Source organism: Pseudomonas monachiensis, assembly GCF_047345015.1.
GTDB lineage: Bacteria > Pseudomonadota > Gammaproteobacteria > Pseudomonadales > Pseudomonadaceae > Aquipseudomonas > Aquipseudomonas monachiensis.
Genome location: NZ_CP178857.1, coordinates 5961077 through 6183335, shown reverse-complemented (window position 1 = coordinate 6183335; position 222259 = coordinate 5961077). Strand labels below are relative to the sequence as shown.

Below are 222259 nucleotides of genomic sequence, written 5' to 3'. Positions count from 1 at the left end.
TCACTCCTGATTTTGTGCTGTGCGCGAGGCGGCCATTCTAACCGCCGTTCGCCAACTGCGCGTAGCGGTCGCAGTCCCGGGTGTGATCCATCACCATGCCCGAAGCCTGCATTAGCGCATAGCAAATGGTCGGCCCGACGAACGTGAAACCGGCTTTTTTCAGGCCTTTGCTCATTTCCACGGCGATCGGCGTCACGGCCGGGACTTCACTGCGATCCTTGAAATGATTGATCACAGGCACGCCACCGACGAACGACCAGAGAAACGCCACCGGGTCCTCCAGCGCCAGCCAGGCCTGGGCATTGCGCCGGGCCGCGTTGAGCTTGAGGCGGTTGCGGATGATGCCGGGATCGAGCATCAACTCGTCGATTTCGGCATCGCTCATCTGCGCCACGCGCTGGACATCAAAGCCGAACATCACCTGGCGATAGTGCTCGCGTTTGCGCAGCACAGTGATCCAGGAAAGCCCGGCCTGGAACCCTTCGAGCAAAAGCAACTCGAACAAACCCTGCGCATCGCGTAGCGGCGTGCCCCACTCCTGATCGTGATAAGCCATGTACAGCGGATCTTCGGAACACCAAAAGCAGCGTGGCATAAGGCTCCAGGGGGCGTGCGCAGCAATGAATCGGGTATACTCCCGCTCTTTAAATCGCAGCCCAAGAAACAGGTGAATTTCGTGAGCCAGCCTACGCCAGCCGTGCGTACCTTCCAAGACTTGATCCTCGCCCTCCAGCAATACTGGGCCGAGCAAGGTTGTGTGGTACTTCAGCCCTACGATATGGAAGTAGGCGCCGGCACTTTCCACACCGCAACGTTCCTGCGCGCCATCGGCCCGGAAACCTGGAACGCTGCCTACGTGCAGCCAAGCCGTCGTCCGACTGACGGCCGCTACGGCGAAAACCCGAACCGTCTGCAGCACTACTACCAGTTCCAGGTGGTCCTCAAGCCGAACCCGGACAACTTCCAGGAACTGTACCTGGGCTCCCTCAAGCACGTCGGCCTGGACCCGCTGGTCCACGACATCCGCTTCGTCGAAGACAACTGGGAATCGCCGACCCTCGGCGCCTGGGGTCTGGGCTGGGAAGTCTGGCTCAACGGCATGGAAGTGACCCAATTCACCTACTTCCAGCAAGCGGGTGGCATCGAGTGCTACCCGGTGACCGGTGAGATCACCTACGGTCTCGAGCGTCTGGCCATGTACCTGCAAGGCGTGGACTCGGTCTACGACCTGGTCTGGGCTGACGGTCCGTTCGGCAAAGTGACCTACGGCGACGTGTTCCACCAGAACGAAGTGGAGCAGTCCACTTACAACTTCGAACACGCCAACGTCGACAAGCTGTTCGAACTGTTCGATTTCTACGAAAGCGAAGCCAAGCGCCTGATCGAACTCGACCAGCCGCTGCCGTTGCCGAGCTACGAAATGGTGTTGAAGGCTTCCCATACCTTCAACCTGCTGGATGCGCGCCGGGCGATTTCCGTGACTGCGCGTCAGCAATACATCCTGCGTGTACGCACCCTGGCGCGTTCCGTTGCGCAAGCCTACCTGCTGGCTCGTGCCAAGCTGGGCTTCCCGATGGCGACCCCGGACCTGCGTGATGAAGTACTGGCCAAGCTGGAGGCTGCACAATGAGTGCTCTGGATTTTCTGGTTGAACTGGGCACTGAAGAACTGCCACCCAAAGCCCTGAACACCCTGGCCGAGGCATTCCTCGCCGGTATCGACAAGGGCCTGCAAGCTGCCGGCCTGAACTACGAGAGCAAAACCGTTTATGCCGCCCCGCGCCGCCTGGCCGTGCTGATCACCGCACTGGCTACCCAGCAGCCGGATCGCAGCATCAACCTCGACGGCCCCCCACGTCAGGCCGCGTTCGATGCCGAAGGCAACCCGACCCAAGCGGCACTGGGCTTTGCCAAGAAGTGCGGCGTCGACCTGAGCGAAATCGATCAGAGCGGCCCGAAACTGCGCTACAGCCAGAGCATCGCCGGCAAGGCGACCGCAAGCCTGCTGCCGACCATCGTCGAAGATTCCCTGAACGACCTGCCGATCCCGAAACGCATGCGTTGGGGTGCGCGCAAGGAAGAGTTCGTTCGTCCGACCCAGTGGTTGGTGATGCTGCTCGGTGACCAGGTCATCGATTGCACCATCCTCGCCCAGAAGGCCGGCCGCGACTCCCGTGGCCACCGCTTCCATCACCCGGAAAACGTGCGCATCGGTTCGCCGTCCAGCTACCTGGCCGACCTGCGTGCCGCCTACGTTCTGGCCGACGCCAACGAGCGTCGCGAGATCATCAGCAAGCGCACCGAAGAGCTGGCCACCCGTCAGGAAGGCACGGCAATCGTTCCGCCAGCCCTGCTCGATGAAGTGACCGCGCTGGTCGAATGGCCAGTGCCGCTGGTGTGCTCGTTCGAGGAGCGCTTCCTCGACGTGCCGCAGGAAGCCCTGATCACCACCATGCAGGACAACCAGAAGTACTTCTGCCTGCTGGACGCCGACGGCAAGTTGCTGCCACGTTTCATTACCGTGGCCAACATCGAGAGCAAAGACCCACAGCAGATCATCGCCGGTAACGAGAAAGTGGTTCGTCCACGCCTGACCGACGCCGAGTTCTTCTTCAAGCAAGACAAGAAGCAGAAGCTCGAAGACTTCAACCTGCGCCTGCAGAACGTGGTGTTCCAGGAAAAACTCGGCAGCGTCTACGACAAGGCCGAACGTGTTTCCAAACTCGCCGCTTACATCGCAGCGCGCATTGGCGGCAACGCTTCGTGGGCTGCTCGTGCGGGCCTGCTGTCCAAGTGCGACCTGTCGACCGAGATGGTCGGCGAGTTCCCGGAGATGCAAGGTGTCGCCGGTTACTACTACGCCCTCAACGATGGCGAGCCGGAAGATGTCGCACTGGCCCTGAACGAGCAGTACATGCCGCGCGGTGCCGGCGCTGAACTGCCTAGCACCCTGACCGGTGCGGCCGTGGCCATCGCCGACAAGCTCGACACCCTCGTGGGTATCTTCGGTATCGGCATGCTGCCGACCGGCAGCAAAGACCCGTACGCCCTGCGCCGTGCCGCACTGGGCGTGTTGCGTATCCTGATCGAGAAGCAACTGGATCTGGACCTGAACGACGCCGTGGCCTTCGCTGTGAATGCATTCGGTACCAAGGTCAAGGCAGCCGGCCTGAACGAATCGGTACTTGAGTTCATCTTCGACCGCCTGCGTGCCCGCTACGAAGACGAAGGTGTCGATGTCGCGACCTACCTGTCTGTACGTGCCCTGAAGCCAGGCTCGGCCCTGGACTTCGACCAGCGCGTGCAAGCGGTACAGGCCTTCCGCAAACTGCCGGAAGCCGCCGCCCTGGCCGCCGTGAACAAGCGCGTGTCGAACTTGCTGAGCAAGGTCGAAGGCTCCGTTCCGACAGTCGTGGAGGCCAAGTACTTCGACAACGCCAACGAGTTCTCCCTGTACTCGGCGATCCAGCAGGCTGACCAGGCTGTACAGCCAATGGCCGCCTCGCGTCAGTACAGCGAATCCCTGGCACGCCTGGCTGCACTGCGCGAGCCGGTGGATGCGTTCTTCGAAGCTGTGATGGTCAACGCGGAGGACGCAAAAGTCCGCGCCAACCGTTATGCGTTGCTGGCGCGTCTGCGTGGGTTGTTCCTCGGCGTCGCCGACATTTCGCTGCTGGGCTGAGGGATTGCTGTTGAAACTGCTGATTCTCGATCGGGACGGAGTGATCAATTACGACTCCGACGCTTACATCAAGTCGGTGGAGGAGTGGATTCCACTCCCCGGTTCGATCGAAGCCATCGCGCAGTTGAGCAAGGCCGGCTGGACGGTAGCGGTCGCTACCAACCAGTCGGGTATCGCTCGCGGCTATTACGACCTCGCCACCCTGGATGCCATGCACGAGCGCTTGCGCGCGCTGGTGGCGGAGCAGGGCGGTGAAGTCGGCCTGATCGTCTATTGCCCGCACGGGCCGGACGAAGGCTGCGATTGCCGCAAGCCGAAACCCGGGATGCTGAAAACCATCGCCGCTCATTACAACGTGTCGCTGACCAATCTCTGGTTCGTCGGCGACAGCCTTGGTGACCTGGAAGCCGCCAAAGCCGTCGATTCACAGCCAGTTTTGGTAAAGACCGGGAAAGGCGAAAAGACTCAGGGCTTGACCCTTCCGGTTGGCACATTGATTTTTGACGATCTGGCGGCGATTGCCGCAGAACTTATCCACAATTAGAGTGCTTCTGAATTTCCTGGCAAAGGATTGATCAGGAGTGCGCTTTATACAGGCGGGTATTGCCCGCAACGGTAAACGTCACCATGTCGATATTGCAGGCCATCAGAACCTTCCTCTTTTACCTGCTGCTGGGCACCAGCTCCTTGCTGTGGTGCAGCCTGAGTTTTTTTATCGCGCCGTTTCTGCCATTCAAGGCACGTTATCGCTTCATCAACGTGTACTGGTGCCGCTGCGCCTTGTGGCTGAGCAAAGTGTTTTTGGGCATTCGCTACGAAGTGAAGGGGGCCGAGAACGTACCTGAACGGCCTTGCGTCATTCAGTCGAATCACCAGAGCACGTGGGAGACGTTCTTTCTCTCTGCCTACTTCTCGCCGCTGAGCCAGGTGCTCAAGCGTGAATTGCTCTATGTGCCGTTCTTCGGTTGGGCCATGGCCATGCTGCGACCGATCGCCATCGATCGCGACAACCCGAAAGCCGCACTCAAGCATGTGGCGCAAAAGGGTGATGAGTTGCTCAAGGACAATGTCTGGGTGCTGATCTTCCCCGAAGGCACGCGCGTTCCTTTCGGCACCGTTGGAAAGTTCTCGCGCGGTGGCAGCGCCTTGGCGGTCAACGCCGAATTGCCGGTGCTGCCAATTGCGCACAACGCAGGCAAGTTCTGGCCGAAAACCGGTTGGGTGAAGAAGCAGGGCGTCATCACTGTGATCATTGGCGAGCCGATGTATGCCGCAGGCACCGGACCGCGAGCCATCGCTGAATTGAACGACCGGGTCCAGGCGTGGAACGAGCAGATGCAACGGGAAATGGGCTCGCTACCACCGGCTCCGCAAGCGCCGGTTTCAAACGATCAGGTGGCTGTCTGAGATTCTGTGGATAACCTGTGTACCGTTTCATTGAAAACCGTCGTTTTTTGTATGTAACCTTATGATTTTTTTACATATTTTTTTGAATGATAAAAACCATAAAAACGTGCATAAGTTTTTTTTGGACGTAAAAAAACCGGCTGATATAGCCGGTTTTTTTATGCCTGGAACAAACACTGGCTGTCGACCTGACGGGGCGGCCTGGATCACCCGGTTTCATTCTGCAAACAGCGGAATTTGCAGCCTGAATGTCTATCCCACCGAACTTAATCCGACACTCGATTCGCCCACAGATCGTGAGACAGGAGCCGCAACGGGACCGCGCGTTGCTCCGGCGAGACAATAAAAAAGGCCAACGCAATGCGTTGGCCTTTTCGTTGGTATCGACCGGGATCAGAAATCCAGGTTGGACACCGCCAAAGCGTTGCTCTCGATGAAGTCACGACGTGGTTCGACCGCATCACCCATCAGGGTGTTGAAGATCTGGTCCGCGCCAATGGCGTCTTCGATGGTCACTTTGAGCATCCGGCGCTGGCTTGGGTCCATGGTGGTTTCCCACAGCTGATCCGGGTTCATTTCGCCCAGACCTTTGTATCGCTGGATGGTGTGACGCTTGGTGCTTTCAGCCATCAGCCATTCAAGGGCTTCCTTGAACTCGGTCACCGGCTTCTTGCGCTCGCCACGCTGGATGTACGCGCCGTCGTCCAGCAGGGTGCTCAGTTGAGCGCCTAGCGAAACGACAGTCTTGTAATCGTTACTGCCGAAGAAGTCGCGGTTGAAGGTGACGTAGTTCGACAGGCCGTGGGAGATCAGTTCGACCTCTGGCAGCCACACACCACGCTCACGGTCTTCACGCAGGCTGGCCTTGTAGACCAGACCCGACTTCTCGACGGTGCGCAGACGCACTTCGTACTGGGCCAGCCAATCTTGCATCGCTGCGTGATCGGACAGTTGCTCCATGCTCACCGCTGGCAGGTAGATGAAGTGCTCGGTCAGCTCCTGTGGGTACAGGCGCGACAGACGCTTGAGGGTCTTCATCACCAGACGGAAGTCATTCACCAGGCGCTCGAGGGCTTCGCCGGAGATACCCGGTGCATCCTCGTTCAGGTGCAGGCTCGCATCTTCCAGAGCCGACTGCGTCATGTACTCTTCCATGGCGTCGTCGTCTTTGATGTATTGCTCTTGCTTGCCTTTCTTGACCTTGTACAGCGGTGGCTGAGCGATGTAGATGTAGCCGCGTTCGATCAGCTCCGGCAACTGACGGAAGAAGAAGGTCAGCAGCAGGGTACGGATGTGCGAACCGTCGACGTCAGCATCGGTCATGATGATGATGTTGTGGTAACGCAGCTTGTCGATGTTGTACTCGTCGCGGCCGATGCCGCAGCCCAGCGCGGTGATCAAGGTGCCTACTTCTTGCGAAGAGATCATCTTGTCAAAACGCGCCTTCTCGACGTTCAGGATCTTGCCCTTCAGCGGCAGGATGGCCTGGGTCCGACGGTTACGTCCCTGCTTGGCGGAGCCGCCAGCAGAGTCACCTTCCACGAGGTACAGTTCGGAAAGGGCAGGGTCTTTTTCCTGACAGTCAGCCAGTTTACCCGGCAGGCCGGCGATATCCAGCGCGCCTTTACGACGGGTCATTTCACGGGCTTTACGCGCCGCTTCACGAGCACGTGCCGCATCGATCATCTTGCCGACGACCAGCTTGGCTTCGTTCGGGTTTTCCAGCAGGAAGTCGGAGAAGTACTTGCCCATTTCCTGTTCGACCGCGGTCTTCACTTCGGAAGAAACCAGCTTGTCTTTGGTCTGGGAACTGAACTTCGGATCCGGTACTTTCACCGAAATGATCGCGGTCAGGCCTTCACGGGCATCGTCACCGGTGGTCGCGACTTTGTGCTTCTTCGCCAGACCTTCGGCTTCGATATAGGTATTCAGGTTACGCGTCAGTGCGGAACGGAAACCCACCAGGTGAGTACCGCCATCGCGCTGTGGAATGTTGTTGGTGAAACACAACAGGTTCTCGTTGAAGCTGTCGTTCCACTGCAAGGCGATTTCCACGCCGATGCCGTCTTCGCGCTGAATATTGAAGTGAAACACCTGGTTGACCGCAGTCTTGTTGGTGTTCAGGTATTCAACGAACGCTCGCAGGCCGCCTTCGTACTTGAACAACTCTTCCTTGCCGCTGCGCTCATCCTTGAGGACGATGCCGACACCGGAGTTGAGGAAGGACAGTTCACGAATCCGCTTGGCCAGGATGTCCCAGCTGAAGTGGATGTTCTTGAACGTCTCGGCCGATGGCTTGAAGTGAATCTGGGTGCCGGTGGTTTCACTCTCACCAACGATTTTCATCGGTTCTTGTGGAACACCGTGGACGTAAGTCTGTTCCCAGATTTTGCCGCTGCGGCGCACCGTAAGAACAAGCTCTTTGGACAGTGCGTTCACTACCGACACACCTACACCGTGCAGGCCACCGGATACTTTGTAGGAGTTGTCGTCGAACTTACCGCCGGCATGCAGTACGGTCATGATGACCTCGGCTGCCGAAACACCTTCTTCTTTGTGCACGTCTACCGGGATGCCACGACCGTTGTCACGAACGGTTATGGACTCATCCGGGTGAATGATGATGCTGATGTCGTCGCAGTGGCCGGCGAGAGCTTCGTCGATCGAGTTATCGACCACTTCGAACACCATGTGGTGCAGACCGCTGCCATCGTCGGTGTCACCAATGTACATACCGGGACGTTTGCGTACGGCATCCAGGCCTTTCAGCACTTTAATGCTCGTTGAGTCGTACGTATTTTCTTCGCTCAATGCCTTCACTCCCGATGGTCGTGGGTCTGGGTGATACGGCCCTGTTCCACGTGGAACAGAGCGACTGGCGTTTCCGTCTGCCAGCCTTCCCTCAATAATTCGTGATCTACACAGGTGATAAAGACCTGGCAGCGTAAGTCTTCCAACAAGCGGCAAAGCGCGCGACGGTGGTGCTCGTCCAGTTCGGACGGCAAGTCATCCACCAGATAAATACACTGACCGCGTCGAGCCTGGCTGACCAAGTGACCTTGGGCAATCCGCAATGCGCAAACCACCAACTTCTGCTGGCCACGGGACAAGATGTCCGCAGCGTTATGCGCGCCCAGTCTGAGCCGCAAATCAGCACGTTGTGGTCCGGCCTGGGTATGCCCCATTTGCTGGTCCCGCTGAAGAGACCCGGCGAGCACAGTACTCAGTTCACGGTCCTTGTCCCAGCCGCGGTAATAGCTGAGCGTCAAGCCTTCAAGCTCAACCAGATCGCTCAAGGTTTGTTCAAAGACTGGTTTCAAGGCTTTGATATAAGCGCGGCGGTATTCATCAATTTCAGCGCTGGCCTGGCACAGTTCCCTGTCCCAAACCGCTTGCGAAACGGCGTCAAGTGTACCATGCCGAAGCCAAGAGTTTCTCTGGCGCAGGGCCTTCTGCAAGCGCTGCCAGGTTGACATGAAGCGCGGTTCCACGTGGAACACCCCCCAGTCAAGAAACTGCCGGCGAATCTTCGGTGCACCTTCCAGCAATCGAAAACTGTCCGGATTGATCAGCTGCAGTGGCAGGATCTCGGCCAGTTGCGCGGCGCTGCGAGCATTCTGCCCATCGATACGGATCTGGAATTCGCCCTGTCGATCCCGTGATATGCCCAAGGCGCTATGCCCACCCTCCGCTAGCTCAACCTGGCCAAAGACCGTGCATGCCAGTTGTTCATATTGAATGACCGGCAACAGACGGGTGCTGCGAAACGAACGGGCAAGCCCCAGCAGATGGATGGCTTCCAGAACACTGGTTTTGCCGCTGCCGTTGGCGCCGTAAAGAATATTGATGCGGGGGGAGGGGGAGAAGGTCACCGGGTGCAGATTGCGCACCGCGGTGACCGAGACGCGACTTAAGGACATCTAGCTTCTGCTGGGCATGATTACAGACGCATCGGCATGACAACGTAGGCCGAGTCGTCGTTATCCGATTCCTGTACCAGCGCACTGCTGTTGGAGTCGGACAGGATCAGGCGAACCTGCTCGGTGGTCATCACGCCCAGTACGTCAAGCAGGTAGCTCACGTTAAAGCCGATTTCCAGGGAGCCGCCGTTGTATTCAACGCCCACTTCTTCTTCCGCTTCTTCCTGTTCCGGGTTGTTCGCCTGGATCTTCAGCTGACCGCTGGCCAGTTGCAGACGGATACCACGGTACTTCTCGTTGGACAGAATCGCGGTACGGCTGAACGCTTCGCGCAGAGCCTGACGATCGCCAAGTACCAGCTTGTCGCCGCCTTTAGGCAGAACACGCTCGTAGTCCGGGAATTTGCCGTCGACCAGTTTCGAGGTGAAGGTGAACTCACCAGTGGTGGCGCGGATGTGGTGCTGACCCAGTACGATGCTGACATTGCCGTCCGGCTCGGTGAGCAGGCGTGCCAGTTCGAGGATACCTTTGCGTGGCACGATGACTTGATGACGATCCGGCTGACCGATATCGGCCTGCATCGAGCACATGGCCAGCCGGTGACCGTCGGTGGCCACGGCGCGGATCACACCAGCGGAGACTTCCAGCAGCATGCCGTTGAGGTAGTAGCGCACGTCCTGCTGGGCCATGGCGAAGCTGGTGCGTTCGATCAAACGACGCAGCTTGCTTTGCTCCAGGCTGCAGGTCAGCGAACCCGGGCCTTCTTCCACGGTAGGGAAGTCGTTGGCCGGCAGTGTCGACAGGGTGAAGCGGCTACGGCCAGCCTTGACCACAAGCTTTTGCTCGTCGACCTTGATGTCGATCAGCGCATCGTTCGGCAGGCTTTTGCAGATGTCCATCAGCTTGCGCGCCGGTACGGTGATGGAGCCCGGATCCGCCGGCTCTTCGAGTTGAACACGACCAACCAGCTCGACTTCCAGGTCGGTACCGGTCAGCGACAATTGCTGGCCTTCGACAACCAGCAGCACGTTGGAAAGTACCGGCAAGGTCTGTCGGCGTTCGACGACGCCTGCGACCAGTTGCAGGGGTTTCAACAGGGCTTCGCGTTGAATGGTGAAATGCATGGTCTAGTCCCTTGCCTTAATAAGCTGCGCTGGTGTTCATCAAGTGGTCAGCGTACGCAGCAGGTTCTTGTAGTCCTCGCGGATGTCCGCGTCGGATTCCTTAAGTTCGTTGATCTTGCGGCACGCGTGCAAGACCGTTGTATGGTCGCGACCGCCAAACACATCGCCGATTTCCGGCAAGCTGTGGTTGGTCAGTTCCTTGGACAACGCCATGGCGACCTGACGCGGACGAGCGACCGAACGCGAACGGCGTTTGGACAGCAAGTCGGAGATCTTGATCTTGTAGTACTCGGCGACAGTGCGCTGAATGTTATCCACAGAAACCAGTTTATCCTGCAACGCCAACAAGTCTTTAAGGGATTCGCGAATCAGCTCGATGGTGATGTCGCGCCCCATGAAGTGCGAGTGGGCGATCACACGCTTGAGCGCGCCTTCCAGCTCACGGACGTTGGAGCGAATGCGCTGGGCAATGAAGAACGCGGCATCGTGAGGCAGCTCGACTTTGGCCTGATCGGCCTTCTTCATCAGGATCGCCACGCGGGTTTCCAGCTCCGGCGGCTCGACCGCTACGGTCAGGCCCCAGCCAAAACGGGATTTGAGGCGTTCTTCAAGGCCTTCGATTTCCTTCGGGTAGCGGTCACTGGTGAGAATGACCTGCTGGCCACCTTCGAGCAGGGCGTTGAAGGTGTGGAAAAACTCTTCCTGGGAACGTTCCTTGCGGGCGAAGAACTGAATGTCATCGATCAGCAACGCATCCACCGAACGGTAGAAGCGCTTGAATTCGTTGATCGCGTTCAGTTGCAGGGCCTTGACCATGTCCGCCACGAAACGCTCGGAATGCAGGTACACCACCTTGGCATTCGGGTTCTTCTTTAACAGATGGTTACCCACTGCATGCATCAAGTGGGTTTTACCCAGGCCGACGCCACCATAAAGGAAGAGTGGGTTGTAACCGTGCTTGGGGTTGTCTGCCACCTGCCAGGCGGCGGCGCGCGCCAACTGGTTGGATTTACCTTCAACGAAATTCTCAAAGGTAAAGGTGCGGTTCAGGTAACTGGTGTGCTTGAGCGCACCTTCGACCTGCACCGTACGTTGCTCGGCGCGCACAGGTGCCTGTTGCGAACTGGCACCGGCCATCGGGTCGAAGCTGTCACGTGAAGGTTCTTCTTCGGTGACCTCGGCCACTTTTTGCGTCGCACGCTTGGTCGACGCGGCGGCAGGTGCCGGCGACGGACTGGCGGGCGCTTGAGCAGCCTGGGCCTGGGAAGCCGCGGCAGCCAGGGGAGCATTGGGCGCGGCACGGGGTGCCGAACTGCGTTTGCTGCCTATTAATAAGGAAAGCGCTGGCGCCATGCCATTGCCGTGCTCATCGAGCAATTCGAGAACACGCCCCAGGTATTTTTCGTTGACCCAGTCCAAAACAAAACGATTGGGCGCATAGACACGCAACTCGTCGCCTTCGGCTTCGACCTGTAGTGGACGGATCCAAGTGTTGAATTGTTGGGCAGGCAGCTCATCGCGCAAAAGCTCCACGCACTGCTGCCAAAGTTCCACTGACACGGATATCCCCTAAGTTGAAAGCCGGTGAGGCAAAAACAAGCGGCCATTGTAGCGACCAGACGCCGACTTATCCACACGAAGGTGGTTCATCGACCAAGAAGAATCACCCTTTCATACGCAAAAAAGGCGACCAGTGGTCTGTGCATAAGCTCTGTGGATAACCGGGGTTAAGGTCGTTGCACAAGTGGGGGCGAAACTCGGTGGATAACCACCCTGTGGATAAAGCCTGCTTTCACACACAGGTTATCCGACAGCGCAGCACAGGCTGAACACTGTTTTCCACTGTAGTTGTCATTCTCTGTACAGCAGGTAAAACAAGGGTTGAATTGAGTTATCCACAGAAGGGTGCGGGCCTAGCTTTTATAAGCTTTACAGAAAAGCTTTAAATACTTTCCTTTCTTATTTTTATATCTACGTAAGGGGCAAGCGCCGAAAAACCTCTGGAGATCTATTTATAAGGAAACGCTGGTTGGAAATTGACCTGAAGGCTTGCTTTCTCTAGAATCCCCGGTCTCTTAAAACGGGGGCCATTCCGGCCCGTTGTGGACGAACCAGGTAACACGACAATGAAACGTACTTTCCAACCAAGCACTATCAAACGCGCTCGTACCCACGGTTTCCGTGCTCGCATGGCTACCAAGAACGGTCGTGCCGTCCTGTCGCGTCGTCGCGCCAAAGGTCGTGCGCGTCTGGCAGTTTGATAATCCGGCACTGGAGGTGAGTCAGGACTTCAGTCGGGAAAAGCGTCTGCTTACCCCCCGGCAATTCAAGGCAGTCTTTGACTCCCCTACCGGCAAGGTTCCGGGGAAAAATCTCCTGCTCCTTGCGCGCAACAACGATCTTGATCACCCCCGTCTCGGGTTGGTTATCGGGAAAAAGAGCGTAAAGCTCTCCGTCGAGCGCAATCGCCTCAAACGTCTGATGCGCGAATCGTTTCGCCTGAACCAGGATTCACTGGTCGGCTGGGACATTGTTATCGTCGCGCGCAAAGGTTTGGGCGACGTAGAAAACCCCGAATTGATTCAGCATTTCGGCAAACTCTGGAAGCGTCTGGCTCGCAGTTCGCCGGTACCAGCAGTCAAAACCGAAACTGTAGGGGTAGACAGTCCAGATGCGTAAACTGGCACTCGTTCCGATCCAGTTTTACCGCTATGCCATTAGTCCTCTGATGGCCAGTCACTGTCGTTTCTACCCCAGTTGTTCCTGCTACGCGTTAGAAGCCATCGAAAATCATGGCCTTCTTCGCGGTGGCTGGCTGACCTTTCGTCGTTTAGGTCGCTGTCATCCGTGGAATCCCGGTGGTTATGACCCGGTTCCACCTATCCCTACCTCCCGTTCTTCTTCGATGGCCGAGTAATCATGGATATCAAACGCACGATCCTGATCGTCGCCCTGGCAATCGTGTCCTACGTTATGGTTCTTAAATGGAACCAGGACTATGGTCAGGCTGCCTTGCCGACTCAGAATGTTGCCTCCAGTACGACTGCACCGGGCCTGCCGGAAACGGCAACTGGCTCCAACGCTTCCGCCAGTGACGACATTCCACGTGCTGCAAGCGACACCAGCGCACCTGCCGAAACTCCGGTGGCTGTGAGCAAGGACCTCATCCAGATCAAAACGGATGTACTGGACCTGGCTATCGACCCACAAGGCGGCGATGTTGCCCAGTTGACCCTGCCGCTGTATCCGCGTCGTCAGGATCACCCGGAAATTCCGTTCCAGCTGTTCGATAACGGCGGCGAACGTACTTATCTGGCGCAAAGCGGTCTGATCGGCACCAACGGTCCGGATGCAAATCCGGCCGGTCGTCCGGTTTATTCCTCGGAGAAGAAGGTTTATCAACTGGCTGACGGTCAGGACCAAATGGTCGTAGACCTGAAGTTCAGTAAGGACGGCGTCAACTACATCAAGCGTTTCACCGTGAAACGTGGCTTGTATGACGTAACCGTTTCCTACCTGATCGACAACCAGAGCGCCCAGCCCTGGACCGGTGCGATGTTTGCCCAGTTGAAGCGCGACGCCAGCGCCGATCCTTCGTCGACCACGGCTACCGGCACCGCGACCTACCTGGGCGCCGCCCTGTGGACAAGTTCCGAGCCGTACAAGAAAGTGTCCATGAAGGACATGGACAAGGCGCCGCTCAAAGAAACCGTCACTGGCGGTTGGGTTGCCTGGTTGCAGCACTACTTCGTGACCGCATGGATTCCGGCCAAGGGCGAAAACAATGTCGTCCAGACCCGTAAAGACAGCAAAGGCAACTACATCATCGGCTATACCGGCCCATCGATGAGTGTTGCACCGGGTGCCAAGGCCGAGACCAGCGCTGTTCTGTACGCCGGTCCGAAAAGCCAGGCCGTGCTCAAAGAGTTGTCCCCAGGTCTGGAACTGACGGTCGACTACGGCATTCTGTGGTTCATCGCCCAACCGATCTTCTGGTTGTTGCAACACATCCACGCCATTGTGGGTAACTGGGGCTGGTCGATCATCTTCCTGACCATGCTGATCAAAGGGATCTTCTTCCCGCTGTCGGCTGCCAGCTACAAATCCATGGCGCGCATGCGTGCAGTGGCACCGAAACTGGCTGCACTGAAAGAGCAACATGGCGATGACCGGCAGAAAATGTCGCAAGCCATGATGGAGCTGTACAAGAAAGAGAAGATCAATCCGCTGGGTGGTTGCTTGCCAATCCTCGTGCAGATGCCGGTTTTCCTCTCGCTGTACTGGGTTCTGCTGGAAAGCGTCGAGATGCGTCAGGCTCCGTTCATGCTGTGGATTACTGACCTGTCGATCAAGGATCCGTTCTTCATTCTGCCGATCATCATGGGTGCAACCATGTTCATCCAGCAGCAGCTGAACCCGACTCCTCCGGATCCGATGCAGGCCAAGGTGATGAAGCTGATGCCGATCATCTTCACCTTCTTCTTCCTGTGGTTCCCGGCCGGTCTGGTGCTGTACTGGGTAGTGAACAACTGCCTGTCGATCGCCCAACAGTGGTACATCACACGTAAGATCGAAGCAGCCGCTAAAGCAGCTGCCTGATTTACACTGTGGATAACCACTCAAAACGCCCCCTAGTGGGGCGTTTTGCTATCTGTCACTTTTGTCTGGATACCGGTTTATGAGCGTTCCTCGCGAAACCATCGCAGCCGTCGCCACCGCTCAAGGTCGAGGCGGTGTAGGCATCGTGCGTATTTCCGGGCCGTTGGCCAGCGTTGCGGCCAAGGCCTTCAGCGGTCGCGAGCTCAAGCCGCGATTTGCTCACTACGGTCCGTTTTTCAGTGAAAACGACGAGGTGCTGGACCAGGGCATTGCCTTGTATTTCCCCGGCCCGAACTCGTTCACAGGCGAAGATGTGCTGGAGCTGCAAGGCCATGGTGGTCCGATCGTTCTGGATATGCTGCTCAAGCGTTGCCTGGAACTGGGTTGCCGTCTCGCCCGGCCGGGAGAATTCAGTGAGCGCGCCTTCCTCAACGACAAACTGGACCTCGCCCAGGCCGAGGCCATTGCCGACCTGATTGAAGCCAGTTCTGCCCAGGCTGCGCGAAACGCGTTGCGCTCACTGCAGGGTGCTTTCTCGTCGCGTGTGCATAACCTCACCGAGCAATTGATCGGCCTGCGCATCTATGTCGAAGCGGCCATCGATTTTCCGGAAGAGGAAATCGACTTCCTTGCCGATGGCCACGTCCTGAGCATGCTCGACAAGGTTCGCGACGAGTTATCCACCGTCATCCGCGAAGCCGGGCAGGGCGCCTTGCTGCGTGACGGCATGACAGTGGTCATTGCCGGCCGTCCGAATGCCGGTAAATCCAGTCTGCTCAATACCCTGGCTGGGCGTGAAGCGGCGATCGTGACCGAAATTGCCGGCACCACCCGTGACGTGCTCCGTGAACATATCCACATCGATGGCATGCCGCTGCACGTGGTGGATACCGCCGGCCTGCGCGATACCGATGATCATGTGGAAAAAATCGGCGTCGAGCGTGCCTTGAAAGCCATCGGCGAAGCGGATCGGGTACTGCTGGTGGTCGATGCCACGGCCCCGGAAGCCCTCGATCCTTTCGCACTCTGGCCGGAGTTTCTCGAAACCCGTCCCGATCCCGCGAAAGTCACCCTGATCCGCAACAAGGCCGACCTTACGGGCGAAGCCATTGCCCTGGAGGTCAGCGCGGACGGCCATGTCACCATCAGCCTGAGCGCCAAGTCTGGTGGTGTCGGGCTGGACCTGCTGCGCGAACACCTCAAGGCCTGCATGGGCTATGAACAAACGTCCGAAAGCAGCTTCAGCGCTCGCCGGCGACACCTTGAGGCGCTACGTCATGCCAGTGCAGCCCTCGAGCATGGCCGCGCTCAATTGACCCTGGCCGGCGCTGGCGAGTTACTGGCCGAGGATTTGCGCCAGGCTCAGCAGTCGCTGGGTGAAATCACTGGTGCTTTCAGCTCCGATGATCTGCTGGGGCGAATTTTCTCCAGCTTCTGTATCGGTAAGTAGCCCACCTGTTACTCACAGACAGGCCATTCGTGCCTGTCTGTTCTCTCCATTTCTGAAAAAAACCTCCAGTGCCGAGCGGACTTTGTCTGCTTTAGCGCAATTCCTGTACCCGAATTTCGAGCAAACGGCACTTTTCTGTGGATTAAGCCCTGTGAATAACCGTGGCTAAGGTCAGTTGATAACAGGGCCTGAAAACTGAACATAACCACCTCTGTGGATAACCACCTCTTTCATCCACAGGCTTACACCGGTTATCCAAGGGCCTCATTGGCACATGAACACAGGGTTTTGAATCTCTGTACACATTGAAAATAAAGGCCTGTATCAATCTATCCACAGAAATGAGGGTGCATAGAAATAAACATAAAAGCAAAGATTTAATAAATTTCTTTCTTTTTAATTTCTATAACTCCGACTTTTCCACAGCTGGTTAAATTTTGTGCAAAGGGTTCTTTAGGAAGGGCGAAGTCCCTATACTTGTCGACCAGGTCCAAAAACCTGAGCTCAAACTATTCCTGAATTACCTACTTAAGCAGGCACGAGGTGCGTGGTGGATTTCCCTTCCCGTTTTGAAGTGATCGTCATCGGCGGCGGTCATGCCGGTACCGAGGCAGCACTGGCCTCAGCACGTATGGGGGTTAAAACCCTGTTGCTGACGCATAACGTGGAAACCCTCGGTGCCATGAGTTGCAACCCTGCCATTGGCGGGATCGGCAAAAGCCACCTGGTCAAGGAAATCGACGCCCTCGGCGGTGCGATGGCCATGGCTACCGATAAAGGCGGTATCCAGTTTCGCGTGTTGAACAGCCGCAAAGGCCCGGCCGTGCGAGCAACCCGCGCGCAGGCAGACCGGGTTCTGTACAAGGCAGCTGTCCGCGAAATCCTGGAGAACCAGCCGAACCTGTGGATATTTCAACAAGCCGCTGACGACCTGATCGTCGAGCAGGAACAAGTCCGTGGTGTTGTCACGCAAATGGGTCTGCGTTTCCTCGCCGATTCCGTGGTGTTGACCACCGGCACGTTCCTCGGTGGACTTATCCACATCGGTTTGCAGAATTTTTCCGGCGGTCGCGCCGGTGATCCGCCATCGATCGCGCTGGCTCACCGTCTGCGTGAACTGCCATTGCGTGTGGGTCGTTTGAAAACCGGTACTCCGCCGCGTATCGACGGCCGGTCTGTGGATTTCTCGGTGATGTCCGAGCAACCGGGTGATACGCCGATCCCGGTGATGTCGTTCATGGGGTCCAAAGAACAGCATCCGAAGCAAGTCAGCTGCTGGATTACCCACACCAATGCCCGCACCCACGAAATCATTGCCGCGAACCTCGACCGTTCGCCGATGTATTCCGCTGCCGGCGAGATCGAAGGGATCGGCCCGCGTTATTGCCCGTCGATCGAAGACAAGATCCATCGCTTTGCCGACAAGGAAAGCCATCAGGTGTTTATCGAACCGGAAGGTTTGACCACTCATGAGCTGTATCCGAACGGGATATCCACAAGCTTGCCGTTCGACGTGCAATTGCAGATCGTGCAATCGATCCGCGGCATGGAAAACGCGCACATCGTGCGTCCGGGCTACGCGATCGAGTACGACTACTTCGATCCACGTGACTTGAAGTACAGCCTGGAAACCAAAGTCATCGGCGGTCTGTTCTTTGCCGGGCAAATCAACGGCACCACCGGTTACGAAGAAGCCGGTGCCCAGGGTTTGCTGGCCGGGACCAACGCTGCGCTGCGTGCGCAAGGCAAAGAGGCCTGGTGCCCGCGTCGCGACGAGGCCTATATCGGCGTGTTAGTCGACGACCTGATTACCCTTGGTACCCAAGAGCCGTACCGGATGTTCACGTCCCGCGCCGAATATCGCTTGATCCTGCGCGAAGACAACGCCGACCTGCGCCTGACCGAAAAAGGCCGCGAACTGGGTCTGGTGGATGACTTGCGCTGGGCAGCTTTCTGCAAAAAACGCGAAAGCATCGAACTGGAAGAGCAGCGCCTGAAAAGCACCTGGGTACGCCCCGGCACCGAACAGGGCGATGCCATTGCCGAAAAATTCGGCACGCCACTGACTCACGAATACAACCTGCTCAATCTCTTGAGTCGTCCGGAAATCGACTACGCTGGTCTGATCGCCGTGACCGGTGGCGGCGCAGAAGATCCACAGGTTGCCGAGCAGGTCGAAATCAAGACCAAGTACGCCGGCTACATCGATCGTCAACAGGACGAAATCGCCCGCTTGCGCGCCAGCGAAGACACCAAACTGCCTGTGGATATCGATTACACGAATATTTCCGGTCTCTCCAAGGAGATCCAGAGCAAGCTCGGCGCGACCCGTCCAGAAACCTTGGGCCAGGCCTCGCGTATCCCGGGCGTTACGCCGGCAGCCATTTCGCTGTTGATGATTCATTTGAAAAAACGCGGCGCGGGCCGTCAGTTGGAGCAAAGCGCTTGAGTTCGTTGGTCACTTCGCAACACGCAGAAGAGTTATCCACAGGTGCTCGCCAACTCGGTGTCACGCTGACAGAAACCCAGCACGCACAGTTGCTGGGTTACCTGGCCCTGTTGATCAAGTGGAACAAGGCTTACAACCTCACCGCCGTGCGTGATCCGGACGAAATGGTTTCCCGTCATTTGCTCGATAGCCTGAGCGTGATGTCGTTCATCGAAAACGGTCGCTGGCTCGACGTCGGCAGTGGCGGCGGCATGCCTGGCATTCCGCTGGCGATCCTGTTTCCCGAGTCCCAGGTGACCTGCCTGGACAGCAACGGCAAGAAAACCCGCTTCCTGACCCAGGTCAAACTCGAACTCAAACTGGATAACCTGCAAGTTATCCACAGTCGCGTCGAAGCATTCCAGCCTGCCCAACCGTTCAACGGGATCATTTCCCGGGCGTTCAGCAGCATGGAGAACTTCAGCAACTGGACTCGCCACCTCGGCGATAGCGAAACACGCTGGCTGGCAATGAAGGGCGTTCATCCGGCCGATGAGCTGGTAGCATTGCCGGCAGACTTCCACCTCGATAGCGAACACGCCCTGGCCGTACCTGGTTGCCAAGGCCAACGCCATCTGCTGATACTGCGCCGCACGGCATGATTGGGAACACAAGCAAGAATGGCTAAGGTATTCGCGATTGCGAACCAAAAGGGTGGCGTGGGCAAAACCACCACCTGCATCAACCTCGCAGCATCCCTGGTCGCGACCAAGCGCCGGGTGCTGTTGATCGATCTTGATCCACAGGGCAACGCCACCATGGGTAGCGGTGTGGATAAACATGGCCTGGAAAACTCGGTCTACGACCTGCTGATCGGAGAATGTGACCTGGCCCAGGCCATGCACTTCTCCGAGCATGGTGGTTACCAGCTGTTGCCGGCCAACCGCGACCTCACCGCGGCCGAAGTGGTTCTGCTGGAAATGCAGATGAAGGAAAGCCGTCTGCGCAGCGCGCTGGCGCCGATCCGGGAAAACTACGATTACATTCTGATCGACTGCCCGCCATCGCTGTCGATGCTGACCTTGAACGCACTGGTTGCCGCCGACGGGGTCATTATCCCCATGCAGTGCGAGTACTTCGCACTTGAAGGCTTGAGCGATCTTGTGGATAACATCAAGCGTATCTCTGAACTGCTGAACCCGAACCTCAAGGTCGAAGGCCTGCTGCGTACGATGTACGACCCGCGCCTGAGCCTGATGAACGATGTCTCGGCGCAGCTCAAGGAACACTTCGGCGAGCAGCTCTACGACACCGTCATTCCGCGCAACATCCGTCTGGCTGAAGCGCCAAGCTACGGCATGCCGGCGCTGGCGTACGACAAAACATCGCGAGGCGCCGTTGCCTACCTGGCATTGGCGGGCGAAATGGTTCGTCGTCAACGCAAAAACTCACGCATCGCCGCTGCTCAGGCAACTTAAGGAATCCCCATGGCCGTCAAGAAACGAGGTCTCGGACGTGGACTGGATGCTCTGTTGAGTGGTCCGACTGTCAGCTCGCTGGAAGAACAAGCGGCGCAAGCCGATCTGCGTGAGCTGCAGCACCTTCCCCTTGATCTGCTCCAGCGCGGCAAGTACCAGCCGCGTCGTGACATGGATCCGCAGGCGCTCGAAGAGCTGGCGCAGTCGATCAAGGCCCAGGGCGTCATGCAGCCTATCGTGGTTCGCCCGATCGGCGGCGGCCGCTTCGAGATCATCGCCGGCGAACGTCGCTGGCGCGCCAGCCAGCAGGCCGGGCAGGAAACGATCCCGGCGATGGTTCGCGATGTACCCGATGAAACCGCGATCGCCATCGCGCTGATCGAGAACATCCAGCGCGAAGACCTGAATCCGATTGAAGAAGCGGTGGCCCTGCAGCGTTTGCAGCAGGAGTTCCAGCTGACCCAGCAACAGGTGGCCGAGGCCGTGGGCAAGTCGCGGGTGACCGTGGCCAACCTGTTGCGCCTGATTTCCCTGCCGGAAGTCATCAAGACCATGTTGTCCCACGGCGACCTGGAAATGGGTCATGCCCGTGCTTTGCTCGGTTTACCGGAAATTCAACAGGTTGAAGGGGCGCGACATGTTGTCGCACGCGGGCTGACCGTGCGCCAGACAGAGGCACTGGTTCGCCAGTGGTTGAGTGGTAAACCGGAGCCTGTGGAAGCGGCAAAACCGGACCCGGATATTGCTCGTCTCGAACAGCGCCTGGCCGAGCGCCTAGGCTCTGCGGTGCAGATCCGCCACGGTAAGAAGGGTAAAGGGCAGTTGGTGATTGGCTACAACTCACTGGATGAGCTTCAAGGCGTACTTGCACATATCCGCTGAAACATTTCCTCATGTAGCGCGCAGTCGGAAATCACTACCTGACAGTTGAATAGGGGCAGAACCGCCCCTATACTCTGCGCGCATTTTGTCGGCACAAATTATGCCAAGTTATTGAATTTCGGCAGCCGACCATTGGAGAGTAAAAGTGATGGAAACCCGCACGCCAAACCGCCTGCCCTTCCATCGCCTGGCAGTTTTTCCGGTGTTAATGGCTCAATTTGTCGTATTGCTGATTGCCGCTTTGGCGCTTTGGTACCGATATGGAGTCGTTGCCGGGTACTCGGGACTCTGCGGAGGCCTGATAGCCTTGCTACCCAATGTTTATTTCGCTCACAGGGCATTTCGGTTTTCCGGCGCTCGAGCGGCCCAGTCCATCGTCCGGTCTTTTTATGCCGGCGAGGCAGGCAAACTGATTTTGACGGCAGTGCTGTTTGCACTGGTGTTTGCAGGTGTGAAGCCACTGGCGCCGATTGCAGTATTCGGTGCCTTCGTGCTGACTCAGTCAGTCAGCTGGTTCGCTCCCCTGCTGATGAGAACAAGACTTTCGAGACCTTAGGGCGTTTGAGGCAACCATGGCAGAAACAACCGCTTCGGGCTATATCCAGCACCACTTGCAGAACCTGACCTTCGGTCAGCTCCCAAACGGCGGCTGGGGCTTTGCCCACACCGCAGCAGAAGCCAAGGAAATGGGCTTCTGGGCTTTCCACGTCGATACTCTCGGCTGGTCGGTCGCATTGGGTCTGATCTTCGTTCTTCTTTTCCGCATGGCGGCAAAGAAAGCGACTTCCGGTCAGCCAGGTGCTTTGCAGAACTTCGTTGAAGTATTGGTCGAATTCGTCGATGGCAGCGTGAAAGACAGCTTCCATGGCCGTAGCCCGGTGATTGCACCGCTGGCACTGACCATCTTCGTCTGGGTGTTCCTGATGAACGCCGTCGACCTGGTACCGGTCGACTGGATTCCTCAGCTGGCCATCCTGATCTCCGGTGATGCGCACATCCCGTTCCGCGCCGTGTCGACCACCGACCCGAACGCGACCCTGGGCATGGCTATCTCGGTCTTCGCACTGATCATTTTCTACAGCATCAAGGTCAAGGGCATCGGCGGCTTCATCGGCGAACTGACCCTGCACCCGTTCGGCAGCAAGAACATTTTCGTTCAGGCCCTGCTGATCCCGGTGAACTTCCTGCTGGAATTCGTGACCCTGATCGCCAAGCCGATCTCCCTGGCTCTGCGTCTGTTCGGCAACATGTACGCCGGTGAGCTGGTCTTCATTCTGATTGCTGTGATGTTCGGCAGCGGTCTGCTCTGGCTTAGTGGCCTGGGCGTTGTTCTGCAGTGGGCGTGGGCTGTGTTCCACATCCTGATCATCACCCTGCAGGCGTTCATCTTCATGATGTTGACCATCGTTTACCTGTCGATGGCACACGAAGAAAACCATTAAGACCAGTCTCGACTAGTCTGATGTCCTTCCCGGTAAAACGGGAAGGTGCTCCTTACGGGGCATCTGAAACGATTTGTTTTACCGCTTTAATCTAAAAAACCTAAACCATACGACGTAAAAGTCGGGAGGAAAGATGGAAACTGTAGTTGGTCTAACCGCTATCGCTGTTGCACTGTTGATCGGCCTGGGCGCACTGGGTACCGCAATTGGTTTCGGCCTGCTGGGCGGCAAGTTCCTGGAAGGCGCAGCGCGTCAGCCAGAAATGGTTCCAATGCTGCAAGTTAAAATGTTCATCGTTGCCGGTCTGCTCGACGCCGTAACCATGATCGGTGTTGGTATCGCTCTGTTCTTCACCTTTGCGAACCCGTTCGTTGGTCAAATCGCTGGCTAATTACTCGGATCTTCCGGGTAATTTGGTGTGATGGACAACGTAACTGCGAGGTGTTGGCGTGAACATTAATGCGACCCTGATTGGCCAGTCCGTTGCGTTCCTGATTTTTGTACTGTTCTGCATGAAGTTCGTATGGCCTCCGGTCATTGCGGCTCTGCACGAACGTCAAAAGAAGATCGCTGATGGTCTGGACGCTGCCAGCCGTGCAGCTCGCGACCTGGAGTTGGCCCAAGAGAAAGCGGGTCACCAACTGCGCGAAGCGAAAGCTCAGGCAGCTGAAATCATCGAGCAAGCCAAGAAACGCGGTAACCAGATTGTCGAAGAGGCTGTTGAAAAAGCCCGTGTCGACGCTGACCGTGTGAAGGTTCAGGCTCAAGCCGAGATCGAACAGGAACTGAACAGTGTCAAAGACGCGCTGCGTGCCCAAGTGGGCTTGCTGGCAGTCGGCGGCGCCGAGAAGATCCTGGGTGCCACAATCGATCAAAACGCGCACGCAGAGCTGGTTAACCAACTGGCTGCTGAAATCTAAGCGAGGGCGATCATGGCAGAACTGACCACGTTGGCCCGACCTTACGCTAAGGCGGCCTTCGAGCACGCTCAGGCCCACCAGCAACTGGCCAATTGGTCAGCCATGCTCGGCCTGGCTGCAGCGGTGTCGGAAGACGACACCATGCAGCGCGTGCTCAAGGCCCCGCGACTGACGAGCGCAGAAAAGGCCGCCACGTTCATTGACGTGTGCGGCGACAAGTTTGATGCCAAGGCACAGAACTTCATCCACGTCGTTGCCGAAAACGACCGTCTCCCGCTGTTGCCGGAGATTGCCGCTCTATTCGACCTGTACAAGGCCGAGCAAGAGAAGTCGGTAGACGTTGAAGTGACCAGTGCTTTCGCATTGAACCAAGAACAGCAAGACAAACTCGCCAAGGTTCTCAGTGCACGACTCAACCGGGAAGTGCGCCTGCAAGTTGCGGAGGACGCTGCCCTTATTGGTGGTGTCGTCATCCGCGCCGGCGACCTGGTTATCGATGGCTCGATTCGCGGCAAAATCGCGAAACTTGCCGAAGCATTGAAATCTTGAGTTTGAAGGGGCAGCAGAGCAATGCAGCAACTCAATCCTTCCGAAATAAGTGAAATTATCAAGGGCCGCATCGACAAGCTCGATGTGACCTCCCAAGCCCGTAACGAAGGCACTGTCGTCAGCGTATCTGACGGTATCGTGCGGATTCACGGTCTGGCCGACGTAATGTACGGCGAGATGATCGAGTTTCCGGGCGGCGTCTTCGGTATGGCCCTCAACCTGGAGCAAGACTCCGTAGGTGCCGTTGTATTGGGCGCATACCAGTCTCTGGCTGAAGGCATGAGCGCCAAGTGCACTGGCCGCATCCTGGAAGTTCCGGTTGGTAAGGAACTGCTGGGTCGCGTAGTCGACGCACTGGGTAACCCTGTTGACGGCAAAGGTCCACTGGGCAACACCGAGACCGACGCGGTCGAGAAAGTTGCTCCAGGCGTGATCTGGCGTAAGTCGGTAGACCAGCCTGTACAGACTGGCTACAAGGCTGTCGATGCCATGATCCCTGTCGGCCGTGGCCAGCGTGAGCTGATCATCGGTGACCGTCAGATCGGTAAAACCGCTCTGGCGATCGACGCGATCATCAACCAGAAGAACAGCGGCATTTTCTGCGTCTACGTAGCAATCGGTCAGAAACAATCGACCATCGCCAACGTGGTTCGCAAGCTGGAAGAAAACGGCGCCCTGGCCAACACGATCATCGTGGCTGCCAGTGCTTCGGAATCTCCTGCGCTGCAATTCCTGGCACCGTACTCCGGTTGCACCATGGGTGAATTCTTCCGCGACCGCGGTGAAGACGCGCTGATCGTTTATGACGATCTGTCCAAGCAAGCAGTGGCTTACCGCCAGATTTCCCTGCTGCTGCGCCGTCCACCAGGCCGTGAAGCTTACCCAGGCGACGTGTTCTATCTCCACTCCCGTCTGCTGGAGCGCGCATCCCGCGTTTCGGAAGAATACGTAGAGAAGTTCACCAACGGCGCAGTGACCGGCAAAACCGGTTCCCTGACCGCACTGCCGATCATCGAAACCCAGGCTGGCGACGTTTCCGCGTTCGTTCCGACCAACGTGATTTCCATCACCGACGGTCAGATCTTCCTGGAATCGGCCATGTTCAACTCGGGCATCCGCCCTGCAGTGAACGCCGGTGTTTCGGTATCCCGTGTGGGTGGTGCCGCTCAGACCAAGATCATCAAGAAGCTGTCCGGTGGTATCCGTACCGCTCTGGCTCAGTACCGTGAACTGGCCGCATTCGCCCAGTTCGCTTCTGACCTGGACGAAGCGACCCGTAAGCAACTTGAGCATGGTCAGCGCGTTACCGAGCTGATGAAGCAGAAGCAATACGCACCAATGTCGATCGCTGACATGGCGCTGTCGCTGTATGCCGCTGAGCGTGGGTTCCTGACTGACGTTGAAATCGCCAAGATCGGCAGCTTCGAGCAAGCGCTGATTGCTTTCTTCAACCGCGATCACGCCGATTTGATGGCGAAGATCAACGTGAAAGGTGACTTCAATGACGAAATCGACGCTGGCATGAAAGCCGGTATCGAGAAGTTCAAGGCCACCCAAACCTGGTAAGCCGCAGCGGGAGCCGCAAGGCTCCCGCTTGCTAACCTGATAGGTGTTACATGGCAGGCGCAAAAGAGATTCGCAGTAAGATTGCGAGCATCAAAAGCACGCAAAAGATTACCAGCGCCATGGAAAAAGTGGCGGTCAGCAAAATGCGCAAGGCACAAATGCGCATGGCTGCTAGCCGTCCTTATGCGGAGCGTATCCGCCAGGTAATTGGGCATCTGGCCAACGCCAACCCGGAATACCGCCACCCGTTCATGATCGACCGCGAAATCAAGCGTGTGGGTTATGTCGTAGTGAGCAGTGACCGTGGTCTGTGCGGCGGCTTGAACACCAACCTGTTCAAGGCCCTGGTCAAGGACATGGCGGTAAACCGCGAAAACGGCGTCGAGATCGATCTGTGTGTCGTTGGTAGCAAGGGTGCGGCCTTTTTCCGCAACTTCGGCGGTAACGTCGTTGCAGCTATCAGCCACCTGGGTGAAGAGCCGTCGATCAATGATCTGATCGGCAGCGTCAAGGTGATGCTGGATGCCTACCTGGACGGCCGTATTGACCGCCTGTCCGTGGTGTCCAACAAGTTCATCAACACCATGACGCAACAGCCTACCGTGGAGCAGTTGATTCCACTGGTGGCAACCCCGGATCAAGACCTCAAGCACCACTGGGACTATCTCTACGAACCGGATGCCAAGGAGCTGCTGGACGGCTTGATGGTCCGTTACGTGGAGTCGCAGGTCTACCAGGCGGTGGTCGAGAACAACGCGGCTGAACAAGCTGCGCGGATGATCGCGATGAAGAACGCTACCGACAACGCCGGTGATTTGATCAGCGATTTGCAGCTGGTCTACAACAAGGCGCGTCAGGCTGCGATCACCCAAGAGATCTCGGAAATCGTCGGCGGCGCTGCCGCGGTTTAACGGTTCAAATATTCAGAGGATCCAGCTATGAGTAGCGGACGTATCGTTCAAATCATCGGCGCCGTTATCGACGTGGAATTTCCACGCGACAGCGTACCGAGCATCTACAACGCGCTGACTGTACAAAGCGCGGCCGGGACCACCCTGGAAGTTCAGCAGCAGCTGGGCGACGGCGTGGTTCGTACCATTGCGATGGGTTCCACCGAAGGCTTGAAGCGCGGTCTGGACGTTGTCGACTCTGGCGCAGCCATCTCCGTACCGGTCGGTAAAGCGACTCTGGGCCGGATCATGGACGTTCTGGGCAACCCGATCGACGAAGCTGGTCCAATCGCTACCGAAGAGCGTTGGGGCATTCACCGTCCAGCGCCTTCGTTCGCTGAACAGGCAGGCGGCAACGACCTGCTGGAAACCGGCATCAAGGTTATCGACCTGGTTTGCCCGTTCGCCAAAGGCGGTAAAGTCGGTCTGTTCGGTGGTGCCGGTGTAGGCAAGACCGTAAACATGATGGAACTGATCCGTAACATCGCCATCGAGCACAGCGGTTATTCCGTGTTCGCCGGTGTGGGTGAGCGTACTCGTGAGGGTAACGACTTCTACCACGAGATGAAGGACTCCAACGTTCTGGACAAAGTGGCACTGGTTTACGGTCAGATGAACGAGCCGCCGGGAAACCGTCTGCGCGTAGCACTGACCGGCCTGACCATGGCCGAGAAGTTCCGTGACGAAGGTAACGACGTTCTGCTGTTCGTCGACAACATCTATCGTTACACCCTGGCCGGTACTGAAGTATCCGCACTGCTGGGCCGTATGCCTTCGGCAGTAGGTTACCAGCCGACCCTGGCTGAAGAGATGGGCGTTCTGCAAGAACGTATCACTTCGACCAAGGAAGGTTCGATCACCTCGATCCAAGCGGTATACGTACCTGCGGATGACTTGACCGACCCGTCGCCAGCGACCACCTTCGCCCACTTGGACGCTACCGTCGTTCTGTCCCGTGACATCGCTTCCCTGGGTATCTACCCAGCGGTCGATCCACTCGACTCGACTTCGCGCCAACTGGACCCGAACGTAATCGGCCAGGACCACTACGACACCGCTCGCGGCGTTCAGTATGTTCTGCAGCGTTACAAAGAACTGAAGGACATCATTGCGATCCTGGGTATGGACGAGCTGTCGGAAGCCGACAAGCAGTTGGTAAACCGTGCTCGTAAGATCCAGCGCTTCTTGTCGCAGCCGTTCTTCGTGGCTGAAGTCTTCACCGGTGCATCGGGTAAATACGTTTCCCTGAAAGACACCATTGCTGGCTTCAAAGGCATCCTCAACGGTGACTACGACCACCTGCCAGAACAAGCGTTCTACATGGTTGGCGGCATCGAAGAAGCGATCGAGAAAGCCAAGAAACTGTAATCCCGGCGCCCGGCAACGGGCGCTAATTTAGGTTGAGGCAATCAGATGGCTATGACAGTCCATTGCGATATCGTCAGCGCGGAAGGAGAAATCTTTTCCGGTCTGGTCGAGATGGTGATTGCGCACGGTGCACTGGGTGATCTTGGTATCGCCCTGGGTCACGCGCCGCTGATCACTAATCTGAAGCCAGGTCCGATCCGCCTGGTCAAGCAGGGCGGGGAAGAGGAGGTGTATTACATCTCCGGTGGTTTCCTCGAGGTTCAGCCGAACATGGTCAAGGTTCTTGCCGACACCGTGCAACGTGCTGCCGACCTGGACGAAGCCTCCGCTCAGGAAGCCGTCAAGGCTGCCGAGAAGGCACTGCATGAGCGGGGCGCGGAATTCGATTACGGTTCTGCTGCCGCACGTCTGGCCGAGGCTGCAGCTCAGCTGCGCACCGTCCAGCAGATCCGCAAGAAGTTCGGCCACTAAGGCAGCACTTGTTGTGTGATTGATTAAAAAGGGTAGCCTCGGCTACCCTTTTTTCTTTTCCAACTTTTACAACCTGGTCGCAGCCGCTGACCACCCAGGATTGGTAGCCAGTCATGTCTCTTGAAATCGTTATTCTTGCTGCTGGCCAAGGCACGCGCATGCGTTCCGCTTTGCCGAAAGTCTTGCACCCGATTGCCGGCAACTCCATGCTTGGCCATGTTATCCACAGCGCCCGGCAACTTGATCCACAGCGCATCCACGTCGTGATCGGTCACGGTGCCGATGCCGTGCGCGAACGCCTGGCGGCGGATGACCTGAACTTCGTCCTGCAGGATAAACAACTGGGTACCGGTCACGCCGTTGCCCAAGCCGTGCCGTTCATTCAGGCCGACACCGTGCTGGTGCTCTACGGTGATGTGCCGTTGATCGAAGTCGATACCCTGCAGCGCTTGCTCAAGAAGGTGGGGCCGCAGCAGTTGGGCTTGCTGACCGTCGAACTGGATGACCCGACCGGTTACGGTCGGATTGTTCGTGATGCTGCCGGCAAGGTTGCGGCCATCGTCGAACAGAAAGATGCCAACGAAGCTGAACGCAAGATCACCGAAGGCAATACCGGCATTCTGGCGCTACCTTTTGCCCGTCTTGGCGACTGGATGAGCCGACTTTCCAATAACAACGCCCAGGGCGAGTACTACCTGACCGACATCATTGCGATGGCCGTGAGCGATGGTCTGGTGGTGGACACCGAGCAGCCGCACGATGCCATGGAAGTGCAGGGCGCCAATGACCGCAAGCAGCTTTCCGAACTGGAACGGCATTATCAATTGCGCGCCGGTCGTCGTTTGATGGCTCAAGGTGTAACGCTGCGCGACCCGGCACGATTCGACGTGCGTGGAGACGTGACAGTAGGCCGCGACGTGCTGATCGACATCAACGTGATCCTCGAAGGCAAGGTGGTCATCGAAGACGATGTGGTGATCGGCCCGAACTGTGTGATCAAGGATAGCACCCTGCGCAAAGGCGTGGTCATCAAGGCCAACAGCCATATCGAAGGTGCCATTCTGGGTGAAGGCAGCGATGCCGGCCCATTCGCGCGTCTGCGTCCAGGCACCGTGCTGGAAGCGCGAGCCCATGTGGGTAACTTCGTCGAGTTGAAAAATGCTCACCTGGGCGAAGGCGCCAAGGCCGGTCACCTGACCTATCTGGGCGATGCCGAAGTGGGCGCGCGCACCAACATCGGTGCTGGCACAATTACCTGCAACTACGACGGCGCGAACAAGTGGAAAACCGTGCTGGGTGAAGATGTGTTCATTGGCTCCAACAACTCGTTGGTGGCGCCTGTGGATATCCTGGATGGTGCTACCACGGCGGCCGGCTCGACCATTACCTCAACTGTGGATAAATCCCAGTTGGCCATCGGGCGTGGTCGTCAGAGGAACATCGATGGCTGGAAGCGGCCGGAGAAGATCAAGAAGAGCTGAGTTATCCACAGTTCGTTAGATCAAAAGATCGCAGCCTTTGGCAGCTCCTACAGGGTGACCAAAAATCCTGTGTAGGAGCTGCCGGAGGGCTGCGATCTTTTTTAGCTTATCCACAGCTCTTTTTATCGCATGGCGCTTGACGAAGTTTCGCTGATAGGTTTTGATTGCTTCCGTTATCTTTCGAAACGAAACTTACAAGCTCATGTCGAAGCGCAATACCCCTCAGCGTCGTCACAATATCCTCGCCTTGCTCAATGAGCAGGGCGAAGTCAGTGTGGATGAGTTGGCCAAGCGCTTCGAAACGTCGGAAGTTACGATTCGCAAGGATCTGGCGGCACTTGAAAGCAATGGCCTGTTGCTGCGTCGTTACGGCGGGGCGATCACCATGCCTCAGGAGTTGGTCGCGGACCTTGGTCAGCCGGTTTCCAAATACAAGCAAGCCATCGCCCGTGCCGCCGTCGCGCGGATACGCGAGCATGCGCGCATCATTATCGACAGTGGCAGTACCACCGCCTCCATGATCCCGGAACTCGGCCAGCAACCCGGCCTGGTGGTGATGACCAACTCGTTGCATGTCGCCAATGCCCTGAGCGAGCTTGAGCACGAACCGGTGCTATTGATGACCGGGGGTACCTGGGACCCGCATTCCGAGTCCTTTCAGGGGCAGGTTGCCGAGCAGGTACTACGATCCTACGATTTCGACCAGTTGTTTATCGGTGCCGATGGCATCGATCTGGTTCGCGGTACAACCACCTTCAACGAACTGCTCGGGCTGAGCCGAGTCATGGCCGAAGTCGCCCGCGAAGTGGTCGTGATGGTGGAGGCCGACAAGATCGGCCGCAAGATTCCAAACCTGGAACTGCCCTGGAGCAGTGTCCATACCCTTATTACCGATGAACGCCTGCCACTTGAGGCTCGCGATCAGATTCAGGCCCGCGGCATCACTTTGATATGCGCGGCTGTCAGTCAGGAGAAATAGCATGTGTGGAATTGTCGGCGCAGTCGCAGAACGTAACATCACCGCCATCCTCGTCGAAGGCCTGAAGCGCCTCGAATACCGTGGGTATGACAGCGCTGGCGTGGCGGTCTACACCAACGATGAAAAACTCGAGCGCCTGCGTCGTCCGGGCAAGGTCAGTGAACTGGAGCAGGCATTGACCAACGAGCCGCTGGTCGGTCGTCTGGGCATCGCCCACACCCGCTGGGCCACCCACGGTGCACCGTGCGAGCGCAATGCCCACCCGCATTTCTCCGGCGACCTGGCAGTAGTGCACAACGGCATCATCGAAAACCACGAAGCCCTGCGTGAACAACTCAAGGCCCTGGGTTATGTGTTCACCTCGGACACCGACACCGAAGTCATCGCTCACCTGCTGAATCACAAACTCAAGGATCTGAGCGACCTGACCGTGGCCCTCAAGGCAACGGTCAAGGAACTGCACGGCGCTTATGGCCTGGCAGTGATCAGCTCCAAGCAACCTGATCGTCTGGTCGCAGCCCGTAGCGGCAGCCCGCTGGTGATCGGCCTGGGCCTGGGGGAAAACTTCCTGGCGTCCGACCAGTTGGCCCTGCGTCAGGTCACCGACCGCTTCATGTACCTGGAAGAAGGCGATATCGCCGAAATCCGCCGCGACAGCGTGAAGATCTGGGACGTCAACGGCCAGGCTGTCGAGCGCGAAGCCGTGCAGTATCGCGACGGTGCCGAAGCCGCTGAAAAGGGCGAGTTCCGCCACTTCATGCTCAAGGAAATCCACGAGCAACCATCCGTGGTGCAGCGCACCCTGGAAGGTCGTCTGAGCCAGAATCAGGTACTGGTACAGGCATTCGGCCCACAGGCGGCCGAACTGTTCGCCAAAGTACGCAACGTACAGATCGTCGCGTGCGGCACCAGTTACCACGCCGGCATGGTCGCGCGTTACTGGCTCGAAGAACTGGCCGGCATTCCTTGCCAGGTCGAAGTCGCCAGCGAATTCCGCTACCGCAAGGTAGTGGTGCAGCCGGACACCTTGTTCGTGACCATTTCCCAGTCCGGTGAAACTGCCGACACCCTGGCCGCGCTACGCAACGCCAAGGAACTGGGCTACCTCGCCAGCCTGGCGATCTGCAACGTCGGTATCAGTTCGCTGGTGCGTGAATCCGATCTGACCCTGTTGACCCAGGCCGGTCGCGAAATCGGTGTGGCATCGACCAAAGCCTTCACCACGCAACTGGTTGGCCTGTTGTTGCTGACGCTTTCCCTGGGTCAGGTTCGTGGCACCTTGGCCAAAGGCGTCGAAGCGACGCTGGTCGAAGAACTGCGTCGTTTGCCGACCCGTCTGGGCGAAGCGCTGGCCATGGACAGCACCGTGGAAAAAATCTCCGAGCTGTTCGCCGAGAAACACCACACGCTGTTCCTCGGCCGTGGCGCGCAGTTCCCGGTAGCGATGGAAGGGGCACTCAAGCTCAAGGAAATCTCCTACATCCACGCCGAAGCCTATCCGGCCGGCGAGCTGAAACACGGCCCGTTGGCGCTTGTGGATAACGACATGCCAGTGGTGACCGTGGCGCCGAACAACGAACTGCTGGAGAAGCTGAAGTCCAACCTCCAGGAAGTCCGCGCCCGCGGTGGCCAGTTGATCGTCTTCGCAGACGAGAAGGCCGGCATGACCAACGGTGAAGGCACCCACGTGGTGCACATGCCGCACATCCACGACATCCTGTCGCCGATTCTCTACACCATCCCGCTGCAACTGCTGTCGTACTACGTCGCTGTGCTCAAAGGTACTGACGTTGACCAGCCGCGCAATTTGGCGAAGTCAGTCACTGTGGAATAAGTTATCCACAGGTGATTTAAGCTGTTTTTGATTAAAAGTTTTTTGAGATCATCAGCTTAATGTGGTTGACGGGGCGACAAGCTCGCCCCGTCACAGCTCAGTCTTTTCACATTCGACAGTTGAACTATCTTGACGTGGATTTTGTTGTCGTGGGTGTGAGAAATACACTGAGTGATAATCGTGCTAGGGCCCGTCGAAAACCTTCCAATTTAGATAAGTCCCCTCTTGTCCTATGGATAATGACGCCATAGGCGTAGGGGAGTAATCCTTCCAGCCAATCTCTCGGGTGGATGACTATGTTGTTCTCTAATGTTGATACGACCCAATCTGGTAGCCACGACACATCACAGTCCGAGAAGTTAACTTCGCCGGCGATCAGCAATGCGAGCGTAATACGCAGCGAAGACTTTTCTTTCACTAATCGCTCTTGCAGCGCTTGGCAAGCTTCGGGGTTATCCAGTATCGAGCGAAGATCGTCGGGTTTGCTTAGTTTCAACGAGGCTGGAAGCAGCGCAGACAACGCTGGTAACGTGTCCGCCCAGCGTTTTCGTACCTCTTGATCAATCCCTGCGAAATCCAGTGCCGGGGGGATTGGCGGTGTGTGCTGGATAACAGTAGGCACCAAATAGCGCAGACGAAGATTCATGATGTCCATAAAAAGTCGGTCACTGGCGCATAACGACTCCACGGCAGGTACGGTGTCCAGTTTAGTTGATGGCGGCGGTCCAATAATGAACGTTGCATTGCGTCGGTGGGGCAGGTAATGAACGTCGCCCCAGCTATTGTTTAGGCAGTGGGCGAGCCAAGCTTGGGGCGTAGAACCGTTAAGTGGGGCCAGGTTCATTGGGACGCCAAAACCATTGAACACCACGTGACCAAGGGGATTGAGGCGGCTCTTCAATAGTTGATGGAAGTCGTGTTCAAACACGATCGGGGCATAACCGTACTGAGTGTAAAGGTCGACAATAATGACGTCGTAACGGTCGGGGTTGACGACTAGGAATTGCTCGGCATCGGCGATCTCGCTGTCAAAGTCGATATGCGCTGCCATTCGGTTCCGATTTTCGAGGCTGCGCACCAGTGCTGTCTCGTCCAGATCAATAGCCATTAGACTGGTCACCCTGGTGCTGGCTGCGATCGGTGCCAGTCCTACACCGTCTGAAAGTCCTAGCATCAGAACCGAGATGCGATTCTTAGCTGGATCCCCCAGAAAACCGATACAGCCCATGTCATCATAATATTGACCGCAGAAGATCTGTTCGTGTCGAGCAGATCCAAGACGATCCTTGAGCTCCGGCATCATGTAAGGCCACTCCGTTTGAAAGGGCAGGAGTACGGCGACGCACGTTAGTGCGCAAACGCGTTTGGGTATTTGTCCAGATATGCATTATTGAGTTGCGTATCTTGGGAGCGCATGAAAAGTTTAAAGTCCGGTACTAGAAGGACAAGCAGTGATAACACCAACACCATGACGCCTAGCAGCGTAATTGTCAGGGAGACTCCAAAGTAGGTGATCAGGGCGTTCATCGCAAAACTGCCCAAGGGGCTAGCCGCTGCAGACAGAAATGAAACCGTGGCAAAAATCCGGTTGCGATGGAGCTTGGGGGTCGCCAGCAATCTCACCGCAGAGGTAGGAATATTAATTAACATCAGGCCGATGCCGCCGCAGAAAAAGGCCGCTGGTACGATGAACGACGATGAAATAGTGCCAACCACCACAAGGTTACCTCCCAGTAGTGCAAAACCTGCGGAGACGCACATGTCACGGGGGACCCGTTCGGATAACCACCCGATGATTTTGTAACTTCCTGCCAAAATGCCCAGTCCGAAGCACGAATCCAGAAGGCCAATGTAAGTGACCGGATATTGGATGACGTCCTTTACATACAGTGGGATCAAGATAGTGAAAAATGGAAACAGCGCGAAATTGATCAGCATCGCAATAATGGCTAGGTAAAATTCGACTTTCACGCCATAAACCACTTTGAAGCCTGAATAGATCATGCTGAAGCCACTTGCACGTGGTGTTTTTTCGCATGGGTCAACTGCACCGATGTGGCTCGGGATGGTTGCAATCAATGCCCCGGCGATGAGAATTGCAAAAAAATCGGTGACAAAAGCGATAGTGATACCGAACTCGTAAATCAACCCACTGGCCAGTACCGGCCCCAGAAGAATAGAAAAAGATGACATCACACTTTTGGTACGAAAGGCCAAGGAGACTTTATCGTCATCTGTAAACAAAGGAATAATCGACGCCTGGAGAGGGTCGCGTACGCCGACGATCGCACTGCTGAGCATCATCAGGGCGCCTACCGTCCAAGGGTTGAATGTCCCCGTGGCAGACAACAGAACCATCAATAACGCTGTGAGAAAGCTGATCCATGAGGTCAGTTTGATGATGAGTATTTTGTTGTACTTATCGCCTAGCCATCCCAGCAAAGGTTTGGCTAACACCTCCGCCGCGATGGAACAGGCAATCATGTTGGCAAAATAGAGCGCAGAGCCTGTTTCTTGCAGAGCCCACCAAGCCACCGCCAATTGATTGCAACGTCCACCCAAAACCATCAGAAAAAAACTGAATTGCACTTTCAGTAGACGTCGGTCGATGTCGGGCAAACGCCATTTAACACCTGCAAACTTTGCACTCATTGACGTACCTTTGATCCGGATAAGGCGACTACGCCAGTAGGTTGTTCAAGAAACGACGGGGAGAGTTTCATCCGGGTAGATAGCCAGATAGCGCTCGACGCCACCCTCAAGACAATAGAGTTCTGCATCCTGATTGATGCTGCGAACTGCCAGTAAGGCTGCCTTGCTCCTGACACCGGATTTGCAATAAAAAACGATACGGCGGGCAGGGTCGAGTTCTCCCTGGCGCTTGATGATGTCTTTAAGCGGTATTAGCTTACCGCCCAGCGAGCGTTGCTGATGCTCACTGACGTCGCGCACATCGACCAATTGAAATGGCGTATATGTCGCTATCCAGTCATGCAATGTGTCGGGTGATAGCCAGTCGCTCTCGCGCCATGCGGGGATAGATGTGGCGCCAAGCGTATTCCCAAGGGTCCCCGCACGTATTTTTTTGTCGATGTTCAATAGATGGAAAGTGTTGTCTAGACAGTCGATAGACAACAATTGCCCGCTTAAGGGCTCACCGGCATCGAGAATGAGCTTTAGTACTTCATTGGCCTGAAGGCAACCAAGCAAGCCAGGTACGACACCAAGAACGCCCGCTTCCGAGCAGCTATGTGTCAAGTGCGGTGGTGGCGGTGTTTCGAACAGATCTCGGAAGCAAGGCCCCCTTTGGTGAGTGTGCTGGTTGTAATAGTTAAATACCGACACCTGTCCTTCGAATTGACTGATCGCTGCATAGACCATAGGTTTTTCGCACTCGATACAGGCGTCACTGATGAGGTATTTAGCCTCGAAGTTATCAGTGGCATCGACGATAATGTCGTAATCCGCCAGCAGTGACAGGACATTGTCCGTATTCAGCGTCGTGACAACGGTGTGGACGACGATTTCCGGGTTCAACTGATTGATACGACGCTTGGCCGCAAGTACTTTCAGGTCGCCCACATCGGCAATCGTATAGAGAATTTGTCGGTGTAAATTACTCACGTCGACGATGTCGTCATCAACGATACCGATCGTCCCGACGCCGGCACCTGCCAGGTACAAAAGTACCGGGCAGCCTAGTCCCCCTGCGCCGACTACCAACACTTTACTGTCTATGAGGCTTTGTTGCCCCTGAACGCCGATCTCACTAAGGATGACTTGGCGAGCATAACGGGTGGTATCTGTCTTCAGATCGCATTGCATTTCAGCCACCTGCCACTGCGTTAACCAGAATTAAGTGCGCATTACTGTTCAATGGACAATGGCGGTGATGCTCACTGGCCACGGGTATGCCGTCGACAAACAACCCAACGAATGGCAGCGGGTACAAATCCTCAGAGAAGACCGGGCCAATAAGACCGGGAAAACGAGCGGTTAATTTTCTCAGTACATCGTTAATACACAAACCTTCAGTGACGTATGTTTTATGTTGATCGGTATAGGGCATGAACTGTCGGGGAAAGTGTATGACTACCATGGGTCATCCTTGAATGGTGTCAGTTGTCAGATCATTGGAGAACGAATCCAGTCTGGAGGTGATCAGCTTTCCAATTTCGGACAGTTCGGTCGAGGTTTTGAGAGTAGCCAGACTTTTGAGGAAATACTGGTGCAAATAGTCGAGTCGTTCAGGACGAGCTCGCTCGGAACCGCTGGCCAGCAACCGCCGATGGTAATTCACAGCGCTAACCGCAAACAGGCAAGCCAGTAAGACACCTCTAGGATTCTTGTCGCCGGTTCCGGATGGCAGTATGTAGTTGTTAGAACTACCCTTAAGTTGGAAGTCATAAATCTCGGCGATCAGGCTGGACCAGATATGAGAGAGTTCATGCACCAGCAACTCTTCAAGGTCCGTAATAGTTGTAAACGCAGCTTCGCCCAGAAACATTTGTTGCGGTAGTACAGGATTGGTTAGACTAACTTGTTCGTTAGTCAACTTATATATTTTTATCGGTAAGTCCAACAAATTTGTCCATTCCGGAAGCAAGGCTTTCAGGTTACTCTTTGCCTCGGTCAGCATATACAGTTCTGCTTTACCCAACGGTTGATGGGGCGGAAACGTTGGTGCGCCTTCGATGTGTCGGTTATACAAGTTCGTGGCGAAGTCTGGTTGCAAATAGTCGGTTAAAGGTAATTCGCTTCCTTCGATATTTTTACGTACAACCGCGACAAGCGTTAGAAGTTTCATGCTATTGAATACAGGGTTTACAAATGGTAAACCGCCTATTTCAAATAGTATCTCTGATGGCGACATTTTTTATACCTTCCTTGTCCATGGTTGCAGTTTTAGAAAGCTTGCCAAGTCTAGGCTCTTTATTCTGTAGGCGGAAAAGTTAGCTATGGCGCTGTCTATTTGGTTCTCTGAGATAGCGAGTGCTAACAAAGCCTCCCTCAGACGATTTAGTGTTCGATTCCCGTACCACATATTTTTCAGATATGTTAGTAAATCGTGCTCCTGTTCTTGCGTAATTATCTGTTCAGTCGTCCAATGTCTTAAAAACTGTCTGATATGTATAAGTGGTTCGCTGAGTGGAAGAAAAGGCTCTTGTGCTTGATGTATCAGGGTTACCTCATCGTCGGACATGTCTTGGTCGCTGGCGAATAGTCGATACACTTCACCAAAGCCTTTCATTCCAAGCGTATCCATTTCACAGGCGCGAATAGCTCCCATGGACGATAATCCCCAGATGCGCCAACCAGCGTTCATTGCGTCCAGTATCTCGGCATGACCGACTGCCGGGTGCGCATGGAACACGCCATCGACAATTGCAAGGTTTGAAGGGGGGGAATACACCATTAGCCGTTCGATATCACCGCGCTTGATTGGAGGACGCAATACCAGTCCGCCACTGCACAGTAATTGACTATTTATCCCATGTAAGGAGGGACCAGCAAACAGCGTGCATGTCTCAAGCGCTTTGTTTGACATATGTAAGTAACCTCGGACCAACTCTTTTCAAACCAGGTTCAAAGACTTCAAGCCCCGGAATAATTATTCTGACCACAGAAATGTCTTCTGCCGCTTCACTGAGCAGGACTCTTAGTACGGTGCTGAGTCCGACACGCTGCAATCGCTCAATTAGTAACTCCCAAGCCGATTCGATCGTAGGTATTGCGGCTTCTTGGCAATCGATGGAGGAATAATCGATCATCTGATCTCGGGAGGTGGCCACGGTACGCAAGCGTGAAATGGCCTGAAGTTCAACCGAACGCCCCTTCTTCTCGAAGTATTTGACGCGATCGATAATGTCGTCTCGGCCTCCGTGGATGTGGCTTAAACGACTTTGGGCCGCCTCGCAGATGGCCCTGATCAATGCGATTTCCTTAATGGGATGCAACCCTGAGCCCGTAGCCACAGAGATAGGAGAATGGGAGGACTCTTCCATGATAAAAGCCTGAAAGTAGGCCAGGCCAAAACAGTTCTCTGTATAACGAATCGACAGATTTAATCCCGCATCATTGATCTTAATAATAAGAGCATCAATTTCTGTGCTGTAGCTGTCCAGATTGACGAGACGTGAACGGTCATGTACGTGGTTAAAGGCTTGAATATCGCGTTCCATGAGCTCACAAACAGCGTGTACCGAGGCTTCCTCTAAGTCATTACCAGACGCCAAGCCACTTGAGCTTTCCCCGAAGAGTCGTTGCCCTGGGTTTTCGGGGTAGGGGATGAATACCAGTTCTGCTGGTGCAAGTACTTTTTGTTTCCGTAATATATCTTCTACTTCGATAGCCATGATTAGCGAGTCGGGGGCTACGGAGAAGCCATACAGCATGCAGAATTGATTGAATTCTATTCGTCCTTCGTGGCTTTTAATGAGTTGTCTTGGTGTGCTCCTTAACAGTTTCAGTTGCGCGGTGTTGTATTGTGCAAGGCTGAACTCGATGGCTTCCATGTACGCGCCTATCTTAGCCTCTACTGGCCTTAGACCCTTGCCAGCGCTTACGCAAAGAGATCCCTTAAGTGCATCAGGTCGTATGCTGGCGAACACCGGAATGCCGATTCGGTCAAGCCAGGTTGTGTCTGTTACTCGGGTAATTCCCAAGCGAGGGGCTAAATCGTTGATGATAATTTTTAAAGTTTCTTCGGCATTGCGACGACGAAGGCTAGAACTTAACCTGTGCATAAATTATTACACCACCATTAATGAGAGGTATAAGCAAGTTCCATGTTCGGTTTGAAAATAAAAGGGAGGGAATAGCTTCCCTCCCGTTTTTTCAGGCTGCGATTTTAATATCTTCAGGCAGACTCAACACATTGTTGTTCGACTGATGCGCCACAAAACCGGCGTGCATCAGGCTTTCATCGTTGAGAAGCTTGGAGAATTTTTCTGCAGTTTCTACATCAAGTTCTAGGTCGAACGTTTCATTGTTTGATGTGGTATTCATTTTCTTTGTCCTATCACTAATATTACGTTTCGGAAATATCGTTTTGCAGCGGCTATGATTTTTCGCCGGCATTGCAGCTGGCGTCAAACTATTTGCATGATTATTGGGTTGAAGTTTTGTTTTTACGGATACAACTTACACAGCCTAGTAAATTTTCTTACAGTAACTGGCTACGTTAGAGTCCATTCCGCTGAAGACCTCGCAGGCGTGAGCAACGGACCACTGAGGGCCAGATTACCTACTCCAGGCCGGCTTAAGTCCCAAAGGCTTGACGCCAGAAAATATGATTTGAGTCAATAATTAACCTCACCCCGTTTCGAGGGAGGCTTTTTCAGGCGTCGCATTAGATGCTTGTCTTGTTCTTTTGGTGTTACAGCAATCTCTTGAGCACGAATGTGGGTCGCGCTCACCAGCTAACTGCTGTTTAACGATCTCCATCACAGAAGCCGTCATCGCTGCGGTTGAGACACCGCACATAAGGATTCCGTTGGCCGGCTCCAGTGGACTGGACAGCCGCTACAGCGCGAAAGCCCAAGGTCGATAGGTCACGCCGGAAAAATACAGTGATTTCGCGAAGCTTTCGAATTCACGCAGCAGCACGAACAACGCGGCCCAAATGGTCATTTGCATAAGGTTGCTAACCAGCATTACCACCATCCCACTGCAACTGCTGTCGTACTACGTCGCCGTGCTCAAAGGCACCGACGTTGACCAGCCGCGCAACTTGGCGAAGTCGGTCACTGTGGAATAGTTATCCACAGATGAAAAACCCCCTCTTCAGAGTAATGCTGTTCAGTTAAGGAAATTGTAGGAGCGACTTGCTCGCGATGGACTCAAGAGCGCCGCGTTTAGCCAGTAAATACGGGTTATCGTTGGCGACCATCGCGAGCAAGCTCGCTCCTACAGAGGACCACATTCGCTTAACTGAACAGCATTACCCTCTTCAGGGGGGGCTGTTTCTAGGCGATCGTAATTCGACGTTGCCGCCGCGTGTCCAGCAGATAGACCATCACACAGGCATACAAGGTCACCAGGATGAACAGGCCCATACGAATGGCGAAGGCTGTGTAGACATCTTTGCCCGCGGCACTGTCCTGCACCGATTGGCCGAGCAGAATGATCAGGGTCGCCAGGCTGTTGAGCCAGAAGCTCGGTGGTTGTCGGGTCAGGGACAGGCCATAGAGCTTTCTGGCCGCCAGCAATCCGAACAGCAGCATCCACAGAAAGAACATCCACAGGTTGACGAACAGGCTCAGCGCGCACCAGAAAAGGATCGCCATCAGGCCACCGAGCAGGGTCGAGCCGAGCAATTCCTGGCCGGCGGTGCGAGCGCTGGTCGCGCAGCTTTGTTGGCCGAGGCTGACGGCTTTCATGATGATCGGGAGGTAGCTGGCCGGGTCGATCATGGCCAGCAGGAAAGTCGGCAGCACCACCAGCGTGGCCCGTAGCGCCAGCCAACCGCTTTCGGTTGGCGTAAGGCTCGGGCCGGGTTTGGCCGCGGGGGCACTGGCGGGGTCGGGAAACAGCCAATGGCTGATGGTCAGCGTGGTGACGGCCAGGAACAGGCCCTTGACCAAGGCCACGATCACTTCAAGCGCCAAGGCGAATTCAGCGGTTCCGGCCGAACTGATCAAGGTCAGGCCCACCACCAGGAAGGTTGCCACCAGCGGGTTGCCGCCGCGCAGGCCATAACCGAAGGCCATGAACAGGCACAGTCCGACCAGCAGCACGCCACTGAACGGGTAGTAACGCAGCAGGGGAATGAGCAGCAGGCCGGTCCCGGTGGTCAGCATAAGGATCAGGATCAGGCCCAGGCTGGCCTTGAATGGCAACGGTCGGTTCATCGCTGCCAGCATCATCAGCGCCAGCATCGGCGAGAGGAACGGGATGGGCAGGGCCAGACCAAAGCTCGTCGCCAGGCACAGCGCCGTACCGAAGCTCAGGCGCAGGGCGCGCTGAACCCGGGCCGGACGCTCAATACGCATAGGACATCCAGCTCATCACGCGCAGGAACAGGCGACCCAGGATATTCAGCGGGTTACTTTCACTCGGGAATGCCATGACTTCGGCCTGTCCGCCGGACCGGATACCTTGCGGGCCGGTCAACTCACCGGGCTCGAACTCGATGATGACCGGAAAGCGCTGGGCAGGGCGTAGCCAATCGCGACTGTTCTCTACTGTCGGCAGGCTGCCCGGCTGGGTGGTCTGGCCGATATCGACGCCATAGCCGACGCTGCGCACATGGCCTTTGAAAATTCTGCCCGGGTGGGCGTCGAGGATGATGGACACCGGCGTCCCGGGCTGCACGCTTCCCAGATTGTTTTCGGTCATGTCGGCGCTGATCCACACATCGTGGATAGCGATCAGGGTCATCACCGGAGCACCGGCGGCGGCGAACTGGCCGACATCGGTGCGCAGGTCGGTGATCAGGCCGGCGGAGCGCGCATGGACCTTGGTATTGCCCAAGTCCAGCTCGGCTTTTTCAAGGTTGCTGGCGGCGCTGAGCAACTGGGCGTTTTCGTCTTCGTTACCGCCCTGTTGTTCCCGTGCACGTTGCACTTCGGCCTTGGCAGCGGCGACCTGGCTGATGGACTCTGACAGGGTGGCGCGGGATATCTCCAGGCGGCGCAGGGAGATGGTGCCCGGGTCTTCGCTGTACAGGCGTTCAAGCCGCTGGATGTCCTGGCGTGCCTTGAGCTCGTTGGCCTGGGATGCACGCAGGGACGCTTGCTTGGAGTCGACGCCGGCGGTGTTGGCGCCTACCTGGCGACGGGTCGATTCAAGGTCGGCGCGGGCGCGATCGACGGCGATCTGGTACTGCTCCGGATTGACTTCAAACAGCAATTCGCCGGCCTTGACGTCCTGGTTGTTGCGTACATGCACCTTGGTCACCCGACCGGATACCTCGGCGGCCACCGGTACAATGAAGGCCTGCACCCGTGCCTGTTGCGTGTAGGGGGTGTAGCGGTCGGCCATCAGGTACCAGACCAGGCTCAGGATGATCAGCAGCACCACCCAGTTGATCGCTTTTTTCGCAGGGTCGGCGGCGGGTGCCGGGGCTTTCTCGGCGGCCGGTTGTTGGCTGTCAGTCATGGGCACTTTCCTTCGGTTCGTCGAGCAGATCGCCCCAATCGGTCCGTTCTTGCATTTGTTTGCGGGTGGCCGGGTCGACTATCGGCTGGTCGCTGTACCAGCCTCCGCCCAAGGCCTTGTACAGGGCGATCAGGCTGTTGACCGCGGTGCCACGGTTGACCAGATAGGTATCCTGTTGGGCAAACAGGGCTCGCTGGGCATCCAGCACGCGCTGGAAATCCGAATAGCCTTCGCGGTATTGGGCGTTGGCCAGGGTCACCGAACGTTGGGCGGCCACCGATGCGTCACTGAGAATTTGGTCGCGCTCCAGTGCCTTGATCAAGCCGGTCGCGGCATCGTCGGCCTCACGTGCCGCCTGGCGCACGCTGTCCTGGTAGATAACGATCAATTGCTGCAAGCGCGCGTCCTGCACGCGAACGTTGTTGGTGATCCGGCCGTGGTCGAAGATGTCCCAGCGCAGGCTGGGGCCGGCCACCATGTCGAGGGTGTTGGACGCACCATTGAGCGAGCTGGCGGACCAGACGATGCTGCCCAGCAGGCTGATGGAGGGGTACAGGTCGGTCTCGGCCACACCGATCAATGCCGACTGCGCTGCTACTTGCAGCTCGGCAGCGCGTACATCGGGGCGTCGCACCAGGAGGTTGGCCGGCACATCTTGCAAGACCGCGGTATCGAGCAGCGGCACTAAGCCGGTGTTGCGATTGAGGTCAGGGATCGAGCCGGGCGGCTGGCCGATCAGGGTGGACAACGCATTGCGCAGGCTCGCCACCTGGCTCTCGAAGTCCGGGATGGTGCTCAGGGTGCCCAGGTACTGGGTCTTGGCTTGTTGCAGATCGAGTTCGGCTTCGGCCCCGCTGTTGAACAGGCGCTCGGTGATCTCGTAGCTGCGTTTTTGCAGTTTGGCGTTGCTGCGGGCGATGGCCAGGCGCGCCTCGGCGGTGCGCAAGGCGTAGTAGTTTTGTGCCAGCTGCGCGTGCAACAGCACCAGGGCATTTTCGTAGTTGGCCTGGGCGGCAAACCAGGACGCATCGGCCGACTCGATGGCACGGCTGAAACGCCCCCAGAAATCCAGCTCCCAGCCGATATCGAAGCCGACGCTGTGTTGCCAGAAATTCGTGTCCTGGGGGTTGGCGCCGCCCGACTGTCGACGGTTCAGGTACAGGCTGTCGGCGCTGGCCTGCTGCAATTGCGGGTAGCGTCCACTCAGGGCGATACCCAATTGCGCCCGGGACTCCATGACCCGCAGGCCAGCGACGTGCAGGTCGGGGTTGTGGGCATCGGCTTCGGCCATCAAATGGTCCAGCACCGGGTCGTTGAACACGCGCCACCATTGACGGCTGTCAGGTTGCGCGTGTTGTTGGCCGGCGATCTCCAGGGCCGGGCTGTTCCAGTGGTCGACCCAGGGCTGGGCCGGCGACTGGAAATCCGGGCCCAGTTGTACGCAGCCCCCCAGGACGACGGTGCCACAGAGCAGAAGCCGGCTGATGCGAGCAGGGCGTGGCATCAAGCGCAAACTCCTCAGACAGGACGCTGATCGTTCGTTGCCTCTATCGTCGGTGTCTCGTTCAACGCCTCGATCTCGGGTGTCTCGTTCAGGACCTCGACAGTCGGTTGGTCCTGGACCCATTGCCAGAACAGTTGGTAGCCCACCGCCAGCGCAACCGGCCCGATGAACAAACCGATGAAGCCGCCGCTCACCATGCCGCCCAAGGCGCCAATCAGAATCACCGGCATCGGGACATCGACGCCACGACCCAGCATCAATGGCTTGAGGACGTTGTCGGCCATCCCGGCGATCAGGCTGTAGATGCCAAACACGACGGTGGCCAGGCTGGTCCCTTCGGTGGCGAAGACATAAGCGATCACCGGGATGGTCACCAGCAGCACCGGCAATTGCATGATTCCCATCAACAGCGCCACCATGGCCAGCAGCCCGGCACCGGGGACACCCATGAGCACGAAGCCCACGCCAACCAGCAACATCTGGATAAACGCGATGCCCACTACGCCCTGGGCGACCGCGCGGATGGTCGCAGTGCAAAGTACGGTAATGCGTGGCCCACGTTCTGGTCCGGAAAGGCGCGAGGTGATCGCCAGGGCGCTTCTTTCGCCATTTTCGCCGTAGGCCATGAACACGCCGGCAATGATCAGGGCACCGATGAACAATAGAAAGCCCACGCCAACGTCGGCCATTTTGCCCAACAAGGTCAGGCCGACGGACTTGATATAGGGCAGTACCTTCATCACCACGCTACTCATGTCAGTGGCGGCCTGCATCCAGTAGCCATAGAGCGGCTCGCCAATGAGTGGCAAGGAGGCGATTTTTTCGCTGGGAAGCGGAATCTGCAACGTATCGGACTTGAGGATCGCCAGGGTGGCCTGGACCGACTCACTGATCGAGGTGCCCAGCAAGTAGATCGGCACCATCAGCAAAGCCAGGGCTACCACCACGATCAGGGTGGCGGCACGACCGTCCTTGTTGACCAGCTTGCGCTTGATGAGCCCATGCAGTGGATACAGGGTGATGGCCAGAATCATTGCCCAGAGCATCAGGTTGAGAAAGGGGTGGAAGATCTGGAAGCAAAACAGTACCAGCACCGTAATCAGCCCGGCGCGAATCAGTACGTCGAGCAAACCACCGGACAGTGCTCTAGCGGAAATGTTAGTGCGCAACATTGTCGAACTCCTTGCGGTGTCACACAGGTTAGCCAGGCCGTTGAAGTTCAACTCTTCCCTACTAAGGGAATCCAAAAAAGCAGGATCGACGGACAGCCGTCCAAGCGTTAAAAAACCCATAACGCCTTACTTTAAGTAGAGAAAACATCAACGAGGTACCTACCAAAAACCCAATAGGTAACGGGGTGGTTTGTAGTATAGGAGCAGTCGTATATTCCGCCCGTTTATACAGGCTGGAATTCTGCTGTAGTTGATGGAGTCCGCTGCGAGCCCCTGCCTGAAGCGGTCTGGAAGCTGAACCAATGGCTCTTTTTCTCTACCGGGCATTAACCGTTGCAGCGGGCTGCTCAGGATAATTGCCAACAGTCGCACCCCTCGCAAGAAAATAATCCTCATTAATTATCAATAATCAAGGTTTGTGACACGCTTGGTTTTTACGGTGCCGGCGCTAGAGTGCAGTAGCCCATTGCTCTACCTGATGGTCGCGGGCCCAACTATGTAGTTGAACGATTAAAATTCCGGTCTTCGGTTGCGATTTATCTATCTGAAATGAGGACAGTCCCATGGACCGCTTCCAGGAAATGCAGGTCTTCGCTGCTGTCGCCAAGGAGCAGGGTTTTTCGGCGGCGGCGCGGGGTTTGGGCCTGTCGGCGGCCAGTGTCACCCGAGCGGTAGCGGCGCTGGAGAAGCGGATTGGCACACAACTGCTCACGCGTACCACGCGCAGTGTGTATTTGAGCGAGGCCGGCCAGCGATACCTGGAGGACTGTCGGAGAATTCTCGCCGAGGTACAGGAAGCCGAGGACTCGGCAGCAGGCAGCCATATCCATCCCCGTGGGCAACTGACCATCACCGCACCGGTCTTGTTTGGCGAGCTGTTTGTCACGCCGTTGATGGTGAATTATCTGACGCAATTCCCCGAGGTCTGCATCAACGCGCTGCTGGTGGACCGGGTGGTGAGCGTGGTCGAGGAGGGCGTCGACGTGGCCATTCGTATCGGCGAGCTACCCGACAGCAACCAGCATGCGATTCGGGTCGGCGAGGTGCGTCGGGTGATCTGCGCCTCACCACAATTTCTGGCCAGCCATGGTCGGCCCAGGCATCCCCGGGAGCTGGCCCAGGCGCCGATTATCGCGACCTCGGCAATTGGCCAACTCAGGAGTTGGCCATTCATTGAAGACGGCGAAACCTTGAGTGTCCGGGCTGAACCACGGCTGGTGGTGACGGCGAATCAGGCGGCCATCACGGCAGCCTGCCTGGGGTTGGGATTCACCCGGGTACTGTCTTATCAAGTGGCGAGCAAGGTGGCTGCCGGCGAGCTGGAAATCATCCTGGCCGAATTCGAACTGCCACCATTGCCCATCCATGTGGTCTATCAGGGCGGGCGTAAAGCGCCGGCCCGGGTGCGCAGTTTTGTCGATTTCGCGGTGAAGACCCTGCGCGAGCATCCGGCGCTCAAGCGTTGAATTATTTCACCCGCTGAAATAATGGATTGCGTTGGCTGGTGATTCTGTTGGTTTAGATGTGAGTAGAAGATATGACCCATCTCACTCCTGAACAGCAGCACTCACCCCGAGGTGTCGACCATGCAAGCGATCAAACTCTACAACTTCCCACGTTCCGGCCACGCTCATCGTGTCGAGTTGATGCTGTCCCTGCTGAAATTGCCGACGGAATTGATCTTCGTTGACCTCGCCAAGGGCGAACACAAGCAACCGGCGTTTCTGGCGCTCAATGCATTCGGTCAGGTGCCGGTGATTGATGACCAAGGCGTGGTGTTGGCCGATTCCAACGCAATTCTGGTTTACCTGGCGCAAAAGTACGGCAACGGTCGCTGGCTGCCGGCTGATCCCGTAGGGGCCGCCAAGGTACAGCGCTGGTTATCGGCGGCTGCCGGTCCGATTGCCTTCGGCCCTGCCCGGGCAAGATTGATCACTGTGTTTGGCGCGCCTTACAACGCAGCAGAAGTGATTGCCTACGCCCATACCGTGCTCAAAGTGATCGATCACGAGCTGGCCAGTACGCCGTACCTGGCCGGCACTGAACCGACGATTGCCGACGTCGCCGTCTACAGCTACGTCGCCCACGCGCCTGAGGGCAATGTGTCGCTGGACGAGTACGCCAACATTCGCGCCTGGCTGGCCCGCATCGAAGCCTTGCCGGGGTTTGTCGGCATGCCACGCACCGTCGCCGGCCTGCAAAAAACCGCCTGATGCTGGTGGCCCGGTGTTGCCGGGCCGCCCCGTTCTGCGCCACAGGCGCAAGGGAGCAGCCGTATGGACCGTTCACCCTGGCATGCCGGCGAGAAACAATTGCAGGCGCATGTGGGCGTTGCCGATCGAATGGAGGCGTTCGGTCGTAAGGTAATTCGTAGCGAGATGCCGGACCAGCACCGAACCTTCTATCAGCAATTGCCGTTCATGCTGTACGCAGCGGTGGATGCTGAGGGTCATCCCTGGGCCAGCATCCTGGAAGGTCAGCCCGGTTTTGCGCACTCGCCGGAACCTGGCTTGCTGCAGTTTCGCAGCCTGCCGGCCTTTGATGATCCCGCGCAGTTGAGCGACGGCTCGGCCATCGGCCTGTTGGGCATCGAGTTGCACACTCGCCGCCGTAATCGCATCAATGGGCATGTCCGCGCCATGTCCAAGGACGGTTTCGCGGTGACGGTGGATCAGTCCTTCGGCAATTGCCCGCAGTACATTCAGCTGCGCCAGTTTCGCTCGGTGCCGCTGGCCGATCCCTCGACGCGTGTCGCCCAGCACTTCAGCGAACTGGATGATGCGGCCAAAGCCATGATCGCCGAGGCGGACACCTTCTTCGTTGCCAGTTATGTGGACGTCGACGGTGAACGCTCGGTGGATGTTTCTCACCGCGGCGGTCAGGCCGGTTTCGTACAGGTGGAAGGCAATCGCCTGACCATCCCGGACTTCGCCGGCAACCTGCATTTCAACACCTTGGGCAACCTGCTGCTCAATCCCCGGGCCGGGTTGTTGTTCATCGATTTCAATACCGGTGATTTGCTGCAGCTCAGCGGGCGCACAGAAATCATCCTGGACGGCCCTCAGGTCGAGGCGTTCCAGGGCGCCGAGCGCCTGTGGACAATCGATGTCGAGCAGGTGGTACGTCGCCCCGCCACCCTGGCGTTGCGCTGGCGTTTCGACGGTGTTTCACCCACCAGTTTGCTCACTGGCACCTGGGAGCAGGCCAAGGCGCGTTTGCAGGCCAAGGCCCTGGGCGATCAATGGCGGCCGTTGCGGGTGGCGCGGATTGAAGCGCAAAGCCACAGCATTCGCTCGATTTACCTGGAGTCCGCCGATGGGGCCGGGTTGCCACTGTTCCAGGCCGGGCAGCATTTGCCCCTGCGCTTCAACATTGACGGCGATGTGCAAATCCGCACGTACAGTTTATCGAGCGCGCCGTCCGATGATTTTTTCCGCATCAGCGTGAAGCGTGACGGGCGGGTGTCTACGCATTTGCATGAGCAGATTCGTGTTGGTGACCTGTTGGAAGCACGGGCGCCACAAGGTCATTTCACCGTGGCGCCCCATGAGCGTCGGCCTTTGGTGTTGCTGGCGGCCGGGGTCGGCATCACGCCGCTGTTGTCGATGTTGCGGGAGGTGGTTTACCAAGGATTGCGTACCCGTCGTATACGGCCGACCTGGTTAATCCAGAGTTCGCGCACGCTGGCCGACCAGCCGTTTCGCCGGGAGCTGGATCGCTTGCTCGAGGATGCCGGAGACGCGGTGCGGGTGGTGCGCTTGCTTAGCCAACCGGAAGCCGAAGCGATGCAAGGAGAGGATTTCGACCTCGGTGGACGGATCGACGTCGCGCTGCTCAAGGATCTGCTGACAGTCGAGGACTACGATCAGCCGGATTTTGTCGTCTGTGGTCCCGGGAGTTTTACCCAGGCGCTGTACGACGGCTTGCGCGAGTTGGACATTCGCGATTCGCGGATTCACGCCGAAACCTTCGGCCCGTCCACCTTGCGGCGGCGACCGGACCCCGATGCGGTGGTCATCGAGCAACCGCCCGCCGCCACCACATCCGTGCCCGTGATGTTCCAGCGTTCGGCCAAGGAGGCGCGTTGGCAGCCAGACGGCGGCAGCTTGCTGGAGCTGGCGGAAAGCCGTGGCCTGCGTCCGGAGTTCAGCTGTCGCGGCGGCTCCTGCGGCACCTGCAAGACGCGCCTGATCAGCGGCCAGGTGCATTACCCACTGCCGCCAGCGGAGGTGCCGGATGACGGACAGGTGCTGATTTGCTGTGCGATTCCGGCGCAGGGGGCGCAGCCGTTGGTACTCGATATCTGAAGATCATTGCAGGCGAACATTGCCCGCCGGTCGATGGCTGGGTAGGGTAGTGAGCAGAACTAAAAAGGGCCGCAGAGGCCCTTTCTGCATTTCAGGAACAGGCGTTTCAATGGTTTTTTTCACTCGCTCGATGGTCTTGCTGATGGCGCTGGTGCTCACCACCGGTTGCGAAAGACAGGATGCACCGCCGCTGGATCAACAGCTTTACGTCTGGCAGCGGCAGTGGACACCTGCCCACGACGCCGCCCTTCGGGACAGCCGCGCCGATTTTTCGACCCTGCGGGTGCTGGCCTTGCAGGCTTTCCCCAACGCCGGCTGGAGTCAGGCCCGGATTGATCCGGCACTGCTCAAGCGTGATGGTCGGCCGGTGATTGCGGTGATTCGCCTGGATGGGCAGCTCAAGGCGCTGGATCAGGATGAGATCACCGCGCAAATCCGGCAGGTGATCAGCGATTGGCAGGGGCAGGAGGTGAACCTCGCCGGCGTGGAAATCGACCACGATGCCGGTAACGCTCGGCTGCCGGCCTACCGCCAGTTTCTCGCGCAGTTGCGCGCAGCGCTGCCGACGTCGCTGCCCCTGAGCATCACCGCGTTGCCGTCCTGGCTCGACAGTCGCGAACTGCCGGCGTTGTTATCCACAGTCGACAGCAGCGTGTTGCAGGTGCACGCGGTGAGCGATCCGCGTCGTGGTTTGTTTGATGTCGATCAGGCCCGGCAATGGGCGAAGGCCTGGAGCCGAATCACGACAAAACCTTTCTATCTGGCGCTGCCAGCCTATGGCGTGGCGTTGCTGCCGTCGGCGGGTGGCGCGCCCGTTGTGGAAAGCGAAGTCACGGTGGAGCGCGGAGGCCTGCGCCGGGAGTTGCTCGCCGACCCGCAGTCGTTGCGCACCCTCGGTACCGCACTGCGGGCCGATCCACCGAAACATCTGGCGGGCCTGATCTGGTTTCGCCTGCCATTGGCCAACGACCGTCGGGCCTGGAGCCTGACCACCTTGCGCGCCGTGGCGCGTGGAGATGTGCTCGACAGTCAGTTGGCGCTGAAACTCTCGGCCGACAATGGCCTCTATGACATCGGCATCAGCAACCAGGGCAACCTCGACCGCGCCTGGCCCGAACGCCTGACACTGGCGGTCAGCGGTTGTGAGGGAGCCGATGCCTTGGCCGGTTACGCGTTGCAACAGCGTCCGGATCTGCTTACCTTCACCCGCCTGCGCGATGGCCGAATACCGGCCGGCGGACAGCGTGCCATTGGTTGGGCTCGCTGCGCACACATTGATCAAGGAGGTTCGAATGTTCACCCGTAACTGGCCGCGTCATTTGCTTTGCCTGAGCCTAAGCCTGCCGCTGGGTTCGGCGCTGGCCTGCGGCCCGGACTTCCCCATGCGCCTGCTGGATAACCGTGGCCAGTCGTTGGCGGAACTGCCGGAAGGCAACTTCAGCTTCGAAATCAGCCGCCTCGGCCACGCCATCAACGGATTGAAGAGCGTCACCGCCAACGTCGACTACTCGGATGAACCTGATGCTGTAGCGCTGCGGGATCAAGCCGAGCAGGCGGGACTTTCCGCTGAGCAACAGGTGTTGGTGAAACACCTGCGCAGCCTGACGGATGCCCATCAGGTTGAAACCGAAGGGGCGCAACTGCCGCCTGAGCTCAGATTGTATCTGGCCGGCGCTGTGGCTTTTGGCGCGGGTGATCCCGCCTTGGCCGCCGGGTATTTCAAGAAAGTGCTGGCCTTGCCCGCCGAGCAACGGGCTTCGCGCAGCACCTGGGCGGCTTACTCGTTGGGTCGCGCGTTGTTCGCCATGAGCGCCGAAGCCAATGCGGCTCCGGGTCTGCTCGAACAATCCGCCAAGGCCTTCGAGCAAACCCGGCAACTGAGCATCGACGGTTTCAGCGACCCACTGGAACTGGGTGTCGCCAGCCTCGGTGAAGAAGCCCGGGTGGTACGCACCGCCGGCGACTGGAACCGCGCCATCGAGCTCTACGCCACGCAGAATCTGCACGGATCCGCAGTAGGTTACACCTCACTGAAACTGTTGATGGCGGACCTGATGACGCTGCCGGAGGATCAAGTAGCCGAGTTGCTCAAGGGCCAACCCGTGCAGCAATTGGTGACCGCGTCGCTGATCAGCCGGTTGGGTTGGTCGTTCGGCGATCAACCGCCCAACGAACAGAAAATGATCAAGCTGCTGCAAAACAGCACTCGTGGCAGTCTCGAAAACGCCGACCGCCTGGCAGCGATGAATTATCAACAGGGTGATTACGCCAGCGCCAAGGCTTTCCTCGAACATGCCGGCGATGGCGGATTGGCCTGGTGGTTGCGGGCCAAGCTGGCGGTGCGCGAGGGTGATAAGAGTGCGGCCGCCGCAGCCTATGCCAAAGCAGCCCAGGCCTTCCCGCAGAATGAATCCTGGGGCGAGCGCCGCACACCGGACTACGATTACGAAACGCTTCAGCCCAAATGCCGGGTCGAGGGTGAAAGTGCGATCCTGGCGCTGCAACGCGGGGATTACCTGCAGGCCTTCGATCAGCTGTATCGCAGCCAAAGCATTTACTGGTTCGACGCTGCCACCGTTGCCGAGCGCGTGTTGACCCTCGAAGAACTCAAGCACTACGTCGACACGCAGGTGCCAGCACCGCCGCCGCTCAGCCAGCAGGACCGCGACAATTATGTGCCCTTGCCGGTGGCGGCGAGCCTGCGCAATCTGCTGGGGCGACGTTTGTTGCGCGAGGGGCATTACGAGGAGGCGCCGGCGTACTTCGATAACGTCGACTTGCAGAACAAGGCCAAGTCATACGCAATATTACGCAAAGAGGCGGATTCTGCCTGGTGGCCCACGACTCGCGCTGCTGCGCTGTTTAACTCGGCCGGGGTCGCGCGCACGTGGGGAATGGAAATCCTCGGTTATGAAATGGCCCCGGATTACGCCACATTCGGCGGCAACTACAGTCTGGAAAGTACCGAACTCAAGGTCGGGCCGTTAGTAACCGTGGGCGAAGTGAAGCGCCAGCAGGCCAGCGTTGCTCAGCCCGATGAGCGTTATCACTATCGTTTTGTGGCCACGGCATTGGCCAGCCGTGCGGCCGACAATTTGCCTCACACCAGCCAGGCCTTTGCGGCAGTGCTGTGCGCGGCTGCAGGCTGGAACAGCAGTCTTGAAGAAGAAAACGCTTTCTACCAGCGCTATGTCAAAGAGGGGCCGTACGTGGATTGGGCGTTCAATTTCGGTCATCAATGCCCGTATCCCGACTTCCAGAACGCCGACAAGCGCTACGTGACCCAGGTTACCGATGCCGTGCGTTCAGCGCTGCGGCCGTACAAGAAGCCGTTGCAGTATGGCGGCGTGATTGTGGTCACGGCGGCGGCATTACTCCTGATCAATCGCCGCCGCAAGGCGCAGTGAGGTTCAAGCCTGTTGCACAAAGGTCAACCGTACGGCGAAACCGATCAACAGGCTACCGAACAACCATTGTTGCAGGCGCTGGGCTGAGGGGCTGCGTTGCAGCCAACGGCCGAGTGCCGCGCCGACCAGGGCGTATGCGCTGTCGAACAGCAAACCGACGCCGACCAGCACCACGCCCAAGGTCGCAAATTGCCCGAGCACCGGCCCGGCCTGTGGGTTGATGAATTGCGGCAGCAGCACCGAGCAGAACAAAAGTGCCTTGGGGTTGAGCAGGTTGGTCAGCAGTCCGCGTCGGATGGCCGTGCCCCAACGTGGTTTTTCGCCGGTGGTGTCGGCGCTGGTGAGGCTCGGCAGCATCGTGGTTCGCAGGCACTGAATGCCGATCCACAGCAGATACGCGGCGCCGGCCAGGCGCACCAGGTCGAAGGTCCATGGCGCGGCCTTGAACAGTGCCGCCAGCCCCAGCGCCGCCAATGCCACATGGCAACCCCGGGCGATGCCCAGTCCCACGGCCGTAGATAGCGCGGCGCCTTTGCCCTGACGGGCACCGGTCTGCAACAGCAGGATCATGTCGGGCCCCGGCAACAGATAGACCACTGCCAGCGCCATGAAAAACAGCCAGAGACCTTGCATGTTGCACCCCGTTCGTTGTCGATTTGGTCGTGCCAGTCTAGGGCTGGAGGGCGGGGCAGGTGCTTGCGTTGTCAGCTTCTATCCGCTCGTGTATTGGCATAATCTGCCACTTAATCAAGCTTGAATCATCAGGATCTGCCAAACCATGAAACTGGACGCTTACGACCGCAAGATTCTCGCCGCGCTGCAACGGGACGGCCGCCTGAGCAATGTGCAACTGGCAGACGAGATCGGCCTGTCGGCATCGCCTTGCTTGCGCCGGGTGCGAATGCTTGAAGAGGCGGGGGTGATTCGCGGCTACCAGGCCAATCTGGATCGCGATGAAGTGGGGTTGGGGCTGACGGTGTTTGTCGGGGTCAAGGTCGAGCGTCACAACGATGAACAAGCCGAAGCCTTTCGCCTGGCGGTGACGGCATTGCCCGAGGTGATTTCGGCGTTTCTGGTGTCGGGGGAGTCGGATTTTCTGCTGCAGGTGGTGGTGCCGGACTTGCGTGCCTATGACCGCTTTCTCACCGGGCGTTTGCTGAAGCTGCCGGGGGTGAGCGACATTCGCAGCAACTTTGCGATTCATACGGTGAAGGCCCCGGGGTCGTTGCCGCTGGAGCATTTGCCGCTTTAGACCGAGTCGCCTGCCTTCGCGAGCAAGCCCGCTCCCACAGGTACAGCGCAAACCTTGTGGGAGCGAGCCTGCTCGCGAAGGCGGTGGCCCCGTCACCGCCAGTCCTTTGGATTACATCTGCGTCGCCATCCCTTCCACATCCATCGCCGCCTGACGCAAGGCCTCGGAGCGGGTCGGGTGTGGGTGGCAGGTCAGCGCGATGTCTTCGGCCGAGGCGTTGAACTCCATGGCCACGCAATATTCGCCAATCATTTCACTGACGCTCGGGCCAACCAGATGCACGCCCAGGACTTCGTCCGTGTGCTCATCGGCCAGCACTTTGGCGAAGCCTTCGGTTTCATGGTTGATCTTCGCCCGGCTGTTGGCGGTGAAGGGAAACTTGCCGACCTTGTACGCCCGGCCTTCAGCCTTGAGCTGCTCTTCGGTCTTGCCGACACTGGCCAGTTCCGGTTTGGTGTAGACCACACTGGGGATCAGGTTGTAATTGACCTCGCCCGCCTTGCCGACAATCTGCTCGACGCAGGCCATGGCTTCGTCCTCGGCCTTGTGGGCGAGCATGGGACCCGAGGTCACGTCGCCAATCACCCAGACCCCGGCGGCATCTGTGCGATGCCCTTTGTTGGCGAGCATGCCGCGCTTGTCCGTGGCGAGGCCGACGTTCTCCAGGCCCAGGCCCTGTGTATAAGGTCGGCGCCCGATGGCTACCAATACGTAATCCGCTTCCAGCAACTCGGCGGCACCGCCAGCGGCAGGCTCGATGCTGAGCTGAACGCCATTGGCGGAACTGGTGGCGCTGGTCACTTTTGAACTCAATTTGAAACTCAAGCCTTGCTTGCTCAGGGAGCGCTGCAGGGTTTTGCCGGCTTCGATGTCCACGCCGGGGCAGATCCGGTCGAGAAACTCGACCACCGTCACCTGCGCCCCAAGGCGGCGCCAGACCGAACCCAGTTCCAGGCCGATCACACCGGCGCCGATCACCACCAGGTGCTTGGGCACCTCGGTCAGTGCCAGGGCGCCTGTGGAATCGAGGATGCGTTTGTTATCGATGTCTACACCGGGCAGGGGCGTGGGCTCCGAACCGGTAGCGATGATGATGTCCTTGGCGCTCAGTACTGTCTTGCCGCCGGCGCTATCGGTCACCGTGACTTTGCCCGGCCCATCGATGTGGCCCCAGCCTCTGATCCAGTCGACCTGGTTCTTGCGAAAAAGAAATTCGATGCCCTTGGTCAGCCCGGTAACGCTTTCATTTTTTTGTTTCATCATCTGGGCGAGGTTGAGGCTGGGTTTGACGTCGATCCCCAGGTTGGCGAATTCCGCACCCATGGCCGCGTCGTACAGTTCGGAGGCATGCAGCAACGCCTTGGATGGCATGCAACCAACGTTCAGGCAGGTGCCGCCGAGTGTGGCGCGTCCTTCCACGCAGGCGGCCTTCAGACCCAGTTGTCCGGCGCGGATCGCCGCGTTGTAACCGCCGGGGCCACCGCCAAGTATCACGACGTCATAAGTGCTCATGGATGTACTCCTGGATCGAAAGGGGATGGGTAAAAGTAGTTCCTTGATAAAATTACTATCGTAATATGTGCGTTCGGCTGCATTTCGGTCAAGGCTTCAGCCAAGCGACAGGTTGGGCATCTTTAGATAGCGCGCTTGAATACGGAAATTTCACCATTTCCGTTATATCGTAACGAATGGCCCTGTAAGCGAAGACACTCTGGAGTGGTATGCAAGTCGATCTCGATGTTGATCAAGCGCCGTTAGCCGGGTTGCCGCGCTTTCAGCAGGCGTTCATTCAAGGGCGGCGTTTGCGCCAGTTCGCCATCGGTGCGGGCGTACTCGCGTCGGTGGGTGTGTTGCTGGCGCTGTTTGCCGGGCTGTTTTCGTCGCAAACACTGTGGCCGGCGTTGCTGCTGAACCTGAGCGCGGCGTCTGTGGTGCTGATGGCCGGTTTGCAATCGGCCTGGTGGGTAACCCAGTGGCGTGCGCTGGCGATGAATCCCGAAGTGCCGGTGGTCGTTGTCGACGAGTCTGTCGCGCCTTCGGGGTGGTATGAGCGTTTGCTGGACCGGATCAGCCAGCAATCGCAGCACCTGCTGGGGCAAATCGGCGCGCCGACGCTGTGGCTTGGCGGCTGGGCATTGTTGGCGCTATTGGGCGTGGAACAGGCCTGGAACCTCGCGTTGCCTCCGGCAGCGCTGGGCCTGTCGGCCACTGTCGGGGCAGCGTGCTCCTTACTGTTGGCATTCGGCCTGTTGGTGATGGAGCGCCATCTGGCTCAGGAAAACACCGCGCAATGGCCTGAAGCCGCTGCGTTGGCGCAATTGACTCGTGTGGCGATTATCAGCCTGGTGCTCGGTGCTTTTTGTCTGTTGTTTGCCGATGAAACCTCGGTATGGCCTATACGCCTGGCGGTGTTGATCGGACTGCTGCCGGGGCTGGTGGCGGCAGAACTGTTGCTGCGCGCGGTGTTGTCACTGTTCAGCCCGCGCCGGGACCTCCTTGAGCCGGAGCTGTTGGCGCGCAGTTTTGTCGCCGACATGCTGCGCTGGCCACCACAGCCATTGCTGGCGTTGCAGCACGAATTGCATAACCGCTTCGGCATCGACCTGCGACAGATCTGGGCCTTCACTTACATGCGTCGGGCTTTCCTGCCGGTGTTGGCGGTGGTGTCGCTGGTTGGCTGGTCGCTGACCGGCATTCACGAGATTGCCCTGCAAGGGCGTGGCATCTACGAGCGATTCGGCAAGCCAGTGGAGGTGTTTGGCCCAGGTTTGCACATGGGTCTACCTTGGCCATTGGGCCGGGTGTTGAACGTCGAGAATGGCGTGGTTCACGAGTTGGCTACCAGTGTTGGAGAAACCACGGCCCCTGCTCAGGCAGACCCTGCGGAAGGCCCGGCCCCGACAATCGCCAATCGCCTCTGGGACGCCAGCCATGTGAACGATAAATCCCAGGTGATCGCCAGCAGCCGAGCCGACAAGCAGAGCTTTCAGATCGTCAACATGGACGTGAGATTCGTCTATCGCATCGGGCTGAGCGATCAGGCGGCATTGGCCGCAACCTATAACAGTGCCGATGTGCCGATGTTGATTCGCAGCACCGCCAGCCGAATCCTGGTTCACGACTTCGCCTCGCGCACACTCGACGGTTTGCTTGGCGAGGACAGGGTAGGGCTGGCCGAAGAAATTGGCCGCGCCGTCCAGGCTGACTTGCAAAAACTCGACAGCGGCGTGGAAATTCTCGCCACGGTGGTCGAGGCGATTCATCCTCCGGCCGGTGCAGCCAATGCCTATCACGGCGTGCAAGCGGCGCAGATTGGCGCGCAAGCCTTGATCGCCCGAGAACACGGCGCCGCTGCCGAGGCCATCAATCAGGCTCAGTTGCAGGCCAGTATTGCCCACGATCAGGCGACGGCCAGCGCCCGAGAAAACAATGCTGGTGCCGAGGCCGCGAACCTGAAATTCAACGCTGAGCAAAAGGCCTATGCCAGCGCTGGCCAGGCCTTCTTGCTGGAGCAGTATTTCAGTCAGTTGTCCCAGGGTTTGGCCAACGCCAAGTTGCTGGTGCTCGATCATCGTCTAGGCGGCAGCAGCAACGCGCCGACCATCGACCTCCGTACTTTCACGCTACCGGTTGACCCTGCGCCGTCGCGTAAAACCGCTCAGCCAGGAGCTGCCAATTGAGCCAGTCCCATACGCACGATCACGATGACCACGCCGGACACGATCACGGTCATGGCGGGCATCACCACCACGGCCATCACCATCACCACGGCGATCCTCAGGAGGCTGGTCCATTCCCATGGCGTCGGATGGGGTGGGCGGCATTGCTGGTGGCGTTTGCGGTCGCCGCTGCAAGCGTGGTTCAGGTGCGTTCGGGGGAAGCCACAGTGATCACGCGCTTCGGCAATCCATCGCGAGTCTTGCTGGAGCCCGGCCTGGGTTGGCGCTGGCCGGCACCGTTCGAGGCGGCAATCCCGGTGGATCTACGGCTGCGCACCACGTCCAGCGGTTTGCAGGATGTCGGCACCCGGGACGGTTTGCGCATCATTGTTCAGGCCTACGTGGCTTGGCAGGTGCAGGGCGATCCGGACAATGTGCAACGTTTCATGCGCGCGGTGCAGAACCAGCCTGATGAAGCCGCGCGGCAGATTCGTACCTTTGTCGGCTCCGCACTGGAAACCACTGCCAGCAGTTTTGATTTGGCGAGCCTGGTCAATACCGATGCCAGCCAAGTGCGTATCGCCGATTTCGAAACACAACTGCGCAAGCAAATCGATCAGCAGCTGCTCACCACGTATGGCGTGCGCGTGTTGCAGGTCGGCATCGAACGATTGACGCTGCCTTCGGTGACGCTCACTGCGACGGTCGACCGGATGCGCGCCGAGCGTGAAACCATCGCCACTGAGCGCACGGCCATCGGCAAGCGCGAGGCCGCGCAAATTCGTTCCGCCGCCGAGCGCGATGCGCGAATTGTGCAGGCTGATGCCACCGTGAAAGCGGCAGATATCGAAGCGCAATCGCGGGTGGAAGCGGCGCAGATTTACGGTCGCGCCTACGCGGGGTCGCCGCAGCTCTACAACCTGCTGCGCTCGCTCGACACTTTGGGCACGGTGGTGACGCCTGGGACCAAGCTGATTTTGCGCACCGATGCCGCACCGTTCCGGGTGTTGGTTGACGGTCCGCCAAGCCTCGACAACAAATCCGGATCGCAGCCATGAGTTTGGTTCCACGTGGAACAAATGAGTTGAGCAGCCCTTGGATTCAGGCTGGGCGCTTGGCGTTTCTGGCCTTGTATGCGGTAACGGTGTTGGCGGCATTGGCGTGGGCGTTTTCCAATGTGCGGCAGATCGACCCGCAGAATCGCGCAGTGGTTTTGCATTTCGGCGCGCTGGATCGCATTCAGAATGCCGGGCTGTTGTTGGCCTGGCCGCAACCGTTCGAGCAGGTGATTTTGTTGCCAGCGGCGGATCGGGTGATCGAGCGTCGGGTGGAAGGTTTGTTGCGCAGTGGTGCCGCGATGCAGGCAGATCGCGTGGCCAGTTTTGCCACACCCATCAGCGATGCCCTTGCAGGCTCCGGCTATCTGCTAACGGGTGATGCCGGTGTCGTGCAACTCGATGTGCGGGTTTTCTACAAAGTCACCGAACCCTACGCCTTTGTGCTTCAAGGCGAACATGTGTTGCCCGCATTGGATCGCTTGGTCACCCGTAGCGCTGTGGCACTCAGCGCCGCACGGGATCTGGACACTATCCTGGTCGCTCGCCCGGAATTGATCGGCGCTGACAGTCAGGCGGCGGAGCGACGCGAGCGCTTACGAGGCGATCTGGTACAGGGCATCAATCAACGGCTGGCCGAACTCACCGCGACGGGGCAGGGACTGGGGATCGAAGTGGCGCGGGTCGATGTGCAATCGAGTCTGCCAAGCCCGGCGGTCAATGCCTTCAATGCGGTACTCACAGCGAGTCAGCAGGCCGACAAAGCCGTGGCTAATGCGCGTACCGAAGCCGAAAAGCTGACGCAAACTGCCAACGAGCAAGCCGACAGAACACTGCAAGTCGCCCATGCCCAGGCCAGTGAACGACTGGCCAAAGCATCCACCGACACGGCCACGGTGTTGAGCCTGGCCAAGGCGCAACAACAGGGCACTGACCCGCAAATACTGCTGCGCATCTATCGCGAGCGGATGCCGAAAATTCTTGGCCAGGCCGGTTCGGTCACGACGGTCGATCCCAAAGACGATTCCCGCCTGATCATTCAGGGAGCTGCACAATGACTGCTCAAATCGCCGCTGCACCGAGCCTGTTGTCTTCGGCCGAACAGCGCCGCGCCGCGCGCCAGTTGACCCTGGCCATGCTTGCATTGGGCCTGCTCGCGCTGGGCTTGATCTGGCGCTGGCTGGCGCCGGAACAGACCGGCGTCAGCCAACTGCTGCTGGGGTTTGCCTCGTTGTTGGTCGCCGTGCCGGTCATGCGCTCGGCCTGGTACAGCCTGCGCTATCCAAGCTTGCATGGCATCACCGATCAATTGATCGCCCTGGCCATGCTGGGTGCCTGGGCCACCGGGGATCTGCTGACGGCGGCTCTGTTGCCGATCATCATGATCTTCGGTCACGTGCTGGAGGAGCGCAGCGTGATCGGTTCCCAGGAGGCGATTCACGCCCTCGGCAAACTGACCCGCAGTCACGCGCGCAAAGTTCAGGCGGACGGCTCCGTCATCGAAGTCGACAACGGCACGCTCAAGGCCGGCGACCTGATTGAGGTCCGCACGGGGGACCGGGTGCCGGCGGATGGTCGGGTATTGTCCGGTCAGGCCAGTCTGGACACCGCCTCCATTACTGGCGAATCGGTACCGATGGAGGCGGGCGTCGGCATGTCGGTGTTCGGTGGCGCGATCAACCTCGACGGTTTGCTGCGGATTGAGGTGACCCGCACCGGCCAGGAGTCGACCCTCGGCAAAGTCATCGCCCTGATGCAAAACGCCGAGCGCTCGAAACCGCCGATCACTCGTCTGCTGGAGCGTTACGCCGGCAGCTATATGGTGCTGGTGTTGCTGCTGGCGGCGGTGACCTGGTTTATCACCAACAACGCTCAAGCGATGCTCGCCGTGTTGGTGGCGGCCTGTCCTTGTGCGCTGGTGTTATCGGCACCGGCGACGGCGATTGCCGGGGTGGCGGTAGCGGCACGCCACGGGATTCTGATCCGCAGTTCTGCGTTCCTCGAAGAGTTGGCGGACCTGACTTCGCTGGTGGTCGACAAGACCGGGACGCTGACCTTCGGCACCTTGCGCCTGCAATCCATCGACAGCCCGCTGGAGGATCGCAGCCATGTCCTCACGCTCGCTGCCAGCCTCGGTTCGGCCAGCAGTCACCCGGTCAGTCGTGCGCTCGCGGGGTTGGTGACCCAGGAGCATTTCCTGCTGCTTTCCGACATTCATGAGCGCCAGGGCCTGGGCGTGGTGGCGATGACCGGGCAGGGCAAAGCGGCGCTCGGTCGGCCGGAGTTGTTTGCGCAACTGGGCATCAGCACAACGGCGGTTCCCGATCATGACGGTCCGATTGCCGGGTTGGCGCTCAATGGTGAATTCCTCGCCTGGCTGTTGTTGGCCGACAGCGTCAAACCCGAGGCGCAGTTTGCCTTGGGTGAGTTGCGTGAATTGGGCTTGGGTCGCCAGTTGTTGCTCACCGGTGACCGCCACAGCGTCGCGCAAACGCTCGCTCGGGATGTCGGGATCAGTGACGTCGAAGCGCAAGCCCTGCCCGAAGACAAACTCAACCGCGTGCTGAAAGAAATCGACAGCGGTTTCCGGCCGATGGTGGTCGGAGATGGCATCAACGACTCCCTGGCCCTCAAGGCTGGCGTGGTGGGTGTGGCCATGGGCGCGGGCGGTGCGGACATCGCCCTGGCATCGGCGGACATCGTGCTGATCGGCAGTGACCTGCGCCGCCTCGGCACCTGCGTGCGCCTGAGTCGTCAGTGCCGCCAGACATTACAGGTGAATGTGGTCATCGGTCTGGGCTGGACCCTGGCTATCGTGGCCTTCGCCGCGTTTGGCTGGCTCGGCGCTGCCGGGGCGATGATTGCGGCGCTGCTGCATAACCTCAGCACCTTGCTGGTGTTGGGTAACGCCGGTCGTTTGCTGCGGTTTCAGGAGCCGTTGCTCAAGCTCAAGGACGAAGCCTGAATGCGAATGCTCTAAACCGGGTGATCACGGTGCTTAATCTTTTTTAGAACTGTGCGCCCGGTTCGTAGTCATTGGAAATGAGGGCACATCTTTTTGTGCGTTCGCGGCGGCAGGTGTGGGCTTCGCGAATCATTGAAAACGGCTGTTAATTCGATAGCCAGCTATTTTTCAAAGATGGTCTACCCTCTGATCAGACGTCTGAAACAAGGGGAATTTCCATGCTCGCGCAACTTCCACCGGCCTTACAGAATCTGCAATTACCGCTTCGCCTGAGACTCTGGGATGGCCATGAACTCAATCTGGGACCGGCGCCCAGCGTCACGATTGTGGTCAAGGATCCACAAATGGTCACTCAGTTTACCCATCCAAGCCTGGACGCCCTCGGTGCTGCGTTTGTCGAAGGCAAACTGGAACTCGAAGGCTCCATCAGCGAAGTGATCCGCGTCTGCGATGAATGGAGCCAGGCGTTGCTGGACGAAGACGACGACAACCAGCCTGTCCGTAGTGCCCATGACAAAGAGACTGACGCCAAGGCGATTTCCTACCACTACGACCTTTCCAACGCGTTCTATCAACTGTGGCTCGACAGCGATATGGCGTATTCCTGCGCTTACTTCGAGACCGGCAGCGAAAGCCTCGAGCAGGCCCAGCAAGCCAAGTTCCGTCATTTGTGCCGCAAGCTGCGCCTGCAGCCCGGCGAATATCTGCTGGATGTGGGTTGCGGGTGGGGCGGATTGGCGCGTTATGCGGCGCGGGAGTTTGGCGCGAAAGTGTTCGGTATCACCCTCAGCAAGGAGCAGTTGGCCCTGGCCCGGGAACGCGTAAAAGCGGAGGGCCTGGAGGATCTGGTCGAACTGCAACTGCTCGACTATCGCGATCTGCCGCAGGATGGCCGTTTCGACAAGGTTGTCAGCGTCGGCATGTTCGAACACGTCGGCCACGCCAATTTGGCGGAGTACTGCAAGACCCTGTTCGGTGCGGTGAAAGAGGGCGGCCTGGTGATGAATCACGGGATCACCGCCAAATACACCGATGGCCGTCCGGTGGGACGCGGTGCCGGCGAATTCATCGAGAAATACGTGTTCCCCAACGGCGAACTGCCGCACCTTTCAATGATCTCTGCCGAGATCAGTGAGGCCGGGCTGGAGATCGTCGACGTCGAAAGCTTGCGCCTGCACTACGCACGCACGCTCGATCACTGGAGCGAGCGCCTGGAGGACAACCTCGAAGCGGCGTCCAAACTCGTACCGGAACAAGCCCTGCGTATCTGGCGGCTGTACCTGGCCGGTTGCGCTTACGCGTTTGCCCGGGGCTGGATCAACCTGCACCAGATTCTCGCGGTGAAGGCCCACGCCGATGGCAGTCATGAACTGCCATGGACCCGTGACGATATCTACCTCTAGAGAACCGGCGAAATAAGTCGGGCGACCCGCATGCCGACCTGCTGCAGGCGGTGGGTCTCCCGGCCTTCTCCTTTGGCGATTTCGTGGGCGTTGGCGAAATCATCGTTGAGCATCTGTTCCACCTCGGCGGCAAAGGCGCGGTCGACGGTCAGCAGCATCACTTCAAAATTCAGCCGGAACGACCGGTTGTCCAGGTTGGCGCTGCCGATGGCGCTGATTTCGCTGTCGATCAACACCACTTTCTGGTGCAGGAATCCGGGCTCGTAACGGAACACCCGCACACCGGCGCGCACGGCTTCGAAGGCGTAGAGGCTGGAGGCGGCGTAGACGATTCGGTGGTCGGGTCGAGACGGCAACAGCAGCCGTACATCCACACCCCGCAGCACCGCCAGGCGCAACGCTGCGAACACGGCTTCATCGGGGATGAAGTACGGGCTGGTGATCCAGACCCGTTCCGTCGCCGCATGGATCGCTTCGACAAAGAACAGAGAGCAGGTTTCGTAGGCGTCTGCCGGGCCGCTGGCGAGCAACTGGCACAGCACGCCGTCTTCCGGGTAAACCTCGGGCAGGATCAGTGGCGGCAGGGCATGAGCCACCCAGAACCAGTCTTCAGCGAAAGACTCCTGCATGCACGCCACCACTGGCCCGCGCACTTGCACGTGGGTATCGCGCCAGGGGGCCAGGGGCGGTTTTTCGCCCATGTATTCATCACCGACGTTGTGCCCGCCGACGAAGCCGAGAATGCCGTCTACGACCACTATCTTGCGATGGTTGCGGAAGTTCACCTGAAAGCGATTGAACCAGCCACTACGGGGGCCAAAAGCCTTGACCTCGACTCCGCCATCACGCAAAGCCTGCACGTACCCGTTGGGCAGGGAGTGACTGCCGATTCGGTCATACAACAGGTAGATCGCCACGCCTTCGGCGGCTTTCTTCAACAGCAAAGTCTGCAGGAGTTGGCCTAGGCGGTCGTCGTGGACGATGAAAAACTGGATCAGCACGGCTTCTTTGGCCTGGCTGATGGCATCAAAAATGGCGTCGAATGTCGCCTGGCCGTTGATCAACAGCCGCGTCTGGTTATTGGCCAGGCAGGGCATGTGTCCGAGCTTGGGCATCGCTCTGAGTGAGGCGTAGGCAGAAGACGCGCGGGCGGTGAGCGCTTCCTCTACCCAAGGTCGCCAGTTGAGTTCGGAAACGGCCTTGCGCATCTCCTCGTTGGCCTGCCGCCGCGCCTTGATATAGCCATCAAAGGTGCTGCGGCCGAACATCAGGTACGGGATCAGCGTGAGGTAAGGGATGAAAAACAGCGACAGGGCCCAGGCGATCGAGCCTTGGGCGGTACGGACGGTCAACACGGCATGTATGGCCGCGATCATGCCCAGCGAGTGCAACAGGGCGATGGTATAACCGAAAATATGCGGTCCGAAATAATCCATGGGGGCTGCCTTGCTCCTGAAGATTCAGTGCTTAACAGACCATGTTCCGTGCAGAATGTCGCTAATTAATTCGCCCATGAACCGAAGCTTGCGGCTGACGTCTAACGGCCACTACTGATCAGGAGTTACTCGATGAACGTTCGTCTGCTGGGTTTGGCCATGGCACTGGGTTTGGCACTTCCTGTGGCGGCTCACGCGCAAATGCTGCAACCAGGATTGTGGGAGATGACCACGAGCAACATGAAGGTCGACGAGCAGAATATGCCGGACCTGCAATTGATCCTCGGCCAGATCCAGAGCCAGATGACCCCTGAGCAGCGCGCCCAACTGGAAAAGCAGGGCATCACCATGGGCGGAAAAGGGATCCGGGCGTGCCTGACCCCTGAGCAGGTCAAGACCGACAACATCCCGCTGACCGATCCGCAGTCTGGCTGCAAACAGGAAATCACCGACCGCTCCGGCAATCAGTGGAAATTCCGTTTCAGTTGCCCGAGAGCCCAGGGTGCCGGCGTGGCGACGTTCCTCAGTGATCGCGAATTCACCACCAAGGTCAACGGGACGTTCAACGCCACCGGCATTCAGCAGAAGGGCAGCCTCGAATCCCGCGCCGTCTGGTTGGGGCAGGATTGCGGCACGGTGAAGCCAAGAGCTTAAAAGCTTCGTCGGATCGCCTTCGCGAGCAAGCCCGCTCCCACACTGGATCTGTGGTGTTCACAAAACCAATGTGGGAGCAGGCTTGGTCCGGGCGGCGTTCCGACGAAGGCGTCCACCCAGCCTCCCTAGATCCCCGGCCGACTCAACCACTCACACGCCGCCTCGACAGCCATCCGGCCAAAATCCTCCCCCGTGCGGCTGCGCACACTGACAAACCCCCCAGCCTGTTCCTTTTCACCAACCACGACCAGGTACGGCACGGTCTGGCTGTGCTGGCGAATCTTGTAGCGGACTTTTTCGTTTCGCAGATCGGCCTTGGCGCGCACGCCTTTTTGGCGCAAGGATTCGGTCACCGCTTGGGCATAAGTTGCCTGGCGGTCATCCATGCTCACGACGACCACATGGGGTGGAACGCGCCAGTGTTGCAGTTCCTGATGGCTGGACCAGCAGGTGCCGTAGATCCGTTGCTGTAACGTGCCGCTGATGTGATCGAGGGCAAAGGCCTGCAAGACTTTGGTGGTGGGGACGTGCGGTCCGTGACTTTGGTACTCGGTGTCCCCCAGACGGTACAGCGGCACTGCTTCGCGCGCCGGCCGTCGACGGATCGAGTGATTGGTCGCTGCCAGTGACTGCATGCGCGCTTCGATGAGGGGCAGGTCTGCCGGGGTCAGCGGTTGCTCGACTGTGAACTCGTAAAAGAAACCGTCACCCAATTCCTTTCCCGCACGCATTTGCGCATGAGGGTGCAGTTGCTTGACCGCCATGGCCAGCATCAACGCGCAGGAGCGGCGCAGGATCTCCAAGCCATCCGGCTCCCGGGGGGTGACAATGCTGACGCGGGCATCCGCCTCGATCAGGTATTCGCAGTCCACCAATACACCATTGACTCGACCTGCTACGGCTGCGCTGGCCAGTTCGAGACCGATGCTGGCGGCCATCTCGTGCACGGACAGTGGCTGGTCGTATTCACGCAATGAACCATCGGGCAGGGTGATCTGGATCATGGTCGGCGTACTCACGTGCTTCTAACGAGCGTTATCGCATAAACCGTAGGGGTAAACATTAAGACGTTTGTCGTGCCAGGCAATTTGTCCTGACACGATGGCTGTTTTTGGCCACCCGCGTCAGAACTCGTTTTGCAGGGCTTTGTAGCCGCGCACCAGATCGACGTTGGTGCGCGCCACGTCTTCGGAAAACTCCGAGGCACTGACACTTACCGGCGGGTATTGCGAGAGGTCGGTGTTGGGGCCAATCCGCGTGGTGGAGGGCACGTAGAAGGCTTCAGGCAGGTCACGACCGTCCACCACCGAGTTGTGCCGCACCACGCAACCGTCACCGACCACACAGTTGAACAGTACGCTGTTGAAGCCGATGAACACTCGATTGCCCACGATGCAGGGACCATGCACGATCGAGCGGTGGGCGATGGAACTGAACTCGCCAATGGTCACCGCCGCACCGGATTTGGAATGGATCACCACGCCGTCCTGGATGTTCGAGTTGGCACCGATGGTGATCGGCTGCATGTCGCCTGAGTCATCGACTTCGTCTGCGCGGATCACCGCGTAGGGCCCGACGAACACGTTCTCGCCGATCACCACTTTGCCGCAGATGATCGCCGTCTTGTCGACGTAGGCCGACTCGGCAATCAGCGGTAAATCTCCGGAAGGGTTCTTGCGGATCATGGCTTGCTCAACGCGTTGTACAGGGTGTTGAGGTTGTACTCGAACAACCCGGTGAAGGTGCTGGCCGGACCGCTCGCCGCCAGGGCATCGGAGTACAGCGTGCCGCCGATCTGCGCGCCGCTTTCATCCGCGATCTGCTTGAGCAGGCGTGCGTCCTTGATGTTTTCCATGAACACCGCCTTGACCTTGGCTTGACGAATCTGGGTGATCAGTGCGGCCACTTCGGCGGCTGAAGGTTCGCGCTCGGTGGACAGGCCTTGAGGCGCCATGAACTCGATGCCGTAGGCTTGGCCGAGATAACCGAAGGCATCATGGGACGTGACGATCTTGCGGTTGCCCGGTGGCAGTGAACCGAGCTTGGCCTTGGCTTCGGCGAGCAGGGCATAGACCTGTTTCAGGTACTCCTGGCTGTTGCGCTCATAGTCGGCGGCGTTCGCCGGGTCGGCGGCAATCAGCGCCTTGGTAATGTTGGCGATGTACAGTTCGGTATTCGCCAGATTATGCCAGGCGTGCGGATCAGGAACGGTTTCGCCGTCTTCATCCAGGCTACGCGGGATGACGCCGTGGCTTGCGCTGATGACTGGCGCCCGGGTCTCTGTGCTCGTTACCAGGCGATCCAGCCAGGGCTCGAAACCCAGGCCGTTCTTGATGATGAGCCTGGCCTTGAGCAGCGCTTTGGCGTCGTCCGGTGTCGGCTCGTAGGTATGGGCATCCGCGTCCGGGCCGACCATGTTGGTGATCTGGATATGATCTTTGCCGACCTGGCGGGTCATGTCGGCAAGGATGCTGAAGCTGGTGACCACCTGAAGTTTTTCGGCGGCAGACAGCGACATCGACACCATCAAGCTGAACAGCACGAGTAAAGCGCGCATCGGGTAACACCTCATTGGGATGTGAGCAAAGGCGGGTGGCGCAGCAAGCCGTGCACCGGCCCGAACACCACGGACAACAGATACCCACCGCCGGCCACCAGCACGATTGCCGGGCCACTGGGCAGCGAGTAATAGAACGAGATCAATAAACCGAGCCACACCGAGAGGCTGCCGAGCAAGGCGGCGACGACGATCAGCACCGGCAGACGACGACTCCAGAAGCGCGCCGCGGCGGCAGGCAGCATCATCAGGCCGACCACCATCAACGCGCCGATCGCCTGGAAACCGATGACCAGATTCAACACCACCAGCGTCAGGAATACGCCGTGGGCCAAGGGGCCGAGTCGGCTGACCGTTTGCAGAAAAAGCGGGTCGAGGGTGTCGAGCAGTAGTGGTTTGTAGATCAATGCCATGGCCATCAGGCTCAGGCCCGAGACCCAAAGCATGCCGGTCAAGGTCGGGCCGTCGACCGCCAGCGCCGAGCCAAATAACAGGTGCAACAGGTCCAGGCGTTTGCCGGCGATGCCGAGAATCAGTACGCCACCGGCCAGGGAAATCGGGTAGATCGCCGCGAGGCTGGCGTCCTCTCGCAGGCCGGTTCGCCGCGTAATCCAGGCTGCAAGGCCGGCCATGCTCAGGCCAGCGCCGAGACCGCCGATGGTCAACGCCGGGAGGCTCAAGCCGGCAAACCAGAATCCCAGGGCCGCACCGGGAAGGATGCCGTGGGCGACCGCATCGCCGATCAGGCTCATGCGCCTGAGGATCAGAAACACTCCAAGAGGCGCCGTACTGCACGCCAGGAGCAAACCGCCCAGCAGCGCCCGACGCATGAACACGAACTCGTGGAACGGTTGCCAAAGATGCGCGGCAGCGATCATCAGGCCACCTGCGTTTGTGGTGGTTGGCTGATCAGTTCGGTGCTCGGACCGTATACGCAACCGCTGCCTTTGATCTGCAACGTGTGTGGGATGTGCTCGCGGACAGCGGCGAGGTCATGGCACACGACCACCTGTGTCCGGCCTTCAAGGTGCCATTGGTGTATGTGCTTCCAAAGCAATGCCTGGCCGACTTCATCGAGGGCCGCGTGGGGTTCATCCAGCAACAGCAAGGGTGCATCGGTCAGGCTCAATCGGGCGAGCAGGGCGCGTTGCAATTCGCCGCCGGAGAGGGCCATCAACGGTCGATCTTCCAGGCCGTTCAAGCACCAGTTTTCAAGGACGGTTTTCAGTCGTTGGCTACGGATCTCCGGTGACTGTTTGCTGCCCCAGAAACCGGCGGCAATCAATGCCTGAAGGCTGATCGGAAATTGCCTGTCCAGGTGTTGTTGCTGGGGCAGGAACGACAGACTGCGCTTGAGTGGAACACTCAGTCGAACCTTTCCGGCCAACGGTTTTTGCAGGCCAGCGATGACCTTCAACAGGCTGCTTTTCCCGGAGCCGTTCGCACCGATGATGGCGGTCAGGCTGCCCTGCGACAGTTCGAGGTCCAGCGCTGGCGTGAGTGGCTGCCCAGGTGCGCCCCAACGTAAAGCGTGGCAAGCAATCATGCGAGCTCCCAGCTGAAACGGCTTTCGGCTACAGCGTCATGGGCGTGCAGGCTTTCGGCGTGGGTCACACGAATATGGAAGGCATTGATACCTGTGGAGCGCTTCAGGGCCAGATTCAAACGGCGTGCGGCGTCCTCGCAGAACATCAGGTTCTGACCATTGGCGAGGGCGAAGGCCTGTTCGTCGGCGCGCTTTACCGCTGTTTGAACGGCGGTGCCGAGTGCGGCTTCGGCGTCGTTGATGATGGCGATCAGAGGCAACTCGTCCAAAAAATCGGCCAACCGTACGCGCAACTTTGCGCTGCTGCGTTGGCTGTGGGGGGTAGCGATGATGCCGTTCGGGGAGCCGAGCCAGGCTAAAACGTCGGCGTGTTGCGGTGGCTTGTTGGCGAAATCATCGATGAACTGCTGCTGAATCAACTGTCGAGAAAGGGCTGCGGAACACGGGCAGGTTGAGGAATAAGGCACGTCGATTTTTAGTTCCACGTGGAACATTGCGTTTTTCAAGCGCGCTTCGATGGTCACTGGATAGCTTTTCCAGCCGGCCAATGGACTGATCAGCGCCGGCCTTTTCAGCAACAAATCGGCGTGAATGCTTAGGTGTGCGCTACTCGACAGCCCTTCATGACTATCAAGAAAGCGCTGCAAAACCCGCCGCAATAAAACCGGTGAAAGGTTTTCCTGCTCCAGCAATTCAAGCGCCAGATAGAGCCGTGACATATGAATGCCGCGCGCGTTGCCATCGTCGAGGCTAACGCCGGCATCGGCTTTTGCGTTCAATCGTTGGCCATCAAAAAAAACGGGAAGAGCAATGCCGCACATGCCCACCCACTCCAGTGGAAGGGCTTGGCGTGAGGCCTGCGCGGCGATATCCGGCAGAGTCAGCGCATTCATGAGCAGGTCCATCGTGGGAGTTGATTTGTCATGTTATAGTATAACAATAAAATCGGCGATGCCTTTTTCATGAACGGACTTTCATCACGCGCAACCACCACATGCTCAGCCTGATTTCACGCCATCAACAGAAAAACAAAGAGGCCTAACAGCCAGCGATCCGGCTGCAAGTGAACCTGGCGCTGCTGCCGCCGGAGCTGGAAAACCGGTTGATCGTGGTCCAGCCGACGCGCCGGTTGTAGCCAACCCAGGCCTCGCCATCGGAAGCGATACCGGTGAAAAACGTCAGCTGGCCGTAGCGGCTGTTGGTCTGCGCCCAATAGCGTTTTCCGGCCGTTTCGAAGCCCCGCAGATAAAGGGTGTTGCCGACGGTGTTGACGCTGTAGGCGTTGCCCTGCGCATCCTCGCAGGCCAGCAGATTGGCGCTGCGGGTGCATTTGGCCAGGGTCGGGACCTGTGCCATCGCGTCGGCAGCCACCAACAGGGAAAGCATGATCAATGCAGATTTAAGGGCGTTGCGCATGGGCTTTCTCGCGAGGGGAGCGGCGTTCAGCATCCTGTCCTTTGCACTGTCGGGCAAGATGGGATGGTTTATTTGCATTGTTACAGTATAACATTGTGTAGGCCCGACACAGCGACCGGGCATCCCTGTGAGGAATATGCAGATGTCCAATCGACTTCCCGTGACCGTTCTCTCCGGCTTTTTAGGCGCCGGAAAAAGTACACTTCTTAATTACATACTACGTAATCGCGATGGGTTGCGAGTTGCAGTCATCGTCAACGATATGAGCGAAATCAACGTCGATGGCACCGAAGTCCAGCGCGATGTCAGCCTGAATCGCGCTGAAGAACGGTTGGTCGAGATGAGCAACGGGTGTATTTGCTGTACGTTACGTGAAGACTTGCTTGAGGAGGTGAGTCAACTCGCCAGGGAGGGTCGCTTCGACTATCTGCTGATCGAGTCCACCGGTATTTCCGAACCGCTGCCAGTAGCGGAAACCTTCACCTTTCGCAATGAAAGCGGCCAAAGCCTCAACGACATCGCTCGTCTCGACACTATGGTCACGGTGGTCGATGGCATGAACTTCCTGATCGATTACCAGGCTGCCGAAAGCCTGGCTTCCCGAGGAGAAACCCTTGGGGAAGAAGACGAACGTTCGATTACCGATCTGTTGATCGAGCAGGTCGAATTCGCCGATGTGATTTTGCTCAGCAAGATCGACTTGATCAGCAGCCACCAACGCGAGGAGCTGATCGCCATACTTGAGCGGCTCAACGCCCGGGCGGAAATCATTCCGATGGCGATGGGTGAAATCCCCTTGAACAAGATTCTCAACACCGGTCGTTTTGACTTCGAAAAGGCTGCCCAGGCACCGGGATGGCTGCAGGAACTGCGCGGCGAACACGTGCCGGAAACCGAGGAGTACGGTATTGCTTCCAGTGCTTACCGGGCGCGCCGGCCGTTCCATCCGCAGCGTTTCTTCAACTTCATCGACGGTCCTTGGGATAACGGCAAGCTGCTGCGCTCCAAGGGCTTTTTCTGGCTGGCGAGCAAGCACATGGACGCCGGCAGCTGGTCTCAGGCCGGTGGTTTGATGCGCTATGGTTTTGCCGGGCGCTGGTGGCGCTTTGTACCGAAAAACCAATGGCCGCAGGACGAAGAAAGTACCGCCGGGATCATGAAAAACTGGACCGCCGACAGCGGAGACTGCCGCCAGGAACTGGTGTTCATCGGCCAGGACATCGACTTCACGCAACTCACGGCTGAGCTGGACGCATGCCTGCTGACCGATGAGGAAATGGCGCTGGGCGTAGAGGGTTGGCGTTTGCTGCCTGATCCATTCGGCCCTTGGTACGACGAAGCCGCCTGATCCACTACTGGCGCTTCAAGGCTTGAGCCAGATGCCCTGGCTCCGGGCCTCGCAGTATGGCTGCAGATACGCCGCGTCGGTGGCAACGCCGTAATAGTGAATATCCTGTCGGTAGGGCATATTGGCGACTTGGGCGTTGCTGCAGATACCAAATGCGCCGCCGGGGCATTGATCGACGTACTGCACATCGACTTTCTGTCCCGCCAGGTTTGGTTGGCAGAAACCATCGGCGAAGAGTTTTGGCGGGATGTTGCGGTTCTGCTGGCAAACCTGGACGTCAAGCCGCTCGCCCTGGCTGTGAACCACACAAGCCTGGGCCAGCGCCTCGCCTGAAACGAGTGCCAGGAGCAACGACAAGCCGATCAACCGCATCCACCACCTCCTCAGAAATCATCAACCATGCTGCAGAATATCCCCACTCATGTCATTGCCGGCCCGTTGGGCGCCGGCAAGACCAGCCTGATCAAGCAACTGCTGGCCCAGCGCCCGGCTGGCGAGCGGTGGGCAGTATTGATCAACGAGTTTGGCCAGATCGGTCTCGACGCTGCGCTACTGACCCAGGACGCCGATGGTATCGCACTGGGGGAAGTGGCCGGGGGTTGCTTGTGTTGCGTCAACGGTGCACCGTTTCAGATTGGTCTTGGGCGCTTGTTGCGCAAGGCACAACCGGATCGGCTGTTCATAGAGCCCTCGGGACTGGGGCATCCGGCGCAGTTGCTCAGGCAATTGAACGAAGCGCCGTGGCAAGGCGTGTTGGCCGTCCAGCCTTGTGTGCTGGTGGTGGATGCCCAGGCGCTCGCCGCAGGCAAACCGCTGCCGGATGTTCAGCAGCAAGCGCTGGGCCATGCGGGACTGCTGCTGTTGAACAAGTCTGAAGGTCTCGAAGAAGACATCCGCCAGCGAATCGCCGGGCAATTGCCGCCGCTCCCCCTGTGCTGGACGCAACAGGCGGCTTTACCCTTGAGCGAGTTGCCGGGGTTGAATGCCAAAGCGCGGGCAGGTGTGGATAACTTCGTCGTGCCCAAGGGATTGGCGCAGCTGCCGGCAGTCTGGAGCGATCCCGCGTTGCCCATTTGCCTGCGTCAGGAACAGGACGGAGGCTGGAGCATCGGATGGCGTTGGCACCCAAGCCAGGTGTTTGATGCCGCTCTGGTTGGCCGGTGGCTTGAAAGCCTTGGCTGGAGGCGGGCGAAGCTGGTTATCCACAGTGCCAGCGGCTGGATCTCGGCGAACGCGGTGGATAACTCGGCGCTGGACTGGCAACCCAGTGAATGGCGGCAGGATTCGCGTATCGAGCTGATTTTCAGTGAAGCGCAGAATGCAGAACAGTTGCAGCGTGAGCTGGCTGCGTGCCGATCCGGATCGGGTTAACGGCTCAAGGCCGCCACTTGGTATGGTCCTGACGCCACTGACTCAGCTCGATCACTTCCGCGCGAGGTTTCGCCACGTCGACCACTGGTTCGGTTTCGTCGAACGGGACCGGGTAGGGCGCCAGTTCAATCTGTGCGCTGTGAGCGCCGAACTGGGTGATGGTGCCGTTGTGGCGGCTTTCGCCGGTTACGGTGAATTCGAAGTTATACACACGGGCCAGGCGTCGCCGACCACTGGCATCCTTGATGAAGGCGATTCTTTTCAAGGCCACGTTGCCGTCTAGCAATTCAATCCCGAGCTTGCCGCAATGCTGCTTGACCCGTTCCAGCGCGCGCTCGCGCAAGCCGTGGTTGTGCCATAGCCATGCGCCGGCAGTGGCGAACAGCATCAGCACGAATATATTTCCAAGGGTCAGCATCAACAGGGTGCTCCAACAAGATAGTGTCAGCTTAACTGTGTCGCTGGTCTGTCGTACAGGCTGCGTTTAGTCGCATACTGCGCGGCTAGAATTTCAATCGTTTTACGGAAATCCACCGCATGAAACGTACACCGCATTTGCTCGCTATCCAGTCCCACGTGGTATTCGGTCACGCCGGCAACAGTGCCGCGGTTTTCCCGATGCAACGGGTCGGGGTGAATGTCTGGCCGCTCAACACCGTGCAGTTCTCCAATCACACCCAGTACGGTCAGTGGGCCGGTGAAGTGCTGGCGCCACACCAGATTCCTGACCTGGTCGAAGGCATCGCGGCGATTGGCGAGCTGGGCAACTGCGATGCGGTGCTCTCCGGTTACCTCGGCAGTGCGGCCCAGGGCCGGGCGATCCTGACGGGGGTGGAGCGGATCAAGTCGATGAACCCCAAGGCGCTGTACCTGTGTGACCCGGTCATGGGGCATCCGGAGAAGGGCTGCAGTGTTCCGGCGGAAGTCAGTGATTTCCTGCTGGAAGAGGCCGCCGCCGTGGCGGACTTCATGTGCCCGAACCAATTGGAGCTAGACAGCTTCTCCGGGCGCAAGCCGCAATCGCTGTTCGATTGCCTGGCAATGGCGCGTGCATTGCTGGTGCGCGGTCCGAAAGCGGTGCTGGTCAAGCATCTGGACTACCCCGGTAAACCGGCGGAGGTCTTCGAGATGCTGCTGGTGACGGCCGAAGGCGGCTGGCATTTGCAGCGCCCGTTGCTGGCGTTCCCGCGTCAGCCGGTGGGCGTGGGCGATTTGACGTCCGGCCTGTTCCTGGCCCGTGTGCTGTTGGGCGACAGCCTGGTGGCCGCGTTCGAGTTCGCGGCGTCGGCGGTGCATGAAGTGCTGCTGGAAACCCAGGCCTGTGCCAGCTACGAGTTGGAACTGGTTCGGGCTCAGGATCGGATTGCGCATCCGCGGGTGCGGTTCGAGGCGACCTCGATCAGTTTTTAATCAGATTTGGGCAGAAAGATCGCAGCCTGCGGCAGCTCCTACAAGGGAATGTGACCTACTTGTAGGAGCTGCCGCAGGCTGCGATCTTTAGCTTTAAGCGTCGCCCTTGATCTCCTGATAACGCTTTTCCAGCTCTTGACGAATCTGGCGACGCTGCTGAGCCTGGATGAAGCGGCGCTTGCTCTCGCTGTTGTCCGGTTGCAGCGGCGGTACCGATGCAGGTTTACGCTGGTCATCCACCGCGACCATGGTGAAGAAGCAACTGTTGGTGTGGCGCACCGAGCGTTCGCGGATGTTCTCGGTCACCACTTTGATGCCCACCTCCATGGAGGTGTTGCCGGTGTAGTTGACCGAGGCGAGAAAGGTCACCAGTTCGCCGACATGGATCGGCTCGCGGAAAATGACCTGATCCACCGACAGGGTCACCACATAGCGGCCGGCATAACGGCTGGCGCAGGCGTAGGCCACTTCGTCGAGGTATTTGAGCAGGGTGCCGCCGTGGACATTGCCAGAGAAGTTGGCCATGTCGGGGGTCATCAATACCGTCATCGACAGCTGGGCGTTTCCGGGTTCCATAGCATTCTCACGGGTCAAGGCCAGGTTTGAGGGATGCACCTCTGCGGGTGCCTCAGTGGTTTTTTCAAACCAACAGTTATCGGGACGCCGGGTGCAGGGTCGCCGTCACGCCGGATCGATCTGTTTCCATATATTGCACCGCCTTTCTGCCAGAAGTCGCGGTGTTACCCTGCAAAAAGCCCTGTCTCAAGGGCATTTCCTACGTGCAATTCCGATTTTTGTTCTGCTCGATCAGATATTTCCTGCGTCCGGGGATCGAGCAATGCCACCCAGGGAGTCTCACGCCATGCATGCCATCAGTTTCATTCAGGATCTGGCAGTGATCATGTTGATCGCAGGTGTGGTCACCGTGGTCTTCCATCGCCTGAAACAACCGGTGGTGCTGGGATACATCGTTGCCGGGTTCATCATTGGCCCGCATACCCCGCCGTTCGGCCTGATCCATGACGAAGAAACCATCAAGACCCTTGCCGAACTCGGGGTGATATTCCTGATGTTCTGTCTGGGCCTGGAGTTCAGCCTGCGCAAGTTGTTCAAGGTCGGTGCCACGGCATTCATCGCGGCATTCCTGGAAATCGTGCTGATGATCTGGATCGGCTACGAGATCGGTCGCTGGTTCGACTGGAACACCATGGACTCACTGTTCCTCGGCGCGATCCTGGCGATTTCCTCGACCACCATCATCGTCAAGGCGCTCAATGATCTGAAGCTGAAGAACGAGCGGTTTGCCCAGTTGATATTCGGAGTGCTGATCGTCGAAGACATCCTGGGCATCGGCATCATCGCGCTGCTGTCCAGCATCGCGGTCAGCGGCACGGTCAGCTCCGGTGAAGTGTTTTCCACGGTCGGCAAGCTGTCGCTGTTCATGATCGTCGCGTTGGTCATCGGCATCCTGATGGTGCCGCGGTTGCTGGCCTACGTCGCCAGATTCGACAGCAACGAAATGCTGCTGATCACGGTACTGGGCCTGTGTTTTGGCTTCTGCCTGCTGGTAGTCAAGCTTGAATACAGCATGGTCCTCGGGGCATTCCTGATCGGCGCGATCATGGCGGAATCCCGGCAACTGCTGAAAATTGAACGACTGATTGAACCGGTCCGCGATCTTTTCAGTGCGATTTTCTTCGTGGCCATCGGGCTGATGCTCGATCCGGCGATCCTGCTTCAGTACGCCTGGCCAATCGCCGTAATCACCATAGCCGTGGTGCTTGGCAAGATGCTGTCCTGCGGCCTCGGTGCATTTATCGCCGGTAATGACGGACGCACTTCGCTGCGGGTCGGGATGGGTCTTTCTCAGATTGGCGAATTCTCTTTCATCATCGCGGCACTGGGCATGACGTTGCAGGTCACCAGTAACTTTCTGTACCCCGTGGCTGTGGCAGTTTCGGTGATCACGACCCTGCTGACGCCCTATCTGATCCGCGCGGCGGATCCATTGTCGATCAAGCTTGCCAGCGTCATGCCAGAGCGCCTGGGACGGGTGTTGGGGATGTATGGCGAATGGCTGCGCAGCATCCAGCCTCAGGGTGAGGGCGCGTTACTGGCATCCATGATTCGCAGGATTTTGCTGCAGGTGGGAGTCAATCTGGCGCTCGTGATCGCAATCTTCTTTTCGGGCGCGTACTTCGCCGAACGCATGTCGGCTTACCTGCAAGGCTGGATCAGTGATCCGAGCTGGCAAAAGGCGTTGATCTGGGGTGGGGCGCTGCTGTTATCGCTGCCTTTTTTGATTGCGGCGTACCGCAAGCTAAAGGCACTGTCGATGTTGCTGGCGGAAATGGGCGTGAAGCCGGAGATGGCCGGGCGCCATACGCAGCGAGTGCGCCGGGTAATCGCCGAAGTGATCCCGATCCTGTCGCTGCTGGTGATCTTTTTGCTGTTGGCAGCCTTGTCGGCCAGTATTCTGCCGACCAACAAGTTGCTGGTACTGATCGCCGTAGTCGCGGCCGCCGTGGCGGCGCTACTGTGGCGCTGGTTCATTCGTGTGCATACGCGGATGCAGGTGGCGTTGCTGGAAACCCTCGACAATCACAAGGAGTCGTCCGGGCATTGACCACCCAGCGGCGTTGACTGGATCAGCTTTCCAGCCAGACGTCCCGCGCCCAGTGCCATACCGATTCCCAGGTTTCTTCGGCGAGCAGCTCTTCTTCGGCCAACCACAGCACCACGGTGCCGTCTTCTTCGACCAGGTAGTAATTGTCACCGTCCTGGCAGATCGGAATCATGCTGCGATCGACCCCGGCGTCCCAGGCGTTGGCGGCAACGTCGGGCAGGTAAGTGTGGGATTGCGGGTCAGTCACGGTGACCGGTTCCAGGCTGCCGTATACCACGTCGCTGACGGTCAGCAGAAACTCTCTGAAGACGAACGGAATGTCGATGAACAGTTGTTCTTCGATTTCGACCAGCAGGTCTTCGTCGGGCAATTCCAAGGGGACCGGTACCGGTTCGTTGGCTTCACGCAGTTGTTCGATGATTTCTTCCACGTCCGGGATCCTCTTGCTTGTATGGCGCGGTTTATATGGGGCGGTTTATACAGTAGCTTGCTATAGATGCAACCGCGAAATAGAAAACCCCGGCCGAGGCCGGGGTTTTGTTTACTGCAAGTGAAGCGCTGGAGGGAGTCAGCCGTTCTGGCGGATACCAGCTACCAGCCAAGGCTGGTTTTCGCCTTGTGCACGTTCCATGTTCCAGCTTTCGCTGAAGACTTCGCCCTGGTCGAAACGCGAGGTTTTCGACACGCCAGTGAAAGTCAGGGTGGCAATGGTCTTGTCGGCGCGATCGTCCACGCCGTCCAGTTGTACATTGAGGTTATCGATGTAGGTGGACTGGAAACCGTCGCCCAGGTCAGCACGCTCACGCTTGAGGAACTCCAGCATTTGCGGGGTCACGAACTCGGCGATCTTGTCCATTTCGTTGGCGTCCCAGTGCTGTTGCAGGGACTGGAAGTGATTGCGCGCCGCTTCGACGAAGTTTGTTTCGTTGAACCAGGCTGGCGCGTTGATCACCGGGCGAGCGGCAACAGGTGCTGCCGAGCCACCGAAGATCGAACCACCGGCAGGCTTTTGTTCGAACGCCTCACGTTGCATCGGCGCGTGGCCGGCCGGGGCGTACTGCTCCTGCTGCTTGCGACGACGGGCGGCGATAAAGCGGAAGACCAGGAACGCAATGACGGCCATGATCAGGATGTCGAAGATCTGCATGCCTTGGAAGCCGTCACCCATGAACATGGATGCCAGCAGGCCACCGGCCGCGATACCGGCGAGCGGGCCGAGCCAGCGCGAAGCGCCACCAGCCTTGGCGGCAGCGCCAGCGGCACCGGCAGCACCAGCGGTCGCCGCAGCGCCGCCCATGCCTGGAGAAGAAGGAGCCATCTGGCTGGTCTGGTGAGTCGGCGCAGCGCCTGCGCTTTTGCCACCACCGAAGCGCTTGGCGGCATTGACGTCGAGACTCATCGTCAGGCCGATGCACAACGCCATGGCGATGCTAAGAAAACGTTTCATAAAGGGAATTCCCATTTGTGGAAGGCACGCGCGCCATGTTGCACAGGTGAAGTGTTACTGGCTAGCGGCAGAGTGTTTCGGGCTTTTGCCTGACAGGTCGTGTTCAGCTCCAGTCAGTGCAATAAGGCCTTTTGACTTTGATCTGTCAGATGAGTGGACAGGGCTTGTAGGACGCTTGCCTGGCGTCGCAGGGAAACCAGTGACACCGATGCGGGGAAATAGCAGATCCACGATGCACCGGTGGCAAGGCCCGACAACAGCAGGAACAGATAGCTCTGCGTAGAGATCGATCCCAATGATTGATATTGGCCCGTGGCGTACAAAATCAAGGCCAGGCTCGCTTCCACAGATAAACTGTCAGTGTGACCTTAAATAGCTTCCAGCTTGGCGTAACCCAGCATCAGCCACTTGCTGCCTTCGCTGAAGTTCACCTGCACCCGGGCCTGGGCCCCGGCGCCTTCGAAGTTGAGGATCACGCCATCGCCAAACACCGAGTGGCGTACGGTCTGGCCCAGGCTGAAGCCGGTCTGCGGAATCTCGCTGCCGCTGAACAGGTTGCTGCCACTCATCGACTGGTTGCCACCGAACGGGCGGCTGACGCTGTTGGACAGCCGCACCTCCTGAATCAGGCCTTTCGGAACTTCGCGTACGAAACGCGACACCTTGTTGTAGGTCTCGCTGCCATAGAGGCGTCGGGTCTCGGCATAGGTCATCACCAGGTTCTGCATGGCCCGGGTGATGCCTACGTAGGCCAGACGACGTTCTTCCTCAAGGCGGCCGGGTTCTTCCAGGCTCATCTTGTGCGGGAACAGGCCTTCTTCCATGCCCACCAGGAACACGTAAGGGAATTCCAGGCCTTTGGCGCTGTGCAGAGTCATCAACTGGATGCTGTCTTCGTGCTCGTCGGCCTGGGTGTCGCCGGCCTCCAGCGATGCGTGACCGAGGAACGCTGCCAATGGCGTCAGCTCTTCGTCTTCCTCGCTGTTTTCGAAATTGCGTGCGGCGCTGACCAGTTCCTCAAGGTTTTCTACCCGGGCTTGGCCTTTCTCGCCTTTTTCCGCTTCGTGATAGGCGATCAGCCCCGACTGCTCGATGACGGTCTGGGTCATCAGGTGCAGTGGCATTTCCATGCACTTGGCGGCGAGGTTCTCGATCAGCTCGATAAACGCGCCAAGGGCGCCGGCCGCACGACCGGTCAGGCCTTTGTTGGCCACCAGTTGGCGCATCGCTTCCCACATCGACACATCGCTGTGGCGCGCATGGTCGCGGATCGCTTCGACGGTTTTTTCTCCGATGCCACGGGCCGGCACGTTGATCACCCGTTCCAGCGCGGCGTCGTTGCCACGACCTTCAAGCAAGCGCAGGTAGGCCATGGCGTTCTTGATTTCGGCGCGTTCGAAGAAGCGCTGGCCGCCATAGATACGGTAGGGAATGCGCTCGCGCAGCAAGGCTTCTTCCAGAACCCGCGATTGGGCGTTGGAGCGGTACAAAATCGCGATATCGCTACGAGACAAGCCGGTTTTCAGCGCGCTTTCTATAGTTTCGACAACGTAGCGTGCTTCGTCGTGTTCGTTGAAGGCTGCGTACAGGTTGATCGCTTCGCCTTCGCCGCCGTCTGTCCACAGCTCTTTGCCCAGGCGTCCGGTGTTATTGGCGATCAAGGCGTTGGCAGCTTTCAGGATGCCGGCGGTGGAGCGATAGTTTTGCTCCAGGCGAATGGTTTCGGCGTCCGGGAAGTCTTCGGAATACTGGTAGATGTTCTCGATTTTCGCGCCGCGCCAGCCGTAGATCGACTGGTCATCGTCGCCTACGACCATCAGGCTGTCGCCACCCTTGGCCAGCAGGCGCAACCAGGCGTATTGCACGGCGTTGGTGTCCTGGAACTCGTCCACCAGGATGTGCCGGAAGCGCTTTTGATAGTGAGCGAGCAGGCCTGGGTGATCACGCCACAGATCGAGGGCGCGCAGCAGCAATTCGGAGAAGTCGATGACACCCGCACGCAGGCAGGCGGCCTCGTAGGCTTCATAGATGCCGCGCATGGTCGCCAGGAACAGGTCACCGCTGGCCTGGATGTGTTGAGGGCGCAGGCCTTCGTCTTTCTGACCGTTGATGAACCATTGGGCCTGACGGGCCGGCCAGCGCTGTTCGTCCAGGCCGAGTTCGCGGATCACCCGCTTGACCAGTCGTTGCTGATCATCGCTGTCGAGAATCTGGAAGGTCTGGCTCAAGCCCGCTTCCTGCCAGTGCGCCCGCAGAAGGCGGTGCGCCAGGCCGTGGAAGGTGCCGACCCACATACCGGCCGGGTTAATACCCATCAGTTGCTCGATGCGCTGGCGCATCTCGGCAGCGGCCTTGTTGGTGAAGGTCACCGACAGGATGGAGTGGGGCGAGGCGTTTTCGACCTGGATCAACCAGGCGATACGGTGCACCAGCACTCGGGTTTTACCGGAACCAGCACCGGCCAGGACCAACTGACGACCCACGGGGGCCGCTACGGCCTGACGTTGGGCATCGTTGAGGGAGTTCAGCAGAAGGGAGAGATCATCGCGCATCGGGGCATTCTAGGGGGCCGCGACACACCGGGCAAACCCCGCTTTGCTTTAACCGATGAAAGTTATGCGAAGGACGACTGGTCAGTCATCGGCTGCAGGCGTTGGCGGGGCGTGCCTTGAGCATTTTCAGCGGCATCGGCAGCCGAAAAATTTGGCGATTTATTGATCAGCAGCAGTTTGGTCCGGGCAATTGCTTGTGTATGCTCCGAGCAGTTTCGGGCACATGCTCATCATTATAAGAACAAGAACATCGCCTATGACCCTCAGCTTCGACCTGTCGGGCCCCACTGTGGAGCCTCGGGTGATCCGTAAACAGTACGCCATGGAAATGGCGGTCGAACGCACGCGCCTGTTGTATCAAGGTTCGCTGCTGCCCACGTTGTTCATGCTGATCAATGGCCTGGTCTGCGCCGGTTTGCTCTGGAGCCCGCAGCGCTATTTTCTGGTCAGTGTCTGGCTGGTGTGGTTGTTGTCGTTGGTGGCATTGCGGGTGATTCAGGTCGCAGCCTTCGACTCGGCCATTCCCAACCGTCAGGCCCATCCCATTTGGCGACGGATGTTTTTGCTGGGCTCCGGTCTCACCGGTCTGACGCTGGCAGGTGCCGGCATTGCCCTGGTTCCTGCCGATAACTTCATTCAGCAAGCCTGGGTCTTCGGCCTCATCGGTGCCGCGGCGCTCTCGGCCAGCGTGGCTTATGCGGTCAGCTTGCCGGCCTTTCTGTCATTCACCTTGCCCTGCCTGTTGCCGGCCATTGCCTATATGTTTTGGGGCGCTGACGAACAGCAGCAAGGTTGGGGCTGGTTCGGGCTGATCCTGCTCGGTGCGTTGAGCGTGGTTGCCTGGCAGGTGAATCGATTGATCGATCGGGGCTTGATGCGACGCTTTCAGAATCAGGCACTGATCGAGCATCTGCAGCAGGCGCAAAGCTGCAGTGATCAGCTCAATCAGAAGCTGGCCACTCAGATAGAGCAGCGCCGACGTGCCGAGGACGAGTTGCGAGAGATCCAGGTCGACCTGGAAAACCGAGTCGCTCAACGCAGCCTGGAACTGGACGCCGCCAACCAGGCGCTGAGCAAGAGTGAGGCGCGTCTGGCGCTGGCGTTGAAAGCCAGCGAATTGGGGTTGTGGGACTGGAATCTGCAAACCGACGAAGTCCATCACACACAGATTCAGGAATTGTTCGGCCTGGAGCCGGAACAGGTCACGGCGATACTGCGTCACCTCAAGCCGCGCCTTCACCCTGAGGATCTTCCTGGGCTGAAAAGGGCGCTGGTCGAGCATTTGAAGGGCCGCACCGAGGACTATCAAATCGAGTATCGCGTGCGGCATGGCGATGGCCACTGGGTCTGGATCGAGGACCGCGGGCGGGCAGTCGAGCGTGCCGACAACGGCCGGGTGATTCGCATGGTCGGCACTCGTCGCGATATCAGCGCCAGCAAAGGCCTGGAAGAGCAGCGGCAACTGGCGGCAACCGTATTCGAGGCGGCCAGCGAAGGGATCGTGATTTTCGATCCGAACTACGTCCTGATCGCGATCAATCAAGCCTTCAGTCAGGTGACCGGCTATGACATCGACGACATGATCGGACGCAACGTCGTTGAGTTGCCATGCAGTCGCGATGCTCGTCGGCATTACGCTGCAATACATCAGGCACTGGAGCAGCAAGGGAGCTGGCAAGGCGAATTGGTGGAAACCCGCAAGAACGGCGAGATGTATCCGCAATGGCTGCAACTGAATGCTGTACGCGATACCCGGGGAAATGTAAGCCATATTGTGGGTTTCTTCGCCGATCTCTCGGCTCGCCGAGAATCCGAAGAGCGCATGCGCTATCTGACCCATTACGACGAACTTACCGGTCTGGCCAACCGCGCGATGTTTCGCGAGCGACTCAGCGAGGCTCATCAACGGGTGCGACAGGGCGGTTACCGCAGCCTGGCGTTGCTGCACATCAATCTCGACCGGTTCAAGCAACTCAACGACAGCCTGGGGCATGAAGTCGCCGACCAGTTGTTGCAGAAAATGGCCCGGCGACTGGTGAATGCATTGCCTGAAGCAGACACCATCGCACGCCTTTCCGGTGATGAGTTTGCCGTGCTGTTCAATTCCTACGGTAACCTTTCGAGCCTGGCCCGGGTGGCGACTCGTCTGGCGAACAAATTGCGTTTGCCGGTGACCATTGACGGGCATGAGCTGGTGGTCAGCGCATCGATGGGCATCAGCCTGCTGCCGGACAGCGCGCGGGAAATATCGGCATTGGTCAGTCAGTCGAACATGGCGATGCAGCACGCCAAACATCTGGGTGGCGATAATTTTCAGTTTTACACCGACAGCTTGCAAGCCAGCACGCTGGAGCGTTTACAGTTGGAAAACCATCTGCGCAAAGCCATCGAAGACAAACAACTGAAGGTGTTTTACCAGCCGAAACTGTGCCTGGCCACTGGCCGATTGAATGCCGCCGAAGCCTTGGTGCGTTGGGATCATCCGACCATGGGACGCGTGCCGCCGGGGGATTTCATCGGCCTGGCTGAAGAAACCGGATTGATCGGCCCGATCGGTGAGTTCGTGCTGCGTCAGGCCTGCTGGCAAGCCTGTGAGTGGCAACGGCAGGGGCTGGACGCGATACGGGTGTCGGTCAATCTGTCGGTGCATCAATTGCGCCAGGGCAAGCTGGTCAGCCTGGTGCGGCAGGTGCTGGAAGAGACCGGGCTGGCGCCGCAACTGCTGGAGCTGGAACTCACCGAAAGCCAGTTGCTGGACAGCGTCGAGCACATCATCGCAACCTTCCAGCAATTGCGTGATCTCGGAGTGAAACTGGCCATTGACGATTTTGGCACCGGTTACTCCTCCCTGAGCTATCTCAAGCGAATCCCGGTGGACTACGTGAAGATTGATCAGGCGTTTATCCGTGGCTTGGGGGAGGGCAGTGAAGACGCGGCGATTACCCGGGCAATCATTGCCATGGCTCACGGCCTGAAGCTGAAGGTCGTGGCGGAGGGGGTGGAGCGGGAAGAACAGCTTGAGTTCCTGAAAGCCGAGCGCTGCGATGAAGTACAGGGCTATTTGATCAGCCGTCCAGTTGAGGCCGAGACGTTGGCGGGTTTACTGCACACGCAAGCCGCAAGCTGAGACGGTGGCGTCCCGTCTATCAGGCAGACGAGGCTGCGGGACGCCTGAATTGCCGGAAGCAGTTTATGCTTTTAGCTAGTAAACGTTATTTTATCAATATGGTGCAGCAACTTGCCTTCGTAGAAGATACTAACGCTGGTGAACTTGAAATCGGAGTTGTAATTCCCCCATGCGAAATATCTAACACGCTTATCGGTTTCAACCTGCAGTGACGTTTCATTGGAACTTTCCAATTTAAGCTCCAGGCGCGGTTCGCAGGCGTTGGCCATTTCCAGCTTCGGAGTGATGCCAGAGTGGGCAACGGTTACGGTGCCCTCGACGTTGATCCAGGTGCCGGGAGGCATGCCGTCAATATGTGCGGACCAGTCTTTGGTTTTAATGGTCATGATAGGTAGCTCCTTTAAATGATTTTTTTGCTTCCTGCGGAATTAATATATCCAGCCGTGGTTTGTCACGCTTGAGTTAAGTTGGTTGGATTTGTAAGGCGGTGTGTGCAGCTATTGAATTGGTTCGGCTGCAGTGATCCGCCGACGAAACCACGATCTTCAACTTCTGTCGCCTGCTGGAAAAGCACTAGTTGGTGGCTTATACCGGCGTGGAGAAACGCCCCGAGCATGAAGGTCGCCAGGTCATCTGGAAAATTGCCGCCCGGCGTAGCACCTACCAAAAACTGCGCAAGCGCAGCGTCCTGTACAAAGCCAGGCGCAAGATCGAAAAAGCCGAGGCGCAGGTAAGGGTGAAGGTCGAGCACCTGTTCCGGGTGATCAAGCGCCAGTTCGGTTATGTGAAGACAGGCTTTCGTGGCTGGCCAAGAACACCGCACAGCGGGTGACGCTATTTGCACTGTCGAATCTGTGGATGGCCCGCCGATATTTACTGAGCCATGCAGTAGAGGTGCGCCTTAGTGTGGGGAATAGCCGCCGCGAGGTGCTCGCGACGGCTAAAAAACAGGGGGGGCGTGAGTGATCTCAGCGTTTTTTGGATCGATGCGTCACTTTCAAAATCGGCGGTGACCGAAGTCAGCCAGAAACACATCGCTACGTCAGACCATCCCCAAGAGAGTAGCGCACCGAATGAATTGTTATCGCAATCCCCACTCCCGTTATTAGTTGCTAGGCGGGAGGCCCGGTATTGCGTAAGAATGACAAGTTATTAGTCAGTTATTATTACTTTGTCAATGTGGTGCAATAATTCTCCGTTATAAAAAATTCCAACGCTGGTTACGGCGTGGATTCCAGGTATTTTGTATTCTACAACTCTGTCTGTTAAGACTGGCAAAATGCCTTTTTGATCCTCAAGGATCAGTTCCAGAGGCAGGAAGGGAGTGTCTTGTACCTGGCTTGGCACAAGCTTTGGCATAATGCCTGAGTCAGTAACAGTTACGGTACCAGACACTCGAAAATAAGTGGCGCCAGGCATGCGGTTAATTTGTGCTGTCCAGTTTTTTGTTTGAATGCTCATTGTATTCAGTTCCTTTTGATTAGGTTGTTTTGCTCCTGCGAAATTAATGTAGCAAGGTTGAATATGTTAATGGTGGTGTTTGTTGGTGGACTATGTAAATTTGTATGTTTGATTTTATTGTTATATGAACTTCCAGTGGCTGGAGCAGACGCTGTCTTTTTCTCGTGGGCCTGATCGATCACTGGCTTGCATCTGTCGACGAGGGCTACATGAGGTGCCCGCGCGTGAAATCGAGGGATTCGGTAACGCATTGAGCAGGCAAAAAGCCGATTCATGTAGTATAACTACAAGCGTGCTACATCCCCGGCACCTGCCAATAACAAAGAGTCCAGCCCTTTGAATCTGCTGCAACACATCGCCCAGTCTCGCCACCTGTTACGCAAGTCGGAGCTCAAGGTCGCCGACCACGTGCTGCTCGATCCTGCGGCCGTGATGCACAGCTCCATGGCCGACCTGGCCCACAGCGTGGGCATCAGCGAACCGACCATCGTGCGTTTTTGCCGTGCCATCGGTTGTTCCGGCTTTCAGGACCTGAAGCTGAAGCTGGCCCAGAGCCTGGCGGCAGGTGCGAGTTTCGGCCAGTTTGCGATCCATGAGGATGACTCGGTCGCCGACTACAGCCTGAAAATCTTCGACACCACCCTGCATACGCTGATGGAGGTTCGCGAGAAGCTCGATCCGCTGGAGTTGCAGCGGGCGGTGACGCTGATGTCCCAGGCCCAGCGTGTGGAGTTCTACGGCTTTGGCGCCTCGGGTGCGGTCGCCGCGGACGCCCAGCACAAGTTCTTCCGCCTGCTGCTCACTGCTGCGGCGTATTCCGATCCGCACATGCAGGCGATGTCGGCCGTGACGCTCAAGCCAACCGACGTGGCGATCTGCATTTCCCAGTCCGGGCGCTCCAAGGACCTGCTGATCACCGCCAACCTGGTGCGCGAAAGCGGTGCCTCGTTGATCACCTTGTGCCCGAGCCAGACGCCGTTGGCTGAACTGTCTACGGTCAATCTGGCGATCGATGTGCATGAAGACACTGAAATCTATACGCCGCTGACTTCGCGTATCGCCCACCTGGTGGTGATCGACGTGCTGGCGATGGGCGTGGCCATGGCGCGTGGCCCGAGCCTGGTCAACCACCTCAAGAGCGTCAAGCGCAGCCTGCGCAGCTTGCGGCTGTCGCCCAAGTCGGTGAAAGCGCTTGACGACTAAGATCAAGGGATCGCAGCCTTCGGCAGCTCCTACAGGTATTCGCGTTCCTGCGTAGGAGCTGCCGAAGGCTGCGATCTTTGCTTCTGAATGTTCATCTCCCTGTAACGCCCAAGCCGCCAAACCGTCATCCCCCGCGCCTATCTTGAAACTCCCGTACTCGCCTTGGGAGACTCGAAATGGCCATGCCCTACGAAGAACGCAACAGCGCTGTCAAAACCCGTCGTCAGCAAGAAGATCAGCGCCGCATGGAATTCCGCCGCGCCATCGAAGATCGCTGCGAACGTCGTCAGCTTCTGGCCGAAATTGGCGATTTTCCGGAGTTGGAACTCAACTTCTGGCAGGCATCTCCCTCGGCGTCCCGTCGAAACGCTCAACCAGCGCGCTGATCTGAAGCCGTTCGCTACGGATAAACGCCAGGAAGGCGTGAGCCACCGGTGACAGGCGTTTCGCCTTGGCCTGCACCAGGCACCAACTGCGAAACAGTGGCAGCTCTTCGACCGGTAGCTCGATCAGCCCACCGGTTGCCAGCTCGAGGCTCAGGGCGTGGCGCGTCAACAGCGCAACGCCCAGGCCTGCCAGCACACATTCACGCTGAGCTTCGGCAGACGAGACTTCCTGAGTCTGGTTGAAGTGCACGCGCTTCTCTTTGAAGTATTCTTCGCACGCAAGCCGTGTCCCGGAGCCGGGTTCGCGTAGCAGCAGTGTGTAGGGCTCCAGATCCTGCAAGCGCAGCGGCCCCATATGACACAGCGGGTGATCCGGTGGCGCCACGGCGACGATCGGGTTGTTCAGGAACGGCAGGAATTCCAGGCCCATGTCCTGAGGCACCATGGACATGATCACCAGGTCGTCGCGGTTGTCCGACAGGCGCCGAATGACCTGGCCACGGTTGACCACCGTCAGTTGCAGGTTCACTTCCGGGTGCTGGCGTTTGAACGCGGCAAACAGATGCGGCACGAAGTATTTGGCGCTGGATTCGATCGCCAGTTTCAGCTGCCCCTGCAACGAGCCCTGCATGTCCGACAGCTGCATGTCGAGGTTTTCCAGGCGCCCGAAAATATCCCGGCTGGCCCGCTGTAACGCTTCAGCCGCTTCGGTCATGTAGAGTTTTTTGCCGACGTAATCGAACAAAGGCTGACCAATCAGCTCTTCAAGTTGACGAATCTGCAGGCTGACGGCAGGTTGTGTGAGCGACATTTCCTCGGCCGCGCGGCTGTAGGAGCGCAAATCACAGACCTCGTTGAAGATCTGTAATTGCCGCAAAGTCATACGCATCAATGACTTACGCATTATCTGGTCGCTCTCGTCGCTGGTTGGTGAATCAACTATAAGTCTTTACTTATGCGTGACCCAATAATTATTCATTTTTGTTAATCCCTTGTGGGCGCTAGTGTGGACCTGCGACCAAATTGAAACATTTGGTCACTCGTCGACCTGGTCTAGCAGGTCGTGGGTACCACCGGCTCAAGGGAAACTCCAAGTGATAACAAAGATCCTGATCGCCAACCGTGGTGAGATTGCCGTACGAATCGTACGTGCCTGCGCCGAAATGGGCATTCGCTCGGTCGCGATCTACTCCGATGCCGACCGTCATGCCTTGCATGTGAAGCGTGCGGACGAGGCCCACAGTATTGGTGCCGAACCGCTGGCCGGTTACCTGAACCCGCGCAAGCTGGTGAATCTGGCGGTGGAAACCGGTTGCGATGCACTGCACCCAGGCTATGGCTTCCTTTCGGAAAACGCCGAGCTGGCGGAGATCTGCGCCGAACGCGGGATCAAATTCATTGGCCCGTCGGCTGAAGTGATTCGCCGTATGGGCGACAAGACCGAAGCTCGCCGCAGCATGATCAAGGCCGGCGTACCGGTGACCCCGGGCACCGAAGGCAACGTGTCGGGAATTGAAGAAGCCCTGACCGAAGGCGATCGCATCGGTTACCCGGTGATGCTCAAGGCCACTTCCGGTGGTGGCGGCCGCGGCATTCGTCGCTGCAACAGCCGCGAAGAACTCGAACAGGCTTTCCCGCGTGTCATTTCCGAAGCCACCAAGGCGTTCGGTTCGGCGGAAGTGTTCCTGGAAAAATGCATCGTTAATCCGAAGCATATCGAAGCACAGATTCTTGGCGACAGCTTTGGCAACGTGGTGCACCTGTTCGAGCGTGACTGCTCGATCCAGCGCCGCAACCAGAAGCTGATCGAAATCGCCCCGAGCCCGCAACTGACCCCGGAACAGCGCGCCTACATCGGTGACCTGTCGGTGCGCGCAGCCAAGGCCGTGGGATACGAGAACGCCGGTACCGTGGAGTTCCTGCTCGCCGAGGGCGAGGTGTACTTCATGGAGATGAACACCCGGGTGCAGGTGGAACACACCATCACCGAAGAAATCACTGGTATCGACATTGTCCGTGAGCAGATTCGCATTGCCTCCGGCCTGCCGCTTTCGGTGAAGCAGGAAGACATCCACCACCGTGGTTTCGCCCTGCAATTCCGGATCAACGCCGAAGACCCGAAGAACAACTTCCTGCCGAGCTTCGGCAAGATCACCCGTTACTACGCCCCCGGTGGCCCTGGCGTGCGCACCGACACGGCAATCTACACCGGCTACACCATCCCGCCGTACTACGACTCGATGTGCCTGAAACTGGTGGTGTGGGCGCTGACCTGGGAAGAGGCGATGGACCGTGGCTTGCGCGCCCTGGACGACATGCGTCTGCAAGGGGTCAAGACCACCGCCGCGTACTACCAGGAAATCCTGCGTAACCCGGAATTCCGTAGCGGCCAGTTCAACACCAGCTTCGTTGAAAGCCACCCTGAACTGACCAACTACTCGATCAAGCGCAAACCCGAAGAGCTGGCCCTGGCCATCGCCGCCGCCATCGCCGCCCACGCAGGCCTGTGAGGAATAGAACAATGAGCAAACAAATCCACGTTACCGACACAATCCTGCGCGACGCCCACCAATCGCTGCTCGCCACTCGCATGCGCACCGAAGACATGCTGCCGATCTGCGACAAGCTCGACAAAGTCGGCTATTGGTCACTGGAATGCTGGGGCGGCGCGACCTTCGACGCCTGCGTTCGCTTCCTGAAAGAAGACCCGTGGGAGCGTCTGCGCCAACTGCGCGCGGCGCTGCCTAACACCCGTCTGCAAATGCTGCTGCGTGGCCAGAACCTGCTGGGCTACCGCCACTACAGCGACGACGTGGTCAAGGCCTTCGTCGCCAAGGCGGCGGTCAACGGTATCGACGTGTTCCGCATCTTCGACGCCATGAACGACGTGCGTAACCTGCGCGTGGCCATCGAAGCGGTGAAAGCCGCCGGCAAACACGCCCAGGGCACCATCGCCTACACCACCAGCCCGGTGCACACCATCGAGGCCTTCGTGAGCCAGGCCAAGCAAATGGAAGCCATGGGTTGCGACTCGGTGGCGATCAAGGACATGGCCGGCCTGCTGACCCCGTACGCCACCGGCGAACTGGTCAAGGCGCTGAAAGCCGAGCAATCGCTGCCAGTGTTCATTCACTCCCACGACACGGCTGGTCTGGCCGCGATGTGCCAAATGAAGGCCATCGAAAACGGTGCCGACCACATCGACACCGCGATCTCCAGTTTCGCCTGGGGCACCAGCCACCCGGGTACCGAATCGATGGTCGCCGCTCTTAAAGGCAGCGAGTTTGACACCGGCCTGAACCTGGAACTGCTGCAAGAAATCGGCCTGTACTTCTACGCCGTACGCAAGAAGTACCACCAGTTCGAAAGCGAATTCACCGCCGTCGACACCCGTGTTCAAGTCAACCAGGTACCGGGCGGGATGATTTCCAACCTGGCCAACCAGTTGAAAGAGCAGGGCGCACTCAATCGCATGAGCGAAGTGCTGGCCGAAATCCCGCGGGTTCGTGAAGACCTCGGCTTCCCGCCGCTGGTGACCCCGACTTCGCAGATCGTCGGCACCCAGGCGTTCTTCAACGTGCTGGCCGGCGAGCGCTACAAGACCATCACCAACGAAGTGAAACTGTACCTGCAAGGCGGTTACGGTAAGGCGCCGGGCACCGTGAACGAACAACTGCGTCGCCAGGCCATCGGCAGCGAAGAAGTAATCGACGTTCGTCCGGCCGATCTGCTCAAACCGGAAATGGCCAAGCTGCGTGCCGACATCGGTGCACTGGCCAAGTCTGAAGAAGACGTACTGACCTTCGCCATGTTCCCGGACATCGGTCGCAAGTTCCTCGAAGAGCGTGCTGCGGGCACCCTGACGCCAGAAGTGCTGTTGCCGATTCCTGAAGCCGGCGGCGTCGCCTCTGTCGGTGGGGAAGGCGTGCCAACCGAGTTCGTCATTGACGTTCACGGCGAAACCTACCGCGTCGACATCACCGGTGTTGGCGTCAAGGCCGAAGGCAAGCGTCACTTCTACCTGTCCATCGACGGTATGCCGGAAGAAGTGGTGTTTGAGCCGCTCAACGAATTCGTCGGCGGCGGCAGCAGCAAGCGCAAGCAAGCCACTGCACCGGGTCACGTCAGCACCACCATGCCGGGCAACATCGTCGACGTGCTGGTCAAGGAAGGCGACACCGTCAAGGCAGGCCAGGCCGTGCTGATCACCGAAGCGATGAAGATGGAAACCGAAGTCCAGGCAGCCATCGCCGGTAAAGTCACCGCCATTCACGTGGCCAAGGGCGACCGGGTGAACCCGGGCGAGATCCTGATCGAGATCGAAGGCTGAGTTAACAGCCGCGATACAACGCTTTATACCTCGGGGGAGCATGTGCTCCCCTTTTTTTCGCCCGAAATTCAACCCGCGGCCTTCGCCGAAGACTGCGGTTTTATGGATTCAGGACTGTTGCGTTCTGCACTCCACCAACCCTTTAACCTGACCCGAGGCGGTTTGGTTCTCATCGCTCAGCCACTTCTCGAACCCGGCGCCAATCGCCGGCCATTCCGAATCCAGAATCGAGTACCACGCGGTGTCCCGATTTTGTCCTTTGACCACCATGTGCTGACGGAACACTCCCTCAAAACTGAAGCCCAGGCGCTCGGCCGCGTATTTGGAGCGGGCGTTGGCGTTGTTGCATTTCCATTCCAGGCGACGGTAACCCAGGGCAAAGGATTCCTTGGCCAACAGGTAAACCGCCTCGGTGCTTTTCGGCGAGCGCTGCATCGGGGCGCCGAAGGTAACGTGGCCGATTTCGATGCGGCCCTGGGCCGGGACGATGGACATCAGGCTGAGTATGCCCTGGACCTCGCCGCTGGCGCGGTCGATTACGCTGAAGAAATACGGGTCGCTACTGGCCGCGTGGTTGTTCAGCCAGTCGTTGAAGACGCTGCGCTCAGGGAAGGGGCCGTAAGGCAGGTAGTCCCACAGCTTCGGGTCGGCGCCGGGGCCTTGCAGGGCGTTGAACAGGTCGTCGCCGTGGCGCGCCGGGTCGAGTTTTTCCAGGCGGATGTAACGCCCTTCGATCAGTTGAGTCGTGGGGGCCGGGACGCCTTTCCAGTCGGCGAGTGAAATCGACATGCTGTTCTCCTTGAACTTAGATGGCTTTGCGAAACTGGATGAAACCCGGGCGTTCGGCGATGCGCTCGTAGAGCTGGATCGCGGTGGCGTTGGTTTCGTGGGTCAGCCAGTGGACTTTGTTGCAACCGTCGGCCTTGGCCGTGGTGTAGACGAATTCGATCAACTGGCGGCCGACACCGGTGCCACGGGTTTCCGGGACCACCAGCAAGTCCTGCAGGTAGCAGGAGTTCTCGATGGCCCAGTTCGAACGATGGTAGATGAAATGCACCATGCCCACCGCTTTGCCGTCGGCCCAGGCGAGGGCGGCGTGGGTTGGCTCGTTCGGATCGAGCATGCGCTGCCAGGTGCTTTGGGTAACGGCCTCCGGCAGTTCGGTTTTATAGAAGCGCAGGTAGGCTTGCCACAGCGGCAACCAGGCCGCGTGATCACCGGCGGTGACTTGGCGAATGTCGATTTGACTCATGGTGACCTCCTTAGCGCATTAATTGGGCGAGGCTTTGGTCGTTGACGTCGGGGCTGGCGGCCAGGCCTTCGCGCACACCGGCGATGTCGGCGGGGCTGCGGTTCTGGCTGAGTTTGCGCTTGCCTTCCAGACGGTCGATGGGAATGGCGAAACCGACAATGGCCTTGAGCATGCCGTCGATGTAATCGGCGGGGGCATCGGCCACTGACCACGGTTGGGCGCGGCCAGCTTCATGACGATCGGTGAGGGTGCTGACGATGTCGAGCAGCCGTCCGCCATCGCTGAAGGTTTCGGCTCGGCCGTAGGCGTGTACGGCGACGTAGTTCCAGGTAGGCACGACTTTGCCGTGTTCGGCCTTGCTTGGGTAGAAGCCAGGGCTGACGTAGGCGTCGGCACCGGCAAATATCAGCAGGGCTTCGGCGCCGTCGCGCAGGTCTTTCCATTGTGGATTGGCTTTGGCCAGATGCCCGTACAACGTGCCGTTCGAGCCTTGTTCGCAGTGCAGCAGCACCGGTACATGGCTGGCTTGCAGGCCGCTTTCACCATGGGTCACCAATATGGCGAGACGGGTGGCGAGGATCAGTTCATGCAGTTGGGGCAACTCGTCGATGGCAAAAGCACGTGGCGTATACATGGAGATATTTTCCTTGGCGAATGCCTGCATCCTAGGCAGGCTATTGGTCTGTTGTAAGAGCCATTAACGACCAATTTCATGGGTCCATTACGATGACCAGCGAACCACTGTCCCTGACCTTCAACCCGGCGGGTATCGAACTTGATCGTCGCCAGGGGCTGAGTCGTCAGCTCTACCAGGCATTGCGCACGCGTGTGCTCGACGGACGACTGGCCAGCGGTACGCGTCTGCCGGCCAGTCGTGATCTGGCTGCCGCGCTGGCGATTTCCCGTAACAGCGTGGTGCGCGCCTACGATCAGTTGTACGCCGAAGGGTTTATCGAAGGGCGGGTAGGCGACGGGACTTATGTCGCGCAATTGCCCCAGGCAACCGTGCCGGCAAAAAAACTATCCACAAAAGTATCCACAGGGTTTTCAACAGGGTTACCCACAGCCTTATCCACAAATTGGCTCGATTTACCTGTGGATTCATCCAGCAAAGTTATCCACAACGACCCGTTGACCCGGGTCAAAAACAACCATTTAGCCAATCCTCCGAGCGGTCCGCCCCGGGCATTTCGGGTGGGTGTCCCGGCGTTCGATCTGTTTCCATTCGAGGTCTGGGCCAAGCTGAATGCGGCTTTCTGGCGCAAGCCGGATTTTCAACAGCTGTGCTACGGCGACCCGGCAGGCGATGCACGCCTGCGCGGGATGATCGCCGCGTATTTGCGCAGTTCGCGGGGCATGCAATGCACAGCTGAGCAAATTTTGATCACCAGTGGCGCGCAGCAGGGAATCAGCCTTTGTGCACAGTTGCTGGTGGAGCCCGGCGACGGGGTAGCGATTGAAAATCCGGGGTATCGGGCGGCCGGTCATGCCTTTGCCGTGGCGGGGGCGCGGTTACACGGGGTGGCGGTGGACAGCGAGGGTATCAATTGCAGCGAACTGTCAGCACTCGATGATTGTCGGCTGACCTACGTCACGCCGTCCCACCAGTATCCCACCGGCGTGGTCATGAGCCTGGCGCGACGTCTGGAGCTGCTGGCCTGGGCCGAGCGCACCCAAGGCTGGATCGTCGAGGACGATTACGATGGCGAGTACCGCTACAGCGGCGCGCCACTGGCGCCTTTGGCGGCACTCGATCGTAACGGGCGGGTGTTGTATGTCGGCACGTTCGGCAAGGTCGCGTTTCCGGCATTGCGTCTCGGTTATCTGGTGCTGCCGCCGGGGCTGGTGCAGGCGTTTGCGCAACGACGTGCAGTGGACGTACGGCATTCCGAAGTCAGCACCCAGGCGGTGATGGCCGAGTTCATGGCGGCCGGGCATTTCCAGCGGCACATAAGGCGCATGCGGCGTGCGGCGCTGAGTCGGCGCAATACCTTGCTCAACGGTTGGCCGCTGGATATTCCAGGCATTGGCAAGCTACCCACCGTCGCCGCAGGGCTGCACATGACGGTGCCGGTCGACAGCGTGGCCCGTGAACGCGAGCTGATCGAGTTGGCGAGCAGTGTCGATGTCGAGGTCAACGGCTTGAGCAGTTATTGGCTGCCGGATTGCGCAACCCCGATGGATCAACGCGCCGGTCTGGTACTGGGATTTGCCGCGGTGCCCGAAAAGGCCATCGAGGCGGCGCTGCAACGGTTGCGGACGGTGTGGCGTGCTGGCTGAAACGTGCGAGGTCTTGATAACGACGGGGGCTGCGGATCGCCGGGTCGACACAGTTCTGTGGTGTCCTTTTTCTGGTCAGGTAACCCACCACGTCGTAGCCAGGCTACATGGTTAAATGTCGAAGTTGTAGTTGTAACAAAGTTATATGAAACACTTTCAGGATTGACCGAGCACATCAATGCGCATAAATAATTTGTGCGTAACGGAGGAAGTGTGCACGCAAGCGAAATCGATAATTTCTGTTGTGTATTCTTATTGCCGTTTTATAAGTTTATTTATCATTCGATTCTATGAAGTCATGACCTGAATTCGGGTGTTTTTTTGCTTGGACTCATCAAGGAATATTACTATGAAACATTTACACGCAAAGTGCCTGAAAGCAGCGCTGGAAGCAACGAGGTGCCAGGGCCTGCGGCAGGTAACGGGCGACCACTTTACTGCAACGATTGATGGTGCGGCCTTTAACGCCGATGACGTTCAAGGATTTATCAGTTTTGGTGTAAAGATTGTGGTGGGAGTCATTAATGAGGGAAATAATCGGCGATATATATCGGTGGCGGCGGATGAAGATCTTGGTGACGGAGAGCATGATGTCAGTCTCGATGGAAAAGTCACCATCGGCTATATGATAGAAAATGCAGGGGAGCCGAATCTGGAATATCCTGCGGAGTCTGGTCGAGCTCATATTTGTGGTGAAGGTAATCAACAGGAGTTCTCTGGCTCATTCAATGTCAAGTTGATTGAAGAGTCGCCTTACAAAGAAATTGAAGCAACTTTCAAGGTGGCCAATTTGCATCGCCTGGCCTGAGTTCTAACAATAAAACCTCCTGCCAGCAACGGCAGGAGGTTTTTCTTATCTCAAGTCCCGGACTTGATCTTGGTCCAGGCCCGGGTGCGCGCACGTTCGGCATCGCGCGGCAGCGGTTGCAGGGTGTAGAGCGTGCCCATCGCCGCGTCGGTCGGATACAGGTTGGGGTTGTTGCGAATCGCCGGATCGACCAGTTCCGTGGCGTCCTTGTTCGGGTTCGGATACCCCACGAAGTCACTGACCGGTGCAATCACTTGCGGCTGCAGCAGGTAGTTGATGAAGGTGTAGGCGTCTTCGGGGTTTTTCGCCCCTTTCGGAATCGCCAGCATGTCGAACCAGATCGGCGCGCCTTCTTTCGGCAGGCGCATGTCGACAACAACACCGTTCTTGGCTTCCTTGGCGCGGTTGGCGGCTTGCGAGAAGCTGCCGGAATAACCGACTGCGACACAGATGTCACCGTTGGCAATGTCGGCCATGTACTTGGACGAGTGGAAGTAAGTGATGTACGGACGGATCTTCATTAGCAGTGCTTCAGCCTTGGCGTAGTCCGCGGGCTTCTTGCTGTTGGGGTCCAGGCCGAGGTGTTGCAGGGCCAGCGGCAAAATCTCGGAAGGCGAGTCGAGCAGGGCGACGCCGCACTGCTTGAGCTTGCTGATGTTCTCTTCCTTGAAGATCAGGTCCCAGCTGTCTACCGGCGCGTCGGCGCCCAGGGCTGCCCTGACCTTGTCCGGGTTGAATCCGATCAGGATGGTCCCGTACATGTACGGCACGGCGAACTTGTTGCCTGGGTCGTTGGCTTCGATCAGCTTCATCAGCTTGGGATCGAGGTGGTTCCAGTTCGGCAGCTTGCTGCGGTCCAGGGGCTGGAATACCCCGGCTTCAATTTGCTTGGCGAGGAACACATTGGACGGCACCACCACGTCGTATCCGGAGTTGCCGGTCAGCAGCTTGGCTTCCAGTGCTTCATTGGTGTCGAAGATGTCGTAGACCAGTTTGGTCTGGGCGTTCTGGGTCTTGAAGTCTTCCAGGGCCTTGGGGGTGATGTAGTCGAACCAGTTGTAGACGCGCAACGTCCGCTCTTCCGCGTGTGCGGTGCCGCTGAGCAGCGTGGCGCACAGGGCTGGAAAAATAAAACGCTTAAGACTTTTCATTCTTCTACTTCCTCATTAAGCGCTTTCAAAACCTTCGAGAACGTTTACGGCATTGATGCCGATTTCTTCCACGGCATAGCCGCCTTCCATGACGAACAGCGTGGGTTTGCCGAGCGCTGCGATGCGCTTGCCCATGGCCAGGTAATCCGGGCTGTCGAGTTTGAATTGCGAGATCGGATCGTCCTTGAAGGTATCGACACCCAGGGACACGACGATGATGTTGGCACCGTAGCTTTCGATCTCTTTGCAGGCTTGTTCCAGCGCTGCGCTCCAAGTATCCCAGCCTGAACCGGCGGCCAACGGATAGTTGAAGTTGAACCCTTCGCCAGCACCTTCGCCGCGTTCATCTTCATAGCCGAGGAAGAACGGGAACTCGGCTTCCGGGTGGCCGTGAATCGAGGTGAACAGCACGTCGCTGCGCTCGTAGAAAATCGATTGGGTGCCGTTGCCGTGGTGGTAATCGACGTCGAGGATCGCAACTTTTTTGTGGCCCTGATCGAGGAACGCCTGGGCGGCGATGGCGGCGTTGTTGAGGTAGCAATAACCGCCCATCAAATCGCTGGCGGCGTGGTGTCCCGGTGGGCGGCACAGGGCGAACGCAGATCGGGCGCCGCGCTGGATTTCCGCTTGGGCGGTGAGGGCGACCTGTGCTGCGCTGTACGCCGCTTGCCAGGTGCCGGCGGTAATCGGGGCGCCGCCGTCGAAGCTGTAATAACCGAGTTGGCCGTGCAAGCTGGTGGGTTTGATCGGGCGCAAGGTGCGTGCAGGCCAGGTGTAGGGCAGCAGGTCACCGTCGGTGTTGAATTCGGTCCAGCGCGTCCAGGCACCCTTGAAGAAGTCGAGGTAGTCGCGACTGTGGATGCGCGCGATGGGCTCAAGACCGAAGTCCTTTGGCGCTTCGACTGGGCCAAGGTTCTGGTTCTGCACGCGTTGCAGCACGTGGTCGGCGCGCGAAGGCATCTCGAAGCACGGCTTGAGCTGGCCGTCGATGAGTTCACAGCGGCCATGGTGCAGGTGGTGATCGTCAGAGTAGATCGTCAGCATTTGTTGTTCTCCGCAGGGCTGATTCGGTTGCCCCCAGTGTTGCGGCGCACGACGAATCGGAGAACGGCAGGAAAGGCCAAAAGGGGATCGATACGGCCAAAACATTTGACCGAAATTCGCCCCTTGCTCCCACAGGTTTATCCGTGTGGCCGGAACTGGCTGGGCGCCACACCACTCCAGCGCACAAACGCATGGCGAAAGCTCGCGGTCTCGCTGAAGCCCAGCGCCTCGGCAATTTGATAGATCGGCAACTGATCCTCGCACAGCATTTGCTTGGCCTGCTCGAAGCGCAGTTCGTCGAGCAGTTCCTGATAGCTGCAACCCATGTCCTTGAGATGCCGGCGCAAGGTACGCGCCGAACAGTTCATTTGCTCGGCCAGCCCTTCCAGCCCGGGCGCGGCATTCAGTTGCGCGCTGAGCAATTGGCGGATCCGTCCCAGCCAGGCCTGACGCCCGGTGAACTCGATGTTCTGTTTGCGGCAGCGTTCGGCCATGGCTTGATGGGTGATGACATCGGCCAGCGGCAGTGGCTGGTCGAGCCAGCGCTTGTCGAAGGCGAAGGCATTGTTCCGCGCGTCGAAGTGCACCGGGCAGTTGAAGTGTTCGGCGTAGGTCGCTTCGTAGTCGGGCGCGGCATGTTCGAAGCGTGCGCCGAGCAAGGGCAGGGAATGGCCGAGCAGGTCGTCACAGGTGACTTTCAGCGACACCAGGCAGAACTCGGCGTTGAACACCGCCATGGCCGGGCTCTCGCGGTAATCGGCGGCGGCGAACCAGATGCGCTCGCCATCGTCCTCCAGGCTCAGTTCGAAAAGTGTTCCCAGCAGCGCCGGGTAGCGCATCGCCAGACGCAAAGCGTCACCGAAGGTGGCACTGGTGAGCAGGGCGTAACCGAGCATGCCGTAGCAGGAAACGTGCATCCGCCGGCCCAGTTCCAGGCCGATGTCGCGCTTGAGGGCGACGGCGTTGGCACAGACCTGCATTTCCTGATTGGTGGTGATGCGCGTGTCGGCACGGTTCAGATCCGCCGCACTGATGCCGCTTCCGGCCAGCAGCGCTTCGCTGGACAAGCCTTGTGCCTTGAAGGCATCGAGTACCAGGGAGACGGCGTTGAGCGTGGTGAGGTGGGAGTGGAGCATGAGGACTTCCAGCCTTGGGGTGGCTGGAGCGCAGCAAGTTGTATGCCGGGTGAGAGTCCCAATGTGGGAGCGAGCAAGCCCGCTCCCACAGGGTTATGTGTTGATTCAGCTCAGTTCGCCGCACAGGTCGAGTTCGACAAGCCGACGGACTTCGTCCGTTTCAAGCCCCGCACCCAACAACCCATGCAACTTGCCGAACGCCGCCTCACGGGTCATGCCGCCACCGGACAACACGCCCACACCGCGCAAGCGACTGCCGGCTTCATAGACGTCCAGTTCAACCCCGCCTTCGTGGCATTGCGTGACGGCTACCACGACCACGCCGTTGTCCCGCGCACGTGCGAGGCTGGCGAGAAACCCGGGGTTGTCGCTCGGGCCGGTGCCGCTGCCGTAGCACTCCAGCACCAGGCCCTGAATGCCGCTGTCGAGCAAGCCATCCAGCACTTCGGCGCCGATGCCGGGAAACAGCGGCAGCACCGCGACGCACGCCAATTGTTTGGGCTGGTGGTAATTCAGCTGCGACGGAACCGAAGTCGCTTTCACGCCACCACCCTGACGCTCCAGTCGCTTGAACGGATGACGGCCAAAACTGCGTACCTTGGCGCAACGGGTCGGGTCCAGCAGTTCGCCATGGAAGTACAGATGCACGCCCGGCGCCAGGCCCTGGCCCAGCGCAACCAGCGCGCCGCCGAGGTTTTCCCAGGCGTCGCTGTCAGTCACGCCAGCTGGCAGCATCGAGCCGGTGAGGCACACGCGGGCATGCAGGCCGAGCAACTGGAAACTCATCGCGGCTGCGCTGTAGGCCAGGGTGTCGGTGCCATGCAGGATCAGCACGCTGTCGCAGCCCTGAACATCCACCGCATCGACCACGGCTTCACGCAGCTGCTGCCAATACGTCGGGGTCATGTTGGCGCTGTCGATCAGCGGCGACATTTCACGAAAGCGCCATTGCGGCACCACCAGCTCGGGCTGGCTGTGCAGGTAGTCGCGCATCCGCGCTTCGAAGCCGGATGCCGGGGCCAGGCCGTTGGCGCTGGCCTGCATGCCGATGGTGCCGCCGGTGTAGAGCACCATGACGTGCTGAGCGGCGGGATAGATCGGGGCATTCATGGGAGGTTCTCCAAAAATGATGACAGCTTGTTTCCGAGCATGACGCCGGTTGCAAGCTGTGTCACGTCGGGCGCAGGGGATGCGCCCGGTTTTCTACCGATCAGCGTTGCGCTGCGGTCACGCCTGCCGGAGCAGCTTCAGCTTTGGCGGTGGGTGCTGGCGGGTTCGCCGGCCAGGCTTTCAGGTCCAGATCCAGATCCGGGAATTTGCTCGAATCGAATACCGGCGTGGTGATGCCAGCGGCGCGCTGGTCATCGTAGTCACGCAGGATGCGCATGCCGACCTTGAACAGCAGGAACAGCGCGATCAGGTTGACGAACGCGAGCATGGTCATGGTGATGTCGGCGAAGGCAAATACGGTGCCGAGGTTTTCGATGGCGCCCCAGAAAATCAGCACCAGTACCAGCGCGCGATAGCCCATCAGCGCCTTGCGGTTTTCACCGATCAAAAAGCGCAGGTTGTTCTCGCCCAGGTAGTAGTTGTAGAGGATCGAGGTGAACACGAACAAAGCCAGGGCCACGGAGATGAACATCCGGCCCCAGTCACCGACCACGGCGGCCAGAGAGTTCTGGGTCAGGGCAATGCCGTCGCCTTCGAAGCCCGGGGTGTAGAAGCCGGAGAGCAGGATTAGCAGCGCGGTGCAGGTGCAGATCACGAAGGTATCGAGGAACACGCTGAACGCCTGGACCACACCTTGTGCCACCGGGTGCTCGACCGCCGCGACAGCCGCTACGTTCGGCGCACTGCCCAGGCCGGCTTCGTTGGCGAACACGCCCCGCTTCACGCCCATGACGATGGCGCTGCCGATCAGTCCGCCGAAGGCCTGGTCCAGACCAAAGGCGCTCTTGACGATAGTCATCAGCATGCCCGGCACATGGTCGAACTGCAGCACGATCACGTAGAGGGTCACGCCGATGTACACCAGGGTTTTCACCGGCACCAACAGGTCGGCGACCTTGGCGATGCGCTTGATCCCCCCGATGAACACCAGGCCCAACAGCACGGCCAGGCCGATGCCGGTGTAAGTGGTGTCGAGGCCGAAGGCGTTGTTCAGCGAGTGCGTCACGGCGTGGGCTTGCAGGCCGTTGAAGGCGAAGCCGAACGTTACCAGCAGCAGGAACGCCATCAGCATGCCCAGCCAGCGTTTTTGCAGACCGTGCTGGATGTAATAAGACGGGCCACCACGGAACTGGCCTTCGGAATCGCAGCGCTTGTAGAGCTGGCCGAGTGAGCATTCGAAGAAGCTGCTGGACATACCGACCAGCGCGGTCACCCACATCCAGAACACGGCACCGGGGCCGCCGAGGGTCACGGCAATGCCGACACCGGCGATGTTGCCCGCACCGACGCGGCCGGCGAGGCTGAGCATCAGGGCCTGGAACGAACTGAGTTGCCCGGCGCTGCTTTTGAGGCTGTCGCGGAACACCGCGAACATGTGGAAGAAGTGACGCAATTGAACGAAACGCGAGCGGATCGTGAAGTAGCTACCGAGCCCGACAATGAGCACGATCAGTACTTTCCCTGAGAGGAAGTCGTTAATGACTTCGAGCATGGATTATTCCTCGCTGTTTTTTGTGTAGGCAACAATGCTGGCCGGACAGACACATCGAGTTACACCCCTTGGCGCACGGCACAATGGGCGGTTCGACGTTCGTCCCGGTTTCATATCGCGGGTTTGTTATTAGTTCGGGTTTCGCATGGGTTGTGGCCTCGCTACCGACGACCGCTCATGCGAAGAGGGGCGGCACTATACCGATCAGTGGCGCGCCCGTCTGCACAGTAGTGGTGCAAGCGACGAAACGAGGTGCTGCAGAATCAAAAGATCGCAGCCTTCGGCAGCTCCTACAGGTGTACGTCAAACATGTAGGAGCTGCCGAAGGCTGCGATCTTGGCGGTATCAAATACACAAAACATTTAACGTCCTGCCCGCGAAGAAGTTAAAAAAAAGGGCCTGGGGACTAAATCCCCAAGCCCTCAAAAGGTGAGAGGTGTCTAGTCCCTCGACCTGGTGAGCGGTGCTACAAGTAACGCGTCGGGTTATGCCTTCAGAGGCACCAGACGCGGAGCAATCATGTTTTCCGGGCGCAAGATGTCGGCGAGCATGGCTTCGTCGAGCAGACCTTCTTCGCGCACCAGTTCCAGCACGCCGCGGCCGCTTTCAAGGGCGAGGCCGGCGATGCGGGTGGCATTCTTGTAGCCGATGTACGGGTTCAGCGCGGTGACCAGGCCGATCGAGTGCTCGACCAGTTCACGGCAGCGTGCTTCGTTGGCGGTGATGCCGACGATGCAGTGTTCGCGCAGCATGTCCATGGCGCGTTGCAGCAGGCGGATCGAGTCGAAGATCTTGAAGGCGATCAGCGGCTCCATCACGTTCAGTTGCAGCTGGCCGCCTTCGGCCGCGATGGTCAGGGCCAGGTCGTTACCGATGATCTGGAACGCCACCTGGTTGACCGCTTCCGGAATAACCGGGTTGACCTTGCCTGGCATGATCGAACTGCCTGGTTGACGCGCCGGCAGGTTGATCTCGTTGATGCCGGTGCGTGGGCCGCTGGACAGCAGGCGCAGGTCGTTGCAGATCTTCGACAGCTTGACCGCGGTACGCTTGAGCATGCCGGAGAACAGCACGAAGGCGCCCATGTCGGAGGTGGCTTCGATCAGGTCGGCGGCCGGTACCAGCGGTTGACCGCTGATCACTGCCAGACGCTGAACGGCCAGGTGCTGGTAACGCGGGTCGGCGTTGATGCCGGTGCCGATCGCGGTGCCACCCAGGTTCACTTCGGTCAGCACTTCCGGAGCCAGGGTCTTCAGGCGTGCCAGGTCTTCACCCAGGGTGGTGGCAAACGCACGGAATTCCTGACCCAGGGTCATCGGAACGGCGTCTTGCAGCTGGGTACGACCCATCTTCAGGACGTGGTTGAATTCTTCACCCTTGGCCGCGAACGCTTGAATCAGGCTGTCGAGGCTGGCGAGCAGGGCGTCGTGACCGAGCAACAGGCCCAGACGGATCGCCGTCGGGTAGGCGTCGTTGGTCGACTGCGCCATGTTCACGTCATCGTTCGGGTGCAGGTACTGGTACTCGCCTTTCTGGTGACCCATGGCCTCCAGCGCGATGTTGGCGATGACTTCGTTGGCATTCATGTTGGTCGAAGTGCCAGCGCCGCCTTGGATCATGTCCACCACGAATTCTTCGTGGAAGTCGCCGCGGATCAAACGTGCACAGGCTTCGCTGATGGCAGCGTGCTTGGCTTCGCTCAGGTGACCCAATTCACGGTTGGCGTCAGCGGCGGCCTGTTTAACCATCGCCAGGCCGACAACCAGTTTCGGGTAGTGCGAAATCGGAACGCCCGAAAGGCGGAAATTATTCACCGCTCGCAGGGTCTGGATACCGTAATACGCTTGAGCCGGTACTTCGAGGGCGCCAAGCAGGTCATTTTCTGTGCGGAATGATGCAGCGGAGGACATGATAGAAATCATCTCAATATGGACCCGGTCTGTGCCGGAACGTTGTGAATGCTAGGCCTGTGGAGAATTTTGGGCCAATGCTGTTAAACACTAGGCTATGCATATTCGGCATAATACCCGTGTGACGCCGTCCTGACGGCGAGCGTGTGACCTAAATTGGTGCATGTCCGGGAGGGCGTGATGAATCTGGAAAGCAAATGGCTGGAGGACTTCAGTGCCCTGGCCGCCACCCGCAGTTTCTCCCAGGCCGCCGAGCGGCGTTTTGTGACGCAGCCGGCGTTCAGTCGGCGAATCCGCAGCCTTGAAGCCGCGTTGGGGCTGACCCTGGTCAACCGTTCGCGCACGCCGGTGGAGCTGACGGCGGCAGGGCAATTGTTTCTGGTCACCGCGCGCACCGTAGTCGAACAGCTGGGCGAAGTGCTGCGCCATCTGCATCACCTGGAAGGCGGACAGGGCGAAGTGATGCAGGTCGCTGCCGCGCACTCCCTGGCGCTCGGTTTCTTTCCGCGCTGGATCGCGCAGTTGCGCAACGAAGGCCTGAATATCGCCACGCGGCTGGTGGCGACCAACGTCGGTGACGCGGTGCATGCATTGCGTGAAGGCGGCTGCGACCTGATGCTGGCGTTCTACGACCCGGACGCCGCCATGCAGATGGACCCGGAAATCTTCCCCTCGCTGCACCTTGGGCACACCGAGATGCTGCCGGTCTGCGCCGCCGACGCCGACGGTAAGCCACTGTTCGACCTGGAAGGCGAAGGCAGCGTGCCGTTGCTGGCGTACAGCGCCGGTGCGTTTCTCGGCCGTTCGGTGAACATGCTGTTGCGTCAACGGGCGCTGCGCTTCACCACCATCTACGAAACCGCCATGGCCGACAGCCTGAAAAGCATGGCTCTGGAGGGACTGGGCATCGCCTGGGTGCCGCAACTGAGTGTGCGTGCCGAGCTGACGCGTGGCGAACTGGTAGTGTGTGGCGGTCCGCAATGGCATGTGCCGCTGGAGATTCGTCTGTACCGCTGTGCGCTGGTGCGCAAAGCGAATGTCCGGTTGTTGTGGCGCAAGCTCGAGAGCGGCGTAGCGGGTGCTACTGTTTGAGAGCCAGGAACTCATGGCCAGCTCTGTGGCCATGAGTTGCAGCAACTGTTCATTCAGCGTAAGCGTGTTAATGGCACAAACACGCCATGCGCGGATTTCAGGTCGCGCGATACCGAAACGAACTTACGCAAAAGTGCTAAGGTGTTTGCGAATGTTTTCCCTGTTTTTTTCACTGTATCGATAAGCGTTTCCACGTACGCCTGAGAATTCGTCCGAGAGCATGATCGTGTCGTGCCACCAGCCGTCATAGATGACTTCACTGTCTTCATGTGTCGCGCCCAACATGTGGCCTATTTCATGTGCTGGGACTTGTTTGGAGGTGATCGCCGCAATTGCGCAATGACCTTTGACTTGGCCGTATCCGCTTGTCGATTCGAGGAGACCCCCTGCCTTTGTGTTGATATTGTTTCGGGTCAACAAGAGGGCTTTCGTCAGGTCCGGTTCATGTTCTTCATATTTTAATATCTTTGTATACCAGTCCCGTATCAGGTTGCACCACCCTCGCAGCGCAGCTGAACCATCTTCGTTTCTGTAGTTGTATCCTGACAACTCCGGAACTTCATGATGAGCGTACATCAAAAATCTGACCTTGCGTTCCGAGATGGATTCAAGCTCTGTTTTCAGCCAGGAAAAGTAATCGGTGTATAAATCATTTTTTTGATATTCCTGAAGATCCTTGTGAAGGACAACTATTATGGTAATAGGCTTTTTCATATTTGTACTCCCTGTTCAATTATGATTTTTTACCGTTTTATATTTGCGTTGTCTGGCGGTGTTCGCAATTTTTAAGTGGGTTTAATTGTTTCTGTTGAGAGCTTCAATGAACTTATGATCACCAGATCCGCACATTGAATTGCGAATTGTATTGAGCTACTAAGTTAAGAAATTCACGACATTCAGGCAGTCAAATGACTGACTTGATGGTCAAGAAATACCTATTTTTCGAGCGCGTGACAGATGGTCGCCACAGGGGCTGTTTATCCGCTTCTTTGAGGTATACTGCGCGGCCTTCGGCCGGTTACGACCGGCCATAATTCGTACAATCAAGCCACGCATCCTGCGTGGCTTGTTGTTTTTTGACGCGCCTGCGGGCGCCCAGAGAGAAGAGGCACGACGATGAGTGCACTGGTTGGCGTGATCATGGGCTCCAAGTCCGATTGGTCCACCCTTAGCCACACCGCCGATATGCTGGAAAAGCTCGGCATCCCTTACGAGGTGAAAGTGGTTTCTGCCCACCGTACCCCGGACCTGCTGTTCCAGTACGCTGAAGAAGCCGAGGCGCGTGGCATCGAGGTGATCATCGCCGGTGCCGGTGGCGCGGCCCACTTGCCTGGCATGTGTGCAGCCAAGACTCACCTGCCGGTGCTTGGCGTACCGGTTCAGTCCGCTATGCTGTCGGGCGTTGATTCGCTGCTCTCTATTGTGCAGATGCCAGCGGGCATTCCGGTCGCCACCCTGGCCATCGGCAAGGCGGGCGCGATCAACGCAGCACTGCTGTCGGCGAGTATCCTTGGCGCCAAGCACCCGCAGTTCCACGCGGTGCTGAAAACCTTCCGTGCTGAGCAGACAGACAGCGTCCTGGACAATCCAGACCCACGCATCGCCTGAGGTTGTTGACGATGAAGATCGGTGTAATCGGTGGCGGCCAGTTGGGTCGCATGTTGGCGCTGGCGGGCACTCCGCTGGGCATGAACTTCGCTTTCCTGGACCCGGCGCCGGATGCTTGCGCAGCCGCGTTGGGCGAACACCTGCGAGCCGATTACGGCGATCAGGATCACCTGCGTCAACTGGCCGATGAAGTCGATCTGGTGACCTTCGAGTTCGAAAGTGTTCCGGCCGAGACCGTGGCTTTCCTGTCACAATTCGTCCCGGTCTACCCGAGTGCCGAAGCACTGCGCATCGCCCGCGATCGCTGGTTCGAGAAGAGCATGTTCAAGGACCTGAGGATTCCTACCCCGGCGTTCGCCGACATTCAGTCCCAGGCTGATCTGGACGCCGCCGTGGCTTCCATCGGTCTGCCAGCGGTGCTGAAGACCCGTACCCTGGGTTACGACGGCAAGGGTCAGAAAGTCCTGCGCACGCCAGAAGATGTGGTTGGCACCTTTGCCGAACTGGGCAGCGTGGCCTGCCTGCTGGAAGGCTTCGTGCCGTTCACCGGTGAAGTCTCGCTGATCGCCGTGCGTGCCCGCGACGGTGAAACCCGCTTCTATCCGCTGGTACACAACACCCACGAAAGCGGCATTCTCAAGTTGTCCGTGGCCAGCACCGATCACCCGCTGCAAGCCCTGGCCGAAGACTACTCCAGCCGTGTGCTCAAGCAGCTGGATTACGTCGGCGTGATGGCGTTCGAGTTCTTTGAAGTCGACGGTGGCCTCAAGGCCAACGAAATCGCCCCGCGGGTACACAACTCAGGGCACTGGACTACCGAAGGCGCCGAGTGCAGCCAGTTCGAAAACCACCTGCGGGCCGTTGCCGGCCTGCCGTTGGGTTCGACTGCCAAGGTTGGCGAGAGCGCGATGCTCAACTTCATTGGCAAAGTGCCAGAGTCCGAGAAGGTCCTGACCATCGCCGATTGCCATCTGCATCACTATGGCAAGGCGTTCAAGGTCGGCCGCAAGGTCGGTCATGCCAACCTTCGTTGTGCAGACCGCGAGACGCTGGCGGCCCAGATTCTCAAGGTGCAAGCACTGATCGCCGAATAGTTTTTTATGTGCAACGGTGGAACCTTCGGGGTGCGCCGTTCTCTCATGGCAGGTTGCGAAAGTCTGACTAGGCTTTCCAATAGCTACTTCATTGAGAGGAGAATGCCATGGGAATTATCGGAACCATCTTTATCGGCTTGATTGTCGGCCTGCTGGCTCGGTTCCTGAAACCTGGCGATGACAGCATGGGCTGGATCATGACGATCCTGCTCGGTATCGGAGGTTCGCTGGCGGCCACTTACGGCGGCCAAGCCCTGGGCATCTATCAGGCTGGTCAAGGTGCAGGTTTCATCGGTGCGCTGGTGGGCGCCGTTGTGTTGCTGGTGATCTACGGGTTGATCAAAAAGAACTGATCCAGGCGACAAAGCCCTCTCCGCCAAACCGGCCGGGAGGGCTAGAATGCTCGGCGTTTCCTGTTCTTCCCTTTGCCGAGCACCTTCATGCGCCGTCTTTTGTTGACTCTTGTTTTACTGGGTTCGGGCCTTGCCCATGCCGGCGAACTGCCGGAAACCGACTGGCTCGAATTGATGCCCAAGTCGGACCAGAAGGCCCTCGAGGCCATGCCTGAAATCGACCACAACTCCCCTGAAGCCAATGGCACTTTCACCGACAAGGGTGGAATGAAGCAGGCCAAAGGCTTGCCTGCGGTGATGTACTCGACCAAGACCGTTGCGTCGATGAACGACAAGAACATCCGCATTGGCGGTTACCCCGTGCCGCTTGAGTCCGACGCCAAGGGCAACAGCACGTTGTTTTTCCTCGTGCCATACCCGGGCGCCTGCATCCACGTACCGCCTCCGCCTCCCAATCAATTGGTGCTGGTGCGCTATCCAAAGGGCCTGAAGCTGAATGATATCTACACGCCGCTGTGGGTCACCGGCACGCTGAAAGTCGAGAAGGTCAGCAATGACCTGGCCGATGCGGCATATGCGCTGGATGCGCAGAAGGTACGGGTGGTGAAAGAGTCGGATTTGTAACGCCCCGCCAGATGGCTTGGCACAAAAAACTGTGGGAGCGAGCTTGCTCGCGATGGCGGTGTAACAGGCAACTTAAATGTTGAATGTTATGGCCTTATCGCGAGCAAGCTCGCTCCCACATTGGTTTTGTGGTGTTGCTTAGAGAGAGTTGCTGCCGATACTCACGCCCAGCGTATGGCTAGCACCTGGTTTCAGGTTCACCACATCACCCATCACATTCGCCGTCTCGATGCACAGCATGCGCTGCCAGCCATCGTCGGCCATGTCGCTGAACGCGGCGGCGCGGTCGATCCACGGGTTCCAGATCACCGCGGTGCGCGAGCCCATGCTGGTCAGTTCGATGCGTCGCTCCCAGGCCGGGTCGACGATGCTCAGCAGTGGCGGGACATTAAGATAGATGCGGTCAGTTTCGCCGCTAAATCGCAGATCGCCGGACTGTTGCTTGGTTTTCCAGTCTTCCAGGGTTTCGATGTAGCTCAAGCCATCCACGCCTTCGACATGCACTTCGCGCACATCGCTGACGGCAAAGTAACTGTGCAGCGCCTGGCTGATGCTGACGGTTTCAGCGCCCCGGTTGTGGCTGGTCAGGTGGATGTGCAATTGCTCGTCGAGGCGAATGCTCAGCGTCAAATCCACCTGGTGCGGCCAGCCGGGAAAGCCGCCTTCAGGGTAGGGCAGGAGGAATTCGACCTTCAGGCTTTCGCCCTCGGCTTCGATGCCGCCCAGTTCCCAATCCATCGCTCGCACGAAGCCGTGAGCCGACGGCGCTTCATTGCTGGTGCGCATCGCCTGAACGCTTTGCGGGTTGCGCGCAAAGTTGCCGAACCATGGCCAGCACACCGGCACGCCGGCGCGGATGCTCTTGCCGGTCTTGAACACGGCCTCGTCGTTGAGCCAGATCAGCGGCGGCTGGCCGGCCAATTGATAGCTGAGGATGTGCGCGCCTTGCTGGGCCACCAGTAATTCGGCCTGACCGTGGCGGATGCGCCAGCAGTTCAGTTCATCCAGTTTTACGGCTTCAACATTGGGCGTGCTCATGGGACAGCTCTCGATCAGTAACGTGGACGACTATCGACCGCAAAACGGCTACCAGGTTTAAAAGCTCTTTCAGCGAGCCCGGGGCGGAACCGAGCGGGTGCGACCGCTGCCATCGATGGCCACGAACACAAACACCGCTTCGGTTACTTTACGCCACTCGCTGGACAGTGGATCGTCGCTCCAGACCTCGACCATCATCTTGATCGAGCTGCGGCCGATTTCCAGGGCCTGGGTATAAAAGGAGAGCTGAGCGCCCACCGCCACCGGTACCAGAAACGCCATGCGGTCGATTGCAACGGTGGCAACGCGCCCGCCAGCGACCTTGCTGGCCATCGCGGTGCCTGCCAAATCCATCTGCGCCACCAGCCAGCCGCCGAAAATATCGCCAAAGCCGTTGGTTTCGCGAGGAAGCGCGGTGATTTGCAGGGCCAGGTCGCCTTGCGGGATCGGATCTTCTTGTTCGAGTTCTATCATGCCGGGGGGCCTCTGACCCGTGACTCTTCGTTGGTATTGCTGGTGGTAGCCGTCTTCGGGAAAAACGATTCAGCACCGAACATACTACGTTCGTCACGTTTTCCATCAGGCGCCTAAAGGGAAACTCTGCGAAATCGCCTATGAACCTGACAGGCGCTTTCGCACAGCAACCCCTCAAAAACCGGAGCAGGCTTTGAGTATATCGGTCGGTAGACTCCGCGACGACCGTCCGGTTCTCATTTTGACTGTCAAAAACGCACCTCTATGTGCTTTTTCGAACAATTTGCTATCGTGCCGGACCTGCCCAAACCTCAGCCAGCGTTGTTGAGGTTGCAGATCCGACTATAAGAGAAGCCCTTGCCATGACCACAGCGCCCTCGAGCATCGCGCAGCCAGACCAACCCGCACGTCCGCTGACCCGCAACGACTACAAGACTCTATCGCTGTCGGCCCTGGGCGGCGCGCTGGAGTTCTACGATTTCATCATCTTCGTGTTCTTCGCCACGGTGGTGGGCAAGCTGTTCTTCCCGGCGGACATGCCTGAATGGCTACGCCTGATGCAGACCTTCGGCATCTTCGCCGCCGGTTATCTGGCGCGGCCGCTGGGCGGCATCGTGATGGCGCACTTCGGCGACCTGCTGGGCCGCAAGAAAATGTTCACCCTGAGCATTTTCATGATGGCGGTGCCCACCTTGATCATGGGTTTGCTGCCGACTTATGCGCAGATCGGCATGTGGGCGCCGATCCTGTTGCTGTTGATGCGGGTGATCCAGGGCGCGGCCATTGGCGGTGAAGTGCCGGGGGCGTGGGTCTTCGTTTCCGAGCACGTTCCGCAGCGGCATGTCGGCTACGCCTGCGGCACCCTGACCAGCGGCCTGACGGCGGGCATCCTGCTCGGCTCGCTGGTCGCCACGGCGATCAACAGCCTTTACACCCCGGTGGAAGTAGCGGATTACGCCTGGCGGATTCCGTTCTTGCTGGGTGGCGTGTTCGGCCTGTTCTCGGTGTACCTGCGTCGCTGGTTGCACGAAACCCCGGTGTTCGCCGAGTTGCAACAGCGCAAGGCCCTGGCCGAAGAAGTGCCGCTGCGGGCGGTGCTGCGTGACCATCGAGGCGCCATTGCCATTTCGATGTTGCTGACCTGGCTGCTGTCGGCCGCCATCGTGGTGTTGATCCTGATGACCCCGACTGTGTTGCAGACGGTCTATCACTTCTCGCCAACCACGTCCCTGCAGGCGAACAGCGTGGCGATCGTGTTCCTGAGCTTTGGTTGCATCATTGCCGGCGCACTGGCCGATCGCTTCGGTGCGGGACGAGTTTTCGTGATCGGCTGTACCGCGCTGCTGGCCAGTTCCTGGACCTTCTACCACAGCCTGGCCGATCATCCCGACTGGCTGTTCCCGATGTATGCCCTGACCGGTCTGCTGGTCGGCACCATCGGCGCGGTGCCCTATGTGATGGTCAAGGCGTTCCCGCCGGTGGTGCGTTTCAGCGGCCTGTCGTTCTCGTACAACGTCGCCTACGCGATTTTCGGTGGTCTGACACCGATGATCGTCAGCCTGTTGCTCAAGGAGAGTGCGATGGGGCCTGCCTATTATGTGGCGGTGCTATGCGGGGTGGGGATTCTGGTAGGTGCATATCTCTGGAAGAAGGGCCGCTGATAGCGAACGATCACAGCACTCCTCACATCTACAGTTACAACTGAAAGGCCAGCCTTCCAAGCGGAGTGCTGGCCTTTCATCCAATTGTCATATTTCAGCCATAGAGTGTTCACACGGCCTGCTGATACTTGGCCCCGAATAACACACCCTATCTGCTAGGAGTAAGGCATGAAACTGAAGCGTTTGATGGCGGCAATGACTTTTGTCGCTGCTGGCGTTGCGACTGCCAACGCGGTTGCCGCTGTTGACCCTGCTATCCCGAGCTACACCAAGACCACTGGTGTGTCGGGCAACCTGTCCAGCGTTGGTTCCGATACCCTGGCCAACCTCATGACCCTCTGGGCTGAGAACTACAAGAAAGAATACCCGAACGTAAACATCCAGATTCAGGCCGCTGGCTCCGCCACTGCGCCACCTGCGCTGACTGAAGGCACCTCCAACCTGGGCCCGATGAGCCGCAAGATGAAGGACACCGAACTGGCTGCCTTCGAGCAGAAGTACGGCTACAAGCCAACCGCTATCCCGGTTGCCGTGGACGCGCTGGCTGTATTCGTGCACAAGGACAACCCGATCCAGCACCTGACCATGGAACAGGTCGACGCGATCTTCTCGTCCACTCGTCTGTGCGGCGCTAAAGCCGACGTGAAAACCTGGGGCGACCTGGGCGTGACCGGCGACCTGGCCAACAAGCCGGTTCAACTGTTCGGTCGTAACTCGGTATCCGGCACCTACGGCTACTTCAAGGAAGAAGCCCTGTGCAAAGGCGACTACAAGCCTAACGTGAACGAGCAGCCAGGTTCGGCTTCGGTCGTGCAGTCGATCAGCTCCTCGCTGAACGGCATCGGTTACTCGGGCATCGGCTACAAGACCGCTAGCGTGAAGACTGTGGCCCTGGCCAAGAAAGGCAGCCAGGACTTCATCGAAGACACTGAAGAAAACGCCCTGAACGGCAAGTACCCGCTGTCCCGCTTCCTGTACGTGTACGTCAACAAAGCCCCGAACAAGCCACTGGCCCCGCTGGAAGCCGAGTTCGTGAAACTGGTTCTGTCTAAACAGGGTCAGGAAGTCGTAGTGAAAGACGGTTACATCCCACTGCCGGCCAAAGTAGCTGCCAAAGCTCTGGCTGACCTGGGTCTGGCGGAAGGCGGCGCTGAAGTCGCAAAAAAGTAACAAATTGAGTCCAGGGTGAATCCCTCGGACTCACATGGGGGCGGCAGGAGCCGCCCCCATGCACCTCTAATTCTCTATTCGCTGCTGGTTACCGCTAGCGGCGGATTTGTTGCGTCACTGCACTGTCATCTTTCTGTCATACAGGATCGCTAGGGTGTGCGAATGAATGATCTGGCCAATTCCAACATGACTACTAATCCCCCCAAGCGAATTGATTTCAATACGCCTGAGTTGCAACGCAAGCGCCGCATTCGCGCGCTCAAAGATCGCCTGACCCGCTGGTACGTCCTCGTTGGCGGCCTCGCTGTACTGGGCGCGATCACCTTGATCTTCTTCTTCCTTGCCTACGTCGTCGCGCCCCTGTTCCAGGGTGCCAGCCTGACCGCCAAGGACGCCATCACACCCGCCTGGATGCAAGACGCCGGCAAGCCGCTGATGATCTCCCTGGAAGAGCAGAACCAAGTTGCGATGCGGGTTTCCGACAAGGGCCAGGCATTGTTCTTCGACATCGACAGCGGCGCTGAATTGAAGCGCGTCGATCTGTCGATCCCGGCCGGCACCACCGTGACCTCCATCGGTGAAGACCAGCCAGGTCACCCGCTGGTGGCTGTGGGTCTGTCCAACGGTCAGGCCCTGGTGTTCCGTCACACCTATAAAGTCAGCTACCCGGACGGCAAGAAGACCATCACCCCGGCCATCGAGTACCCGTATGGCGAAGCGCCAATCGCGGTGAACGAAGCCGGCGGTGCGCTGGAGCACGTCAGCCTCAACGCCAACGATTCGACCCTGATGCTGGTGGGTTCCACCGGTTCGCAACTCAATGTTCTGTCGCTGACCAGCGAAGAGAACATGATGACCGGCGAAGTCACCAACGAGCAGAAGCGCATCGAACTGCCGCAAATGACCGAGCCGGTGAAGAATATTTTCGTCGACCCGCGTCAGCAGTGGCTGTACGTGATCAACGGGCGTGCCCAGGCCGACGTGTTCAGCCTTCGCGACAAAAGTCTCAACGGTCGCTACAAACTGGCGGAAAACGGCGAAACCGAAGTCACCGCCAGCACCCAGTTGGTGGGCGGTATCTCGCTGATCATCGGTGACTCCAAAGGTGGTCTGGCCCAGTGGTTCATGGCGCGCGACCCCGATGGCGAGCAACGCCTGAAGCAGATCCGCACCTTCCAGATGGGCACCACGCCTATCGTTGAAATCACTGCCGAAGAGCGCCGCAAGGGCTTCGTTGCCCTCGACGCTTCCGGCAAGCTCGGCGTGTTCCACAGTACCGCCCACCGTACCTTGCTGGTGGAGTCGGTCGCTGAAGGCCAGGGCATCTTCGGTCTGTCGCCGCGTGCCAACCGCTTGATCGTGGAAGCCGGCGGCAAGTTGCATCCGCTGCTGCTCGACAACCCGCATCCGGAAGTCTCGTGGAGCGCACTGTGGAGCAAGGTCTGGTACGAGAACTACGACGAGCCTAAATACGTCTGGCAATCGACCGCCGCCAACACCGACTTCGAACCCAAGCTGAGCCTGTCGCCGCTGACCTTCGGTACCCTGAAAGCCGCGTTCTACGCCATGCTGTTGGCCGCTCCACTGGCCGTTGCCGCGGCGATCTACACCGCGTACTTCATGGCTCCGGGCATGCGCCGCAAGGTCAAGCCGGTGATCGAGTTGATGGAAGCGATGCCGACGGTGATTCTCGGTTTCTTCGCCGGTCTGTTCCTCGCGCCATATGTGGAAGGGCATTTGCCGGGCATCTTCAGCCTGCTGATGTTGCTGCCGATCGGCATCCTGGTCGCCGGATTCACCTTCAGCCGCCTGCCTGAGTCGATTCGCCTGAAAGTCCCGGATGGCTGGGAAAGTGCGCTGCTGATTCCGGTGATCCTGTTTGTGGGTTGGCTGTCGTTGTACATGAGCCCGTTCATGGAAAACTGGTTCTTCGGCGGCGACATGCGCATGTGGATCTCCCACGACCTGGGCATCACCTACGACCAGCGCAACGCCCTGGTGGTCGGCCTGGCCATGGGCTTCGCGGTCATCCCGAACATCTACTCCATCGCCGAAGACGCCGTGTTCAGCGTGCCTCGCGGCCTGACCTTGGGCTCCCTGGCCCTCGGTGCCACGCCGTGGCAGACCATGACCCGCGTGGTGATCCTCACCGCGAGCCCGGGTATCTTCTCGGCGCTGATGATCGGCATGGGCCGTGCGGTCGGCGAAACCATGATCGTGTTGATGGCCACCGGTAACACCCCGGTCATGGAAATGAACCTGTTCGAAGGCCTGCGCACCCTGGCGGCCAACGTCGCGGTGGAAATGCCCGAATCGGAAGTCGGCGGCAGCCACTACCGCGTGCTGTTCCTCTCGGCGCTGGTGCTGCTGTTGTTCACCTTCGTCATGAACACCCTCGCGGAACTGATTCGTCAGCGTCTGCGCAAGAAATACTCGTCGCTTTAAGCAAAGGTAGAAGTCTGTGAAACAGAACTCCCTGAAAGGATGGTTCAAGAGCGGCGCCCCCGGCGTCTGGATCAGCGGTGGCGCGGTGTCCATCGCGGTCATCATGACCATTGGCCTGCTGGCAGTGATTGCCGTGCGTGGCCTTGGTCACTTCTGGCCGGCTGACCTGGTGCATGCCAGTTACGACGTACCGGGCCAGGCCAATCACTTGGTGATCGGCGAAATCGTACAGAAGGAAGAAGTGCCACGTGCCCGCCTGAAGAGCGCCGGCCTGCCGGTGCCTGACGAAGGCCCGGAGTTCATGACCCGCGAGCTGATCAAGGTCGGCAACCGTGACCTGAACGGCAACGACTTCACCTGGATCGTCGGCGAGTGGCTGACCAGGCAGACGACGCCGCCGGAGCTGATGGCCATCGAGCGTCGCGAGTGGGGCAACTTCTACGGTTACCTGGTCAACGTCAAACAGGATGGCAAGGTTGTCGCTGAAGGCGAAGCCGCATGGCCTGAGTTGCAGGCCCGTGTTGACCGGGTCAACAAGCTGGCTGCACAACTCAAGAGCCTGGAAAAAACCGACATCGGCGCGATCAACGCCGGTCTCGAACGCATCCGCCTGCACGGTCGCAAGCTTGAGCTGGATGGCAAACTCGACGCCACCGCACAAGCGGACATGGAATCCGAGCGCGCCGAACTCAATGCCCGCTATCAGGATGTTGAAGCGCGCCTGAGCGATCTGCATGCGCAGTTCAACCGCGACAGCCTGACCGCCCGCGATGCGAACGGTAAGGAAATCGAAATCGGCATCGGCAAAGTGGTTCACGCCTACCAGCCGAACGCCATGAGCACGACCACCAAGATCGGTTTCTACTTCAGCAAGGTCTGGGAGTTCCTGAGCGACGACCCGCGTGAAGCGAACACCGAAGGCGGGATCTTCCCGGCCATCTTCGGCACCGTGATGATGACCCTGATCATGGCAATGATCGTGACCCCGTTCGGCGTACTTGCGGCGGTGTACCTGCGTGAATACGCCAAGCAGAACGCACTGACCCGGATTATCCGCATCGCAGTGAACAACCTGGCGGGCGTTCCGGCCATCGTTTACGGCGTGTTCGGCCTGGGCTTCTTCGTCTACGTGCTGGGCGGCTCGCTCGACCGTCTGTTCTTCCCGGAAGCACTGCCGGCACCGACCTTCGGTACACCGGGTCTGCTCTGGGCTTCGCTGACCTTGGCACTGCTGGCGGTGCCGGTGGTGATCGTGGCCACCGAAGAAGGTCTGGCGCGGATTCCTCGCACCGTGCGTGAAGGCTCGTTGGCCCTCGGCGCAACCAAGGCTGAAACCCTGTGGAAGATCGTGCTGCCGATGGCCAGCCCGGCGATGATGACCGGCATGATCCTCGCGGTGGCCCGCGCCGCGGGTGAAGTGGCGCCGCTGATGCTGGTGGGTGTGGTCAAACTGGCGCCGTCGCTGCCGGTGGACGGTAACTACCCGTACCTGCACCTGGACCAGAAGATCATGCACTTGGGCTTCCACATCTATGACGTCGGCTTCCAGAGCCCGAACGTCGAAGCCGCGCGACCGCTGGTGTACGCCACGGCGCTGCTGCTGGTGCTGGTGATCGCGACATTGAACCTGTCGGCGGTGTACATCCGTAACCACCTGCGCGAGAAGTACAAGGCGCTGGATAGCTGATTTCCAATGTGGGAGCGGGCTTGCTCGCGAAAGCGGTGGGTCAGGCAACATTGATGTTGAATGTGCCGGCCTCTTCGCGAGCAAGCCCGCTCCCACACTGGACCGCGTCCACCGGAATATTGATGGGAACTGCAATAAGCAGCGTTCCGAACCGAATTTGTTAGCACAGGGAGCCTCCCATGCAGCACGAAGCACATACCCACGGCATCAACATGTCGGCCCTGGGTCGCGACAAACAGAGCCTGAACCTCGAGCAGGAAACCGTAGCTATCGAAGTACCGGGCCTGAGCCTGTTCTACGGCGAAAAACAAGCGCTGTACGACGTCAGCATGAACATCCCGAAACAGCGCGTGACCGCTTTCATCGGTCCGTCCGGCTGTGGCAAGTCCACGCTGCTGCGTACCTTCAACCGGATGAACGACCTGGTTGACGGCTGCCGCGTTGAAGGCGAGATCAACCTGTACGGCAACAACATCTACCGCAAGGGCGAGGACGTGGCCGAGCTGCGTCGTCGCGTCGGCATGGTGTTCCAGAAGCCCAACCCGTTCCCGAAAACCATCTACGAAAACGTGGTCTACGGCCTGCGCATCCAGGGCATCAACAAGAAGCGCGTGCTCGACGAAGCCGTTGAGTGGGCGTTGAAAGGCGCGGCGCTGTGGGACGAGGTCAAGGACCGTCTGCACGAGTCGGCACTGGGCCTGTCCGGTGGTCAGCAGCAGCGTCTGGTGATCGCTCGCACCATCGCCGTTGAGCCGGAAGTGCTGCTGCTCGACGAACCGTGCTCGGCACTCGACCCGATCTCCACGCTGAAAGTCGAAGAGCTGATCTACGAACTGAAATCCAAGTTCACCATCGTCATCGTGACCCACAACATGCAACAGGCGGCGCGGGTGTCCGACTACACCGCGTTCATGTACATGGGCAAGCTGGTCGAGTTTGGCGACACCGATACCCTGTTCACCAATCCGGCGAAGAAGCAGACCGAAGACTACATCACCGGTCGCTACGGCTAGCGGCAGCCACGAGCCGCGAACTTCAAGCGGCAAGTCAGGGCGGTTCGGGTACAACACATCAGCTTGCAGCTTGTAGCTTGCAGCTCACAGCTTTTGCGGAGCAGACAACATGATTTCTAAGGAAGGCCTTACACACCACATCTCCCAGCAGTTCAACGCCGAACTGGAGGAAGTGCGCAGCCACCTCCTGGCCATGGGCGGGCTGGTCGAGAAGCAGGTCAACGACGCGGTGACCGCGCTGATCGAGGCCGACTCCGGCCTGGCCCAGCAAGTGCGCGAGATCGATGACCAGATCAACCAGATGGAACGCAACATCGACGAGGAATGCCTGCGCATTCTGGCCCGTCGCCAGCCGGCGGCTTCCGACCTGCGCCTGATCATCAGCATTTCCAAGTCGGTGATCGACCTGGAGCGCATCGGTGACGAAGCGACCAAGATCGCCCGTCGCGCGATCCAGCTGTGCGAAGAAGGCGAAGCGCCGCGCGGATACGTGGAAGTGCGCCACATCGGTGACCAGGTGCGCAACATGGTGCGCGACGCACTGGACGCCTTTGCCCGTTTCGACGCCGAGCTGGCGTTGTCGGTGGCGCAGTACGACAAGATCATCGACCGCGAATACAAGACCGCCTTGCGTGAGCTGGCCACTTACATGATGGAAGATCCGCGTTCCATTTCGCGGGTTCTGAGCATTATCTGGGTGCTGCGTTCGCTGGAACGTATCGGCGACCACGCGCGTAATATCTCCGAGCTGGTGATCTACCTGGTACGCGGCACCGACGTGCGGCACCTGGGTCTCAAGCGCATGAAGGAAGAAGTCGAAGGAACCAGCGGCGAAACAGCTAATGTTCCGGGCAAAACTGACGATAAGTAAGGTTGCCCAAGTAAAGCGCCCGGCCTTTTGGCCGGGCGTTTTTGTTTGCGGCTTACGAATTCGAAAGGCAGCACCCGCGAACGAAAAGTCCGGCGTGACTGAAGGTTTTTTGGCAATGTGCCATCAGCAAGGCGGTATGCTGGCCGGGATTTTTTAAAGGGGTTTTGGATGAGTAAGGTCAGTGTGTTGGTCGTGGACGACGCGTCGTTCATTCGTGACCTGGTGAAAAAGTGCCTGCGCAATTATTTCCCGGGCATGCGGATCGAAGATGCGATCAACGGCAGAAAGGCCCAGGCCATGCTGGCCAAGGAAGCCTTCGACCTAGTCCTGTGCGACTGGGAAATGCCGGAAATGTCCGGCCTGGAACTGCTGACCTGGTGCCGCGAGCAAGACAACCTCAGAGCCATGCCTTTCGTGATGGTGACCAGCCGTGGCGACAAAGAGAACGTTGTCCAGGCGATTCAGGCCGGGGTATCCGGCTACGTCAGCAAACCGTTCACCAACGAGCAACTGATCACCAAGGTCAAGCAGGCGCTGCACAAGGTCGGCAAACTCGACGCCTTGATCAACGTCGCCGCGACCAAAACCAGCCCTGCCTTCGCTAACGACTCCCTCGCTGCCCTGACCGGTGGCAAGGCCCCCGTCGCCACGCCAACGGCCGCACCCGCACCGTCCAAAGGCTTGCTCAACAGCCCGCCGATCAAGGCGCCAGCAGCCTCTTCGGCACCCGCCAGTGGCCGTGGCCAGGGTCAACTGCGGTTGCCCAACGGTATCCAGCAATGCGTGATCAAGGCCCTGAGCCTCAAGGAAGCGCTGCTGGTGGTGAAGCGCTCCGAGATCCTGCCGCAGATCCTCGACAGCGCCGTGCTGGACCTGGAGCAGGGCGACAATGCCGAAATCGCCCGCCTCAACGGCTATCTGCACGCCGTCGTGGCCCACGAACCGAAGCCCGACAGTGACTGGCTGCAACTGACCTTCCGCTTTGTCGACCAGGATGCGCAGAAGCTCGATTACATCTCGCGCCTGATTGCGCGGGGTACGGCGCAGAAGCACTTCATTCCTGGTGCTTGATCCAGCGTCGTCTGCGAGTTCGAAGGGTCCATTGGCCTTGCCGAAAGTCTTCTGAACGGCCCATTTTGAAACATCTGCCGACTACCCGGGTCCATTGCAGCTGCTAGGCTCAATCCCAGATCTCACTCGACAGAATTCTTGCTCATGTTCTCGCGCCTGCTGCTTATATGTGGCCTGTTCATGGTCGCCAACTCGGCCATGGCCATGACCATCTACAAATCCAAAGATGCCTATGGTGTGGTTTCCTACAGCGACCGCCCTAGCAAAGGCGCCCATGTGTTCGTTTTTCGCGATGGCATGGTCGAGCACCTTGAGCGCCAGGTGCGCCTTATCATCATGAAGAAGAATGGCGTGCACAGCGTGTACGTGCGCAATGACCTGTATGCGCCGGTCGAAGTCGAATTGAGCTTTGCAGGGGTGAAGAACGCCAGCGGTGTGCCGGGCGGGACGATTCGGCGGGTGATCCCGCTACGCAGCAGCGTTCGCCTGGCGCAGTTCACGGCGACTAAAGGTGGGAAGCCCATCGCGTACGTCCCGAAGTTCAACTACTCCCTGGGCGACCCCTCAGGGCCCATGGTTGGCTATCGGTACCCGTTGCCCTGGCGTGGCGGACCGTTCCGGATAAGCCAGGGCGCCAATGGCCCCTACAGCCACTTCGGGCCCAAGAGCCGATACGCCATGGATATCGCGATGCCTGAGGGCACGCCGATCATTGCCGCGCGAGGCGGTGTGGTAGTGAAAACCGAGAACAGACAGAGTGGGCGCGGCACCGACGCATCCGGCAATTTCGTGCGGGTGCTGCACGATGACGGGACCATGGGCGTTTATCTGCACCTGAAGAAAGGCTCGGTCTGCGTTCGGGAAGGTCAGCGGGTAACGGTAGGGAGTGCGCTGGCGTTGTCCGGCAACACCGGCAACAGCACCGGGCCGCATTTGCACTTCGTGGTGCAGCGCAATACCGGGCTGGGGCTGGTCTCGATTCCGTATCAGTTCAACCAGCCGGTAGGCGCACTGCCCAACTTTGCGTTGGGCAAGCAGTAAAGCCTTGGGATCAATGCGGTTTAACGAATCGCATCAATCCAGCATCAACACCTTGGCCAGAACGATCTTCGGCCCTTTCATCTTCTTGATGATGATCCGCAGGCCTTCGACTTCCAGCACTTCTTCCTCTTCGGGTACGCGCTTGAGGCTCTCGTAGACCAGTCCGGCAAGGGTTTCGGCTTCGACGTGGTCGAGGTCGATACCCAGCAGTCGCTCAACCTTGAACAGCGGCGTATCGCCCCGCACCAACAGCTTGCCCGGCTGATACGCGAGGATCCCGCGTTCGGCCTTGCGGTGTTCGTCCTGGATGTCGCCCACCAGCACTTCCAGCACGTCTTCCATGGTCAGGTAGCCGATGATGTTGCCGTCGGCCTCTTCGACCACGGCGAAGTGCGAGCCGCCCTTGCGGAACTGTTCCAGCAACTGCGACAGCGGCATGTGCCGCGACACCCGCTCCAGTGGGCGGGTCAGTTCGGCCAGGTTGAACGACTCGGGAATGTGGTCCAGTGCCGCCAGTTCCAGCAGCAGATCCTTGATGTGCAGCAGGCCGACGAACTCCTGGCGCTCGCTGTCGTACACCGGGTAACGGCTGAACTTGTGGCGACGGAACATCGCCAGGATCTGCTTGAGCGGCGCGTTGAACTCCAGGGTCACCAGGTCTTCGCGGGAATTGGCCCAGTCGACCACTTCCAGTTCACCCATTTCCACCGCCGAGGCCAGGACGCGCATGCCTTGGTCGCTCGGGTCCTGGCCACGGCTGGAGTGCAGGATCAGTTTCAGTTCTTCACGGCTGTAGTGATGCTCGTGATGCGGGCCGGGCTCACCTTGCCCCGCAATGCGCAGGATGGTGTTGGCGCTGGCGTTGAGCAGGTAGATGGCCGGGTACATGGCCCAATAGAACAGGTACAGCGGCACGGCGGTCCACAGCGACAGCAACTCGGGTTTGCGGATGGCCCAGGATTTGGGGGCCAGTTCGCCGACCACGATGTGCAGGTACGAAATGATGAAGAAGGCGGTGAAGAACGAGATGCCTTTGACCACTTCGGCCGACTCGACGCCGACTGCGCTCAACACCGGCTCAAGAATGTGGGCAAACGCGGGTTCACCGACCCAACCCAGGCCCAGGGAGGCGAGGGTGATACCCAATTGGCAAGCCGACAGGTAAGCATCGAGTTGACTGTGCACGGTGCGCAGGATGTGCCCGCGCCAGCCGTTTTTGTCAGCGATGGCCTCGACCCGGGTCGAGCGCAATTTGACCATGGCAAATTCCGCCGCAACGAAAAATCCGTTGAGCAAAACCAGGATCAGAGCAAAAAGAATCATGCCGAAGTCGGCGAAAATGGTAGCGAGGGTCAAGCCAGGGGAAGGGTCCATGATGGAGTTTTGCGGGTTCCGTATATTCGAGAGGGAAGTAAAAAACCGCGCCTGAAAGGCAGGCACAAGTCAGCCAATGTAGCGGCTGACCGGCTAGTTGCCTAGTGGCGCGTGCTGGCCGGTATCAGTCAGTGGTGCTGATAACCCGTGATTTGGTGACTTGAGCCGGGGCAAAGTGGCAGGTAAAGGTACTGCCGTGGCCCGGTACGCTGCTGATTTCCATCCGTGCCCGATGTCGTAACAAGACGTGTTTGACGATCGCCAGTCCCAGGCCGGTGCCCCCGGTGTTGGAGTTGCGGCTGGAGTCGACGCGATAGAAGCGTTCGGTCAGGCGCGGCAGGTGTTTGGCATCGATGCCGATCCCGGAATCCTGCACGCTCAGGTGCGCCCCCTGGTCATCGCCCCACCAGCGAATGCGGATATTGCCTTCGGCCGGGGTGTATTTCACCGCGTTGAACACCAGGTTGGAAAACGCGCTGCGCAACTCCGCTTCGCTGCCCTTGAGCAGAATCGTCGGGTCGGCTTCCAGGATGATTTTCTGGTTTTTCTGGCCGGACAACTGCTGCGCATCGCTCTTGATCGATTGCAGCAAGCCGTCGATCGGCACCGGCTGGTTGTCCGACGGATAATCGGTGGCTTCCAGCTTGGCCAGCAACAACAGGTCGTTGAGCAAGGTCTGCATGCGTCCGCCTTGTTGCTGCATCTGCTGCAAGGCGCGGCCCCAGCGCGGGTTCACCTCGTCGACGTTGTCGAGCAAGGTTTCCAGGTAACCGCAGATCACCGTCAACGGTGTGCGCAGTTCATGGGAAACGTTGGCGATGAAGTCTTTGCGCATTTGCTCAAGCTGATGGATGCGCGTGACATCGCGCACCAGCATCAAGTGTTCGTTATTGCCGTAGCGGGTGATGTACAGCTGAATGCGCACGCGGTCGTTGGTCGGCGAGGGGATTTCCAGTGGCTCGGCATAACTGTCTTGCTCGAAGTATTCCTTGAAGCGCGGATGGCGCACCAGGTTGGTCACCGGTTGGCCACTGTCCTGTGGCGTCTTGAGGCCCAGCAGGGTTTCGGCGGCGCGGTTCCACCATTCCAGGTTGCCGTCGGTATCGAGCATGATCACCGCATCCTTGAGCGCGGCGGTGGATTCCTGAACCCGGTCGATCACCGCTTGCAGGCGTCCGCGTACCCGTTGGTCGCGGCGTTGCAGGTGGTAGATGCTGTCGAACACCTCGCCCCACAGGCCGTAGCCGTCGGGTGGCGCTTCATCGGGTTTGTGCAGGCGCAGCCACTCGTGCAGACGCAGCAATTGCTTGAGGGTCCAGGCCAGGTAAAGACCCAGGCCTGCAGCGAGGCTCCAGCCGTAATAGCCGGTGATCAGGCCGATCACCAGGCAGGCGGTGACCAGCAGCAGCATGTGGCGAATCAGGGTGCCATGCCAGTTTTGGTTCACGAAAAAAATACGTCCTTGAAAGTGGAACCGCTGCGATCATCAGGCCTTGGTTGAGAACCGGTAGCCAGTGCCGCGCACGGTTTGTACCAGATTTTCGTAAGCATCGCCGAGGGCTTTGCGCAGGCGTCGAATGTGCACGTCGACCGTACGCTCTTCGACGTAGACGTTGCCGCCCCAGACCTGATCCAGCAACTGGCCACGCGTGTAGGCGCGCTCCTGGTGGGTCATGAAGAATTGCAGCAGGCGGTATTCAGTCGGTCCCATCTCGGCAGGACGGCCGTCGATGGTCACGCGGTGGCTGATCGGGTCCAGCAGCAGACCGCCGACTTCGATTGGCGCCTCGCCATCAGTCGGGCCGGCACGGCGCAGCACGGCCTTCAGGCGCGCTACCAGCTCACGGGGGGAAAACGGCTTGGTGATGTAGTCGTCGGCGCCGACTTCCAGGCCCTGGATCTTGTTGTCCTCTTCACCCTTGGCGGTGAGCATGATGATCGGGATGTCCCCGGTCAGTTCATCACGCTTGAGGCGACGGGCCAGTTCGATGCCGGACGTGCCGGGCAGCATCCAGTCGAGCAGGATCAGGTCCGGTTTGCGGTCGACGATAATGGCGTGGGCCTGCTGGGAGTTTTCAGCCTCCAGGCAGTCATAGCCGGCCATTTCCAATGCAACGGCGATCATTTCGCGAATAGGCGCTTCGTCGTCGACGATCAGAATGCTCCTGCCAACCATGCCCTTATTCCTCTTGTCATTTAACTGTCTTGCGCCGCATTAGATAACGGAATTATTGCAGTCGTGTGACAGTATTTTAGTCGGTCGGCGATTGGCTGGATCCTGGGCTAAGCTTTAAGTCCGAATCCTGACAACCACAAAGGAAGGCTTCAAATGAATCTACACTCGCAATCCCTCAAGGCCCTGCTGCTGGCCGCTGCCCTGGCATTGCCTTCGATGGCCTTCGCCGCCGAACCGGGCATGATGAAAGACGGCATGATGACTGACCACAAAGGGATGACCCTGTACACCTTCGACAAGGACGCGGACGGCAAGTCGATGTGCAACGGCGACTGCGCCAAATACTGGCCGCCAATGATGGCGCCGGCGGGTGCCAAGGCCGAAGGTAAATGGACAGTCGTCAAGCGTGACGATGGCAAGATGCAATGGGCTTATGACGGCAAGCCGCTGTACTACTACGAGGACGACAAAAAACCTGGAGACATGACGGGTGACAAGAAAAAAGACGTCTGGCATGTCGTTCGCGAGCATATGTAACAACGCAAAAAGATCGCAGCCTTCGGTAGGAGCTGCCGCAGGCTGCGATCTTTTCAAAGGTCAACGCAGCGCGTAGTCCAGCACAATCCCGACGAAAATCGCCAACCCCGCCCAGTGATTGTGCAAAAACGCCTTGAAACAGCGCATCCGGTCCTTGCCTCGGGTGTACCAGAACTCCCACGCAAAGCAGCCCGCCGCCACCAGTAATCCGAGGTGGAACCAGCCGCCAAGGTCGAACTTCGACCCCGCCAGCAACAGGCAGCCCAACGCCAGCCCTTGCAGGGTCAGGATGATCGCCCGGTCCGCGTCGCCGAACAGGATCGCCGTGGATTTCACGCCGATCTTCAGGTCGTCATCTCGGTCGGTCATCGCGTAGTACGTGTCGTAACCCACGGTCCACATCAGGTTGGCGATCCATAGCAACCACGCGACGGCCGGCAATTCACCGGTTTCTGCGGTGAACGCCATCGGCATCCCCCACGAAAATGCGGCGCCCAGCACCACTTGCGGGTAATAGGTGTAGCGCTTCATGAACGGGTAACTGAACGCCAGCGCCAGGCCGCCCAACGACAGCCAAATGGTCGCGGCATTGGTGCACAGCACCAGCAGGAAGCTCGCGCCCATCAGCAATGCGAAGAACACCAGCGCCTCTTTGGAGCTGATCTTGCCGCTCACCAGCGGCCGCTGCTCGGTACGCTTCACATGGCCATCGACCTTGCGGTCCGCCCAGTCGTTGATCACACAGCCACCGGCGCGGGTCAGCACCACGCCGAGGACGAAAATCACAATGTTGGCCAGGGACGGCGACCCCTTGCCGGCAATCCACAGCGCCCACAGCGTTGGCCAGAGCAGCAGGTAAATGCCGATCGGCTTGTCCATGCGGGTCAGCTGAATGAAATCCCAGGCCCGAGGATTCAAGCGGTTCAAGGACTTGAGCAGGCTTTGGTACATCAACGGTTCTCCGATCGGGCGCAGGCGGCGTCCCACAGGGAAGGCAGGAAAATTTCGGCCACCAAAACGCTCAAGGCACCGCGGTCGAAGCGCGAGCGGCGGCCCCACAGCCCAGGGGATTGCACCTCGGCGGGCAACCACGATTGCGGATAATGGCAAACCTCGATGGCCCGGCGCTGAAAAGCCTGATCGCAAAACAGCAATTCGCCCAGCGAGCGGCTGCCCAGTTCGTCCATGTGCAAGCCGTCGCCTTGCAATGCACTGCGTGAGGCTACGCTGCGCGCAAACACCCACGCCTGGCCATGACCGCGCAAATACACCTCGCGCACCCAACCCTCACTGCCATCGGCCAGGTCCAGCGCTGTGCACTCGTCGGCACGCAGGGGTTGCCAGCCTTCGAACATCGGCGAGACGCTGAACGCATCATTCGACAGATGAATCAGGCGTCGAGTCAGTGAGCCTTCGTCGAACAGCCAGTCGAGAGTGGAGGCATCGGGGAGTGGCGCCAGTTCGCTGCGCGAGAGCCAGAGAGGAGCTGGAGAGGGGGATTCTGTGTGATGCACAATGAGTCATTATTGGCAGCAAATGAGGCGGCGAGCTTAACATGTCAGCTGCCGATATCGATTGAATTGGCCTGCCGTTGCGCCGAACAGGCTTGCATCCGGCGGCTCCGATCAGTACAAAACGCGCTGAGTTGGACGGCAGTGCTGCAACCATCGACCGTCCGGCCGGCAAAACGCCTGAACCTTGAGGAAGTACCTGATGAAAAAGTGGCAATGTATCGTCTGCGGCCTGATCTACAACGAAGCCGACGGTTGGCCGGATGACGGCATTGCGCCGGGCACCCGTTGGGAAGACGTCCCGGCAGACTGGCTGTGCCCGGACTGCGGTGTGGGCAAAATGGATTTTGAAATGATCGAAATCGCTGCCTGAATAATTGAGGAGTAAGGAATGAACGCACCTGTCGTAATCATTGGCACCGGCCTGGCGGGCTACAACGTGGCCCGCGAGTTTCGCAAACTCGATAGCGAAACCCCGCTGCTGCTGATTACCGCCGATGACGGGCGCTCCTACTCCAAGCCGATGCTCTCCACCGGCTTCGGCAAAAACAAGGATGCCGACGGCCTGAGCATGGCCGAACCCGGCGCCATGGCCGAGCAGCTCAAGGCCGAAATACGCACCCACACGCGCATCAGCGGTATCGACCCGGGCCACAAACGCCTGTGGATCGGTGAAGAAGCGGTGATCTACCGCGACCTGATCCTGGCCTGGGGCGCCGAAACCGTGCGCGTGCCCATTGAGGGTGATGCGGCGGATTGCGTATTCCCGATCAACGACCTGGAAGACTACGCACGCTTCCGTGCGGCGGCGGCCGGCAAGCGCCGCGTGCTGCTGCTCGGCGCCGGCCTGATCGGCTGCGAATTCGCCAACGACCTGACCCTGGGCGGCTACGAAGTACAGCTGGTTGCGCCGTGCGAACAAGTCATGCCGACCCTGCTGCACCCGGCGGCGGCCGCTGCGGTGCAGGCTGGCCTCGAAAGTCTCGGCGCGCGTTTCCACCTCGGCCCCGTGCTCAATCGCCTGCAACGCGTGGCTGACGGCCTGGAAGCGCACCTGTCCGATGGCCAGGTGATCCCGTGCGACGTGGTGGTCTCGGCCATTGGCCTGCGCCCGCGCGTCGACCTGGCGGCTGCGGCCGGTTTGCAGGTCAACCGCGGCATCATGGTCGATCGGCACTTGAAGACCTCTCATGCCAACATCTACGCCTTGGGCGACTGCGCCGAGGTCGACGGGCTGAACCTGCTGTACGTGATGCCCCTGATGAGCTGTGCGAGGGCGCTGGCGCAAACCCTGGCCGGCAACCCGACCGCCGTCACCTATGGCCCGATGCCGATCACCGTCAAAACTCCGGTCTGCCCGCTGGTGGTGTCCCCGCCGCCACGGGGCGCAGAGGGCATCTGGACAGTCGAAGGGCAGGGCGCCGACATCAAGGTTTTGTGTCGCGATGCCGCGGGCAAGCTGCTCGGTTACGCCCTCACCGGTGCCGCCGTGATGGAAAAACTGGCCCTGAACAAAGAGCTTCCGGCCCTGTTGGCATAAATAGCGGTCGTTCTGTCGGAATCACCCCCCTTTTGCCCCAACAATGGCCGCGCCGATACTGGCGCGGGGCCTCACTGCGTGCCATCCTCACTCCCGTCTGCCGCAGAGTAGAGCACCTGCGGCGCTTTTGGCGCTGCTCCGCGAGAGCAGCACGGACATAACAACAACAAACCGTCAAAGGGGCTTCACTCACATGCGTAAACCAGACCTCGCCGCAGCCATTGCTGAAAAAGCAGACCTCACCAAAGAACAAGCCAACCGCGTTCTCAACGCCGTTCTTGAAGAAATCACCGGTGCCCTGCACCGCAAAGACAGCGTGACGCTGGTGGGTTTCGGCACCTTCCTGCAACGCCATCGCGGTGCCCGCACCGGCAAAAACCCGCAAACCGGTGAACCCGTCAAAATCAAGGCCAGCAACACCGTTGCGTTCAAGCCAGGCAAATCGTTGAAAGACAGCGTTAATCCGTAATCCGTTTTCACCTCCCGCGCAGCGGGGGAGTGGAATAAAAAATGGGCACGCCAACCAGGGTTGGGTGCCCATTTTTTTGTGGAGGGTTAATTGAGGATCCCTGACTGCCCTATTGCGACAAGCAGTACCATCGCACCTACAAGCCCAATAAAACTCCATTGCAGCATTACAAGGTGTCGCTTAAGTGGGAGGGGGAAGCTGTCTATGTCCTCAGAATTGGCTAGACCTCGTTTAAGGAAAAACCCCGGGAATGTAAGAATGCTAGAAATGTTTCCTACCAGCGGTAACCTGCCATAGATAGTTGTGCGCTTATATATTCCGAAAGTCAGTAGAGACGAGCTGTTTTTGAAGTGTGACGACATCAAGTCACCCTTGGTATAACTCAGATACAAAGCTGTTCCAATGCAGATGAATTGACAAATAATAACCACGCCGCCCAAGCTGCCGATGATCATTTTAGCGGTAGTCATTTCATGGTCTCTCGATGCCCCTCCACCGACGGCAATCTTTAGCGAGCCGCCGTATTTGAAGTATTTAGCAGCCTTTGCCACACCTTCAAGGTGTGGCAAAGGCTGCATCTGTCCCGCTATGTCATCGCGCCGTGATCAGGCTATTTGAGCACTCCTGATTTCAATAACGTTATTAGTAATGCCAAAACTGCGAATGACCCGATAACACTCCATTGCAACGCGACTAGCTTCCGTCTCAGTGGGTGGGGGAAAAATTCAAAGTCCTCAATGCTGAGGATTCCATGTTTGATGTAAAAACTGGGAAAAGTAAGAACCATACAAGCGCTACCCACAAGCTGCAGCTTGCCCCAAGGGCCTGTATGTATACGTACGGTGTTAGTAATGGATGAAGAGCTGTTCTTGAAATGCTCTAGCAACAACTCTCTCTTCGTATAGCCAAAGTACAATGCGACGACATTGCCGATCATCAGAGTGGCGATCGGAATGCCACACAAGCTGCCAGCAACCATTTCCGCGGTAGTCATTTCGTATTCTCGTAAACGACTTCGGCGATCTCCTCACCACCAATTTCTCCCAATTTTCCACCCGCATAGGTGCCTGCACCCACCGCAACGATACTGCACGCAAGCATTGAAAATCCGCCTGTTGGAACTCCCATTGCCACGCAAAGTCCGCCGATTGCTGAAGCGGTTAACATCCTGCCTGCAGCCATGCCTCCAGCCACTCCACCGGTAAAACTCCCAGACTCTGTTAGCCGGATTCGTTCACATGCCTCGGTACTTCCTGCAGCGCAAACATCTTGAACCTTCCTGGCAGATGCTCCTCCGCCGACGGCAGTAACCAGCCAACCACCGTACTGAACGTATTTTGAAGCCTTTGCCACACCTTCAAGATGGGTGGCATAGCCCGGTATTTGCCCCGCAGGACTGGCATTGGTCCAGTGGTGGACCAGGCTTTGGCTGGAGATGCCCAACATTTTTTTCAAATTGATGTGGTTTGGGAATCCAATTCCCTTGCGGGTCAGTGCCGTCATATGGCTGTTCAGTTGTGCGAGCAGACGCTGGCGCTCTGCAAAGAACGCTGGCGAGCGCAGGTGCCCGTCTCTTTGAAGCGTATTTTGTTGCAACGCTTCAATATCCCTCAAAGCATTGCCGACGTTATCCAGATTATTCTTGAAAATGCTCGCGCCGACTCCAATAGCGCCGGAGCCATAGGTCAAGAAGTTCTGGATGACATCCCGGTGCTGCACCATGAAATCCGCTTCTTCCGGGCTGAGCGTTTCAAGCACCCGATTGGTCTTGGCCGCCACGTCCATGAGCAGGGCTTCTTCACGGGTGCACTGGTAGTTGCTGGGGTCGCTCAGCACGATCATCGAGCCGGCTTTGACGTCGCTCAAGTTGGGATTGAGCAGTTTGAATTTGCCCATCACCGCCGGGTCGCGCAGGGTGAACAACGAGGCCTCAAGCTGTTCGCGGGTGGTGCTTTTGGGCACGATGTAGAAGCCCGGCTCCGGCGCATCGCGGCCAGTGAGCTGTGGTGGAGATGGGGCGTTTGTCATTGACGTAAAACCAGATGGGCGCGGTGCAATCGGACTTCTGGTGGTTGTCGACGATGGTATGGCCGAGGCCGATTGAGCGGTTGCCCTGGCTGCTTTCGGTGCAGGAGGTTCATTGACATAACTGCCCTCGAAATTCGAGGGAATCAGTTGGGCTTCACAGGGGCAGCCGCTGAAACTATCCAGCGTGCCAGCAACACGTCGACCCTCGCTTAGGACGTGAGAAACGCCGCCGATGATCCGGTAACTCTTCTTGTCTTTTCCGCAACTGACCAGATCACCCTCACGAGCATGGATGAGACCGAAACTGAAAGTGTGGTCCCCCTCCAGAACGGTACCGCCGCAGGTAGTTTTGTCGCCTAGCCCAATGTAAAACCCGGTAGCCATGTCTTGATGTCCCTTTCCACTGGCGTCCCAACCCTTGGGAAACGCGCCATCGTTAACAATGAGTGACTCCGGCTCGGGAACGAGTCGGGCTAGCGCAAAGTACGTGACCAGAGAGGTAATTCAAGACAACACAGGGAGAGCAGGAAGCTTCCTACGCAGATTTGGGAAAGGGAGAAGTGAGTGGGAGTTGGCTTTTAAGGGCGGCAGCAGCGACTTGCCTTAAAACCCCGATGGTGACGGCTCCGATCGGGGGCGTTTTCCTGCTTGGCGAGTTAGCAGGTTCGGCTTAATTTCTTCGTGAGAATCGCCGTCATTTCCGGTTCTTCCAGATGATCCAGCGCTTGCTCTACCAGCAAATGCGCCCCCTCAGCCACGCGACTGATCGCCAGGGCTACTGAGCGGCGCGAGCCGTCTACATCATCGGCCAGGTCAGCGGCGATGGCGCTGATGGACAGCAGATCTTCCGAGGCGTTGGCCAGCAGTGCTTCGGTATTGATGTCAGGACAGACGCTGAAGAGTTGGCCGTTGCGTTTTGGTTGTTTCTGTTCGGTTTGGGTTGCATGGTGATCGGGGGCGCGTTCTACCGCTTGATTGAGCTCTTTGGTATTAAGGGCTTCGTAGGAGGGAGGGGCTTCGTTTACTGGGGGATTCGGTGTTGGCTTAATCATTGGAATCGTACCGATTTGAGGGCTAACACCATTTCGCTTGCACTTCGAAAGAGGTGGCAGCTGTGTATAGGTGTGCAAGACCGGAATCGGTAAACCGGTAGATCGGAAGATCTCCCACACACAGCTGCCATAATGATCCGCGAGCATAAAAAAACGCTCTGGGAATAGCCATTACCGATTGTGTGCCGATTCCGGACTTGCACGTCCGAGTCACCGATTTTGCGGTGACTTAAAGAGGTTATCGGTGCCGACCAAAATCGCCTAGTTCGCGCATGGCCCGGCGTTTTGAAGGAAATGTCCGAGAAGTCTGCGGGGTGCAAGATCAAAAGATCGCAGCCTTCGGCAGCTCCTACAGGAATGTGTTTCTGCCGTTGTAGGAGTGCCAGGGAAGGCATTCCTACGCATGAGTGTGGAACGATCAGTGAGACAGTATGAAAGCGTGACTTAGCGGTCATCATGCGAGAAATATGGCTTATCTTCTTCTAACGCATCTGAAAGGTGGTGTTCTGTTGTTAAGCCGTTAAACTGCCCCAGCCGTTCATTTTTCTCTTGAGGCTGTGCGCATGAAATTTCGTTTTCTGCTGTGGATGCTGGGTTTGTTGATGGGTAAGGCCAGCCGGACCAATCCGGCGTTTCAGCAGCAGTTGGGTGACAAGGATCTGGTGTTTCAGCTGCAGACCCTGGACGGGAAAGTGGCGCGGCATTTCCGCGTGAAGGACCAGCGCATCACCAGCCAATCGGGTGTGCATGCCGAGCCTGCGTTTGCGATTGCCTTTAAAGACGCCGCGTACGGCTTTGCCACGATGCAGGCGAAGAACAAGCAGCTGGCGTTCATGACGGGGATTCAGGACAAGTCGATTCAGATCAAGGGCAACCCGGCGCTGGTGATCTGGTTCCAGGGGCTGACCAAGTATTTGAAGCCGAAGAAGGCCAAGCCCAAGGCTTGAGGTCTTTCAGGTAGACCGAGTGATATTCATCGCGGGCAAGCCCGCTCCCACAGGATTCAGGTGATCCATGTGGGAGCGAGGCTGCTCGCGATTGCTTTTCAGCCTTGGGTGAACTGCGAAGCCAGTTCGCGCAGCAGCACTTCGGCCTCGAGGACTTTGCTGACCACGTCGTTGGCTTTTTCGCGGCTCAGGCCAAGGCGTTCGAGCAGGGCGTCGGGGATGTCTTCGTCGGGGCCGGAGCCGATGCCACGGCTGCGCAGCAGGCGCACCGACAGGCACACCAGGTTCGGGTACTCAGCGAATTCGCCGTCGTAATGCGGGTCGTGCTGGAAGCGCAGGGCGGTGGCCAGTTCTTCGGGCATGTCCCAGTAGCGCATCAGCCATGAGCCGATCTGTTCACGGCTGATGCCCAGCAGGTGCTGTTCCACGAAGCTGTGGCACAGGTGCGGGTTGACCTCCAGGTGGCGGCAGATCAGCGAGAAGTGCGGCGGGAACACGTGGGCCAGCAGCAGGTAGCCGAAGTTGTGCAGCAGGCCGGCCAGGTAGGTCAGGCCGGCTTCCGGACGCTGGGCGCGGGGCATGGCGCGGGTCAGGCCTTCGATGACGGCGGCGGTGTAGATCGATTGCTGCCAGTAGGGCGTGGAGTGTTGCGGGTGGTCCTTGGGCAGGCTCAGGGTTTTGCCCAGGGCCAGGCCCAGCGCCAGGTTGATCACCAGGTCGAAGCCCAGCACCCGCACGATGGCGTCTTCCACCGAGCGGATCTTGCCCGGCGAGGCGTAGTACGGCGATGCCGCCCAGCTCACGACTTGTGCGGCCAGCGCCGGGTCGGTTTCGACCACGCCGGTGATGTCGTCGATGGTGGCGTTGGGGTCGACGCGCAGCTTGATGATTTTTTGCGCGGTTTCGGCCAGCGGCGGAATCTCGATGGTCGCTTCCAGACGCTGCTGGATGCGCCGTGCGGTGAACGCCTGGACGGCCTGGGTGATTTCCTCGCGGTCGTCATCGGGGCGGTCAAGGTTGGGGCGGATGCTGGTCAGGTTTTCGCCGAAATTGGCGGCGCTGGCCTTGGTCAGCATGGTCGCCTTGAAGTCTTCACTGGAGATTTCCAGCAACACGCCCGGCTCACCGGAGTTGATCAGCAACTTCGGCTCGTGCAGCAGGCTTGCGTCGTACAGGCACGGTGAACTGGTCAGTGCCGGCAGGCCCGGCAGCAAGCTGAGATTGTGCTTGCCGAGCATTTTTGTCAGGCGTTCGGTCGGTACGGCGGCGAGGCGGCGACCGGTGAGTTCAGTGAGGCGATTGAGGTCCAGCAATTGGCTCTGCGGGAACAGCACCATCAGCACGCCAACGCTGTCATCCAGCAGAACGGCCTGCACTTTGCGCGCGGCATTCAGGCCGTGACGGTCCAGCACTTCTTCGTAGGCAATGCCCAATTTGCCCAGCATCAGCCGAATAACCGACGGAGCGTGCGGGGTGTCGGGTGCGAAGGCAACTTCGGTCATGGTCTGTATCCGGACTAAAACAATTGCGGGAGTATAACCAGCTTGCTTGGGGCCACGCCTCAGAAACCGTGACGGTTGTCACACTTGGCCGTATTGTTGGCCATGACGCAGCCATCGGTCGAGTAGCGGGCTGACGTGGGTCGGCCAGCGCTCGAGCAATGCCTGGGCGGCATCCCGCACGGCGGGCAGCAAATCGGCATCGCGCATCAGGTCGGCGACCTTGAATTGCAGCAAACCTGTCTGCCGGGTGCCGAGCATTTCGCCGGGGCCACGCAGTTCCAGATCCTTTTCGGCGATGACAAAACCGTCGTTGGTTTCGCGCATGATGCCCAGGCGCTGGCGGCCGATCTGCGACAGCGGCGGATGGTAGAGCAGCACGCAATGGCTGACGGCGCTGCCCCGGCCGACGCGGCCGCGCAACTGGTGCAATTGCGCCAGGCCCAGGCGCTCGGGGTTCTCGATGATCATCAGGCTGGCGTTTGGCACGTCCACGCCGACTTCGATCACCGTGGTCGCGACCAGCAGTTGCAGGTTGCCGGCCTTGAACTCGGCCATCACCGCAGCTTTTTCCGCAGGCTTCATACGGCCGTGGATCAGCCCGACTTTCAACTCGCCAAGGGCGGCGGTGAGGTCTTCGAAGGTGGTTTCGGCGGCCTGGCAGGTCAACTCTTCCGACTCTTCGATCAGCGTGCACACCCAATAGGCCTGGCGCCCCTCGGCGCAAGCGCTGCGCACCCGTTCGATGACTTCGACCCGCCGGGTGTCGGTGATCAGCACGGTGTTGACCGGGGTTCGGCCGGGCGGCAATTCGTCGAGGATCGAGGTGTCGAGGTCGGCGTAGGCGCTCATGGCCAGCGTGCGCGGAATCGGCGTGGCAGTCATGATCAACTGGTGCGGGCACATGCGTCCGCCGACGCCTTTCTGCCGCAAGGCCAGACGCTGCTGCACGCCGAAACGGTGCTGTTCGTCGATGATCACCAGCGCCAGGTTCTTGAATTGCACTTCGTCCTGGAACAGCGCGTGGGTGCCGACCACCATCGGCGTGCCGCTGGCGATTTGCTCCAGCGCGGCTGCGCGGTTCTTGCCCTTGAGCTTGCCGGCCAGCCAGGCGACTTCAATGCCCAGCGGCTCAAGCCAGCGCTTGAAGGTGATGAAGTGCTGCTCGGCGAGAATTTCGGTGGGTGCCATCAGCGCGACCTGATAACCGGCCTCCAGCGCTTGCAGCGCGGCAAGGGCGGCGACCACGGTTTTACCGGCGCCGACGTCGCCCTGGATCAGCCGCAGCATCGGTTCGTGCTGGCTGAGGTCATAGGCGATTTCATTGCCGACCCGCTGTTGGGCACCGGTCGGACTGAAGCCGAGGTTGGCCAGGTATTTGGCCGGCAGCCTGGTGGCTTTGGGCATCGCTGGCGCACGCAGGGAGCGCATGCTTTCACGCAGGCGCTGTTGCGACAGTTGATGGGTCAGCAGTTCTTCGAAAGCCAGACGGTGCTGCGCCCAGTGGTGACCGAGTGCCAGTTCATCGACGTCGGCATCGGCGGGCGGGTTGTGCAGGTAGCGGATCGCATCGGCCAGCGGCGCCAATTGGTAATCGCGGGCCAGTTCGTTCGGCAGCCAGTCGGGCAGGCTGCTGGGGCCGAGCAGGGTGAGGGTCTGCATGCACAACTGGCGCAAGCGCTGTTGGGTCAGGCCTTCGGTGAGCGGGTAGACCGGGGTCAGGGTTTCATCCACCGGCGGCGGTTCGTCGCCGGTGATGGCGCGGTATTCCGGGTGGTAGATCTCCAGCCCCGAAGCGCCGGGCCGCGCCTCGCCGTAGCAGCGAATCCGCGTGCCGCGTTTCAGGCCTTCTTTTTGCGCGTTGCTGAAATGATAGAAACGCAGGCTCAAGCCCCCGGTGCCATCCTGCAACCGGACCACCAGGCTGCGTCGCCGGCCCATGACCACATCGGCACCGCTGACGGTGCCTTCGATGACCGCATCCTGCCCGGGCCGCAGTGCGCCGATCGGCACCACACGGGTGCGGTCCTGATAACGCAGGGGCAGGTGAAACAACACGTCCTGGAGGTTTTCCAGGCCGACCTTGGCCAGTTTCTCGGCCATGGCTTCACCGACACCCTTGAGTGCCGTCACCGACACTTGCGACAACTCGCTCATGACCGTTGCTTAGCCCGCGGCGACTTGCGCCGCTGGCTTGGCCACCGAGCACAGGCGAATGGAGTCAGCGAGGATTTCAATCGCTTTCGGGCGCGGGAAGCTGGCGCGCCAGGCAATGGCCACGGTGCGGAACGGTACGGGTGCCGACAACGGACGCACCTCGATCACGCCGGGGGCGTAGTGATGACTGTCGACTGCCGACAACGGCAGGATCGAAATCCCGAGACCCGAGGCGACCATGTGGCGAATGGTTTCCAGGGAGCTGGATTCCACCGTGGTGTGCTTGGCGCCGTCGTTGCCTTTGCTCAGGGTCGGGCAGGCTTCCAGCACCTGGTCGCGGAAGCAGTGGCCTTCGCCGAGCAGCAGCAGGCTCTTGTCGTTGAGCAGGCTGGCGTCGATGGATTCCTTTTGTGTCCACGGGTGCTGCGCCGGCATCAGCACGTAGAACGGCTCGTCGTAGAGCTGCAGGGTCAGCACGTCGGCTTCATTGAACGGCAGGGCGATGATGATCGCGTCGAGCTCGCCGTTGCGCAGTTTGTCGCGCAGCACGTGGGTGAAGTTTTCTTCAATGTACAACGGCATCTGCGGGGCGACCCGGTGCAGTTGTGGAATCAGGTGCGGAAACAGGTACGGACCGACGGTGTAGATCGCGCCGACCTTGAGTGGGGCGGTCAGCTGGTTCTTGCCGGCCTGGGCCAGTTCGCGGATGCCTTGGGCCTGTTCCAATACCTTTTGGGCCTGGGCCACGATGCCTTCGCCGACCGGGGTCAGGCGCACGGCGCTTTTGCTGCGCTCGAAAATCAGCACACCGAGTTCGTCTTCAAGCTTTTTCACGCCTACCGACAGGGTCGGCTGGCTGACGTGGCAACGCTCGGCCGCGTGGCCGAAGTGCTGCTCTTGGGCGAGGGTAACGATGTAGCGCAATTCTGTGAGGGTCATAGCAAGCGTCCATGTAGTTGCGGGCCAAGCATACCGGCTGCAATCGATAGACGCACGTTATCAGACTGAGTGCGTCGAGTGACACCGGGCAATGCGAAAGGCAAAAAAAGATCGCAGCCTGCGGCAGCTCCTACACGGGTTAATGTGATCCCTGTAGGAGCTGCCGCAGGCTGCGATCTTTTGATCTGCTGCTTTCTACCGCCGGCGTTTTTCCAGCGAATACACAAAGGGTGCAACGATTTCGATGGAGCCATTGGTCAACATGTCGGGCGGTGGCTTGGGCAGCGGTTGAGCGCGGCGGATCATTTCCAGGGTGGCCCGGTCCAGATCGGCAGTGCCCGAGGCGCCTACCAGCTCGAACGACAACACATTGCCTTCGGCATCCACGACGAAACGCAGACGGTTCATGCCTTCCTTGCCCCGCGCCTGGGCACTTGCAGGGTACTTCTTGTACTTCTGCAGGTGTGCCAACAGCGTGCCTTGCCAGCTGGCCTTGGCCGCCATTTGAGCAGGCGACGGACCCGGCGCAGGCTGGGCTGATTTCTCCGTCGGTGCCTGGGTCTGCTGGGTTTCGGCCGGTTTTTCTTCGGCCGGTTTTTCCTTCGGCGGCTCGGGTTTCTTCTCTACCGGCTTGGGCGGTTGCGGCTTCGGCTTGGGTTTGACCGGCTTGGGCACGGCAATTTCAGCTTTCGGCGCTTCAGCGAGCTTGGGTATCGGCAATTCTTCAACCGGAGCCGGTGGCTGCGGCGGAGTGACGACCTTCGGCGGAGCAGGCGGTGGCGGGGCAGGAACCGGCGCCAGTTCGACCATCATTGCCTGGGGGGGCAATTCAATGGGCGGGCGGGCGGACCAGTTCAGCGCCAGCGCGATGGCCAGCGCGTGAACACCCAGCACCACGGCCAGGCTACCGCTGTAACGCGTCAGCTTATGGCGCGTCGTGATCATTTCTTGGCTGCCGTCTCGAGTCCGACCAGACCTACCTTCAGGTAACCGGCAGAGCGCAGGTTGTCCATCACGCTCATCAGGTCGCCGTAATCCACGCCTTTGTCGGCCTGGAAGAAGATTGTCGTGTCTTTCTTGCCCTGGGTCCTGGCGTCGAGGGTGGCACCGAGTGCTTCGGCCTTCACTTCGTCTTCACCGAGGAACAGGCGCTGGTCAGCCTTGACGCTGAGGAACACCGGTTTCTCTGGCCGCGGCGCCGGTTTGGCGGTGGACGCAGGCAGGTCGACCTTGATGTCCACGGTGGCCAGCGGGGCCGCCACCATGAAGATGATCAACAGCACCAACATCACGTCGATGAACGGCGTTACGTTGATTTCGTGGTTTTCGGACAGATCGTCGTCTGCCCCTTCTTTCAAATGCAGGCCCATGGCCGATTACCCCACTTTCACCATGTGCGGTTGCGAGCTGCGCTCAGGCTGGTGGTCGAGGTCGCGGCTGACCAGCAGCAGGACCTGTGCCGACGCGTCGGACACCTGAGCCTTGTAACCGGCGATGGAGCGGGCAAAGACGTTGTAGATCACGACCGCCGGGATCGCTGCAACCAGGCCCAGCGCGGTAGCCAGCAGGGCTTCGGCGATGCCGGGGGCGACGACGGCAAGGTTGGTGGTCTGGGTCTTGGCGATGCCGATGAAGCTGTTCATGATGCCCCATACGGTGCCGAACAGGCCGACAAACGGGGCGGTGGAACCGATGGTGGCCAGCACGCCGGTGCCGCTGCTCATGTTGCGACCGCAGGCCGCGACCAGGCGCTCAAGACGGAAGCTGACGCGTTCCTTGATGCCTTCTTTCTCACGGCTGTTGACCGACAGGCGCATCTCTTCGAGAGCATCATGTACCAGCAGGTTGGCCAGGGTGCCTTCCTTCGCCGCGGTAGCGCTGGCTTCCTTGAGGGAGGCGGATTTTTTCAGTTGGGCGATTTCACCGCGCAGACGACGCTTGGCACCCATCAGCTCAAGCCCCTTGGCGATCCAGATAGTCCAGGTGATGATCGAGGCGATGGCCAGGCCGATCATCACGATTTTCACGATGATGTCGGCATTCTTGTACATGCCCCATGGCGACAGGTCGTGGGCCATGCCCAGGGTGTTGTCGGCTTCGAGGACTTCAGGGACGTCTTCACCCAGTGTTTCTGCCGGTGCGGCCAGGGCCGGATCGGTCGCAACCGGAGCTACGGCCGGGGCGGCGTGATCGGCCGGAGCCGGCGCGGTGGTGGCAGGTGTGGCTGGCGCCTGGGCATCGGCGAAAGCGGCGACTGGCGCGAGCATCAGGCTGAGGAGCAGGGCGGCCACTGCGCTCCAGGCGCGAGGTCGTTTGGTTGGCGAAGCGGAGAATTGATTGCGTGTCATGCTGGCCGGACCTGAGAGAAAAAACGGGTGATGTTCTTCCAGGCCTCGAAGGCCGAGAACAAAAGTGGGGAGGCATTATTGCAATTAATTCTTGTTAACAAAAGTAATAGCGTCTCTTTTTTTCCTGCATTGCTAGCCGCCTGTCTATTGCCGGCGCTAGTCTGTGGCTTTGCGATGGGAGTTTTCTGATGTCTGCGCCTACTGTTTTGATCGCCGGCTGCGGTGATGTCGGCAGCCGCCTGGCTACACAATTGCTGGCGGCGGGGTGGGAGGTCCATGGCCTTCGACGCGACGTTTCACGCCTGCCCAAGGGCGTCATCGGCGTGGCCGGTGACCTGTTCAACAAAGACTGCCCGGACACTTGGCCAATCGGCGCCGTGGATTACCTGGTGTATTGCGCGGCGGCCACCGATCACGACGAAGCCGGTTACCGCGCTGCGTATGTCCAGGGCCTGGAGCATGTGCTGGAGTGGCTGGACGACTACGGGCAGGTGCCCAACCGCCTGTTGTTCGTGTCCAGCAGCAGTGTCTACGGTCAGCAGAACGGCGAATGGGTCGACGAGGCCTCACCGGCCGTGGCGGCGGGCTATTCCGGGCGTGTGATGCTCGAAGCCGAGCAACTTGCCCTCAAAAGCGGCATTCCGGCGAGCATCGTGCGTCTGACCGGCATTTATGGTCCGGGCCGTGAGTGGCTGCTGACACAGGTTCGTCGGGGGTATCGCGTGGTAACCGATCCGCCGTTGTATGCCAATCGGATTCATGCCGACGACGCCGCGGGATTGATGGCATGCCTGCTTGAGGCGGATCGGCGTGGCGTAGCGCTGGATGATGTCTACATCGGCGTCGATGACGCGCCGGCAGCGCTGGCGGATGTGGTGGGCTGGTTGCGTGAGTATCTGGGTGTGACCGAGTGGGCCGATGACGACAGCGTGCGTCGCACCGGCAGCAAACGCTGCAGCAATGCACGGGCAAAAGCGTTGGGCTGGACGCCGAAGTACCCGAGTTTCCGCGAGGGGTATGCGGCGATTCTTGAGGGGCGCTGCTGATAGCAAAAGATCGCAGCCTGCGGCAGCTCCTACAGGTGTACATATAACCTTTGTAGGAGCTGCCGAAGGCTGCGATCTTTTCAGGGATTTATTGCTTTTCCAGCAGCCACTTGCGCTCACCCGGGGTGAACGAGGGCATCTCGTCCGCCTGCGCCGTGTTCACGGTCTGGAAAATCTCCAGCTCCTTGCCCTTGCGCGCAAAGATCCAGGCGTTGCCCTGGCCATTGAGTTGCAGCCACATGTTGTCATTGCCGCCACTCATGGATGCGCAATCGCCGGCCAGGCACAACGCATAGCGGTCGCTGCCTGGCAGGCCGGTTACCTGGCCGTCGGCCTGGAATTGAACCGTGTTGCCTTCGCCCGGGCCGTTCACGATTGTCCAGCCGCCGCCCATGTAGGCGGAATACAGCGCACGTTCGAAGCTGGCGCCCATGGGTGCGCCATCCGGTACCTGGATCTGTACGCGGTCGAAGACTTGCTCGGGCTCGTTGTCGCTGGCGGACTGGCTCAGTTGCTTGCCGTCACGCTTGAGCTCACTGGCCGAGCTGCCATAAAAGTCGACTTTCCAGGCGCCGGACTGTTCACCCAGCAGCTTGCCGTCGACATTTTCAAAACCGTTGGTGTAGCGGGCCTGACCGGCCTTGGTGTTGATGTCCCATTCCAGGTTCGGGCCATAGGCCTGGAGCGCTTCACGCAGGGGGACGCCTTTGGCGGCAGCATCGATCGCCACCTGGTTGATCCAGGTGCCGCTGATGTCGCGGTCGGCAGGGTTGCTGGCACATCCGCCCAGGAACAGGGCGAGCAGCGAGAGAGCAAGCGCGTTGCGCATGGGTGGAATCCTTTCAAGCATTCTTTTACAGCAGAGCAGTCGGCGCAGCCCGTGGCTGCGCCGTACGCTTTACTCGATGACCAGGATGGCATCCATTTCAACCTGCGAACCCTTTGGCAGGGCTGCTACGCCGATGGCGGCGCGGGCAGGGTAAGGCTGGTCGAAGTACTTGCCCATGATCTCGTTGACCTTGGCGAAGTGGCTCAGGTCGGTGAGGAAGATGTTCAGCTTGACGATGTCCTTGAACGAACCGCCAGCAGCTTCAGCCACGGCCTTGAGGTTCTCGAACACCTGGACGGTCTGGGCTTCGAAGCCTTCGACCAGCTCCATGGTTTTTGGGTCCAGGGGAATCTGACCCGACATGTAAACGGTGTTGCCAGCCTTGATCGCCTGGGAGTAAGTACCGATGGCGGCCGGGGCCTTGTCGCTGGTGATAACAGTCTTGGTCATTGATGACTCCTTGTAATGAGGTGGCTACGTTTGCGAGCTATGCACGCATGCGGGTGATGCGAATCACCCCGGTCAGGGCGCGCAGTTTCTTGATCACGCGGGCCAGGTGCACACGGTCGTGTACGCTGACCACCAACTGGACCACGCTGATGCGACCATCGCGTTCGTCCATGCTGATTTTCTCGATGTTGCCGTCGGCGGCGTTGACGCTGCTGGCCAACAGGGCGATCAGGCCGCGCTGGTGTTCCAGCTCGACGCGCAGTTCGACGTTGAATTCGCCGGTGACATCCTTGGCCCACGAGAGCTGGATGCATTTTTCCGGGTTGTGGCGGATTTCGCTGATGTTGCGGCAGTTGTCCAGGTGCACGACCATGCCTTTGCCGGCGGACAGGTGGCCGACGATCGGGTCGCCCGGGATCGGCGTGCAACACTTGGCGTAGCTGAGCACCAGGCCTTCGGTGCCGCGAATCGCCAGCGGGCCTTCAGGGCTGGGTAGCTGCTCGCCTTCGCCCAGCAACCGGCGGGCCACCACATAGGCCATGCGATTGCCCAGGCCGATGTCTTCGAGCAAATCTTCGATCAGCTCCAGGCGGTACTCGACGAGCATGGCCTTGACGCGCTCGGCCGGGATTTTCTCCAGCGAGCTGTCGAAGCCGTTGAGGACCTTGTTCAGCAGGCGCTCGCCCAGGCTGATGGATTCGGAGCGGCGCTGCAGTTTCAGGGCATGGCGAATGTGCGTGCGCGCCTTGCCGGTGACCACGAAGTTGAGCCAGGCCGGGTTCGGCCGCGCGCCGGGAGCGCTGACGATCTCGACCGTGGAGCCGCTTTGCAGCGGTTCGGACAGCGGCGCGAGACGACGATTGATCCGGCAGGCAATGCAGCTGTTGCCCACGTCGGTGTGAACCGCGTAAGCGAAGTCGACCGCCGTGGAGCCCTTGGGCAGTTCCATGATCCGGCCTTTGGGCGTGAACACGTAGACCTCGTCCGGGAACAGGTCGATCTTCACGCTTTCGATGAATTCCAGCGAGTTGCCGGCGCGTTGCTGCATCTCCAGCACGCCCTTGACCCACTGGCGGGCGCGGGCATGGGTGCCTTTGGGCTGCTCGTCGCCGCTGGATTTGTACAGCCAATGGGCGGCGATGCCGTTGTTGGCCATCTCTTCCATTTCACGGGTGCGGATCTGGATCTCGATCGGAACACCGTGCATGCCGAACAGCGTGGTGTGCAGCGACTGATAGCCGTTGGCCTTGGGGATCGCGATGTAATCCTTGAAACGCCCTGGCAGTGGTTTATATAAGTTATGTACAGCACCCAGCACGCGGTAGCAGGTATCGACCTTGTCGACGATGATCCGGAACGCGTAGACGTCCATGATCTCGTTGAAGGCCCGACGCTTGCCGCGCATTTTCTTGTAGATGCCGTAGAGGTGTTTCTGGCGACCGCTGACCTCGCCCTGGATGCCATCGATGGCCAGGCAGTGGCTTAAGGATTCTTCGATCTTGTTGACGATTTCCTTGCGGTTGCCCCGGGCGCGTTTGACCGCCTGGTAGATCCGCGCGGAACGCATCGGGTGCATGGCCTTGAAGCCAAGGTCTTCGAACTCTATGCGGATGGCGTGCATGCCCAGCCGGTTGGCGATGGGTGCATAGATTTCCAGGGTTTCCTTGGCGATGCGCCGGCGTTTTTCGCCGGACAGCACTTCCAGCGTGCGCATGTTGTGCAGGCGGTCGGCCAGCTTGACCAGGATCACGCGAATGTCGCGGGCCATGGCCATGGCCATTTTCTGGAAGTTTTCGGCTTGGGCTTCGGCCTTGGTCTCGAAGTTCATCTGGGTCAGTTTGCTGACCCCGTCGACCAGTTCGGCCACGGTTTCACCGAACTGCGCTTGCAGCGCTTCCTTGGCAATACCGGTGTCTTCGATCACGTCATGCAGCATCGCGGCCATCAGGCTCTGATGGTCCATGTGCATGTCGGCAAGAATATTCGCAACCGCGAGTGGGTGCGTGACGTACGCCTCGCCGCTACGGCGGCGTTGGCCGTCGTGGGCTTGCTCGGCGTAGAAATACGCTCGGCGGACCAGGTTTACCTGGTCCTTGCCGAGGTAGGCCGATAAGCGATCGGCGAGGGCGTCTATGCTCGGCATGATGTCTCCTGCCGTAAGCTTTTATCCCGCGCCGTGCTACGTCGACCAGGCATAGGCTTAGACGGCCTCGTTGGACTCGTCCTCGAATGCAGCAAAAAGCGGTTCATCTTCAACGATTTCGGCTTCGGCGATAGCTGCGTAGTCGATCAGGCCTTCAGCGATTTCACGCAGGGCGACGACGGTAGGCTTGTCGTTTTCCCATGCTACTTTCGGCTCTTTGCCGCCGGTGGCCAGTTGACGGGCACGCTTGGTAGAGAGCATGACCAGCTCAAAGCGGTTATCCACGTGTTCTAGGCAGTCTTCAACGGTTACGCGGGCCATGGTCTTCCTCGTAGCAAATGCAATATGCGCGCTGCCCGGATGGGCGAGCGGACTCGACAGTTTAAAAAATCACCAGCGTTTAGGGAAGCGCTGATTTTTTGACCAAGCCCTTCAACGCGCTGCAAGTGCCAATGTAAAGCCCTTGCAGCGGTTTTGGGAAGAGCTGATTAACCGAGCAATTCGGCCAGCAATTTGCCGTGACGCTGCTGCTGACGCTTCTGAATCAGCTGATTGGCGCGGAAAATCGCCTTCAGGTCGTGCAGTGCGTGGGCGAAATCGTCGTTGATGATCAGGTAATCGTAGTCGACGTAATGGCTCATTTCGCTGACGGCTTCGCGCATCCGGCCGTCAATGACTTCGTCACTGTCCTGGCCGCGATTGGTCAGGCGCTGGTGCAGGGCCTGCAATGACGGCGGCAGAATGAAGATCGAACGGGCCTGAGGCATCAGCTTGCGCACTTGCTCGGCACCTTGCCAGTCGATTTCCAGAATCAGGTCGTGGCCTTCGTCCAGGGTCTGCTGCAGGTGGCTTTGCGAAGTGCCGTAGAGATTGCCGAACACTTCAGCGCGCTCGAGGAAATCCCCGTGTTCGATCATCTTCACGAACTCGCTGCGGTCGACGAAGTGATAGTTCACGCCATTCACTTCACCGGGGCGCATGGCGCGGGTAGTGTGGGAGACCGAGACGCGGATCTCCGGGTTTGCATCGGTCAGGGCCTTGACCAGGCTGCTCTTGCCCGCACCCGAAGGGGCGGAAATGATGTACAGGGTGCCGGTGCTGTGTGTCATGTCGGGGGTAGCCTTACTCAATGTTCTGCACTTGTTCGCGCATCTGCTCGATCAACACCTTGAGGTTGACCGCAGCCTGGGTGCTGCGCGGGTCGAAGGCTTTGGAGCCCAGTGTATTGGCTTCGCGGTTGAGTTCCTGCATCAGGAAGTCCAGGCGCCGACCGGCGGCACCGCCGGATTTGAGCACCCGGCGAACTTCGATGATGTGAGTGCTCAGGCGATCCAGTTCTTCGGCGACGTCGCTTTTTTGCGCGAGCATGACCATTTCCTGCTCCAGGCGCTGCGGATCCATCTCGGCCTTCATGTCGGCGAAGCGGTCGAGGACTTTCTGGCGCTGGGTGGCGAGCATTTGCGGGACCAGTTCGCGCAAGGTCACCACGTCTTCCTCGATGGAGCTCAGGCGCTCGTTGATCAGCCGCGCCAGCTCCGCGCCTTCGCGTTCGCGGCCGGCTTTCAGTTCCTTGAGGCCCTGGTTGAACAGCGCCAACGCTTCGGCGTTCAAGGCTTGCGGGTCGGTGGCGTCGCCTACCAGGACGCCGGGCCAGGCCAGGACTTCCAGCGGGTTCAGCGCTGCCGGGTTCTTGATCAGGCTGGCGATGGTCTCGGCGGCGGCGACCAGTTGCGCGGCGCGCTCCTGATCGATCTGCAGCGACTTGCCGGTATTTTCTTCGGTGAAGCGCAGGGTGCATTCGAGCTTGCCCCGCGATACTCCCTGGCGCAGGGCTTCACGAACAGCGCCCTCGAGGTCGCGAAAGGATTCCGGCAGGCGCAGGTGGGGTTCCAGGTAGCGGCTGTTGACCGAGCGCAGTTCCCAGCTCAGGGTGCCCTGGACGCCGGCTTTCTCGACGCGGGCGAAGGCGGTCATGCTGTGCACCATGGAGGTACCTCGCAGGCAGATCGGCACAGAACCGAGGTTCCGGGAATCCGATATCAATGAATTAAAGCCGACTGGCAGCAAAGGCGCAGGATTGTAGCGCAGTGGCGCGGATGCGCCCAAACACACAGTGTGACAAAGAGCGGCAGGCCTGCACCGACGCGCGGTGCAGAGCCCTCGGTCGTCGGCGGAATTTTTTAGAAGTGCCCAGTGGCGGCCGTCGGCTCTATAATGCTCCGCAGTTTTCCGTCCCCAGTACAGGTACTCCCTATGATACGTCCAAGTGGTCGCGCTGCCGATCAGCTCCGCTCGATCCGCATCACCCGCAACTACACCAAACACGCCGAGGGTTCTGTGCTGGTCGAGTTCGGCGATACCAAGGTCATTTGTACCGTCAGCGTTGAACCGGGCGTACCGCGTTTCCTGAAGGGCCAGGGCCAGGGCTGGCTGACCGCCGAGTACGGCATGCTGCCGCGCGCTACCGGCGAGCGTAACCAGCGTGAAGCCAGCCGTGGCAAGCAAGGCGGCCGCACCCTGGAAATCCAGCGTCTGATCGGCCGCTCCCTGCGCGCTGCGCTGGACATGTCCAAGCTCGGTGACGTCACCCTGTACGTCGACTGTGACGTGATCCAGGCTGATGGCGGCACCCGCACCGCGTCGATCACCGGTTCCATGGTTGCGCTGATCGATGCCTTGAAAGTGATCAAGAAGCGTGGCGGCCTGAAGGGCGGTGACCCGATCAAGCAGATGATCGCTGCGGTTTCCGTGGGCATGTACAAGGGTGAGCCTGTGCTTGACCTCGATTATCTGGAAGACTCGGCCGCCGAGACCGACCTGAACGTGGTGATGACCAGTGCTGGCGGTTTCATCGAAGTCCAGGGCACTGCCGAAGGCGCGCCGTTCCAGCCTGAAGAGCTGAACGCGATGCTTGAGTTGGCGAAGAAAGGCATGAACGAGATCTTCGAATTGCAAAAGGCCGCACTGGCCGACTGACTGGAATGCCCCAGACAAGGAGGACACCATGAGTGACGAGCAACTGCCGCTGCCTACGCCGAGCCAAGAGGTGCGTCAGTGGGCCATGTTTTGCCACTTGTCCGCCTTGCTGGGGATCTGGATTCCGTTCGGCACGATCATAGGCCCGCTGATTCTCTGGCAGATGAAGCGCGAGATGGACCCGTTCATCGACGCTCAGGGCAAGGAAGCTCTGAACTTTCAGTTAACCGTGGCGATCGCCTCGGCTATCTGCTTCCTGCTGATGCTGGTGATTATCGGGTTCTTCCTGTTTGGCCTGATCGCGATCGGTGCGCTGGTGCTGACGATCATTGCCGGGGTGAAGGCCAATGAGGGGCAGCCTTATCGCTACCCGTTCACATGGCGGTTGATCAAGTAAGCCCAGGACGCTGATGCTGCTTTAAGCGCAGTTCAATACAAATGCCCCGACATGTTGGGGCATTTGTTTTTTTGCAATCAGATTAATCTCTAATGTTGCGAAATTGTTCGATCGCTATTCAATCGACGTCCACTAGTGTAAGTAATATTTCTTACACGTTTAGTCACAAACTGTAAGCCTCAGTACGGCTTGCAGGCTTGGCAATGGGACTTGGCGGTTGATAAGGTTGCTCCAAGTAATATTCATCAAGAAATATTTCGATATATTCGGACCATTGACGGCTTCTGAATCCAATACCAATCAGTGTTGAGATCCTCAACCTGTTCAAAAGGCGTGCCCAGGTAAAAAGTTCGCCACTGAATATATAAACAAGAATACCCAGAATGCTTCAGCTTGATTTTTACGGAACACTTGTCGCTGCCTCTTTAGTGCTTTTGCTGGGGCGCGCGCTTGTCTCTCGTGTCGGTTTTTTACGCACTTATAATATCCCTGAGCCTGTAGCCGGCGGCCTGGTGGTTGCCTTGGCTCTTCTCGCCTTGAGAACCCTCGATATTGAAGTTCGCTTTGATACTTCGCTCCAAACGCCCTTGATGCTGGCGTTTTTTGCCACCATCGGTTTGAGTGCAGACTTCGCCAGCCTGAAGAAGGGCGGGCGCGTCGTGGGGATCTTTCTGCTGGCGGTTGTCGGACTTCTGGTGATCCAGAATGCGATGGGCATCGGGCTTGCCACGGCGTTGGGACTCGACCCCTTGATGGGCTTGCTGACAGGCTCGATCACCTTGGCAGGCGGCCACGGTACAGGTGCTGCATGGGGGGCGACGTTCAGCGAGAAGTTCGGTCTGGCCTCTGCCTCTGAACTGGCCATGGCCTCAGCAACGTTTGGCCTGGTGCTGGGCGGCTTGATTGGTGGGCCTGTTGCCCGCCTGCTCATCAGTCGTGTCCAGACACCCGGCTGCGAGCAGGAAAAGCCACGGCTGCCCAAGGGCTTTGAACAACCGAACAAAGAACGCTCGATCACGTCGTTTTCGCTAGTCGAGACACTGGCTTTGATTGCTGTCAGCCTGCTGGCGGGCTCACTCCTGAATGGGTGGCTTCAGGGAACCGCATTTGAGTTGCCGACGTTTGTTTGCGTGTTGTTCGTGGGCGTGCTTTTACGCAACGGGCTTTCGGCGCTTGGCGTGTATCAGGTGTTTGAGCGAGAAGTTTCCGTGCTGGGGAATGTCAGCTTGTCGCTGTTTTTGGCAATCGCTCTGATGTCGCTCAAGTTGTGGGATCTGGCTGCACTGGCGTTGCCGATCTTTATCATCCTGGCTGCGCAAACGTTGGTCATGGCTCTGTTTGCGATTGTTGTGACATTCAGGATGATGGGCAGTAACTACGACGCGGCTGTATTGGCGGCAGGGCATTGCGGTTTTGGACTGGGTGCCACGCCAACGGCCATCGCCAATATGCAAGCGGTGACACAGCGCTATGGGCCTTCTCAGATAGCGTTCCTGGTGGTGCCAATGGTGGGCGCTTTCTTCATCGACATCATTAATGTCATCGTGATCAAGTTGTACCTTGCACTGCCGTTTTTCGCCGCGGTTTGAGGTTCAGGTCGCTGGGAGCCTCTGAATAGAGCGCATAAAAATGCCCGTATCTTGCGATACGGGCATTTTTTCGACCGTCTATCAGACTGCTCAGTGAAAAATCACTTAGATCGTCAGCGTCCAGTCGTAGTCCACGATCAGCGGCGCGTGTTGTGAGAACCGCGGCTGGCGTGGCAGGCGTGCGCTGCGTACAAAGCGGCGCAGGCCCGGCGTCAGCAGCTGGTAGTCGAAGCGCCAACCGAGGTTGAGCATCTCCGCCTGTTCGTTGTCCGGCCACCAGCTGTACTGGTCGCCTTCACGGCTGACTTCACGCAGGGCGTCGACATAACCCATGTTGCCGACAATCTCGTCCATCCAGGCACGTTCAGGTGCCAGGAAGCCCGGAGATTGCTGGCTGTCACGCCAGTTCTTGATATCCAGCTTCTGTTGCGCCACGTACAGCGAGCCACAATAAATGTACTCGCGGCGTTTGCGTCGCTGTTTATCCAGATAACGGGCGAAGTCGTCCATTAGCTTGAACTTCTGGTTCAAGTCTTCATCGCCGTTCTGCCCCGAAGGGAGCAGCAAGGTCGCGATGCTGACCTTGTCGAAATCGGCTTGCAGGTAGCGCCCGTAGCGGTCGGCCGTCTCGAAACCGAGACCGCTGATGACAGCCTTCGGTTGCAGCCGCGAATACAAAGCCACGCCACCTTGGGCGGGAACTTCGGCATCGCAGGCATAAAGGAAGTATCCATCCAGTTGGAAGGCTGGATCGTCCAGTTCAAAGGCGGAGGCGCGGGTGTCCTGCAGGCAGATGACGTCGGCATTCTGTGCCTGCAGCCAACTGAGCAAACCACGCTCGACTGCAGCCTGAATACCATTGACGTTCACACTGATGATCCGCATAAATGGCCCCAAAAATCGCGTGCGTGTATGATACACGGCGTCAAGCTAATTAGCTAAATCCGTGGTATTTGGGGTTTTTCATGCAAGCGTATCAGCGCGATTTCATCCGTTTTGCCATCGATCGCGGCGTTTTGCGCTTCGGTGAGTTCACCCTGAAGTCCGGGCGCACCAGTCCTTACTTCTTCAATGCGGGCCTGTTCAACTCGGGTTCGGCCCTGGCGCAGTTGGGACGTTTCTACGCTGCTGCCATTGCCGAGAGCGGCATTCCCTTCGACGTGCTGTTTGGCCCGGCCTACAAGGGCATCCCGTTGGCGGCGACCACCGCCGTGGCCCTGGCCGAGCATCACAACCGTGACCTGCCATGGTGCTTCAACCGCAAGGAAGCCAAGGCCCACGGCGAAGGCGGCAGCCTGGTTGGCGCGCCGCTGACCGGCGATGTTCTGATCATCGACGACGTGATCACCGCTGGCACCGCGATCCGTGAAGTGATGCAGATCATTGCCTCCCAGGACGGCGCCAAGGCCGCTGGCGTGCTGATCGCCCTGAACCGTCAGGAGCGTGGTAATGGCGAGTTGTCGGCGATCCAGGAAGTCGAGCGTGACTTCGGCATCCCGGTCATCAGCATCGTCTCGCTGAACCAGGTGCTGGAATTCCTGGCGGACGACCCGCAACTCAAGCAGCACTTGCCAGCCGTGGAAGCCTATCGCGCGCAGTTCGGCGTCTGACACGGCGACCTGTAGGAGCTGCCGAAGGCTGCGATCCTTTGATCTTGTTTTAAAATAGCCAAAGTCAAAAGATCGCAGCCTTCGGCAGCTCCTACTGGGATGTACAAAATCCCGCAGGGATCGCAGGCAAAAAAAGACCCCGCTCAGCCAGGCCGAGCGGGGTCTTTTTTGTATGCGCTATCGCTTAAGGACGCTTGCGATTGCTGATCAAGGTGCCAACGCCGGTATCGGTGAAGATTTCCAGCAGGATCGCGTTCGGCACGCGACCGTCGATGATCAGCGAGCTGCCCACACCGCCCTGGACCGCTTCCAGTGCGCAACGGATCTTCGGCAGCATGCCGCCGTAGATGGTGCCGTCGGCGATCAGGTCGTCGACTTGCTGGGTTGTCAGGCCGGTCAGGACCGTGCCCGACTTGTCCATCAGGCCGGCGATGTTGGTCAGCAGCATCAGCTTCTCGGCTTTCAGCGCTTCGGCGACTTTACCGGCCACCAGGTCAGCGTTGATGTTGTACGACTCGCCGTTGGCACCGACGCCGATGGGCGCGATCACCGGGATGAAATCGCCCTTGACCAGCAGGTTCAGCAGGTCGGTGTTGATGCCGACCACTTCGCCCACGTGGCCGATGTCGATGATCTCCGGGGTGGTCATTTCCGGGGTCTGACGGGTAACGGTGAGCTTCTTCGCGCGAATCAGCTCGGCGTCTTTACCGGTCAGGCCGATGGCGCTGCCGCCATGACGGTTGATCAGGTTGACGATGTCTTTGTTGACCTGGCCGCCGAGGACCATTTCCACCACGTCCATGGTCGCGGCGTCGGTGACGCGCATGCCGTCGACGAAATGGCTCTCGATCGACAGGCGCTTGAGCAGGTCACCGATTTGCGGGCCGCCACCGTGAACCACCACCGGGTTGATGCCCACGGCCTTCATCAGCACGATGTCGCGGGCGAAGCCGGTTTTCAGCTCCTCGCTTTCCATCGCGTTGCCGCCGTATTTGATCACCAGTGTCTTGCCGACATAACGGCGGATGTAAGGCAACGCTTCGGACAGGACCTTGGCGGTGTTGGCGGCGGCTTCGCGTTCGAGGGTCATTCAGGGCTCCGGGTGAATCAGAACGGTAGTTGGAGATCAGGTGCAACACGCTTCAACTGGACTTTGAATACGTCCTTGATGCGCTGCAATTCAGCCTCGTCATCGGCCTCGAAACGCAGCACCAGCACCGGAGTGGTGTTGGAGGCGCGTACCAGGCCCCAGCCTTTGGCATAGTCGACTCGCACGCCGTCAATGGTGGTCAGGTCGGCGCCTTCGCCCCACTGCGCATCGTGCAATGCATCAATGATGCTGAATTTGCTCTCTTCGGTCACATGGATATTGATTTCCGGCGTAGAAATATCGTTCGGGAAGGTCGCGAACAGCTCTTCGGCCGATGATTTTTCCTTGCTGAGGATCTCCAGCAGCCGCGCGGCGCTGTAGATGCCGTCGTCGAAACCGAACCAGCGCTCCTTGAAGAAGATGTGCCCGCTCATTTCGCCAGCCAGCAGGGCGCCGGATTGTTTCATTTTCTTTTTGATCAACGAGTGACCGGTCTTCCACATTAACGACCGGCCGCCGTATTCCTTGATCAGCGGAATCAGGCGACGGGTGCATTTCACGTCGAAGATGATTTCGGCGCCCGGATTGCGCGCAACGACGTCGCGGGCGAACAGCATCAGCAGGCGGTCCGGGTAGACGATGCTGCCGGTGTTGGTCACCACGCCGACGCGGTCGCCATCGCCGTCGAAGGCCAGGCCGATGTCAGCGTTGGTTTCCTTGACCTTGGCGATCAGGTCCACGAGGTTTTCAGGCTTGCCCGGGTCCGGATGGTGGTTCGGGAAGTTGCCGTCCACTTCGCAGAACAGCGGGATGACTTCGCAGTTCAGCGCTTCGATCAGTTGCGGGGCGATCACGCCGGCCGCGCCGTTACCGCAGTCGACGACCACTTTCAGGCGCCGGGCCAGCTTGATGTCCTGGACGATTTCGGTGGTGTAGCGGTCGAGGATCTCGACCTGGGTGATGCTGCCCTGGCCGCTGCTCAGGTTGTTGGTCTTGAGGCGGTCGTGCAGGGCCTGGATCTGTTCGTTGGCCAGGGTGTCGCCAGCGATGACGATCTTGAAGCCGTTGTAGTTCGACGGATTGTGGCTGCCGGTGAGCATCACGCCGGATTTTCCGGCCAGTACGTTGGCGGCGTAGTAGAGCGCCGGAGTCGGGACCAGGCCGACATCACTGACGTGGCAGCCGCTGTCGGCGATGCCTTTGATCAGTTGTGCGACCAGCTCCGGGCCGGACAGACGGCCATCGCGACCGACGGACACGTTTGGCTCGCCCTGGGCCAGGCTTTGGGAGCCGACGGCGCGGCCGATCCAGTAAGCGGTTTCGGCGTTCAGGAATTCCGGGACTGTGCCGCGGATGTCGTAGGCGCGGAAGATGCTGTCAGGGAACTTGGGTGCGACTTTGGCCGGGGTGTTCATCTGTGGAAATGCTCCATCTCGAAAGTGGCTGGACAGGCCGCCAATTCATTCGGCGGCAGGTTCAAACTGAAGGGTATGACGGCGTTTTCCACAGAGAGTTCGTGGTATGAAAGGGCCATGACGCCCCGACGGCAGGGGGTTGACCGGGCAATGCCTTGATTTTCGGAGCTAAACCTTGCAGATGGCAATTTGAATTTTGTGGCGAGGGAGCCAGATCCCCCACCACAGAAGAGCGCGTCCGGATCAGCGGGTACCGGTATGGCCGAAACCGCCAGTGCCGCGCTCGGTTTCAACGAACTCTTCAACCATCTCGAAGTGAGCCTGCACCACCGGCACCAGCACCAGTTGCGCCAGGCGCTCGCCGACCGGCATGGTGAATTCGGTCTGGCCACGGTTCCAGCAAGAGACCATCAATGGGCCCTGGTAGTCGGAGTCGATCAGGCCGACCAGGTTGCCCAGTACGATGCCGTGCTTATGGCCCATCCCCGAGCGCGGCAGAATCAGCGCCGCCAGGTTCGGGTCACCGATATAAACCGACAGGCCGGTGGGAATCAGCACGGTTTCACCCGGCTTGATCACGGTGTCCTGTTCCAGCATGGCGCGCAGGTCGAGGCCGGCGGAGCCCGGTGTGGCGTATTGCGGCAGCGGGAATTCGGTACCGATGCGGGGGTCGAGGATCTTGGCTTGCAAAGCGTGCATGTAAATTAAACCTGGTTCAGACGTTCGGCGATAAAGGTGACCAGCTGGCGAGCAATCTTGCTCTTGCTGGTCTGGGCGAAAAGTGTGGCGTGAAGCTCGCGGTCGATGACGCTGCAGGCGTTTTCTTCGCTGTTGAAGCCAATGCTTGGGTTGGCGACGTCGTTGGCGACGATCAGATCGAGGTTCTTGTCTTTCAACTTGCGTGCAGCGTAATCGAGCAGGTGTTCGGTCTCGGCGGCGAAACCGACGCTGAACGGGCGGTCGGGGCGGGTGGCGATGGTGGCCAGGATGTCCGGGTTACGCACCATCTGTAGCAACAAGCCGTCGCCGTTCGTAGGATCTTTCTTGAGTTTCTGCGGGGCAACAACCTCCGGACGGTAATCCGCGACCGCTGCCGAGGCGATGAACAGGTCGCAAGGGATCGCCGCTTCACACGCTGCCAGCATGTCGCGGGCGCTGACCACGTCGATGCGGGTGACACGATCCGGAGTCGGCAGGTTCACGGGGCCAGTGATCAGTGTTACGCGGGCACCGGCCTCCACAGCGGCTTCGGCCAGGGCAAAGCCCATTTTTCCGGAGCTGTGGTTGGTGATGTAGCGCACCGGGTCGATGTTTTCCTGGGTCGGGCCGGCGGTAATCAGCACGTGTTTGCCGGTCAGTGCCTGACGCTGGAAGCAGTCGGCGGCGCACTGGGCCAGTTCAAGGGCTTCGAGCATGCGCCCCAGGCCGACGTCGCCGCAGGCCTGGCTGCCGGAGGCCGGGCCGAAAGCCTTGATGTCGCGGCTTTCGAGGGTTTGCAGGTTGGCCTGGGTCGCCGGATCGCGCCACATCGCCTGGTTCATTGCCGGTGCAACGGCGACCACGGCGTCGGTGGCCAGCACCAGCGTGGTCAGCAGATCGTCGGCAATGCCTTGGGCCAGGCGGGCGATCAGGTCTGCCGTGGCGGGGGCGATCAGCACCAGGTCGGCCCATTTGGCCAGTTCGATGTGGCCCATGGCCGCTTCGGCCGCCGGGTCCAGCAGGTCCAGGTGGACCGGGTGCCCGGACAGGGCCTGCATGGTCAGCGGGGTGATGAACTCTGCGCCGCCACGGGTCATGACCACGCGCACTTCGGCGCCCTGATCGATCAGGCGGCGAACCAGGTCGGCGCTCTTGTAGGCAGCGATACCGCCGCCTACGCCCAGAACAATGCGTTTCCGATACAGCCGCTGCATAGGCCTGCCTTTCAATTCGTTGGTGACATACGTGGCGAAACCCCCTCCCCAGGATGAATTCGCCCGCAAAAAAGATGGGCTACGATATCACAGCGACCGCTACGGAACAGCGGTGCCCACAGACAGGGAGGTGCTATGAGTATTCGCGATTGGCCGGCGGCGGAACGGCCGCGGGAGAAGTTGCTTGAGCAGGGTTCGGAGAGTCTTTCCGATGCCGAGTTGCTGGCTATCTTTCTACGAACCGGCGTGGCCGGAAAAAGTGCGGTGGACCTGGCGAGACATCTACTGAGTCAATTTGGCGGTCTGCGTTCGTTGTTGGAAGCCGATCTCAAAACGTTCAGTAAGCACTTGGGGCTGGGGCCGGCAAAATTCGCGCAGTTACAGGCAGTACTGGAAATGGGCCGGCGCCATCTGGCCGAACGTTTGCGTCATAGATCGGTGCTGGAAAATCCGCAGGCAGTACGTGAGTACCTCAAATCGATGCTGCGCCATGAGCCTCATGAAGTATTCGGTTGCCTGTTTCTGGATTCCAGGCATCAGGTGCTCACGTTTGAGGTGCTGTTCCGCGGTTCTATCGACAACACCAGCGTTCACCCTCGTCAGGTCGTCAAGCGGGCCTTGGCCCACAACGCAGCAGCATTGATCCTCTGCCACAACCATCCTTCGGGCAACACCGACCCCAGTCAGTCCGACCGGGTGCTGACCAAGCGCCTGCAAAAGGCGCTGGAGTTGATTGACGTGCGGGTGCTTGACCATTTCATCATCGGCGACGGCGATCCGTTGTCGATGGCGGAGTATGGGTGGATGTAGGGGTTGTGAAGTTAGCGAAACCCATGTGGGAGCGGGCTTGCTCCGGGTGGCGTTCCGACGAAAGCGGTGTATCAGTCGGCATTGATGGCGACTGACACTCCCTCTTCGCGAGCAAGCCCGCTCCCACAGGGTTTTGTGTGTGGCGGGTTATTTGATGTTGACCTTGGAATAGTCCTGTCGGCCGAACGGGCTGACCGAATACCCCTCGACATCCTTGCGCGTCAGCGCGAACGCAGTCGGATGGGCCAGGGGCAACCACAGCGCCTGCTGCTGGATCTGCGCCTGGGCCTGTTCGTAGAGTTTGCTGCGCACACCTTGCTCGCCGGTGGTCTTGCCGGCGCTGATCAGCTTGTCCAGGTCCTGATTGCAGTAGCGGGCGAAGTTGGTGCCGGACTTGACCGCGGCGCAGGAAAACTGCGGTGTGAGGAAGTTGTCCGGGTCACCGTTGTCACCGGCCCAACCCATGAACAGCAAGTCGTGCTCACCGGCCTTGGCACGGCGGATCAGTTCGCCCCATTCGATCACACGGATTTCGGCCTGGATGCCGATTTCCGCGAGATCAGACTGAAGCAGTTGAGCGCCCAGGCTTGGGTTGGGGTTAAGCAGGCTGCCGGAAGGGCGAGTCCAGATGGTGGTCTGGAAGCCGTCCTTGAGTCCGGCCTTGGCCATCAAGGCTTTGGCCTTGGCGATGTCGTGAGGGTAACCCGGCAGGCCTTTCGCGTAGCTCCAGGTGTTGGGCGGATACGGACCGTTGGCCGCCTCGGCGGTGTCTTCGAACACGGCTTTGACATAGTTGGCCTTGTCGAAGGCAAGGTTGATGGCCTGGCGGACTTCAGGTTTGTCCAGTGGCGGATGCTGACTGTTGATGCCGACGAATGCGGTCATGAACGCGTCAGTCTTTTCGACTTTCAGCGTCGGCTCCTTCAGCGCTTCCTGTACGTCCAGAGGCTTGGGCGACAGGGCGATCTGGCATTCGTTGCGGCGCAATTTCTGCAGGCGCACGTTGGCGTCCGGGGTGATGGCGAAGATCAGCGGATCTACAGAGGGTTTGCCACCGAAGTATTCGGGGTTGGCTTTGTAGCGAACCGAAGCGTCCTTCTGGAAGCGGGTGAAAACGAACGGACCTGTGCCGATCGGCTGGCTGTTGAGCTTCTCGGGTGTGCCTGCCTTCATCAGTTTGTCGGCGTATTCGGCCGAATAGATCGAAGCGAAGCCCATGCTCAGGGTCGCCAGGAAGGTCGAATCCGGGTGGTCGAGGGTGACGCGTACGGTCTGCGGATCAAGGGCGTCGATCTTCTTGATCAATGCAGGCAACTGCATCGATTGCGCATGAGGGAATCCGCTCTGGGCGACTTTGTGCCAGGCATTGGCCGGGTCGAGCATGCGGTCGAAGCTGAAAATCACATCTTCGGCGCTCAGGTCGCGAGTCGGGGTGAAATACTCGGTGCGATGGAATTTCACCTGCGGGTGCAACTTGAAGACGTACGTCAGGCCGTCGGGGCTGACTTCCCAGCTATCGGCGAGGCTGGCGACCACTTTGCCACTAGTCGTGTCAAAGTCCACCAGGCGATTCATCAGCACATCGGCCGAGGCGTTGGTGGTGGTCAGCGAGTTGTACTGCACCACGTCGAAGCCTTCAGGGCTGGCCTCGGTGCAGACGCTCAGGGCGGCGGCAAAGGCCTGTGGGCTCAGCAGAAGCGGGGCGAGCAATAGCGGTAGGGCAGCGAGGCGCATGGTCGGCTTCCTTTACAGATCGAAGGCCCATCTGCAAGTGCAGTCTGGAAAAGGCTTACCCTAGTGGGCTCTTTTGCAAATGACTATCCCCTTTTTCATTTTGAGGGGACTATAGCGCCTGAATTTGCTGTGAGGCGGGCGAGCAAAATCCTGATTTGGCCGGTTGGCCGATTCTCTGCGACGAGCGGTCGCCATCGATGATAGCCTTTGTCCAAGGCGCTCGGAGCCCGAAAAACAGGGTTTTTGTGAATTCAACGCATACTGAATGTTGTTGCTCCCCAGTCTTTCTGGTATAAAGCAGCGCTCTTTTCTAGGGGCCCGGTTCCTTCACTGTAGGTGTAGCCGGTAAGACCTCTAAAGAAACGCGGCGCCTGGCGCCAAATGACTGAGAGATTAAGCGGCCAACCCATGCCGGGTTGGGCATGTGGTTTTAGAGGGCTGAGGCATGTCTAGAGTATGTCAAGTTACCGGTAAGGGTCCGGTAACTGGGAATAACATTTCCCACGCAAACAACAAAACCCGTCGTCGTTTCCTGCCGAACCTGCAGCATCACCGCTTCTGGGTTGAAGAAGAGAAACGTTTTGTGCGTCTGCGCGTATCTGCCAAAGGCATGCGTATCATCGACAAGCGTGGCATCACTGTCGTGCTGGCCGAACTTCGCCGCGATGGCAAGGTTTAAGGGAGCTAATCATGCGTGAATTGATTCGTTTGATTTCGAGCGCCGGTACTGGTCACTTCTACACTACCGACAAGAACAAGCGTACTACCCCGGACAAAATCGAGATCAAGAAATATGATCCGGTTGTTCGCAAGCACGTGATCTACAAAGAAGGCAAAATCAAGTAATTGATTTTTCCCTCTTACGAAAAAGGCCCGTATCGCGAGATACGGGCCTTTTTTGTTGTGCTTGAAAAAGCGGGTAGCGCTTCAATCTGATCAAGTCACAGCACTTTAGTGCTAAGCCTTCTGTTCAAACGCCACGTAGATCTTGCGGCATGGCTCCAGCACTTCCCAGGTGCCTTTGAATCCGGCGGGGATCACGAAGCGGTCGCCTGCGCGCAGGGTCTTGGCATTGCCGTCTTTGTCACGCAACACCGAAACCCCTTGCTGGATCTCGCAGTACTCGTGCTCGGTGAAGTTCACTGTCCACTGCCCGACTGCACCTTCCCACACGCCAGCGTTCAGCTGGCCACAAGGGCTGTTGTAGTGGTTGTAAACGGCTTGTTCCGGGTCGCCCTTGAGCACTTTGGCTGCGTCCGGGCGGTAGCGTTCGGCGGCGGTGGTGGCCTGGCTGAAGTCGACGACGTTCTGGATATTCATTGTTGTTATCTCCCGTGATTACGTAGAAAGGCTCAAAGTCTATGTTTATTAAAATGAACATCGCAAGGCCGTTTGCCAGCGTTTTGTCAAATATATTGAAACTTCATATGCGGCTGGTTTAGGGTGGTGGATGCCTTGGGCCGAAAAGCAGGCTGGCCGGGCAGAATTCCTGACAGCGCCCGCGAAGAACGCGGGTGTCGTATCAATAAGAGGAGGACACTCGCATGACCACCCTGACCCGTGCCGACTGGGAACAACGTGCCCGCGACCTGAAAATCGAAGGCCGCGCCTATATCAATGGCGAATACACCGACGCCGTCTCTGGCGAGACTTTCGAGTGCATCAGCCCGGTCGATGGCCGTCTGCTGGGCAAGATTGCCAGCTGTGACGCCGCCGATGCCCAGCGCGCCGTGGAAAACGCTCGCGCCACCTTCAATTCCGGTGTCTGGTCGCGCCTGGCGCCGACCAAGCGCAAATCCACCATGATCCGTTTCGCCGGCCTGCTGAAACAGCACGCCGAAGAGCTGGCCCTGCTTGAAACCCTGGACATGGGCAAGCCGATCAGCGATTCCCTGTACATCGACGTTCCTGGCGCGGCGCAAGCCCTGAGCTGGAGCGGCGAAGCCATCGACAAGATCTACGACGAAGTGGCAGCCACTCCGCACGATCAACTGGGTCTTGTGACCCGTGAACCGGTGGGTGTTGTTGGCGCCATCGTGCCGTGGAACTTCCCGCTGATGATGGCGTGCTGGAAACTCGGTCCTGCGCTGTCCACCGGTAACTCGGTGATTCTCAAACCGTCCGAAAAGTCGCCGCTGACGGCGATTCGCATCGCCGAGCTGGCTGTCGAAGCCGGCATCCCGAAAGGCGTGCTCAACGTGTTGCCAGGTTATGGCCACACCGTCGGCAAGGCCCTGGCCCTGCATAACGATGTCGACACTCTGGTGTTCACCGGTTCGACCAAGATCGCCAAGCAACTGCTGATCTACTCGGGCGAATCGAACATGAAACGCGTCTGGCTCGAAGCCGGCGGCAAGAGCCCGAACATCGTGTTCGCCGATGCGCCGAACCTGCAAGACGCTGCCGAAGCCGCAGCCGGTGCCATCGCCTTCAACCAGGGCGAGGTTTGCACCGCCGGTTCGCGCCTGCTGGTGGAGCGTTCGATCAAGGACAAATTTCTGCCGCTGGTGATCGAAGCACTGAAAACCTGGAAGCCGGGCAACCCGCTGGACCCGGCGACCAACGTCGGTGCGCTGGTGGATACCCAGCAGATGAACACTGTGCTGTCTTACATCGAGTCGGGTCACACCGACGGCGCCAAACTGGTAGCCGGTGGCAAGCGCATCCTCCAGGAAACCGGCGGCACGTATGTTGAGCCGACGATTTTCGACGGTGTGAGCAACGCGATGAAAATCGCTCAGGAAGAAATCTTCGGGCCAGTGTTGTCGGTCATCACGTTCGATAGCGCTGAAGAAGCCATCGCCATCGCCAACGACACGCCTTACGGCCTGGCCGCGGCGGTGTGGACTGCCGATATTTCCAAGGCTCACCTCACCGCCCGTGCGCTGCGCGCCGGTAGCGTGTGGGTCAACCAGTACGATGGCGGCGACATGACGGCACCGTTCGGTGGATTCAAACAGTCCGGCAACGGTCGCGACAAATCGCTGCACGCGTTCGACAAGTACACCGAGCTGAAGGCGACCTGGATCAAGTTGTAAGCCTGTGAAGGAAGCCTGTTGAGAAGCAGGCTTCCCAATCGACGCAAACCCCTTGTGGGAGCGGGCTTGCTCGCGAATGTGGTGTATCAGCCAACATTGATGTTGGATGTGATGGCCTTTTCGCGAGCAAGCCCGCTCCCACATTTGTTTGTATGGCCTGAAAAATAATTATCCACAGGAGCGTGGAGCATGCGTTGGGCGACTTATTTCGCCGTTTTGGCATCTGTCCTGAGTGTCGGCCTGGCCCTGGGGGTCAGCATGCCGCTGGTGTCGTTTCGCCTGGAAAGCTGGGGCTACGGCTCGTTTGCCATTGGCGTGATGGCGGCGATGCCGGCCATCGGCGTTCTGTTGGGGGCGAAAATCTCCAGCCATCTGGCGGCACGATTCGGCACGGCCAACCTGATGCGCCTGTGCCTGTGGGCCGGGGCGGTTTCGATCGGTTTGCTGGCGCTGTTGCCGAGCTATCCGGTCTGGTTGGTGCTGCGGCTGATGATCGGGGTGATCCTGACACTCGTATTCATCATCGGTGAAAGCTGGATCAATCAACTGGTGGTCGAGCAATGGCGCGGGCGGCTGGTGGCGCTGTATGGCAGCAGCTATGCATTGAGTCAGTTGGCGGGGCCGGTGTTGCTGGGCTTGCTCGGTACCGAGCATGACTATGGCTTTTGGGTGGGTGTCGGTTTGCTGATGGCTGCACCGTTCCTGTTGCTGGGCCGCAGTGGCGCGCCGAGCAGTGAAGCCAGTAGCGTGACCCTGCGTGATTTGCTTGAGTTCTGTCGTGGCCTGCCGGCGATTGCCTGGGCGGTGTCGCTGTTTGCCGCGTTCGAGGCGATGATCCTGACGCTGTTGCCGGTTTATTGCTTGCGCCAGGGCTTCACCACGGAGATCGCCCTGGCGATGGTCAGTACGGTGGTGGTCGGCGATGCGGTACTGCAATTGCCGATTGGTGCGTTGGCCGATCGCTTGTCGCGACGGGCGTTGTTCACCGGCTGTGCGGTGGTCCTGCTGATATCGAGCCTGGCCATCCCGCTGCTGATCGACACGCTGCTGATCTGGCCGTTGTGGGTGCTGTTCGGCGCCAGCGCTGGCGGGTTGTTCACCTTGTCGTTGATCCTGATCGGCGAGCGTTATCGCGATGATGCGCTGGTGCGGGCTAACGCGCACATTGCCCAGCTATGGGGGGTCGGTTGTCTGATCGGGCCTCTGCTGGCGGGTGCTGGCAGCCAGTGGATCAGCGGCCATGCGTTGCCGTTGCTGATGGCGGTAGGGGCCTTGGGCGTGTTGATTGTGGTGTCGCGGCAAGGGGCGTTTGGTACCGCTCAGCCAGCCTGATGAGCACCGGAGAGCTATGGCGGTCGAGTCTTACAGCATCTTCTCCAGCCCAACCGTATTGCTCAGCCAGGCATTGAAGCGCCGCCACCAACTCCCTGGCTCCTTGCTCAGTGTGTGCATTTTTCCGTCGTCTTCGGTGGTCCAGACGATCTGATCGTTTTCCAGTTCCACCTGATAACTCAGGGCCGGTTCCATACCCTGCAGCGCCAGTTCGCGGACCCGTGCGGCCAATTCCGGGCTGTCCACCAGCACGCCGACTTCGGTGTTCCAGAGCACCGAGCGCGGATCGAAATTGAACGAGCCGATAAAGGATTTCTGCTGGTCGAAGATCATCGCCTTGCTGTGCAGGCTGGAGTCAGAGCTGTGATAGGCGCTGCTGGAAAACAGATGTGGCCCGCTACCGCTGCCGCCTCCCTCGCCGGGCTGGCTACGCAACTCGTACAGCTTCACGCCGTGCTCCAGCAGCGCCCTGCGATAGGGCGAGTAGCCACCGTGTACGGCGGGAACGTCCGTGGCTTCCAGTGAGTTGGTCAGCAAACTCACGGAAACGCCGGCATCGGCACGCCCGGTCAGGTACACCAGTCCCGGCTGGCCGGGCACAAAGTAGGCCGAGATCATGATCAGCTCTTTGCTGACGCTGTTGAGTTCAGGTGCCAGTTGCGTGGTCAGCAGCAACTGCGGATCGGGCTCGCCCTTGGCCAGCACCTTGCTCGGCGCATCCCACAATGCCTGGTTCCAGGCCCAGATCAGTTCACTGCGCCAGATGTCCAGTCGTGGGTGGGTGGTGAAGGTCATCAGGTGTTTGTAAAGCGTGTGATTCTGTTTGCGCGTTTCCGCCAGGGACTCTTCCAGTCGGGTGCGGGTGTTTTCCAGGTCTTGGGGTGTGGGTTTGCTCGACAGGAATTCGTCGATCGGTTTGCTCAGGGCGCTGTTCCAGTACTGGTCGAAACTGTGCCCGAGTTGCTCGGCGACCGGGCCGACACCGAGCATGTCGATGTCGGTGAAATTCATGTTGGGCTTGGCATCGAAATACTCGTCCCCGAGATTGCGGCCGCCGACAATGGCCATGCAGTTGTCCGCCAGCCACAGCTTATTGTGCATGCGTCGATGCTGTTGCGACAGGTTGAACAGCCGGCCCACGGTGCGCGTCACCCCTGTACTGCGGCCCAGATTCAGCGGGTTGAACACACGGATCTGGATGTTCGGGTGTGCGGCGAGAGTCGCGATGACCCGGTCCAGGCCATCGCTGGCAGTATCGTCGAGCAGTACCCGCACCCGCACGCCCCGGTCGGCGGCCTTGAGCAACTCCTCGATCAACATGCGCGTGCTGATGCCGTCGTGCACGATGTAGTACTGCAAGTCGAGGCTGCTTTGGGCGTTACGGATCAGTTCGGCGCGGGCGGTGAAGGCCTCGGTGCTGTCCGATAACAGGCGAAAGCCCGATTGGCCCTTGTAGGGAGCGGCTTGCGCCTGGACCGAGCGACCGAATGCGGAGTCTGAGGCCGGCAACGCCTGACTCGGTACGCGCTGTACGTCGAGGTTGGCGCAACCGCTCAGGAACGCGGCGAGTAGCAGAAGAGCAAGCAGGGGCTGTCTGACTCTCACGTAGGATCGTTCCGTTTGGCGGCGCAGATAGGCATATGGACGCTGATTCCCGAAGAAAAGTCAGTCGCTGAGCTGATCGGTTTCCGCCAACAGTTTGATCGCTGTCGCACCGACCTTGCGCACCGCGTCTTCGATCTGCGGTGTTGGCTTGGCAGCGTAGTTCATGCGCAGGCAATTGCGGTACTTGCCCGAGGCGGAAAAAATGCTGCCCACGGCAATCTGTACGCCCTGGTCGTGCAATGCCCGATTCAGTTTCAGGGTGTCGAAAGCTTCCGGCAGTTCGACCCACAACATGAAGCTGCCTTGTGGGCGACTGGCGCGGGTGCCGGCCGGAAAGTAGCGGGTCACCCAATCAATCATCGCGTCGCGATTGCGTTGGTATTGCGTGCGCATCCGCCGCAAATGCGGTTCGAAGTGGCCGCCCTTGAGAAATTCGGCGATGGCGATCTGCGGTTGTGGCGCGGTGGATCCGGTGCTGATGTACTTCATGTGCAGCACCCGCTCCAGATAGCGGCCGGGCGCGACCCAGCCGATACGCAGGCCCGGCGCCAGGGTCTTGGAAAACGAGCTGCACAACAGGACGCGACCGTCCTCGTCGAAGGACTTGATCGTGCGCGGACGCGGGTAGGTGTAGGCCAGTTCACCATACACATCGTCCTCGATGATCGCCACGTCATAGCGCTGCGCAAGCGTCAACAGCGCGCGTTTGCGCGACTCGGGCATGATGTAGCCCAACGGGTTGTTGCAGTTGGGGGTCAACTGTATGACCTTGATCGGCCACTGTTCCAGGGCCAGTTCCAGCGCTTCGAGGCTGATGCCGGTCAGCGGGTCGGTGGGGATTTCCAGGGCTTTCATGCCCAGGCCCTTGAGGGTCTGCATCGCGCCGTGAAAGCTCGGCGAGTCCACTGCGACAATGTCGCCGGGTTCGCAGATCGCGCGAATGCTGGTGGACAGCGCTTCGTGGCAGCCGGTGGTGACCACCAGTTCGCTGGCGCTCAGCTGGCAGCCGGAATCGAGTATCAGGCGAGCGATCTGTTCGCGCAGTTCGAAGTTGCCGTGGATGTTGTCGTAATACAGGCCGGGCATGTCCTGCCGCCGGCTGATTCGCGCCAAGTCACGCAGCAGCGGTTTCATGGTCGGACTGTTGATATCCGGCATGCCGCGGCCCAGTTGCACCACGTCTTTGCGCGGTACGGCGCGAATCAGCTCCAGCACTTGATCCCATTGGGAAATGTCCACCGGCCGTTGGGCCGGGCGGCCGACTGCCGGCAAGTCCGGCAGTTCGCGGCTGGCCGGGACGAAGTACCCGGATTTCGGCCGTGGCATGGCCAGCCCGCTGTCTTCCAGCACCCGATAGGCCTGTTGCACTGTGCTCAGGCTGACGCCGTGCTCGACGCTCAGCGCCCGTACCGAAGGCAGCCGGTCACCGGGGCGATAGAAGCCCTGTTCGATACGTGTGCCGAGCAATTCGGCGAGGTTGACGTAAAGGGTCATGGTGCAGCCTCGATAGGGGTGACTCGGTTAACCAGTACAGATCGGGCAAAAAATCGGGATTCAGTGGCGGAATCGGCAGAACTGTATGGGGTTAATACAGTTGCTTTGAATCTGTAATGCTTTTGCGCGCACACGCATCATGGAACCTCTGGCTACCCAAGTAAACAGGAGCATCCAAGATGAACGGTTTGAGCGATGTGCGGCTGACGTTACACAGTCAGGAACTGGCGACCGGGCAGAACAACGGCACGCGGGAGGCGGGCATGGGCAATGCGTCGTCCGACCTGAGTCGCTGGGACCGGTTCTGGCGTCGCCTGCACACGCGCAAGGCCTTGCTGGCCCTGACGGCTGACCAGCTCAAGGATATCGGGCTGACACGGGAGCAGGCGCGGGAGGAGGGGCTGAAGCCTTTCTGGCGGATCTGAGTTTTGCAGTGTTCTTCAGGGCCTCATCGCGAGCAAGCTCGCTCCCACAAGGAGCGGTGGTGAACGCAAATCTTGTGAATGCCGTCAAACACTGTGGGAGCGAGCTTGCTCGCGATAGCGTCGGCAAAGACGCAGGGAATCTTTCAGACCAACTCTTTAAGCCGATGCCACAACATCCCCAACGCCAGCAACGGTGAGCGCAAATGCTTGCCGCCGGGGAAAGTGATGTGCGGCACCCTGGCAAACAAATCAAAGCCACCACTGTGCTGCCCGCTGATGGCTTCGGCCAGCAGCTTGCCGGCCAGGTGCGTGGCATTCACGCCATGACCGGAATAGGCCTGGGCGTAGTACACGTTTGGCTGGTCCTTGAGTCGCCCGATCTGCGGCAGGCGATTGGCGCCGATGCCGATCATTCCGCCCCATTGGTAATCGATCTTCACACCAGACAGTTGCGGAAAGACTTCCAGCATTTTCGGACGCATGTACGCGGCGATGTCTTTCGGATCGCGGCCCGAGTAATGGCAGGCGCCGCCAAACAGCAGGCGCCGGTCCGCCGAGAGCCGGTAGTAGTCCAGTGCCACTCGCTGGTCACAGACCGCCATGTTCTGCGGCAGCAGGGCGTGGGCCTGTTCTTCGCTCAGTGGTTCGGTGGCGATGATGTAGCTGCCGGCGGGCAGGACTTTGCCACTGAGTTCCGGGTTGAGGTTATTGAGGTAGGCATTGCAACCCAGTACCAGGGTTTTGGCGCGCACCGAGCCCTCGGTGGTATGGACCTTGACCTCTGGGCCATAGTCGATGCGGGTCACGGCCGAGTGCTCGAACAGCCGGACCCCCAGTCGTTGTGCCGCTGCGGCTTCGCCCAAGGCCAGGTTCAGTGGATGCAGGTGCCCCGAGCCCATGTCGATCAGGCCGCCGACGTAACGCGTGGAGCCGACCACGGTGTGCATCTCGTTGGCTTGCAGCAAACGGGTTTCGTAGCGATAGCCGAGGCTGCGCAGTTCTTCGGCATCCTCGGCGAAGCCTTCAAGGTCACGGGGCTTGTTGGCGAGGTCGCAGTAACCCCAGGTCAGGTCGCAGGGGATCTGGAAGCGCTCGACCCGTTGCCGGACGATTTCCACGGCTTCCAGGCCCATGAGTTTCATTTGCCGAACGCCTTCGGCACCGATGACGCTGGTGAACTGATCGAGGCCGTGGCCGACGCCACGAATCAGCTGCCCGCCATTGCGTCCACTGGCACCCCAGCCTATTTTGTGGGCCTCAAGCAGCACCACGCTGAGGCCGCGTTCGGCCAGCTCAAGCGCCGTGTTCAACCCCGAAAACCCGCCGCCAACCACACAGACATCGGCCAGCACTTCGCCTTTGAGCGCCGCAAGTTCGGGCTGCGGCAGGCTGCTGGCGGCGTAGTAGGACGCGGTGTGGTTCAGGGCAGGCTGCTGAGCACGGGCATTCATGTGCGTGTTCCTGGTTCTTGCGTTTGGAAAACCTGACGGAGCATAAGCCGGACCTTCCCGGGCGGGCAACATTGGTCGGCTGGTGCTGTCTGGATCGGTGCTTTTGCGTCAGAATCGCGCTCTATTCCGCTATTGGTCACCGCTTCAATGAGCTGCAACAGCCAGACAATCCGCACATTGCGACAGCAGATTCCCTCGTTCGAGTGCGTTCCCGGCTGCCATGACTGCTGCGGGCCGGTGACCACCTCGCCGGAAGAAATGTCGCGCCTGCCGCGCAAGTCCCGCGCCGAGCAGGATGCCGCCATGGAAGAGCTCAACTGTGTGCATCTGGGGCCGAATGGTTGCACGGTGTATGACGAGCGGCCGCTGATCTGCCGGTTGTTCGGCACCACCAAGACCTTGCCGTGTCCCAATGGACGCGGGCCGGTGGAGCTGATTCATCCGCGGGTGGAGAAGCAGGTGTTCGAGTACATGGCCAGCACTCGGCAGGTGTTGGTTTAAGAGATCGCAGCCTGCGGCAGCTCCTACAAAAAGCGTGTGTACACCTGTAGGAGCTGCCGCAGGCTGCGATATTTTGATCTTCAATCCGGAATCGGCAAAGTCAGGCTCTCCTTCACCTCTTCCATCACGATATAGCTCTTGGATTCCCGTACATGAGGAAGTTTGAGCAGGATGTCGCCCAGCAACTTGCGGTACGAGGCCATCTCGGAAATCCGCGCTTTCACCAGGTAGTCGAAATCCCCTGACACCAGATGACACTCCAGCACATGGGGCAATTTCAGCACCGCGCGTCGGAACTCTTCAAAAGTATCGCCGGATTTGTAGTCCAGGCTGATTTCGACGAACACCAGCAGACTACCCTTCAGGTGCTGCGGATTGAGCCTGGCGTTGTAGCCCATGATGATCCCTTCGCGCTCCAGACGCCGGACCCGCTCAGTACAGGGCGTGGTCGAGAGCCCGACCTTTTCTCCAAGCTCCGTAAAGGAAATCCGCCCGTCCGCTTGCAGGATCCGCAGGATGTTGCGGTCGATCTTGTCCAGCTCACGTTTGGTCTGAGTGTTGGTACGCATAGGGGATGCGCCTCCGTGAAAAGGGTTTTTGCCGAGAATTGTCGCCAAATATAGGCGCTTATATAGTGAAAAGCACTGGCAAATCTTTTTTACACTGCGCGCATCTAAAGCTCTGAATAACAAACGTCAGCGGTTAGCCGCGATGAGGGATATGAAAATGCGCGTCATGGTCTTGGGTAGCGGCGTCATCGGTACCACCAGTGCTTATTATCTGGCCCGTGCCGGGTTTGAAGTGGTGGTTGTGGACCGGCAGCCAGCTGCTGCCATGGAGACCAGTTTCGCCAACGCCGGGCAGGTTTCGCCGGGTTATGCCTCGCCGTGGGCCGCGCCGGGTGTGCCGCTCAAGGCCATCAAGTGGCTGTTGCAGCGCCACGCCCCCCTGGCGATCAAGGCCACTGCCGACATCGACCAGTACCTGTGGATGGCACAGATGCTGCGCAACTGCACCGCCAGCCGTTATGCGGTGAACAAGGAGCGCATGGTCCGTCTGTCCGAGTACAGCCGCGACTGCCTCGATGAACTGCGGGCCGAAACCGGCATCGCCTACGAAGGCCGCAGCCTGGGCACCACCCAACTGTTCCGCACCCAGGCTCAACTCGACGGCGCCGCGAAAGACATCGCCGTGCTGAAAGAGTCCGGCGTGCCGTTCGAACTGCTCGACCGCGACGGCATTGCCCGCGTTGAGCCGGCGCTGGCCAGTGTCACCGACATCCTCGCCGGTGCCCTGCGCCTGCCGAACGACCAGACTGGCGACTGCCAGATGTTCACCACCAAGCTCGCCGAGATGGCCGCGAGCCTCGGTGTGCAGTTCCGTTTCGGCCAGGACATCCAGCGCCTCGACTTCGCCGGTGATCGCATCAACGGTGTATGGATCGACGGCAAGCTGGAAACCGCCGACCGCTACGTGCTGGCCCTCGGCAGCTACTCGCCGCAACTGCTCAAGCCACTGGGGATCAAGGCGCCGGTGTACCCGCTCAAGGGCTACTCTCTGACCGTGCCGATCACCAACCCGGCGATGGCCCCGACTTCGACCATTCTCGACGAGACCTACAAAGTCGCGATCACCCGTTTCGACAACCGCATCCGCGTTGGCGGCATGGCCGAAATCGCCGGTTTTGACCTGTCGCTGAACCCGCGTCGCCGGGAAACCCTGGAGATGATCGTCAACGACCTTTATCCTCAGGGCGGCGATCTGGCCCAGGCCAGTTTCTGGACCGGCCTGCGTCCGACCACCCCGGACGGTACCCCGATCGTCGGTGCCACACCATTCAAGAACCTGTTCCTGAACACCGGTCACGGCACGCTCGGCTGGACCATGGCCTGTGGCTCCGGTCGCTTGCTGGCAGACCTGATGGCGAAGAAAAAGCCGCAGATCAGCGCCGAAGGCCTCGATATTTCCCGTTATGGCAAAAAAACCCAGGAGTCTGCAAAGCATGTCAGTCCAGCGCCAGCTCACCAATGAGCGCATGAGTCAGATCGTCACCCATAACGGTACGGTTTACCTGGCCGGACAGGTCGGCGATGACATGAATGCCGGGATTGAACAGCAGACCCGCGAAACACTGGCCAACATCGAGCGTTTGCTCGACCTGGCCGGTACCGACAAGCATCATCTGCTGTCGGTGACGATTTACCTGAAAGACATCGACGCGCATTTCGAAGGCATGAACGCGGTATGGGATCAGTGGCTGCCAAAAGGCGTCGCCCCGGCCCGTGCCACCGTTGAATCGAAATTGTGCGAACCGGAAATCCTGGTCGAGCTGTCGGTTGTAGCCGCTCTGCCATAAAGCTTGTCAGAAAGATCCCTCTCCCGGTGCTGTTGGCGGTTCACGCTACCAGCCAGCGCCGGTTTTTCTTCCCGAAAACCCGACCAGAAGTCTGCCGCCATGCGTCCTGCCCGTGCCCTGATCGACCTTCAAGCCTTGCGCAACAACTACCGAATCGCCCGTGAACTCACGGGGGCCAAGGCCCTCGCTGTGATCAAGGCCGATGCCTATGGCCATGGCGCGGTGCGTTGCGCCCAGGCGCTGGAAACCGAGGCGGACGGGTTTGCAGTAGCCTGCATCGAAGAGGCGTTGGAGCTGCGGGCGGCGGGCATTCGCGCGCCGATCCTGCTGCTGGAAGGTTTTTTCGAAGCCGATGAGCTGGCACTGATTGTCGAGCATGATTTCTGGTGCGTGGTGCATTCGTTGTGGCAACTCGAAGCCATCGAGAAAGCGGCGTTGAGCAAACCGATCACCGTGTGGCTGAAGCTCGATTCGGGCATGCACCGCGTGGGGCTGCACCCGGCGGATTATCAGGCGGCCTACCAGCGACTGTTGGCCAGCGGCAAGGTCGCGAAAGTGGTGCTGATGAGCCACTTTGCGCGTGCCGATGAACTGCACGAGCAAGCCAGTGCCGATCAGGTGGCGGTATTTGAAGCCGCGCGCAAGGGCTTGTCCGCCGAGGTCAGCCTGCGCAACTCGCCGGCGGTGCTCGGTTGGCCGCAGATTCCGAGCGATTGGGTGCGCCCAGGCATCATGCTTTATGGCGCGACGCCCTTCGAAGAGGCCAACGAAGCAGCATCGCGGCTGCAACCGGTCATGACCCTGGAATCGAAAGTGATCAGTGTGCGCGAGTTGCCGGCTGGCGAGCCCGTCGGTTACGGCGCCAAATTCATCACCCCTAAACCGATGCGCATTGGTGTCGTGGCCATGGGTTACGCCGATGGCTACCCGCGTTTGGCACCGACCGGCACGCCAGTGCTGGTTGCCGGGCAGCGCAGCCAGTTGATCGGCCGGGTATCGATGGACATGCTCTGCATCGACCTGACCGATGTCCCGCAGGCCGGCCTCGGTTCGACCGTCGAGTTGTGGGGCAAAAACATCCTCGCCAGTGATGTGGCCATGGCTGCCGGCACGATTCCTTACCAGATCTTTTGCAACCTGCGCCGGGTGCCACTGCTCTATTCCGGGGCTTAGTGCGCAGGGCTCCAGACCGGAAGTCGCCTCGCTGAGCAGGATTCAGGTCAAGGTGTTGTAAATACTGAACGCTGTCGCCATGATAACGCTCACTATTCCAACAATCTGAATCCTGGAGGCGCAAGCTTTGGACGTCGGTGAACGACTGCAATCCATCCGTAGGCTCAAAGGCCTTTCCCAGCGTGAGCTCGCCAAACGGGCGGGGGTCACCAACAGCACGATTTCGATGATCGAGAAGAACAGCGTCAGTCCCTCGATCAGTTCGCTGCGCAAAGTGCTGGGCGGGATTCCCATGTCCATGGTCGAGTTCTTTTCCGAAGAAATCCTGCAGGAAAAACCGACCCAGATTGTCTACAAGGCCAACGAGCTGATCGATATTTCCGATGGCGCGGTGACCATGAAGCTGGTCGGTCGGGCGCACCCGAGCCGGGCCATCGCATTCCTCAATGAAATCTATCCGCCAGGCGCCGACACCGGTGACGAGATGCTCACCCATGAGGGCGAGGAAACCGGCATCCTGGTCGAAGGAAAACTGGAACTGGTGGTCGGTCTCGAAACTTTTGTCCTTGAAGCCGGCGATAGCTACTACTTTGAAAGTACCAAGCCACACCGTTTTCGTAATCCGTTCGATGTGCCGGCGCGACTAATCAGCGCAGCCACACCGGCGAATTTCTAAGAAAAGAGGCGTCCTGCCAGCATCGCAGAGGCGCCCGGGCTGTTTTTCCGTCGCGGCCTAAGACCCCTTCGACTTTGGGGTTGTTTCAGTGCGACGGGCTTACCGCTATACTTGCGCCCGCCTGCGAACCGTGGCCGTAGGCGTGACTAGCCACCATTGAGGGTGAACGCGTGAACCTAATTATGAAAATGCTGGCTGCACCAGCAACCGTATTGGCCCTATGGGCTGTCAGTGTCAGCGCTCAAGCTGCGACCAATGACGATATCGCCAAACGCCTTGAGCCAGTCGGCCAGGTTTGTGTTCAGGGTAAAGAGTGCAAGGGCATGGAAGTGGCCGCTTCCGCTGGCGGCGGTGGTGGTGCGAAAACTCCGGATGAAGTGATTGCAAAACATTGCAACGCTTGCCACGGTTCAGGCCTGCTGGGCGCACCGAAAATCGGTGATGCCGCTGCCTGGAAAGAGCGTGCCGATCACCAGGGCGGCCTTGACGGCATCCTGGCCAAAGCCATTACCGGTATCAACTCGATGCCGCCTAAAGGTACCTGCGCCGATTGCTCCGACGCCGAGCTCAAAGGCGCCATCCAGAAGATGTCCGGCTTGAAATAAGCCTGAGTCTTGCTGCTGGAAAAGCCGCTTTCGAGCGGCTTTTTTGTGCCTGTGATTTAACCCGGATGGCTGTTCATTGCAGCAAAGACCCGGCAAGCTCGGTCCAGGCCCAAGTCATGGAACGTGAGGGAGGATCCGATGGTTCAGTTGTGCTCTATCGAACAGGCAGTCGATGACGTCTTGACACGGTTGCCGGCGCATATCCACATGGGCCTGCCTCTGGGGTTGGGCAAACCTAATCACTTCGTCAACGCGCTGTATCGGCGGATCGCACAGTCGCCCGAACGACGGCTGACGATCTACACCGCGTTGTGCCTGGGGCGCCCGCCCTTGGGCGATGGTTTGCAAAAGCGCTTTCTCGAACCCTTTGTCGAACGGGTCTTCGGCGACTATCCGGAGCTGGAATTTCTCGCCGACCTGCGCCGCGATAGTCTGCCGGACAACATCCACATCCAGCAGTTCTTCATGCAGCCCGGCAGCCTGCTCAACAGTGCCGCGGCGCAACAGGATTACGTCAGCAGCAATTACAGCCATGCGGCGCGGGACATCAATGCCGCCGGGTTGAATCTGGTGGCGCAGCTGGTGGCCAGCCACGCCGAGCATCCTGACCGTTTGAGCCTGAGCTGCAACCCGGACATCACCCTCGACCTGTTGCCGATGATCGCCAGGCGCCGCGCCGCCGGAGAAACCATCCTGATGGTCGGCCAGGTGCACAACGACCTGCCTTACATGCCCGGCGATGCGGAAGTCGGCATCGACACCTTTGACCTGCTGATCGATGAGAAGGACAACACCACGCTGTTTTCCACGCCGAACATGCCGGTGGGGTGTCAGGACCATTTCATCGGTCTGCACGCCAGCACCCTGGTGCGTGATGGCGGTACCTTGCAGATCGGCATCGGCTCCATGGGCGATGCGCTGACAGCGGCGCTGCTGGCGCGGCAAGCCGACAACGACGGATACAGGGCTTTACTGGCAGACGTAAACCTCAGCCACTGGGCGCAACTGATCGAGCGCGAAGGCGGCATCGACCCCTTCGCCAAAGGCCTGTATGGCTGTAGCGAAATGTTCGTCAACGGCTTGCTGGTGCTGGCCGATGCCGGGATCGTGCAACGCAAGGTCTATCCGGATGTGGCGACCCAGCAGCAGGCGAATGCCGGCACCCTCGACGAGGCTGCACAAACCGATGGCATCTCGGTGCACGGTGGTTTCTTTCTCGGTCCGCGTAGCTACTACGAGCGCTTGCGCGAATTACCGCAAAGCAAGCGGCTCGAATTCAACATGACCCGCATCAGCTACATCAACGAGCTCTACGGCCAGGAAGAACTCAAGCGCTTGCAGCGCCTGGATGCGCGGTTCATCAACACCGCGTTCACCGTGACCTTGCTCGGTGCCGCGGTGGCGGATCAGCTCGAAGACGGACGTGTGCTCAGTGGCGTAGGCGGGCAGTACAACTTCGTGGTGCAGGGGCATGCGCTGGCAGGTGCGCGCTCGGTGTTGCTACTGCGCAGCTGGCGTGAGTCCGGCGGCGACGTCAGCTCGAACATCGTCTGGGAGTATGGTCACTGCACGATTCCCCGGCACTTGCGGGACATCGTGGTCACCGAATACGGCATCGCCGATCTTCGTGGCAAGACCGATGCGGCAGTGATCGAGGCCTTGCTCAATATCAGCGACTCGCGTTTTCAGCCGGGATTGATCGAGCAGGCGCAGAAAGTCGGCAAACTGCCCAAGGACTTCTGTCTCGATCCGCGCTTCACCGATAACAATCCGCAGCGTTTGTTGGCGATTCAGGCGCGGCATCCGCAGCTGTTTCCGGAGTATCCGCTGGGCTGTGATTTCACCGAGGTCGAGCAGGATCTGTTGCGGGCGCTGAACTGGCTCAAGAGCAAGTTCAAGCTGAGTGAGGTGCTGGAGTTGGGCAAGGCAGCGCTGGACGCGCCGGAGCCTGCGTTGTTCCAGGAGCATCTGCAACGCATGCAACTGGCCAGTCCGGAGGGGATGAAGGAGGATTTGTATCAGCGCCTGCTGCTCACAGGCCTCAAGGCGACTGGGCAGTAACTGGTCACCGAAAACATCAGTGGGAGCGAGCTTGCTCGCGATAGCGGTGTATCAGTCAACGAAGATGTCGACTGACACTATGCAATCGCGAGCAAGCTCGCTCCCACAGGGGGATGTGCGTTGTGGTGGCTTTATTCGATAAAGGTCACAACACCGTCGGCCAGCGACTTCACTCGGGCCAGGGACTCTACGCGATAACCCTGCGAGTCCAGTTCCGCACGGCCGCCCTGGAACGACTTCTCGATCACGATGCCCAGGCCCGCCACGGTGGCGCCAGCCTGCTTGATGATCGAAATCAGTGCCTGGGACGCCTTACCGTTGGCCAGGAAGTCATCGATGATCAGCACGCGGTCGCTACTGGTCAGGTGGCGCGGGGAAATGGCCACGGTGCTTTCGGTCTGTTTGGTGAACGAGTACACGGTCGCCGACAGCAGGTTTTCGGTCAGGGTCAGGGACTGGTGCTTGCGGGCGAAAATCACCGGCACACCCAGGTTCAGACCGGTCATGATCGCCGGGGCGATGCCCGAGGCTTCGATGGTGACAATCTTGGTGATGCCCGAATCCTTGAACAGCGTGGCGAATTCGTCGCCGATCAGCTTCATCAGGGCCGGGTCGATCTGGTGGTTCAGAAAGGCGTCGACTTTCAGGACCTGATCGGAAAGCACGATGCCTTCTTCGCGAATTTTCTTGTGCAATGCTTCCATGAAGCTGTCCTCAGTTGGCTCCAGACACTGTGAAAACTACTGCGCTCGGTAATCCTGCGTTAAAAACAGGCTCGGAATGCTCATTTACAGCCAGTAAACTCCGCTTCCTCGCCTGTTTTTGCCTTGTCTTACCTTCGCTCGCTACGTTTTCACAGCGCCTGGCTATGCCGATGTTCAATTAAAAAGTGGTCAATTCTAGCGCTTTAACATCGCGCGTATATCCGCCAATGCATTGTTGCCACGCACGGCTTTGACTTCGGTCGGCGTGTCGTCGTTGCCTTCCCAGGCCAGATCGTCCGGCGGCAGTTCATCGAGGAAGCGGCTTGGTGCGCAGTCGATGATCTCGCCGTACTGCTTGCGCTTGGCGGCGAAGGTGAAGGCCAGGGTCTGGCGCGCGCGGGTAATGCCCACGTAGGCCAGGCGACGTTCTTCTTCGATGGTGTCGGCTTCGATGCTGGAACGGTGCGGGAGGATTTCCTCTTCCATGCCCATGATGAACACGTAGGGGAATTCCAGGCCCTTGGAGGCGTGCAAGGTCATCATCTGCACGCCTTCGGCGCCATCTTCCTCTTCCTGCTGACGCTCGAGCATGTCGCGCAGGACGAGTTTGCCGATGGCGTCCTCGACGGTCATTTCGCCTTCTTCGTCTTTTTCCAGGGTGTTCTTCAGCGCCTCGATCAGGAACCAGACGTTACCCATGCGGTAGTCGGCGGCCTTGTCGCTGGAGCTGTTGGTGCGCAGCCAGTTCTCGTAGTCGATGTCCATGACCATGCTGCGCAGGGCCGAGATCGGGTCTTCGCCGGCGCACTGCTCGCGCACCCGGTCCATGAAACGCTTGAAGCGCGACAGGCGATCGGTGAAGCGGCTGTCCAGATGCTCGCCCAAACCCATCTCGTCGGTGGCGGCGTACATCGAGATCTTGCGCTCGGTGGCGTAGTTGCCCAGCTTCTCCAGCGTGGTCGAGCCGATCTCGCGGCGCGGCACGTTGATCACCCGCAGGAACGCGTTGTCGTCGTCCGGGTTCACGATCAGACGGAAGTAAGCCATCAGATCTTTCACTTCCTGACGTCCGAAGAAGCTGTTGCCGCCGGAGAGGCGATACGGCACCTGGTGATGCTGCAACTTCAGCTCGATCAACTTGGCCTGGTAGTTGCCGCGATACAGGATCGCGAAATCGCTGTACGGGCGGTCGGTGCGCAAGTGCAGGCTGAGGATTTCCATGGCCACGCGCTCGGCCTCGGCGTCTTCGTTGCGGCAACGGATCACGCGGATCTCGTCGCCGTGACCCATTTCACTCCACAGCTGCTTTTCGAACTCGTGGGGATTGTTCGAGATCAGTACGTTGGCGCAACGCAGGATGCGGCTGGTGGAGCGGTAGTTCTGCTCCAGCATCACCACTTTCAAGGACGGGTAGTCGTCCTTGAGCAGCATCAGGTTTTCCGGGCGAGCACCGCGCCAGGCGTAGATCGACTGGTCGTCGTCGCCTACCACGGTGAACTGGTTGCGTTTGCCGATGAGCATTTTCACCAGCAGGTATTGGCTGGCGTTGGTGTCCTGGTATTCGTCGACCAGCAGGTAGCGCACCTTGTTCTGCCACTTTTCCAGGATGTCGGCGTGCTCTTCGAACAGCTTCACCGGTAGCAGGATCAGGTCGTCGAAGTCCACCGCGTTGAACGCCTTGAGCGTGCGCTGGTAGTGGGTGTAGACGATGGCGGCGGTCTGTTCCTTGGGGTTGCGCGCGTTTTCCAGGGCCTGGGCCGGCAGGATCAGGTCGTTTTTCCAGGCGCCGATCATGTTCTTGATCTCGTCGACGCCGTCGTCGCCCGAGTATTCCTTCTGCATGATGTCGGTCATCAGGGCCTTGACGTCGGTCTCGTCGAAGATCGAGAAACCCGGTTTGTAGCCCAGCCGCACGTGTTCCTTGCGGATGATGTTCAGGCCCAGGTTGTGGAACGTGCAGACCGTCAGCCCGCGCCCTTCACCGGCACGCAGCAGGGTGCCGACCCGTTCCTTCATTTCGCGGGCGGCCTTGTTGGTAAAGGTCATGGCGACGATGTACTGGGCGCGAATGCCGCAGTTCTGGATCAGGTGCGCGATTTTGCGCGTGATCACGCTGGTCTTGCCGGAGCCTGCGCCGGCGAGCACCAATAGAGGGCCGCCGACGTAGTTCACGGCTTCTTGCTGCCGGGGATTGAGTCGGGACATAGGTAAATTCAGGAGTCAGTCACGAAATGGGCCGGCATTTTAACAGGCTCAGCGAATTGTGCTGCTCTGTCCGACTTGTGACGTAGCGCGCTATCTGTAATTGCCGGTTTTGTTACTTTCACGCAGGATGCGCAACGAATTTGCGGCTAATGTTCGTAATTGCGGATACAAAGGGTTCGTTTTGCTCACTGATGTCATTGTCATTGGTCATCGGAACGGCATAATGCCCGTCGCCTACATCTTTGCAGAGTCTAGGGAGCTAGCTTGTCTACGCCTGTCGAACCCTTGCGTTTGCTGCTACTGGCCGAAGAGCCAGCGTGGGCAGCGTTGTTGCGCGAGTGTCTGGCTCCTATGGGGAGCTCGGCCGTGCTCATCAGCGCGCCGAGTTGGGAGTCGGTCAGCAGCCTGTTCGATGACAACCACAGCGCGGTGTTATTGACCATCCCGCAACTTCAACCGGCGCCGGGCCGTTGCAGCCTGCCGACGGTGTTGTTGCTCGACCATGAGCCGCTGACCCCGCCCGACGGCGTGAGTGACTGGCTGGTGCGCGACCTGCTCGATCCCGGCATGTTGCGCCGTTGCCTGCGTCATGTGCGCGAACGCGGCGTCCTGGAAAACACGCTGCAACGCCTGGCCGAGCAAGATCCGCTGACCGGCATCGCCAACCGTCAGGGCTTCCAGACCCTGTTGACGGCACGCCTGGCGGAAAACGACGGTCGTGGCCTGGCCCTCGGTCATCTCGACCTCGACAACTTTCGTTATGCCAACGACGCCCTCGGCCATCAGGCCGGTGACCGCCTGATCCTGCAAGTGGTGGCGCGGCTCAAGAGCCAGCTTGAGGTCGGCGATCAACTGGCGCGCCTGGGCAGTGATGAATTCGCTCTGCTGATCGACACCCGTCGCGCTCCCCAGCGTGCGGAGTGGATGGCCGAGCGCATCAGCGAAGCGCTGGCCGAGCCTTATTGGGTCGATGGCGAAAGCCTGCTGATCGGCTCCAGCCTGGGCATCGCCTACGCCCGGGCCCAGACCGGCGCGGATCCGCTGATGTGGCATGCGCACATCGCAATGCAGCAGGCCAAAAGCACCCAGGGCTGCACCTTTCACATTTTCAACGAGCGTATCAACCGCAATGCCCGCAGCATCGCCGACCTGGAAACCGAGCTGCGCCGGGCGCTGCGTCGCGATGAGCTGGAGCTGCATTACCAGCCACGGCTGAACCTCGAAGACGGGCAAATCGTCGGCCTCGAAGCTTTGGTGCGCTGGCGGCATGCCGAGCGCGGCTTGCTGCCACCGAGCGAATTCGTGCCGCTGGCCGAGCAAAGTGGTCTGATTGTGCCGCTGGGCTACTGGGTGATTTCCCGGGCCCTGCGCGACATGCAGGCGTTGCTTGAACTTGGAATGCCGCCGTTGCACATGGCAATCAACCTGTCGTTCCGGCAGTTCCAGGACAGCCAGTTGCTGTCGACCCTGAGTCGCCTGATTGCCGAGCGCGGTGTCGAGGCGCAGTGGCTGGAGTTCGAGCTGACCGAGACCGCCGTGATGCGCCGCAGCGATCTGGTCAAGCAGACCATGGACGCCCTAGGGCGCCTCGGCGTGCGCTTCTCCCTCGACGACTTCGGTACCGGGTTCTCGTCGTTTGTGCACCTCAACAGCCTGCCGATCACTTTGCTGAAGATCGACAAGAGCTTTGTCGGCGGTATGGAGCAGCGTGAGGAAAACCGCAAACTGGTCCACGCGATGATCAACCTGGCGCACAACCTCAACCTCGAGGTGGTCGCAGAAGGCGTGGAAACGCCGGAGCAACTGGATCTGCTGCGCGGGTTTGAATGCGATCAGGTGCAGGGGTATTTGATCAGCAAACCATTGCCGCTGGCCGAGTTGGTGGAGTACCTGACGTTTGGCTCCAGTCAGCAGCCGATGCTGGAAGTCGTGAGCTGACCGCGACCTTTCAGTTGGTCCAAAACCTGTGGGAGCGAGCTTGCTCGCGATGGCGGTGTATCAGTCGAAATGGATGTTGACTGACCTGGCCTCATCGCGAGCAAGCTCGCTCCCACAGAGGATTTCCCACAGGGGGATCTCAATCTGGCTGAGCGACTGTGAAGCCATTCTGTGACGTCGACTCGCGCCGAATCATCCGCTTCATCTTCCACTCAAACCCCAGCGTCAGGCTCACCGCCGCACACGCCAGCCCCAGCGCAAGGCCCCACCAGACGCCCGTTGGCCCCCAGTCCAGGTGGAACGCCATCCACCACGCCGCCGGTGCGCCAATCAGCCAATAGCAGCCCAGGCCGACGAGGAAGGTGGTCTTGGCATCCTTGAGCCCACGAATGCAGCCCATGGCAATGGTTTGCACGCCGTCGAACAGCTCGAACCATGCCGCCACCGCCAGCAGGCTCACGGCAAGGTTGATGACATCGCGAAACGCCGGGTCGTTGTGGTCGAGAAACAGGCCGACCAACTGATTTGGCAGTAGCCAGAAGACCATGGCGAAACACAGCATCGCCGCCGCCCCGAACGCAATGCCGACCCGCCCGGCCAGCCGTGCATCCAGCAATTGTCCGGCACCGTAGTGCTGGCCGATGCGCATGGTGATCGCATAAGAAATCCCCGCCGGGACCATGAACGCCACCGAGACGATTTGCAGGGCAATCTGATGCGCCCCCAACTGCGTGCTGCCCATGGTGCCCATGCACAGCGCGGCGAAGGCAAACAGCCCGACTTCCACCGCGTAGGTGCCGCCAATCGGTAGGCCCAGGCGCCACAGTTCCTTCAGGTACGGGCGGTTCAGCCGCGACAGACCCTGGCGTAGCGGATAGGCGTTGTAGGCCGGATGCCGACGAATGTGCCAGGCCAGCGCCAGCGCCATGAGATTGGCGACAATCGCAGTCACGAGCCCGATACCCATCAGCCCCGGTTTCGGCAGGCCGAACATGCCGGTGATCAACGCATAGTTGAGCAAAAAGTTGGCAACCGTCCCGCCCACGCTGATCACCATTACCGGTGTTGCGCGGCCGATGGCGCTGGTGAACCCGCGCAGGGCCATGAAGCTCAGATAGCCGGGCAGGGCGAACGGCAGGAAGATCAAAAATTGACCGGCCGCGTTGACGTTGGTTTCGGTCTGCCCGAACAGCAGCAAGACCGGTTTGAGGTTCCACAGCAGCAAACCGGCAACCAGCGCCATCAACCACGCCAGCCACAGCCCGGCCTGGGTCAGCCGGGTAGCCCCGACAATATCGCCAGCACCCTGACGGATCGCCACCAGAGTGCCGACTGCTGCAATCACGCCGATGCAGAAAATCGACACGAACGAATAGGTTGCCGCACCGAGCCCACCACCGGCCAATGCCTCGGGACTCAGGCGCGCCATCATCAGGGTGTCGGTGAGGACCATCAGCATGTGTGCCAACTGTGAGGCAATCAGCGGCCCCGCCAGCCGCAGGATGGCCCAGAGTTCAGTACGTGCTGGATGCTGCATGGTCATCACGCTCGATTATCAAAGGGAACAGGAAAGAACCGATTCTCGGCGCTTTGCGGGGTTTGCACAAAGGGATAAAAAGGATGGATGGCATGATTCAAACTCATGCTGGAGAGTTTCTGCTAGGGTGGGCGAACCCCGCAGTAGGAGCTTTCCCAATGTCCCGTCGTCTTCCTCCCTTGTATGCCCTGCGCGCATTCGAAGCGGCGGCGCGACACAGCTCGTTTACCCGTGCGGCCGAAGAACTGTCGATTACCCAAAGTGCGGTCAGCCGGCATATTCGTACGCTCGAAGAGCATTTTGCCTGCCGCTTGTTTCACCGCAGTGGCCGCAACCTGCAACTGACCGAGTCGGCCCGTTTGTTGTTGCCGGGCATTCGCGAAGGCTTCACCGCGCTTGAGCGGGCTTGCAATACCTTGCGCGCCGAAGACGACATCCTGCGCATGAAAGCTCCCTCGACCTTGACCATGCGCTGGTTGCTGGCGCGCCTCAGTCGCTTCCGTCATCTGCAGCCGGGCAACGAAGTGCAATTGACCAGTGCGTGGATGGACGTCGATTCGGTGGATTTCAACCATGAACCTTTCGACTGCGCCGTCATCCTCAGCAACGGGCATTTTCCACCGGACTGGGAAGCGACTTTCCTGTTCCCCGAGGAGTTGATTCCCGTGGGCGCGCCGAATCTTCTGAAGGATCAACCGTGGGACGTTGCGCGTCTGGCCAGTACTGAGCTGCTGCATCCGACCCCGGACCGCCGCGACTGGCGCAACTGGCTGGAGCGCATGGGGCTGGCCGATCAGGTGTCGCTCAAGGGCGGACAGGTGTTCGATACCCTGGAGCTGGGCATGATCGCCGCCGCGCGGGGCTATGGCGTGTCCATGGGCGATCTGCTGATGGTGGCGGAAGATGTAGCCCAGGGACGCTTGAGTTTGCCTTGGCCGACCGCCGTCGCCAGTGGTGAGAATTATTACCTGGTCTGGCCGAAAACCCGCCCCGGCGGCGAGCGTTTGCGTCGCCTCAGCGATTTCCTGCAAGGCGAGGTCCGGGCCATGGAGTTACCGGATGTCGAACGCCTTGGCTGAATCGATGGCATCGACTCAATTCCGTTTTCCCCCCCCATCTACGTATCAATTGTCTTTCTTGGCATTTTCTCGACTTATGTTCTTGCTGAAACGTTTCATCAAGTTTATAAAAATGGCACAACTCCAACAAAGGCGATTGCCATGACCCCACTCAAACTCGTCGTTGCCCTTAGCGCACTGTCCGCTGCCTCCCAAGCACTAGCCTGGGATTACGTTCTGCTCGACACCGACAAAGCCGCCCAGAACTGGCAAGTCACCAGCCAGCAACTCGGCATAAAAACCGACAAACCTTTCAGCGTGACCCTGCGCACCTTGCACGGCGGTCGGCAGGAAGGCGTCAGCATCGTCGACATCGATAACGGCACGATGAAACTTTCGGTAGTTCCAACTCGTGGCATGAACGTCCTGCAGGCCTCGGTCGGTAACGTGCGCATGGGTTGGGATTCACCAGTCAAGGAAGTGGTCAATCCGTCCTTCATCGAGCTCAACGGCCGTGGTGGCCTGGGCTGGCTGGAAGGCTTCAATGAGCTGGTCACCCGCTGCGGTTACGAGTGGGTCGGCCACCCCGGCATCGACAACGGCGAACTGCTGACCCTGCACGGTCGCGCTGCCAATATCCCGGCCAACAAAGTCACCTTGCACATTGATGAAAAACCGCCGTACGCCATCAGCCTGCGCGGCGAGCTGAAAGAGCAGGCTTTCAAGAAAGTCGACTTCTCGGTCGCGACCGAACTCGTCACCGAGCCCGGCAGCATAGCGTTCGCCCTCAACGACACCCTGACCAACAACGGCGACTATCCGAAGGAATACCAGGCGCTGTATCACAGTAACTTCAGCACCCCATTCCTGGAGCAGGGCGCCCGCTTCGCTGCGCCGGTGAAACAGGTGTCGCCGTTCAACGATAAAGCCAAAAGCGATTTGCCGGACTGGCAAACCTATCGCGGACCGACCAAGGACTACGACGAAACGGTTTACAACGTAGTGCCCTACGCCGATGCCAAGGGCGATACATTGACCGTCCTGCATAACAAGGCCGGCAGCCTGGGCGTCTCGGTTGGTTTCAACACTCAAACACTGCCCGTGTTCTCCCTGTGGAAAAACACCGATACCCAAGGGCAGGGCTATGTCACGGGACTGGAGCCAGGCACGAGTTTTTCCTACAACCGCCGGTATCAGCGGCCTCTGAACCTGGTGCCAATCATTGGGCCGAAGGAGCAGAAGCAGTTCCGCATCAGCTACGGCTTGCTGGCGGATAAGACCGCTGTGGATAAGGCGTTGAAGCAGGTCAGCGAGATTCAAGGTGGGCGGGATACTGAGGTGCGGCAGACGCCGTTGGTTGACCTTACCAAGGGTTGATTTTCGCCGTCTTTGCGAAAAGCCGCTTATTGGCCGAAAAAACGCTTACAAATTTGAGCTACTGGCTTGTTGGCCGATATTGCAGTGCTTCGGCCAAGTGCTCGCGTCTGATTTCATCGACTTGTTCAAGATCCGCAAGAGTGCGCGCTACTTTGAGCAGTCGATGGGCCGCTCGCAGTGACAAGGTCAGTCGTTCACACGCCGTCTCCAGCCAGGTTTCGTCTGTTGTGGATAACTTGCAGTGTCTGCGCAGGCCCGGCAAGTCGAGAAAGGCATTGGCACAGCCTTGGCGCTTTTGTTGCCGTTCTCGTGCATCGGCAACCAACCCGGCGGCGGTGGCAGTGTCGTCGCCGGGTTTTAACGCAGGATTCAATGCCGTGGCTTCGCGAGCAACCGTCAGGTGCAGATCAATACGATCCAGCAGTGGCCCCGACAGTTTGTTGCGATAGCGCTGAACCATGTCCGGCGTACAGGAACAACGGCCACTCGGTTCGCCAAGATATCCACAGGGGCAGGGATTCATCGCGGCGACCAGTTGAAAGCGAGCCGGGAAGCGTACGCGGTCCTTGGCGCGGGAAATCACGATGTGGCCGGATTCGAGTGGCTCTCTCAACACCTCCAATACCTTGCGATCAAATTCCGGGAGTTCATCGAGGAACAGCACGCCATGGTGAGCGAGGGTGATTTCTCCCGGTTGCGGTTTTGAGCCACCGCCCACCAGTGCCGGTCCTGAGGCGGAGTGGTGTGGCTGTCGGAAGGGGCGCTGTGGCCAGTGGCTCAGTGGTACACAACTGGCGACGGATTGAATCGCTGCGACTTCCAGTGCTTCGCTCTCGGCCAGGGGTGGCAGCAGCCCTGGCAATCGGCTCGCCAATAGCGTCTTGCCTGTACCCGGCGGCCCGCTGAACAGCAGGTTATGCGCACCCGCTGCCGCAATCAGCAGTGCGCGTTTGGCTGCCATTTGCCCCTGGACTTCATTCAAGTCGGGATAGGGTTTGCTGGCGTAGAGCAAACCATTGGAGGCGTAAGGCTCGATGGGTGTGTGCCCATTGAAATGCGCCACCGCCTGCAGCAGATGGTCCACTGCGATGACCTTCAACCCTGACGCCAGGCAGGCCTCTTCGGCATTCGCCTGCGGCACCATCAACCAGCGCCCGGCCTTGCGCGCCGCCAATGCCGCCGGCAGCACCCCACGGACGGGCCGCACTGCACCGGAAAGCGCCAGCTCCCCCAGGCACTCCACGTCATCCAGTGTCAGCGTCGGCACCTGCACGCTGGCCGAGAGAATCCCCAAGGCAATCGCCAGATCGAACCGCCCGCCATCCTTGGGCAAATCCGCGGGCGCCAGATTCAACGTGATCCGTCGCGCCGGAAATTGCAGCCCCGAATTGATGATCGCGCTGCGCACCCGGTCCTTGCTTTCCTTCACTGCGGCTTCAGGTAGACCGACCATTGTCAACGACGGCAAGCCGTTGGCCAGATGAACTTCTACGGTAACGGCAGGCGCTTCCACGCCCACCTGGGCGCGGCTGTGGACGATGGAGAGGGACATGGTCGTTCCTTGAAATTACGGGGAGCCGCTTCCTGCGGTTTTTCAAGGGTAGTCAGGAGATGAGCATTTCGCGTGGTGTCAGGGAAGGTGAATTTTCGCAGGATGTTGCGAGCTATCGCCGGACGGGCGGGCAGCAAAAAACCGCCATTCAAGCGGTTCTTTGGTAAACAGTTTCAGACTCTTTTACCGGCAAGTAAGCCCGGAGGTTCAAGGTCTTTGCCGTGAGCCGCAGCGACATCAAGAAATCGTTGTTGATTGGCTGAAATCTTGCCGCCTAGCCGAAGTGCTTCAGCATGATATTGAATAATGAGTAAAAGCTTGGCTTTTCGCTTTCTTTGAATCATGGACACCTCCTGTGCCTTGGAGTGAGATCGATACTATTAATCGTCCAGGTAAATGACAAGTCGATTGTTCTGGTCGAAGCTGAATCCGAGGTTCTGGTAGTAGGGGACGACATTTGGGCCAGGATCCTGAATCTCTATTTCTTTGCACCCCAGCATTCGTGCATAGGTATCTGTAGCCAGCAGTGCCATCGGAGCGATCAAGCCACGAAGAGGATGAGACCTGTCTGGGTGACCCTGCAAAAGAATGATCTTTATGCAAATAGCGCTTTTACGCGGAGTGGCATAACACAGACCACATAGTTTCTGTTCGTACCAGATGGCCAAATCCAGTCCCTTGGCATCTTTGCACTTCCAGTTCGACACGCTTTCCCATGGGAAGAGTGCAGCTTCCAACCACGGGAGGCAGGCAGTAATCGCAGCTGGAGTTATTGGGTCGAACCTAACCGCCTCGGTGTTGAGTTTCCTGGCCCGAGATTTACAGTCCTTGACGAACATTTTATATGCGAGCTTTCGTGCATCTGATTTGTAAGTCTGGTTTCGAAGTTCGGTGCCTTTTCCTTTTCTTCTCATTGCTGGCGTCTATCGAGTAACAAGGCGAAAAGCGTAAAGAAAAGGGTGAGGACTGATAAATCAGGCCGGAGCGCCGCTTTTTGTAGGACCCTGCCGAGAAAGATGAAGGACGTCGGTGAAAGAGCGTGGATGGTCTTGCCGGATGAAGGTTGCTGCTTATGATCTCGCTGAATGCAGCCTTAGGAGGCGTGAATGAACAGGAATGGGATGCGCCCGATTCATCCTGGCGAAATTCTCAGCGAGGAGTTTTTGAAGCCACTGGGCGTTACAACCGATGCTCTGGCTCGCTCGTTGAACGACCCGGAGGCGGAAATAAGCGATGTTGTGAATCAGCGGAGCGGTGTCAGTGTTGGTCTGGCGCAAAAGCTATCCATCAACCTGAACACCACGCCCGAGTTCTGGCTGAATCTGCAATCGACCTACGAGTTGCGCTCGGCCCAGATCGAGCGTGGTTGAACGTTAAATATTCAAAGCGACTGCAAGACGAGTGAAGCCCGCTTCCACCACGGTTTTACCGGGCGTCTTGCCTGCTCCTGCTCTGTCATCATCTGCGGCACATCCTGCAACCGAATCCACGGCTGGTTGTTCCAGTGCAGCAGGCTCAACGACATTTCCGGCCAGTTGAGCAGGCTCAGTTGCGGGCGTTCGGTTGTGGTGGGGTATTGGGCATCTCGCAGGGCGGGAACAACTTCGTGGGTGAGCCATTCACGCAGAGCTCGGTACTCGGGGCAGTAGTGGTAGACCAGTAATGCGTAGACGCCGGATTCGCTGACCAGCAGGGTGTTTTCGATATGTCCGTGGATGAGGGTTTTGGCTGTTTGGTATTGGTCGGGGTCGAGTTTTCGGACTTGGCGGTCGTTGAGGTAGATGCGTAGCAGTCGCCCTAGGTCGCGGGCGCTGAACCAGGGTTGGTTTTGTATAAGGAGGGCGTGGAGGTGGAGTTTGTGGCGGGTGAAGACTTGCGGAATCAGGTAAGCATCATCTCGATTCATTGATACAGCTCCTTTTGCTTAAGGGCTGCCGGCAATTGTCGCCAAACAATTGGGTGGCAGTTGTACGCGGGTTGGCGAACCGGAGCAAAAGGAACCCGGCAGACCCGGAGATCTCCCACGCACAACCGCCATGACTTGCGTCGATGGTCGTCATGCTCCTTTAGCTTCCGGGTCGCCAAACCCAGTGCTGAACATTCAGCTGAGGGTGAGCTTAGGAACCGGAGATCTGCGGCGCAATCGGACGGCGGTGTGATGTTTGTAGGACGTTGCCGGGATTGTTGCGGGGCTTGCGATCAAAAGATCACAGCCTGCGGCAGCTCCTACAGGTGAAGTGCAAGGTCGTGCCGACCTTCAATCGCGAGCAGGCTCGCTCCCACAGGGGGACTGCATTTCACATCAGAATTTATTCAGTCGGCGGATTCAGCTTCGCTTCCAGCTCCGCCACCTTCGCCTCAAGGCTCTCCAGCCGAGCCCGCGTGCGTGCCAGCACGACCATCTGGCTATCGAATTCTTCCCGGCTCACCAGATCCAGTTTGCTGAAGCCGCTCTGCAGCAGCATTTTGAACTGGCTTTCGATTTCAGCTTTCGGCAGAGGCGTGTCGCCGCTGAAGAGGCGGGAGGCGGTGCCGGTGAGGGCGTCGAGGAAGTCTTTTGGCGCGAGCATGGGCAATGTCCTGGAAACAATGACGGGCAGTGTATCACGCAGTGTCTATAGTCATTTGCGCGGGCAAGGGATGCACACTTTTCGCGCATGGGGACGGACGGTGTCGCACCGTTGTTGTGCGTATCGCGTCGGGTGTTGTTGCGAAGTAGCAGTCATCTGCGGGTAAAGGCTTGAAAACAGTAGTTTTTGTGGAGATGGCAAGCTTTCTGCTTAGACCCTGATGACCCATGCACTGATGCAGTCACTGTGACGAACGCAGTGCGCCAAGCGAAGCGGGGGAGTGTTTCGTGAGGAGCGTCGGACGGGCAGGTCAGGGCCGACGATGCGTTACAAAGCCAGGCACTGCGCTTAGACTTGAGACGGGTTTGTTTTCCTGGGGCAAGTCCACCAATTCGGGAGAGAGTTTTCATGAAGCTAGTCACTGCCATCATCAAGCCGTTCAAGCTGGACGACGTACGCGAGTCGCTGTCCGAGATCGGCGTGCAGGGCATTACCGTCACTGAAGTCAAAGGCTTTGGTCGGCAGAAGGGTCACACCGAGCTGTATCGCGGCGCGGAATACGTGGTCGATTTCCTGCCCAAGGTGAAGATCGACGTCGCCATCGACGACAAGGATCTGGACCGGGTAATCGAGGCCATCACCAAGGCTGCCAACACCGGCAAGATCGGTGACGGCAAGATCTTCGTGGTCAATCTGGAACAGGCGATTCGCATCCGTACCGGCGAAACCGATACCGACGCAATCTAAGCCGCCACAAACCCAACGCCCCAGGAGAAAACAATATGACTCTGCGTAAATTCGCAGGGCTAGGAGCCCTGTTGTCCATCGTAATGCCCAGCCTTGCTCTGGCGGCAGACGAAGTGGCGGCCCCAGTCCTCAACTCCGGCGACACCGCCTGGATGATGACCTCGACGGCCTTGGTGCTGTTTATGACCATTCCCGGCCTCGCGCTGTTCTACGGCGGCATGGTTCGGTCGAAAAACATTCTTTCCGTGATGATGCAGTGCTTCGCCATTACCGGTCTGATCAGCGTCCTGTGGGTCATTTATGGCTACAGCATCGCGTTCGACACCACGGGCATGGAGCAAGGCGTCGTCAACTTCAACTCGTTCTTCGGCGGCATGGGCAAGGCATTCCTCGCCGGCATCACGCCAGCCAGCCTGACCGGCCCTGCGGCGCTGTTCCCTGAGGCGGTATTCGTCACCTTCCAGATGACCTTCGCGATCATCACCCCGGCGCTGATCGTCGGTGCGTTCGCCGAGCGGATGAAGTTCTCCGCGATGCTGGTGTTCATGGGCATCTGGTTCACCCTGGTGTATGCGCCGATCGCACACATGGTCTGGTCCGGCAACGGCGGCCTGATGTGGGACTGGGGCGTGCTCGATTTCGCCGGCGGTACAGTGGTGCACATCAACGCCGGTGTGGCTGGTCTGGTTGCCTGCCTGGTGTTGGGCAAGCGCAAGGGCTTTCCGACCACGCCGATGGCTCCGCACAACCTCGGTTACACCCTGATGGGCGCGGCCATGCTGTGGGTCGGCTGGTTCGGTTTCAACGCCGGTTCCGCCGCTGCGGCCAATGGCACCGCCGGCATGGCGATGCTGGTAACTCAGATTGCTACCGCCGCTGCCGCACTGGGCTGGATGTTTGCCGAGTGGCTCACCCACGGCAAGCCTAGCGCACTGGGCATCGCTTCGGGCGTGGTTGCCGGTCTGGTGGCAATCACCCCGGCTGCCGGCACTGTCGGCCCGATGGGCGCGCTGGTAATCGGTCTGGCGGCTGGCGTGGTGTGCTTCTTCTGCGCCACCACCCTCAAGCGCAAGCTCGGCTATGACGACTCCCTGGACGCCTTCGGTGTGCACGGTATCGGCGGTATCCTCGGCGCAATCCTGACCGGTGTGTTCGCTGCTCCGTCCCTGGGTGGCTTCGGCACCGTGACCGACATCGCCGCGCAAGTGTGGATTCAGTGCAAAGGCGTGGGCTTCACGGTGATCTACACCGCGATCGCTACATACATCATCCTCAAGGTGCTGGATGCGGTCATGGGCTTGCGTATCAACGAAGAAGAAGAGGCGGTCGGCATCGATCTGGCGCTTCACAACGAACGCGGCTACAACTTGTAAGCAAGCGCTAAAAAAACTGCCCGGCTTGCCGGGCATTTTTTTGTCTGGAATTTGTTGTTGAAGGCTGGGCTGAAAGGTTTTTTCCTACAGGTTTTACGATGTTTACGTCGGGTGTTTTTGTGCAGCCAAAGGCTTACAGGATTGAAGGAATATTAGGGCCTTTGTTTTTTTCCAGAGCGCGCTAGAATGCGCCCCGAACGTGCGGAGAACTGTATGTGGCAACAGACTCTGATTACCTTGCGGGCGAGGCCCCGGGGCTTTCATCTGGTAACGGACGAGTTACTCGCCGGCCTGCCTGAACTCAAGGCGTGTCGGGTCGGTCTGTTGCATTTGTTGCTGCAGCATACCTCGGCGTCGTTGACCATCAACGAGAACGCCGATCCGGCGGTACGTCGCGACTTCGAACGATTTTTCAATCGTCTGATCCCACAAGGAACAGACGGCTATGAGCATAACGACGAAGGCCTGGACGACCTCCCGGCGCACTTCAAGGCCAGCGTGCTTGGCTGTCAGCTCAGTTTGCCGATTTCGGCAGGCCAGCTGGCGTTGGGGACCTGGCAAGGCGTTTATCTGGGCGAGCACCGTGATCATGGCGGTGCCCGTAAAGTCCTCGCCACCGTACACGGTGAAGAGGCATAGCCGCTGGTCAGCAGCGGCTGTTGAATTTTTTCCTGCTGCCTTCGACAGAGGGCAAAGCTGGGCTATAACTAATCTGCTTTTCGCAAGTCATGAGGTAGAACATGAGCGACGATGATCTGGAAAACGACGACCTCGAAGTAGGCGACGACGACGAAACCGAAGAAGGTCTGGAAGCAGCGGCGGAAGACGTCGCTGAAGACGACGGCAGTGATGCGCCGGTTCCGGCTGCCAAAGGCAAGGCCAAGGCAGCGGTATCGGTCGATGAATTGCCAAGCGTCGAAGCCAAGAACAAGGAACGCGATGCTCTCGCGCGGGCCATGGAGGAGTTTTTGGCCAAGGGTGGCAAGGTGCAGGAAGTGGAGGCCAATGTGGTCGCCGATCCGCCCAAGAAACCGGACAACAAGTACGGCAGCCGGCCTATCTGAGCCTGCTACCCGCTTGCTGAAAAAGCCCGCCGTCGCTGCGGGCTTTTTCATGCCTGAAACAAAAATATGAAACCTGTGGTGATCCCTGTGGGAGCGGCGGTGCGGCGATCCCACATTGGTTCTGTGTCAGGCTGAGGCCTTGTTCCACCGCGCCAACAGCGCCGGCAAATCGGTCAGGCTGCGAATCTCCGCATCCGGCAACCGTTCGGCTTCCCAGACCTTGCCCGCCGGGTTGAACCAGATTGCCCGCATTCCCGCCTGCTGCGCACCGGCAATGTCATCGCCCGGATGATCGCCAATGTGCACCGCCGTTTCAGCGGTCGCGCCACCACGCTGCAAGGCCTCCTGAAACAGTCGCGCATCGGGTTTGGCGATGCCGATGTCTTCGGCGCACAACGCAAACTTGAAGTAATCCGCCAGGCCCAGCCGACGCACATCGGCGTTGCCATTGGTGATCACGCCGAGAGCGTAATGGTTGGCGAGAATTTCCAGGGTCGGTTCGACCTCTGGAAACACTTCGATCTGATGCCGGGCATGCAGGAACACTTCAAAGCTCTTGTCCGCCAGATCCGAGGCTTCTGCATGGGTGTAGCCAGACTCTTCGAGTGCATGGAACAGCACCCGCCGACGCAATGCGCTGATGCGGTGCTTGAGGCCAGGCTCGTTGCTCAACACGCGCTCACGAATGGTCCACAGATGCTCCACCGGCACCGCCCCAAGGTTGGGTGCGTACTCGGTCAGCCATTCACGCAAAACGGCTTCGGCGCTGACGATGACGGGGGCGGTGTCCCACAAGGTGTCGTCGAGGTCGAAGGTGATCAACTGAATGCTCATGAATCGTCGCCCTTAATGCGTTTGGCCCTTGGGTGGGCGTTGTCGTAGACCGTGGCCAGGTGCTGGAAGTCCAGGTGGGTGTAGATCTGCGTAGTCTTGATGTCCGAGTGGCCGAGCAGTTCCTGTACTGCGCGCAGGTCCTGGGAGGATTCCAGCAAATGGCTGGCGAAGGAGTGCCGCAACATGTGCGGGTGCAGGTTCTGCCCCAGTTCGCGCTCGCCGGCAGCCTTGACCCGCACCTGGATCGCCCGGGGGCCGAGGCGGCGGCCTTGCTGGCTGACAAACACCGCATCGTCTGCCGGGTTGGCCATCGCCCGCAGCGGCAACCATTGTTCCAGTGCTTCGCGAGCCTTTTTACCCACCGGCAACAGTCGGGTCTTGCTGCCCTTGCCGAGCACCTGGACCATGCCGTCGGCCAGGTCGAGCTGATCGAGATTGAGTCCGGTCAGCTCCGACAGGCGCAGCCCCGAGGAGTAGAACAGTTCCAGAATCGCCTGGTCCCGGCGTGCGAGAAAGTCGTCCTCCACACCACCTTCCAGCAGTTGCAGGGCGCGGTCGGTATCGAGGGTTTTCGGCAGGCGGCGTTCGCCTTTGGGCGGTGCGAGGCCATTGGCTGGATCGTGGTCGCACAGGCCTTCACGGTTCAGGTAGTGATAGAGCCCGCGAACGGCTGACAGCAATCGCGCCAGGCTACGGGACGATTGGCCTTGGGCATGCAGGCGGGCAACCAGGCTGCGCAGGCGCTGGATGTCCAGTGCCGTCCAGCTGCCGATGTTCTGTTTGATGCACCAGCCCAGCACTTTATCGAGGTCGCGGCGGTAGGCCGACAGCGTGTGTGGCGACACCTGCCGCTCACTGCGCAGGTGTTCGCAGTAAGCGTCCAGTTGTCGTTCCATGTTCAGCGTACCGAGCGCAGGGAGTTGTTGACCCGTGGCAGCACGCGACCCATGACTTCAGCGATGTAGCTCAGGAACAAGGTGCCCACCGAGCTTTTGTAGTGTTGCGGATCACGGCTGGCGATGGCCAGGATGCCGTGGATGCCTTGATGGCTGATGGCAACGACCGCGGTGGAGCCGATCTGCTTGCGCTGTTCTTCGCCGAACAGGAAGTCCAGCTCATGCTCGCGCAGGCTGCCACTGACACTTTTGTCTTCCGAGAGCAAACCGCCGATGGCCACCTGGGCTTCCGCGTGAGTGACCCAGCGGCCCACCGGCATGGCGTTGTCGCCGAGCAGGATGAGGCTGACGAAGGGCACCTGGAATTCCTGGCGCAGGCTGTCTTCGACGCACATCACCACATCTTCCAGGCTGGCGGCGTCCATCAGCGCCAGGATCAGGCGACGGGTCTTTTCGAACAATCGGTCGTTGTCCCGGGCCACGTCCATCAAATGCGACAGGCGATGACGCAGTTCAATGTTGCGGTCGCGCAGGATGGTCATCTGACGCTCCACCAGCGACACGGTATCACCGCGACGATGGGGAATACGCAGGGACGGGAGCAGCTCTTCGTGCTCGACGAAGAAGTCCGGATGAGCCTCCAGGTACGCGGCAATAGCCGCCGCCTCCAGGCTTTCGGACGGTGATTCGTCAGCTTGTCGCGCGGGTACCTGAGGCTTGTCGGTCATAGGTTTCGCTCACTCAAAGACGCACTTGTCCTTCATATACGCGCACTGCCGGGCCGGTCATCATCACCGGTTGGCCAGGGCCTGCCCACTCTATGGACAAGCGCCCGCCAGGCAGGTCGATCAATAGCGGCGAATCCATCCACCCCTGGCTGATCGCGGCCACTGCGGCGGCGCAGGCGCCGGTTCCGCAAGCCTGGGTTTCCCCGGCTCCACGCTCCCAGACTCGCAACTGCGCGCGGCTCCGGTCGATGACCTGGAGAAAACCGACATTGACCCGTGCCGGGAAGCGCGGGTGATGTTCGATTTTCGGCCCCAGTTCATGCACCGGCGCGTTGTTGATATCGCTGACCCGCAGCACGGCATGGGGGTTGCCCATGGACACGGCAGCCAGATCGACCGGGGTGCCGTCGACGTCGACCTGATAACTCGTGGCCTGCTCCGGTGCCTGGAACGGAATATCCGCCGGCACCAGGCGCGGGGCGCCCATGTTGACGCTGATCTGGCCATCGTTACGCACGTCGAGCTCGATGACGCCGCTTTTGGTCTCGACGCGAATCAGCCGCTTTGCGGTCAGGCGCTTGTCGAGCACGAAGCGGGCGAAACAGCGCGCACCGTTGCCGCATTGTTCCACTTCGGAACCGTCGGAGTTGAAGATCCGATAGCGGAAATCCACGTCCGGGTTGCTCGGCGCCTCGACGATCAGCAATTGGTCGAAACCGATGCCGGTGTGCCGGTCGCCCCATTGCTTGGCATGCTTGGGCAGGATGTGCGCGTGCTGGCTGACCAGGTCGAGGACCATGAAATCATTGCCCAGGCCGTGCATCTTGGTAAAACGCAGCAGCATGGTTTTACTCCGGCAGCAGGCTTTCGCCAGCAAACAACTCGGCTACCGTTTCACGGCGACGCACTTCAAATGCCCGATCACCGTCCACCAACACTTCTGCGGTACGGCCGCGGGTGTTGTAGTTGGAGCTCATGACAAACCCGTAGGCACCGGCCGAATGCACGGCCAGCAGGTCACCTTCTTCCAGCGCCAGCTGACGGTCCTTGGCCAGGAAGTCGCCGGTCTCGCAGATCGGGCCGACGATGTCGTAGGCGCGGGCAGCGGAGGTGCGCGGGCGCACGGCAGTGACGTCCATCCAGGCCTGGTACAGCGCCGGGCGGATCAGGTCGTTCATGGCCGCGTCGACGATGGCGAAGTCTTTGTGCTCGGTGTGCTTGAGGTATTCGACCTGGGTCAGCAATACACCGGCGTTGGCGACGATGAAGCGGCCCGGTTCGAACACCAGTGCCAGGTCACGGCCGTCGAGGCGCTCGCGCACGGCCTTGATGTAGTCGGCAGCCAGTGGCGGCTCCTCGTCCTTGTATCGCACGCCCAGGCCGCCACCGAGATCGATGTGGCGCAGGTAGATGCCGCAATCGCCAAGGCGGTCGACCAGGCCCAGCAGGCGGTCGAGAGCGTCGATGAACGGTGGCAGGGTGGTCAGTTGCGAGCCGATGTGGCAATCGACGCCGACCACTTCCAGGTTCGGCAGCTGCGCGGCACGCACGTACACATCTTCGGCGTCGGCGATGGCGATGCCGAACTTGTTCTCTTTGAGTCCGGTGGAGATGTACGGGTGGGTACCGGCATCGACGTCCGGGTTCACGCGCAGCGAAACCGGCGCGCGAACGCCCAGTTCGGCGGCGACCACTTGCAGGCGTTCCAGCTCGTCGGTGGATTCGACGTTGAAGCAGTGCACGCCGACTTCCAGGGCGCGACGCATGTCGTCACGGGTCTTGCCGACGCCGGAGAACACGATCTTGTCGGCGCTGCCGCCAGCGGCCAGTACACGTTCCAGTTCGCCACGGGAGACGATGTCGAAACCGGCGCCCAGGCGCGCCAGGACATTCAGTACGCCCAGGTTGGAGTTGGCCTTTACAGCAAAGCACACCAGGTGCGGCATGCCGGCCAGTGCATCGGCGTAAGCCAGGTATTGGGCTTCGATGTGCGCGCGCGAGTAAACGTAGGTCGGTGTACCAAAGCGTTCGGCGATGGCAGACAGGGCAACACCTTCCGCGAACAGTTCACCGTCACGGTAGTTAAAAGCGTCCATGAGGTTCCCTTATTATTGGTAGACGTCGTGCTTGTGTGCTTTGGAGGCAGGCTGCTGCTGCGACGACTTGGCTTGCTCGACAGGGTCCTGGTCTTCATCGGGCAGGTACAGCGGGCCTTTTTGACCGCAGGCCGACACAAGGCAGGCAACCGCGAGGAGCGCAGCAAGGGAAGAGATCAGGCGCTTCATGGCGAAATCCTTGAAAATGCATTAATTGCGCCGGAGTATACCGGCCACCCGGCAGCTTGCCTATGCAACGGACCGCCCGTCCGGCGGGGCTTGGCCGCAAGCACATCGAACCCACGGGTAGGGCAACTGGTCGTTATCCTTTGCAATCGACGGGGCTCGGTCGTATCTTGCGGCGCTTGAGCCTGATCAGACACTTTTTGAGGTTGCCGTAATGAGTTTGTCCGAAGCGCGTTTCCATGACCTTGTCGATGCCACCCAGCAAACCCTGGAGGACATCTTTGACGAGAGCGACCTGGATATCGACCTCGAAAGCTCGGCCGGTGTGCTGACCGTCAAGTTCGAGAACGGCAGCCAGTTGATCTTCAGTCGCCAGGAGCCGCTGCGTCAGCTGTGGCTGGCGGCGGTTTCCGGTGGTTTTCACTTCGACTACGACGAAGAAAGCGAGCGCTGGATGTGCGACAAGAGCGAAGAGCAGTTGGGTGAAATGCTTGAGCGTATCGTCCAGCAGCAGGCCGGTGTCGAGCTCGATTTCGAAGGCCTGTGAGATCGTGACCCAGCCTGCGCCTGTTCGTGCTCCCAAGCCGCTCTACAGTAACGTCAGTCCGGCGGTGCCATCGCCCTGCAGCGGTGTGTGCCGGCTGGACGAGCAGAAAGTCTGCCTGGGCTGCTTCCGTCACGTCGAAGACATCCGCGAATGGCGTTCGGCCGATGACGAACGTCGGCGGGTGATTTGCGTGCAGGCTTCGAATCGCAAGGCTGGCGCTCTGTAGGAGCTGCCGAAGGCTGCGATCTTTTGGCAGCTCTGAAGATTGCCGAAGAACAAGATCAAGAGATCGCAGCCTGCGGCAGCTCCTACGCCGCCGTGTGGCGGCTTGTATATTTTTTGAGCTGTGATAGTGTCCAGAAACGCCTCAACCCATCGAGGCTGATGAAAACCCCGCCTTTTTCTGGCGGGGTTTTGCTTTTTTCGTGCAGAAGAAAGGAGTCTGCCCAGATCATGACCGCACCTTCCATCACCCTTACCCGTCTGGACGTACAGCGTCTGGAGCGTCTGATCGACAGCCTGGACGACACGCTGCCGGGCGTTATTGCGCTGCAAACCGAACTGGATCGCGCCGATACCCTGGTCGGCCACGATGAAGTGCCGGCGGATGTCGTGACCATGAATTCCCGAGTGCATTGCCGCGAAGAAGGCAGTGGCAAGGACTACCACCTGACCCTGGTGTACCCCAAGGATGCAAATGCCGACGAAGGCAAGGTCTCGATCCTGGCGCCCGTGGGCAGCGCGTTGCTGGGCCTGAAGGTTGGCCAGCACATCGATTGGCCGGCTCCGGGCGGCAAGACCCTGAAGCTGACGTTGCTGGAAGTCGAATCGCAGCCGGCCAATGGCGGCGCGTTCCCGGAGTGAGACCCCCTCAGGCCTGATCAAGCGCCTCGTTCAACGCGTGCTCCAGGTCTGCCTTGTAGCGCAGGTACAGATGGGTGGAACTCTGCCCTTCGCCCAGCAGGCCTGACAGGTCGAGATCGGTGATGTAGCAGCGGTAGCGTTCGGTTTCCCGGCGCTGCCCGACGATTTCCCGGGCGACCACGCGGAACAACTGGTCGCCATGTTCCAGCTCGGAAAACTCCCGTTGATTGCAATACAACGTCACCTGCACCTGACCCGGTGCGGCTTTGCCGACGATCGCCTGCACGTCGTAGAACGGCTTGTTCACCGGCGTCTGCGGTGCCGGCCGGGCTTCGATGCGGCGCGCCCGGCCAGGGCCTGACGGCAGCAGCTGGCAATACAGGGTGTCGAGGTTCAAGGGGTGGGCCGCGTCCATCGGCAACAGGGCATCGCGACGGTACTGGATCGATTGCAGGAAACGCTGCAGCGGCACCAGCAGGCTTTGCTCATCGTGCCAGGGCAGGCGTTGCTGCCACAGGGCGTTGAACTCATCGAGCACGTACAGATCAGCCTGATCTTCATTGACCCGGTAGAACACTTGAATGCAGTCCGGCTGGCCCGTTGGCAGGAACAGCGCGAGGTCGTGGTCTTCCAGTGCCTTCGGATCGAGGTGCAACGGACTGTAGCTCGTCATTTCCTTGCCCAGGTAATCGATCAGTGCCGGCAGAGTGGCCAGTGCTATGTGCTGGACCTGGCCCGGCACCAACTCCAGCACGTGGTAGTGCTGCTGGACCTGGATCAGGTAGCGATGATTGAGCCGGCTCAGCAGCAGGTTCTGCGCGGTATCGAGGATTTCCTCGACCCGTTGGGCAATGAACTGCGCGCGGTTATGGCAGAAGCAGCGCACCCTCAGCTTCGGCTGTTGTGATCCGGTTGGCAGGTTGTTGAGGTAGTCGCGGATGCAGTCGAGCAGGGCGTGGGGACCGTCGTAGCGACCGACCAGGACTTCGTTCCAGCTATTGAGCGTGACCTGGTCCAGGGTCAGCACCAGATTTTCCCGGACACCGGCGTAGCTCAGGGAGTCGGTGCGTTCGGTGGTCATGAGGATGTTCAGGTCGCGATGGTGCTTGAGCGGATCGATGCCGACATTCACCAGGATCAGCACTTCACTCGGTACGCTTGCGCGCAACAGAGGTTCCTCGGCGACGGTGGGCAAGGGCAGGGCGATGGTCTGTTGCAGGCTGCCAAGCAGATTGAACAGTTCGAATTCACTCAAGTTGCTGGTGCCGGGGTGCAAGGCCAGGCGGGTGCTGCTGTCGATCACGCCATTGCGGTGGCACCAGGTCAGCAGTTCGAGCAGGTGACGGCTGCGTTTGATCGGCGCGAAATGTTCCCACTCCAGTGCCGTCAGGCTGCCGTTGTACAAGCCCCACTGGCTTTGCCCCGGTTCTTTCTTGTTCGGTGCGTGCACCAGCGTCAGGGTGTCTTCAGCCAGATCCGGGGCGATGCCAGGGTTGATGAATTCGACTTTGCCGGCCTTGCGCTCGAAAGCGGCATACAGGCGACGGCCGAGGACGCTCAGGTCGCGTTTGTTGATACGGCTGACCGTTTGTTCGTGACGGGCAAACTGGGTGAGGAAGCGGTAGCTGTAGTTCAGCTCGTTGACCAGTGCCCGCCGTTCGGAGCCGACCTGGCGGACTTTCCACTGGCTGCGGCTGTCGAGCAGGGTCAGTTGCCGCTGGTCCCAGTGCCATTCATGGGCCAGGCGCTCGAGCAAAGAGCGCTGCCAGCTCTGGGTGCGGCTGTTGCCGGTGAGTTTGCGATTGACCTTCAGGTACAACGCGCGACGCACCAGTTCCAGGCGTTCCGGTTCGTTGCGGGCAATCAGGTATTCCTCGATGCGCCGGTACACCACGACGTATGGATCCAGCTCGTCGAGGTCGAGCCGGTTGGCGAACACCGCCTGCTTGAAGCGCAGGCTCAGGCAATGGACCCTGGGGTGTTCACTGGCATAAACCTCAGTCAGCAGCAGCTTGAGAACCGACTTGTAGGGCGACTCGATGCCCTTGAACAGCTGCCAGAGCCCGGCACCGATAAATTCGCCGGGAGGGATGTAGGCCAGGTTGCCGAGGTCGAGGGTTTCATCGGCACGGATGAAGCGTTTGGAGATCAAGGCATGGGTGTAGCGGTCGTAGCTCGACTCTTCGTAGACCGGCACCAGCCACCAGATCGGTGTGCGCCCGGCGAGCCAGATCGCGGTGCGGTAAAACTCGTCCAGCAACAGGTAGTGCTGGGTAGTGCCGCAATCCTCCGAGCTCAGTTGGGTATCACGCTCACCGCGGACGAAACGGCTCGGATCGATCAAGAAAAAATGCGCTTCGGCGCCCTGGCTGGCGGCCCAGGCTTCCAGCAACTGGCATTTCTTGCGCAGCTCGACGAGTTCGTTTTCGCTCAGGTCCGGCCCATGGCAGACCCACACATCCATGTCGCTCTGGTCAGCCTGCGCCAGGGTGCCGAGGCTGCCCATCAGGAACAGACCATGAATTGGTCTTGGCGGGTTGCTGCCGTGGCGCGGCTTATAGGAAAACGAGCGGGTCAGGCGCTGGGCTTCAGCGAGGACATTGGCATCCGGTTCGAAATTCGACAGCCCGGCCGGCGTACCGCCCGAAACATAGCCGGGCAACAGCGGATGGTTAACGTGGAAAAACAGCGGCAGCAAGGTCAGAACCCCTTGCTGGCGGGTCGACAACCCTTCCATGGCGCGAGCCATGCGTCCTTCGTTGAGTTTCAGAAAGCGTGCGCGCAGCTGGCTGAGAACCTTGCGATCGATTCCCTCGTCCAGATCAGGGCGGATTTCGTGGGTGCGCGTCATGTCAGCTCAAACCGGCTCGCAGGGCTCGGACGTGGGGCTCTTCGGATGTGGGGCAGTTTAGCGCCTTGGGGCGAGGACTTTTAAGCTGATTTTGTTTTTCTGGCGTCAGATTTCTAACGATTGGGGGCAGGCATCAGGGGAATGTGCCCGCGGAAATCCCTGGGTCGGGGTCTCCGTGGGCGATGCGGCAGAATTCAGGCTGTTACTTCGGCGTTAAGAATGGTCAGCACGGATTGCACATTTTGCGCGGCGTCACGACCCAGGCTGGTCAGGTAACCGCCGTCAGGTTGGTCGGTCAGTTCTTTTTCAAAGAGGCGTTTGGCGGCGGCAATGTGTTTCGGGGCAGCGGTCTGATGAATTTTCAGACCTTCCTGGGAACTGTCCAGGTTGAAGAGTGCGAGGACTTCCAGTTCGGCAACCAACTCAGGGGTAAGCGACATAAGGACTCCAGACTTTCTAGGAATTGGACGACAGCGCCCCTAAGGTGATCCCACTTGCGCGGCATGTCCAGTGCTCGCGACAGGGTTTTTTGCCTCGGGTAGCCTTCCCCCGGCGGATGGTGGGGCAGCGGGGTGTTTCCAGTGTAGTCAGGTGTCGGGAGACGGCAGGCAGGATTGGCAACAAAATGTGTGTAGCTTGCTTTCCTGTTGCGAGGGAGCTTGTCGGATCGCCGCACCGTCCCGCTCGGCTGCGAAGCAGTCGCAAAGCTTTTGGGGCCGCTTCGCGACCCAGCGGAAGCAAGCTCCCTCGCCACAAGAATCGATTTCGATGCTTACTGCTTTTCCGGCGGCAACTCAGGCAAGGCGCGCAGGGCAGCTTCGTACCATTCGGTGTTGAACGCGCGGTCTTCTTCGAGGATCGCGTCGATTTCTACCGCCAAAACGTGAGCCATCAGGTTGAGAATTTCTTCGCGTTCGTAACCCACCAGTGTCAGCTTGTTGAATGTCGCCTTGGCAGCCGGCGGGTTGTCGCTTTCGATCTGGTTTTCGATGGCCTGGATCAGGGTGCTTTCGGCGAACTCTTCTTCGTCGTTGTCGATATCGGTTGGCTCGCTCATGGCAGGCTCCTAAGGGAAAGGCGGCCAGTTTACCCGCATTCAGCGGCGTGATGCTGCTGGCAAGAATCCCGGCAGCGTTCTATAAACAGGCACTGCCCACCCCGCACGGCCTGGAGGCTATGTGATGTTTAAACTTTATGGATTTTGTGTCAGCAACTACTACAACATGGTCAAACTGGCGTTGCTGGAAAAAGGCCTGCCATTCGAGGAGGTCATGTTCGTCCCGACCCAGACCCCGGAGTCATTGGCGATCAGCCCGCGGGGCAAGGTCCCGGTGCTGGGTGTCGAGCAGGGCTACATCAACGAAACCAGCGTGATTCTCGAGTACATCGAACAAGCCCAAAAGGGCAAGCCACTGCTGCCGAATGAGCCGTTCGAGCGCGCGCAGGTGCTGGCGTTAGCCAAGGAAATCGAGCTGTACATCGAACTGCCGGCGCGTGCCTGCTTCCCGGAAGCATTTTTTGGCATGACGGTGTCGGAGGCGATCAAGGAAAAGAGCAAGGCTGAGTTGCTACTGGGGTTTGCCTCCCTGGCCAGGCACGGCAAATTCGCCCCTTATGTGGCTGGAGAAAGCTTGAGCATTGCCGATCTGTACTTCCAGTACAGCGTGTCATTGGCCAGTGCGGTCGGGCAGAAGGTGTTCGGGATTGATCTGCTGGCAGAAATGCCGGCGGCCAGGGCGTTGCTGGAACGTCTGGGACAGAACCCCAACGTTCAGCGAATTGCGGCGGACCGGGAGGCGGCGATGCCGGCGTTCATGGCGATGATCGCTGCCAAGAAGTAGTTCTGTGGGGTTTTGAAGTCCGGCATCGTCGGAACGCCGCCCGGAGCCGGCTCGCTCCCACAGGATTGGATGTGCGAACACTATCCAGTGTGGGAGCGAGCCTGCTCGCGAAGTTTTTGGCGATTTAGCGGCTGGCGAGCAGCGCCTGACCACGAGCCACGGCAGCCTTCACCTGCGCCGGCGCGGTGCCGCCGATGTGGTTACGGGCATTGACCGAGCCTTCCAGGGTCAACACGGCGAACACGTCCTGATCGATCTGGTCGCTGAACTTGCGCAGTTCTTCCAGGCTCATTTCCGCCAGGTCCTTGCCGCTGTCCACGCCGTACTTCACGGCATGGCCAACGATTTCGTGGCAATCACGGAATGGCAGGCCGCGACGCACCAGGTAGTCGGCCAGGTCGGTGGCGGTGGAGAAACCGCGCAGGGCTGCTTCGCGCATCATCGCGTGCTTGGGCTTGATCGCCGGCACCATGTCGGCAAAGGCCCGCAGCGAGTCGCGCAGGGTGTCGGCGGCGTCGAACAGCGGTTCCTTGTCTTCCTGGTTGTCCTTGTTGTAGGCCAGGGGCTGGCCTTTCATCAGGGTCAGCAGGCCCATCAGTGCGCCGAACACGCGACCGGTCTTGCCACGCACGAGCTCCGGCACGTCCGGGTTTTTCTTTTGCGGCATGATCGAGCTGCCGGTGCAGAAACGGTCGGGCAGATCGATAAACTGGAACTGCGCGCTGGTCCATAGCACCAGCTCTTCGGAGAAGCGCGACAGGTGCATCATCGCGATACTGGCCGCCGAGCAGAATTCGATGGCGAAATCACGATCGGAGACGTTGTCCAGCGAATTGCCGCCAACCGCGTCGAAACCCAGGAGTTGGGCGGTGTATTCACGATCGATCGGATAGGTGGTGCCGGCCAGCGCCGCGCTGCCCAATGGCATGCGGTTGGTGCGTTTGCGGCAGTCGACCAGGCGTTCATAGTCGCGGCTGAGCATTTCGAACCAGGCCAGCATGTGGTGCCCGAACGTCACCGGCTGTGCGGTCTGCAGGTGGGTGAACCCCGGCATGATGCTGGCGGCTTCGCGCTCGGCCTGCTCCAGCAGGCCTTTTTGCAGGCGGGTGATTTCGGCCAGGATCAGGTCGATCTCGTCACGCAGCCACAGACGGATGTCGGTGGCGACCTGATCGTTGCGGCTGCGGCCGGTGTGCAACTTTTTACCGGTCACGCCGATGCGGTCGGTCAGGCGTGCCTCGATGTTCATGTGAACGTCTTCGAGGTCGATGCGCCAGTCGAACTGACCGGCCTCGATTTCACCCTGGATGGTGTTCAGGCCATCGATGATGCTGTCGCGCTCGGCATCGGTCAGCACGCCGACCTTGGCCAGCATGGTGGCGTGGGCGATCGAGCCCATGATGTCGTGGCGATACAGGCGCTGGTCGAAGGTGACGGAGGCGGTGAAGCGGGCGACGAAGGCGTCGACGGGTTCACTGAAGCGGCCGCCCCAGGACTGATTGGTCTTGTCAGTGCTCATGAATTCGCTCGTATCGGCTTGAAGTAAGAAGGCGTGGAACGCTGGCGCGGATAATAACAGGGTTGCCAATCCTGTCGCTGACACTGGTCGATACGTTTTTTTGGGGGGCGAGAGCCCGGGCCCGGGCAATATCCGCGCATTTTTGCAGAACGATATTTTCCAATTGAGCAATATCGTCCCGGCAACCGTCTACAGTTGGACAGTAGGATCAGCGCACTTCTCGGTGCAGCCGCTGGCTATAAGAAGAGTGGGGTGTTCATATTGCGTATCAGCAAACCCTGTGGCGATGCATCGCCAACGCGGGCCTGGGCCGCCAATCGCCCGGCAGATGAAAATTTAGCCGCCGGACCAACGGCACTTTTTGGCGCTCGCGCTAGTCTTAGCGTGGATCGCGGTGACGGATGTCACTTCACCTGTCTACGCTATCCTTGTGCGAGACTCACGCAGGAATCCAGCGCAATATGAATGTCCTGATCGTTGATGACGAACCCTTGGCCCGAGAGCGCCTGAGCCGCATGGTTGGCGAACTCGAGGGATACAGTGTCCTGGAGCCTAGTGCCACGAATGGCGAAGAGGCGTTGGCACTGATCGACAGCCACAAGCCGGATATCGTGCTGCTCGATATCCGCATGCCCGGCCTGGATGGCCTGCAAGTGGCTGCTCGGTTATGCGAACGCGAAACTCCGCCCGCCGTGGTGTTCTGCGCCGGGCCCGATGAATTTGCCGTGGAAGCCTTACAGGCCAGCGCCGTAGGCTATCTGGTGAAACCTGTGAGAACTGAACAATTACATGATGCATTAAAGAGAGCCGAGCGCCCCAATCGTGCCCAGCTCGCCGCCCTGACCCGCCCTGCCGCCGAAAGCGGCAACGGCCCGCGCAGCCATATCAGCGCCCGAACCCGTAAGGGGATCGAGCTGATTCCGCTGGATCAGGTGGTGTATTTCATTGCCGACCACAAATACGTGACCTTGCGCCACGAAAGCGGCGAAGTGCTGCTCGATGAGCCGCTCAAGGCCCTCGAAGATGAATTCGGTGACCGTTTCGTGCGTATCCATCGCAATGCACTGGTCGCCCGTGAGCGTATCGAGCGATTGCAACGCACACCCTTGGGACATTTTCAGCTATTCCTGAAAGGCCTCAACGGTGATGCGCTGATCGTCAGCCGTCGTCATGTGGCTGGGGTACGCAAAATGATGCAACAGCTTTAAACAGCTGTTCGCAGGCCAATTTTACACCCGATTGCCGGACATCCGGGGCCAGGGAGGCCGAGTAGTATCTGATACAAGTCAAAGTGGATTTGGCTGAGCTGTTATTATCCGCCGTATCTATTCAGTACGGATTGATCCATGTCCTCTCGCCAGATCCGCATCGCCACCCGCAAAAGCGCTCTCGCCCTTTGGCAGGCCGAATACGTCAAAGCCCGTCTTGAAGCGGCTCATCCGGGCCTGCTGGTGACCCTCGTCCCCATGGTCAGCCGTGGTGACAAGCTGCTTGACTCACCGCTGTCGAAAATCGGCGGCAAAGGCCTGTTCGTCAAGGAGCTCGAAACCGCGCTGCTGGAAAATGAAGCCGACATCGCCGTGCACTCGATGAAGGACGTGCCGATGGACTTCCCCGAAGGCCTCGGCCTGTTCTGCATCTGCGAGCGGGAAGACCCGCGCGATGCCTTCGTTTCCAACACCTACACCCGTCTGGATGAGTTGCCCCAGGGCAGCATCGTCGGCACCTCCAGCTTGCGTCGCCAGGCTCAATTGCTGACCCGCCGCCCGGACCTGGAAATCCGTTTCCTGCGCGGCAACGTCAACACTCGCCTGGCCAAGCTCGATGCCGGCGAATACGACGCCATCATCCTCGCCGCCGCCGGCCTGATCCGCCTGGGATTCGAAGATCGCATCAGCTCGGCCATCAGCGTCGACGACAGCCTTCCGGCCGGTGGCCAGGGCGCGGTGGGTATCGAATGCCGCAGCGGCGACAGTGAAATCCATGCGTTGCTGACACCCCTGCATCACCAGGATACCGCCACTCGCGTGACCGCTGAACGAGCCCTCAACAAGCACCTCAATGGTGGCTGCCAGGTGCCGATCGCCTGCTACGCCGTGCTGGAGGGCGAGCAAGTCTGGTTGCGCGGGCTGGTGGGCGATCCGGCCGGTGGCCTGCTGCTCAGCGCACAGGCCCGGGCTCCTCGCGACGATGCCGAGGCGCTGGGTGTGCGAGTCGCCGAAGACCTGCTCAGCCAGGGTGCCGGCGCCATCCTCAAGGCGGTCTATGGCGAGGCTGGTCACGAGTGATCGGCTGGCGCTTGCTGCTGACGCGTCCCGCCGAAGAAGCGGCGGCGCTGAGCAGCCTTTTGGCCGAGCAGGGGATATTCAGTAACAGCCTGCCGCTTTTGGACATCATGCCCATTGCGACCACTGACACAATGCGCCAGGTGATTCAGGCGCTGGATCAGTTCTGCGCCGTCATCGTGGTCAGCAAGCCGGCAGCCCGGATCGGCGTCGAACTGCTCGAGCGGTATTGGCCAACACCGCCCGGTGTGAAGTGGTTCAGCGTCGGCGCGGCGACTGCGCGGATCCTCGAGGATCACGGGCTGGACGTGAGCTTCCCGGCAGAAGGCGATGACAGTGAAGCCTTGCTCGAACTTTCCCGTCTGCGCGAGGCTATCGCACAACCCGATGCGCGAGTGCTGATCCTGCGCGGGGAGGGCGGGCGCGAGTTGCTGGCTGAGCGTTTGCGTGAGCTTGGTGCTAGTGTCGAGTATCTGGAGTTGTACCGCCGGGGGTTGCCGATTTATCCGCCGACACTGCTGCCGCAACGGATCCAGGCGGAACGCCTGAACGGGTTGGTGGTCAGCAGTGGACAAGGTTTTGAGCACCTGCACCAATTGGCCGGCGATGCCTGGCCGCAGTTGGCGCGGTTGCCGTTGTTTGTACCGAGCCCCAGGGTTGCCGAGATGGCGCGTGCCGCCGGGGCCAAAACAGTTGTGGATTGTCGCGGCGCCAGTGCCGCGGCCTTGCTGACGGCGTTGCGGGAGCATCCCGTACCCGTTTTCTGATGCAAAGGATGGATACGTGAGCGAAACAGCCTTGCCTAAAGATGACTCGCGACCGGTGCTTGATGCACCTGTTGATGCTCCTGTTGATGAAGTGTCGCCGCCGCCACCTGCTGCCGAGCAGCGTCGAGGCAATGGTCTGGCAATCATCGCGCTGCTGTTGGGCGCAGCCGGTGTAGCCGTGGGCGGTTGGGGTGTCTGGCAGGTGCGTCACCTGCAGGCCAATAATCAGCAGCAACTGAGCCAGGTGCAGGCGCTGAATGACCAGGCGCAAAGCCTCAAGCTCAATGAGGAGCGCCTGAGCGCACGCCTGGCGCAATTGCCTCCCGCCGATGAGCTGGAAGCACGCAGTCGCCTGGTGATTCAGCTGCAAGGTGATCAGCAGCGGTTGAACCAACGGCTGGAAACCGTTCTCGGCGCCAGCCGCAAGGACTGGCGTCTGGCCGAGGCCGAGCACCTGCTACGTCTGGCCAGCCTGCGACTGTCCGCGTTGCAGGACATCAGCAGTGCCCAGGCACTGGTCCAGGGTGCCGACGAGATACTGCGCGAGCAAAACGACCCGGGCTCCTTTGCCGCTCGCGAGCAGGTGGCCAAGACCCTGATCGCCTTGCGCAGCACCGAACAACCGGATCGCACCGGGCTGTTCCTGCGTCTTGGCGCGCTGCGTGATCAAGTGGCCAGCCTCACCGAGCTGGCACCGGAGTACAAGGACCGAGGTGATTCGTTGCTGGGCCTGACTGCCGATGGCGACGGTGCCAGTCGCTGGGCGCAATGGTGGGATCAGATTTCGCGCTACATCCGCATCGATTTCAATGCTGACAAAAACGTTCGCCCATTGTTGGCCGGCCAGAGCCTGAGTCAGGTACGCCTGGCCCTGAGCCTGGCGCTGGAGCAGGCGCAGTGGGCCGCACTCAATGGCCAGGCGGCGGTTTACTCCCAGGTGCTGGACGAGGCGCGGGACATCCTCAAGGGCAACTTCAACCCGGACAACGCGCAAAGCAAAGTCATGCTTGAGCAGGTCGCCGAGTTGAGCAAGCAACCTGTCACCGTCGTCACTCCGGACATGACCGGCACCCTGAGCGCGGTGCAGGGGTATCTGGAGCGGCGCAACGTCAACGCTGAAGATTCGGTCAAGCCACTGGCCAGGCCTGCCGCGAACGCCGCGCCGGAGGCCACGCCATGAGACGCCTCTATGTGATCGTGTTCTTCGTGATCGCTGCTACCGCTGCGCTCGGGTTGGCGATTGCCGAACACTCCGGCTATGTGCTGATTGCCTACAAGACCTTCCGTTACGAGTCGAGCCTGTGGGCTACCTTGGCGCTGGTGGCTGTGCTCTGGCTGGTGATCTGGGGCATCAAGTCGCTGGTCGAACTGGTGATGGCTTCCAGTGGCGTGGTCAATCCGTGGTCGCGGCGTAACCGCAGCCGTCGGGTGCAGGTGGCGATCGAACACGGTCAGCTGGACCTGGCCGAGGGGCGCTGGGCCAACGCGCAACGGCACTTGTATCGGGCTGCCGAAGCCGAGCGCCAGCCGCTGCTTTACTACCTCGGCGCTGCCCGTGCCGCGAACGAACTGGGTAATTACGAAGAAAGCGACAACTTGCTGGAGCGCGCCCTGGAGCGTCAGCCTCAGGCCGAGTTGGCGATTGCCTTGAGCCACGCCCAGTTGCAGACCGACCGCGGTGATACCGAAGGCGCCCTCGCCACCCTGCAAGCCATGCGTGAACGCCATCCTCATAACGCACAGACCCTGCGTCAGTTGCAGCGCCTGCTTGCGCAGCGTGGTGACTGGTCGGCAGTGATTCGCCTGTTGCCGGAACTGCGCAAGGACAAAATCCTGCCGGCTGCCGAACTCGCCGAGCTGGAGCGTCGGGCCTGGGGGGCGAACCTGTCCCTGGCGGCGCAACGGGAAGCAGACGGAACGGTGGGGAAGCAATCGCTGGAACGTGCCTGGCAGCAACTGACTTCGGCACAGCGTCAGGAGCCGCAATTGGTGCTCGCGTATGCCGAACAGCTACGGCAACTGGGGGCTCAGGTCGAGGCCGAAGAAGTGCTGCGCACTGCGCTCAAGCGCAGCTACGACAGTCATCTGGCACGACTCTACGGACTGGTTCGCGGCAATGATCCGGTCCGCCAGTTGCAGGCCGCCGAAGGCTGGCTCAAGGACCATCCGGCTGATCCGGGCCTGCTGCTGACTCTGGGGCGTCTATGCCTGCAAAACAGTTTGTGGGGCAAGGCCCGGGACTATCTGGAAAGCAGCCTGCGTGTACAACGCAATCCGGAAGCCTGTGCCGAGCTGGCACGCTTGCTGGCGCAAATGGGCGATGCCGAGCGTAGCAACCAGCTGTTTCAGGAAGGCCTGGGGTTGTTGGATGAGCGCTTGCTCGCGGCCCCTCTGCCAGCGCCGGTCCGCGCTTGAGCCATTCGTTGGCGCCGGGCTCCGGCGCCTGAGCGATGACCTGTGGCGAGGGAGCAATCGCCCTCGCCGCAGTACGATGATCAGTTGAAATTCAGTCGCCAAATTTCGTCGCAGGAAAAGTCCTACAGCGGGCTACATTTTATCCTCTCGCCTGCGTCGGGATTTCCCTACTCCTGTGCTGAAGTCTCTGTGGGCACTTGCCTTGAAAGGCTGTCGCGCTTTCCTCTACCGTAATGGTCTGTCACTACTTTTACGGAAAAGCCATGTCTTTGGCCTGCTCACGCTCCTTGTTTTTCATGGCTTTCATTGCGGGTGCCCTGGCGATGGGCGTTTCCTACTACCTGGAATATGCAGTCGGCCTGCGACCTTGTGGCTTGTGTCTTGTGCAGCGGTTTTGCCTGGCGCTCCTTACCGGCGTCTGCCTGATGGCTTCGGTCCATGGCCCCGGTCGCATCGGAAACGTTCTGTATTGGTTGCTCAGTCTTTGTTGCAGCCTGGCCGGCACTGTCACGGCATGGCGACAAGTCCTGCTGCAAACCCTGCCGGCGGAACAGGTCGCAGTGTGCTCGACGCATCTGGCGGACCTGTTGTCCAACTCGCCGTGGCTATCGGTCGTACAGCAAATGTTCAAGGGCGCTGCCGATTGTGTGGAAATTTCCTGGACGCTGTTCGATCTGAGTCTCACTGAGTGGAGCCTGCTGTTCTTCGTCGCGATGATGATTCTGGCCATTTACCAGTCGCTGCGACTGGTCTGGAGCGGCTATCAGCGACCACTCAGCGGCGAGTCGTCGCACCGGGCCTTTGCGGGCGATTAAACACTTGTATGAACTTTATCGCCTGCGTACCTTGAAGCCAGTGTCGCGCGGGCATAATCTGGCCCGCACGTGTCATTGGAATTATGTTGCTCGATGACGCTCTGCCTGACCGCCCACCGATGTTACAAGAGGCGAGCGGGCATAGAGCAGCTGACCCACAAGGGAAGAGAGATCACCATGCTCGAAAGTTGTCAGAATGCTCAGGAACGCTGGGGCGGAGTGCACCTGCTGATTGATCGCTGGTTGCAGGAACGACACGAACTGATCGGGGCCTATGACGCTCTCGGCGCAAAGCCTGAGGCGCTGGGTGAGAACCGCAAGCCCTTGCAGGAATTCTGCGGCGTGCTTGTCGATTATGTATCGGCCGGGCATTTCGAGATCTACGAGCAGCTGACGGGGGAGGCCAAGGCCTTCAACGACCAGCGTGGCCTGGAGCTCGCCGAGACGATCTATCCGCGTATCGACGTCATCACCGAAAAGCTGCTCGCCTTCAATGACCTGTGTGATGCAGGAAAGTGTGTTGCCGAAGAGTTCAAGACACTCGGCGGACTGTTGCATGAGCGCTTTGAACTGGAAGACTGCCTGATCGAGGTGCTGCATACCGCCCACAAGGAAACTGATTCGGTTCAGGCCTGAAACACTTCTCTGCAAGATCCCGAAACGGCGTGCCAAGGCACGCCGTTTTCTGTTTGCGTTGTCAGCTGGTGGCTCCGCGCAATTCAACTTCGAACACCAGTGGAGTGAACGGAGCAATCACGTCGCCGGCACCGTCGGCGCCATAGGCTTGAGCCGATGGAATCACCAGTCGCCATTTCGCCCCAACCGGCATGTTCTGCAGCGCGCTACGCCATCCGGCGATCACGCTGTCGAGACTGAACCATTGTGGCTGACTGCTCTGATCGAACACCGTACCGTCGGGCAAGCGACCGATGTACAGCACCTGCACCTTGCCGTTCGGTCCGGGCTTGGCGCCAGTGCCTGGCGTCAACTCGGTCAGCAACACGCCATCGGCCAGTTCGCGCACGCCGGGTCTGGCTTTTTCCGTGGCGAGAAATCGCTGTTCTTTTTCCAGTGCCATTTCGCTTTGCGGCTCGTCTGACTGCATGGCGATCCGGGCTTCATGCTCGTTCAGTATCTGCTGGATCTGCTCGTCCTTCAGCGCTAGCGGCTTGCCCTGATAGGCCTGCTGCAATCCTTCGACCAGTGCCTGGAGCTGCAGGTCGGGAGCCTCCTGGCGCAAGCGTTCGCCAAGGCTTGCGCCCAGGCTGTAAGCGAGATCGTGGGCTTCATTTTCCTGCGTTTTTTCGGCGGCCTGGGCCACCGAAAAAAACACACACAGCGATAAAAAAAGGTAGCGCGACATGAGCTCTCTCCGACCTGAATTGCGGGCGATTATGCCAGCGAGAATATGCGCAACGGTGAACTGCTTTTGCGCCGAGGCAGAAGTTTTTCAAACCTTTGCAACACAGCGCTTTCGATAGTGTCAACATGCCCTAGCGGCGGTTGCTGCAGAGGTCTAGTATGAGCCGCACTCACTTCAGCCAGGAGGTAAACCATGTCGGCCACCAAGAAGCCAGTAAACACTCCGTTGCACTTGCTCCAACAACTCTCGAGCAGCCTGCTCGAGCATCTGGAAACCGCTTGTTCCGAAGCCTTGGCTGATGCTGAAAAGTTGCTCGCCAAACTGGAAAAGCAGCGCGGAAAAGCGCAAGAAAAACTGCACAAGTCCCGTACTAAATTGCAGGACGCTGCGGCAGCCGGAAAAGCCAAGGCGCAAGCCAAGGCCAAGGGCGCAGTGGCCGATCTTGAGGAACTGCTCGATGCCCTCAAGGATCGTCAATCGGAAACCCGCGGCTACATTCTGCAACTCAAGCGCGATGCTCAGGAAAGCCTGAAACTGGCCCAGGGCGTCGGTCGTGTACAAGAGGCTGTCGGCAAGGTGTTGTCCCTGCGTGCGGCCAAGCCTGCTGCGGCACCAGCGAAGAAAGCCGCTGCCAAACCGGCTGCTGCAAAAGCACCGGCCAAGCCTGCTGCTGCAAAACCTGCAGCTGCCAGGCCAGTCGCTAAAACTGCCGCGGCCAAACCTGCTGCCAAACCGGCTGCGAGAAAACCGGCTGCTGCCAGCGCTGCAAAACCTGCGGCTAAAACCACGGCTGCCAAACCTGCCGCCGCACGACCTGCCGCTGCAAGAACCGCTGCTGGCAAACCAGCCGTAGCTAAAACCGCCGCTGCAAAACCAGCAGCTAAACCGGCTGCAAAACCAGTAGCCAAAGCAGCTGCAAAACCGGCCGCTAAACCAGCTGCCCGGACCGCTGCGGCGAAACCTGCTGCCAAGCCGGCTGCCAAACCCGTCGCTGCAAAACCAGCAGCCAAGCCCGCTGCCAAACCTGCTGTAAAAGCGGCTGCCAAACCAGCCGCAAAACCAGCTGCAGCGAAACCAGCAGTCGCCGCCAAGCCGGCCGCTGCCAAGCCAGTTGCCGCCAAACCTGCTGCGGCAAAACCCGCTGCAAAACCAGCGGCCAAACCTGCAGTGAAAAAGCCGGTTGCCGCCAAGCCAGCCACCGCACCGGTTGCCAAGCCAGCCAACCCGGCTCCGGCAGCAACGTCTGCTTTAGCAGCAGCCACCTCGACAGCCACGCCAGCGCCAACGCCGGCCGCCGCATCGATCGCAGCAACCACCCCAACCAGCGCTTCCTAAGTGCCGGTTACCGCGACGCGCAGCTGATGCAGCGCGTCGCGGTGCAGGTGGGCGGCACCCGCCGCCGCACCTTCCAGCCAGGCCGATAGATCGGTCTCGGCATCTTGCGGCCAACTCTGCGCTGCTCTCTCGAGCCGCAACAACAGATGCCGCTCGGCTTCCAGCTCCAGTGCCTTCACTTGTTCACGCAGGTTGTGCAAATCGGCGTCTGCCGTGGCAGCGGCCTTCCAGTGTGTGCGCAAGGCGCGTAACGGCCGCACGACATCGGCGTCCCAAGGAGCGGCCACACTTCGCAGTTGTTGCAAGCGCTGCTCATCGCAGGCCACGCCTCGCTGTCCCAACCAGGCAGCACACAGCAACAGACACACGTTGATACCCGCCGACTGCAATTGCAGGCATGCCTGCTCAATACCCGGTCGAGCGTAAGTGTTCAGGGAAAAGCTCCACAGGTCAGAGGACATAGTGCTACTCGCGCCAGTTGCGAGCGAAGCTGGTAGACTCCGCCGCCATTATGATTCGACTTCAGAACCTGACTTTACAGCGTGGCCCGCAACGTCTGCTAGAAGACGCCGAGCTGACCCTGCACGCCGGCCAGAAAGCCGGCCTCATCGGTGCCAACGGCGCCGGCAAATCGAGCCTGTTCGCCTTGCTTCGGGGCGAACTGCACCCGGACTCGGGTGATTGCTTCCTGCCGGCCGACTGGCGTATCGCCCACATGCGCCAGGAGGTCGACACCCTCGAGCGCCTGGCGGTCGACTACGTGCTCGATGGCGACCTGCGCCTGCGCCAGGTGCAACGCGACCTGGCGGCAGCCGAAGCGGCCCATGACGGTGCCGCACAGGCCCGCCTGCACTCGGAGCTCGACAGCGCCGACGGTTACACCGCCGACGCCCGGGCGCGCAAGTTGCTGGCCGGCCTCGGGTTCACCAACGAGCAGATGGATCGCCAGGTCGGGGATTTCTCCGGTGGCTGGCGGATGCGCCTGAACCTGGCGCAGGCCTTGATGTGCCCGTCGGACCTGCTGCTGCTCGACGAACCGACCAACCACCTCGACCTCGACGCCATCATCTGGCTCGAAGAGTGGCTCAAGAGTTATCCCGGCACCTTGATGCTGATTTCCCACGACCGGGATTTCCTCGATGCCGTGGTCGACCACATAGCCCACGTCGATCAGCGCAAGATCACCCTGTACCGCGGTGGCTACAGCGCCTTCGAGCGCGCCCGTGCCGAACGCCTGGCCCAGCAACAGCAGGCGTACGAGAAGCAGCAGGTGCAACGTGCGCACATGGAAAGCTACATCGCCCGCTTCAAGGCCCAGGCCACCAAGGCCCGTCAGGCCCAGAGCCGGATCAAGGCACTGGAGCGGATGGAAGAGCTGACCGCTGCCCATGTCGATTCGCCGTTCGACTTTGTCTTTCGTGAATCGCAGAAGATTTCCAGCCCGCTGATCGACCTGTCCGATGCCCGCTTGGGTTACGGCGACAAAGCCGTGCTGGAGAAGGTCAAGCTGCAACTGACCCCGGGTGCGCGAATCGGTCTGCTCGGCCCGAACGGTGCCGGTAAGTCGACCCTGATCAAGAACCTTGCCGGTGAGCTTTCGCCTCTGGCCGGCCGCTTGACCCGTGGCGAGAACACCGTGGTCGGTTACTTCGCCCAGCATCAACTCGATTCTCTGGACTCCAAGGCCAGCCCGTTGCTGCACCTGCAGCGCCTGGCACCAACCGAGCGCGAACAGACCCTGCGCGACTTCCTCGGTGGTTTCGACTTCCGTGGCGCGCGAATCGACGAGCCGGTACTGAATTTTTCCGGTGGCGAGAAAGCCCGCCTGGCGTTGGCCTTGATTGCCTGGGACCGACCGAACCTGTTGCTGCTCGACGAACCGACCAACCATCTGGACCTGGAAATGCGCCTGGCGCTGACCATGGCCCTGCAAGAGTTCAGTGGTGCGGTATTGGTGGTTTCTCACGATCGCCACTTGCTCAAAAGCACCACCGACAATTTCTATCTGGTGGCGGACGGCAAGGTCGAGGAGTTCGACGGCGACCTGGAGGACTACACCCGCTGGCTGGTGGAGTATCGCCAGCGCAACGCCCCGGTCAGCAACACGCCGGTCAACCCGGACAAGACCGACAAGAAAGCCCAGCGTCAGGCCGCTGCTGCGTTGCGTCAGCAACTGGCGCCGCACAAGCGCGAGGCTGACAAGCTCGAAGCCGAACTCGGCAAGCTCCACGAAAAGCTGGCGAAGATCGATGCCAGCCTCGGCGACAGTGACATCTACGAGCCGGCGCGCAAGAACGAATTGCGTGACCTGCTGGCCGAACAGGCCAGGCTGAAGGTGCGTGAGGCAGAGCTGGAAGAAGCGTGGATGGAAGCCCTGGAATTGCTGGAAAGCATGCAGGCGGAGCTGGAGGCACTGTCCTGATGGACGCCTTCAAGATGCCGCTACCGGCGGTGTGGGCCGAGCCGATCTGGCTTGGGGTGCAAATCCTGCTGATCCTTCTGGCCGGCTACATCGCCCAGCGTTTCGTCGCCAAATGCCTGACCCGTCTCGGTGAGCGCTATCCGTTTCCGCCGCAGTTGCTGATGCCGCTGCGCGGTGGTCTACGCTGGCTGATCATGGGTAGTGCGCTGATTTTCGTCCTGGAGCGACTCGGTGTCTCGGCTACGGTGCTCTGGACCGCGTTGTCTGGTTTCGTCGCGGTCGCGGCGGTGGCGTTTTTCGCCATGTGGAGCGTGTTGTCGAACCTGCTGTGCGCGATCCTGATCTTCACCGTCGGCCCGTTTCGCATCGGTGACGTGGTCGAGTTGGTGGACACCACCGACAAGCCCGGCGTCAAAGGCCGGGTGGTGGCGATCAATCTTCTTTACACCACGCTGGTCGAGGCCGAAGAGCTCGGCACCGGCAGCGCGATGGTGCAGGTGCCCAACAGTTTGTTCTTCCAGCGTTCGGTACGGCGCTGGCGCGGGACGGATGTGTTTCCTTCCAGCGGGTTTGAGAAGTAAGGCTTCTGCTGCCTGATACACCGCGATCGCGAGCAAGTCGGCAGTCGCCATGTCCTACAAAAAATCGGTAGTCATTGGCCCAAAGCCGCATTAGCTTAGACGTCTGTCACGAATCTGAGTCGAGGTGTGCAATGGAGCTTCAAACATGGCTGGCGTTTTTTGCCGCCTGCTGGGTCATCAGCCTGTCTCCCGGTGCCGGCGCCATTGCGTCGATGTCCAGCGGCCTGCAATACGGTTTCTGGCGCGGCTACTGGAACGCCCTGGGCCTGCAACTGGGCCTGGCTTTGCAGATCGCCATCGTCGGTGCCGGTGTCGGCGCCATTCTCACGGCTTCGGCCACGGCCTTCTACGCCATCAAGTGGTTTGGCGTGGCGTATCTGGTTTACCTCGCGATCAAGCAATGGCGTGCGCTGCCCAGCGATATGAGCGATGACGCGGCCCTGCGCCAGATCGGCAAGCCGATGGCCCTGGTGTTCCGTGGGTTTCTGGTGAACATCAGCAACCCGAAGGCGCTGGTGTTCATGCTGGCGGTGCTGCCGCAGTTCATCGACCCCCATGCTCCGCTGCTGATTCAGTATCTGGTGATCGGCGTGACCATGGTATGCGTCGACCTGATTGTCATGGCCGGCTACACCGGCCTGGCGTCCAAAGTGCTTCGTATGTTGCGAACGCCGAAACAGCAAAAACGCATGAACCGCACCTTTGCTGGGCTGTTCATCGGTGCGGCGGCGTTCATGGCGACGTTGCGCAGGGCTGCCGTTTAAAACGGCGACTTACAAGGAAGGCGACCCTGGAGGTCGCCTTTTTCGTTTGGGGAGCAATTTCAGAAACCAATGCAATTACGAAGAAGTATCAACAAAGCTTGAGCGAAACCCGTCTGGCGTTAACAATATGTAACTTCGTATTTCCAATTGAGATTCATTCATGATTGCCCCCCCACGTTTCCTGGCCTGGCTGTTGCTGCCGCTGTTGGCTGCGTGCAGCTTTCAACTGCTGGCCGCACCCGCCGAGGGTGCACCGCAGGCGTTGCACTTGCTCGATTACATCGGCACCGATTACCCGGACACGGTGCAGGCGGGCAGCATCACGGACCAGGCAGGATTTCGCGCGCAGCAAGAATCGGTCAAGACGCTGGGAAGTCTGATTACAGCCATGCCGGCCAAGCCGGAAAAAGCTGCGCTGGAGCAAAGCCTGGCCGCGCTGGGAAATTCCATCGGCGCCCGGCAGGAGGGTACCGAGGTCACTCGCCAGGCCAGGCAACTGGGCGCGAAGCTGGCCGTGGCCTATGAAGTCAGCCAGGCCCCGGTGATTACGCCGGACCCGGCGCGTGGCGCGCCGCTGTATGCTCAGCACTGCTCGGTCTGCCATGGCGATGCAGGGGCCGGCGATGGCCCGGCAGGTGTCGGCATGACGCCACCACCTTCTGATCTGCGTGACACTACACGATTGGATCGCCTGAGCCTCTACGCGATCTACAGCACCTTGGGCTTGGGCGTCGAAGGGACTGACATGCCGGCCTTTGCCGATCAATTGGATGATCGTCAGCGTTGGGACCTGGCCACCTATATCGCCAGCTTCAGCGTCGACCCGGCGACGGTCAAGGCTGAAAAGACCTACAACATCGCCGACCTGGCTCGTCAGACCCCGGCCGAAGTACAGGCCGTCGAAGGCCCGCAAGCCGCCGCGACCTTCCGTGCCCAGCGGGCGCAACCGCCGCAGGTCAAGCGTGGCCCGGCGCAACTGCTCGACTACACTGCGGCCACTCTGGACAAAAGCATCGCGGCGTATCGTGCCGGTGAGCATGATCAGGCTTATGACTTATCGGTAGCAGCGTATCTGGAAGGCTTTGAGCTGGTTGAGAGTTCGCTGGATAACATTGACGCCAACGTGCGTAAAGACACTGAAAAATCCCTGATGGCCTACCGTCAGTCGTTGCAGGACGGCCTGCCGGTGAGCGAGGTCGAGCAGCGCCTGGAAGTGGCCAAGGACAAGTTGAAGGTATCGGCCGGCCTGTTGGGCAACGAGGGTTTGAGCTGGTCGCTGAGTTACATTTCCGGTCTGCTGATTCTGCTGCGCGAAGGTCTGGAAGCGATCCTGGTGCTGGCGGCGATCCTTGCTTTCCTGCGTAACACGGATCAACAGGCGGCAGTGCGCAGCGTTAACGTCGGTTGGGGCCTGGCGTTTGTGGCGGGGCTGGGCACCTGGGCGCTGGCAGCCTATGTGATTGATGTCAGCGGTTCACAACGCGAATTGCTGGAAGGTGCGACGGCGTTGTTTGCCAGCGTCATGGTGCTGTGGCTGGGCGTGTGGATGCATGACCGTCGTCACGCGGCGGCCTGGCAGGATTACATCAAGACCAGCCTGGTGGGCGGCGGCGGGCGTTTCGGGTTTGCGACCCTGGCGTTCTTCTCGGTGTATCGCGAGCTGTTCGAAGTGATTCTGTTCTACGAAACCCTGTGGTTGCAGGCGGGGCCCGCGGGGCACAACGCGGTGCTGGCCGGTGGGGCCACGGCGCTGGTGTTGCTGATAGGCCTGGCCTGGGTAATTTTGCGCGGTTCGGCGAAGCTGCCGCTGGCGCTGTTCTTCAGCATCAATGCCGGCCTTTTGTGCGCCTTGTCGGTGGTGTTTGCCGGGCATGGCGTGAAAGCGCTGCAGGAAGCCGGGATCTTCGGTACGCGGCCGGTACCGTTCTTTGACTTTGAATGGCTGGGGATCCATGCCGACGCCTATTCGTTGAGTGCCCAGGCTGTGGCGATCATTGCGATTGTCGTGTTGTACGGTCGTAGCCGAGTGGTTGAGAGGCAGCGGGTGCAGGTTTCTTAAACGGCATTCGCTTCGCTCACTTCCGCGGGCAAGCCACGCTCCCACAGGTTTAGCGTTAACCTGTGGGAGCGTGGCTTGCCCCGGGCGGCGTTCCGACGATGCTTTTAAACAGAGGAAAAACCAATGCGTGTGTGGATCGATGCGGACGCCTGTCCGCGGGCAGCCAAGGATCTGGTGGTGAAGTTCGCCCTCAAGCGCCAGTTCGAAGTGGTGCTGGTGGCCGGGCAACCGCAGACCAAGCCGGGACTGGCCCTGGTCAAGCTGATCGTGGTGCCGAGCGGCCCGGATGCGGCCGATGACTACTTGGTGGAACACGCCGTACCCGGTGAGTTGGTGATCTGCAGCGATGTGCCGCTGGCCGATCGTCTGGTGAAGAAGGGCGTGGCAGCGCTTGACCCGAGGGGCAAGGAGTTTGATGCGCAGAACATGGGCGAGCGGCTGGCGGTTCGCAACCTGTTCACTGATTTGCGCGAACAGGGGCAAATGGGCGGTGGCCCGGCACCCTTTGGCGAGCGTGAGAAGCAGGCGTTTGCCAATGCGCTGGACCGGATTTTGACCAGGTTATCCCGCAACGCCTGAAAAGATCGCAGCCTGCGGCAGCTCCTACAGGTATACACCGCCCCTTGTAGGAGCTGCCGCAGGCTGCGATCTTTTGATCTTGTTTTTACGCATCGTTTTCGTGGGTCAGTTCCAGTACCCGGTCCACCAGCTTGTTGATCCCCGATGCCACCTCACTGATCGATTGCGCCAGCATGTACGCCGGGGTGCTCACCAGTTTGCGTGCCTTGTCCTCGACGATCTCACTGACCGCGCAATCGGTATGGGTCGCGCCCATCTTGTTCATCGCGGCAGCGGTATCGGTGTCGTTGCCTATGGTGCAGGTGACGCCAGGGCCGTAGATCTTTGCCGCCAGGGCAGGGGAGATGCACATCAACCCCACCGGTTTACCAGCCTCGGCAAAGGCTTCGGTCAGTGCCAGGACATCCGGTTGAACGCTGCAGCCGGCGCCTTCGATGGCGAAGTTGGACAGGTTCTTGGCCGAGCCGAAGCCGCCGGGCACGATCAGCGCATCGAACTCATCGACGTTCGCGTCACGGATATCCTTGATGTTGCCCCGGGCAATCCGCGCCGATTCCACCAGCACGTTGCGCGATTCGGGCATTTCTTCGCCGGTCAGGTGGTTGATCACATGCAACTGCGCGATGTTCGGTGCGAAACACTGCACCTGGGCACCGCGCTGGTCCAGGCGCAGCAGGGTGATGACGCTCTCGTGGAGCTCGGCGCCGTCGTACACGCCACAACCGGAAAGGATCACTGCAACTTTTTTGCTCATGGGCTTTTCTCCAGATTCATGGCGTTAAATGTCCACTAATTTGTCCTGCGTTGCCATAGGGTTAATTCACGGCTGCACATAGCATCTGTCCTCAAGATTCCGATCAGGGCGCGTCATGGACTTCATTCTGTATGCGGTGCCATTTTTCTTTGTGCTGATCGCTGCCGAGCTGCTGGCCGACCGTTGGCGCGGGGTGAGCAATTATCGGGTGGCGGACGCGATCAACAGCATCAGCACCGGCGTGCTGTCGACCACCACGGGTCTGTTGACCAAGGGGGTGGGGCTGGTGACCTATGGGTTTGCCCTCAAGCACCTGGCACTGTTCGAACTGTCGGCCGACAACGTCTGGACATGGGTGTTTGCCTTTGTCTTCTACGATTTCTGCTACTACTGGCTGCACCGCATGGGCCACGAGCGCAACATCCTCTGGGCCGCCCATTCGGTGCATCACCAGAGCGAGGACTACAACCTGTCCACGGCGTTGCGCCAGACCAGCACCGGATTCCTGTTGAGCTGGATCTTCTATCTGCCGATGGCGGTGTCCGGCGTGCCGCTGCTGGTGTTCGTCAGCGTCGCGGCGCTGAACCTGCTGTACCAGTTCTGGGTGCACACCCGGCACATTCCCAAGCTCGGCTGGTTCGAATGGTTCTTTGTCACGCCGTCCAATCATCGGGCCCACCATGCACAGAACGCTCTCTACATGGATCGCAACTATGGCGGCGTGTTCATTATTTGGGACCGTCTGTTCGGCTCGTTCCAGGAAGAAGACGACAACGAGCCGGTGATCTTCGGCGTGACCACGCCGCTGGCGAGCTGGAACCCCGTGTGGGCGAACGTGCAGTTCTACGCGCAGTTGTGGGTAGATGCGCGGCGTGCCGAAAGCACCCGGGACAAGCTGCGGATCTGGTTCATGCGCACCGGCTGGCGCCCGGCGGACGTGGCGGCCAGATACCCGATGAACAAGCCGGATCTCAGCCAGTTTCGTAAATTCGAGGTGGCGTTGGACGGGCGTCAGCAGCTCTACGTCCTCTTGCAGTTCTGCATCTACATCGCGCTGGGCAGTTACCTGATGAATCTTGAGTCGAAGCTGCCAGTCGCCGCCCTGGTGTCGGGCTGGGGAGCGGTGGCGTTCGGTCTGTTTGTGCTGGGCGTGGCCCTGGAGAATCGCCCGTGGGCGTTGAAGCTGGAACTGGTGCGGCTGGCGTCGAATCTGCCATTGGCATGGCTGGCCCCGATGGTGGGGCTGTGGCCGGCCAGCGCGCTGGGCTGGGTCGGCCTGCTCAGTTACAGCCTGTTGAGCGGCGTCGGTATTTACTGTTGCAGGAGCCGCATCACTCGGTTGGCGTCGTAGGGCCTTCGGTGTTGGTTCGCACAGCTTTCAGGGCTTGTTCGTCGGCGTAGACCTGCTTGGCCAGGCGGGCATTCTTGAAGCGCCGACGCAGCCACAGCACGAAGCCCAGGACCAGCAGCGCACCGAGTACCCATAGCTCGTACTTCTTCACACTGCCGAGCATGCCTTCGAGCACGGCGCCGAAATGGTATGCGGCGGCCGCCAGGGCTGTGGCCCAGATCGCTGCGCCAATGCCGTTGAGCAGCAGGTAACGGCCCGGCGGATAACCTGACAGCCCGATGGCCACCGGCATGACCGTGCGCAAACCGTAGACGAAGCGGAAGCTCAGCACCCAGATGTCCGGGTGCTTGCGAATGTGTTCCAGCGCCCGGTCACCCATCATCTGCCAGCGCGGTTTGCGCGCCAACAGTTTGCGGCCGTGCTTGCGCCCCAGGAAATACCACAGCTGGTCGCCGGCATAGCTGCCGAAGAAGGCCACGACCACCACCAGGTTGATGTCCATGTATCCACGGAACGCGAGGAAGCCCGCGAGTACCAGGATGGTTTCGCCTTCGAAGAACGTGCCTAGAAAAAGGGCAAAGTAGCCGAATTCATGCAGAAATTGTTGGAGCATTGTCTGGGTGCTGGCGAAATGAACGCGCAGCCTAACCCTTCGGGCACATTCAGGAAAGTGTCCAAATGTGTCTCGACGTGAACATTTCCTACAACGACAATGGAATGCGGCTACCTGTCGCAGCGTGCACATAACTGTCACGCGTTCGTCATAATGGCCGCTTATAACTGTCACGCTCGCACGTCTGCGGGCTCAGGAGTCTGCCGTGAGCTTTACCCCCGCCAACCGTTTGTTCCCCGCAACCCGCCTGCGCCGCAATCGTCGTGACGACTTTTCGCGTCGCCTGGTGCGTGAAAACGTCCTGACCGTCGATGACTTGATCCTGCCGGTGTTCGTACTGGACGGTGAAAACCGTCGCGAAGCGGTGGCTTCGATGCCGGGCGTCGAACGCCTGACCATCGACCTGTTGCTGGAAGAAGCGGCCAAGTGGGTCGAGCTGGGGATTGCGGCGCTGGCGCTGTTCCCGGTGACACCCGCGGAACTCAAGTCGCTGGACGCCGCCGAAGCGTGGAACCCCGAAGGCATCGCCCAGCGCGCGACCCGTGCGCTGCGTGCGCGATTCCCTGAGCTGGGCGTGATCACCGACGTTGCCCTGGACCCGTTCACCACCCACGGCCAGGACGGCATTCTTGATGAAGAAGGCTACGTGCAGAACGACATCACC

General features: G+C 59.4%; 210 protein-coding genes and 4 pseudogenes (1 of these 214 only partly in view). 113 read left to right on the top strand and 101 right to left on the bottom strand.

Going from position 1 to position 222259, the window contains the following annotated elements; genetic code table 11:
* Positions 1-37: 37 nt before the first annotated feature.
* The gene (locus ACMDB8_RS27960; RefSeq protein WP_056726766.1) at positions 38-595 is read right to left on the bottom strand and encodes a DNA-3-methyladenine glycosylase I; all 558 of its coding nucleotides are present in this window, start codon (positions 593-595) and stop codon (positions 38-40) included.
* Between the two features lie 81 nt (positions 596-676).
* On the opposite strand from ACMDB8_RS27960, the gene glyQ reads away from it, so the two are divergent.
* The 4 genes from glyQ to ACMDB8_RS27940 all read left to right on the top strand — a co-directional run bounded on the left by glyQ (position 677) and on the right by ACMDB8_RS27940 (position 5088).
* Positions 677-1630, top strand: a complete 954-nt coding sequence (gene glyQ, locus ACMDB8_RS27955; RefSeq protein ID WP_003187265.1) for a glycine--tRNA ligase subunit alpha — start codon at positions 677-679, stop codon at positions 1628-1630.
* A complete protein-coding gene (glyS, locus tag ACMDB8_RS27950; RefSeq protein WP_008045717.1) occupies positions 1627-3681 on the top strand; it encodes a glycine--tRNA ligase subunit beta in 2055 nt (684 codons plus the stop codon). Before glyQ ends, glyS begins: the two co-directional genes overlap by 4 nt.
* A 4-nt stretch (positions 3682-3685) precedes the next feature.
* Positions 3686-4225, top strand: a complete 540-nt coding sequence (gene gmhB / locus ACMDB8_RS27945) for a D-glycero-beta-D-manno-heptose 1,7-bisphosphate 7-phosphatase (RefSeq protein ID WP_177336487.1) — start codon at positions 3686-3688, stop codon at positions 4223-4225.
* Positions 4226-4308: 83 nt separating this feature from the next.
* On the top strand, positions 4309-5088 hold the full coding sequence (locus tag ACMDB8_RS27940) for a lysophospholipid acyltransferase family protein (RefSeq protein WP_056726768.1): 780 nt from the start codon (positions 4309-4311) through the stop codon (positions 5086-5088).
* A 393-nt stretch (positions 5089-5481) separates the two neighbouring features.
* Here the strand turns inward: ACMDB8_RS27940 and gyrB are convergent, their stop codons facing one another.
* From gyrB to dnaA, 4 genes are read right to left on the bottom strand one after another with little or no spacing between them, the layout of a single operon-like run.
* Entirely contained in the window at positions 5482-7899 is a 2418-nt protein-coding gene (gene gyrB / locus ACMDB8_RS27935) for a DNA topoisomerase (ATP-hydrolyzing) subunit B (RefSeq protein WP_056727026.1), read from the bottom strand.
* Positions 7900-7904: 5 nt separating this feature from the next.
* Entirely contained in the window at positions 7905-9008 is a 1104-nt protein-coding gene (recF, locus tag ACMDB8_RS27930) for a DNA replication/repair protein RecF (protein WP_056726769.1), read from the bottom strand.
* A gap of 20 nt (positions 9009-9028) precedes the next feature.
* A complete protein-coding gene (dnaN, locus tag ACMDB8_RS27925; RefSeq protein ID WP_007969885.1) occupies positions 9029-10132 on the bottom strand; it encodes a DNA polymerase III subunit beta in 1104 nt (367 codons plus the stop codon).
* 39 nt (positions 10133-10171) lie between these two features.
* Positions 10172-11692, bottom strand: a complete 1521-nt coding sequence (gene dnaA, locus ACMDB8_RS27920) for a chromosomal replication initiator protein DnaA (protein ID WP_056726770.1) — start codon at positions 11690-11692, stop codon at positions 10172-10174.
* A 566-nt stretch (positions 11693-12258) separates the two neighbouring features.
* Between dnaA and rpmH the strand changes: the two genes are divergently transcribed.
* The 21 genes from rpmH (at position 12259) to glmS (ending at position 32529) form a co-directional block, all read left to right on the top strand.
* Entirely contained in the window at positions 12259-12393 is a 135-nt protein-coding gene (rpmH, locus tag ACMDB8_RS27915) for a 50S ribosomal protein L34 (RefSeq protein ID WP_003213577.1), read from the top strand.
* Between the two features lie 16 nt (positions 12394-12409).
* A complete protein-coding gene (rnpA, locus tag ACMDB8_RS27910; protein WP_056727027.1) occupies positions 12410-12811 on the top strand; it encodes a ribonuclease P protein component in 402 nt (133 codons plus the stop codon).
* Positions 12804-13049: a membrane protein insertion efficiency factor YidD gene (gene yidD / locus ACMDB8_RS27905; protein ID WP_010207715.1), complete on the top strand. Its 246-nt coding sequence runs from the start codon at positions 12804-12806 to the stop codon at positions 13047-13049. The genes rnpA and yidD overlap by 8 nt, the downstream gene beginning before the upstream one ends.
* A gap of 2 nt (positions 13050-13051) precedes the next feature.
* Positions 13052-14731 carry a membrane protein insertase YidC gene (gene yidC, locus ACMDB8_RS27900; protein ID WP_056726771.1) on the top strand — a complete coding sequence of 560 codons (1680 nt, stop codon included), beginning with the start codon at positions 13052-13054 and terminating at the stop codon, positions 14729-14731.
* Positions 14732-14810: 79 nt separating this feature from the next.
* Positions 14811-16181, top strand: a complete 1371-nt coding sequence (mnmE, locus tag ACMDB8_RS27895) for a tRNA uridine-5-carboxymethylaminomethyl(34) synthesis GTPase MnmE (protein WP_056726772.1) — start codon at positions 14811-14813, stop codon at positions 16179-16181.
* 550 nt (positions 16182-16731) lie between these two features.
* Positions 16732-18630 carry a tRNA uridine-5-carboxymethylaminomethyl(34) synthesis enzyme MnmG gene (gene mnmG, locus ACMDB8_RS27890; RefSeq protein ID WP_056726773.1) on the top strand — a complete coding sequence of 633 codons (1899 nt, stop codon included), beginning with the start codon at positions 16732-16734 and terminating at the stop codon, positions 18628-18630.
* Entirely contained in the window at positions 18627-19271 is a 645-nt protein-coding gene (rsmG, locus tag ACMDB8_RS27885) for a 16S rRNA (guanine(527)-N(7))-methyltransferase RsmG (RefSeq protein ID WP_007969895.1), read from the top strand. Before mnmG ends, rsmG begins: the two co-directional genes overlap by 4 nt.
* A gap of 18 nt (positions 19272-19289) precedes the next feature.
* On the top strand, positions 19290-20087 hold the full coding sequence (locus ACMDB8_RS27880) for a ParA family protein (protein ID WP_056726774.1): 798 nt from the start codon (positions 19290-19292) through the stop codon (positions 20085-20087).
* Positions 20088-20096: 9 nt separating this feature from the next.
* The gene (locus tag ACMDB8_RS27875; RefSeq protein WP_056726775.1) at positions 20097-20969 is read left to right on the top strand and encodes a ParB/RepB/Spo0J family partition protein; all 873 of its coding nucleotides are present in this window, start codon (positions 20097-20099) and stop codon (positions 20967-20969) included.
* A gap of 148 nt (positions 20970-21117) precedes the next feature.
* Positions 21118-21525 (top strand): F0F1 ATP synthase subunit I, encoded by a 408-nt coding sequence (locus ACMDB8_RS27870; protein WP_008045685.1) that lies wholly within the window; start codon positions 21118-21120, stop codon positions 21523-21525.
* A 16-nt stretch (positions 21526-21541) separates the two neighbouring features.
* Positions 21542-22411, top strand: coding sequence for a F0F1 ATP synthase subunit A (gene atpB, locus ACMDB8_RS27865; protein ID WP_056726776.1), 870 nt, complete (start codon positions 21542-21544; stop codon positions 22409-22411).
* A gap of 133 nt (positions 22412-22544) precedes the next feature.
* On the top strand, positions 22545-22802 hold the full coding sequence (gene atpE / locus ACMDB8_RS27860; protein ID WP_003097235.1) for a F0F1 ATP synthase subunit C: 258 nt from the start codon (positions 22545-22547) through the stop codon (positions 22800-22802).
* A 58-nt stretch (positions 22803-22860) separates the two neighbouring features.
* On the top strand, positions 22861-23331 hold the full coding sequence (locus ACMDB8_RS27855; RefSeq protein ID WP_008045681.1) for a F0F1 ATP synthase subunit B: 471 nt from the start codon (positions 22861-22863) through the stop codon (positions 23329-23331).
* A gap of 12 nt (positions 23332-23343) precedes the next feature.
* Complete coding sequence (locus tag ACMDB8_RS27850; RefSeq protein ID WP_008045680.1) at positions 23344-23880, top strand: F0F1 ATP synthase subunit delta; 537 nt, start codon at positions 23344-23346, stop codon at positions 23878-23880.
* Between the two features lie 21 nt (positions 23881-23901).
* A complete protein-coding gene (gene atpA / locus ACMDB8_RS27845) occupies positions 23902-25446 on the top strand; it encodes a F0F1 ATP synthase subunit alpha (RefSeq protein ID WP_030132553.1) in 1545 nt (514 codons plus the stop codon).
* 50 nt (positions 25447-25496) lie between these two features.
* Complete coding sequence (gene atpG, locus ACMDB8_RS27840) at positions 25497-26357, top strand: F0F1 ATP synthase subunit gamma (RefSeq protein ID WP_008045673.1); 861 nt, start codon at positions 25497-25499, stop codon at positions 26355-26357.
* Positions 26358-26384: 27 nt separating this feature from the next.
* Entirely contained in the window at positions 26385-27764 is a 1380-nt protein-coding gene (gene atpD, locus ACMDB8_RS27835; protein WP_008045671.1) for a F0F1 ATP synthase subunit beta, read from the top strand.
* Between the two features lie 45 nt (positions 27765-27809).
* Entirely contained in the window at positions 27810-28235 is a 426-nt protein-coding gene (locus tag ACMDB8_RS27830) for a F0F1 ATP synthase subunit epsilon (RefSeq protein ID WP_007969909.1), read from the top strand.
* 113 nt (positions 28236-28348) lie between these two features.
* Entirely contained in the window at positions 28349-29716 is a 1368-nt protein-coding gene (gene glmU / locus ACMDB8_RS27825) for a bifunctional UDP-N-acetylglucosamine diphosphorylase/glucosamine-1-phosphate N-acetyltransferase GlmU (protein WP_056726777.1), read from the top strand.
* Between the two features lie 202 nt (positions 29717-29918).
* Positions 29919-30695, top strand: coding sequence for a DeoR family transcriptional regulator (locus ACMDB8_RS27820; RefSeq protein ID WP_008018362.1), 777 nt, complete (start codon positions 29919-29921; stop codon positions 30693-30695).
* Between the two features lies 1 nt (position 30696).
* Positions 30697-32529 (top strand): glutamine--fructose-6-phosphate transaminase (isomerizing), encoded by a 1833-nt coding sequence (glmS, locus tag ACMDB8_RS27815; protein ID WP_056726778.1) that lies wholly within the window; start codon positions 30697-30699, stop codon positions 32527-32529.
* Positions 32530-32653: 124 nt separating this feature from the next.
* Here glmS and ACMDB8_RS27810 read toward each other — a convergent pair whose 3' ends face one another.
* From ACMDB8_RS27810 to ACMDB8_RS27780, 7 genes are all read right to left on the bottom strand, one after another.
* Positions 32654-33832: a spermidine synthase gene (locus tag ACMDB8_RS27810; RefSeq protein ID WP_223542687.1), complete on the bottom strand. Its 1179-nt coding sequence runs from the start codon at positions 33830-33832 to the stop codon at positions 32654-32656.
* 44 nt (positions 33833-33876) lie between these two features.
* On the bottom strand, positions 33877-35181 hold the full coding sequence (locus ACMDB8_RS27805) for an MFS transporter (RefSeq protein WP_150757425.1): 1305 nt from the start codon (positions 35179-35181) through the stop codon (positions 33877-33879).
* 45 nt (positions 35182-35226) lie between these two features.
* A complete protein-coding gene (gene moeB / locus ACMDB8_RS27800) occupies positions 35227-36354 on the bottom strand; it encodes a HesA/MoeB/ThiF family protein (protein WP_223542686.1) in 1128 nt (375 codons plus the stop codon).
* 277 nt (positions 36355-36631) lie between these two features.
* Positions 36632-37402: a hypothetical protein gene (locus ACMDB8_RS27795; protein ID WP_409078210.1), complete on the bottom strand. Its 771-nt coding sequence runs from the start codon at positions 37400-37402 to the stop codon at positions 36632-36634.
* A gap of 3 nt (positions 37403-37405) precedes the next feature.
* A complete protein-coding gene (locus ACMDB8_RS27790) occupies positions 37406-38077 on the bottom strand; it encodes a TfuA-like protein (RefSeq protein WP_223542684.1) in 672 nt (223 codons plus the stop codon).
* Positions 38058-39275 (bottom strand): YcaO-like family protein, encoded by a 1218-nt coding sequence (locus tag ACMDB8_RS27785; protein WP_223542683.1) that lies wholly within the window; start codon positions 39273-39275, stop codon positions 38058-38060. The genes ACMDB8_RS27790 and ACMDB8_RS27785 overlap by 20 nt, the downstream gene beginning before the upstream one ends.
* 91 nt (positions 39276-39366) lie before the next feature.
* Entirely contained in the window at positions 39367-39537 is a 171-nt protein-coding gene (locus ACMDB8_RS27780) for a hypothetical protein (RefSeq protein ID WP_191624899.1), read from the bottom strand.
* 652 nt (positions 39538-40189) lie between these two features.
* Between ACMDB8_RS27780 and ACMDB8_RS27775 the strand changes: the two are divergent.
* Positions 40190-40288: pseudogene (locus ACMDB8_RS27775) on the top strand (hypothetical protein); the annotation flags it as partial.
* Positions 40289-40496: 208 nt separating this feature from the next.
* On the opposite strand, the gene ACMDB8_RS27770 reads toward ACMDB8_RS27775, so the two are convergent.
* From ACMDB8_RS27770 to ACMDB8_RS27755, 4 genes are read right to left on the bottom strand one after another with little or no spacing between them, the layout of a single operon-like run.
* On the bottom strand, positions 40497-41522 hold the full coding sequence (locus ACMDB8_RS27770) for a DUF2955 domain-containing protein (RefSeq protein ID WP_223542682.1): 1026 nt from the start codon (positions 41520-41522) through the stop codon (positions 40497-40499).
* On the bottom strand, positions 41512-42630 hold the full coding sequence (locus tag ACMDB8_RS27765) for an HlyD family secretion protein (protein WP_223542681.1): 1119 nt from the start codon (positions 42628-42630) through the stop codon (positions 41512-41514). Before ACMDB8_RS27765 ends, ACMDB8_RS27770 begins: the two co-directional genes overlap by 11 nt.
* Positions 42623-44134 (bottom strand): efflux transporter outer membrane subunit, encoded by a 1512-nt coding sequence (locus ACMDB8_RS27760; protein WP_056726781.1) that lies wholly within the window; start codon positions 44132-44134, stop codon positions 42623-42625. The genes ACMDB8_RS27765 and ACMDB8_RS27760 overlap by 8 nt, the downstream gene beginning before the upstream one ends.
* Before the next feature lie 14 nt (positions 44135-44148).
* On the bottom strand, positions 44149-45306 hold the full coding sequence (locus ACMDB8_RS27755; RefSeq protein ID WP_056726782.1) for an AI-2E family transporter: 1158 nt from the start codon (positions 45304-45306) through the stop codon (positions 44149-44151).
* A 563-nt stretch (positions 45307-45869) separates the two neighbouring features.
* Between ACMDB8_RS27755 and ACMDB8_RS27750 the strand changes: the two genes are divergently transcribed.
* The 5 genes from ACMDB8_RS27750 (at position 45870) to ACMDB8_RS27730 (ending at position 53020) form a co-directional block, all read left to right on the top strand.
* Positions 45870-46772 carry a LysR family transcriptional regulator gene (locus tag ACMDB8_RS27750; protein ID WP_056726783.1) on the top strand — a complete coding sequence of 301 codons (903 nt, stop codon included), beginning with the start codon at positions 45870-45872 and terminating at the stop codon, positions 46770-46772.
* A gap of 120 nt (positions 46773-46892) precedes the next feature.
* On the top strand, positions 46893-47519 hold the full coding sequence (locus tag ACMDB8_RS27745) for a glutathione S-transferase family protein (RefSeq protein WP_056726784.1): 627 nt from the start codon (positions 46893-46895) through the stop codon (positions 47517-47519).
* Positions 47520-47582: 63 nt separating this feature from the next.
* Positions 47583-49613 carry a pyridoxamine 5'-phosphate oxidase family protein gene (locus ACMDB8_RS27740; RefSeq protein WP_409078209.1) on the top strand — a complete coding sequence of 677 codons (2031 nt, stop codon included), beginning with the start codon at positions 47583-47585 and terminating at the stop codon, positions 49611-49613.
* Between the two features lie 109 nt (positions 49614-49722).
* Positions 49723-50919 (top strand): DUF3142 domain-containing protein, encoded by a 1197-nt coding sequence (locus tag ACMDB8_RS27735; RefSeq protein WP_409078208.1) that lies wholly within the window; start codon positions 49723-49725, stop codon positions 50917-50919.
* Positions 50906-53020 (top strand): hypothetical protein, encoded by a 2115-nt coding sequence (locus ACMDB8_RS27730; RefSeq protein ID WP_223542678.1) that lies wholly within the window; start codon positions 50906-50908, stop codon positions 53018-53020. The genes ACMDB8_RS27735 and ACMDB8_RS27730 overlap by 14 nt, the downstream gene beginning before the upstream one ends.
* 3 nt (positions 53021-53023) lie before the next feature.
* On the opposite strand, the gene ACMDB8_RS27725 is transcribed toward ACMDB8_RS27730, so the two are convergent.
* Complete coding sequence (locus tag ACMDB8_RS27725) at positions 53024-53653, bottom strand: LysE family translocator (RefSeq protein WP_056726788.1); 630 nt, start codon at positions 53651-53653, stop codon at positions 53024-53026.
* Between the two features lie 145 nt (positions 53654-53798).
* Between ACMDB8_RS27725 and ACMDB8_RS27720 the strand changes: the two genes are divergently transcribed.
* Positions 53799-54272, top strand: a complete 474-nt coding sequence (locus tag ACMDB8_RS27720; protein ID WP_008045644.1) for an Lrp/AsnC family transcriptional regulator — start codon at positions 53799-53801, stop codon at positions 54270-54272.
* A 111-nt stretch (positions 54273-54383) separates the two neighbouring features.
* Here ACMDB8_RS27720 and lpdA read toward each other — a convergent pair whose 3' ends face one another.
* Complete coding sequence (gene lpdA / locus ACMDB8_RS27715; protein WP_409078207.1) at positions 54384-55784, bottom strand: dihydrolipoyl dehydrogenase; 1401 nt, start codon at positions 55782-55784, stop codon at positions 54384-54386.
* A gap of 209 nt (positions 55785-55993) precedes the next feature.
* Between lpdA and hflK (ACMDB8_RS27710) the strand changes: the two genes are divergently transcribed.
* The 5 genes from hflK (ACMDB8_RS27710) to cfaB all read left to right on the top strand — a co-directional run bounded on the left by hflK (ACMDB8_RS27710) (position 55994) and on the right by cfaB (position 63354).
* Positions 55994-57952: a protease modulator HflK gene (gene hflK, locus ACMDB8_RS27710; RefSeq protein WP_409078206.1), complete on the top strand. Its 1959-nt coding sequence runs from the start codon at positions 55994-55996 to the stop codon at positions 57950-57952.
* Entirely contained in the window at positions 57949-58989 is a 1041-nt protein-coding gene (gene hflC / locus ACMDB8_RS27705; protein ID WP_223542674.1) for a protease modulator HflC, read from the top strand. The genes hflK (ACMDB8_RS27710) and hflC overlap by 4 nt, the downstream gene beginning before the upstream one ends.
* The gene (hflK, locus tag ACMDB8_RS27700) at positions 58986-60044 is read left to right on the top strand and encodes a protease modulator HflK (protein WP_409078205.1); all 1059 of its coding nucleotides are present in this window, start codon (positions 58986-58988) and stop codon (positions 60042-60044) included. The genes hflC and hflK (ACMDB8_RS27700) overlap by 4 nt, the downstream gene beginning before the upstream one ends.
* Positions 60041-61951, top strand: a complete 1911-nt coding sequence (locus ACMDB8_RS27695) for a cation-translocating P-type ATPase (protein ID WP_409078204.1) — start codon at positions 60041-60043, stop codon at positions 61949-61951. Before hflK (ACMDB8_RS27700) ends, ACMDB8_RS27695 begins: the two co-directional genes overlap by 4 nt.
* 218 nt (positions 61952-62169) lie before the next feature.
* Complete coding sequence (gene cfaB, locus ACMDB8_RS27690; RefSeq protein ID WP_056726794.1) at positions 62170-63354, top strand: C17 cyclopropane fatty acid synthase CfaB; 1185 nt, start codon at positions 62170-62172, stop codon at positions 63352-63354.
* Here the strand turns inward: cfaB and cls are convergent.
* Positions 63351-64790 (bottom strand): cardiolipin synthase, encoded by a 1440-nt coding sequence (gene cls, locus ACMDB8_RS27685; protein WP_056726795.1) that lies wholly within the window; start codon positions 64788-64790, stop codon positions 63351-63353. The genes cfaB and cls overlap by 4 nt on opposite strands.
* Before the next feature lie 132 nt (positions 64791-64922).
* On the opposite strand from cls, the gene ACMDB8_RS27680 reads away from it, so the two are divergent.
* Positions 64923-65444 carry a DUF3617 domain-containing protein gene (locus ACMDB8_RS27680; protein WP_056726796.1) on the top strand — a complete coding sequence of 174 codons (522 nt, stop codon included), beginning with the start codon at positions 64923-64925 and terminating at the stop codon, positions 65442-65444.
* A gap of 125 nt (positions 65445-65569) precedes the next feature.
* Here ACMDB8_RS27680 and ACMDB8_RS27675 read toward each other — a convergent pair whose 3' ends face one another.
* From ACMDB8_RS27675 to ACMDB8_RS27645, 7 genes are all read right to left on the bottom strand, one after another.
* Positions 65570-66448, bottom strand: a complete 879-nt coding sequence (locus ACMDB8_RS27675; RefSeq protein ID WP_223542672.1) for a His/Gly/Thr/Pro-type tRNA ligase C-terminal domain-containing protein — start codon at positions 66446-66448, stop codon at positions 65570-65572.
* A gap of 120 nt (positions 66449-66568) precedes the next feature.
* Positions 66569-67129 (bottom strand): carbonate dehydratase, encoded by a 561-nt coding sequence (locus tag ACMDB8_RS27670; protein WP_056726798.1) that lies wholly within the window; start codon positions 67127-67129, stop codon positions 66569-66571.
* Positions 67126-68001 carry a metal ABC transporter substrate-binding protein gene (locus ACMDB8_RS27665; protein WP_056726799.1) on the bottom strand — a complete coding sequence of 292 codons (876 nt, stop codon included), beginning with the start codon at positions 67999-68001 and terminating at the stop codon, positions 67126-67128. The genes ACMDB8_RS27670 and ACMDB8_RS27665 overlap by 4 nt, the downstream gene beginning before the upstream one ends.
* Before the next feature lie 11 nt (positions 68002-68012).
* On the bottom strand, positions 68013-68879 hold the full coding sequence (locus ACMDB8_RS27660; RefSeq protein ID WP_056726800.1) for a metal ABC transporter permease: 867 nt from the start codon (positions 68877-68879) through the stop codon (positions 68013-68015).
* Positions 68879-69547 (bottom strand): metal ABC transporter ATP-binding protein, encoded by a 669-nt coding sequence (locus tag ACMDB8_RS27655; protein ID WP_056726801.1) that lies wholly within the window; start codon positions 69545-69547, stop codon positions 68879-68881. Before ACMDB8_RS27655 ends, ACMDB8_RS27660 begins: the two co-directional genes overlap by 1 nt.
* Positions 69544-70440, bottom strand: a complete 897-nt coding sequence (gene folE2 / locus ACMDB8_RS27650) for a GTP cyclohydrolase FolE2 (RefSeq protein ID WP_409078203.1) — start codon at positions 70438-70440, stop codon at positions 69544-69546. Before folE2 ends, ACMDB8_RS27655 begins: the two co-directional genes overlap by 4 nt.
* Before the next feature lie 145 nt (positions 70441-70585).
* On the bottom strand, positions 70586-70963 hold the full coding sequence (locus tag ACMDB8_RS27645; RefSeq protein WP_223542670.1) for a glutamine synthetase: 378 nt from the start codon (positions 70961-70963) through the stop codon (positions 70586-70588).
* A gap of 142 nt (positions 70964-71105) precedes the next feature.
* Between ACMDB8_RS27645 and zigA the strand changes: the two genes are divergently transcribed.
* The gene (gene zigA, locus ACMDB8_RS27640) at positions 71106-72311 is read left to right on the top strand and encodes a zinc metallochaperone GTPase ZigA (protein ID WP_409078202.1); all 1206 of its coding nucleotides are present in this window, start codon (positions 71106-71108) and stop codon (positions 72309-72311) included.
* Positions 72312-72326: 15 nt separating this feature from the next.
* Here the strand turns inward: zigA and ACMDB8_RS27635 are convergent, their stop codons facing one another.
* Complete coding sequence (locus ACMDB8_RS27635; RefSeq protein ID WP_056726803.1) at positions 72327-72683, bottom strand: hypothetical protein; 357 nt, start codon at positions 72681-72683, stop codon at positions 72327-72329.
* Positions 72684-72710: 27 nt separating this feature from the next.
* On the opposite strand from ACMDB8_RS27635, the gene ACMDB8_RS27630 reads away from it, so the two are divergent.
* Positions 72711-73682, top strand: coding sequence for a CobW family GTP-binding protein (locus tag ACMDB8_RS27630; RefSeq protein ID WP_409078201.1), 972 nt, complete (start codon positions 72711-72713; stop codon positions 73680-73682).
* Positions 73683-73686: 4 nt separating this feature from the next.
* Here ACMDB8_RS27630 and ACMDB8_RS27625 read toward each other — a convergent pair whose 3' ends face one another.
* Positions 73687-74100: a DUF3301 domain-containing protein gene (locus ACMDB8_RS27625; RefSeq protein WP_056726805.1), complete on the bottom strand. Its 414-nt coding sequence runs from the start codon at positions 74098-74100 to the stop codon at positions 73687-73689.
* 119 nt (positions 74101-74219) lie between these two features.
* On the opposite strand from ACMDB8_RS27625, the gene pdxY reads away from it, so the two are divergent.
* Entirely contained in the window at positions 74220-75092 is an 873-nt protein-coding gene (gene pdxY, locus ACMDB8_RS27620; RefSeq protein ID WP_056726806.1) for a pyridoxal kinase PdxY, read from the top strand.
* A gap of 93 nt (positions 75093-75185) precedes the next feature.
* On the opposite strand, the gene ACMDB8_RS27615 is transcribed toward pdxY, so the two are convergent.
* Complete coding sequence (locus ACMDB8_RS27615) at positions 75186-75668, bottom strand: acyl-CoA thioesterase (protein WP_056726807.1); 483 nt, start codon at positions 75666-75668, stop codon at positions 75186-75188.
* Positions 75669-75954: 286 nt separating this feature from the next.
* Between ACMDB8_RS27615 and ACMDB8_RS27610 the strand changes: the two genes are divergently transcribed.
* The gene (locus tag ACMDB8_RS27610) at positions 75955-77718 is read left to right on the top strand and encodes a cation:proton antiporter (RefSeq protein WP_409078200.1); all 1764 of its coding nucleotides are present in this window, start codon (positions 75955-75957) and stop codon (positions 77716-77718) included.
* A gap of 22 nt (positions 77719-77740) precedes the next feature.
* On the opposite strand, the gene ACMDB8_RS27605 is transcribed toward ACMDB8_RS27610, so the two are convergent.
* From ACMDB8_RS27605 to uvrD, 4 genes and pseudogenes are all read right to left on the bottom strand, one after another.
* Positions 77741-78148, bottom strand: a complete 408-nt coding sequence (locus ACMDB8_RS27605; protein ID WP_019694340.1) for an SMI1/KNR4 family protein — start codon at positions 78146-78148, stop codon at positions 77741-77743.
* 138 nt (positions 78149-78286) lie between these two features.
* The gene (locus tag ACMDB8_RS27600) at positions 78287-79165 is read right to left on the bottom strand and encodes a Tim44 domain-containing protein (RefSeq protein WP_056726809.1); all 879 of its coding nucleotides are present in this window, start codon (positions 79163-79165) and stop codon (positions 78287-78289) included.
* A 209-nt stretch (positions 79166-79374) separates the two neighbouring features.
* A pseudogene (locus ACMDB8_RS27595) lies at positions 79375-79512 on the bottom strand (EamA family transporter); the annotation flags it as partial.
* Positions 79513-79533: 21 nt separating this feature from the next.
* Positions 79534-81717, bottom strand: a complete 2184-nt coding sequence (gene uvrD / locus ACMDB8_RS27590) for a DNA helicase II (protein WP_056726810.1) — start codon at positions 81715-81717, stop codon at positions 79534-79536.
* A gap of 256 nt (positions 81718-81973) precedes the next feature.
* On the opposite strand from uvrD, the gene ACMDB8_RS27585 reads away from it, so the two are divergent.
* Positions 81974-84844 (top strand): EAL domain-containing protein, encoded by a 2871-nt coding sequence (locus ACMDB8_RS27585; RefSeq protein ID WP_056726811.1) that lies wholly within the window; start codon positions 81974-81976, stop codon positions 84842-84844.
* A 71-nt stretch (positions 84845-84915) separates the two neighbouring features.
* Here the strand turns inward: ACMDB8_RS27585 and ACMDB8_RS27580 are convergent, their stop codons facing one another.
* Positions 84916-85230 (bottom strand): hypothetical protein, encoded by a 315-nt coding sequence (locus tag ACMDB8_RS27580; protein ID WP_056726812.1) that lies wholly within the window; start codon positions 85228-85230, stop codon positions 84916-84918.
* Positions 85231-85430: 200 nt separating this feature from the next.
* Between ACMDB8_RS27580 and ACMDB8_RS27575 the strand changes: the two are divergent.
* A pseudogene (locus ACMDB8_RS27575) lies at positions 85431-85747 on the top strand (transposase); the annotation flags it as partial.
* A gap of 249 nt (positions 85748-85996) precedes the next feature.
* Here the strand turns inward: ACMDB8_RS27575 and ACMDB8_RS27570 are convergent.
* Entirely contained in the window at positions 85997-86305 is a 309-nt protein-coding gene (locus ACMDB8_RS27570) for a hypothetical protein (RefSeq protein WP_056726814.1), read from the bottom strand.
* A 336-nt stretch (positions 86306-86641) separates the two neighbouring features.
* Between ACMDB8_RS27570 and hexR the strand changes: the two genes are divergently transcribed.
* Positions 86642-87508 (top strand): transcriptional regulator HexR, encoded by an 867-nt coding sequence (hexR, locus tag ACMDB8_RS27565; RefSeq protein ID WP_007954250.1) that lies wholly within the window; start codon positions 86642-86644, stop codon positions 87506-87508.
* Positions 87509-87684: 176 nt separating this feature from the next.
* Positions 87685-87894 carry a PA3496 family putative envelope integrity protein gene (locus tag ACMDB8_RS27560; RefSeq protein ID WP_046038865.1) on the top strand — a complete coding sequence of 70 codons (210 nt, stop codon included), beginning with the start codon at positions 87685-87687 and terminating at the stop codon, positions 87892-87894.
* Here ACMDB8_RS27560 and ACMDB8_RS27555 read toward each other — a convergent pair.
* Entirely contained in the window at positions 87836-88798 is a 963-nt protein-coding gene (locus ACMDB8_RS27555; RefSeq protein ID WP_095943442.1) for a LysR family transcriptional regulator, read from the bottom strand. The two genes, ACMDB8_RS27560 and ACMDB8_RS27555, sit on opposite strands and share 59 nt — an antisense overlap.
* A gap of 190 nt (positions 88799-88988) precedes the next feature.
* On the opposite strand from ACMDB8_RS27555, the gene ACMDB8_RS27550 reads away from it, so the two are divergent.
* Both ACMDB8_RS27550 and oadA read left to right on the top strand, forming a co-directional pair.
* Positions 88989-90404 (top strand): acetyl-CoA carboxylase biotin carboxylase subunit, encoded by a 1416-nt coding sequence (locus ACMDB8_RS27550; RefSeq protein ID WP_008045577.1) that lies wholly within the window; start codon positions 88989-88991, stop codon positions 90402-90404.
* Between the two features lie 11 nt (positions 90405-90415).
* Complete coding sequence (gene oadA, locus ACMDB8_RS27545) at positions 90416-92224, top strand: sodium-extruding oxaloacetate decarboxylase subunit alpha (RefSeq protein WP_409078199.1); 1809 nt, start codon at positions 90416-90418, stop codon at positions 92222-92224.
* A 108-nt stretch (positions 92225-92332) separates the two neighbouring features.
* Here oadA and ACMDB8_RS27540 read toward each other — a convergent pair whose 3' ends face one another.
* From ACMDB8_RS27540 to ACMDB8_RS27530, 3 genes are read right to left on the bottom strand one after another with little or no spacing between them, the layout of a single operon-like run.
* Positions 92333-93013 carry a GNAT family N-acetyltransferase gene (locus ACMDB8_RS27540; RefSeq protein WP_056726817.1) on the bottom strand — a complete coding sequence of 227 codons (681 nt, stop codon included), beginning with the start codon at positions 93011-93013 and terminating at the stop codon, positions 92333-92335.
* A 16-nt stretch (positions 93014-93029) separates the two neighbouring features.
* Positions 93030-93476 (bottom strand): GNAT family N-acetyltransferase, encoded by a 447-nt coding sequence (locus ACMDB8_RS27535; protein ID WP_056726818.1) that lies wholly within the window; start codon positions 93474-93476, stop codon positions 93030-93032.
* Between the two features lie 10 nt (positions 93477-93486).
* Positions 93487-94110: an FMN-binding negative transcriptional regulator gene (locus ACMDB8_RS27530; RefSeq protein WP_409078198.1), complete on the bottom strand. Its 624-nt coding sequence runs from the start codon at positions 94108-94110 to the stop codon at positions 93487-93489.
* Between the two features lie 92 nt (positions 94111-94202).
* Between ACMDB8_RS27530 and ACMDB8_RS27525 the strand changes: the two genes are divergently transcribed.
* Positions 94203-95756, top strand: coding sequence for a PLP-dependent aminotransferase family protein (locus ACMDB8_RS27525; RefSeq protein WP_056726820.1), 1554 nt, complete (start codon positions 94203-94205; stop codon positions 95754-95756).
* 349 nt (positions 95757-96105) lie between these two features.
* Entirely contained in the window at positions 96106-96564 is a 459-nt protein-coding gene (locus tag ACMDB8_RS27520; RefSeq protein ID WP_056726821.1) for a hypothetical protein, read from the top strand.
* Positions 96565-96614: 50 nt separating this feature from the next.
* Here the strand turns inward: ACMDB8_RS27520 and ACMDB8_RS27515 are convergent, their stop codons facing one another.
* From ACMDB8_RS27515 to ACMDB8_RS27490, 6 genes are all read right to left on the bottom strand, one after another.
* The gene (locus ACMDB8_RS27515) at positions 96615-97715 is read right to left on the bottom strand and encodes a polyamine ABC transporter substrate-binding protein (protein WP_056726822.1); all 1101 of its coding nucleotides are present in this window, start codon (positions 97713-97715) and stop codon (positions 96615-96617) included.
* Positions 97716-97730: 15 nt separating this feature from the next.
* The gene (locus ACMDB8_RS27510; RefSeq protein ID WP_056726823.1) at positions 97731-98759 is read right to left on the bottom strand and encodes a histone deacetylase family protein; all 1029 of its coding nucleotides are present in this window, start codon (positions 98757-98759) and stop codon (positions 97731-97733) included.
* 137 nt (positions 98760-98896) lie between these two features.
* Entirely contained in the window at positions 98897-99895 is a 999-nt protein-coding gene (locus ACMDB8_RS27505) for an AraC family transcriptional regulator (protein WP_223542662.1), read from the bottom strand.
* A 105-nt stretch (positions 99896-100000) separates the two neighbouring features.
* On the bottom strand, positions 100001-101005 hold the full coding sequence (locus ACMDB8_RS27500) for an asparaginase (protein WP_409078197.1): 1005 nt from the start codon (positions 101003-101005) through the stop codon (positions 100001-100003).
* A gap of 100 nt (positions 101006-101105) precedes the next feature.
* Entirely contained in the window at positions 101106-102557 is a 1452-nt protein-coding gene (locus ACMDB8_RS27495; protein ID WP_056726826.1) for an alanine/glycine:cation symporter family protein, read from the bottom strand.
* A gap of 485 nt (positions 102558-103042) precedes the next feature.
* Positions 103043-104467 (bottom strand): aspartate ammonia-lyase, encoded by a 1425-nt coding sequence (locus ACMDB8_RS27490; RefSeq protein ID WP_046038891.1) that lies wholly within the window; start codon positions 104465-104467, stop codon positions 103043-103045.
* Positions 104468-104647: 180 nt separating this feature from the next.
* Here ACMDB8_RS27490 and ACMDB8_RS27485 point away from each other — a divergent pair, with 180 nt between their 5' ends.
* Entirely contained in the window at positions 104648-105559 is a 912-nt protein-coding gene (locus ACMDB8_RS27485) for a LysR substrate-binding domain-containing protein (RefSeq protein WP_056726827.1), read from the top strand.
* A gap of 123 nt (positions 105560-105682) precedes the next feature.
* Here ACMDB8_RS27485 and ACMDB8_RS27480 read toward each other — a convergent pair whose 3' ends face one another.
* Positions 105683-106273 (bottom strand): reprolysin-like metallopeptidase, encoded by a 591-nt coding sequence (locus ACMDB8_RS27480; protein ID WP_409078196.1) that lies wholly within the window; start codon positions 106271-106273, stop codon positions 105683-105685.
* 402 nt (positions 106274-106675) lie between these two features.
* Here ACMDB8_RS27480 and purE point away from each other — a divergent pair, with 402 nt between their 5' ends.
* From purE to ACMDB8_RS27460, 4 genes are all read left to right on the top strand, one after another.
* Positions 106676-107167: a 5-(carboxyamino)imidazole ribonucleotide mutase gene (gene purE, locus ACMDB8_RS27475; protein ID WP_046038893.1), complete on the top strand. Its 492-nt coding sequence runs from the start codon at positions 106676-106678 to the stop codon at positions 107165-107167.
* Positions 107168-107178: 11 nt separating this feature from the next.
* Positions 107179-108261 carry a 5-(carboxyamino)imidazole ribonucleotide synthase gene (locus ACMDB8_RS27470; RefSeq protein WP_409078195.1) on the top strand — a complete coding sequence of 361 codons (1083 nt, stop codon included), beginning with the start codon at positions 107179-107181 and terminating at the stop codon, positions 108259-108261.
* A gap of 107 nt (positions 108262-108368) precedes the next feature.
* Positions 108369-108614: a GlsB/YeaQ/YmgE family stress response membrane protein gene (locus tag ACMDB8_RS27465; RefSeq protein WP_008030708.1), complete on the top strand. Its 246-nt coding sequence runs from the start codon at positions 108369-108371 to the stop codon at positions 108612-108614.
* A gap of 87 nt (positions 108615-108701) precedes the next feature.
* Positions 108702-109238: a DUF3299 domain-containing protein gene (locus tag ACMDB8_RS27460; RefSeq protein WP_056727029.1), complete on the top strand. Its 537-nt coding sequence runs from the start codon at positions 108702-108704 to the stop codon at positions 109236-109238.
* Between the two features lie 138 nt (positions 109239-109376).
* Here ACMDB8_RS27460 and ACMDB8_RS27455 read toward each other — a convergent pair whose 3' ends face one another.
* Both ACMDB8_RS27455 and ACMDB8_RS27450 read right to left on the bottom strand, forming a co-directional pair.
* On the bottom strand, positions 109377-110276 hold the full coding sequence (locus ACMDB8_RS27455) for a D-hexose-6-phosphate mutarotase (RefSeq protein ID WP_409078194.1): 900 nt from the start codon (positions 110274-110276) through the stop codon (positions 109377-109379).
* A gap of 69 nt (positions 110277-110345) precedes the next feature.
* Positions 110346-110750: an acyl-CoA thioesterase gene (locus tag ACMDB8_RS27450; protein ID WP_007942704.1), complete on the bottom strand. Its 405-nt coding sequence runs from the start codon at positions 110748-110750 to the stop codon at positions 110346-110348.
* A 362-nt stretch (positions 110751-111112) separates the two neighbouring features.
* On the opposite strand from ACMDB8_RS27450, the gene ACMDB8_RS27445 reads away from it, so the two are divergent.
* The 8 genes from ACMDB8_RS27445 (at position 111113) to ACMDB8_RS27410 (ending at position 121709) form a co-directional block, all read left to right on the top strand.
* Positions 111113-112411 carry an MFS transporter gene (locus tag ACMDB8_RS27445; protein ID WP_056726831.1) on the top strand — a complete coding sequence of 433 codons (1299 nt, stop codon included), beginning with the start codon at positions 111113-111115 and terminating at the stop codon, positions 112409-112411.
* A 168-nt stretch (positions 112412-112579) separates the two neighbouring features.
* Entirely contained in the window at positions 112580-113581 is a 1002-nt protein-coding gene (locus ACMDB8_RS27440) for a phosphate ABC transporter substrate-binding protein PstS (protein WP_056726832.1), read from the top strand.
* A gap of 411 nt (positions 113582-113992) precedes the next feature.
* Positions 113993-116026: an ABC transporter permease subunit gene (locus ACMDB8_RS27435; protein WP_223542708.1), complete on the top strand. Its 2034-nt coding sequence runs from the start codon at positions 113993-113995 to the stop codon at positions 116024-116026.
* Positions 116027-116042: 16 nt separating this feature from the next.
* On the top strand, positions 116043-117713 hold the full coding sequence (gene pstA / locus ACMDB8_RS27430) for a phosphate ABC transporter permease PstA (RefSeq protein WP_056726834.1): 1671 nt from the start codon (positions 116043-116045) through the stop codon (positions 117711-117713).
* 179 nt (positions 117714-117892) lie between these two features.
* Positions 117893-118726, top strand: a complete 834-nt coding sequence (gene pstB / locus ACMDB8_RS27425) for a phosphate ABC transporter ATP-binding protein PstB (RefSeq protein ID WP_007971742.1) — start codon at positions 117893-117895, stop codon at positions 118724-118726.
* Positions 118727-118835: 109 nt separating this feature from the next.
* Positions 118836-119597: a phosphate signaling complex protein PhoU gene (phoU, locus tag ACMDB8_RS27420; RefSeq protein ID WP_007992846.1), complete on the top strand. Its 762-nt coding sequence runs from the start codon at positions 118836-118838 to the stop codon at positions 119595-119597.
* A gap of 168 nt (positions 119598-119765) precedes the next feature.
* Positions 119766-120668 carry a response regulator gene (locus ACMDB8_RS27415; protein WP_056726835.1) on the top strand — a complete coding sequence of 301 codons (903 nt, stop codon included), beginning with the start codon at positions 119766-119768 and terminating at the stop codon, positions 120666-120668.
* Between the two features lie 144 nt (positions 120669-120812).
* Entirely contained in the window at positions 120813-121709 is an 897-nt protein-coding gene (locus ACMDB8_RS27410; RefSeq protein ID WP_223542659.1) for a peptidoglycan DD-metalloendopeptidase family protein, read from the top strand.
* 33 nt (positions 121710-121742) lie between these two features.
* On the opposite strand, the gene ACMDB8_RS27405 is transcribed toward ACMDB8_RS27410, so the two are convergent.
* The 3 genes from ACMDB8_RS27405 to phoB form a co-directional block, all read right to left on the bottom strand.
* Positions 121743-123083 (bottom strand): hemolysin family protein, encoded by a 1341-nt coding sequence (locus tag ACMDB8_RS27405; RefSeq protein ID WP_007975205.1) that lies wholly within the window; start codon positions 123081-123083, stop codon positions 121743-121745.
* A 124-nt stretch (positions 123084-123207) separates the two neighbouring features.
* Positions 123208-124494, bottom strand: coding sequence for a phosphate regulon sensor histidine kinase PhoR (gene phoR, locus ACMDB8_RS27400; protein WP_236709708.1), 1287 nt, complete (start codon positions 124492-124494; stop codon positions 123208-123210).
* A gap of 75 nt (positions 124495-124569) precedes the next feature.
* Positions 124570-125259: a phosphate regulon transcriptional regulator PhoB gene (gene phoB, locus ACMDB8_RS27395; RefSeq protein ID WP_003229608.1), complete on the bottom strand. Its 690-nt coding sequence runs from the start codon at positions 125257-125259 to the stop codon at positions 124570-124572.
* 153 nt (positions 125260-125412) lie between these two features.
* On the opposite strand from phoB, the gene ACMDB8_RS27390 reads away from it, so the two are divergent.
* The gene (locus tag ACMDB8_RS27390; protein ID WP_223542658.1) at positions 125413-125796 is read left to right on the top strand and encodes a COG4315 family predicted lipoprotein; all 384 of its coding nucleotides are present in this window, start codon (positions 125413-125415) and stop codon (positions 125794-125796) included.
* 60 nt (positions 125797-125856) lie between these two features.
* Here the strand turns inward: ACMDB8_RS27390 and ubiA are convergent, their stop codons facing one another.
* The gene (gene ubiA / locus ACMDB8_RS27385) at positions 125857-126747 is read right to left on the bottom strand and encodes a 4-hydroxybenzoate octaprenyltransferase (protein WP_409078193.1); all 891 of its coding nucleotides are present in this window, start codon (positions 126745-126747) and stop codon (positions 125857-125859) included.
* Positions 126747-127310 carry a chorismate--pyruvate lyase family protein gene (locus ACMDB8_RS27380; protein WP_056726840.1) on the bottom strand — a complete coding sequence of 188 codons (564 nt, stop codon included), beginning with the start codon at positions 127308-127310 and terminating at the stop codon, positions 126747-126749. The genes ubiA and ACMDB8_RS27380 overlap by 1 nt, the downstream gene beginning before the upstream one ends.
* A gap of 199 nt (positions 127311-127509) precedes the next feature.
* Here ACMDB8_RS27380 and ACMDB8_RS27375 point away from each other — a divergent pair, with 199 nt between their 5' ends.
* The 3 genes from ACMDB8_RS27375 to ACMDB8_RS27365 all read left to right on the top strand — a co-directional run bounded on the left by ACMDB8_RS27375 (position 127510) and on the right by ACMDB8_RS27365 (position 129316).
* Positions 127510-127680, top strand: coding sequence for a rubredoxin (locus ACMDB8_RS27375; RefSeq protein ID WP_007995385.1), 171 nt, complete (start codon positions 127510-127512; stop codon positions 127678-127680).
* Between the two features lie 18 nt (positions 127681-127698).
* On the top strand, positions 127699-128847 hold the full coding sequence (locus ACMDB8_RS27370; protein ID WP_008045504.1) for an NAD(P)/FAD-dependent oxidoreductase: 1149 nt from the start codon (positions 127699-127701) through the stop codon (positions 128845-128847).
* 193 nt (positions 128848-129040) lie between these two features.
* Positions 129041-129316, top strand: a complete 276-nt coding sequence (locus ACMDB8_RS27365; RefSeq protein ID WP_003195589.1) for an HU family DNA-binding protein — start codon at positions 129041-129043, stop codon at positions 129314-129316.
* An 86-nt stretch (positions 129317-129402) separates the two neighbouring features.
* On the opposite strand, the gene ACMDB8_RS27360 is transcribed toward ACMDB8_RS27365, so the two are convergent.
* The 3 genes from ACMDB8_RS27360 to ACMDB8_RS27350 all read right to left on the bottom strand — a co-directional run bounded on the left by ACMDB8_RS27360 (position 129403) and on the right by ACMDB8_RS27350 (position 132396).
* A complete protein-coding gene (locus tag ACMDB8_RS27360) occupies positions 129403-129894 on the bottom strand; it encodes a hypothetical protein (protein ID WP_223542656.1) in 492 nt (163 codons plus the stop codon).
* 412 nt (positions 129895-130306) lie between these two features.
* A complete protein-coding gene (locus ACMDB8_RS27355; RefSeq protein WP_056726841.1) occupies positions 130307-131728 on the bottom strand; it encodes a PAAR domain-containing protein in 1422 nt (473 codons plus the stop codon).
* Between the two features lie 272 nt (positions 131729-132000).
* Positions 132001-132396: a DUF6124 family protein gene (locus ACMDB8_RS27350; RefSeq protein ID WP_056726842.1), complete on the bottom strand. Its 396-nt coding sequence runs from the start codon at positions 132394-132396 to the stop codon at positions 132001-132003.
* A 563-nt stretch (positions 132397-132959) separates the two neighbouring features.
* Here ACMDB8_RS27350 and ACMDB8_RS27345 point away from each other — a divergent pair.
* Positions 132960-133343 carry a hypothetical protein gene (locus ACMDB8_RS27345; RefSeq protein ID WP_008018281.1) on the top strand — a complete coding sequence of 128 codons (384 nt, stop codon included), beginning with the start codon at positions 132960-132962 and terminating at the stop codon, positions 133341-133343.
* A gap of 98 nt (positions 133344-133441) precedes the next feature.
* Here ACMDB8_RS27345 and ACMDB8_RS27340 read toward each other — a convergent pair whose 3' ends face one another.
* From ACMDB8_RS27340 to exbB, 6 genes are all read right to left on the bottom strand, one after another.
* On the bottom strand, positions 133442-134845 hold the full coding sequence (locus ACMDB8_RS27340; RefSeq protein ID WP_409078192.1) for an aminoacyl-tRNA deacylase and HDOD domain-containing protein: 1404 nt from the start codon (positions 134843-134845) through the stop codon (positions 133442-133444).
* Between the two features lie 78 nt (positions 134846-134923).
* The gene (gene recG, locus ACMDB8_RS27335; RefSeq protein ID WP_409078191.1) at positions 134924-136999 is read right to left on the bottom strand and encodes an ATP-dependent DNA helicase RecG; all 2076 of its coding nucleotides are present in this window, start codon (positions 136997-136999) and stop codon (positions 134924-134926) included.
* Positions 137000-137008: 9 nt separating this feature from the next.
* Positions 137009-137938: a hydrogen peroxide-inducible genes activator gene (locus tag ACMDB8_RS27330; RefSeq protein WP_409078190.1), complete on the bottom strand. Its 930-nt coding sequence runs from the start codon at positions 137936-137938 to the stop codon at positions 137009-137011.
* A gap of 195 nt (positions 137939-138133) precedes the next feature.
* On the bottom strand, positions 138134-138883 hold the full coding sequence (locus ACMDB8_RS27325) for an energy transducer TonB family protein (protein WP_056726845.1): 750 nt from the start codon (positions 138881-138883) through the stop codon (positions 138134-138136).
* Positions 138880-139308, bottom strand: a complete 429-nt coding sequence (gene exbD, locus ACMDB8_RS27320; RefSeq protein ID WP_007975187.1) for a TonB system transport protein ExbD — start codon at positions 139306-139308, stop codon at positions 138880-138882. Before exbD ends, ACMDB8_RS27325 begins: the two co-directional genes overlap by 4 nt.
* 6 nt (positions 139309-139314) lie before the next feature.
* Positions 139315-140286, bottom strand: coding sequence for a tonB-system energizer ExbB (gene exbB, locus ACMDB8_RS27315; protein ID WP_056726846.1), 972 nt, complete (start codon positions 140284-140286; stop codon positions 139315-139317).
* A 188-nt stretch (positions 140287-140474) separates the two neighbouring features.
* On the opposite strand from exbB, the gene ACMDB8_RS27310 reads away from it, so the two are divergent.
* The gene (locus ACMDB8_RS27310; protein WP_056726847.1) at positions 140475-141332 is read left to right on the top strand and encodes an SDR family oxidoreductase; all 858 of its coding nucleotides are present in this window, start codon (positions 140475-140477) and stop codon (positions 141330-141332) included.
* 88 nt (positions 141333-141420) lie between these two features.
* On the opposite strand, the gene ACMDB8_RS27305 is transcribed toward ACMDB8_RS27310, so the two are convergent.
* The 6 genes from ACMDB8_RS27305 to ACMDB8_RS27280 form a co-directional block, all read right to left on the bottom strand.
* Complete coding sequence (locus tag ACMDB8_RS27305) at positions 141421-142161, bottom strand: hypothetical protein (protein WP_056726848.1); 741 nt, start codon at positions 142159-142161, stop codon at positions 141421-141423.
* 69 nt (positions 142162-142230) lie between these two features.
* Positions 142231-142611: a RidA family protein gene (locus tag ACMDB8_RS27300; RefSeq protein WP_003229509.1), complete on the bottom strand. Its 381-nt coding sequence runs from the start codon at positions 142609-142611 to the stop codon at positions 142231-142233.
* A 37-nt stretch (positions 142612-142648) separates the two neighbouring features.
* On the bottom strand, positions 142649-144754 hold the full coding sequence (gene spoT, locus ACMDB8_RS27295; RefSeq protein ID WP_223541286.1) for a bifunctional GTP diphosphokinase/guanosine-3',5'-bis pyrophosphate 3'-pyrophosphohydrolase: 2106 nt from the start codon (positions 144752-144754) through the stop codon (positions 142649-142651).
* Positions 144755-144811: 57 nt separating this feature from the next.
* The gene (gene rpoZ / locus ACMDB8_RS27290; RefSeq protein WP_007921129.1) at positions 144812-145075 is read right to left on the bottom strand and encodes a DNA-directed RNA polymerase subunit omega; all 264 of its coding nucleotides are present in this window, start codon (positions 145073-145075) and stop codon (positions 144812-144814) included.
* 167 nt (positions 145076-145242) lie between these two features.
* Positions 145243-145863 carry a guanylate kinase gene (gene gmk, locus ACMDB8_RS27285; protein WP_046038947.1) on the bottom strand — a complete coding sequence of 207 codons (621 nt, stop codon included), beginning with the start codon at positions 145861-145863 and terminating at the stop codon, positions 145243-145245.
* Positions 145864-145876: 13 nt separating this feature from the next.
* Positions 145877-146740, bottom strand: a complete 864-nt coding sequence (locus tag ACMDB8_RS27280; RefSeq protein ID WP_056727032.1) for a YicC/YloC family endoribonuclease — start codon at positions 146738-146740, stop codon at positions 145877-145879.
* A gap of 267 nt (positions 146741-147007) precedes the next feature.
* On the opposite strand from ACMDB8_RS27280, the gene rph reads away from it, so the two are divergent.
* From rph to gltS, 3 genes are all read left to right on the top strand, one after another.
* A complete protein-coding gene (gene rph / locus ACMDB8_RS27275) occupies positions 147008-147730 on the top strand; it encodes a ribonuclease PH (RefSeq protein ID WP_056726850.1) in 723 nt (240 codons plus the stop codon).
* 28 nt (positions 147731-147758) lie between these two features.
* Positions 147759-148127 carry a DUF4870 domain-containing protein gene (locus ACMDB8_RS27270; protein ID WP_056726851.1) on the top strand — a complete coding sequence of 123 codons (369 nt, stop codon included), beginning with the start codon at positions 147759-147761 and terminating at the stop codon, positions 148125-148127.
* A gap of 383 nt (positions 148128-148510) precedes the next feature.
* On the top strand, positions 148511-149716 hold the full coding sequence (gltS, locus tag ACMDB8_RS27265; RefSeq protein WP_056726852.1) for a sodium/glutamate symporter: 1206 nt from the start codon (positions 148511-148513) through the stop codon (positions 149714-149716).
* A 105-nt stretch (positions 149717-149821) separates the two neighbouring features.
* Here gltS and ACMDB8_RS27260 read toward each other — a convergent pair whose 3' ends face one another.
* Positions 149822-150601: an exodeoxyribonuclease III gene (locus ACMDB8_RS27260; RefSeq protein WP_003176915.1), complete on the bottom strand. Its 780-nt coding sequence runs from the start codon at positions 150599-150601 to the stop codon at positions 149822-149824.
* Positions 150602-150681: 80 nt separating this feature from the next.
* Between ACMDB8_RS27260 and pyrE the strand changes: the two genes are divergently transcribed.
* Positions 150682-151326, top strand: coding sequence for an orotate phosphoribosyltransferase (pyrE, locus tag ACMDB8_RS27255; protein WP_011336558.1), 645 nt, complete (start codon positions 150682-150684; stop codon positions 151324-151326).
* Positions 151327-151510: 184 nt separating this feature from the next.
* On the opposite strand, the gene argB is transcribed toward pyrE, so the two are convergent.
* From argB to coaBC, 4 genes and pseudogenes are all read right to left on the bottom strand, one after another.
* Positions 151511-152416 carry an acetylglutamate kinase gene (argB, locus tag ACMDB8_RS27250; RefSeq protein WP_008047078.1) on the bottom strand — a complete coding sequence of 302 codons (906 nt, stop codon included), beginning with the start codon at positions 152414-152416 and terminating at the stop codon, positions 151511-151513.
* A 17-nt stretch (positions 152417-152433) separates the two neighbouring features.
* A pseudogene (locus ACMDB8_RS27245) lies at positions 152434-153810 on the bottom strand (phosphomannomutase/phosphoglucomutase); the annotation flags it as partial.
* Positions 153811-154074: 264 nt separating this feature from the next.
* The gene (gene dut, locus ACMDB8_RS27240; protein WP_007975171.1) at positions 154075-154530 is read right to left on the bottom strand and encodes a dUTP diphosphatase; all 456 of its coding nucleotides are present in this window, start codon (positions 154528-154530) and stop codon (positions 154075-154077) included.
* Positions 154531-154535: 5 nt separating this feature from the next.
* A complete protein-coding gene (gene coaBC / locus ACMDB8_RS27235; RefSeq protein ID WP_056726854.1) occupies positions 154536-155744 on the bottom strand; it encodes a bifunctional phosphopantothenoylcysteine decarboxylase/phosphopantothenate--cysteine ligase CoaBC in 1209 nt (402 codons plus the stop codon).
* Positions 155745-155879: 135 nt separating this feature from the next.
* Here coaBC and radC point away from each other — a divergent pair, with 135 nt between their 5' ends.
* Entirely contained in the window at positions 155880-156554 is a 675-nt protein-coding gene (gene radC / locus ACMDB8_RS27230) for a RadC family protein (RefSeq protein ID WP_056726855.1), read from the top strand.
* A 147-nt stretch (positions 156555-156701) separates the two neighbouring features.
* Here radC and ACMDB8_RS27225 read toward each other — a convergent pair whose 3' ends face one another.
* Entirely contained in the window at positions 156702-158288 is a 1587-nt protein-coding gene (locus ACMDB8_RS27225; protein WP_056726856.1) for an ABC transporter substrate-binding protein, read from the bottom strand.
* A 445-nt stretch (positions 158289-158733) separates the two neighbouring features.
* Between ACMDB8_RS27225 and rpmB the strand changes: the two genes are divergently transcribed.
* The gene (gene rpmB, locus ACMDB8_RS27220) at positions 158734-158967 is read left to right on the top strand and encodes a 50S ribosomal protein L28 (protein ID WP_007975166.1); all 234 of its coding nucleotides are present in this window, start codon (positions 158734-158736) and stop codon (positions 158965-158967) included.
* An 11-nt stretch (positions 158968-158978) separates the two neighbouring features.
* Entirely contained in the window at positions 158979-159134 is a 156-nt protein-coding gene (gene rpmG, locus ACMDB8_RS27215) for a 50S ribosomal protein L33 (protein WP_003177274.1), read from the top strand.
* 111 nt (positions 159135-159245) lie between these two features.
* Here rpmG and ACMDB8_RS27210 read toward each other — a convergent pair whose 3' ends face one another.
* Entirely contained in the window at positions 159246-159608 is a 363-nt protein-coding gene (locus ACMDB8_RS27210; RefSeq protein ID WP_056726857.1) for a cupin domain-containing protein, read from the bottom strand.
* Positions 159609-159832: 224 nt separating this feature from the next.
* Between ACMDB8_RS27210 and ACMDB8_RS27205 the strand changes: the two genes are divergently transcribed.
* Entirely contained in the window at positions 159833-161326 is a 1494-nt protein-coding gene (locus ACMDB8_RS27205) for an aldehyde dehydrogenase (RefSeq protein ID WP_056726858.1), read from the top strand.
* Between the two features lie 189 nt (positions 161327-161515).
* The gene (locus ACMDB8_RS27200) at positions 161516-162658 is read left to right on the top strand and encodes an MFS transporter (RefSeq protein ID WP_056726859.1); all 1143 of its coding nucleotides are present in this window, start codon (positions 161516-161518) and stop codon (positions 162656-162658) included.
* 30 nt (positions 162659-162688) lie between these two features.
* Here ACMDB8_RS27200 and ACMDB8_RS27195 read toward each other — a convergent pair whose 3' ends face one another.
* Together ACMDB8_RS27195 and ACMDB8_RS27190 are read right to left on the bottom strand one after the other, a co-directional pair.
* Positions 162689-164263 (bottom strand): phospholipase D family protein, encoded by a 1575-nt coding sequence (locus ACMDB8_RS27195; protein WP_409078189.1) that lies wholly within the window; start codon positions 164261-164263, stop codon positions 162689-162691.
* A 60-nt stretch (positions 164264-164323) separates the two neighbouring features.
* On the bottom strand, positions 164324-165757 hold the full coding sequence (locus ACMDB8_RS27190) for a PLP-dependent aminotransferase family protein (protein ID WP_409078188.1): 1434 nt from the start codon (positions 165755-165757) through the stop codon (positions 164324-164326).
* 179 nt (positions 165758-165936) lie between these two features.
* Between ACMDB8_RS27190 and ACMDB8_RS27185 the strand changes: the two genes are divergently transcribed.
* Positions 165937-166182 carry a DUF1127 domain-containing protein gene (locus tag ACMDB8_RS27185; RefSeq protein ID WP_056726862.1) on the top strand — a complete coding sequence of 82 codons (246 nt, stop codon included), beginning with the start codon at positions 165937-165939 and terminating at the stop codon, positions 166180-166182.
* A gap of 143 nt (positions 166183-166325) precedes the next feature.
* On the opposite strand, the gene ACMDB8_RS27180 is transcribed toward ACMDB8_RS27185, so the two are convergent.
* On the bottom strand, positions 166326-167633 hold the full coding sequence (locus tag ACMDB8_RS27180) for an NAD(P)/FAD-dependent oxidoreductase (RefSeq protein ID WP_409078187.1): 1308 nt from the start codon (positions 167631-167633) through the stop codon (positions 166326-166328).
* A gap of 147 nt (positions 167634-167780) precedes the next feature.
* On the opposite strand from ACMDB8_RS27180, the gene ACMDB8_RS27175 reads away from it, so the two are divergent.
* Positions 167781-168134 (top strand): YkgJ family cysteine cluster protein, encoded by a 354-nt coding sequence (locus ACMDB8_RS27175; protein WP_056726864.1) that lies wholly within the window; start codon positions 167781-167783, stop codon positions 168132-168134.
* 80 nt (positions 168135-168214) lie between these two features.
* Here the strand turns inward: ACMDB8_RS27175 and ACMDB8_RS27170 are convergent, their stop codons facing one another.
* Positions 168215-168703, bottom strand: coding sequence for an Lrp/AsnC ligand binding domain-containing protein (locus ACMDB8_RS27170; RefSeq protein ID WP_007975155.1), 489 nt, complete (start codon positions 168701-168703; stop codon positions 168215-168217).
* Between the two features lie 157 nt (positions 168704-168860).
* Here ACMDB8_RS27170 and dadA point away from each other — a divergent pair, with 157 nt between their 5' ends.
* The 6 genes from dadA (at position 168861) to ACMDB8_RS27140 (ending at position 175005) form a co-directional block, all read left to right on the top strand.
* Positions 168861-170165 (top strand): D-amino acid dehydrogenase, encoded by a 1305-nt coding sequence (gene dadA / locus ACMDB8_RS27165; protein WP_223541288.1) that lies wholly within the window; start codon positions 168861-168863, stop codon positions 170163-170165.
* Positions 170137-170490 (top strand): RidA family protein, encoded by a 354-nt coding sequence (locus ACMDB8_RS27160; RefSeq protein WP_056726340.1) that lies wholly within the window; start codon positions 170137-170139, stop codon positions 170488-170490. The genes dadA and ACMDB8_RS27160 overlap by 29 nt, the downstream gene beginning before the upstream one ends.
* A gap of 99 nt (positions 170491-170589) precedes the next feature.
* Positions 170590-171663, top strand: a complete 1074-nt coding sequence (gene alr / locus ACMDB8_RS27155; protein ID WP_223541289.1) for an alanine racemase — start codon at positions 170590-170592, stop codon at positions 171661-171663.
* 127 nt (positions 171664-171790) lie between these two features.
* The gene (locus tag ACMDB8_RS27150; protein ID WP_008023455.1) at positions 171791-172339 is read left to right on the top strand and encodes a cupin domain-containing protein; all 549 of its coding nucleotides are present in this window, start codon (positions 171791-171793) and stop codon (positions 172337-172339) included.
* 182 nt (positions 172340-172521) lie between these two features.
* Positions 172522-172944 (top strand): c-type cytochrome, encoded by a 423-nt coding sequence (locus ACMDB8_RS27145; RefSeq protein ID WP_033047925.1) that lies wholly within the window; start codon positions 172522-172524, stop codon positions 172942-172944.
* 138 nt (positions 172945-173082) lie between these two features.
* Positions 173083-175005: an acetyl-CoA hydrolase/transferase C-terminal domain-containing protein gene (locus ACMDB8_RS27140; protein ID WP_223541290.1), complete on the top strand. Its 1923-nt coding sequence runs from the start codon at positions 173083-173085 to the stop codon at positions 175003-175005.
* A 131-nt stretch (positions 175006-175136) separates the two neighbouring features.
* Here the strand turns inward: ACMDB8_RS27140 and ACMDB8_RS27135 are convergent, their stop codons facing one another.
* Together ACMDB8_RS27135 and rep are read right to left on the bottom strand one after the other, a co-directional pair.
* Positions 175137-175709, bottom strand: a complete 573-nt coding sequence (locus ACMDB8_RS27135; protein WP_046038985.1) for a xanthine phosphoribosyltransferase — start codon at positions 175707-175709, stop codon at positions 175137-175139.
* 195 nt (positions 175710-175904) lie between these two features.
* Entirely contained in the window at positions 175905-177914 is a 2010-nt protein-coding gene (gene rep / locus ACMDB8_RS27130) for a DNA helicase Rep (RefSeq protein ID WP_056726343.1), read from the bottom strand.
* A gap of 264 nt (positions 177915-178178) precedes the next feature.
* Between rep and ACMDB8_RS27125 the strand changes: the two genes are divergently transcribed.
* Entirely contained in the window at positions 178179-179852 is a 1674-nt protein-coding gene (locus ACMDB8_RS27125) for a putative bifunctional diguanylate cyclase/phosphodiesterase (protein ID WP_056726344.1), read from the top strand.
* A gap of 139 nt (positions 179853-179991) precedes the next feature.
* Here the strand turns inward: ACMDB8_RS27125 and ACMDB8_RS27120 are convergent, their stop codons facing one another.
* On the bottom strand, positions 179992-181389 hold the full coding sequence (locus ACMDB8_RS27120) for a NorM family multidrug efflux MATE transporter (protein ID WP_056726672.1): 1398 nt from the start codon (positions 181387-181389) through the stop codon (positions 179992-179994).
* A gap of 158 nt (positions 181390-181547) precedes the next feature.
* Here ACMDB8_RS27120 and ACMDB8_RS27115 point away from each other — a divergent pair, with 158 nt between their 5' ends.
* A complete protein-coding gene (locus ACMDB8_RS27115; RefSeq protein ID WP_056726345.1) occupies positions 181548-182468 on the top strand; it encodes a LysR substrate-binding domain-containing protein in 921 nt (306 codons plus the stop codon).
* A gap of 141 nt (positions 182469-182609) precedes the next feature.
* Positions 182610-183824, top strand: a complete 1215-nt coding sequence (locus tag ACMDB8_RS27110) for an aldose 1-epimerase family protein (RefSeq protein ID WP_056726346.1) — start codon at positions 182610-182612, stop codon at positions 183822-183824.
* A gap of 58 nt (positions 183825-183882) precedes the next feature.
* Here the strand turns inward: ACMDB8_RS27110 and ACMDB8_RS27105 are convergent, their stop codons facing one another.
* The 3 genes from ACMDB8_RS27105 to ACMDB8_RS27095 all read right to left on the bottom strand — a co-directional run bounded on the left by ACMDB8_RS27105 (position 183883) and on the right by ACMDB8_RS27095 (position 186290).
* On the bottom strand, positions 183883-185376 hold the full coding sequence (locus ACMDB8_RS27105) for a YifB family Mg chelatase-like AAA ATPase (protein ID WP_056726347.1): 1494 nt from the start codon (positions 185374-185376) through the stop codon (positions 183883-183885).
* 173 nt (positions 185377-185549) lie between these two features.
* Positions 185550-185720 (bottom strand): hypothetical protein, encoded by a 171-nt coding sequence (locus ACMDB8_RS27100; protein WP_177336484.1) that lies wholly within the window; start codon positions 185718-185720, stop codon positions 185550-185552.
* Positions 185721-185756: 36 nt separating this feature from the next.
* Positions 185757-186290, bottom strand: coding sequence for a hypothetical protein (locus ACMDB8_RS27095; protein ID WP_056726348.1), 534 nt, complete (start codon positions 186288-186290; stop codon positions 185757-185759).
* A 192-nt stretch (positions 186291-186482) separates the two neighbouring features.
* Here ACMDB8_RS27095 and ACMDB8_RS27090 point away from each other — a divergent pair, with 192 nt between their 5' ends.
* A complete protein-coding gene (locus tag ACMDB8_RS27090; protein ID WP_056726349.1) occupies positions 186483-186746 on the top strand; it encodes a HigA family addiction module antitoxin in 264 nt (87 codons plus the stop codon).
* A gap of 11 nt (positions 186747-186757) precedes the next feature.
* Here the strand turns inward: ACMDB8_RS27090 and ACMDB8_RS27085 are convergent, their stop codons facing one another.
* Together ACMDB8_RS27085 and ACMDB8_RS27080 are read right to left on the bottom strand one after the other, a co-directional pair.
* Positions 186758-187282, bottom strand: coding sequence for a BRO-N domain-containing protein (locus ACMDB8_RS27085; RefSeq protein ID WP_056726350.1), 525 nt, complete (start codon positions 187280-187282; stop codon positions 186758-186760).
* Between the two features lie 403 nt (positions 187283-187685).
* Positions 187686-187946: an accessory factor UbiK family protein gene (locus ACMDB8_RS27080; RefSeq protein ID WP_046038993.1), complete on the bottom strand. Its 261-nt coding sequence runs from the start codon at positions 187944-187946 to the stop codon at positions 187686-187688.
* 408 nt (positions 187947-188354) lie between these two features.
* Here ACMDB8_RS27080 and glnK point away from each other — a divergent pair, with 408 nt between their 5' ends.
* From glnK to sutA, 4 genes are all read left to right on the top strand, one after another.
* A complete protein-coding gene (gene glnK, locus ACMDB8_RS27075; RefSeq protein ID WP_002555808.1) occupies positions 188355-188693 on the top strand; it encodes a P-II family nitrogen regulator in 339 nt (112 codons plus the stop codon).
* 35 nt (positions 188694-188728) lie between these two features.
* On the top strand, positions 188729-190066 hold the full coding sequence (locus ACMDB8_RS27070) for an ammonium transporter (RefSeq protein WP_056726351.1): 1338 nt from the start codon (positions 188729-188731) through the stop codon (positions 190064-190066).
* A 213-nt stretch (positions 190067-190279) separates the two neighbouring features.
* Positions 190280-190705 (top strand): secondary thiamine-phosphate synthase enzyme YjbQ, encoded by a 426-nt coding sequence (locus ACMDB8_RS27065; RefSeq protein ID WP_056726352.1) that lies wholly within the window; start codon positions 190280-190282, stop codon positions 190703-190705.
* Between the two features lie 101 nt (positions 190706-190806).
* Positions 190807-191130 (top strand): transcriptional regulator SutA, encoded by a 324-nt coding sequence (gene sutA / locus ACMDB8_RS27060; protein ID WP_056726353.1) that lies wholly within the window; start codon positions 190807-190809, stop codon positions 191128-191130.
* A gap of 126 nt (positions 191131-191256) precedes the next feature.
* On the opposite strand, the gene ACMDB8_RS27055 is transcribed toward sutA, so the two are convergent.
* The 6 genes from ACMDB8_RS27055 to lptM are packed head-to-tail and all read right to left on the bottom strand — an operon-like array spanning position 191257 to position 195873.
* Positions 191257-191964, bottom strand: a complete 708-nt coding sequence (locus ACMDB8_RS27055) for an HAD family hydrolase (protein WP_056726354.1) — start codon at positions 191962-191964, stop codon at positions 191257-191259.
* Positions 191961-192860, bottom strand: coding sequence for a tyrosine recombinase XerC (gene xerC, locus ACMDB8_RS27050; protein WP_056726355.1), 900 nt, complete (start codon positions 192858-192860; stop codon positions 191961-191963). The genes ACMDB8_RS27055 and xerC overlap by 4 nt, the downstream gene beginning before the upstream one ends.
* Positions 192861-192862: 2 nt before the next feature.
* Positions 192863-193588, bottom strand: a complete 726-nt coding sequence (locus ACMDB8_RS27045) for a DUF484 family protein (protein ID WP_056726356.1) — start codon at positions 193586-193588, stop codon at positions 192863-192865.
* A 13-nt stretch (positions 193589-193601) separates the two neighbouring features.
* Positions 193602-194432, bottom strand: a complete 831-nt coding sequence (gene dapF, locus ACMDB8_RS27040) for a diaminopimelate epimerase (protein WP_056726357.1) — start codon at positions 194430-194432, stop codon at positions 193602-193604.
* A 4-nt stretch (positions 194433-194436) separates the two neighbouring features.
* Positions 194437-195684, bottom strand: coding sequence for a diaminopimelate decarboxylase (lysA, locus tag ACMDB8_RS27035; protein ID WP_056726358.1), 1248 nt, complete (start codon positions 195682-195684; stop codon positions 194437-194439).
* A gap of 12 nt (positions 195685-195696) precedes the next feature.
* Positions 195697-195873: an LPS translocon maturation chaperone LptM gene (gene lptM / locus ACMDB8_RS27030; RefSeq protein ID WP_007980804.1), complete on the bottom strand. Its 177-nt coding sequence runs from the start codon at positions 195871-195873 to the stop codon at positions 195697-195699.
* Between the two features lie 211 nt (positions 195874-196084).
* On the opposite strand from lptM, the gene cyaY reads away from it, so the two are divergent.
* From cyaY to rnk, 3 genes are all read left to right on the top strand, one after another.
* Positions 196085-196417 carry an iron donor protein CyaY gene (gene cyaY / locus ACMDB8_RS27025; protein WP_008050853.1) on the top strand — a complete coding sequence of 111 codons (333 nt, stop codon included), beginning with the start codon at positions 196085-196087 and terminating at the stop codon, positions 196415-196417.
* Positions 196418-196421: 4 nt separating this feature from the next.
* Positions 196422-196643: a DUF1289 domain-containing protein gene (locus ACMDB8_RS27020; RefSeq protein WP_056726673.1), complete on the top strand. Its 222-nt coding sequence runs from the start codon at positions 196422-196424 to the stop codon at positions 196641-196643.
* Between the two features lie 227 nt (positions 196644-196870).
* Entirely contained in the window at positions 196871-197281 is a 411-nt protein-coding gene (gene rnk / locus ACMDB8_RS27015; protein WP_008050852.1) for a nucleoside diphosphate kinase regulator, read from the top strand.
* Positions 197282-197288: 7 nt separating this feature from the next.
* On the opposite strand, the gene ACMDB8_RS27010 is transcribed toward rnk, so the two are convergent.
* From ACMDB8_RS27010 to ACMDB8_RS27000, 3 genes are all read right to left on the bottom strand, one after another.
* A complete protein-coding gene (locus ACMDB8_RS27010) occupies positions 197289-200132 on the bottom strand; it encodes a class I adenylate cyclase (protein WP_056726359.1) in 2844 nt (947 codons plus the stop codon).
* A 194-nt stretch (positions 200133-200326) separates the two neighbouring features.
* Positions 200327-200572, bottom strand: coding sequence for a TIGR02647 family protein (locus ACMDB8_RS27005; protein ID WP_007980796.1), 246 nt, complete (start codon positions 200570-200572; stop codon positions 200327-200329).
* Between the two features lie 332 nt (positions 200573-200904).
* Positions 200905-201189 carry a hypothetical protein gene (locus tag ACMDB8_RS27000; RefSeq protein WP_046039010.1) on the bottom strand — a complete coding sequence of 95 codons (285 nt, stop codon included), beginning with the start codon at positions 201187-201189 and terminating at the stop codon, positions 200905-200907.
* 124 nt (positions 201190-201313) lie between these two features.
* Between ACMDB8_RS27000 and ACMDB8_RS26995 the strand changes: the two genes are divergently transcribed.
* A complete protein-coding gene (locus tag ACMDB8_RS26995; RefSeq protein WP_056726361.1) occupies positions 201314-201973 on the top strand; it encodes a glutathione S-transferase in 660 nt (219 codons plus the stop codon).
* Between the two features lie 124 nt (positions 201974-202097).
* On the opposite strand, the gene argH is transcribed toward ACMDB8_RS26995, so the two are convergent.
* Positions 202098-203492: an argininosuccinate lyase gene (gene argH / locus ACMDB8_RS26990; protein WP_008001478.1), complete on the bottom strand. Its 1395-nt coding sequence runs from the start codon at positions 203490-203492 to the stop codon at positions 202098-202100.
* 461 nt (positions 203493-203953) lie between these two features.
* Between argH and ACMDB8_RS26985 the strand changes: the two genes are divergently transcribed.
* The 7 genes from ACMDB8_RS26985 (at position 203954) to rsd (ending at position 210410) form a co-directional block, all read left to right on the top strand.
* On the top strand, positions 203954-204700 hold the full coding sequence (locus tag ACMDB8_RS26985; RefSeq protein ID WP_008048635.1) for a LytR/AlgR family response regulator transcription factor: 747 nt from the start codon (positions 203954-203956) through the stop codon (positions 204698-204700).
* Between the two features lie 138 nt (positions 204701-204838).
* Positions 204839-205780: a hydroxymethylbilane synthase gene (hemC, locus tag ACMDB8_RS26980; RefSeq protein ID WP_409078186.1), complete on the top strand. Its 942-nt coding sequence runs from the start codon at positions 204839-204841 to the stop codon at positions 205778-205780.
* Positions 205777-206544: a uroporphyrinogen-III synthase gene (locus ACMDB8_RS26975; protein WP_223541292.1), complete on the top strand. Its 768-nt coding sequence runs from the start codon at positions 205777-205779 to the stop codon at positions 206542-206544. The genes hemC and ACMDB8_RS26975 overlap by 4 nt, the downstream gene beginning before the upstream one ends.
* 16 nt (positions 206545-206560) lie before the next feature.
* The gene (locus tag ACMDB8_RS26970; RefSeq protein WP_056726364.1) at positions 206561-207724 is read left to right on the top strand and encodes a uroporphyrinogen-III C-methyltransferase; all 1164 of its coding nucleotides are present in this window, start codon (positions 206561-206563) and stop codon (positions 207722-207724) included.
* Positions 207721-208959, top strand: coding sequence for a heme biosynthesis protein HemY (locus ACMDB8_RS26965; RefSeq protein ID WP_056726365.1), 1239 nt, complete (start codon positions 207721-207723; stop codon positions 208957-208959). Before ACMDB8_RS26970 ends, ACMDB8_RS26965 begins: the two co-directional genes overlap by 4 nt.
* A 263-nt stretch (positions 208960-209222) precedes the next feature.
* Positions 209223-209774 carry a disulfide bond formation protein B gene (locus ACMDB8_RS26960; RefSeq protein ID WP_409078185.1) on the top strand — a complete coding sequence of 184 codons (552 nt, stop codon included), beginning with the start codon at positions 209223-209225 and terminating at the stop codon, positions 209772-209774.
* A gap of 177 nt (positions 209775-209951) precedes the next feature.
* Positions 209952-210410 carry a sigma D regulator gene (rsd, locus tag ACMDB8_RS26955; RefSeq protein ID WP_223455405.1) on the top strand — a complete coding sequence of 153 codons (459 nt, stop codon included), beginning with the start codon at positions 209952-209954 and terminating at the stop codon, positions 210408-210410.
* A 61-nt stretch (positions 210411-210471) separates the two neighbouring features.
* Here the strand turns inward: rsd and ACMDB8_RS26950 are convergent, their stop codons facing one another.
* Positions 210472-211137, bottom strand: coding sequence for an FKBP-type peptidyl-prolyl cis-trans isomerase (locus tag ACMDB8_RS26950; RefSeq protein ID WP_409078184.1), 666 nt, complete (start codon positions 211135-211137; stop codon positions 210472-210474).
* Positions 211138-211329: 192 nt separating this feature from the next.
* Here ACMDB8_RS26950 and ACMDB8_RS26945 point away from each other — a divergent pair, with 192 nt between their 5' ends.
* Positions 211330-212472 carry an AlgP family protein gene (locus tag ACMDB8_RS26945; RefSeq protein WP_082562994.1) on the top strand — a complete coding sequence of 381 codons (1143 nt, stop codon included), beginning with the start codon at positions 211330-211332 and terminating at the stop codon, positions 212470-212472.
* Here the strand turns inward: ACMDB8_RS26945 and ACMDB8_RS26940 are convergent.
* Positions 212469-212933 carry a TIGR02444 family protein gene (locus ACMDB8_RS26940; protein ID WP_223541295.1) on the bottom strand — a complete coding sequence of 155 codons (465 nt, stop codon included), beginning with the start codon at positions 212931-212933 and terminating at the stop codon, positions 212469-212471. The two genes, ACMDB8_RS26945 and ACMDB8_RS26940, sit on opposite strands and share 4 nt — an antisense overlap.
* A 50-nt stretch (positions 212934-212983) precedes the next feature.
* Here ACMDB8_RS26940 and ACMDB8_RS26935 point away from each other — a divergent pair, with 50 nt between their 5' ends.
* The 5 genes from ACMDB8_RS26935 to ACMDB8_RS26915 all read left to right on the top strand — a co-directional run bounded on the left by ACMDB8_RS26935 (position 212984) and on the right by ACMDB8_RS26915 (position 218877).
* Positions 212984-214894, top strand: a complete 1911-nt coding sequence (locus ACMDB8_RS26935) for an ATP-binding cassette domain-containing protein (protein ID WP_056726372.1) — start codon at positions 212984-212986, stop codon at positions 214892-214894.
* The gene (locus ACMDB8_RS26930) at positions 214894-215475 is read left to right on the top strand and encodes a mechanosensitive ion channel family protein (RefSeq protein ID WP_056726373.1); all 582 of its coding nucleotides are present in this window, start codon (positions 214894-214896) and stop codon (positions 215473-215475) included. Before ACMDB8_RS26935 ends, ACMDB8_RS26930 begins: the two co-directional genes overlap by 1 nt.
* Positions 215476-215606: 131 nt before the next feature.
* Positions 215607-216239, top strand: coding sequence for a homoserine/homoserine lactone efflux protein (gene rhtB, locus ACMDB8_RS26925; RefSeq protein ID WP_056726374.1), 633 nt, complete (start codon positions 215607-215609; stop codon positions 216237-216239).
* A 160-nt stretch (positions 216240-216399) separates the two neighbouring features.
* Positions 216400-218298 carry an FTR1 family protein gene (locus tag ACMDB8_RS26920; protein WP_409078183.1) on the top strand — a complete coding sequence of 633 codons (1899 nt, stop codon included), beginning with the start codon at positions 216400-216402 and terminating at the stop codon, positions 218296-218298.
* A gap of 123 nt (positions 218299-218421) precedes the next feature.
* Entirely contained in the window at positions 218422-218877 is a 456-nt protein-coding gene (locus tag ACMDB8_RS26915; protein ID WP_056726376.1) for a YaiI/YqxD family protein, read from the top strand.
* Positions 218878-218962: 85 nt separating this feature from the next.
* Here the strand turns inward: ACMDB8_RS26915 and elbB are convergent, their stop codons facing one another.
* On the bottom strand, positions 218963-219631 hold the full coding sequence (gene elbB, locus ACMDB8_RS26910; RefSeq protein WP_056726377.1) for an isoprenoid biosynthesis glyoxalase ElbB: 669 nt from the start codon (positions 219629-219631) through the stop codon (positions 218963-218965).
* Positions 219632-219746: 115 nt separating this feature from the next.
* On the opposite strand from elbB, the gene ACMDB8_RS26905 reads away from it, so the two are divergent.
* Positions 219747-220982, top strand: coding sequence for a sterol desaturase family protein (locus ACMDB8_RS26905; protein ID WP_056726378.1), 1236 nt, complete (start codon positions 219747-219749; stop codon positions 220980-220982).
* Here the strand turns inward: ACMDB8_RS26905 and ACMDB8_RS26900 are convergent.
* On the bottom strand, positions 220963-221595 hold the full coding sequence (locus ACMDB8_RS26900) for a DedA family protein (protein WP_056726379.1): 633 nt from the start codon (positions 221593-221595) through the stop codon (positions 220963-220965). The two genes, ACMDB8_RS26905 and ACMDB8_RS26900, sit on opposite strands and share 20 nt — an antisense overlap.
* Positions 221596-221800: 205 nt before the next feature.
* On the opposite strand from ACMDB8_RS26900, the gene hemB reads away from it, so the two are divergent.
* Positions 221801-222259 carry the 5' end (the start) of a porphobilinogen synthase gene (hemB, locus tag ACMDB8_RS26895; protein WP_056726380.1) on the top strand. The gene runs 555 nt beyond the window's last position, so 459 of the gene's 1014 nt are visible here — the first part of the coding sequence; the start codon lies at positions 221801-221803; the stop codon falls past the right edge of the window.

What these genes read in the sequence shown, in the direction of transcription:
- ACMDB8_RS27870 (WP_008045685.1), top strand. Translation starts at nt 21,118, where the DNA reads ATGGAAACCCGCACGCCAAACCGCCTGCCCTTCCATCGCCTGGCAGTT.
- ACMDB8_RS27305 (WP_056726848.1), bottom strand. Translation starts at nt 142,161, where the DNA reads ATGCGCAACGCGCTTGCTCTCTCGCTGCTCGCCCTGTTCCTGGGCGGA.
- gmk (WP_046038947.1), bottom strand. Translation starts at nt 145,863, where the DNA reads ATGACACACAGCACCGGCACCCTGTACATCATTTCCGCCCCTTCGGGT.
- ACMDB8_RS27780 (WP_191624899.1), bottom strand. Translation starts at nt 39,537, where the DNA reads ATGAATACCACATCAAACAATGAAACGTTCGACCTAGAACTTGATGTA.
- ACMDB8_RS27185 (WP_056726862.1), top strand. Translation starts at nt 165,937, where the DNA reads ATGAACGGTTTGAGCGATGTGCGGCTGACGTTACACAGTCAGGAACTG.
- ACMDB8_RS27505 (WP_223542662.1), bottom strand. Translation starts at nt 99,895, where the DNA reads ATGCTCCACTCCCACCTCACCACGCTCAACGCCGTCTCCCTGGTACTC.
- phoB (WP_003229608.1), bottom strand. Translation starts at nt 125,259, where the DNA reads ATGGTTGGCAGGAGCATTCTGATCGTCGACGACGAAGCGCCTATTCGC.
- ACMDB8_RS27660 (WP_056726800.1), bottom strand. Translation starts at nt 68,879, where the DNA reads ATGATCGCTGCCGCGCATCTTTGGCAACCGTTCCACGAGTTCGTGTTC.
- ACMDB8_RS27200 (WP_056726859.1), top strand. Translation starts at nt 161,516, where the DNA reads ATGCGTTGGGCGACTTATTTCGCCGTTTTGGCATCTGTCCTGAGTGTC.
- lptM (WP_007980804.1), bottom strand. Translation starts at nt 195,873, where the DNA reads ATGAAGCGCCTGATCTCTTCCCTTGCTGCGCTCCTCGCGGTTGCCTGC.
- oadA (WP_409078199.1), top strand. Translation starts at nt 90,416, where the DNA reads ATGAGCAAACAAATCCACGTTACCGACACAATCCTGCGCGACGCCCAC.
- ACMDB8_RS27750 (WP_056726783.1), top strand. Translation starts at nt 45,870, where the DNA reads ATGGACCGCTTCCAGGAAATGCAGGTCTTCGCTGCTGTCGCCAAGGAG.
- rep (WP_056726343.1), bottom strand. Translation starts at nt 177,914, where the DNA reads ATGTCCCGACTCAATCCCCGGCAGCAAGAAGCCGTGAACTACGTCGGC.
- ACMDB8_RS27445 (WP_056726831.1), top strand. Translation starts at nt 111,113, where the DNA reads ATGACCACAGCGCCCTCGAGCATCGCGCAGCCAGACCAACCCGCACGT.
- ACMDB8_RS27410 (WP_223542659.1), top strand. Translation starts at nt 120,813, where the DNA reads ATGTTCTCGCGCCTGCTGCTTATATGTGGCCTGTTCATGGTCGCCAAC.
- ACMDB8_RS27080 (WP_046038993.1), bottom strand. Translation starts at nt 187,946, where the DNA reads ATGCTCGCGCCAAAAGACTTCCTCGACGCCCTCACCGGCACCGCCTCC.
- ubiA (WP_409078193.1), bottom strand. Translation starts at nt 126,747, where the DNA reads ATGTACCAAAGCCTGCTCAAGTCCTTGAACCGCTTGAATCCTCGGGCC.
- ACMDB8_RS27225 (WP_056726856.1), bottom strand. Translation starts at nt 158,288, where the DNA reads ATGCGCCTCGCTGCCCTACCGCTATTGCTCGCCCCGCTTCTGCTGAGC.
- dut (WP_007975171.1), bottom strand. Translation starts at nt 154,530, where the DNA reads ATGCACGCTTTGCAAGCCAAGATCCTCGACCCCCGCATCGGTACCGAA.
- zigA (WP_409078202.1), top strand. Translation starts at nt 71,106, where the DNA reads ATGTCCAATCGACTTCCCGTGACCGTTCTCTCCGGCTTTTTAGGCGCC.
- ACMDB8_RS27345 (WP_008018281.1), top strand. Translation starts at nt 132,960, where the DNA reads ATGAAATTTCGTTTTCTGCTGTGGATGCTGGGTTTGTTGATGGGTAAG.
- phoR (WP_236709708.1), bottom strand. Translation starts at nt 124,494, where the DNA reads ATGCTGCTGCTGGTCACCGCCTGCCTGGTGATCGGCCTGATCACCGGC.
- atpE (WP_003097235.1), top strand. Translation starts at nt 22,545, where the DNA reads ATGGAAACTGTAGTTGGTCTAACCGCTATCGCTGTTGCACTGTTGATC.
- ACMDB8_RS27330 (WP_409078190.1), bottom strand. Translation starts at nt 137,938, where the DNA reads ATGACCCTCACAGAATTGCGCTACATCGTTACCCTCGCCCAAGAGCAG.
- ACMDB8_RS27175 (WP_056726864.1), top strand. Translation starts at nt 167,781, where the DNA reads ATGAGCTGCAACAGCCAGACAATCCGCACATTGCGACAGCAGATTCCC.
- ACMDB8_RS27940 (WP_056726768.1), top strand. Translation starts at nt 4,309, where the DNA reads ATGTCGATATTGCAGGCCATCAGAACCTTCCTCTTTTACCTGCTGCTG.
- ACMDB8_RS26915 (WP_056726376.1), top strand. Translation starts at nt 218,422, where the DNA reads ATGCGTGTGTGGATCGATGCGGACGCCTGTCCGCGGGCAGCCAAGGAT.
- ACMDB8_RS26935 (WP_056726372.1), top strand. Translation starts at nt 212,984, where the DNA reads ATGATTCGACTTCAGAACCTGACTTTACAGCGTGGCCCGCAACGTCTG.
- ACMDB8_RS27600 (WP_056726809.1), bottom strand. Translation starts at nt 79,165, where the DNA reads ATGAAACGTTTTCTTAGCATCGCCATGGCGTTGTGCATCGGCCTGACG.
- ACMDB8_RS27615 (WP_056726807.1), bottom strand. Translation starts at nt 75,668, where the DNA reads ATGGAACCCGGAAACGCCCAGCTGTCGATGACGGTATTGATGACCCCC.
- recF (WP_056726769.1), bottom strand. Translation starts at nt 9,008, where the DNA reads ATGTCCTTAAGTCGCGTCTCGGTCACCGCGGTGCGCAATCTGCACCCG.
- ACMDB8_RS27490 (WP_046038891.1), bottom strand. Translation starts at nt 104,467, where the DNA reads ATGTCCTCCGCTGCATCATTCCGCACAGAAAATGACCTGCTTGGCGCC.
- lysA (WP_056726358.1), bottom strand. Translation starts at nt 195,684, where the DNA reads ATGGACGCTTTTAACTACCGTGACGGTGAACTGTTCGCGGAAGGTGTT.
- ACMDB8_RS27160 (WP_056726340.1), top strand. Translation starts at nt 170,137, where the DNA reads ATGTCAGTCCAGCGCCAGCTCACCAATGAGCGCATGAGTCAGATCGTC.
- ACMDB8_RS27560 (WP_046038865.1), top strand. Translation starts at nt 87,685, where the DNA reads ATGGCCATGCCCTACGAAGAACGCAACAGCGCTGTCAAAACCCGTCGT.
- ACMDB8_RS27675 (WP_223542672.1), bottom strand. Translation starts at nt 66,448, where the DNA reads ATGATCCAGATCACCCTGCCCGATGGTTCATTGCGTGAATACGACCAG.
- ACMDB8_RS27415 (WP_056726835.1), top strand. Translation starts at nt 119,766, where the DNA reads ATGAGTAAGGTCAGTGTGTTGGTCGTGGACGACGCGTCGTTCATTCGT.
- ACMDB8_RS27355 (WP_056726841.1), bottom strand. Translation starts at nt 131,728, where the DNA reads ATGGCTACCGGGTTTTACATTGGGCTAGGCGACAAAACTACCTGCGGC.
- ACMDB8_RS27530 (WP_409078198.1), bottom strand. Translation starts at nt 94,110, where the DNA reads ATGTATACGCCACGTGCTTTTGCCATCGACGAGTTGCCCCAACTGCAT.
- ACMDB8_RS27745 (WP_056726784.1), top strand. Translation starts at nt 46,893, where the DNA reads ATGCAAGCGATCAAACTCTACAACTTCCCACGTTCCGGCCACGCTCAT.
- ACMDB8_RS27520 (WP_056726821.1), top strand. Translation starts at nt 96,106, where the DNA reads ATGAAACATTTACACGCAAAGTGCCTGAAAGCAGCGCTGGAAGCAACG.
- ACMDB8_RS27375 (WP_007995385.1), top strand. Translation starts at nt 127,510, where the DNA reads ATGAAAAAGTGGCAATGTATCGTCTGCGGCCTGATCTACAACGAAGCC.
- ACMDB8_RS27360 (WP_223542656.1), bottom strand. Translation starts at nt 129,894, where the DNA reads ATGCAGCCTTTGCCACACCTTGAAGGTGTGGCAAAGGCTGCTAAATAC.
- ACMDB8_RS27630 (WP_409078201.1), top strand. Translation starts at nt 72,711, where the DNA reads ATGCTGCAGAATATCCCCACTCATGTCATTGCCGGCCCGTTGGGCGCC.
- ACMDB8_RS27485 (WP_056726827.1), top strand. Translation starts at nt 104,648, where the DNA reads ATGAATCTGGAAAGCAAATGGCTGGAGGACTTCAGTGCCCTGGCCGCC.
- ACMDB8_RS27880 (WP_056726774.1), top strand. Translation starts at nt 19,290, where the DNA reads ATGGCTAAGGTATTCGCGATTGCGAACCAAAAGGGTGGCGTGGGCAAA.
- coaBC (WP_056726854.1), bottom strand. Translation starts at nt 155,744, where the DNA reads ATGCAGCGGCTGTATCGGAAACGCATTGTTCTGGGCGTAGGCGGCGGT.
- ACMDB8_RS27820 (WP_008018362.1), top strand. Translation starts at nt 29,919, where the DNA reads ATGTCGAAGCGCAATACCCCTCAGCGTCGTCACAATATCCTCGCCTTG.
- ACMDB8_RS27115 (WP_056726345.1), top strand. Translation starts at nt 181,548, where the DNA reads ATGTCCCGTCGTCTTCCTCCCTTGTATGCCCTGCGCGCATTCGAAGCG.
- exbD (WP_007975187.1), bottom strand. Translation starts at nt 139,308, where the DNA reads ATGGGCCTGCATTTGAAAGAAGGGGCAGACGACGATCTGTCCGAAAAC.
- moeB (WP_223542686.1), bottom strand. Translation starts at nt 36,354, where the DNA reads ATGCAATGCGATCTGAAGACAGATACCACCCGTTATGCTCGCCAAGTC.
- ACMDB8_RS27680 (WP_056726796.1), top strand. Translation starts at nt 64,923, where the DNA reads ATGAACGTTCGTCTGCTGGGTTTGGCCATGGCACTGGGTTTGGCACTT.
- ACMDB8_RS27450 (WP_007942704.1), bottom strand. Translation starts at nt 110,750, where the DNA reads ATGATAGAACTCGAACAAGAAGATCCGATCCCGCAAGGCGACCTGGCC.
- ACMDB8_RS27670 (WP_056726798.1), bottom strand. Translation starts at nt 67,129, where the DNA reads ATGATCCGCAAGAACCCTTCCGGAGATTTACCGCTGATTGCCGAGTCG.
- exbB (WP_056726846.1), bottom strand. Translation starts at nt 140,286, where the DNA reads ATGACACGCAATCAATTCTCCGCTTCGCCAACCAAACGACCTCGCGCC.
- alr (WP_223541289.1), top strand. Translation starts at nt 170,590, where the DNA reads ATGCGTCCTGCCCGTGCCCTGATCGACCTTCAAGCCTTGCGCAACAAC.
- ACMDB8_RS27515 (WP_056726822.1), bottom strand. Translation starts at nt 97,715, where the DNA reads ATGAAAAGTCTTAAGCGTTTTATTTTTCCAGCCCTGTGCGCCACGCTG.
- ACMDB8_RS27260 (WP_003176915.1), bottom strand. Translation starts at nt 150,601, where the DNA reads ATGCGGATCATCAGTGTGAACGTCAATGGTATTCAGGCTGCAGTCGAG.
- xerC (WP_056726355.1), bottom strand. Translation starts at nt 192,860, where the DNA reads ATGGAACGACAACTGGACGCTTACTGCGAACACCTGCGCAGTGAGCGG.
- ACMDB8_RS26930 (WP_056726373.1), top strand. Translation starts at nt 214,894, where the DNA reads ATGGACGCCTTCAAGATGCCGCTACCGGCGGTGTGGGCCGAGCCGATC.
- ACMDB8_RS26945 (WP_082562994.1), top strand. Translation starts at nt 211,330, where the DNA reads ATGTCGGCCACCAAGAAGCCAGTAAACACTCCGTTGCACTTGCTCCAA.
- ACMDB8_RS27525 (WP_056726820.1), top strand. Translation starts at nt 94,203, where the DNA reads ATGACCAGCGAACCACTGTCCCTGACCTTCAACCCGGCGGGTATCGAA.
- atpG (WP_008045673.1), top strand. Translation starts at nt 25,497, where the DNA reads ATGGCAGGCGCAAAAGAGATTCGCAGTAAGATTGCGAGCATCAAAAGC.
- ACMDB8_RS27805 (WP_150757425.1), bottom strand. Translation starts at nt 35,181, where the DNA reads ATGAGTGCAAAGTTTGCAGGTGTTAAATGGCGTTTGCCCGACATCGAC.
- pyrE (WP_011336558.1), top strand. Translation starts at nt 150,682, where the DNA reads ATGCAAGCGTATCAGCGCGATTTCATCCGTTTTGCCATCGATCGCGGC.
- argH (WP_008001478.1), bottom strand. Translation starts at nt 203,492, where the DNA reads ATGAGCACTGACAAGACCAATCAGTCCTGGGGCGGCCGCTTCAGTGAA.
- ACMDB8_RS26965 (WP_056726365.1), top strand. Translation starts at nt 207,721, where the DNA reads ATGAGACGCCTCTATGTGATCGTGTTCTTCGTGATCGCTGCTACCGCT.
- argB (WP_008047078.1), bottom strand. Translation starts at nt 152,416, where the DNA reads ATGACCCTCGAACGCGAAGCCGCCGCCAACACCGCCAAGGTCCTGTCC.
- ACMDB8_RS27770 (WP_223542682.1), bottom strand. Translation starts at nt 41,522, where the DNA reads ATGCGTATTGAGCGTCCGGCCCGGGTTCAGCGCGCCCTGCGCCTGAGC.
- ACMDB8_RS26905 (WP_056726378.1), top strand. Translation starts at nt 219,747, where the DNA reads ATGGACTTCATTCTGTATGCGGTGCCATTTTTCTTTGTGCTGATCGCT.
- ACMDB8_RS27370 (WP_008045504.1), top strand. Translation starts at nt 127,699, where the DNA reads ATGAACGCACCTGTCGTAATCATTGGCACCGGCCTGGCGGGCTACAAC.
- glnK (WP_002555808.1), top strand. Translation starts at nt 188,355, where the DNA reads ATGAAGCTAGTCACTGCCATCATCAAGCCGTTCAAGCTGGACGACGTA.
- ACMDB8_RS27495 (WP_056726826.1), bottom strand. Translation starts at nt 102,557, where the DNA reads ATGCTCGAAGTCATTAACGACTTCCTCTCAGGGAAAGTACTGATCGTG.
- ACMDB8_RS27830 (WP_007969909.1), top strand. Translation starts at nt 27,810, where the DNA reads ATGGCTATGACAGTCCATTGCGATATCGTCAGCGCGGAAGGAGAAATC.
- ACMDB8_RS27470 (WP_409078195.1), top strand. Translation starts at nt 107,179, where the DNA reads ATGAAGATCGGTGTAATCGGTGGCGGCCAGTTGGGTCGCATGTTGGCG.
- ACMDB8_RS27010 (WP_056726359.1), bottom strand. Translation starts at nt 200,132, where the DNA reads ATGACGCGCACCCACGAAATCCGCCCTGATCTGGACGAGGGAATCGAT.
- ACMDB8_RS26985 (WP_008048635.1), top strand. Translation starts at nt 203,954, where the DNA reads ATGAATGTCCTGATCGTTGATGACGAACCCTTGGCCCGAGAGCGCCTG.
- cyaY (WP_008050853.1), top strand. Translation starts at nt 196,085, where the DNA reads ATGAGTTTGTCCGAAGCGCGTTTCCATGACCTTGTCGATGCCACCCAG.
- yidC (WP_056726771.1), top strand. Translation starts at nt 13,052, where the DNA reads ATGGATATCAAACGCACGATCCTGATCGTCGCCCTGGCAATCGTGTCC.
- dapF (WP_056726357.1), bottom strand. Translation starts at nt 194,432, where the DNA reads ATGCTGCTGCGTTTTACCAAGATGCACGGCCTGGGCAATGATTTCATG.
- ACMDB8_RS26995 (WP_056726361.1), top strand. Translation starts at nt 201,314, where the DNA reads ATGTTTAAACTTTATGGATTTTGTGTCAGCAACTACTACAACATGGTC.
- ACMDB8_RS27960 (WP_056726766.1), bottom strand. Translation starts at nt 595, where the DNA reads ATGCCACGCTGCTTTTGGTGTTCCGAAGATCCGCTGTACATGGCTTAT.
- pdxY (WP_056726806.1), top strand. Translation starts at nt 74,220, where the DNA reads ATGAAACGTACACCGCATTTGCTCGCTATCCAGTCCCACGTGGTATTC.
- ACMDB8_RS27580 (WP_056726812.1), bottom strand. Translation starts at nt 85,230, where the DNA reads ATGACCATTAAAACCAAAGACTGGTCCGCACATATTGACGGCATGCCT.
- ACMDB8_RS27665 (WP_056726799.1), bottom strand. Translation starts at nt 68,001, where the DNA reads ATGCGCGCTTTACTCGTGCTGTTCAGCTTGATGGTGTCGATGTCGCTG.
- gltS (WP_056726852.1), top strand. Translation starts at nt 148,511, where the DNA reads ATGCTTCAGCTTGATTTTTACGGAACACTTGTCGCTGCCTCTTTAGTG.
- ACMDB8_RS26950 (WP_409078184.1), bottom strand. Translation starts at nt 211,137, where the DNA reads ATGTCGCGCTACCTTTTTTTATCGCTGTGTGTGTTTTTTTCGGTGGCC.
- hflK (WP_409078206.1), top strand. Translation starts at nt 55,994, where the DNA reads ATGCAAGTCGATCTCGATGTTGATCAAGCGCCGTTAGCCGGGTTGCCG.
- ACMDB8_RS27090 (WP_056726349.1), top strand. Translation starts at nt 186,483, where the DNA reads ATGAACAGGAATGGGATGCGCCCGATTCATCCTGGCGAAATTCTCAGC.
- folE2 (WP_409078203.1), bottom strand. Translation starts at nt 70,440, where the DNA reads ATGAATGCGCTGACTCTGCCGGATATCGCCGCGCAGGCCTCACGCCAA.
- ACMDB8_RS27540 (WP_056726817.1), bottom strand. Translation starts at nt 93,013, where the DNA reads ATGTCGATTTCACTCGCCGACTGGAAAGGCGTCCCGGCCCCCACGACT.
- ACMDB8_RS27270 (WP_056726851.1), top strand. Translation starts at nt 147,759, where the DNA reads ATGAGTGACGAGCAACTGCCGCTGCCTACGCCGAGCCAAGAGGTGCGT.
- ACMDB8_RS26960 (WP_409078185.1), top strand. Translation starts at nt 209,223, where the DNA reads ATGTCTTTGGCCTGCTCACGCTCCTTGTTTTTCATGGCTTTCATTGCG.
- yidD (WP_010207715.1), top strand. Translation starts at nt 12,804, where the DNA reads ATGCGTAAACTGGCACTCGTTCCGATCCAGTTTTACCGCTATGCCATT.
- ACMDB8_RS27340 (WP_409078192.1), bottom strand. Translation starts at nt 134,845, where the DNA reads ATGACCGAAGTTGCCTTCGCACCCGACACCCCGCACGCTCCGTCGGTT.
- ACMDB8_RS27140 (WP_223541290.1), top strand. Translation starts at nt 173,083, where the DNA reads ATGGTTCAGTTGTGCTCTATCGAACAGGCAGTCGATGACGTCTTGACA.
- elbB (WP_056726377.1), bottom strand. Translation starts at nt 219,631, where the DNA reads ATGAGCAAAAAAGTTGCAGTGATCCTTTCCGGTTGTGGCGTGTACGAC.
- purE (WP_046038893.1), top strand. Translation starts at nt 106,676, where the DNA reads ATGAGTGCACTGGTTGGCGTGATCATGGGCTCCAAGTCCGATTGGTCC.
- glmS (WP_056726778.1), top strand. Translation starts at nt 30,697, where the DNA reads ATGTGTGGAATTGTCGGCGCAGTCGCAGAACGTAACATCACCGCCATC.
- ACMDB8_RS27655 (WP_056726801.1), bottom strand. Translation starts at nt 69,547, where the DNA reads ATGATTGCTTGCCACGCTTTACGTTGGGGCGCACCTGGGCAGCCACTC.
- ACMDB8_RS27055 (WP_056726354.1), bottom strand. Translation starts at nt 191,964, where the DNA reads ATGAGCATTCAGTTGATCACCTTCGACCTCGACGACACCTTGTGGGAC.
- rsd (WP_223455405.1), top strand. Translation starts at nt 209,952, where the DNA reads ATGCTCGAAAGTTGTCAGAATGCTCAGGAACGCTGGGGCGGAGTGCAC.
- rhtB (WP_056726374.1), top strand. Translation starts at nt 215,607, where the DNA reads ATGGAGCTTCAAACATGGCTGGCGTTTTTTGCCGCCTGCTGGGTCATC.
- sutA (WP_056726353.1), top strand. Translation starts at nt 190,807, where the DNA reads ATGAGCGACGATGATCTGGAAAACGACGACCTCGAAGTAGGCGACGAC.
- ACMDB8_RS27180 (WP_409078187.1), bottom strand. Translation starts at nt 167,633, where the DNA reads ATGAATGCCCGTGCTCAGCAGCCTGCCCTGAACCACACCGCGTCCTAC.
- atpA (WP_030132553.1), top strand. Translation starts at nt 23,902, where the DNA reads ATGCAGCAACTCAATCCTTCCGAAATAAGTGAAATTATCAAGGGCCGC.
- ACMDB8_RS27790 (WP_223542684.1), bottom strand. Translation starts at nt 38,077, where the DNA reads ATGTCAAACAAAGCGCTTGAGACATGCACGCTGTTTGCTGGTCCCTCC.
- ACMDB8_RS27875 (WP_056726775.1), top strand. Translation starts at nt 20,097, where the DNA reads ATGGCCGTCAAGAAACGAGGTCTCGGACGTGGACTGGATGCTCTGTTG.
- ACMDB8_RS27300 (WP_003229509.1), bottom strand. Translation starts at nt 142,611, where the DNA reads ATGACCAAGACTGTTATCACCAGCGACAAGGCCCCGGCCGCCATCGGT.
- hemC (WP_409078186.1), top strand. Translation starts at nt 204,839, where the DNA reads ATGTCCTCTCGCCAGATCCGCATCGCCACCCGCAAAAGCGCTCTCGCC.
- atpD (WP_008045671.1), top strand. Translation starts at nt 26,385, where the DNA reads ATGAGTAGCGGACGTATCGTTCAAATCATCGGCGCCGTTATCGACGTG.
- rpmH (WP_003213577.1), top strand. Translation starts at nt 12,259, where the DNA reads ATGAAACGTACTTTCCAACCAAGCACTATCAAACGCGCTCGTACCCAC.
- ACMDB8_RS27205 (WP_056726858.1), top strand. Translation starts at nt 159,833, where the DNA reads ATGACCACCCTGACCCGTGCCGACTGGGAACAACGTGCCCGCGACCTG.
- ACMDB8_RS27070 (WP_056726351.1), top strand. Translation starts at nt 188,729, where the DNA reads ATGACTCTGCGTAAATTCGCAGGGCTAGGAGCCCTGTTGTCCATCGTA.
- ACMDB8_RS27785 (WP_223542683.1), bottom strand. Translation starts at nt 39,275, where the DNA reads ATGCACAGGTTAAGTTCTAGCCTTCGTCGTCGCAATGCCGAAGAAACT.
- ACMDB8_RS27095 (WP_056726348.1), bottom strand. Translation starts at nt 186,290, where the DNA reads ATGAGAAGAAAAGGAAAAGGCACCGAACTTCGAAACCAGACTTACAAA.
- ACMDB8_RS27635 (WP_056726803.1), bottom strand. Translation starts at nt 72,683, where the DNA reads ATGCGGTTGATCGGCTTGTCGTTGCTCCTGGCACTCGTTTCAGGCGAG.
- ACMDB8_RS27535 (WP_056726818.1), bottom strand. Translation starts at nt 93,476, where the DNA reads ATGAGTCAAATCGACATTCGCCAAGTCACCGCCGGTGATCACGCGGCC.
- ACMDB8_RS27435 (WP_223542708.1), top strand. Translation starts at nt 113,993, where the DNA reads ATGCAAGACGCCGGCAAGCCGCTGATGATCTCCCTGGAAGAGCAGAAC.
- ACMDB8_RS27480 (WP_409078196.1), bottom strand. Translation starts at nt 106,273, where the DNA reads ATGAAAAAGCCTATTACCATAATAGTTGTCCTTCACAAGGATCTTCAG.
- ACMDB8_RS27645 (WP_223542670.1), bottom strand. Translation starts at nt 70,963, where the DNA reads ATGCGCAACGCCCTTAAATCTGCATTGATCATGCTTTCCCTGTTGGTG.
- ACMDB8_RS27585 (WP_056726811.1), top strand. Translation starts at nt 81,974, where the DNA reads ATGACCCTCAGCTTCGACCTGTCGGGCCCCACTGTGGAGCCTCGGGTG.
- ACMDB8_RS27810 (WP_223542687.1), bottom strand. Translation starts at nt 33,832, where the DNA reads ATGATGCCGGAGCTCAAGGATCGTCTTGGATCTGCTCGACACGAACAG.
- ACMDB8_RS27610 (WP_409078200.1), top strand. Translation starts at nt 75,955, where the DNA reads ATGCATGCCATCAGTTTCATTCAGGATCTGGCAGTGATCATGTTGATC.
- ACMDB8_RS27000 (WP_046039010.1), bottom strand. Translation starts at nt 201,189, where the DNA reads ATGAGCGAGCCAACCGATATCGACAACGACGAAGAAGAGTTCGCCGAA.
- ACMDB8_RS26920 (WP_409078183.1), top strand. Translation starts at nt 216,400, where the DNA reads ATGATTGCCCCCCCACGTTTCCTGGCCTGGCTGTTGCTGCCGCTGTTG.
- ACMDB8_RS27725 (WP_056726788.1), bottom strand. Translation starts at nt 53,653, where the DNA reads ATGCAAGGTCTCTGGCTGTTTTTCATGGCGCTGGCAGTGGTCTATCTG.
- ACMDB8_RS26940 (WP_223541295.1), bottom strand. Translation starts at nt 212,933, where the DNA reads ATGTCCTCTGACCTGTGGAGCTTTTCCCTGAACACTTACGCTCGACCG.
- ACMDB8_RS27730 (WP_223542678.1), top strand. Translation starts at nt 50,906, where the DNA reads ATGTTCACCCGTAACTGGCCGCGTCATTTGCTTTGCCTGAGCCTAAGC.
- ACMDB8_RS27085 (WP_056726350.1), bottom strand. Translation starts at nt 187,282, where the DNA reads ATGAATCGAGATGATGCTTACCTGATTCCGCAAGTCTTCACCCGCCAC.
- ACMDB8_RS27405 (WP_007975205.1), bottom strand. Translation starts at nt 123,083, where the DNA reads ATGGACCCTTCCCCTGGCTTGACCCTCGCTACCATTTTCGCCGACTTC.
- ACMDB8_RS27120 (WP_056726672.1), bottom strand. Translation starts at nt 181,389, where the DNA reads ATGCAGCATCCAGCACGTACTGAACTCTGGGCCATCCTGCGGCTGGCG.
- ACMDB8_RS27795 (WP_409078210.1), bottom strand. Translation starts at nt 37,402, where the DNA reads ATGTCGCCATCAGAGATACTATTTGAAATAGGCGGTTTACCATTTGTA.
- ACMDB8_RS27465 (WP_008030708.1), top strand. Translation starts at nt 108,369, where the DNA reads ATGGGAATTATCGGAACCATCTTTATCGGCTTGATTGTCGGCCTGCTG.
- lpdA (WP_409078207.1), bottom strand. Translation starts at nt 55,784, where the DNA reads ATGAGCACTTATGACGTCGTGATACTTGGCGGTGGCCCCGGCGGTTAC.
- ACMDB8_RS27460 (WP_056727029.1), top strand. Translation starts at nt 108,702, where the DNA reads ATGCGCCGTCTTTTGTTGACTCTTGTTTTACTGGGTTCGGGCCTTGCC.
- phoU (WP_007992846.1), top strand. Translation starts at nt 118,836, where the DNA reads ATGATTTCTAAGGAAGGCCTTACACACCACATCTCCCAGCAGTTCAAC.
- ACMDB8_RS27440 (WP_056726832.1), top strand. Translation starts at nt 112,580, where the DNA reads ATGAAACTGAAGCGTTTGATGGCGGCAATGACTTTTGTCGCTGCTGGC.
- ACMDB8_RS27850 (WP_008045680.1), top strand. Translation starts at nt 23,344, where the DNA reads ATGGCAGAACTGACCACGTTGGCCCGACCTTACGCTAAGGCGGCCTTC.
- ACMDB8_RS27170 (WP_007975155.1), bottom strand. Translation starts at nt 168,703, where the DNA reads ATGCGTACCAACACTCAGACCAAACGTGAGCTGGACAAGATCGACCGC.
- uvrD (WP_056726810.1), bottom strand. Translation starts at nt 81,717, where the DNA reads ATGCGCGATGATCTCTCCCTTCTGCTGAACTCCCTCAACGATGCCCAA.
- radC (WP_056726855.1), top strand. Translation starts at nt 155,880, where the DNA reads ATGAGTATTCGCGATTGGCCGGCGGCGGAACGGCCGCGGGAGAAGTTG.
- ACMDB8_RS27310 (WP_056726847.1), top strand. Translation starts at nt 140,475, where the DNA reads ATGTCTGCGCCTACTGTTTTGATCGCCGGCTGCGGTGATGTCGGCAGC.
- ACMDB8_RS27325 (WP_056726845.1), bottom strand. Translation starts at nt 138,883, where the DNA reads ATGATCACGACGCGCCATAAGCTGACGCGTTACAGCGGTAGCCTGGCC.
- rpmB (WP_007975166.1), top strand. Translation starts at nt 158,734, where the DNA reads ATGTCTAGAGTATGTCAAGTTACCGGTAAGGGTCCGGTAACTGGGAAT.
- ACMDB8_RS27625 (WP_056726805.1), bottom strand. Translation starts at nt 74,100, where the DNA reads ATGCTGACCCTTGGAAATATATTCGTGCTGATGCTGTTCGCCACTGCC.
- ACMDB8_RS27190 (WP_409078188.1), bottom strand. Translation starts at nt 165,757, where the DNA reads ATGACCCTTTACGTCAACCTCGCCGAATTGCTCGGCACACGTATCGAA.
- ACMDB8_RS27105 (WP_056726347.1), bottom strand. Translation starts at nt 185,376, where the DNA reads ATGTCCCTCTCCATCGTCCACAGCCGCGCCCAGGTGGGCGTGGAAGCG.
- dnaN (WP_007969885.1), bottom strand. Translation starts at nt 10,132, where the DNA reads ATGCATTTCACCATTCAACGCGAAGCCCTGTTGAAACCCCTGCAACTG.
- ACMDB8_RS27555 (WP_095943442.1), bottom strand. Translation starts at nt 88,798, where the DNA reads ATGCGTAAGTCATTGATGCGTATGACTTTGCGGCAATTACAGATCTTC.
- ACMDB8_RS27110 (WP_056726346.1), top strand. Translation starts at nt 182,610, where the DNA reads ATGACCCCACTCAAACTCGTCGTTGCCCTTAGCGCACTGTCCGCTGCC.
- pstB (WP_007971742.1), top strand. Translation starts at nt 117,893, where the DNA reads ATGCAGCACGAAGCACATACCCACGGCATCAACATGTCGGCCCTGGGT.
- ACMDB8_RS27210 (WP_056726857.1), bottom strand. Translation starts at nt 159,608, where the DNA reads ATGAATATCCAGAACGTCGTCGACTTCAGCCAGGCCACCACCGCCGCC.
- dadA (WP_223541288.1), top strand. Translation starts at nt 168,861, where the DNA reads ATGCGCGTCATGGTCTTGGGTAGCGGCGTCATCGGTACCACCAGTGCT.
- ACMDB8_RS27695 (WP_409078204.1), top strand. Translation starts at nt 60,041, where the DNA reads ATGACTGCTCAAATCGCCGCTGCACCGAGCCTGTTGTCTTCGGCCGAA.
- glyS (WP_008045717.1), top strand. Translation starts at nt 1,627, where the DNA reads ATGAGTGCTCTGGATTTTCTGGTTGAACTGGGCACTGAAGAACTGCCA.
- ACMDB8_RS27455 (WP_409078194.1), bottom strand. Translation starts at nt 110,276, where the DNA reads ATGAGCACGCCCAATGTTGAAGCCGTAAAACTGGATGAACTGAACTGC.
- spoT (WP_223541286.1), bottom strand. Translation starts at nt 144,754, where the DNA reads ATGCCGAGCATAGACGCCCTCGCCGATCGCTTATCGGCCTACCTCGGC.
- ACMDB8_RS27365 (WP_003195589.1), top strand. Translation starts at nt 129,041, where the DNA reads ATGCGTAAACCAGACCTCGCCGCAGCCATTGCTGAAAAAGCAGACCTC.
- glmU (WP_056726777.1), top strand. Translation starts at nt 28,349, where the DNA reads ATGTCTCTTGAAATCGTTATTCTTGCTGCTGGCCAAGGCACGCGCATG.
- ACMDB8_RS27735 (WP_409078208.1), top strand. Translation starts at nt 49,723, where the DNA reads ATGGTTTTTTTCACTCGCTCGATGGTCTTGCTGATGGCGCTGGTGCTC.
- ACMDB8_RS27755 (WP_056726782.1), bottom strand. Translation starts at nt 45,306, where the DNA reads ATGTTGCGCACTAACATTTCCGCTAGAGCACTGTCCGGTGGTTTGCTC.
- ACMDB8_RS27005 (WP_007980796.1), bottom strand. Translation starts at nt 200,572, where the DNA reads ATGTCGCTTACCCCTGAGTTGGTTGCCGAACTGGAAGTCCTCGCACTC.
- mnmE (WP_056726772.1), top strand. Translation starts at nt 14,811, where the DNA reads ATGAGCGTTCCTCGCGAAACCATCGCAGCCGTCGCCACCGCTCAAGGT.
- ACMDB8_RS27135 (WP_046038985.1), bottom strand. Translation starts at nt 175,709, where the DNA reads ATGGAAGCATTGCACAAGAAAATTCGCGAAGAAGGCATCGTGCTTTCC.
- recG (WP_409078191.1), bottom strand. Translation starts at nt 136,999, where the DNA reads ATGAGCGAGTTGTCGCAAGTGTCGGTGACGGCACTCAAGGGTGTCGGT.
- ACMDB8_RS27390 (WP_223542658.1), top strand. Translation starts at nt 125,413, where the DNA reads ATGAATCTACACTCGCAATCCCTCAAGGCCCTGCTGCTGGCCGCTGCC.
- ACMDB8_RS27045 (WP_056726356.1), bottom strand. Translation starts at nt 193,588, where the DNA reads ATGACCGACAAGCCTCAGGTACCCGCGCGACAAGCTGACGAATCACCG.
- ACMDB8_RS26900 (WP_056726379.1), bottom strand. Translation starts at nt 221,595, where the DNA reads ATGCTCCAACAATTTCTGCATGAATTCGGCTACTTTGCCCTTTTTCTA.
- ACMDB8_RS27720 (WP_008045644.1), top strand. Translation starts at nt 53,799, where the DNA reads ATGAAACTGGACGCTTACGACCGCAAGATTCTCGCCGCGCTGCAACGG.
- ACMDB8_RS27765 (WP_223542681.1), bottom strand. Translation starts at nt 42,630, where the DNA reads ATGACTGACAGCCAACAACCGGCCGCCGAGAAAGCCCCGGCACCCGCC.
- ACMDB8_RS27100 (WP_177336484.1), bottom strand. Translation starts at nt 185,720, where the DNA reads ATGATTCAAAGAAAGCGAAAAGCCAAGCTTTTACTCATTATTCAATAT.
- hflK (WP_409078205.1), top strand. Translation starts at nt 58,986, where the DNA reads ATGAGTTTGGTTCCACGTGGAACAAATGAGTTGAGCAGCCCTTGGATT.
- ACMDB8_RS27740 (WP_409078209.1), top strand. Translation starts at nt 47,583, where the DNA reads ATGGACCGTTCACCCTGGCATGCCGGCGAGAAACAATTGCAGGCGCAT.
- ACMDB8_RS27280 (WP_056727032.1), bottom strand. Translation starts at nt 146,740, where the DNA reads ATGGTGCACAGCATGACCGCCTTCGCCCGCGTCGAGAAAGCCGGCGTC.
- ACMDB8_RS27065 (WP_056726352.1), top strand. Translation starts at nt 190,280, where the DNA reads ATGTGGCAACAGACTCTGATTACCTTGCGGGCGAGGCCCCGGGGCTTT.
- ACMDB8_RS27350 (WP_056726842.1), bottom strand. Translation starts at nt 132,396, where the DNA reads ATGATTAAGCCAACACCGAATCCCCCAGTAAACGAAGCCCCTCCCTCC.
- ACMDB8_RS27510 (WP_056726823.1), bottom strand. Translation starts at nt 98,759, where the DNA reads ATGCTGACGATCTACTCTGACGATCACCACCTGCACCATGGCCGCTGT.
- cfaB (WP_056726794.1), top strand. Translation starts at nt 62,170, where the DNA reads ATGCTCGCGCAACTTCCACCGGCCTTACAGAATCTGCAATTACCGCTT.
- ACMDB8_RS27500 (WP_409078197.1), bottom strand. Translation starts at nt 101,005, where the DNA reads ATGAATGCCCCGATCTATCCCGCCGCTCAGCACGTCATGGTGCTCTAC.
- rpoZ (WP_007921129.1), bottom strand. Translation starts at nt 145,075, where the DNA reads ATGGCCCGCGTAACCGTTGAAGACTGCCTAGAACACGTGGATAACCGC.
- ACMDB8_RS27145 (WP_033047925.1), top strand. Translation starts at nt 172,522, where the DNA reads ATGAAAATGCTGGCTGCACCAGCAACCGTATTGGCCCTATGGGCTGTC.
- rph (WP_056726850.1), top strand. Translation starts at nt 147,008, where the DNA reads ATGATACGTCCAAGTGGTCGCGCTGCCGATCAGCTCCGCTCGATCCGC.
- ACMDB8_RS27760 (WP_056726781.1), bottom strand. Translation starts at nt 44,134, where the DNA reads ATGCCACGCCCTGCTCGCATCAGCCGGCTTCTGCTCTGTGGCACCGTC.
- rpmG (WP_003177274.1), top strand. Translation starts at nt 158,979, where the DNA reads ATGCGTGAATTGATTCGTTTGATTTCGAGCGCCGGTACTGGTCACTTC.
- ACMDB8_RS27570 (WP_056726814.1), bottom strand. Translation starts at nt 86,305, where the DNA reads ATGAGCATTCAAACAAAAAACTGGACAGCACAAATTAACCGCATGCCT.
- rnk (WP_008050852.1), top strand. Translation starts at nt 196,871, where the DNA reads ATGACCGCACCTTCCATCACCCTTACCCGTCTGGACGTACAGCGTCTG.
- atpB (WP_056726776.1), top strand. Translation starts at nt 21,542, where the DNA reads ATGGCAGAAACAACCGCTTCGGGCTATATCCAGCACCACTTGCAGAAC.
- cls (WP_056726795.1), bottom strand. Translation starts at nt 64,790, where the DNA reads ATGGATTATTTCGGACCGCATATTTTCGGTTATACCATCGCCCTGTTG.